At 65.8% G+C, this 223249-nt stretch carries 225 protein-coding genes, 1 tRNA gene and 1 riboswitch (2 of these 227 only partly in view); of the genes, 130 read left to right on the top strand and 96 right to left on the bottom strand.

Annotation, left to right across the window (positions count from 1 at the left end; all coding sequences use genetic code 11):
* Positions 1-149, bottom strand: the 5' portion of a protein-coding gene (smpB, locus tag I6N89_RS05355; protein WP_207017180.1) for an SsrA-binding protein SmpB. Its footprint begins 325 nt before the window's first position; only the first 149 of its 474 coding nucleotides appear in the window; it begins with the start codon at positions 147-149; the stop codon falls past the left edge of the window.
* Between the two features lie 219 nt (positions 150-368).
* On the opposite strand from smpB, the gene I6N89_RS05360 reads away from it, so the two are divergent.
* Positions 369-2492, top strand: coding sequence for a DEAD/DEAH box helicase (locus tag I6N89_RS05360; protein WP_207017181.1), 2124 nt, complete (start codon positions 369-371; stop codon positions 2490-2492).
* 246 nt (positions 2493-2738) lie between these two features.
* Here I6N89_RS05360 and uraH read toward each other — a convergent pair whose 3' ends face one another.
* On the bottom strand, positions 2739-3098 hold the full coding sequence (gene uraH / locus I6N89_RS05365) for a hydroxyisourate hydrolase (protein ID WP_076700107.1): 360 nt from the start codon (positions 3096-3098) through the stop codon (positions 2739-2741).
* Positions 3099-3231: 133 nt separating this feature from the next.
* On the opposite strand from uraH, the gene puuE reads away from it, so the two are divergent.
* The 4 genes from puuE (at position 3232) to I6N89_RS05385 (ending at position 7721) form a co-directional block, all read left to right on the top strand.
* The gene (gene puuE / locus I6N89_RS05370; protein ID WP_207017182.1) at positions 3232-4656 is read left to right on the top strand and encodes an allantoinase PuuE; all 1425 of its coding nucleotides are present in this window, start codon (positions 3232-3234) and stop codon (positions 4654-4656) included.
* Between the two features lie 39 nt (positions 4657-4695).
* Positions 4696-5715: an allantoicase gene (gene alc / locus I6N89_RS05375; RefSeq protein ID WP_207017183.1), complete on the top strand. Its 1020-nt coding sequence runs from the start codon at positions 4696-4698 to the stop codon at positions 5713-5715.
* Positions 5715-6203, top strand: coding sequence for an ureidoglycolate lyase (locus I6N89_RS05380; RefSeq protein ID WP_207017500.1), 489 nt, complete (start codon positions 5715-5717; stop codon positions 6201-6203). Before alc ends, I6N89_RS05380 begins: the two co-directional genes overlap by 1 nt.
* A gap of 66 nt (positions 6204-6269) precedes the next feature.
* Entirely contained in the window at positions 6270-7721 is a 1452-nt protein-coding gene (locus tag I6N89_RS05385; RefSeq protein ID WP_207017184.1) for a uracil-xanthine permease family protein, read from the top strand.
* A 139-nt stretch (positions 7722-7860) separates the two neighbouring features.
* On the opposite strand, the gene I6N89_RS05390 is transcribed toward I6N89_RS05385, so the two are convergent.
* On the bottom strand, positions 7861-8406 hold the full coding sequence (locus I6N89_RS05390) for a hypothetical protein (RefSeq protein ID WP_207017185.1): 546 nt from the start codon (positions 8404-8406) through the stop codon (positions 7861-7863).
* Between the two features lie 182 nt (positions 8407-8588).
* Here I6N89_RS05390 and I6N89_RS05395 point away from each other — a divergent pair, with 182 nt between their 5' ends.
* From I6N89_RS05395 to I6N89_RS05425, 7 genes are all read left to right on the top strand, one after another.
* The gene (locus I6N89_RS05395) at positions 8589-8876 is read left to right on the top strand and encodes a hypothetical protein (protein ID WP_207017186.1); all 288 of its coding nucleotides are present in this window, start codon (positions 8589-8591) and stop codon (positions 8874-8876) included.
* Positions 8848-9552, top strand: coding sequence for a winged helix-turn-helix domain-containing protein (locus I6N89_RS05400; RefSeq protein WP_207017187.1), 705 nt, complete (start codon positions 8848-8850; stop codon positions 9550-9552). Before I6N89_RS05395 ends, I6N89_RS05400 begins: the two co-directional genes overlap by 29 nt.
* A 113-nt stretch (positions 9553-9665) precedes the next feature.
* Positions 9666-10331 (top strand): glutathione S-transferase family protein, encoded by a 666-nt coding sequence (locus tag I6N89_RS05405; protein WP_207017188.1) that lies wholly within the window; start codon positions 9666-9668, stop codon positions 10329-10331.
* 87 nt (positions 10332-10418) lie between these two features.
* Positions 10419-11522: a tRNA epoxyqueuosine(34) reductase QueG gene (gene queG, locus I6N89_RS05410; protein ID WP_207017189.1), complete on the top strand. Its 1104-nt coding sequence runs from the start codon at positions 10419-10421 to the stop codon at positions 11520-11522.
* A gap of 205 nt (positions 11523-11727) precedes the next feature.
* Positions 11728-12177 (top strand): peptide-methionine (R)-S-oxide reductase MsrB, encoded by a 450-nt coding sequence (gene msrB / locus I6N89_RS05415; RefSeq protein WP_207017190.1) that lies wholly within the window; start codon positions 11728-11730, stop codon positions 12175-12177.
* Complete coding sequence (gene msrA, locus I6N89_RS05420; RefSeq protein WP_207017191.1) at positions 12174-12680, top strand: peptide-methionine (S)-S-oxide reductase MsrA; 507 nt, start codon at positions 12174-12176, stop codon at positions 12678-12680. The genes msrB and msrA overlap by 4 nt, the downstream gene beginning before the upstream one ends.
* 17 nt (positions 12681-12697) lie before the next feature.
* Positions 12698-13300 carry a class I SAM-dependent methyltransferase gene (locus I6N89_RS05425; RefSeq protein ID WP_207017192.1) on the top strand — a complete coding sequence of 201 codons (603 nt, stop codon included), beginning with the start codon at positions 12698-12700 and terminating at the stop codon, positions 13298-13300.
* A 10-nt stretch (positions 13301-13310) separates the two neighbouring features.
* Here the strand turns inward: I6N89_RS05425 and I6N89_RS05430 are convergent, their stop codons facing one another.
* Positions 13311-13985, bottom strand: a complete 675-nt coding sequence (locus I6N89_RS05430) for a Crp/Fnr family transcriptional regulator (protein ID WP_207017193.1) — start codon at positions 13983-13985, stop codon at positions 13311-13313.
* Between the two features lie 879 nt (positions 13986-14864).
* Between I6N89_RS05430 and I6N89_RS05435 the strand changes: the two genes are divergently transcribed.
* From I6N89_RS05435 to I6N89_RS05445, 3 genes are all read left to right on the top strand, one after another.
* On the top strand, positions 14865-15770 hold the full coding sequence (locus I6N89_RS05435; RefSeq protein WP_207017194.1) for a LysR family transcriptional regulator: 906 nt from the start codon (positions 14865-14867) through the stop codon (positions 15768-15770).
* 158 nt (positions 15771-15928) lie between these two features.
* Positions 15929-16696: an ion transporter gene (locus tag I6N89_RS05440; RefSeq protein WP_207017195.1), complete on the top strand. Its 768-nt coding sequence runs from the start codon at positions 15929-15931 to the stop codon at positions 16694-16696.
* An 87-nt stretch (positions 16697-16783) separates the two neighbouring features.
* On the top strand, positions 16784-17137 hold the full coding sequence (locus I6N89_RS05445) for a YigZ family protein (protein ID WP_207017196.1): 354 nt from the start codon (positions 16784-16786) through the stop codon (positions 17135-17137).
* A 30-nt stretch (positions 17138-17167) separates the two neighbouring features.
* Here I6N89_RS05445 and I6N89_RS05450 read toward each other — a convergent pair whose 3' ends face one another.
* The gene (locus I6N89_RS05450; protein WP_207017197.1) at positions 17168-17938 is read right to left on the bottom strand and encodes a sulfite exporter TauE/SafE family protein; all 771 of its coding nucleotides are present in this window, start codon (positions 17936-17938) and stop codon (positions 17168-17170) included.
* Positions 17939-18085: 147 nt separating this feature from the next.
* Here I6N89_RS05450 and I6N89_RS05455 point away from each other — a divergent pair, with 147 nt between their 5' ends.
* Together I6N89_RS05455 and I6N89_RS05460 are read left to right on the top strand one after the other, a co-directional pair.
* Positions 18086-19774, top strand: coding sequence for an acyl-CoA dehydrogenase family protein (locus I6N89_RS05455; protein ID WP_207017198.1), 1689 nt, complete (start codon positions 18086-18088; stop codon positions 19772-19774).
* A gap of 241 nt (positions 19775-20015) precedes the next feature.
* Entirely contained in the window at positions 20016-20354 is a 339-nt protein-coding gene (locus I6N89_RS05460; RefSeq protein WP_207017199.1) for a carboxymuconolactone decarboxylase family protein, read from the top strand.
* Positions 20355-20426: 72 nt separating this feature from the next.
* On the opposite strand, the gene I6N89_RS05465 is transcribed toward I6N89_RS05460, so the two are convergent.
* Both I6N89_RS05465 and pheT read right to left on the bottom strand, forming a co-directional pair.
* The gene (locus I6N89_RS05465; protein WP_207017200.1) at positions 20427-20870 is read right to left on the bottom strand and encodes a YkgJ family cysteine cluster protein; all 444 of its coding nucleotides are present in this window, start codon (positions 20868-20870) and stop codon (positions 20427-20429) included.
* Between the two features lie 156 nt (positions 20871-21026).
* Positions 21027-23423 carry a phenylalanine--tRNA ligase subunit beta gene (pheT, locus tag I6N89_RS05470; RefSeq protein ID WP_207017201.1) on the bottom strand — a complete coding sequence of 799 codons (2397 nt, stop codon included), beginning with the start codon at positions 23421-23423 and terminating at the stop codon, positions 21027-21029.
* Between the two features lie 206 nt (positions 23424-23629).
* Here pheT and I6N89_RS05475 point away from each other — a divergent pair, with 206 nt between their 5' ends.
* The 3 genes from I6N89_RS05475 to I6N89_RS05485 are packed head-to-tail and all read left to right on the top strand — an operon-like array spanning position 23630 to position 26259.
* Entirely contained in the window at positions 23630-24478 is an 849-nt protein-coding gene (locus I6N89_RS05475; protein WP_076697488.1) for an amino acid ABC transporter permease, read from the top strand.
* Positions 24479-24503: 25 nt separating this feature from the next.
* Positions 24504-25331 (top strand): transporter substrate-binding domain-containing protein, encoded by an 828-nt coding sequence (locus tag I6N89_RS05480; protein WP_207017202.1) that lies wholly within the window; start codon positions 24504-24506, stop codon positions 25329-25331.
* 19 nt (positions 25332-25350) lie between these two features.
* The gene (locus I6N89_RS05485; RefSeq protein WP_328805845.1) at positions 25351-26259 is read left to right on the top strand and encodes an amino acid ABC transporter permease; all 909 of its coding nucleotides are present in this window, start codon (positions 25351-25353) and stop codon (positions 26257-26259) included.
* 210 nt (positions 26260-26469) lie between these two features.
* Here I6N89_RS05485 and I6N89_RS05490 read toward each other — a convergent pair whose 3' ends face one another.
* The 3 genes from I6N89_RS05490 to I6N89_RS05500 all read right to left on the bottom strand — a co-directional run bounded on the left by I6N89_RS05490 (position 26470) and on the right by I6N89_RS05500 (position 28632).
* Positions 26470-27345: an MBL fold metallo-hydrolase gene (locus I6N89_RS05490; protein ID WP_207017203.1), complete on the bottom strand. Its 876-nt coding sequence runs from the start codon at positions 27343-27345 to the stop codon at positions 26470-26472.
* Between the two features lie 124 nt (positions 27346-27469).
* The gene (locus I6N89_RS05495; protein ID WP_207017204.1) at positions 27470-27907 is read right to left on the bottom strand and encodes a Dps family protein; all 438 of its coding nucleotides are present in this window, start codon (positions 27905-27907) and stop codon (positions 27470-27472) included.
* Positions 27908-27987: 80 nt separating this feature from the next.
* Positions 27988-28632, bottom strand: a complete 645-nt coding sequence (locus I6N89_RS05500) for a peroxiredoxin (protein WP_076697473.1) — start codon at positions 28630-28632, stop codon at positions 27988-27990.
* 120 nt (positions 28633-28752) lie between these two features.
* Between I6N89_RS05500 and I6N89_RS05505 the strand changes: the two genes are divergently transcribed.
* Entirely contained in the window at positions 28753-29697 is a 945-nt protein-coding gene (locus tag I6N89_RS05505) for a hydrogen peroxide-inducible genes activator (RefSeq protein WP_207017205.1), read from the top strand.
* Positions 29698-29756: 59 nt separating this feature from the next.
* Here I6N89_RS05505 and I6N89_RS05510 read toward each other — a convergent pair whose 3' ends face one another.
* Together I6N89_RS05510 and I6N89_RS05515 are read right to left on the bottom strand one after the other, a co-directional pair.
* Positions 29757-29921: a hypothetical protein gene (locus tag I6N89_RS05510; RefSeq protein WP_207017206.1), complete on the bottom strand. Its 165-nt coding sequence runs from the start codon at positions 29919-29921 to the stop codon at positions 29757-29759.
* A gap of 15 nt (positions 29922-29936) precedes the next feature.
* Positions 29937-31289: an ammonium transporter gene (locus tag I6N89_RS05515; RefSeq protein ID WP_207017207.1), complete on the bottom strand. Its 1353-nt coding sequence runs from the start codon at positions 31287-31289 to the stop codon at positions 29937-29939.
* 487 nt (positions 31290-31776) lie between these two features.
* Here I6N89_RS05515 and I6N89_RS05520 point away from each other — a divergent pair, with 487 nt between their 5' ends.
* Positions 31777-31929: a hypothetical protein gene (locus I6N89_RS05520; RefSeq protein ID WP_207017208.1), complete on the top strand. Its 153-nt coding sequence runs from the start codon at positions 31777-31779 to the stop codon at positions 31927-31929.
* 170 nt (positions 31930-32099) lie between these two features.
* On the opposite strand, the gene hisA is transcribed toward I6N89_RS05520, so the two are convergent.
* The 5 genes from hisA to fabA all read right to left on the bottom strand — a co-directional run bounded on the left by hisA (position 32100) and on the right by fabA (position 36310).
* On the bottom strand, positions 32100-32822 hold the full coding sequence (hisA, locus tag I6N89_RS05525; RefSeq protein WP_207017209.1) for a 1-(5-phosphoribosyl)-5-[(5-phosphoribosylamino)methylideneamino]imidazole-4-carboxamide isomerase: 723 nt from the start codon (positions 32820-32822) through the stop codon (positions 32100-32102).
* A gap of 212 nt (positions 32823-33034) precedes the next feature.
* Positions 33035-33670, bottom strand: coding sequence for an imidazole glycerol phosphate synthase subunit HisH (gene hisH / locus I6N89_RS05530; protein ID WP_207017210.1), 636 nt, complete (start codon positions 33668-33670; stop codon positions 33035-33037).
* Positions 33671-33733: 63 nt separating this feature from the next.
* Positions 33734-34525: an enoyl-ACP reductase FabI gene (locus tag I6N89_RS05535; protein WP_207017211.1), complete on the bottom strand. Its 792-nt coding sequence runs from the start codon at positions 34523-34525 to the stop codon at positions 33734-33736.
* Positions 34526-34555: 30 nt separating this feature from the next.
* Positions 34556-35785: a beta-ketoacyl-ACP synthase I gene (gene fabB / locus I6N89_RS05540; protein ID WP_207017212.1), complete on the bottom strand. Its 1230-nt coding sequence runs from the start codon at positions 35783-35785 to the stop codon at positions 34556-34558.
* A 15-nt stretch (positions 35786-35800) separates the two neighbouring features.
* Positions 35801-36310: a bifunctional 3-hydroxydecanoyl-ACP dehydratase/trans-2-decenoyl-ACP isomerase gene (fabA, locus tag I6N89_RS05545; protein WP_207017213.1), complete on the bottom strand. Its 510-nt coding sequence runs from the start codon at positions 36308-36310 to the stop codon at positions 35801-35803.
* 178 nt (positions 36311-36488) lie between these two features.
* Between fabA and irrA the strand changes: the two genes are divergently transcribed.
* Both irrA and I6N89_RS05555 read left to right on the top strand, forming a co-directional pair.
* Positions 36489-36908 carry an iron response transcriptional regulator IrrA gene (irrA, locus tag I6N89_RS05550; protein WP_207017214.1) on the top strand — a complete coding sequence of 140 codons (420 nt, stop codon included), beginning with the start codon at positions 36489-36491 and terminating at the stop codon, positions 36906-36908.
* Positions 36909-37029: 121 nt separating this feature from the next.
* Positions 37030-37716, top strand: a complete 687-nt coding sequence (locus tag I6N89_RS05555) for an FAD-binding oxidoreductase (protein WP_207017215.1) — start codon at positions 37030-37032, stop codon at positions 37714-37716.
* 7 nt (positions 37717-37723) lie between these two features.
* Here I6N89_RS05555 and I6N89_RS05560 read toward each other — a convergent pair whose 3' ends face one another.
* Both I6N89_RS05560 and I6N89_RS05565 read right to left on the bottom strand, forming a co-directional pair.
* On the bottom strand, positions 37724-38224 hold the full coding sequence (locus tag I6N89_RS05560; RefSeq protein ID WP_207017216.1) for a GNAT family N-acetyltransferase: 501 nt from the start codon (positions 38222-38224) through the stop codon (positions 37724-37726).
* On the bottom strand, positions 38215-39084 hold the full coding sequence (locus tag I6N89_RS05565) for a hypothetical protein (RefSeq protein WP_207017217.1): 870 nt from the start codon (positions 39082-39084) through the stop codon (positions 38215-38217). Before I6N89_RS05565 ends, I6N89_RS05560 begins: the two co-directional genes overlap by 10 nt.
* A gap of 203 nt (positions 39085-39287) precedes the next feature.
* Between I6N89_RS05565 and miaB the strand changes: the two genes are divergently transcribed.
* The 8 genes from miaB (at position 39288) to metK (ending at position 47314) form a co-directional block, all read left to right on the top strand.
* Positions 39288-40595 carry a tRNA (N6-isopentenyl adenosine(37)-C2)-methylthiotransferase MiaB gene (gene miaB, locus I6N89_RS05570; protein ID WP_207017218.1) on the top strand — a complete coding sequence of 436 codons (1308 nt, stop codon included), beginning with the start codon at positions 39288-39290 and terminating at the stop codon, positions 40593-40595.
* Positions 40596-40836: 241 nt separating this feature from the next.
* Complete coding sequence (locus I6N89_RS05575) at positions 40837-41448, top strand: OmpA family protein (protein WP_328805846.1); 612 nt, start codon at positions 40837-40839, stop codon at positions 41446-41448.
* A gap of 10 nt (positions 41449-41458) precedes the next feature.
* Positions 41459-41776, top strand: coding sequence for a hypothetical protein (locus tag I6N89_RS05580; RefSeq protein ID WP_207017219.1), 318 nt, complete (start codon positions 41459-41461; stop codon positions 41774-41776).
* Positions 41777-41928: 152 nt separating this feature from the next.
* Positions 41929-42909, top strand: a complete 981-nt coding sequence (locus I6N89_RS05585) for a PhoH family protein (protein WP_207017220.1) — start codon at positions 41929-41931, stop codon at positions 42907-42909.
* A gap of 95 nt (positions 42910-43004) precedes the next feature.
* A complete protein-coding gene (gene ybeY, locus I6N89_RS05590; protein WP_207017221.1) occupies positions 43005-43487 on the top strand; it encodes an rRNA maturation RNase YbeY in 483 nt (160 codons plus the stop codon).
* Between the two features lie 36 nt (positions 43488-43523).
* Positions 43524-44519 (top strand): hemolysin family protein, encoded by a 996-nt coding sequence (locus I6N89_RS05595; RefSeq protein WP_236016455.1) that lies wholly within the window; start codon positions 43524-43526, stop codon positions 44517-44519.
* A gap of 1 nt (position 44520) precedes the next feature.
* Positions 44521-46065 (top strand): apolipoprotein N-acyltransferase, encoded by a 1545-nt coding sequence (gene lnt / locus I6N89_RS05600; RefSeq protein WP_207017503.1) that lies wholly within the window; start codon positions 44521-44523, stop codon positions 46063-46065.
* A 15-nt stretch (positions 46066-46080) separates the two neighbouring features.
* A riboswitch (SAM-SAH riboswitch) is annotated at positions 46081-46129 on the top strand.
* A gap of 3 nt (positions 46130-46132) precedes the next feature.
* A complete protein-coding gene (gene metK, locus I6N89_RS05605) occupies positions 46133-47314 on the top strand; it encodes a methionine adenosyltransferase (RefSeq protein ID WP_207017222.1) in 1182 nt (393 codons plus the stop codon).
* Between the two features lie 177 nt (positions 47315-47491).
* Here the strand turns inward: metK and I6N89_RS05610 are convergent, their stop codons facing one another.
* The 3 genes from I6N89_RS05610 to secG all read right to left on the bottom strand — a co-directional run bounded on the left by I6N89_RS05610 (position 47492) and on the right by secG (position 51214).
* Positions 47492-49135 (bottom strand): CTP synthase, encoded by a 1644-nt coding sequence (locus I6N89_RS05610; RefSeq protein ID WP_207017223.1) that lies wholly within the window; start codon positions 49133-49135, stop codon positions 47492-47494.
* 249 nt (positions 49136-49384) lie between these two features.
* A complete protein-coding gene (locus I6N89_RS05615) occupies positions 49385-50419 on the bottom strand; it encodes an acyltransferase family protein (RefSeq protein WP_207017224.1) in 1035 nt (344 codons plus the stop codon).
* Between the two features lie 405 nt (positions 50420-50824).
* Positions 50825-51214 (bottom strand): preprotein translocase subunit SecG, encoded by a 390-nt coding sequence (secG, locus tag I6N89_RS05620; RefSeq protein ID WP_207017225.1) that lies wholly within the window; start codon positions 51212-51214, stop codon positions 50825-50827.
* A 206-nt stretch (positions 51215-51420) separates the two neighbouring features.
* Here secG and I6N89_RS05625 point away from each other — a divergent pair, with 206 nt between their 5' ends.
* Entirely contained in the window at positions 51421-52362 is a 942-nt protein-coding gene (locus tag I6N89_RS05625; RefSeq protein WP_207017226.1) for a DMT family transporter, read from the top strand.
* Here I6N89_RS05625 and I6N89_RS05630 read toward each other — a convergent pair.
* A complete protein-coding gene (locus tag I6N89_RS05630; protein WP_207017227.1) occupies positions 52283-52972 on the bottom strand; it encodes a thiamine diphosphokinase in 690 nt (229 codons plus the stop codon). The two genes, I6N89_RS05625 and I6N89_RS05630, sit on opposite strands and share 80 nt — an antisense overlap.
* 138 nt (positions 52973-53110) lie before the next feature.
* On the opposite strand from I6N89_RS05630, the gene I6N89_RS05635 reads away from it, so the two are divergent.
* Positions 53111-55420, top strand: a complete 2310-nt coding sequence (locus I6N89_RS05635) for a hypothetical protein (protein ID WP_207017228.1) — start codon at positions 53111-53113, stop codon at positions 55418-55420.
* A gap of 156 nt (positions 55421-55576) precedes the next feature.
* On the opposite strand, the gene I6N89_RS05640 is transcribed toward I6N89_RS05635, so the two are convergent.
* From I6N89_RS05640 to I6N89_RS05650, 3 genes are all read right to left on the bottom strand, one after another.
* Entirely contained in the window at positions 55577-56044 is a 468-nt protein-coding gene (locus I6N89_RS05640; protein WP_207017229.1) for a CoA-binding protein, read from the bottom strand.
* Between the two features lie 208 nt (positions 56045-56252).
* Positions 56253-58544, bottom strand: coding sequence for a xanthine dehydrogenase family protein molybdopterin-binding subunit (locus I6N89_RS05645; protein WP_207017230.1), 2292 nt, complete (start codon positions 58542-58544; stop codon positions 56253-56255).
* Positions 58545-58628: 84 nt separating this feature from the next.
* Positions 58629-59756, bottom strand: coding sequence for a type III PLP-dependent enzyme (locus I6N89_RS05650; RefSeq protein ID WP_207017231.1), 1128 nt, complete (start codon positions 59754-59756; stop codon positions 58629-58631).
* An 87-nt stretch (positions 59757-59843) separates the two neighbouring features.
* Here I6N89_RS05650 and I6N89_RS05655 point away from each other — a divergent pair, with 87 nt between their 5' ends.
* A complete protein-coding gene (locus I6N89_RS05655) occupies positions 59844-60302 on the top strand; it encodes an Lrp/AsnC family transcriptional regulator (protein ID WP_207017232.1) in 459 nt (152 codons plus the stop codon).
* Positions 60303-60383: 81 nt separating this feature from the next.
* Here the strand turns inward: I6N89_RS05655 and I6N89_RS05660 are convergent, their stop codons facing one another.
* Together I6N89_RS05660 and hisF are read right to left on the bottom strand one after the other, a co-directional pair.
* A complete protein-coding gene (locus I6N89_RS05660; protein WP_207017233.1) occupies positions 60384-60695 on the bottom strand; it encodes a phosphoribosyl-ATP diphosphatase in 312 nt (103 codons plus the stop codon).
* Positions 60695-61453 (bottom strand): imidazole glycerol phosphate synthase subunit HisF, encoded by a 759-nt coding sequence (hisF, locus tag I6N89_RS05665; RefSeq protein ID WP_207017234.1) that lies wholly within the window; start codon positions 61451-61453, stop codon positions 60695-60697. The genes I6N89_RS05660 and hisF overlap by 1 nt, the downstream gene beginning before the upstream one ends.
* Positions 61454-61581: 128 nt before the next feature.
* Between hisF and I6N89_RS05670 the strand changes: the two genes are divergently transcribed.
* Both I6N89_RS05670 and I6N89_RS05675 read left to right on the top strand, forming a co-directional pair.
* Positions 61582-62685 (top strand): THUMP domain-containing class I SAM-dependent RNA methyltransferase, encoded by a 1104-nt coding sequence (locus I6N89_RS05670; protein WP_207017235.1) that lies wholly within the window; start codon positions 61582-61584, stop codon positions 62683-62685.
* Between the two features lie 43 nt (positions 62686-62728).
* On the top strand, positions 62729-63121 hold the full coding sequence (locus I6N89_RS05675) for a hypothetical protein (RefSeq protein WP_207017236.1): 393 nt from the start codon (positions 62729-62731) through the stop codon (positions 63119-63121).
* 9 nt (positions 63122-63130) lie between these two features.
* Here the strand turns inward: I6N89_RS05675 and I6N89_RS05680 are convergent, their stop codons facing one another.
* The 5 genes from I6N89_RS05680 to I6N89_RS05700 form a co-directional block, all read right to left on the bottom strand.
* Positions 63131-64687 carry a Ppx/GppA family phosphatase gene (locus I6N89_RS05680; protein ID WP_207017237.1) on the bottom strand — a complete coding sequence of 519 codons (1557 nt, stop codon included), beginning with the start codon at positions 64685-64687 and terminating at the stop codon, positions 63131-63133.
* A 103-nt stretch (positions 64688-64790) separates the two neighbouring features.
* Positions 64791-66089: a flagellin gene (locus I6N89_RS05685; RefSeq protein WP_207017238.1), complete on the bottom strand. Its 1299-nt coding sequence runs from the start codon at positions 66087-66089 to the stop codon at positions 64791-64793.
* Positions 66090-66476: 387 nt separating this feature from the next.
* Positions 66477-68648 carry an RNA degradosome polyphosphate kinase gene (locus tag I6N89_RS05690; protein ID WP_207017239.1) on the bottom strand — a complete coding sequence of 724 codons (2172 nt, stop codon included), beginning with the start codon at positions 68646-68648 and terminating at the stop codon, positions 66477-66479.
* A 51-nt stretch (positions 68649-68699) separates the two neighbouring features.
* Positions 68700-69401, bottom strand: a complete 702-nt coding sequence (locus tag I6N89_RS05695; RefSeq protein WP_207017240.1) for a chromosomal replication initiator DnaA — start codon at positions 69399-69401, stop codon at positions 68700-68702.
* Complete coding sequence (locus I6N89_RS05700) at positions 69398-70471, bottom strand: AI-2E family transporter (RefSeq protein WP_207017241.1); 1074 nt, start codon at positions 70469-70471, stop codon at positions 69398-69400. The genes I6N89_RS05695 and I6N89_RS05700 overlap by 4 nt, the downstream gene beginning before the upstream one ends.
* 197 nt (positions 70472-70668) lie before the next feature.
* Between I6N89_RS05700 and I6N89_RS05705 the strand changes: the two genes are divergently transcribed.
* The 3 genes from I6N89_RS05705 to I6N89_RS05715 all read left to right on the top strand — a co-directional run bounded on the left by I6N89_RS05705 (position 70669) and on the right by I6N89_RS05715 (position 72943).
* Entirely contained in the window at positions 70669-70821 is a 153-nt protein-coding gene (locus I6N89_RS05705; RefSeq protein WP_156876317.1) for a hypothetical protein, read from the top strand.
* Positions 70822-71014: 193 nt separating this feature from the next.
* Positions 71015-72358, top strand: coding sequence for a proline--tRNA ligase (gene proS, locus I6N89_RS05710; protein WP_207017242.1), 1344 nt, complete (start codon positions 71015-71017; stop codon positions 72356-72358).
* A 66-nt stretch (positions 72359-72424) separates the two neighbouring features.
* On the top strand, positions 72425-72943 hold the full coding sequence (locus I6N89_RS05715) for a DUF2937 family protein (RefSeq protein WP_207017243.1): 519 nt from the start codon (positions 72425-72427) through the stop codon (positions 72941-72943).
* 110 nt (positions 72944-73053) lie between these two features.
* On the opposite strand, the gene I6N89_RS05720 is transcribed toward I6N89_RS05715, so the two are convergent.
* Together I6N89_RS05720 and I6N89_RS05725 are read right to left on the bottom strand one after the other, a co-directional pair.
* Entirely contained in the window at positions 73054-76191 is a 3138-nt protein-coding gene (locus I6N89_RS05720) for an efflux RND transporter permease subunit (protein ID WP_207017244.1), read from the bottom strand.
* Between the two features lie 28 nt (positions 76192-76219).
* On the bottom strand, positions 76220-77380 hold the full coding sequence (locus I6N89_RS05725; protein WP_207017245.1) for an efflux RND transporter periplasmic adaptor subunit: 1161 nt from the start codon (positions 77378-77380) through the stop codon (positions 76220-76222).
* A gap of 228 nt (positions 77381-77608) precedes the next feature.
* Here I6N89_RS05725 and I6N89_RS05730 point away from each other — a divergent pair, with 228 nt between their 5' ends.
* The 7 genes from I6N89_RS05730 (at position 77609) to I6N89_RS05760 (ending at position 83405) form a co-directional block, all read left to right on the top strand.
* Positions 77609-78187 carry a TetR/AcrR family transcriptional regulator gene (locus tag I6N89_RS05730; RefSeq protein ID WP_268957242.1) on the top strand — a complete coding sequence of 193 codons (579 nt, stop codon included), beginning with the start codon at positions 77609-77611 and terminating at the stop codon, positions 78185-78187.
* Between the two features lie 82 nt (positions 78188-78269).
* The gene (locus I6N89_RS05735; protein WP_207017247.1) at positions 78270-78950 is read left to right on the top strand and encodes a DUF4386 domain-containing protein; all 681 of its coding nucleotides are present in this window, start codon (positions 78270-78272) and stop codon (positions 78948-78950) included.
* A 108-nt stretch (positions 78951-79058) separates the two neighbouring features.
* Complete coding sequence (locus tag I6N89_RS05740) at positions 79059-79964, top strand: sulfite exporter TauE/SafE family protein (protein WP_207017248.1); 906 nt, start codon at positions 79059-79061, stop codon at positions 79962-79964.
* Positions 79961-80722: a TIGR02186 family protein gene (locus tag I6N89_RS05745; protein ID WP_207017249.1), complete on the top strand. Its 762-nt coding sequence runs from the start codon at positions 79961-79963 to the stop codon at positions 80720-80722. The genes I6N89_RS05740 and I6N89_RS05745 overlap by 4 nt, the downstream gene beginning before the upstream one ends.
* Complete coding sequence (locus I6N89_RS05750) at positions 80719-81150, top strand: acyl-CoA thioesterase (protein ID WP_207017250.1); 432 nt, start codon at positions 80719-80721, stop codon at positions 81148-81150. Before I6N89_RS05745 ends, I6N89_RS05750 begins: the two co-directional genes overlap by 4 nt.
* A gap of 76 nt (positions 81151-81226) precedes the next feature.
* A complete protein-coding gene (locus I6N89_RS05755; protein WP_207017251.1) occupies positions 81227-82423 on the top strand; it encodes a hydantoinase/carbamoylase family amidase in 1197 nt (398 codons plus the stop codon).
* 61 nt (positions 82424-82484) lie between these two features.
* A complete protein-coding gene (locus tag I6N89_RS05760) occupies positions 82485-83405 on the top strand; it encodes an HNH endonuclease (protein WP_207017252.1) in 921 nt (306 codons plus the stop codon).
* A gap of 6 nt (positions 83406-83411) precedes the next feature.
* On the opposite strand, the gene I6N89_RS05765 is transcribed toward I6N89_RS05760, so the two are convergent.
* Both I6N89_RS05765 and I6N89_RS05770 read right to left on the bottom strand, forming a co-directional pair.
* The gene (locus I6N89_RS05765; RefSeq protein ID WP_207017253.1) at positions 83412-84113 is read right to left on the bottom strand and encodes a response regulator transcription factor; all 702 of its coding nucleotides are present in this window, start codon (positions 84111-84113) and stop codon (positions 83412-83414) included.
* Positions 84110-85993: a PAS-domain containing protein gene (locus I6N89_RS05770; RefSeq protein ID WP_207017258.1), complete on the bottom strand. Its 1884-nt coding sequence runs from the start codon at positions 85991-85993 to the stop codon at positions 84110-84112. Before I6N89_RS05770 ends, I6N89_RS05765 begins: the two co-directional genes overlap by 4 nt.
* A 261-nt stretch (positions 85994-86254) precedes the next feature.
* Between I6N89_RS05770 and I6N89_RS05775 the strand changes: the two genes are divergently transcribed.
* The 10 genes from I6N89_RS05775 to I6N89_RS05820 all read left to right on the top strand — a co-directional run bounded on the left by I6N89_RS05775 (position 86255) and on the right by I6N89_RS05820 (position 96450).
* Positions 86255-88231, top strand: coding sequence for an AMP-binding protein (locus I6N89_RS05775; RefSeq protein WP_207017260.1), 1977 nt, complete (start codon positions 86255-86257; stop codon positions 88229-88231).
* Between the two features lie 208 nt (positions 88232-88439).
* Positions 88440-88997: a hypothetical protein gene (locus I6N89_RS05780; RefSeq protein WP_207017262.1), complete on the top strand. Its 558-nt coding sequence runs from the start codon at positions 88440-88442 to the stop codon at positions 88995-88997.
* A 6-nt stretch (positions 88998-89003) separates the two neighbouring features.
* The gene (locus tag I6N89_RS05785) at positions 89004-89816 is read left to right on the top strand and encodes an ABC transporter ATP-binding protein (protein WP_207017264.1); all 813 of its coding nucleotides are present in this window, start codon (positions 89004-89006) and stop codon (positions 89814-89816) included.
* 127 nt (positions 89817-89943) lie between these two features.
* A complete protein-coding gene (locus I6N89_RS05790; RefSeq protein ID WP_207017265.1) occupies positions 89944-90897 on the top strand; it encodes a branched-chain amino acid ABC transporter permease in 954 nt (317 codons plus the stop codon).
* 94 nt (positions 90898-90991) lie between these two features.
* Positions 90992-91243: a hypothetical protein gene (locus tag I6N89_RS05795; protein ID WP_076697424.1), complete on the top strand. Its 252-nt coding sequence runs from the start codon at positions 90992-90994 to the stop codon at positions 91241-91243.
* Positions 91244-91341: 98 nt separating this feature from the next.
* Positions 91342-92418, top strand: a complete 1077-nt coding sequence (locus I6N89_RS05800) for a branched-chain amino acid ABC transporter permease (protein ID WP_207017266.1) — start codon at positions 91342-91344, stop codon at positions 92416-92418.
* A gap of 50 nt (positions 92419-92468) precedes the next feature.
* Positions 92469-93761 carry an ABC transporter substrate-binding protein gene (locus tag I6N89_RS05805; RefSeq protein ID WP_207017267.1) on the top strand — a complete coding sequence of 431 codons (1293 nt, stop codon included), beginning with the start codon at positions 92469-92471 and terminating at the stop codon, positions 93759-93761.
* 66 nt (positions 93762-93827) lie between these two features.
* The gene (locus I6N89_RS05810) at positions 93828-94649 is read left to right on the top strand and encodes an ABC transporter ATP-binding protein (RefSeq protein ID WP_207017268.1); all 822 of its coding nucleotides are present in this window, start codon (positions 93828-93830) and stop codon (positions 94647-94649) included.
* A gap of 9 nt (positions 94650-94658) precedes the next feature.
* The gene (thpR, locus tag I6N89_RS05815; RefSeq protein ID WP_207017269.1) at positions 94659-95204 is read left to right on the top strand and encodes an RNA 2',3'-cyclic phosphodiesterase; all 546 of its coding nucleotides are present in this window, start codon (positions 94659-94661) and stop codon (positions 95202-95204) included.
* Between the two features lie 25 nt (positions 95205-95229).
* Positions 95230-96450 carry a phenylacetate--CoA ligase family protein gene (locus tag I6N89_RS05820; protein ID WP_207017270.1) on the top strand — a complete coding sequence of 407 codons (1221 nt, stop codon included), beginning with the start codon at positions 95230-95232 and terminating at the stop codon, positions 96448-96450.
* A gap of 166 nt (positions 96451-96616) precedes the next feature.
* Here the strand turns inward: I6N89_RS05820 and arsC are convergent, their stop codons facing one another.
* The 4 genes from arsC to I6N89_RS05840 are packed head-to-tail and all read right to left on the bottom strand — an operon-like array spanning position 96617 to position 98621.
* A complete protein-coding gene (arsC, locus tag I6N89_RS05825; protein ID WP_207017271.1) occupies positions 96617-96955 on the bottom strand; it encodes an arsenate reductase (glutaredoxin) in 339 nt (112 codons plus the stop codon).
* Positions 96952-98010 carry a quinone-dependent dihydroorotate dehydrogenase gene (locus I6N89_RS05830; RefSeq protein WP_207017272.1) on the bottom strand — a complete coding sequence of 353 codons (1059 nt, stop codon included), beginning with the start codon at positions 98008-98010 and terminating at the stop codon, positions 96952-96954. Before I6N89_RS05830 ends, arsC begins: the two co-directional genes overlap by 4 nt.
* Positions 98007-98345 carry a DUF952 domain-containing protein gene (locus I6N89_RS05835; RefSeq protein ID WP_207017274.1) on the bottom strand — a complete coding sequence of 113 codons (339 nt, stop codon included), beginning with the start codon at positions 98343-98345 and terminating at the stop codon, positions 98007-98009. Before I6N89_RS05835 ends, I6N89_RS05830 begins: the two co-directional genes overlap by 4 nt.
* A 57-nt stretch (positions 98346-98402) precedes the next feature.
* Positions 98403-98621 (bottom strand): hypothetical protein, encoded by a 219-nt coding sequence (locus I6N89_RS05840; protein WP_207017275.1) that lies wholly within the window; start codon positions 98619-98621, stop codon positions 98403-98405.
* A 100-nt stretch (positions 98622-98721) separates the two neighbouring features.
* Between I6N89_RS05840 and I6N89_RS05845 the strand changes: the two genes are divergently transcribed.
* Together I6N89_RS05845 and I6N89_RS05850 are read left to right on the top strand one after the other, a co-directional pair.
* On the top strand, positions 98722-99309 hold the full coding sequence (locus tag I6N89_RS05845; protein ID WP_207017276.1) for a TetR/AcrR family transcriptional regulator: 588 nt from the start codon (positions 98722-98724) through the stop codon (positions 99307-99309).
* A 233-nt stretch (positions 99310-99542) separates the two neighbouring features.
* Positions 99543-101102 (top strand): bifunctional metallophosphatase/5'-nucleotidase, encoded by a 1560-nt coding sequence (locus I6N89_RS05850; RefSeq protein WP_207017277.1) that lies wholly within the window; start codon positions 99543-99545, stop codon positions 101100-101102.
* Positions 101103-101204: 102 nt separating this feature from the next.
* On the opposite strand, the gene I6N89_RS05855 is transcribed toward I6N89_RS05850, so the two are convergent.
* Positions 101205-101663: a hypothetical protein gene (locus tag I6N89_RS05855; protein WP_207017278.1), complete on the bottom strand. Its 459-nt coding sequence runs from the start codon at positions 101661-101663 to the stop codon at positions 101205-101207.
* Positions 101664-101738: 75 nt separating this feature from the next.
* Here I6N89_RS05855 and I6N89_RS05860 point away from each other — a divergent pair, with 75 nt between their 5' ends.
* From I6N89_RS05860 to I6N89_RS05880, 5 genes are all read left to right on the top strand, one after another.
* A complete protein-coding gene (locus I6N89_RS05860; protein WP_207017279.1) occupies positions 101739-102170 on the top strand; it encodes a MarR family winged helix-turn-helix transcriptional regulator in 432 nt (143 codons plus the stop codon).
* A gap of 64 nt (positions 102171-102234) precedes the next feature.
* Positions 102235-102720: a GFA family protein gene (locus tag I6N89_RS05865; protein WP_207017280.1), complete on the top strand. Its 486-nt coding sequence runs from the start codon at positions 102235-102237 to the stop codon at positions 102718-102720.
* Positions 102721-102730: 10 nt separating this feature from the next.
* Entirely contained in the window at positions 102731-103033 is a 303-nt protein-coding gene (locus I6N89_RS05870; RefSeq protein ID WP_207017281.1) for a DUF1992 domain-containing protein, read from the top strand.
* A 60-nt stretch (positions 103034-103093) separates the two neighbouring features.
* The gene (locus tag I6N89_RS05875; RefSeq protein ID WP_207017282.1) at positions 103094-104311 is read left to right on the top strand and encodes a class I SAM-dependent methyltransferase; all 1218 of its coding nucleotides are present in this window, start codon (positions 103094-103096) and stop codon (positions 104309-104311) included.
* A 112-nt stretch (positions 104312-104423) separates the two neighbouring features.
* Positions 104424-106322, top strand: coding sequence for an acyl-CoA synthetase (locus I6N89_RS05880; protein WP_207017283.1), 1899 nt, complete (start codon positions 104424-104426; stop codon positions 106320-106322).
* 21 nt (positions 106323-106343) lie between these two features.
* Here I6N89_RS05880 and I6N89_RS05885 read toward each other — a convergent pair whose 3' ends face one another.
* The 4 genes from I6N89_RS05885 to I6N89_RS05900 form a co-directional block, all read right to left on the bottom strand.
* A complete protein-coding gene (locus I6N89_RS05885) occupies positions 106344-106634 on the bottom strand; it encodes an ArsR/SmtB family transcription factor (RefSeq protein WP_207017504.1) in 291 nt (96 codons plus the stop codon).
* A 212-nt stretch (positions 106635-106846) separates the two neighbouring features.
* Positions 106847-107560, bottom strand: coding sequence for an alpha/beta fold hydrolase (locus I6N89_RS05890; protein ID WP_207017285.1), 714 nt, complete (start codon positions 107558-107560; stop codon positions 106847-106849).
* The gene (gene pcaD / locus I6N89_RS05895; RefSeq protein WP_207017286.1) at positions 107560-108351 is read right to left on the bottom strand and encodes a 3-oxoadipate enol-lactonase; all 792 of its coding nucleotides are present in this window, start codon (positions 108349-108351) and stop codon (positions 107560-107562) included. Before pcaD ends, I6N89_RS05890 begins: the two co-directional genes overlap by 1 nt.
* A 149-nt stretch (positions 108352-108500) precedes the next feature.
* Positions 108501-108929 carry an FKBP-type peptidyl-prolyl cis-trans isomerase gene (locus I6N89_RS05900; RefSeq protein WP_076697331.1) on the bottom strand — a complete coding sequence of 143 codons (429 nt, stop codon included), beginning with the start codon at positions 108927-108929 and terminating at the stop codon, positions 108501-108503.
* Positions 108930-109106: 177 nt separating this feature from the next.
* On the opposite strand from I6N89_RS05900, the gene I6N89_RS05905 reads away from it, so the two are divergent.
* Together I6N89_RS05905 and I6N89_RS05910 are read left to right on the top strand one after the other, a co-directional pair.
* Positions 109107-109784, top strand: coding sequence for a haloacid dehalogenase type II (locus I6N89_RS05905; protein WP_207017288.1), 678 nt, complete (start codon positions 109107-109109; stop codon positions 109782-109784).
* Positions 109784-110605, top strand: coding sequence for an alpha/beta fold hydrolase (locus I6N89_RS05910; protein WP_207017289.1), 822 nt, complete (start codon positions 109784-109786; stop codon positions 110603-110605). The genes I6N89_RS05905 and I6N89_RS05910 overlap by 1 nt, the downstream gene beginning before the upstream one ends.
* Positions 110606-110668: 63 nt before the next feature.
* On the opposite strand, the gene truB is transcribed toward I6N89_RS05910, so the two are convergent.
* From truB to metG, 3 genes are all read right to left on the bottom strand, one after another.
* Positions 110669-111583, bottom strand: coding sequence for a tRNA pseudouridine(55) synthase TruB (gene truB, locus I6N89_RS05915; RefSeq protein WP_207017290.1), 915 nt, complete (start codon positions 111581-111583; stop codon positions 110669-110671).
* A gap of 53 nt (positions 111584-111636) precedes the next feature.
* Positions 111637-112467, bottom strand: a complete 831-nt coding sequence (locus I6N89_RS05920; protein WP_207017291.1) for a LysR family transcriptional regulator — start codon at positions 112465-112467, stop codon at positions 111637-111639.
* A 244-nt stretch (positions 112468-112711) separates the two neighbouring features.
* On the bottom strand, positions 112712-114424 hold the full coding sequence (gene metG / locus I6N89_RS05925; protein WP_207017293.1) for a methionine--tRNA ligase: 1713 nt from the start codon (positions 114422-114424) through the stop codon (positions 112712-112714).
* 138 nt (positions 114425-114562) lie between these two features.
* On the opposite strand from metG, the gene I6N89_RS05930 reads away from it, so the two are divergent.
* Complete coding sequence (locus I6N89_RS05930; RefSeq protein ID WP_207017295.1) at positions 114563-115606, top strand: aldo/keto reductase; 1044 nt, start codon at positions 114563-114565, stop codon at positions 115604-115606.
* A gap of 56 nt (positions 115607-115662) precedes the next feature.
* Here the strand turns inward: I6N89_RS05930 and I6N89_RS05935 are convergent, their stop codons facing one another.
* Positions 115663-117189 carry a DUF2125 domain-containing protein gene (locus I6N89_RS05935; protein WP_207017302.1) on the bottom strand — a complete coding sequence of 509 codons (1527 nt, stop codon included), beginning with the start codon at positions 117187-117189 and terminating at the stop codon, positions 115663-115665.
* Between the two features lie 141 nt (positions 117190-117330).
* Between I6N89_RS05935 and I6N89_RS05940 the strand changes: the two genes are divergently transcribed.
* The 3 genes from I6N89_RS05940 to I6N89_RS05950 are packed head-to-tail and all read left to right on the top strand — an operon-like array spanning position 117331 to position 119358.
* Entirely contained in the window at positions 117331-118080 is a 750-nt protein-coding gene (locus tag I6N89_RS05940; RefSeq protein ID WP_207017304.1) for an SDR family oxidoreductase, read from the top strand.
* On the top strand, positions 118077-118685 hold the full coding sequence (locus I6N89_RS05945; protein ID WP_207017305.1) for an enoyl-CoA hydratase/isomerase family protein: 609 nt from the start codon (positions 118077-118079) through the stop codon (positions 118683-118685). The genes I6N89_RS05940 and I6N89_RS05945 overlap by 4 nt, the downstream gene beginning before the upstream one ends.
* Positions 118686-118698: 13 nt before the next feature.
* Positions 118699-119358, top strand: coding sequence for an SOS response-associated peptidase (locus I6N89_RS05950; protein WP_207017307.1), 660 nt, complete (start codon positions 118699-118701; stop codon positions 119356-119358).
* 9 nt (positions 119359-119367) lie between these two features.
* On the opposite strand, the gene I6N89_RS05955 is transcribed toward I6N89_RS05950, so the two are convergent.
* The 4 genes from I6N89_RS05955 to I6N89_RS05970 form a co-directional block, all read right to left on the bottom strand.
* Positions 119368-119742 carry a cupredoxin domain-containing protein gene (locus tag I6N89_RS05955; protein WP_207017309.1) on the bottom strand — a complete coding sequence of 125 codons (375 nt, stop codon included), beginning with the start codon at positions 119740-119742 and terminating at the stop codon, positions 119368-119370.
* Between the two features lie 193 nt (positions 119743-119935).
* Positions 119936-120955: an LLM class flavin-dependent oxidoreductase gene (locus I6N89_RS05960; RefSeq protein WP_207017310.1), complete on the bottom strand. Its 1020-nt coding sequence runs from the start codon at positions 120953-120955 to the stop codon at positions 119936-119938.
* A gap of 137 nt (positions 120956-121092) precedes the next feature.
* Positions 121093-121695, bottom strand: coding sequence for an ester cyclase (locus I6N89_RS05965; RefSeq protein ID WP_207017312.1), 603 nt, complete (start codon positions 121693-121695; stop codon positions 121093-121095).
* Positions 121696-121888: 193 nt separating this feature from the next.
* Positions 121889-123142: a UbiH/UbiF/VisC/COQ6 family ubiquinone biosynthesis hydroxylase gene (locus I6N89_RS05970; RefSeq protein ID WP_207017314.1), complete on the bottom strand. Its 1254-nt coding sequence runs from the start codon at positions 123140-123142 to the stop codon at positions 121889-121891.
* Between the two features lie 47 nt (positions 123143-123189).
* Here I6N89_RS05970 and I6N89_RS05975 point away from each other — a divergent pair, with 47 nt between their 5' ends.
* From I6N89_RS05975 to I6N89_RS05985, 3 genes are all read left to right on the top strand, one after another.
* Positions 123190-124518, top strand: coding sequence for an amidase (locus I6N89_RS05975; RefSeq protein ID WP_207017315.1), 1329 nt, complete (start codon positions 123190-123192; stop codon positions 124516-124518).
* A gap of 272 nt (positions 124519-124790) precedes the next feature.
* On the top strand, positions 124791-125972 hold the full coding sequence (locus tag I6N89_RS05980) for an aminotransferase class I/II-fold pyridoxal phosphate-dependent enzyme (protein WP_207017321.1): 1182 nt from the start codon (positions 124791-124793) through the stop codon (positions 125970-125972).
* Positions 125973-125991: 19 nt separating this feature from the next.
* Complete coding sequence (locus I6N89_RS05985; RefSeq protein WP_207017329.1) at positions 125992-129210, top strand: DNA translocase FtsK; 3219 nt, start codon at positions 125992-125994, stop codon at positions 129208-129210.
* A gap of 8 nt (positions 129211-129218) precedes the next feature.
* Here I6N89_RS05985 and I6N89_RS05990 read toward each other — a convergent pair whose 3' ends face one another.
* Positions 129219-129683 (bottom strand): RES family NAD+ phosphorylase, encoded by a 465-nt coding sequence (locus I6N89_RS05990; protein WP_207017331.1) that lies wholly within the window; start codon positions 129681-129683, stop codon positions 129219-129221.
* Positions 129683-130144, bottom strand: coding sequence for an antitoxin Xre/MbcA/ParS toxin-binding domain-containing protein (locus tag I6N89_RS05995; RefSeq protein WP_207017333.1), 462 nt, complete (start codon positions 130142-130144; stop codon positions 129683-129685). The genes I6N89_RS05990 and I6N89_RS05995 overlap by 1 nt, the downstream gene beginning before the upstream one ends.
* Positions 130145-130499: 355 nt before the next feature.
* On the opposite strand from I6N89_RS05995, the gene I6N89_RS06000 reads away from it, so the two are divergent.
* Positions 130500-131084 carry a LolA family protein gene (locus I6N89_RS06000; RefSeq protein WP_207017334.1) on the top strand — a complete coding sequence of 195 codons (585 nt, stop codon included), beginning with the start codon at positions 130500-130502 and terminating at the stop codon, positions 131082-131084.
* Positions 131085-131112: 28 nt separating this feature from the next.
* Here I6N89_RS06000 and I6N89_RS06005 read toward each other — a convergent pair whose 3' ends face one another.
* Positions 131113-131706, bottom strand: coding sequence for a lytic transglycosylase (locus tag I6N89_RS06005; protein WP_207017336.1), 594 nt, complete (start codon positions 131704-131706; stop codon positions 131113-131115).
* 253 nt (positions 131707-131959) lie between these two features.
* Between I6N89_RS06005 and hspQ the strand changes: the two genes are divergently transcribed.
* A complete protein-coding gene (gene hspQ / locus I6N89_RS06010; RefSeq protein WP_207017343.1) occupies positions 131960-132286 on the top strand; it encodes a heat shock protein HspQ in 327 nt (108 codons plus the stop codon).
* A 25-nt stretch (positions 132287-132311) separates the two neighbouring features.
* Positions 132312-132926: a LysE family translocator gene (locus tag I6N89_RS06015; RefSeq protein WP_207017345.1), complete on the top strand. Its 615-nt coding sequence runs from the start codon at positions 132312-132314 to the stop codon at positions 132924-132926.
* Positions 132927-132928: 2 nt separating this feature from the next.
* Here the strand turns inward: I6N89_RS06015 and I6N89_RS06020 are convergent, their stop codons facing one another.
* From I6N89_RS06020 to I6N89_RS06045, 6 genes are all read right to left on the bottom strand, one after another.
* Complete coding sequence (locus tag I6N89_RS06020; protein WP_207017346.1) at positions 132929-133972, bottom strand: threonine aldolase family protein; 1044 nt, start codon at positions 133970-133972, stop codon at positions 132929-132931.
* Positions 133972-134442, bottom strand: coding sequence for a YcgN family cysteine cluster protein (locus I6N89_RS06025; protein ID WP_207017347.1), 471 nt, complete (start codon positions 134440-134442; stop codon positions 133972-133974). Before I6N89_RS06025 ends, I6N89_RS06020 begins: the two co-directional genes overlap by 1 nt.
* A complete protein-coding gene (locus I6N89_RS06030; RefSeq protein ID WP_207017348.1) occupies positions 134439-135371 on the bottom strand; it encodes a bifunctional riboflavin kinase/FAD synthetase in 933 nt (310 codons plus the stop codon). Before I6N89_RS06030 ends, I6N89_RS06025 begins: the two co-directional genes overlap by 4 nt.
* A gap of 137 nt (positions 135372-135508) precedes the next feature.
* Positions 135509-136162, bottom strand: coding sequence for a YggS family pyridoxal phosphate-dependent enzyme (locus tag I6N89_RS06035; RefSeq protein ID WP_207017349.1), 654 nt, complete (start codon positions 136160-136162; stop codon positions 135509-135511).
* Positions 136153-137625, bottom strand: coding sequence for a tetratricopeptide repeat-containing sulfotransferase family protein (locus tag I6N89_RS06040; RefSeq protein WP_207017350.1), 1473 nt, complete (start codon positions 137623-137625; stop codon positions 136153-136155). Before I6N89_RS06040 ends, I6N89_RS06035 begins: the two co-directional genes overlap by 10 nt.
* 81 nt (positions 137626-137706) lie before the next feature.
* Positions 137707-138750 carry a porin gene (locus I6N89_RS06045; protein ID WP_207017351.1) on the bottom strand — a complete coding sequence of 348 codons (1044 nt, stop codon included), beginning with the start codon at positions 138748-138750 and terminating at the stop codon, positions 137707-137709.
* A 273-nt stretch (positions 138751-139023) separates the two neighbouring features.
* On the opposite strand from I6N89_RS06045, the gene I6N89_RS06050 reads away from it, so the two are divergent.
* Positions 139024-139554 carry a DUF3576 domain-containing protein gene (locus I6N89_RS06050; RefSeq protein WP_236016457.1) on the top strand — a complete coding sequence of 177 codons (531 nt, stop codon included), beginning with the start codon at positions 139024-139026 and terminating at the stop codon, positions 139552-139554.
* 77 nt (positions 139555-139631) lie between these two features.
* Here I6N89_RS06050 and I6N89_RS06055 read toward each other — a convergent pair whose 3' ends face one another.
* Both I6N89_RS06055 and I6N89_RS06060 read right to left on the bottom strand, forming a co-directional pair.
* Positions 139632-139946 (bottom strand): DUF1244 domain-containing protein, encoded by a 315-nt coding sequence (locus tag I6N89_RS06055; RefSeq protein ID WP_207017352.1) that lies wholly within the window; start codon positions 139944-139946, stop codon positions 139632-139634.
* 14 nt (positions 139947-139960) lie between these two features.
* Complete coding sequence (locus tag I6N89_RS06060) at positions 139961-140698, bottom strand: N-formylglutamate amidohydrolase (RefSeq protein ID WP_207017354.1); 738 nt, start codon at positions 140696-140698, stop codon at positions 139961-139963.
* A gap of 152 nt (positions 140699-140850) precedes the next feature.
* On the opposite strand from I6N89_RS06060, the gene pyk reads away from it, so the two are divergent.
* From pyk to rplT, 4 genes are all read left to right on the top strand, one after another.
* Complete coding sequence (gene pyk / locus I6N89_RS06065; RefSeq protein ID WP_207017356.1) at positions 140851-142296, top strand: pyruvate kinase; 1446 nt, start codon at positions 140851-140853, stop codon at positions 142294-142296.
* 81 nt (positions 142297-142377) lie between these two features.
* Complete coding sequence (locus I6N89_RS06070; RefSeq protein ID WP_207017358.1) at positions 142378-142602, top strand: hypothetical protein; 225 nt, start codon at positions 142378-142380, stop codon at positions 142600-142602.
* A gap of 172 nt (positions 142603-142774) precedes the next feature.
* Entirely contained in the window at positions 142775-142975 is a 201-nt protein-coding gene (rpmI, locus tag I6N89_RS06075; protein WP_009504408.1) for a 50S ribosomal protein L35, read from the top strand.
* A gap of 17 nt (positions 142976-142992) precedes the next feature.
* Positions 142993-143358: a 50S ribosomal protein L20 gene (gene rplT, locus I6N89_RS06080; RefSeq protein WP_076697202.1), complete on the top strand. Its 366-nt coding sequence runs from the start codon at positions 142993-142995 to the stop codon at positions 143356-143358.
* A gap of 86 nt (positions 143359-143444) precedes the next feature.
* On the opposite strand, the gene I6N89_RS06085 is transcribed toward rplT, so the two are convergent.
* Positions 143445-143521: transfer RNA gene (locus tag I6N89_RS06085), tRNA-Arg, on the bottom strand.
* Between the two features lie 132 nt (positions 143522-143653).
* On the opposite strand from I6N89_RS06085, the gene pheS reads away from it, so the two are divergent.
* The gene (pheS, locus tag I6N89_RS06090) at positions 143654-144724 is read left to right on the top strand and encodes a phenylalanine--tRNA ligase subunit alpha (protein ID WP_207017360.1); all 1071 of its coding nucleotides are present in this window, start codon (positions 143654-143656) and stop codon (positions 144722-144724) included.
* Between the two features lie 114 nt (positions 144725-144838).
* On the top strand, positions 144839-145123 hold the full coding sequence (locus I6N89_RS06095) for a YrhK family protein (RefSeq protein WP_207017361.1): 285 nt from the start codon (positions 144839-144841) through the stop codon (positions 145121-145123).
* A 117-nt stretch (positions 145124-145240) separates the two neighbouring features.
* On the opposite strand, the gene I6N89_RS06100 is transcribed toward I6N89_RS06095, so the two are convergent.
* Positions 145241-146761: an AAA family ATPase gene (locus I6N89_RS06100; protein ID WP_207017362.1), complete on the bottom strand. Its 1521-nt coding sequence runs from the start codon at positions 146759-146761 to the stop codon at positions 145241-145243.
* A gap of 119 nt (positions 146762-146880) precedes the next feature.
* On the opposite strand from I6N89_RS06100, the gene I6N89_RS06105 reads away from it, so the two are divergent.
* The gene (locus tag I6N89_RS06105; RefSeq protein WP_076697183.1) at positions 146881-147222 is read left to right on the top strand and encodes a phasin family protein; all 342 of its coding nucleotides are present in this window, start codon (positions 146881-146883) and stop codon (positions 147220-147222) included.
* Here the strand turns inward: I6N89_RS06105 and I6N89_RS06110 are convergent.
* Complete coding sequence (locus I6N89_RS06110; protein WP_207017363.1) at positions 147207-148949, bottom strand: PHA/PHB synthase family protein; 1743 nt, start codon at positions 148947-148949, stop codon at positions 147207-147209. The two genes, I6N89_RS06105 and I6N89_RS06110, sit on opposite strands and share 16 nt — an antisense overlap.
* Positions 148950-149106: 157 nt before the next feature.
* Here I6N89_RS06110 and I6N89_RS06115 point away from each other — a divergent pair, with 157 nt between their 5' ends.
* From I6N89_RS06115 to I6N89_RS06130, 4 genes are read left to right on the top strand one after another with little or no spacing between them, the layout of a single operon-like run.
* Positions 149107-149802 carry a CerR family C-terminal domain-containing protein gene (locus I6N89_RS06115; RefSeq protein WP_236016458.1) on the top strand — a complete coding sequence of 232 codons (696 nt, stop codon included), beginning with the start codon at positions 149107-149109 and terminating at the stop codon, positions 149800-149802.
* The gene (locus tag I6N89_RS06120; protein WP_207017364.1) at positions 149799-150752 is read left to right on the top strand and encodes an HlyD family secretion protein; all 954 of its coding nucleotides are present in this window, start codon (positions 149799-149801) and stop codon (positions 150750-150752) included. Before I6N89_RS06115 ends, I6N89_RS06120 begins: the two co-directional genes overlap by 4 nt.
* On the top strand, positions 150749-151672 hold the full coding sequence (locus I6N89_RS06125; protein WP_207017365.1) for an ABC transporter ATP-binding protein: 924 nt from the start codon (positions 150749-150751) through the stop codon (positions 151670-151672). The genes I6N89_RS06120 and I6N89_RS06125 overlap by 4 nt, the downstream gene beginning before the upstream one ends.
* The gene (locus I6N89_RS06130) at positions 151669-152793 is read left to right on the top strand and encodes an ABC transporter permease (protein ID WP_207017366.1); all 1125 of its coding nucleotides are present in this window, start codon (positions 151669-151671) and stop codon (positions 152791-152793) included. Before I6N89_RS06125 ends, I6N89_RS06130 begins: the two co-directional genes overlap by 4 nt.
* A gap of 6 nt (positions 152794-152799) precedes the next feature.
* On the opposite strand, the gene I6N89_RS06135 is transcribed toward I6N89_RS06130, so the two are convergent.
* Genes I6N89_RS06135 through I6N89_RS06145 form a run of 3 tightly spaced genes read right to left on the bottom strand, consistent with a single transcriptional unit; the run spans position 152800 to position 154829 of the window.
* Positions 152800-153777 (bottom strand): DUF4105 domain-containing protein, encoded by a 978-nt coding sequence (locus tag I6N89_RS06135; protein ID WP_207017367.1) that lies wholly within the window; start codon positions 153775-153777, stop codon positions 152800-152802.
* A 54-nt stretch (positions 153778-153831) separates the two neighbouring features.
* Complete coding sequence (locus I6N89_RS06140) at positions 153832-154110, bottom strand: YiaA/YiaB family inner membrane protein (RefSeq protein WP_076697151.1); 279 nt, start codon at positions 154108-154110, stop codon at positions 153832-153834.
* 41 nt (positions 154111-154151) lie between these two features.
* Positions 154152-154829 (bottom strand): PspA/IM30 family protein, encoded by a 678-nt coding sequence (locus I6N89_RS06145; protein ID WP_207017368.1) that lies wholly within the window; start codon positions 154827-154829, stop codon positions 154152-154154.
* 104 nt (positions 154830-154933) lie between these two features.
* Here I6N89_RS06145 and I6N89_RS06150 point away from each other — a divergent pair, with 104 nt between their 5' ends.
* Entirely contained in the window at positions 154934-155554 is a 621-nt protein-coding gene (locus I6N89_RS06150) for a TetR/AcrR family transcriptional regulator (protein ID WP_207017369.1), read from the top strand.
* On the opposite strand, the gene I6N89_RS06155 is transcribed toward I6N89_RS06150, so the two are convergent.
* The 8 genes from I6N89_RS06155 to I6N89_RS06190 form a co-directional block, all read right to left on the bottom strand.
* The gene (locus I6N89_RS06155) at positions 155534-156235 is read right to left on the bottom strand and encodes a glycosyltransferase family 2 protein (protein WP_207017370.1); all 702 of its coding nucleotides are present in this window, start codon (positions 156233-156235) and stop codon (positions 155534-155536) included. The two genes, I6N89_RS06150 and I6N89_RS06155, sit on opposite strands and share 21 nt — an antisense overlap.
* Positions 156232-156804, bottom strand: coding sequence for a DedA family protein (locus I6N89_RS06160; protein WP_207017371.1), 573 nt, complete (start codon positions 156802-156804; stop codon positions 156232-156234). Before I6N89_RS06160 ends, I6N89_RS06155 begins: the two co-directional genes overlap by 4 nt.
* A 3-nt stretch (positions 156805-156807) precedes the next feature.
* A complete protein-coding gene (locus I6N89_RS06165) occupies positions 156808-157935 on the bottom strand; it encodes a ceramide glucosyltransferase (protein WP_207017372.1) in 1128 nt (375 codons plus the stop codon).
* On the bottom strand, positions 157932-158765 hold the full coding sequence (locus tag I6N89_RS06170; RefSeq protein WP_207017373.1) for a UDP-2,3-diacylglucosamine diphosphatase: 834 nt from the start codon (positions 158763-158765) through the stop codon (positions 157932-157934). Before I6N89_RS06170 ends, I6N89_RS06165 begins: the two co-directional genes overlap by 4 nt.
* A gap of 154 nt (positions 158766-158919) precedes the next feature.
* A complete protein-coding gene (gene modC / locus I6N89_RS06175) occupies positions 158920-160014 on the bottom strand; it encodes a molybdenum ABC transporter ATP-binding protein (RefSeq protein ID WP_207017374.1) in 1095 nt (364 codons plus the stop codon).
* Positions 160011-160703, bottom strand: a complete 693-nt coding sequence (gene modB, locus I6N89_RS06180; protein ID WP_207017375.1) for a molybdate ABC transporter permease subunit — start codon at positions 160701-160703, stop codon at positions 160011-160013. Before modB ends, modC begins: the two co-directional genes overlap by 4 nt.
* 9 nt (positions 160704-160712) lie before the next feature.
* Positions 160713-161486: a molybdate ABC transporter substrate-binding protein gene (gene modA, locus I6N89_RS06185; RefSeq protein ID WP_207017376.1), complete on the bottom strand. Its 774-nt coding sequence runs from the start codon at positions 161484-161486 to the stop codon at positions 160713-160715.
* A 65-nt stretch (positions 161487-161551) separates the two neighbouring features.
* Positions 161552-161935, bottom strand: coding sequence for a winged helix-turn-helix domain-containing protein (locus I6N89_RS06190; RefSeq protein WP_207017377.1), 384 nt, complete (start codon positions 161933-161935; stop codon positions 161552-161554).
* Positions 161936-162010: 75 nt separating this feature from the next.
* Here I6N89_RS06190 and I6N89_RS06195 point away from each other — a divergent pair, with 75 nt between their 5' ends.
* The gene (locus I6N89_RS06195; protein WP_207017378.1) at positions 162011-162616 is read left to right on the top strand and encodes a CDP-alcohol phosphatidyltransferase family protein; all 606 of its coding nucleotides are present in this window, start codon (positions 162011-162013) and stop codon (positions 162614-162616) included.
* Here the strand turns inward: I6N89_RS06195 and I6N89_RS06200 are convergent.
* Positions 162570-163748, bottom strand: coding sequence for a geranylgeranyl reductase family protein (locus I6N89_RS06200; protein ID WP_207017379.1), 1179 nt, complete (start codon positions 163746-163748; stop codon positions 162570-162572). The genes I6N89_RS06195 and I6N89_RS06200 overlap by 47 nt on opposite strands.
* 166 nt (positions 163749-163914) lie before the next feature.
* Between I6N89_RS06200 and I6N89_RS06205 the strand changes: the two genes are divergently transcribed.
* Positions 163915-164118: a YgaP family membrane protein gene (locus I6N89_RS06205; protein WP_207017380.1), complete on the top strand. Its 204-nt coding sequence runs from the start codon at positions 163915-163917 to the stop codon at positions 164116-164118.
* A gap of 60 nt (positions 164119-164178) precedes the next feature.
* Here I6N89_RS06205 and I6N89_RS06210 read toward each other — a convergent pair whose 3' ends face one another.
* A complete protein-coding gene (locus I6N89_RS06210) occupies positions 164179-164385 on the bottom strand; it encodes a cold-shock protein (protein WP_076697089.1) in 207 nt (68 codons plus the stop codon).
* 247 nt (positions 164386-164632) lie between these two features.
* Here I6N89_RS06210 and I6N89_RS06215 point away from each other — a divergent pair, with 247 nt between their 5' ends.
* Positions 164633-165187: an REP-associated tyrosine transposase gene (locus I6N89_RS06215; protein ID WP_207017381.1), complete on the top strand. Its 555-nt coding sequence runs from the start codon at positions 164633-164635 to the stop codon at positions 165185-165187.
* A 79-nt stretch (positions 165188-165266) separates the two neighbouring features.
* Here the strand turns inward: I6N89_RS06215 and ettA are convergent, their stop codons facing one another.
* Positions 165267-166922 (bottom strand): energy-dependent translational throttle protein EttA, encoded by a 1656-nt coding sequence (gene ettA, locus I6N89_RS06220; RefSeq protein ID WP_207017382.1) that lies wholly within the window; start codon positions 166920-166922, stop codon positions 165267-165269.
* A gap of 182 nt (positions 166923-167104) precedes the next feature.
* Between ettA and I6N89_RS06225 the strand changes: the two genes are divergently transcribed.
* The 3 genes from I6N89_RS06225 to dacB all read left to right on the top strand — a co-directional run bounded on the left by I6N89_RS06225 (position 167105) and on the right by dacB (position 171806).
* Positions 167105-169474 (top strand): methyl-accepting chemotaxis protein, encoded by a 2370-nt coding sequence (locus I6N89_RS06225; protein ID WP_207017383.1) that lies wholly within the window; start codon positions 167105-167107, stop codon positions 169472-169474.
* Between the two features lie 141 nt (positions 169475-169615).
* Positions 169616-170230 carry a nicotinate-nucleotide adenylyltransferase gene (locus I6N89_RS06230; protein WP_207017384.1) on the top strand — a complete coding sequence of 205 codons (615 nt, stop codon included), beginning with the start codon at positions 169616-169618 and terminating at the stop codon, positions 170228-170230.
* Between the two features lie 76 nt (positions 170231-170306).
* Complete coding sequence (gene dacB / locus I6N89_RS06235) at positions 170307-171806, top strand: D-alanyl-D-alanine carboxypeptidase/D-alanyl-D-alanine-endopeptidase (RefSeq protein ID WP_207017385.1); 1500 nt, start codon at positions 170307-170309, stop codon at positions 171804-171806.
* A gap of 7 nt (positions 171807-171813) precedes the next feature.
* Here dacB and I6N89_RS06240 read toward each other — a convergent pair whose 3' ends face one another.
* Positions 171814-172239 carry a tellurite resistance TerB family protein gene (locus I6N89_RS06240; RefSeq protein WP_207017386.1) on the bottom strand — a complete coding sequence of 142 codons (426 nt, stop codon included), beginning with the start codon at positions 172237-172239 and terminating at the stop codon, positions 171814-171816.
* A 121-nt stretch (positions 172240-172360) separates the two neighbouring features.
* On the opposite strand from I6N89_RS06240, the gene I6N89_RS06245 reads away from it, so the two are divergent.
* On the top strand, positions 172361-173938 hold the full coding sequence (locus I6N89_RS06245; RefSeq protein WP_207017387.1) for a lysine--tRNA ligase: 1578 nt from the start codon (positions 172361-172363) through the stop codon (positions 173936-173938).
* A 57-nt stretch (positions 173939-173995) separates the two neighbouring features.
* Entirely contained in the window at positions 173996-174403 is a 408-nt protein-coding gene (locus tag I6N89_RS06250; RefSeq protein ID WP_207017388.1) for a DUF4864 domain-containing protein, read from the top strand.
* Between the two features lie 11 nt (positions 174404-174414).
* On the opposite strand, the gene I6N89_RS06255 is transcribed toward I6N89_RS06250, so the two are convergent.
* Entirely contained in the window at positions 174415-175278 is an 864-nt protein-coding gene (locus I6N89_RS06255; protein ID WP_207017389.1) for a CHAD domain-containing protein, read from the bottom strand.
* Between the two features lie 153 nt (positions 175279-175431).
* On the opposite strand from I6N89_RS06255, the gene I6N89_RS06260 reads away from it, so the two are divergent.
* The gene (locus I6N89_RS06260) at positions 175432-177720 is read left to right on the top strand and encodes a glycosyl hydrolase family 28-related protein (RefSeq protein ID WP_207017390.1); all 2289 of its coding nucleotides are present in this window, start codon (positions 175432-175434) and stop codon (positions 177718-177720) included.
* 22 nt (positions 177721-177742) lie between these two features.
* Here I6N89_RS06260 and I6N89_RS06265 read toward each other — a convergent pair whose 3' ends face one another.
* Together I6N89_RS06265 and I6N89_RS06270 are read right to left on the bottom strand one after the other, a co-directional pair.
* On the bottom strand, positions 177743-178225 hold the full coding sequence (locus tag I6N89_RS06265; protein WP_207017391.1) for a HugZ family protein: 483 nt from the start codon (positions 178223-178225) through the stop codon (positions 177743-177745).
* Positions 178226-178265: 40 nt separating this feature from the next.
* Positions 178266-178961, bottom strand: coding sequence for a hypothetical protein (locus tag I6N89_RS06270; protein ID WP_236016459.1), 696 nt, complete (start codon positions 178959-178961; stop codon positions 178266-178268).
* A 113-nt stretch (positions 178962-179074) separates the two neighbouring features.
* On the opposite strand from I6N89_RS06270, the gene parA reads away from it, so the two are divergent.
* Both parA and I6N89_RS06280 read left to right on the top strand, forming a co-directional pair.
* Positions 179075-179716, top strand: a complete 642-nt coding sequence (gene parA / locus I6N89_RS06275) for a ParA family partition ATPase (protein ID WP_207017392.1) — start codon at positions 179075-179077, stop codon at positions 179714-179716.
* 38 nt (positions 179717-179754) lie between these two features.
* Positions 179755-180597, top strand: a complete 843-nt coding sequence (locus tag I6N89_RS06280; RefSeq protein ID WP_207017393.1) for a DUF6206 family protein — start codon at positions 179755-179757, stop codon at positions 180595-180597.
* Positions 180598-180642: 45 nt separating this feature from the next.
* On the opposite strand, the gene I6N89_RS06285 is transcribed toward I6N89_RS06280, so the two are convergent.
* Together I6N89_RS06285 and fsa are read right to left on the bottom strand one after the other, a co-directional pair.
* The gene (locus tag I6N89_RS06285) at positions 180643-180981 is read right to left on the bottom strand and encodes a hypothetical protein (RefSeq protein WP_207017394.1); all 339 of its coding nucleotides are present in this window, start codon (positions 180979-180981) and stop codon (positions 180643-180645) included.
* Between the two features lie 2 nt (positions 180982-180983).
* On the bottom strand, positions 180984-181637 hold the full coding sequence (fsa, locus tag I6N89_RS06290; RefSeq protein WP_076697036.1) for a fructose-6-phosphate aldolase: 654 nt from the start codon (positions 181635-181637) through the stop codon (positions 180984-180986).
* A 105-nt stretch (positions 181638-181742) separates the two neighbouring features.
* Here fsa and I6N89_RS06295 point away from each other — a divergent pair, with 105 nt between their 5' ends.
* The 20 genes from I6N89_RS06295 to I6N89_RS06390 all read left to right on the top strand — a co-directional run bounded on the left by I6N89_RS06295 (position 181743) and on the right by I6N89_RS06390 (position 200946).
* Positions 181743-183932, top strand: a complete 2190-nt coding sequence (locus I6N89_RS06295; protein WP_207017395.1) for a primosomal protein N' — start codon at positions 181743-181745, stop codon at positions 183930-183932.
* A gap of 127 nt (positions 183933-184059) precedes the next feature.
* On the top strand, positions 184060-184857 hold the full coding sequence (locus I6N89_RS06300) for a S49 family peptidase (protein ID WP_207017396.1): 798 nt from the start codon (positions 184060-184062) through the stop codon (positions 184855-184857).
* 1 nt (position 184858) lies between these two features.
* Positions 184859-185026 (top strand): hypothetical protein, encoded by a 168-nt coding sequence (locus I6N89_RS06305; RefSeq protein ID WP_328805848.1) that lies wholly within the window; start codon positions 184859-184861, stop codon positions 185024-185026.
* A 2-nt stretch (positions 185027-185028) separates the two neighbouring features.
* Entirely contained in the window at positions 185029-185985 is a 957-nt protein-coding gene (locus I6N89_RS06310) for a calcium/sodium antiporter (protein WP_207017398.1), read from the top strand.
* A 10-nt stretch (positions 185986-185995) separates the two neighbouring features.
* Complete coding sequence (locus I6N89_RS06315) at positions 185996-186787, top strand: SDR family oxidoreductase (protein ID WP_207017399.1); 792 nt, start codon at positions 185996-185998, stop codon at positions 186785-186787.
* Positions 186788-187096: 309 nt separating this feature from the next.
* Positions 187097-188974 carry an excinuclease ABC subunit UvrC gene (gene uvrC, locus I6N89_RS06320; protein ID WP_207017400.1) on the top strand — a complete coding sequence of 626 codons (1878 nt, stop codon included), beginning with the start codon at positions 187097-187099 and terminating at the stop codon, positions 188972-188974.
* 137 nt (positions 188975-189111) lie between these two features.
* On the top strand, positions 189112-189975 hold the full coding sequence (locus I6N89_RS06325) for a branched-chain amino acid aminotransferase (protein WP_207017401.1): 864 nt from the start codon (positions 189112-189114) through the stop codon (positions 189973-189975).
* A 67-nt stretch (positions 189976-190042) separates the two neighbouring features.
* On the top strand, positions 190043-190498 hold the full coding sequence (locus I6N89_RS06330; protein ID WP_207017402.1) for a universal stress protein: 456 nt from the start codon (positions 190043-190045) through the stop codon (positions 190496-190498).
* 376 nt (positions 190499-190874) lie between these two features.
* Positions 190875-191432 (top strand): NifU family protein, encoded by a 558-nt coding sequence (locus tag I6N89_RS06335; RefSeq protein ID WP_076697000.1) that lies wholly within the window; start codon positions 190875-190877, stop codon positions 191430-191432.
* 14 nt (positions 191433-191446) lie between these two features.
* Positions 191447-192181 carry a tRNA (adenosine(37)-N6)-threonylcarbamoyltransferase complex dimerization subunit type 1 TsaB gene (gene tsaB / locus I6N89_RS06340; protein WP_207017403.1) on the top strand — a complete coding sequence of 245 codons (735 nt, stop codon included), beginning with the start codon at positions 191447-191449 and terminating at the stop codon, positions 192179-192181.
* Positions 192178-192597: a GNAT family N-acetyltransferase gene (locus I6N89_RS06345; protein ID WP_207017404.1), complete on the top strand. Its 420-nt coding sequence runs from the start codon at positions 192178-192180 to the stop codon at positions 192595-192597. The genes tsaB and I6N89_RS06345 overlap by 4 nt, the downstream gene beginning before the upstream one ends.
* 150 nt (positions 192598-192747) lie before the next feature.
* Positions 192748-193752, top strand: a complete 1005-nt coding sequence (locus I6N89_RS06350) for a BMP family lipoprotein (protein ID WP_207017405.1) — start codon at positions 192748-192750, stop codon at positions 193750-193752.
* Between the two features lie 94 nt (positions 193753-193846).
* Positions 193847-195451: an ABC transporter ATP-binding protein gene (locus I6N89_RS06355; protein WP_207017406.1), complete on the top strand. Its 1605-nt coding sequence runs from the start codon at positions 193847-193849 to the stop codon at positions 195449-195451.
* Between the two features lie 83 nt (positions 195452-195534).
* The gene (locus I6N89_RS06360; RefSeq protein WP_207017407.1) at positions 195535-196635 is read left to right on the top strand and encodes an ABC transporter permease; all 1101 of its coding nucleotides are present in this window, start codon (positions 195535-195537) and stop codon (positions 196633-196635) included.
* Positions 196636-196639: 4 nt separating this feature from the next.
* Entirely contained in the window at positions 196640-197275 is a 636-nt protein-coding gene (locus tag I6N89_RS06365; protein ID WP_207017408.1) for a LysE family translocator, read from the top strand.
* A 3-nt stretch (positions 197276-197278) separates the two neighbouring features.
* Positions 197279-198244: an ABC transporter permease gene (locus I6N89_RS06370; protein WP_076696971.1), complete on the top strand. Its 966-nt coding sequence runs from the start codon at positions 197279-197281 to the stop codon at positions 198242-198244.
* Positions 198245-198307: 63 nt separating this feature from the next.
* Positions 198308-199222 (top strand): methionyl-tRNA formyltransferase, encoded by a 915-nt coding sequence (gene fmt / locus I6N89_RS06375; protein WP_207017409.1) that lies wholly within the window; start codon positions 198308-198310, stop codon positions 199220-199222.
* The gene (locus I6N89_RS06380; RefSeq protein ID WP_207017410.1) at positions 199222-199464 is read left to right on the top strand and encodes a hypothetical protein; all 243 of its coding nucleotides are present in this window, start codon (positions 199222-199224) and stop codon (positions 199462-199464) included. The genes fmt and I6N89_RS06380 overlap by 1 nt, the downstream gene beginning before the upstream one ends.
* 2 nt (positions 199465-199466) lie before the next feature.
* Positions 199467-199703: a GlsB/YeaQ/YmgE family stress response membrane protein gene (locus I6N89_RS06385; RefSeq protein WP_207017411.1), complete on the top strand. Its 237-nt coding sequence runs from the start codon at positions 199467-199469 to the stop codon at positions 199701-199703.
* Positions 199704-199959: 256 nt separating this feature from the next.
* Positions 199960-200946 carry a glutathione S-transferase family protein gene (locus tag I6N89_RS06390; protein ID WP_207017412.1) on the top strand — a complete coding sequence of 329 codons (987 nt, stop codon included), beginning with the start codon at positions 199960-199962 and terminating at the stop codon, positions 200944-200946.
* A gap of 6 nt (positions 200947-200952) precedes the next feature.
* On the opposite strand, the gene I6N89_RS06395 is transcribed toward I6N89_RS06390, so the two are convergent.
* Positions 200953-201324, bottom strand: coding sequence for a response regulator (locus tag I6N89_RS06395; protein WP_207017413.1), 372 nt, complete (start codon positions 201322-201324; stop codon positions 200953-200955).
* Positions 201325-201506: 182 nt separating this feature from the next.
* Here I6N89_RS06395 and I6N89_RS06400 point away from each other — a divergent pair, with 182 nt between their 5' ends.
* Positions 201507-202682 (top strand): lytic murein transglycosylase, encoded by a 1176-nt coding sequence (locus tag I6N89_RS06400; protein ID WP_207017414.1) that lies wholly within the window; start codon positions 201507-201509, stop codon positions 202680-202682.
* A gap of 78 nt (positions 202683-202760) precedes the next feature.
* A complete protein-coding gene (locus I6N89_RS06405) occupies positions 202761-204029 on the top strand; it encodes a hypothetical protein (protein ID WP_207017415.1) in 1269 nt (422 codons plus the stop codon).
* A gap of 115 nt (positions 204030-204144) precedes the next feature.
* Here the strand turns inward: I6N89_RS06405 and ade are convergent, their stop codons facing one another.
* Positions 204145-205842, bottom strand: a complete 1698-nt coding sequence (gene ade, locus I6N89_RS06410) for an adenine deaminase (protein ID WP_207017416.1) — start codon at positions 205840-205842, stop codon at positions 204145-204147.
* Between the two features lie 144 nt (positions 205843-205986).
* Between ade and choX the strand changes: the two genes are divergently transcribed.
* Positions 205987-206907 (top strand): choline ABC transporter substrate-binding protein, encoded by a 921-nt coding sequence (choX, locus tag I6N89_RS06415; protein WP_207017417.1) that lies wholly within the window; start codon positions 205987-205989, stop codon positions 206905-206907.
* 179 nt (positions 206908-207086) lie between these two features.
* Here choX and I6N89_RS06420 read toward each other — a convergent pair whose 3' ends face one another.
* Complete coding sequence (locus tag I6N89_RS06420; protein WP_207017418.1) at positions 207087-207998, bottom strand: LysR family transcriptional regulator; 912 nt, start codon at positions 207996-207998, stop codon at positions 207087-207089.
* Positions 207999-208058: 60 nt separating this feature from the next.
* On the opposite strand from I6N89_RS06420, the gene I6N89_RS06425 reads away from it, so the two are divergent.
* The gene (locus tag I6N89_RS06425) at positions 208059-210890 is read left to right on the top strand and encodes an FAD-binding and (Fe-S)-binding domain-containing protein (protein ID WP_207017419.1); all 2832 of its coding nucleotides are present in this window, start codon (positions 208059-208061) and stop codon (positions 210888-210890) included.
* Between the two features lie 28 nt (positions 210891-210918).
* On the opposite strand, the gene I6N89_RS06430 is transcribed toward I6N89_RS06425, so the two are convergent.
* Complete coding sequence (locus tag I6N89_RS06430; protein ID WP_207017420.1) at positions 210919-211818, bottom strand: LysR family transcriptional regulator; 900 nt, start codon at positions 211816-211818, stop codon at positions 210919-210921.
* A 171-nt stretch (positions 211819-211989) separates the two neighbouring features.
* On the opposite strand from I6N89_RS06430, the gene I6N89_RS06435 reads away from it, so the two are divergent.
* Genes I6N89_RS06435 through I6N89_RS06445 form a run of 3 tightly spaced genes read left to right on the top strand, consistent with a single transcriptional unit; the run spans position 211990 to position 216184 of the window.
* Positions 211990-213375, top strand: coding sequence for a VOC family protein (locus I6N89_RS06435; RefSeq protein ID WP_236016460.1), 1386 nt, complete (start codon positions 211990-211992; stop codon positions 213373-213375).
* A 47-nt stretch (positions 213376-213422) separates the two neighbouring features.
* Entirely contained in the window at positions 213423-214943 is a 1521-nt protein-coding gene (locus I6N89_RS06440; protein WP_207017421.1) for an aldehyde dehydrogenase family protein, read from the top strand.
* A 2-nt stretch (positions 214944-214945) separates the two neighbouring features.
* Entirely contained in the window at positions 214946-216184 is a 1239-nt protein-coding gene (locus I6N89_RS06445; RefSeq protein ID WP_207017422.1) for a pyridoxal phosphate-dependent aminotransferase, read from the top strand.
* Positions 216185-216213: 29 nt separating this feature from the next.
* On the opposite strand, the gene I6N89_RS06450 is transcribed toward I6N89_RS06445, so the two are convergent.
* From I6N89_RS06450 to I6N89_RS06465, 4 genes are all read right to left on the bottom strand, one after another.
* Positions 216214-217380 (bottom strand): NAD(P)/FAD-dependent oxidoreductase, encoded by a 1167-nt coding sequence (locus tag I6N89_RS06450; RefSeq protein WP_207017423.1) that lies wholly within the window; start codon positions 217378-217380, stop codon positions 216214-216216.
* Positions 217377-218756: an NAD(P)/FAD-dependent oxidoreductase gene (locus I6N89_RS06455; protein ID WP_207017424.1), complete on the bottom strand. Its 1380-nt coding sequence runs from the start codon at positions 218754-218756 to the stop codon at positions 217377-217379. Before I6N89_RS06455 ends, I6N89_RS06450 begins: the two co-directional genes overlap by 4 nt.
* Before the next feature lies 1 nt (position 218757).
* Positions 218758-219009, bottom strand: coding sequence for a (2Fe-2S)-binding protein (locus I6N89_RS06460; RefSeq protein WP_328805849.1), 252 nt, complete (start codon positions 219007-219009; stop codon positions 218758-218760).
* Positions 219010-219170: 161 nt separating this feature from the next.
* On the bottom strand, positions 219171-219959 hold the full coding sequence (locus I6N89_RS06465) for an IclR family transcriptional regulator (RefSeq protein WP_207017426.1): 789 nt from the start codon (positions 219957-219959) through the stop codon (positions 219171-219173).
* A 170-nt stretch (positions 219960-220129) separates the two neighbouring features.
* On the opposite strand from I6N89_RS06465, the gene I6N89_RS06470 reads away from it, so the two are divergent.
* The 3 genes from I6N89_RS06470 to I6N89_RS06480 all read left to right on the top strand — a co-directional run.
* Positions 220130-220894 carry an enoyl-CoA hydratase/isomerase family protein gene (locus I6N89_RS06470; protein WP_207017427.1) on the top strand — a complete coding sequence of 255 codons (765 nt, stop codon included), beginning with the start codon at positions 220130-220132 and terminating at the stop codon, positions 220892-220894.
* A 117-nt stretch (positions 220895-221011) separates the two neighbouring features.
* Positions 221012-222073 carry an ABC transporter substrate-binding protein gene (locus tag I6N89_RS06475; protein ID WP_207017428.1) on the top strand — a complete coding sequence of 354 codons (1062 nt, stop codon included), beginning with the start codon at positions 221012-221014 and terminating at the stop codon, positions 222071-222073.
* Between the two features lie 189 nt (positions 222074-222262).
* Positions 222263-223249: the 5' portion of an ABC transporter ATP-binding protein gene (locus tag I6N89_RS06480; RefSeq protein ID WP_207017429.1), read on the top strand. 120 nt of this gene lie beyond the right edge of the window; the window shows 987 of its 1107 coding nt (coding positions 1-987); it begins with the start codon at positions 222263-222265; the stop codon falls past the right edge of the window.

The following is a 223249-nucleotide window of genomic DNA, read 5'->3' on the forward strand; positions in this document are numbered from 1 at the left end:
ATATTGGCGGTGTTCTCGCGCAGCGATTTCACCTCGGACCCGCTGAGCACGATGCCGCATTCGAGATCGTCCTCGATTGCGTAATCGAAACGCGCGCGCCGGTTCTCGGCGATCACCTTGTAATTCGGGTCTGTCTTCGGTTTGGCCATTGCGTGCATGTAATCGCTGACAGGCCGCCTGTCCATAACGGGCGGGTCGCGTCCGGGCGTGATATTTGTGCCCGGCGGGCCGGGAAACCCGGTGGCTCAGACCAATTCGGCCATATACAGCGGCCGCCGTTCGCGTTAGGAGAGCGCTTTCTCACCTGTCCCGAGTCAGCAAAGCGGTGCGACGCGCCGCGGACAGGCCCCACGCAGATCGGTTTCCAGATGATCCAGACCCTCTCCGATGCGCTCGCCGAGCGCGGTTACGACACGTTGACGCCCGTACAGGAGGCGGTGACCAGGCCCGAGCTGCAAGAGGCCGATCTGCTGGTCTCGGCGCAGACCGGCTCCGGCAAGACGGTGGGTTTCGGCCTTGCCATCGCCGCCACGCTGCTGGGCGATGCCGAGACGCTCGGACCGGCGGCGGCGCCGCTGGCGCTGATCGTGGCGCCGACCCGCGAGCTGGCTTTTCAGGTGAGCCGCGAGCTGGGCTGGCTCTACGCCAAGACCGGCGCGCGCGTGGTCTCCTGCGTCGGCGGCATGGACATGCGCGACGAGCGCCGGGCGCTGGAGCGCGGCGCGCATATCGTCGTCGGCACGCCGGGGCGGCTCAGCGATCACATCCGGCGCGGCTCGCTCGACATGACCGGGCTGCGCGCGGTGGTGCTGGACGAGGCGGACGAGATGCTCGATCTCGGCTTCCGCGAGGATCTGGAATTCATGCTGGGCGAGGCGCCGGTAGAGCGCCGCACGCTGCTGTTCTCGGCCACCGTGCCGCCGATGATCGCCACCCTTGCGCAGCAATATCAGCGCGACGCGGTGCGCGTGACGACGCTGACTGACAAGGGCCAGCACGCGGATATCGCCTATCAGGCGCTGCGCGTGGCGCAGCAGGACGTGGAAAACGCCATCATGAACGTGCTGCGCTTTCACGAGGCGCAGAATGCCATCGTCTTCGCCAATACCCGTGCGACGGTGAACCGGCTGACCGCGCGTTTCGCCAATCGCGGCTTTGCGGTGGTCTGCCTCTCGGGCGAGTTGAGCCAGACCGAGCGCAGCCACGCGCTTCAGGCGATGCGCGACGGGCGGGCGCGGGTCTGCGTCGCCACCGATGTTGCCGCGCGCGGCATCGACCTGCCGAATCTGGAGCTGGTGATCCATGCCGAGCTGCCGAGCAATGCCGAGACGCTGCTGCACCGCTCGGGCCGGACGGGCCGCGCCGGGCGCAAGGGGATCTCGGCGCTGGTGGTGCCGCCGAAATCGGTGAAAAAGGCCGAGCGGCTGCTGAAATTCGCCAAGCTTCAGGCCGAGTGGACGACCGCTCCCGGCGCAGACGAGATCCTGCGCCGCGACGAGGAGCGGCTGCTCGCCGATCCTGCCTGGAGCGAGGCGCCGAGCGAGACCGAGGCCGCCTTTGCGGAGCGTCTGCTCGCGGAGCAGTCGCCCGAGGCGGTCGCGGCCGCCTATCTGCGGCTTTTCCGGTCGCGGCATTCGGCGCCCGAGGATCTGTCTTCGCCCGATGCCCGTCCGGAGCGCAAGGAGCGCGCGCCCTTCGGGCCGAGTACCTGGTTCTCGCTTTCGGTGGGTCGCAATGACCGCGCCGAGGCGCGCTGGCTGCTGCCGCTGCTGCTGCGCGCCGGGCAGATCGACAAGGCTGCCATCGGCGCGATCCGCGTACAGGATCGCGAGACCTTCGTGGAGATCGCCGAGGCCAGCGCCGGGCGGTTTGCCGACGCGCTGGGCGAGGGCGGCACGCTGGAGGATGGTGTGACCGCGCAGCGGCTGGAGGGCGTGCCGTCGTTCGGGCGCCCCGCGGCGCCGAGTGCCGGACCCCGCCGCCCCGCCGGGCCGCGGCCGAAGCGCGACAGGGACGAGGCTGCGTCTGCCGCCGAGCGTCCGAAACCGCCGCGCAAGCCTGATGCAGCGCCCGCGCCGCAGCCCGCGGAGACCCGCGCCGAGCCGAAACCGCCGCGCGCGGCGCCGGCAGACCGGTCCGGGAAGGGGCCGGCCAGGGAATACGCTCCGAGGGACAAGGCCGCTCCGTCGCGGGACAAGGCGCGGTCGCAGACCCCGAGGGACAAAGACCGCAAGCCTCATGGCGGAGACCGCAAACCCTATGCGGGGAAACCGTCGGGGAAGAGCGGCGGCAAACCGTTCGGTGGCGGCAAGCCCAAAGCCGGTGGCGGCGCGCCTTCCGGGGGCGGCAAGGGCGGCGGAAAGCCCGCGAGCCGGGCGAAGGCCTCGAACCCGTCGGAACGCTTTACACCTCCGGGCAAGGCCGCAAAGCCGCGCACTGGCGGCAAGCGTGGTGCCGGTGGGATGCAGCCGCCGAAGCGCCGGAAGCCCTAATCTACTTACGAACAGGTCCGAGCGCGGCAGCGGCGCGGGACAAGGCCGAAGGCCGCCGCGCCATCGCCGGCCCGTTCGGGCGGGCTGGCGATTTGGTGACATCAGCGCAGTGTGTCGAGGTCTTTCGGACGTGGCCGGGATAAATCGCGAGGTTCTCCGGTCTGATCGCCAACCCACGGGCCGGCGATGGCGCGGCTACCCGACCGTGGCGCGTAAGGTGGGCAATTTGCCCACCCTTCCGGCACCTTAACTCCCCCGATAGGTCGAATACCCATAGGCCGAGAGCAGCAGCGGCACATGGTAATGCGCCTCCGGATCCGAGATGCCGAAGCGCAGCGGGATCTGATCGAGAAACAGCGGCTCCACCCCTGCCTGGGCACTGGCGCGCAGATAGTCGCCGGCAAAGAACACCAGCTCATAGGTGCCGGGCGCGAATTTCTCCTTCGGCAGGATCGGCGTGTCGGTGCGCCCGTCCTCGTTGGTCTCGGTCTCGGCGATCTTGCGATGAGAATTGCCCGAGAGCCGGTAAAGCGCGATCTTCACGCCCTTGGCGGGCACCCCGCGTGCGGTGTCGAGCACATGGGTCGTCAGGTAGCCCTCGGCCATTTCTCTTGCTCCTTTTTTCGGCGACGCTAATAAAAGCGGCAATTCTGCGCGCGGGCTGCGGCCCTTTGCGGTTCCGTCCCGACTAGAGCGCGATTATCCGAAGATGACAACGACCCAAGGCAGGAGCGGCCCCATGCAGCGTTATCCCCGCAACATGATCGGATACGGGGCGGACCGCCCGGATGCGCAATGGCCCGGCGGCGCCAGGATCGCGGTGCAGTTCGTGCTGAATTACGAAGAGGGCGGCGAGAACAACATCCTGCACGGCGATGCCGCCTCCGAGGCGTTCCTGTCGGATATTCCCGGCGCCGCGCAATGGCCCGGCCAGCGGCACTGGAACATGGAATCGATCTATGAATACGGCGCCCGCGCCGGGTTCTGGCGGCTGCACCGGCTGTTCACCGGGCGCGATGTGCCGCTGACGATCTACGGCGTCGCCACCGCGCTCGCGCGCAATCCCGAGCAGGTCGAGGCGATGCAGGAGGCGGGATGGGAGATCGCCAGCCACGGGCTGAAATGGGTCGAGCACAAGGACATGCCCGAGGACGAGGAGCGCGCCGCCATCGCCGAGGCGATCCGCCTGCACACCGAGGTGGTGGGCGAGGCGCCGCGCGGCTGGTATACCGGGCGCTGCTCGGACAACACCGTGCGGCTGGCCGCCGAGACCGGGCAATTCGCCTATGTCTCCGACACCTATGACGACGATCTGCCCTATTGGCTGGAGCTGGACGGGCGCCAGCAGCTCATCATTCCCTATACGCTGGAGGCCAACGACATGCGCTTCTCGGTCAGCCCCGGCTGGATCGAGGGCGAGCAGTTCTTTACCTATCTGAAGGACAGCTTCGATACGCTCTATGCCGAAGGGGCAGAGGGCAAGGCGGCGATGATGTCCGTGGGGCTGCATAACCGGCTGATCGGGCGGCCCGGCAAGATCGCCGGGCTGACGCGCTTTCTCGACTATATCGCCAGGTTCGAGGGGGTGTGGACGCCGCGCCGCATCGAGATCGCGGACCACTGGGCCCGCGTGCATCCCGCCCCGGCCGCCGTGCCGGGGCCTCGCCCCTCGCAGATGGACCGGGAAAGCTTCGTGCAGGCCTTCGGCGAGATCGTCGAGCATTCCCCATGGGTCGCCGACCGGGCCTGGGGGCTGGAACTCGGCCCCGCGCATGATCGCCCGGCGGGGCTTGCCAATGCGCTGGCGCGGGTGCTGCGCAGCGCCTCGCCTGACGAACGCATGGGTGTGCTCAAGGCCCATCCCGACATCGCGGGCAAGCTTGCGGCGGCAAAGCAGCTCACCGAGGACAGCACCGCCGAGCAGGCCAGCGCCGGGCTCGACGCGCTGACCGATGCCGAACGCGCCCGCTTTACCGAACTCAACACCGCGTATATGGAGAAGCACGGATTCCCCTTCATCATTGCCGTGCGCGATCACGACAAGGCCAGCATCCTGAGCGCGTTCGAGCGCCGCATCGCCAATGATACCGACACGGAATTCGCCGAGGCCTGCCGCCAGGTGGAACGCATTGCGCGCCTGCGGCTGGACCAGATCCTGACATAACCTGGCGTGGACCGGTCGCGCTGCAAAAAGAGGCCAAGAATGCCGTCCATCGAATCCCTGAACCCCGATCTGCCGCTCTTTGCCCGCGCAGGCATCAACCTCGCCTCCGAGGGGCTGGGCGCGCAGGCGCTTTATGCCACCAACGATTTCTTTGCCCCGGTCGCGCGGATGCTCTCGGACAAGGATCCCGTCTTCATCGACGGCAAGTTCGACGATCACGGCAAGTGGATGGATGGCTGGGAAAGCCAGCGGCGGCGCGACGGCGGCCACGATTACGCGGTGATCAAGCTGGCCGCGGCGGGACGCATCTTGGGCTTTGACGTGGACACCGCGCATTTCACCGGCAATTACGCCCCCGCCTGTCAGGTCGAAGCGGCGGTGCTGGCGCCGGGCGAGATGCCCGACGACAAGACCCGCTGGGTGAATATCCTGCCCTACAAGCCGCTGGGCCCCTCGGCGCATCACTGGTTCCGCTGCGAAAGCTATGAGCGCTGGACCCATCTGCGGCTGCATATCTATCCCGATGGCGGCGTGGCGCGGCTGCGGGTCTATGGCGTGCCCGAGCTCGACGAGGTCAATGCCAGCGGAAATATCGACCTCGCCTCGGCGCTGAATGGCGGTCGGGTGCTGGCGCTGTCGGATGCGCATTACGGCGATTATCGCCGCATTCTGGCGCCGGGCCGGGGCCTCGACATGGGCGACGGCTGGGAGACGCGGCGGCGCCGCGAACCGGGCTATGACTGGATGATCATCGCACTTGGCGCGCGCGGCCGGATCGAGCGGTCGGTGATCGACACTGCCCATTTCAAGGGCAATTATCCCGACAGCGTCTCGATGCGCGCCGCAGATATGCAGAATTTCGGCGACGGGCTGACCGACGCGCTTATAACGGACTCCATGTTCTGGAAAGAGCTTATGCCGCGCCAGAAAGTCGGCCCCGATGCCGAGCACGAGTTCAAGGACGAAATTTGCGACATTGGCCCGGTCACCCATGTGCGTCTGAACATCCACCCCGATGGCGGGGTGAGCCGGTTACGGCTGTTCGGCAAGGCGGAATGATGCGGCAGATCGCGGCGGAGCCCCTGACCGCAGAGGGTTTCGCGCCCTTCGGCGATGTGCTGGAGGTCGCGGGCGTTCCGGACAAGATCATCAATCAAGGGCTCTGCGGGCGGCATCACGACCGCGCGGCGCTCGATTTCGGGCCCGGCGGGCGCGCCGGTATCAGCCTTTTCGATGCCGAGCCGCGCAGCCTGCCCTACACGCTCGAGATGGTCGAGCGGCACCCCGACGGCAGCCAGGCGTTTCTGCCGATGCACGAGCATCCCTGGCTGGTGATCGTGGCGGAACCCGGCCCTGTGCCGGGCGCGATCCGCGCCTTTCTCGCGGCGCCCGGGCAGGGCATCAACTTTCATCGCGGCACATGGCACGGGGTGCTGACCCCGCTGCATGCGCCGGGGCGTTTCGCGGTGGTCGACCGGATCGGCGACAGCGCGAATCTCGAAGAGCACTGGTTGGAGGAGCCGGTACTCGTCACCGGCCCGAGCTAGGGCCACCTCCTACCGCGCAAGCCCGCAAAGAGGCCGCGGAGACTCCATGGACAGGGAGACAAGACCATGACCGACAAAGCCGCGCTGGGCACGCCCGCGCAACTGGCCGACCCCAACTATACCCCGCCCATTGCCAAGGCGATCCCGCTGGGCATCCAGCACGTTCTGGCGATGTTCGTCTCGAACGTGACGCCCGCCATCATCGTCGCCGGTGCCGCGGGGTTCGGCTTCGGCTCGAACAGCCCCGACTTTCCCGAGCTGCTCTATCTCATCCAGATGTCGATGCTGTTTGCCGGCATCGCGACGCTGATCCAGACCATCGGCTTCGGCCCCGTGGGCGCGCGGCTGCCCATCGTTCAGGGCACCTCCTTTGCCTTCATCCCGATCATGATCCCGCTGGTGGCGGGGCAGGGCGTGGAGGCGCTGGCGGCGCTCTTTGGCGGCATCGTCATCGGCGGTATCTTCCACGCCTCGCTGGGCACCATCATCGGAAAGATCCGCTTTGCCCTGCCGCCGCTGGTGACCGGGCTCGTGGTCACGATGATCGGTCTGGCGCTGGTCAAGGTCGGCATCGAATACGCCGCCGGCGGCGTGCCCGCCAAGGCGAGCGGCAGCCCGAGCTATGGCGGGCTTGCGAGCTGGTCGACCGCGCTGGTCGTGGTCTTTGTCACGCTGGGGATCAAGTTCTTCACCCGTGGCCTGCTGTCGATCTCGGCGGTGCTGATCGGCATTCTCGTGGGCTATGTCTATTCGCTAATGATCGGGCTGCTGACCGTCGACGCCATCGTCGGAAGCTGGCAGCGCTCGGCGGCCTTCGCCCTGCCGGTGCCGTTCAAATACGGTTTCGACATCTCGGTCGCGGCCATCGTCGGGTTCTGCCTCATGGCCTTTGTCTCGGCGGTGGAGACCGTGGGCGACGTCTCGGGCATCACCAAGGGCGGCGCGGGGCGCGAGGCCACCGACAAGGAAATCTCCGGCGCCACCTATGCGGACGGGATCGGTTCCGCAGTGGCGGGGCTCTTCGGCGGCTTTCCCAACACCTCGTTCAGCCAGAACGTGGGCCTCATCGCCATGACCGGTGTCATGAGCCGCCATGTGGTGACCATCGGCGCGATCTTCCTGATCATCTGCGGGCTGGTGCCCAAGGTCGGCGGCGTGATCCGCACCGTGCCCATCGAGGTGCTGGGCGGCGGCGTCATCGTGATGTTCGGCATGGTCGTGGCCTCGGGCATGTCGATGCTGTCGGATGTGAAATGGGACAAGCGCAACATGGTGATCTTTGCCGTGGCGCTGTCGGTAGGGCTGGGGCTCCAGCTCGAAGTGCTGAACGTGGCGCCGGGCGCGCCCAACGCGCTTCAGCACCTGCCCGATACACTGCGTATCCTCGGCGCTTCGGGCATCCTGCCCGCCGCGTTGATCGCCATCGTGCTCAACCTGGTGTTGCCGGTGCCGCTCTCGGACGACTCGACCGAGGAAATCACCGGCGGGCTGTCCGGTCAGGGCACGCCGGGCGAGTAAGCGCCAGCCGATACGACGCGACAAAGAGCGGCCCCTCGTGGGCCGCTCTTTTTTATCTGGCGCGCGCGGACTGCCTCATGCTCCGCGCGCGCCCTGCCGGGCGGTGGGCGGGACATCCCGCCGCCCTGTCCGAAGCGGGTCAGTTGCGCGGGCGGTGGCTCGGTCCGTGCCATCCGCGCCCAAAGGCGCCCTGCCGGTTGTGGCGATTTTCGATCTGGTAGCCCGAGCGCTGAAGGCACTCTGCGGAAAACGCTTTGTGAATGCCGTTGCGGGTGCGGATGTTCATTTCGCAGCGGTTCGGAAAGCGCTCGGTATTCAACCCGTTCCGCTTCAGGCAGCGATTGTCTATGACATAGCGCGAGCGACCGCCCGAGACCTCAAGCGCGCAGCTGCGCGGCAGCGCGCGGCGCTGATCGCGGTCCTTCCCTCTGCCGAAGGCCGGGCCGATGACGCGTGGCGGCTTGCTGTTGCTCTTGTTGCTGCCGTAGCGCCAGGTCTCATGAACCCGGATCGGCGAGGACTCCTGGGACTGGGCGCGGGAAATCGCTGTGCCGATCACGGCGAGGGTTGCGGCGGTGCCGATCAGGCGCGCGAGGTCTCTCTCATCTGCGCGCGCCGGTGCGGCGGCGAAGGCCGTCACGGCGAGTGAGACCGACAGAACGGCGGCGATGAATCTGCGGGACATGGGGCATCTCCTCTCTGGGGACGTTGTTTTTGACCGGCGCCGCCCGTTCGGCAGGCGCCCTGTCCCGACCCTCGCCCGGGGTGCCGAAATCGGGCAATAACGCCCCGCTGTTATCCGATATCAGGCGGTCCCGGCACGCTATGCTATTGAATTGCAGCCCGGCTGCGCGCAGGTTTGCCGCCATGAAACGCATCCTCGCCCCCCTCCTTCTCGCGCTCGCCCTGCCCGTTACGGCACAGGCCGAGTGCTATGTGGAATACAAGGCCAAGCAGGACAGCCCGCTGCGCCTGCATTACGGCATCGCCCGGCTGTCGGGCGGCGACTGTCCGCCGAAAGGCGCCGCCGCAGAGGCGCTTCGCGGCCGCTTGGCGCAAGGGGGCTGGACCTTGCTCAACGTGGTTGGCATGTCCGGGTCCGAACCCGGAGACAAGAAAAAGGCCAATGCCGGTGAGTTTTACCTCCGCTACTGACGCCCGCCGGGTGGGCACGCGGCTTGTGACCGCCGGAATCGCCGCTATCGTGGCGTTGCTGGCGGGTGCCGGCGCCCTGCTGATGCTGACCCTGCCCGATGCCAATGCCTTCAACGCGCGGGTCGAGCGGCTGTTCATCGAAAACGACGATCTGACCGGGCAGGCCGAGGTGAAGCTGCTGGAGATCCTGGCCCAGTCGGGCACCGCCTTTTCCGACACGCTGGCCAGCTACCGCATGGTGATCTTTGTGCTGCTGGTCTTTGCCACCGCGCTGCTGGTGGCGGCGCTGGTGTTTCTGGTGATGCTGGGCGTGTTCAACCGCCGCATGGCGCAGATCGAGCGTTCGGGCATCCAGGTGAGCTCGCTGATCATCTCGCGCGAGGAAAATACCGTCTATCTCAACACTATGGGCTTCAAGCTGACCGAGGCGATGATCGAGACGCTGGCAGTGCTGGCCGAGGCGCGGATGGATGACGACATGCTCTCGGGCGCGCAGATCGAGGCGATGATCTCGGGCCGCGACGCGTCGGATTGCGAGGAGGCGGCGGGCGCCACGCGGATCAAGCGGCTGCGCGACGGGCTGGGCAATCAGATGGTCAGCGAGCTTCTGGTCAAGAATATAGCCCGGCGCGGCTATATGCTGGCCATCGACAAGGAGGTGATCGAGGTTCTCTGAGCCCGGTATATCGGCGATGTGCCGCGTGCCGGCCCATGCCCAGTTGAAACCTGGGCCGATTGGATGCAAAGAGGCTCTCGGATTTCCCTCACTTTCCGGATAGCATCACGCCCATGGCCAAGCTTTACCACGTGCCGCTCTCTCCCTTTTGCCGCAAGGTGCGGCTCAGCCTCGCCGAGAAGAAGATCGAGTGCGAGCTGGCGGAGGAGCGGTATTGGGAGAAGGATGCCGATTTCCTGCGCCGCAACCCGGCGGCCAAGGTGCCGGTGCTGAAGATGGACGGAAAGACCATGGCCGAGAGCAGCGCCATCTGCGAATGGCTCGAGGAGAAGTATCCCGAGCCCCCGCTGATGCCGCGCTCTGCGGATGCGCGCTACGAGGTGCGGCGGCTGGTGAACTGGTTCGACGACAAGTTCCACCATGAGGTGACGTCGAAGCTGCTTTACGAGCGGGTCAACAAGAAGATCATGAAGCAGGGCTTTCCGGACAGCGGCAACGTGAAATCCGGCGCCAAAGCGATCAAGTATCACCTCGATTACATGGCCTGGCTGCTGGATCACCGGCGCTGGCTGGCGGGCGATGTGATGACGCTGGCGGATTTCGCCGCCGCCGCGCATCTGTCGTCGCTCGATTACATCTCGGATGTGGACTGGAACCGCAGCCAGACGGTCAAGGACTGGTATGCCAAGATCAAGTCGCGCCCGGCCTTCCGCAATATCCTGGCGGACCAGATCCCCGGCTTCCCGCCGCCCGCGCATTATGCCGATCTGGATTTCTGACGCTGGGGCAAGGGTGTCGAGACCTCTGGCGCCGCGCGCTATTGCGTTGCGAATGAGTATTTGCCGGAAAGAGGAAAGGGGGGCGCCTTGACGCTGAAGGCGCGTCTGATCTCGGAAGCGCAGGATGTGGGCTTTGCCGCCTGCCGGATCTGCCGGCCCGGCGACGTGCCGCAGGCGGCGGGCCGGCTCGCGGCGTTTCTGGAGGCGGGCTATCACGGGCAGATGGGCTGGATGGCCGAGCGCACCGGCTGGCGCGGCGATCCGCAAGCGCTCTGGCCCGAGGCGCGCTCGGTCATCATGCTGGCGGAGAATTACGGGCCCGAGGCCGACCCGCTGGCGGTGCTGGAGGCGCGCGACCGGGCGGCGATCTCCGTCTATGCGCAGAACCGCGATTACCACGATGTGGTGAAGAAGAAGCTCAAGCGGCTCGGGCGCTGGCTGCTGGCGGAGGCGGAGCGGGGCGGGGGGAAAGACGTTGGCGGGGGGCCGCTCTCGTCGGCTAAGCCGACTGCCGCGCACGCGGCGGTAAAACCGCCGGAAATAAAGGTGTTCGTCGATACCGCTCCGGTGATGGAAAAGCCGCTGGGGCAGGCGGCGGGGCTGGGCTGGCAGGGCAAGCATACCAATCTGGTGAGTCGCGAAATCGGCTCGTGGTTCTTCCTCGGCGCGATCTTTACCACGCTGGAGCTGGCGCCGGACGGTGCCGAGCGCGATCATTGCGGCTCCTGCCGGGCCTGTCTCGACGCCTGCCCGACCGATGCCTTTCCGGCGCCCTACAAGCTCGACGCGCGGCGCTGCATTTCCTATCTCACCATCGAGCATAAGGGTCCGGTGGACGAGGCGCTGCGGCCGCTGCTCGGCAACCGGATCTACGGCTGCGACGATTGTCTCGCCGTCTGCCCCTGGAACAAGTTTGCCCGCACCGCGCATGAGGTGAAGTATCACGCGCGCCCCGACTTGCAGGCGCCGCAGCTCGCAGAGTTGGCTAGGCTCGACGATGCGGCCTTCCGGGCACTGTTTTCCGGCTCGCCGATCAAGCGCATCGGGCGCGACCGGTTTCTGCGCAATGTCTGCTATGCCATCGGCAATTCCGGCGACCGGGCGCTTTTGCCCGCGGCGCAGGCGCTTTGCGAGGATCCCGACGAGACGCTGCGCGATGCGGCGCGCTGGGCGGTGGCGCGGCTTTCATGAGAAAGGGGCGCTCCGCCGGGTTAAGCGAAGCGCCCCACGAGGGTCTTGGTCGTACCATCGAAGAGGAAAACTCTTCTGCGCAAGACGTGGGGCCCGCCGGACCGATCCGCAAGGCCGCACAAGCAGCCGTGAGGCACATGTCAGAGGGCTTTGCTTTTTTGTTCGTGACCCCATCTAATGGGCAGGACGCGACAGGAGGGGCCTCATGGCGACATATGAACGCAACCCGGATGTGATCGCGGCGCTCGACCCCGAGCAGTACCGCGTCACGCAGGAAAACGGCACCGAGCGCCCCGGCTCGGGCGCCTATCTGGGCAACAAGGAACCGGGGATCTATGTGGATGTGGTCTCGGGCGAGCCGCTATTCGCCTCGTCGGACAAGTACGAGAGCGGCTGCGGCTGGCCGAGCTTTGTGAAGCCGCTGGAGCCCGCCCACGTCCAGGAGCTGCGCGACACGACCTACGGCATGGTCCGCACCGAGGTACGCTCGACCCATGGCGATTCGCATCTGGGACATGTGTTCCCGGACGGGCCAATGGACCGGGGCGGTCTGCGCTATTGCATCAACTCGGCGTCGCTGCGCTTCGTCCATCGCGACGATATGGAGGCGGAGGGCTACGGCGCCTATCTGGATCAAGTGGAGGATGTGGCATGAGCGAACGCGCTGTTCTGGCCGGAGGCTGTTTCTGGGGCATGCAGGATCTGATCCGCAAGCTGCCGGGGGTGACCGAAACGCGGGTCGGCTATACCGGCGGTGACGTGCCGAACGCGACCTATCGCAACCACGGCACCCATGCGGAGGGGATCGAGATCGTCTTCGATTCCGCGAAGATCAGCTTCCGGCAGCTGCTGGAGTTCTTCTTTCAGATCCACGACCCGACCACGCTGAACCGGCAGGGCAACGATCTGGGCATGAGCTATCGCTCGGCGATCTATTATGTGGATGAGGCACAGAAAGAGACCGCGCTCGATACCATCGCCGATGTCGAGGCCAGCGGGCTCTGGCCCGGCAAGGTGGTGACCGAGGTCGAGCCGGTGGGCGATTTCTGGGAGGCCGAGCCCGAGCATCAGGATTATCTGGAGCGCCATCCCAACGGCTATACCTGCCATTTCCCCCGCCCCGACTGGGTTCTGCCCCGACGCGACGCGGCGGAATAGCCACGGAGCGTCCCGCGGTGAGCGCGGCCTTCTGGGACCGGGTGGCGGAGCGCTATGCGGCGCGCCCGGTGAGCGACGAAGCCGCCTATGAGGCGGCGCTCGCGCGGGTGCGTCACTGGCTCGGCCCCGAAATGCGGGCGCTGGAGTTGGGCTGCGGCACCGGCATGACGGCGGAAAAGCTGGCCGGATCGGTACTGTTTCTGGAGGCCAGCGATTTCTCGCCGGAGATGATCCGCATCGCCGAGGCGCGCCGCACCGCCGGCAACCTGCGCTTTTCCTGCGCGCCGGCCGAGACGGCGCTGGCGGGCGGGCCCTATGACGCGGTGCTGGCGTTCAACCTGCTGCATCTGCTGGAGGATCTGCCGGGCTGCCTTGCCCGCGTGCACGATGCGCTGGGGGAGGGCGGGCTGTTTATTTCGAAAACGCCCTGCCTCGGCGCGAAATGGTATCTCTGGCCGGTGATCCGCGTCTTTCAGAGCCTGGGGAAACTGCCGCGCTTCCGCTTCCTGCGGCCCGGAGCGCTTGAGGCAGCGATCCGTGTCGGCGGGTTCGAGATTGTCGAGACCGGAGACTATCCGCCGAGGCTGCCGGGCCGCTTCATCGTCGCGCGCAAGCGATAGTCGGCGCGGCTCAGCGGCATTGCTGATCGGCCCCGGCGTTGATCCGGCCACGGTCACGGATGACGATCTTACCGCGGCTGAGGTCGATCGTGCCCTCGTCGCGCAGCGCCTTGAGCATGCGGTTCACCTTCTGGCGCGAACAGCCCATAAGCGCCGCGAGATGGGCCTGGCTGATCTGGATCTCGGGGTCGTCCGGCGTGCTGAACTGGCGCAGATACTGATACAGCCGCTCGTCGACCGTATAGAACTGTTCGATGGAGCGCTGATGATTGTCGCGTAGCAGGCGCGCATGCAGGATCGCCGCGATATTTCGGATGAGTTCGGGCTTGGCGGCATATTCGAAGAGCAGCGTCGACGGACAGTAGAGCACCGTCGTATCCGGCAGCGAGATGCAGCTTGCCGCACAAGGCGTTTCAGAGAGTACCTCGACCTCGCCCAGCACTTCGCCCGGTCCGGCGATATGCACGATGCTGAGATTGCCGGAGTCGTCGATATAGCTGACTTCGATCCGGCCGCGCGCAATCAGGTAGCAGCCCTGGGTCGGTTCGCTCTGCGTCAGTAGGGTGGTCCGTTCGCCGCAGAACCGTCTGGTGCAACCGTCAAGAAATGCCGCCTTGTCGGCCTCGGGCAGGCCGCTTAGCAGGCCGGCCTCCATAAGATGCGGATAGGCGACGCTGTTTTTCATGCCGGACCCTTGGGATAGGGGCCCATCGCCGGAACGGCATGCAAGATCGCTTCACGACACGCGAAAGCGTAACCGCAACGGGTTTGATCTGAGCGACTGCGGAATGATGTATCGGCCATGTCCATGGGTCTGAATGCTCCCGGCGGGTGACATATTTCGCCACCCGCCGTGCGCACCATACTACCCATACCAAGGAGGGAAAATGCCCCCGATACACAAAAACAAGTGCGCGCAATCGCGCACGGGTAACCTGACAGGAACAAACCGGACAATGCCCGAAGATGTTGCTGTCGCCGCACTCATAAACAAAGCCATAACCCGGAAGACGAACGATTGCCTCTTTTGGGGGACTGTCCCCGAGATCGTGACCTACAGACAGGGTAGCCGTTCGTCCTGGCTGAAAGTGTAACCCGCGCGACTGTTCTCGTGGAAAGTCGCAAGTCAGATACAGACTTCCGCATACGTTGTGTCTGCGCGGCCACAGTCGTAGAGATCATCTGCGGCGGTCTGACGCAGTTTTCTGCCATTCCTCTGGCTGAAGCGGACCGTTTCTGTCGCAAAGAGTTCCCGACTCATCGCATTTTGCGAATCTGTCGCGTGGCGCGACAACAGATTCGCATACCGGCGCTCGACACGGCCACGGGCGGGCGGCTCGCCTGTCTCGGATCGTGCCCCCGCCGGGCCTGCCTGGATGACGCGTTGCGAGGTGGCCGGATGCGTCGCTGCTCTCCCGCTCTGCGGTGCGGCAGTCCTTTTGGCAGGGTTTCCCGCTCAAACACAGTGCGGCGCGAAACCCTGCTATTGTCCCGCCTAGGTCCAAATCGTGCCTCAATCTGCGACGATACCCTTTCTTCGACAAGAACGAACGAGGAAACGGTGATGGATCGTCTGACCGAAATGGAGGCCTTTGCCACGGTCGTGGACCAAGGTGGTTTCACCGATGCGGCAAAGAAGATGGGCATCTCGAAATCGGCCGTGTCCAAGCATGTGTCGTCGCTCGAGGCCCGTCTCGGCGCGCGGCTGCTCAACCGCACCACCCGCCGCGTCTCGCCCACCGAGATCGGTCTGGCCTATTACGACCGTGCGCGCCGCGTTCTGAACGATGCCGGCGAAGCCGACGCTCTGGTCACCTCGATGCAGTCGGCGCCTTCGGGCCTGCTGCGCATCTCGGTCGCCACCGATTTCGGTGTGAATCACCTGTCGCCGGTGCTGGGCGATTTCCTCGCGGAATTCCCCGACATCACCGTCAATATGGTGCTGAACAACCGCTATGTGGAGCTGATCTCCGAAGGGTTCGACATGGCGGTGCGCATCGGCGAGCTGGAAGATAGCACCCTGCGCGCCCGCAAGCTCACCGACACCACCAAGCGGATGATCGCTTCGCCCTCCTATTTCCAGAAATTCGGGCGCCCGACGCGGATCGACGATCTCAACGAGCACAAGCTGCTGCACTATTCCAACCAGTCGAGTGGCAATGTCTGGAAGGTCACCGCGCCCTCGGGTGAAAAGCGCCAGGTGCGCACCGCCGGCTGGCTCTCGGTCAATGACGGGCAGTCGCTGCTCAATGCCTGTATCGCCGGGCTCGGCATCGCCTATCTGCCCTCCTATCTCTACGCGGACGCCATGAAAGAAGGGCTGGTCGAGGATGCGATCCCCGATCTGCCGGTCGAAACGCAGGGCATCTATGCGGTCTATCCGCCGGGCCGCTTCACCCAGCCCAAGGTTCGCGCTTTTATTGATTTCCTGGTCCACGCCTTCGCCGAACGAGGCCCGCAGGACTGGTAACCGAGGTTCTTCCCCAAGTCTCGCGAGGCACGAGGCCGACTGCGCTCCGGAATGTTTCCGGAGCGCTTCTTTTTTCCGCGCTCTGTGCCGGCGCCCGCACTGGATTGTCGCCGGACAGGTGACTAAATGCGCAGAGGTCCCAGCGGAGAAGAGAGCAGATGCGCCAACAGCTTGACGTGTTTCTGGAGCGCCCCGTGACGCGCTATACGATCATGGGGGTGATCCTGTTCAATGCGATCATTCTGGGGCTCGAAACCTCGCAGGGCGCCATGGATGCCGCCGGCTGGCTGATCGTGACGCTGGACGGGATCTGCCTGGCGATCTTCGTGGCCGAGCTGGTGGCCAAGCTCTATGCGCGCGGGCTGGCCTTCTTCCGCTCCGGCTGGAACGTCTTCGATTTCTTTGTGGTCGGCATCGCGCTGGTGCCGGCGGGGCAGGGGCTCGCGGTGCTGCGGGCGTTGCGCATCCTGCGTCTGCTGCGCGTTGTCTCGGTCGCGCCGACCCTGCGCCGGGTGGTCGAGGGCTTCGTCTCGGCGTTGCCCGGCATGGGTTCGGTCTTCCTGCTGATGGGAGTGATCTTCTACATCTCCGCCGTCATCGCGACCAAGCTCTTCGCCGCCGCCTTCCCGCAATGGTTCGGCACGCTCGGTGCGTCGTTCTATTCGCTGTTCCAGATCATGACGCTGGAAAGCTGGTCCATGGGCATCGTGCGCCCGGTGATGGAGGTCTACCCAGAGGCCTGGCTGTTCTTCGTGCCCTTCATCCTGGTCACCACCTTCGCGGTGGTGAACCTGGTGGTCGGCCTCATCGTGAACTCGATGCAGGAGGCGCATGCGGAGGAAAGCAACGCCGCCACCGACCATTATCGCGACGAGGTGCTGCGCCGGCTCTCCGCCATCGAGGCGCGGCTTTCCGAGCGCTCCTGATCCTTCATCTTTCGGACAAATACTCCCGCCGGAGGCGTCCTGCCCGCGCCGCTTGCCCCGCCGCCCGGGCATGGGTAGACCGGCGCCATGCGGATTATCGACGGCATCATCAGCGACCGGGGCTCGAAATACGCTGTCTCGGGCGCCCCCTGCGGCTCGGAGGCGGAGGCGAAGCAACTCCTCAAGGAACTCTGCCGCAAGAAGAAATTCGCCAAGGCCACGCATAACAGCTGGGGGCTGCTGACTGCGGACGGTCCGGTCAAGAACGACGACGGCGAAAGCGGCGCGGGCATGGTGATCCTGCGAATGCTGGAGCGCGAGGATCTGCGCGATCATCTGGTCGTGGTGACGCGCTGGTACGGCGGCAAGCATCTGGGTGGCGACCGGTTTCGCCATGTGCAGGAGGCGGTGCGGATCTATCTCGAGGATCTGCGCGGTTAGGACCGCGAGGTCCGCATCGCGGCGCGCATCCTAGGCAAAGAACGCTCGCCGCAGCAGGTTCAGCGCCGCCACCAGCAGCACCCAGAGCGTGATCTTGCGAAACGCGGCCTGGTCGATGCGGTCATGCACCCGCATGCCCAGCCACATGCCCGCCAGTGCCGGGATCAGCAGCAGGGCGGAAAACCGCACCGTTTCGGCGTTCAGCACGCCAGAGACGGTATGCGCGGCGGTCAGTGCCACCGCGCCAAGCCCATAGGCCACGCCCTGCACGCGGATCTGCTCGCGCTTTTCGGTGTCTATCGCCGTGAGATAGGCCACGAGCGGCGGCCCCCAGACGCCGGACATGCCGCCGATAAAGCCCGCGACACTGCCCACCACCGCCTCCAGCCTGCGGTTCGCGCCCTGTCGCAGATGCGGGCGCCAGCCCGCCAGCTGCATCGCGCAGAACAGCGCCACGGGCCCGCCGATCAGCGCAAGCATCACCGGCACTGGCAGTACCCGGACGAGCTGCGAGGAGATCAACAGGAACACGAGCCCGCAGCCGAGGAACACCCCGAAGCGCCGGACAGAGGCCAGCGCCGGGCCAAAACCCTGCCGCAGTGCCTGTATGGCATTGGTCAGAAGCGTCGGCAGAATCAGCCCCGCAAGCGCCAGTTCCGGAGGCAGGAAACTGCCGAGTCCCGAAATCAGGATCATCGGCATGGCGAAGCCGACCATTCCCTTGATCAGCCCGGCCAATGCCGCAATGCTGAGTGCAAGCAACAGCGCCGCCGGGGAAACGAGCGTAAAGATCACGTCCATGGGCGGGGCATAGCATGGCACAGCAGTCGGCGCAGCAGTATTTCATCGCGTAACAATAGAACCTTCTTCGTATATTTCGCGCATTTTTGTTGCGCTGCACCTGCAAAATAGATATCCCCCACACGACCCAGGAGAAGGAAGTGATTCATGGCACATGACGGACAAGACGTAAGCCTTGGCGAAAGCCTCCTGCTCGACGATCTGCTGGCGCTGACCAAATCGGCCATCGCCCCGGCGGAGGCGGTGTTCGAAGCGGCGCGGCAATCGGTGCGCGCCATGGTCGAGGAGGACGGGCGCGTCTCCGGTACGCTGATCGAGGCGCACCAGTTCGCGGCGCATGGCCTGGCCTGGCTGGCCACCTATGTCGAGTCGCTGCGTCAGATGCAGTACTGGGCCGACAAACTCACCGGAGAGGGCACGTTCGGCGAGGTCGAGCAGCTCATTCACCAGATCGCATTCGGCGAATATCTCAGCCAGATCGCCGGCGGCATCCAGATGAACCAGGGCGAGATGGTGCGTCTGGGCGATCTCGGCCTCGGCGCCGAGGTGCTGGCCGCTTTCCGCACTCCCGAGGTCGAGATTCTGATGGCGCGCGGCAACGGTCAGGCCGCCCGCACCCGTCTGGTCGAGCTGATGCAGGAGCGCGCCGCCGAGATCACCGTCGGCAAGACCGGGCTCGACGACGAGCTCGAGATGATCCGCGAGCAGTTCCGCCGCTATGCCGTCGACAAGGTCGAGCCCTTTGCCCATGAGTGGCACCTCAAGGACGAGCTGATCCCGATGGAGGTGATCGAGGAGCTCTCCGAGATGGGCGTCTTCGGCCTGACCATCCCCGAGGAATATGGCGGGTTCGGCCTGTCGAAAGCCTCCATGTGCGTGGTCTCCGAAGAGCTGTCGCGCGGCTATATCGGCGTGGGTTCGCTGGGCACGCGCTCGGAGATCGCCGCCGAGCTGATCCTCGCGGGCGGCACCGAGGAACAGAAGGAAAAATGGCTGCCGGCGCTTGCCAGCGGGGAAAAGCTGCCCACGGCGGTCTTTACCGAGCCCAATACCGGCTCCGATCTCGGGTCGCTGCGCACCCGCGCGGTGAAGGGCGAGGATGGTGATTACACCGTGACCGGCAACAAGACCTGGATCACCCACGCCGCGCGCACCCATGTGATGACGCTGCTTGCGCGCACCGACCCGGGCACGTCGGATTACAAGGGCCTGTCGATGTTCCTGGCGGAAAAGACCCCGGGCACCGACGAGGATCCGTTCCCGACCGAGGGGATGACCGGCGGCGAGATCGAGGTGCTCGGCTATCGCGGCATGAAGGAATACGAGCTCGGGTTCGACGGGTTCAAGATCAAGGGCGAGAACCTGCTGGGCGGCGAAGAGGGCAAGGGCTTCAAGCAGCTCATGGCGACCTTTGAAAGCGCCCGGATCCAGACCGCGGCGCGGGCGATCGGCGTGGCGCAGGCGGCGCTCGATGTGGGGATGCGTTATGCGGAGGATCGCAAGCAGTTCGGCAAATCGCTGATTGCCTTCCCGCGCGTCTCGGGCAAGCTGGCGATGATGGCGGTGGAGATCATGATCGCCCGCCAGCTCACCTATTTCTCGGCGCGCGAGAAAGACGAGGGTATCCGCTGCGATCTCGAGGCGGGCATGGCCAAGCTGCTGGGCGCCCGGGTGGCCTGGGCCAATGCGGACAATGCCTTGCAGATCCATGGCGGCAACGGCTTTGCGCTGGAATACACGGTGAGCCGCATCCTCTGCGATGCCCGCATCCTCAACATCTTCGAGGGGGCCGCCGAGATTCAGGCACAGGTGATCGCGCGCCGTCTGCTCGGATAACCCGTAGGGTGGGCAATCTGCCCACCGTCCATTCTCGGTGATGCGCAAGCATCTGCTCCGACGAAACAAAAGGGCCCTGCCGAATGCGGTGGGGCCGTTCTTGTGTGAATACATTCACGATTTACGACCTATGAGTGGTGGGCAACCCTACTTTCGTCACGAGGTCTGATCTCGATCAATGCCGCGGCGCGGCGCGGGTGGTTTGACTGAGTCAAATTCCAAAATTCGAATGGAGGGAACCATGAGCTACAAAGAAACGCTGTCCGGGCTGAAGCCGCAGGTCAAAAGCCTCAATGGCGCCATCGGCGATACCGCCCAGGGCTTTGGCATGATCGCCAAGAGCCTGCATGGCGACACAGCGCTGACCCACAAGCAGAAAGAGCTGATCGCGCTGGGTATCGCCGTGGCGATCCGCTGCGAGCCCTGCATCCTGTTCCACACAGAGGCGCTGATCCGCATGGGCACCACGCGCGAGGAAATTGCCGAGACGCTGGCGGTCTGCGTCGAGATGGGCGGCGGTCCGGGCGTGATGTACGGCTCCAAGGCGCTGGCCGCGTTCGACGAGCTGTCGGCGGCCTGAGCGCCGGGCCTTTCGGAGGTTTGAGTGAATGTGACAGCCCCGCCTTGTGCGGGGCTGCTGTATTGAAGGGGCTCAGGCTTCGTACCGGCCGAACCGGCCCTGGGGCGGCAGGGCCCAAGCCTCGGGCAGCGCGGTCTCTGGCGCGGCGGCGATGGGCTCCACCAGCGGTGCCGGCGGATCCAGGCCGTCGCCGGGGATGGCGATTGGCAGGCGCATCGCCTCGGCTAGGTGAAGCCGGTGCTGACGGGCGCGGCTGCATTCGAAGGAACCGGCGCGATAGGCGCGACAGGCTTCGGGACGGTTTTCGTAGATCCCGCAGACCAGCCGGTCGCCGTCGCGGCAGAGCTGTGCGCAATGCCCGCCGGCCATCGCCATGTAGCGGCGGCCGTCAGCCTCGGTCGTGATATCGGCAGGAATGTCGCGGCCCCTGTCCTCTGGCAGGAGAGCGATATATTTCGCGTGCGTGCCGAAACAGCAGGCGCCACAGCGCGTACAGTCCAATGCGTGATCCGTCATGTCGAAGGTCCGAAACGCGCCGGCGGGAGAAACCCGTGTTCGCCCGCGTGCGCCGCGCTGGCGCTTAATCCCGCGCGTGGGAATGCGCAAGAGCCATCGTTTCGGGAATGAGATGGGGAAGGGCGCATATGCGCGCCCCGCCCGGGGTGTCGGATGTCAGCCGCGCAGCGTGCCGCCGGTGGCTTTCTGCACCTTCTCGACGATCTTGCCGGCCACCGCCTCGATGTCCTTTTCGGTGAGCGTCGTATCGCTCGGTTGCAGGCGCACGGTGATGGCCAGCGATTTGCGGCCCTCGCCGAGGCTGCCGCCGACGAATTCGTCGAAGACCCGCACCTCTGAAATCAGCGTCTTGTCGGCGCCGGCCGCGGCGTTGACCAGATCCAGAGCCGCCACATCGGCATCGACCACGAAGGCGAAATCGCGCTCGACCGCCTGAAGATCGTTCAGCACCAGCGCCGGACGGCTGGCGCCCGATTTACGCGGCAGCGGGATCTCTTCCGGCCAGAGGGTAAAGCCCACCGCCGGCCCCTTGACGCCCATCTCTTGCAGCACCTTGGGGTGGATCTCGCCGAAGATGCCCAGCACCTTCTTGGGACCGAGGCAGAGCTTGCCGTGACGGCCCGGATGCCACCATTCGCGGGCGCCGCGCAGGATCTGCATTTTTGCCGGCGCGCCCATCGCCGCAAGCACCGCCTCGGCATCGGCCTTGGCGTCATAGAGATCGACGGGGCGGGCGGCGCCATGCACGTCCTTGGGCCCGGTGCGCCCGACCAGCAGGCCGGTCACCAGCAGGTGCTGTTCGCCCGGTTCGCCGCCGCGGAACGCCGCGCCGACCTCGAACAGCGCGACATCGGCAAAGCCGCGCGCCTGGTTGCGCGCCGCCGCCTGCAACAGACCGGGCAGCAGCGCCGGGCGCATATGGCTCAGCTCCGAGCTGATCGGGTTGGCCAGCATGGTCGCATCGCTGCCGCCGCCAAAGAGCTCTGCCGAGGCCTTGTCGATGAAGCTGTAGGTGACGCATTCGTTATAGCCGAGCTCGGCCACCGTGCGCCGCGCGATCTGTTCGCGCTTTTGCATCGGCGACAGGATCGGCGCCGGCACGCCGCTCTGCGGGCGCGGCATCGGCTTGCCCTGAAGCCTGGTGAGCGAGGCGACGCGGGCGACCTCTTCCACCAGATCGGCCTCGCCCATCACGTCGGGGCGCCAGGAGGGCACCTGCGCCATGTCGCCGTCGAGCGTGAAACCGAGCGCGGTCAGCGTCGCGCGCTGCTCGTCCGCCGGGATCTCCATGCCCACGAGCGAGACCAAGCGATCGGTGTCGAGCCTGTAGGCGCGCGTCGTGTCCGGGGTCTTGCCGGCGATCACCACCTCGGAGGCCTCGCCGCCGGCGATATCGAGGATCATCTGCGTCGCCGCCTCGATGCCGGGCGCCGCGGATTCCGGGTCGATGCCGCGCTCGAAGCGGTAGCGTGCGTCGGAATTGATCTTGAGCGCACGGCCGGTATAGGCGGTGCGGATCGGATCGAACCACGCCGCCTCAAGGAATACGTTCACCGTCTCGTCGCTGACGCCGGTGGGCTCGCCGCCCATCACGCCGCCGAGGCTTTCCGGCCCGGTCTCGTCGGAGATCAGGATCATCCCCGGTTCCATCGTATAGGTGCGCTCGTCGAGCGCCTCCAGCGTCTCGCCGCCCGCCGCCGCATGCACGCGCAGCCCGCCCGACATCTTGTCGGCGTCGAAGACGTGCAGCGGGCGGTTGCGGTCGAAGGTGAAGAAGTTGGTCACGTCGACCAGGAAGGAGATCGGGCGCAGGCCGATGGCCTTCAGCCGGTCCTGAAGCCATTGCGGCGAGGGGCCGTTCTTCACCCCCCTGATGAGCCGCCCGTAGAAGACCGGGCAGCCCTCGCTGGCGCTCTCTTCGATGCTCACCGAGACGGGGCAGGGGAAGGCGCCGGGCACGCTCACCTCGGGGATCGGCTTCAGCGTGCCGAGCCCGCGTGCCGCCAGATCGCGGGCGATGCCATGCACCCCCAGCGCGTCGGGGCGGTTGGGGGTGATGGCGATCTCGATCACCGGATCGACCTTGGCGGGATCGTTCTTCGCCAGCCAGTCGGTGAATTTTTCGCCGACCTCGCCGGTCTCCAGCTCGATGATGCCGTTATGCTCGTCCGAGAGCTCCATCTCGCGCTCCGAGCACATCATGCCAAAGCTCTCGATGCCGCGGATCTTGCCGACCTGGATCGTGGTGTCGATGCCGGGCACATAGGTGCCGGGCTTGGCCACCACCACGGTGATGCCCTCGCGCGCATTGGGGGCGCCGCAGATGATCTGGCTCTCGCCCTCATCGGTCATCACGGTGCAGACCCTGAGCTTGTCCGCGTCCGGGTGCTTTTCGGCTTTCAGCACCTTGCCGATGGTAAAGGCCGCCAGACGGTCGGCGGGGTTCTCGACCCCTTCCACTTCCAGTCCGAGATCGGTCAGCGCCTCGGTGATCTCATCGACCGAGGCGGTGGTGTCGAGGTGGTCTTTCAGCCAGGAAAGCGTGAATTTCATCGCAGGGGCGCCCGGGTTGGTTTCCGTGTCGCGTGGCTCTTACCGGATCGCGGCGGAAGGGGAAAGGGGCGCGCGCCCGGGCGGCGGCACGAAAACCCCGGCCCGCGTCGGATTGGGCGGTTTGCCATCGCGGAAAATAGCCTTACTCTCGCCCCGAGACGGCCCCTCGGGGCAAGCGCGGACCGCAGCCGAGGGTTTCAGACCTGATGACCACCAATCCGGATCTCGACAGCCTGCTTGCGCAAAGCCGGCGCCGCACCCGGCTGGGGCTCTGGCGGCGCAACGCGTCGGACTGGCTGCTGTTCCTCGCCGGCGCCGGGCTGATCCTCTGGGGCATCGTCGCGGGCGCGCAGGCAATGCGCTACAACTGGCAATGGTATCGCGTGCCGCGCTATTTCTGGCGCGAGATCGACGGCGAACTGATCTGGGGCCCGCTGATGCGCGGCCTCTTCGTGACGCTGGAGATTACCCTCTGGGGCGCGCTGCTGGCCTTTGCCATCGGGCTCGCCGTGGCGCTTTTGCGGCTGTCGCGCTCTTACGCCGGCCACGCGCTGGCCACCGCCTATCTCGAGATCATCCGCAACACGCCGCTGCTGGTGCAGATGTATCTCTTCTATTTCGTGCTCTCGCCCATCCTCGGGATCGAGCGCTTCTGGACCGGGGTGCTCTGCCTTGCGGTGTTCGAGGCCTCCTTCATCTCCGAGATCCTGCGCAGCGGCATCCTGTCGGTGCCGCGCAGCCAGTGGGAGGCGGCGGCCTCGCTGGGGATGCGCCCCTATGCCACCTATCGCAAGGTGGTGCTGCCGCAAGCGGTGCCGCTGATGCTGCCGCCGCTGACCTCGTCGCTGGTGAACCTGACGAAAAGCTCGGCCATCGTCTCGACCATCGCGGTATTCGACTTGACGAACGAGGGCCGCACCGTCATCGCCGATACCTTCATGACCTTCGAGATCTGGCTGACCGTCGCGGCGATCTATCTCGTGCTGACGATCGGCCTGTCTTCCGTCGCCGCCTGGCTGGAACGCCGGGCGCGCCGTTTCGCAGACCAGAATTGACTCGTTTCAAAGGGGAGCAACCCAGATGAGATTTTTCCGAACCCTCGCCCTGGCCGCCACCACCGCGCTCGCGCTGGGCTCTGGCGCCGTCGCGCAGGACACCCAGTCGGCGCTGTCGCAGGACAGCGTGATCGAGCAGATCAAGCGCGCCGGCGTGCTCAAGGTCGGCATGTCCACCTTCGTGCCCTGGGCGATGCGCAACACCGATGGCGAGCTGATCGGTTTCGAGATCGACGTGGCCACGAAACTGGCCGAGGATATGGGCGTCGAGGTGGAATTCGTGCCCACCGCCTGGGACGGCATCATTCCTGCGCTGATCGCGGGCAAGTTCGACGTGATCATCGGCGGCATGTCGATCACGCCGCAGCGCAACCTGACGGTCAATTTCACCCAGCCTTACGCGCGCAGCTCGCTGGGGGTGATGGCGCATATCGGCGAGAGCGAGGATATCGCCTGGCCCGAGGGCTACAATTCCACCGACGTGACCTTTGCCTGCCGCCGCGGCGGCTCGCCCTGCGAATACCTGAAAGAGACCTTCCCCAAGGCGACCCTGCGCCAGTTCGACGACCAGAACCAGGTGATCCAGGAGGTGCTGAACGGCAACGCCAACGCCATGGTCTCGTCGCAGCCGCTGCCGAGTTTCATCATCTACGACAACCCGGAGGTGGTCTTTGCGCCCACCGACGAGCTGATCAAGGCCTCTTCGGAGGGTTTTGCCCTGCGCAAGGGCGATCCCGACGCGCTGAACTTCTTCAACAACTGGATCCTTGTGCGCACTCAGGACGGCTGGCTGAAGGAGCGTCACGATTACTGGTTCGGCGGCCGCCCCTGGGCGGATCAGGTGCCGGAATAAGGCGATCGGGGCGGCGCCTGTGCCGCCCCACCTTGGCATGTATCCCGATCCCGACCGAAAACGCCGTTTCGGCCTGACCGATCTGATCCTGATCGCGGGCGTGCTGGGCGCGGTGTCCTATCTCTGGCACCGCGTCTCGGACGTGCTCGCCTATAAATGGAGCTGGACCTACCTGCCGCGCGCGCTGTTCCGGCCGGGCGAGAGCGGCTGGTGGGAGCCCAACCTGCTGCTCGAAGGCTTCCTGACGACGATCCGGCTGTCGCTCTGGGCGATGCTGCTGGCGAGCCTGCTCGGTCTGGCGCTGGGGATCATGGCGAGCCGCAAGCGGCTGCTGCCTCGGCTCACCACCACCGCCTATGTCGGGCTGATCCGCAATGTGCCGCCGCTGGTCTTTGTCTTCGTGTTCTATTTCTTCGTCTCGTCTCAGGTCATTCCGGCGCTGGGCGTGGATGTCTGGGCGCGCAATCTGGGCCCCGGCGCCGAGCGGCTGGTCGCGCTTTTCGCCGGGCCGCCCAACCTGCTGGAGAACTTCCTTGCCGGCGTGCTCAGCCTCGCGATGTTCGAGGCGGCCTATATCGCGGTGATCGTGCGCGCCGGCATCGAGGCGGTGCCCGAGACGCAGGTCGAGGCGGCGCGCAGCCTCGGTCTGTCGTCCTGGCAGGCGTTCCGCCTGGTGGTGTTTCCGCAGGCGCTGCGCAAGGTGACGCCGCCGCTGGCCAATCAGTTCATCATGCTGGTCAAGGACAGCTCCATCGTCTCGCTGATCTCGGTGCAGGAGCTGACCTTTGCGGGCACCGAAATCGCCGTCTCCTCGCAGCGCCGGTTCGAGACCTATATCGTCGTCGCGGCGCTGTATTTCATCCTCTGCTACGGGCTCTCGCGCTGGTTCGCCCGGCTGGAGCGGCGGCAGGCGCTTGGTCAGGGCTGAGCTTCTGCCATGTGCTGCGCCGCTGGTGCGGGCGGCTTTGGCGTATTTGGAAAGAGAAGACGCACAAGGGCGCGCCCCTGCATCTTCTTCTCTTTGAAAAATACGCCCGCCGAAGGCGTCCGGCATGGCCGATTTGGCGGCGTTCCGGATGGTGCTCCGGCGGCGCCGTAAGGGTAGGGTGGGCAATTCTGCCCACCGTCCGGCGCCGGGTCAGCGCGGCTCGAAATAATCGAGCGGGATCTTCAGATAGCTGCGGCCATTGTCCTCGGGCGCCGGTTTGCGGCCGCCGCGAATGTTGATCTGAAGCGCCGCCAGCATCAGCTTGGGCAGCGGCAGGGTGGCGTCGCGGGCATCGCGCACCGAGCGGTACTCTGCCTCGGAAGGCGCGTCTTTGAGGTGGATATTCGCCGCCTTGTGCTCGGCCACCGTGGCCACGCATTGCGCCTCGCGCCCCTCGGGCGCGTAGTCATGGCCGACAAAGAGCCGCGTGTCGTCGGGCAGCGCCAGGATGCGCTGGATCGACTCGTAGAGCTCTTTCGACGAGCCGCCGGGGAAATCCGCGCGCGAGGTGCCGCTGTCGGGCATCATGAAGGTGTCATGCACAAAGGCCGCGTCGCCCGCCACATAGGTGATCGAGGCCAGCGTATGGCCCGGCGAGAACATCACCCTGACCGGGATCTCGCCCACCATGAACTCCTCGCCATCGGCAAAGAGCCTGTCCCACTGGCTGCCGTCCTGCGGAAAGTCGCCGGGCAGGTTGTAGATGCCGGTCCAGAGTTTCTGCACGCCAGTCACCTTCTCGCCGATGGCGGTGGGGGCGCCGAGCTGCTCCTTCAGCCAGGGCGCGGCGGAGAAGTGGTCCGCATGCGGGTGGGTGTCGAGGATCCAGACGATCTCGATTCCCGCCTCACGCACATAGTCGAGGATCTGCTGCGCATTGGCGGTGGTGGTGGCGCCGGCCTGCGGGTCGTAATCCCAGACGGGATCGACAATGGCGCCTTTCATGGTGGCGGGGTCGTGGAAGACGTATTGCCAACTGCCGGTGGCTTCGTCCCAGAAGGATTTGACGGTCGGATGGTGGGTCATGGTCTCCTCATCTCTTGTCGGCTCTTGCTGCACCCGCACGGGTGTCTGTTGCAAGAGTAATGTTCGAAAATACGAATGTGTTCCGCATGGGGGTGGGGGCGGCGCAAATGTCGCGCCGCCCGGGTCATTTGCGGCTGGCTTTCATCATCCAGAGCTGCTGCTCGTGCCAGGCCAGACGGTCGGTGAGCAGCCCGGCGGAAGGCTCGTCGCCGGCCTCCTGCGCGGTGGCGATGGCCTCGCGCAGCTCGGCTGCCAGCGCATCGTGTCCGGTGATCAGCGCGTCCACCATGGCGATGGCGGATTGCGCCGGCGCGGCCTCTTCTCCGCCGAGCGTCAGGAATTCGGCAAGACTGCCGGGCGCATAGGCGCCGAGGCTGCGGATGCGTTCGGCGATTTCGTCGAGGCTGTTCCAGAGCTCCTGATACTGCTCTTCGAAAAAGCCGTGCAGCTGGCGGAACTCGGGGCCTTCGACATTCCAGTGATAGCCATGGGTCTGGATATAGAGCCGGAAGGTCCGGGCGAGGATGCGGGTCAGGCTGTCAGTATGGGCGGTTGCGGTCATCGGATCGGTCCTTTCGGGCAGGGGCGGCAGGCGGTGTTTCGGGAAGCCCCGGCGCGCGGGCGGCGCGCCGGGGGGAGCGGTCAGAGCTGGCGGGTGGAGAAATACCAGTCGACCGTGTCGTAGCCTTCGCCGGCGCGGGCCATGGCGGCCTCGGGCGTGGCAGGGGTGGGCACGATGACCGGATCGCCGGGCTTCCAGTTCTCCGGCATCGCGCATTTGTTCTCGTCAGCGGTTTGCAGCGCCACGAGCAGACGATGGATCTCGTCCACCGAACGGCCCGCGTTCATCGGGTAATAGACCATGGCGCGCAGCACGCCTTCGGGGTCGATGATGAAGGTCGCGCGTACCGCCGCCGTATCCGAGGCGCCGGGCTGGATCATGCCGTAGCTCTGCGCCACCTTCATGTTCAGGTCGGCGATGATCGGGAAGTTGATCTCGACCCCGAACTTCTCCTTGATGTTCAGCATCCAGGCGATGTGGCTGTAATGGCTGTCGATCGAGAGGCCGAGCAGCGCGGTGTTCATCGCGGCGAATTCATCCTGCTTCTTGGCGAAGGCGATGAATTCGGTGGTGCAGACCGGGGTGAAATCCGCCGGGTGCGAGAACAGGATCAGCCACTTGCCCTTGTAATCGGCATTGGTCTTGCGGCCGTCGGTGGTGGGTGCGTCGAAGGCCGGGGCAGGCTCGTTGAGGCGCGGCATCTGCGGTTGGGTGTCTTCGGTCATCGGTCTGGTCCTTTTCTTTCAGGGTCTTTCGTGAGGCATCGTCTTGCGATGACCCTGATTTAGAGGGCGCCGATAAATTAATGAAATTGATTGTATCTACATATATGATAGATTTGTTCTATGATGAATCCGCAGATCACCCTGCGCCAGCTCCGCTTCCTGCTGGCGCTCTCCGAAGAGCTGAATTTCTCGCGCGCCGCCGAGATCTGCCATGTCACCCAGCCGACGCTGAGCGCCGGGCTGCGCGAGCTGGAGGAGCGGCTGGGCATACAGTTGGCCGAGCGCACGAAGCGCTCGGTCATCATGACGCCGCTCGGCGCGGAGATCGCCGAGCGGGCGCGCGCGCTGCTGCTGGCGGCGGAGGATATCGAGGTGCTGGCGGCGACGCAGGGCCGGCCCGATCGGGGCGATCTGCGGCTGGGCGCGATCCCCACCATCGGGCCGTTTCTCATCCCAAGGGCGCTGCCGCAGATCCGCGTGGGCTTTCCCGAGCTGCGGCTGTTCCTGCGCGAAGAGATGACGGAATCGCTGGCCGAGGGGCTGCTGGCCGGGCGGCTCGACCTGATCCTCTTTGCGCAGCCCTTCGATATCGAGGGGATCGAGGTGCTGCATCTCTTCGATGACGGCTATCACCTCGCGATGCCGCCGGGCGTGTCGCGTTTTGGCGGAGGGCCGGTGAGCGGGCAGGCGCTGGAGGGCGCGCGTCTGATGCTGCTGGAGCGCGGGCATTGCCTGCAACGGCATGCGCTCAAGGCCTTTCCGGATCGCGATATCGAGCAGGACGAGAGCTTTTCCGCCACCAGCCTCGCGACACTGATTTCCATGGTGAGCGAGGGGCTGGGGATCACGCTGCTGCCGGATCTGGCGATCCATGCGGGGGTGCTGACCGGGCAGGAGATCGACCTGTCGCCGCTGAGCGACGCCTGTCCGCGCAGTGTGGTGCTGGGCTGGCGGCCCGGTAGCCCCCGGGCCGAGGTGTTTCAGGCGATTGGCCGGATGTTGCAGGCGACACAGAGGGCGATGCGGGAGGATTGGCGCATCGGTGGCGCGCCCGGCGGCGCCTAGACGGAAAGGGGGCGAGCCTTGCGGCCCGCCCCCTTCCTTTCTCACAGACACAAGGGACGTCAGTGATTGTTGTAGGCGTGCTTTTCGTGCACCGCCGCGACGATGATTGTCCCGAAGGTGATCGCCACGGCGATCAGCAGGAAGAGCATCATCACGGCAGGCTTGTCGGCGAAGGTGAAATACGCCTCGGCGCCTTCCCAGCTGTCGATCGGAGAGGTGTTCATGGGATCTTTCCTTTCTTACTCTGCCGGGGTGCCGGCGGCCGCGGGGGTGGCGACATTGACCGGAGCCGGTGTGTAGGTTTCGGGATAGGCCGAGACCGGAACCTTGACGATGTCGAGGCCCTTTTCCTGGATGTGATCCGGCACGCGCAGCAGGCCGAAGACCTTCAGGATGTAGGAGGCGACATAGCCCGGCACGAAGCCCAGCACCGCCATGGTCACGGCGCCGACGATCTGGCCCCAGAGGCTGACCGGCGGCATGCCGTCGACATTCGGGTAGCCGGCGGCGAAGATGCCGCAGGACACCACGCCGATCAGGCCGCCGATGCCGTGCACCGGGAAGGCGCCGACGGCGTCGTCGATGCCCATCTTTTCGAGCCAGACGGCAACCATCGGCACGACGAAACCGCCGAAGGTGCCGAGCGCGAAGGCCACCGGCGGGTAGTAGACATCGAGGCCCGAGGCTGCGGCGAAGATGCCGATCAGCGCGCCGGACATCATCCAGAACGGATCGCGGGTCTTGACCCAGGCGCCGATGATGCCGCCGGCCATACCCATCAGCGTGTTGAAGGCAAAGGCCGAGAGCGTGGTGGGCTGGCCGTAGATGTTGATCCACTGCTCGCCCGGCATGTAGATGATGCAGCCGCCGAGGAAGCCGAAGAAGCCGACGATAATCAGCATCAGACCGGTGATGGTGAAGGGCACGTTATGCGCGAAGATCGCGTTGGCGCTGCCGTCCTCATTGAACTTGCCGACGCGCGGCCCGAGGTTCAGCAGAACCCCCAGCGCAAAGAAGCCTGCCACCATATGCACGACGCCGGCGGCGCCCACATCGTGATAGCCGAACTTGACGGTCAGCCAGCCGGTCGGGTGCCAGCCCCAGGCGCCGCCGAGGATCCACACGACCGAGCCAAGCAGAATCGCCAGGATCAGGAAGCCGGCGGTCTGGATGCGCTCGATCACCGCGCCGGAAAAGATCGAGGCGGTGGTGGCGGCAAAGAGCGTGAAGGCGGCCCAGAAGATGCCGGTGGCGTTGTCCGCGAGGTTCGGACCCATCGACAGCTCCCACGGCAGGCCCGAGGCGTCATCGGCGGGCAGCAGGCCGTTGTAGAACGACAGGTAGATATACCAGCCGAAGAAATAGAAGGTCGGCACCATGAAGGCGAAGGCGAGGATGTTCTTGATCCCCGAGGCCAGCACGTTCTTCACGCGGCTGGCGCCCATTTCATAGGCGAGGAAACCTGCGTGGATAGCGATCATCAGCGCGGTACACCACCAGTAGAAGATTTCCGAATTGATCGTGCCCGACATGGCGGTGCTGCTCTCCAAAGCAGCCAACCGCTCAGTCAGGGCGGCGAGTTCCTGTTCCATCGTTCGTAATTCCCCATTGCGGATGTTATGTATGGGAGGTGCGTCCCTCCTGACACTAGGAGTGAATAAAGTTTCCTCAGGGCAAAACGCGGCGATGGGCTGGCAAAGGGGAATCCCTATGTTTGTTCAATCTGCGGCGTGTTTGGCTTGAGCGTGCTTATTTCCTGAGCGGCACGCGAACGGCGGCCGCTAGCTTGATAGAAAATCTACCTGTGAGAATATTTATTTCCTGATGGTAATATATTTTCCGACAGGGCCGGAGGCGCCCGCTTTTTTTTGGGGCAGAGAGGCTTATGCAGAGATTGTAGGGACATCGACGCATTGGTCGAACGGGAGGGACGCGACGCGCTCGGCAAGCAGGTGCGCGAAAAGCACCACACGTTGGGATGCGGATATCTCCACGTCCAGTTGGTCTCGGTCGCTGGCAAGGGGGTTCCCGCCGATCACTGGCACCGCATTGGCGGGAAGTGTGGCGACGATCACCTAGGTGCCGCGTGAGTTCTTCGAGGATGTCGACCGTGGCGGTATCACCATTCGCAAGGACATCGCGCCACATCTCTATTTCCAGAGCGCCGGAGCCGATCCGGTGATGATGGATCGCGCCGGCCGTGGTGTCAGGAAAAAGCGCGTTCGGTACTAGGGGGTTGGCGGCAGCCCTCATTGCCCGGTGCGGGAATGCCGGCCCGATCTCGCGGCCCATTGCGTTTGCCCCACGCTGAACGGCAGCCACCGGACATGGAAAAGCCCGCGGCATCGCGGGCTTTTTTTTGGTTTCGAAGAAGGGGCAGAACCTGACGGCGCTTGTGCCAGTCAGTCGCGCAAAAGTTTCAGCGCTTCCTTCAGGTCGATGGCGCCATCATAGAGCGCCCGGCCCGAGATTGCGCCGTTCAACGACGCGCCGCAATCGCGTAGGGCGCGCAGATCCTTCAGCGAGGACACCCCGCCCGAGGCGATCACCGGAATGGTCACCGCGCGGGCAAGCGCTGCCGTGGCCTCGATATTCGGGCCCTGCATGGCGCCGTCGCGGTTGATATCGGTATAGATGATCGCCGCGACGCCTGCGTCTTCAAAGCTTTTTGCCAGCTCCACCGCGTCCACATCGGTGACCTCGGCCCAGCCCTTGGTGGCGACGCGCCCGTCCTTGGCGTCGATCCCCACGGCGATCTTGCCGGGGAAGGCGTCAGCCGCCTCGCGCACCAGCGCGGGGTTTTCAACCGCCACGGTGCCGAGGATGACCCGCGCGAGGCCCTTCTCCAGCCAGCGCTCGATTGTGGCCATGTCGCGGATGCCGCCGCCGAGCTGGGCGGGGGTGTTGGTGGTCTTCAGGATCGCTTCGACCGCCGCCGCGTTCACCGGCTCGCCGGCGAAGGCGCCGTTGAGATCCACCAGATGCAGCCATTCGCAGCCGGCGGCGACGAATTCCAGCGCCTGCGCGGCGGGATCGTCGTTGAACACGGTGGCTTTGTCCATGTCGCCGCGAAGCAGGCGCACGGCCTTGCCGTCTTTCAGGTCGATGGCGGGGTACAGGATCATGGCGTTTTGCTCGATACAGTCTTTTGTGGATAATTTCATGACGTGCGGGGCGATGCAATCCGACCTTAGGTCATTGCTGGGTTAAAACGGGTATCTGGATACGGTCTCTGATGCACAAATTCGGCAATCTCACAGCCCTGAATTGCGCCATGTATCCTTGGAACATCTCCCGCGCGAGCGGCTTTGTACCGCTTTCGCGCAGACGCCGCCGGTTACGGGCGCCAGCGCAGGAAATTGGCGATCATGCGCAGGCCGGTGGCGGCGCTTTTCTCCGGGTGGAACTGCAAGCCGAGCACCGTGTCGCGCCCGACGATGGCGGTGACGTTGCCGCCATACTCCACATGTGCCAGCCGCTGCGCGGGATCGGACATGCGCATCTGGTAGGAATGCACGAAATAGGCGTGATCGCCGGTCGCGATGCCGTCGAGCACCGGGTGGGGCGTGTCGATCACCAGATCGTTCCAGCCCATATGCGGCACTTTCAGAGCGGCGTCCGAAGGCACGATCCGCTCGACCTCGCCGTCGATCCAGCCGAGCCCGCCGGTTTCCTCGTATTCATGTCCCTTGCGGGCAAGGAGCTGCATGCCGACGCAGATGCCGAGGAAGGGCACGCCGCGCGTCTCCACCGCCTCGACCATGGCCTGAAAGCAGCCCGAGCGCCAAAGCGCCGCGGCACAGGCGGGAAAGGCGCCGTCGCCGGGCAGCACGATGCGGTCGGCATTGGCCACGGTCTCGGGATCGGTGGTCACCACGACCTCGCCGGCGTCGGTTTCCCGCGCCATGCGCTGAAAGGCTTTTTCGGCGGAGTGCAGATTGCCGCTCTCGTAATCGATGATCGCCGTCAGCATCGCCGCGCTCCTGTCTTCAATGTCGTCCGGAAGAGGCGGGCGGCCCGGAAGGCGGCGCCGGCCTCAGAGATTTTCGTATTGCGGCATGCCGAGCACATGGAAGCCACCGTCCACATGCAGGATCTCGCCCGTGGTGCAGGCGCCGGCATCCGAGACCAGATAGACCGCCGTGCCGCCCACCGCGTCGAGCGTCGCGTTGGCGCGCATCGGGGCGTTCTGGTCGGTATGCTTGTAGGTCTTGCGCGCCCCGCCGATGGCGGCGCCGGCCAGCGTCTTCATCGGGCCGGGAGAGATCGCGTTGACGCGGATGCCCTCGGGGCCGAGATCGTTGGCCAGATAGCGCGTCGCCGATTCCAGCGCCGCCTTGGCCACGCCCATGACGTTGTAATTGGGCACGACCCGCTGGCTGCCCTCATAGGTCAGGGTGATCAGCGTGCCGCCGTTCTCAACCATCAGCGGATGCGCCCGGCGGGCGACCTCGATGAAGCTGTAGCACGAGATGTCGAGCGAGTTCTTGAAGTTTGCCCGGCTGGTGTTGAGGATCCGCCCGGTCAGCTCGGACTTGTCGGAAAACGCGATGGCGTGGACCAGAAAGTCGATCGTGGGCCAGCGCGACCCGAGCTCGGCAAAGGCCGTTTCGAGCGAGGCGTCGTCGGTCACATCGACATCGACCATGAAATCGCTGCCCACCGAGGCGGCCAGCGGCTCCAGGCGCTTGCCGAAGGCTTCGCCCTGATAGGTGAAGGCCAGCTCGGCCCCCGCCTCGTGCAGCGCCTTGGCGATGCCCCATGCGATGGAGCGGTCATTCGCCACCCCCATGACCAGCCCGCGCTTGCCCTTCAGAAGCTCCGACATGTTCCTGTTACCCGTTGTTTTTATTGTTGATCAGTCGCGATACCGGCTCAACAGCATGGAGCCGTTGGTGCCGCCGAAACCGAAGGAATTGGTCATCACCGTATCCAGCCCGGCATGCTCGACCAGCGATGTGGCGATCTCTTCGGGCTTCAACGCCGGATCGAGCGTTTCCACGTTGATCGAGGGGATGATGAAGTCGTGATGCAGCGCCAGCAGGCAATAGATCGCCTCCTGCGCGCCGGTGGCGCCCTGGCTGTGGCCGGTCATCGACTTGGTCGAGCTGACCGGGGGCGTGCTGCCGTCGCCAAAGACCCGGCGCACCGCTTCGATCTCGCCCACGTCGCCGACCGGGGTCGAGGTGCCATGCGCATTGATATAGCCGACCTTGCGGTCCTCGGGCAGGGTGGAGAGCGCCAGCCGCATGGCGCGCTCGCCGCCCTCGCCGGAGGGCGCGACCATGTCGTGCCCGTCGGAGGTTGCGGCATAGCCGGTGACCTCGGCATAGATCTTGGCGCCGCGCGCCTTCGCGTGTTCGAGCTCTTCCAGCACCAGGATGCCGCCGCCCGCCGAGATCACGAAGCCGTCGCGCCCGGCATCGAAGGCGCGCGAGGCGGTCTCGGGCGTGTCGTTATACTTGGAGCTCATCGCGCCCATGGCGTCGAACAGGCAGGAGAGCGTCCAGTCGAGCTCTTCGCCGCCGCCGGCGAACATCACGTCCTGCTTGCCCATCATGATCTGCTCGGCGGCATTGCCGATGCAGTGCAGCGAGGTCGAGCAGGCCGAGGTGATGGAATAGTTGATGCCCTTGATCTTGAAGGCGGTCGAGAGGTTCGCCGAGATCGTCGAGCACATCGCCTTGGGCACCGCGAAGGGGCCGACGCGCTTGGTGCCGCCGGTCTTCAGCACGGTCTGATGCGCGGTGAGCAGGGCCGAGGTGGACGGCCCGCCGGAGCCCGCCACCAGCCCGGTGCGCGGATTGACGACGTCGGACTCCTCGAGCCCGCTATCGGCGATGGCCTGTTGCATGGCGATATGGGCATAGGCGGCGCCCGGGCCCATGAAGCGCAGGGTGCGCTTGTCCACATGTTCGGAGACGTCGATATCGACATCCCCGGCGATCTGGCTGCGGAACCCGTGTTCCTGCATCTGCGCATTGGCGCTGATGCCGGATTTGCCCGCCTTCAGTGAGGCGAGCACCTCGTCGGCAGTGTTGCCGATGGACGAGACGATCCCGAGTCCGGTGACGACGACGCGGCGCATGGACATACTCCTGGTTCAGCTTTCGGACAGGGCGACCTTCATGTCCTTGACCTGATAAATGGTTTCCCCATCCGCCTCCACGCGGCCATCGGCCACGCCCATGGTGAGGCGGCGGGTCTGCACGGCCTTGGTGAAATCCACGTAATAGGTCAGCATCTTGCGGTCGGGCCGCACCATGCCGGTGAGCTTCACCTCGCCCACGCCGAGAGCATAGCCGCGCCCCTGCCAGCCGCGCCAGCCCAGATTGAAGCCGGTGAGCTGCCAGAGCCCGTCGAGCCCGAGGCAGCCCGGCATGATCGGATTGCCGGGGAAATGGCAGGAAAAGAACCAAAGGTCGGGCGTGATGTCGAATTCGGCCACCACATGGCCCTTGCCGTTCGGGCCGCCATCGCCGGAAATCTCGGTGATGCGGTCCATCATCAGCATGGGCGGTTCGGGAAGCTGCGCATTGCCGGGGCCGAACAGTTCGCCGCGGGCGCATTTCAACAGGTCTTCCTTGCCGAAGCTGGTGGGGTAGTCGGCCATGAGCGGGAGGCCCTTCGTTCCTTGGGTTTCAGATTGCGCCCCCTCTATCACCGTGAAAGCGCGCCTTGCAAGCCTGCCGACACGCAGGGGCCTGGCACGCGAAACCCGGATTTTCATTTGAATTAGGGGGGTGGCTTCCCCTATATAAGACAGGATCGAACCGCAGACGGAAGCAGTGATGACGTCAGAAGCCGTACAGAGGGGCACCGATTGGCTGGGCCGGGCAGGCCTGCGGCCAACCCGTCAGCGCGTCGCGCTCGCGGCGCTTCTGGTGGGCGACGGCAAGAACCGTCACGTCACCGCCGAAAGTCTTTTCGCCGCCGCGAAGAAGCATGGTGAGAGCGTGTCTCTGGCCACGGTCTACAACACGCTGCGCGCCTTCCGCGATGCCGGGCTGATGCAGGAAGTGATCGTTGACGGCAACCGCAGCTATTTCGACACCAACACCTACGACCACCCGCATTTCTATTGGGAGGACGAAGGGCGTCTGACAGATGCGCCCGCCGATCAGGTGGTGATCGCGCGGCTGCCGGATGTGCCCGAGGATGCCGAGATCGCCGCGGTCGATGTGGTCATCCGCCTGCGCAAACGCCGCTGATCCGCGCCGCAAATTCCTTGTGAGGAATTTGCAAATCTTTTTCCAAAAGATTTGACGTCCCGCCGAAGACCGGAACCGCGCCGGGTGCCGGCTCGTTTCTTCTCCGAAAGGGAGAGACGACATGACGTATAAACTGACACTTCGCAGCATCGAACCCGTCACCCATGACGTATCGCATCTGGTGTTCGATCGCCCCGAAGGCTTCGACTTCACGCCCGGTCAGGCGGTGGACATGGCGCTCGACCGCGACGGGTGGCGCGAGGCGCGCCACCCCTTCACCATGACCTCGCTGCCGCAGGAGGAGACGCTGGATTTCGTCATCAAATCCTATCCGGAAAGCGCCGAGGGTCACGAGGGCATGACCGCGCGCATCGCGCGCATGCAGCCCGGCGACACGATGCTGGTCGAGGATCCCTGGGGTGCCATCGAGGACAAGGGCGACGGCGTGTTCATCGCCGGCGGCGCCGGTGTCACGCCGTTCATCGCCATCCTGCGCGACAAGCTGGCGCGCAAGGGCACGCTGGAGGGCAACACGCTGGTGTTTTCCAACAAGGCCGAGCGCGACATCATCCTGCGCGACACGTTCGAGAAGATGCCGGGCCTCGCGACCCGCTTCGTGGTGACCGAGGAGGAGGGCAGCCCCTTCCACGCCGCGCAGATCGACGCGGCGCTTCTGCAAGAGCATGTGCGCCCCGGGCAAGATACCTGCTATATTTGCGGCCCCGACGCGATGCTCGACGACATGGCAGCAGCGCTGCGCGAGATCGGCCTGGCGGAGGACGCAATCGTTACCGAGGAATTCGACTGACGCGGGTTCAGCCCCTCAGGTCGCGGGTGTAGAAGAGATCGGTCTCCGGCCCCTCGGCGCCAATCACGATGTTCGGCATGCGGCCCTGCCGCAAGAACTTGTGTCGTTCGTAGAAGCGGATGGCGCGGGGGTTCTTTTCGGCCACGCAAAGCTCGAGCTGCCAGATGCCGAGTGCGCGCACATGAACGACAAGAGCCTGCATCAGCGCGTCCGCCGCGCCGTTGCCCTGACAGGCGGGGCGGATGTAGAAACCGCCGATCTCGGCCCGGTGCGCCGCCCGCGCGGAGGTGGGCCGCGTCATGCCGGTCATGCCGGCCAACGCGCCATCCTCGAAAACCCCCAGCCACATCCCTGCCTCGAGCATCTGCGTGATCTGATCGGCGCTCATCGCCCGCACTTCGTCGGCGGTGGCGAGGAAGGCGTCGGGATAGGTCGCGACCGCTTCCAGCCGCAGCGTCTTCCAGGCCTCGGCGTTTTCGGGTTTCAACGCCCTGACCGTCAAAACCATTGTCCGGGCTCCATCAGGCCGAGATCGAGCAACTGCCGCGAATGCCATTCGAAGGGCGCGGAATTGTGCCAGCGAAAGCTCTGGATATCGAATGTACTGCCCGGATTGCGCTTCAGCGCCTTGGCGGTGCGGAACGACACCAGCGCCGCCGTCAGATTGTGATGCCAGGGGCAGGCATAGGTGTTGTATTCCTCGTCGTCGAACGTGTGATCTTCGCGCAGATGCAGCCCGGGCTTGGCGCGAAAGACGGAGATGCGGTCGATCTTGCGACGCGCCGCAGGCACATGCTCTTCATAACGCCAGCGCAACCCGCCGAAGAAATCGAGCTGCCGCTCCTTTGGGTGGTTGTGATTGGCCGGATCGTTGCGCGCCAGCGCGTAATAGCCCGACCGGTCGAGATAGGCCTCGTCGAGCGATACTGCCTGAGGATGGCGGTCGAGATCGCCGGCATAGAGGTCGACCACATAGGTCAGCATGGAGTCGCGCCGTTCCTCGGCGTGAAAGGCCAGCATTTCGCTGATCGAGCGCGTCTCGCAGAACGGATAGAACAGATATTCCGCGTTGTAGCAGTAGAACATCCAAAGGCCGGGGCCCGCCTCGCTCACGGCGGAGACGGCGCGCGGCACTGCCTGCTCGGCAGTGAGATCGTAGTCGATGCGGTGGACACGCTCGCGCAGCGCGGGCGCCATGCGAAACTGTGGCGGCATGAAGGCCAGAACGGGTTTGAACCCGGACTGCATGTGATGCCGCAGGGTGGTGTCGATCTCGGTCTCGTCCTCGCAGAACACCATCGCCACAGGGCCGGGCGCCAGCGCCGCCTTTGCCTCTTTCAGGAACGCGTCCAGCCCGGAATACTGCATTGCCCGCCTCTTTCGGAAACAGGCTTAGAGTCCGTGAAAACCTCTCTTATTGCAAGCGGATGTGGTTTGCCCGTGCGACGATCAAGCCGACAGGACCAGCCTCTGCCCAACACTTGCGGCGCAGGCGTTTCTGCGACACCCTTTTCATGACGCCGGTTTTGCGCTATCCGCCCGCCCTTGAACCGCGCGACCGGGAGTCCCCCATGACCCAGCCGAAAAAGCTCTTCATCAAGACCTATGGCTGTCAGATGAACGTCTATGACAGCGAGCGCATGGCCGAGGCCATGGGCGGGCAGGGCTATGTCCAGACCGACCGGCCCGAAGACGCGGACATGATCCTGCTCAACACCTGCCATATCCGCGAGAAGGCCGCCGAAAAGGTCTATTCCGAGCTGGGTCGCTACAAGGGGCTGAAGAGCGACCGGCCCGATCTCAAGATCGGCGTCGCGGGCTGCGTCGCGCAGGCCGAGGGCGAGGAGATCATGCGCCGTCAGCCGCTGGTCGATCTGGTGGTCGGCCCGCAGAGCTATCACCGGCTGCCCGATCTGATGGCCCGCACGAGCAATGGCGCCAAGGCGCTCGACACGGATTTCCCCGAGGAAGACAAGTTCGAGCACCTGAAATCCCGCCCCAAAGCGAAGCGCGGCCCGACCGCGTTTTTGACCGTGCAGGAAGGCTGCGACAAGTTCTGCGCCTTCTGCGTGGTGCCCTATACGCGCGGAGCGGAGGTCTCGCGCCCGGCGGATCGCGTGTTGGACGAGGCCCGCGATCTGGTCGAGCGCGGGGTGCGCGAGATCACCCTGCTTGGGCAGAACGTCAACGGCTATCACGGTCACGAAAAGGGGCTCGCCGGGCTGATCCGCGAACTCGCCAAGATCGACGGGCTGGCGCGCATCCGCTTCACCACATCGCACCCGAACGACATGGATGACGACCTGATCGCCGCCCATGGCGATTGCGACAAGCTCATGCCCTATCTGCATCTGCCGGTGCAGGCGGGCTCCGATAAGATCCTCAAGCGGATGAATCGCCAGCACACCGCCGAGCAGTATCTGCGACTGATCGAGCGGCTGCGCGCGGCGCGCCCCGACCTGCACATGTCGGGCGATTTCATCGTCGGCTTCCCGGAGGAAACCGAGGAGGATTTCCAGGGCACTTTGGATCTGATCGCGGCGGTGGAATACGGCTCGGCGTTTTCGTTCAAATATTCCGAACGTCCCGGCACCCCTGCCGCCGAGCGTCCGCAGGTGCCCGAGGCGGAAAAGGACGACCGTCTACAGCGGCTTCAGGCGCTGCTCACCCGTCAGCAGCGGGCTTTGCAGGACGCCATGGTAGGCCGCGAGCTGGGTGTGCTCTTTGAGAAACCAGGGCGGATGCCTGGCCAGATGGTGGGGAAATCCGACTATCTGCACGCGGTGCATGTGGCGGCCGAGGGGCTCGTGCCGGGCGATCTGCGCCGTGTGCGCATCGTCGAGAGCGGGCCCAATTCGCTCAAAGGTGTGCTGGCCTGAGCGCCTGCGCCCGGATGAAGGCGCGAAAAAATTCCCGTAATTCCCGTTGTTTGCGCAAAATGCCCGGACAATCGTGGCAGTTGGGGTGGTTTGTCCCGCGATTAACCACAATATCTGGTGGTTTTCGCTTCACAGACCGGATTTGTCTGTTAATGTCTTGGATTATAGTAACTTTGCACCGAATGTCCGATTCCGGCTCCGGGGCATCTGGGGGAAACACCAAGTAAAAGGGACAGAGGCTGTGGCAAATCGCATTTCCAAAGCCATGCGGGGCGTGTTTGGCGCTGTGGCGCTGGCCAGTCTCGCTGCCACCGGGGCCGTTGGCCCTGTTGCTGCCGGCAGCGACGGCGGGATCGCACCGTTTATTTCGACACAGAACACCCGCACTATCAAGGGCGAGCGCTATATTCCGGGGATCTCGATCTCCCCCGACGGCTGCGAGATCTGGGTGATGGACGATGGCGTCGAAGGTTACGCCGTGTCCCGCATGACACCGGACGGCCGTCCGGTCTGCCGTGACATCAATGTCTGCGGCACGCTCAACACCGACCAGTATTTCGCCACCGACAAATACAATATCTGGCCCAAGAGCCGTGGCCGGCTTGAGGAGTTCTTCCGCAACGCCTCGGCCTTCGGTTTCATCATCGTCGGCCACACCGATGCGCGCGCCAGCGACGAATACAACCGGCGCCTGAGCTACAACCGCGCCAACGCGGTGGCCTCGGTCGCGCAATCGGTCGGCGCCCGGATCATCGACGTGCGCGGCTATGGCGAATCCTACCCGGTCGCCACCAACCGCACCGTCGAGGGTATGGCCAAGAACCGCCGCGTCGAAATCCTGTGTGTGCGCTGAGGAGACGGACATGAAACTCGTGAAACTCGCCTTCGTTCTCGGCGCCGCTTCGATGCTCTCGGCCTGTGCCGGCGACATGCCCATCGGCCCCGACAAGAGCAAGGACGTCAACCTGATCGACCGTGACGATCTCAGCCAGATTCGCTGGGGCGTCTGGGTCGATCCGGATGGCTGCGACAACTGGATCGCCGACGATGGCGTCGAGGGCTACCTCGCCCGCCGCTACGACCGCTACGGCAAGCCGATCTGCTCCGGCGTGGCGCCGCCGACGGTGGCCACCGGCGATTTCAAGCAGGGCTCGACCTCGGTCATCGGCGACCCGCTCTGAGTCTGGTCGTGGCGACCTATCGAATCCCGGCCGCGCGGTTGCCCACCGCGCGGTCGTTTTGCGTTTACAAGGGCGGTTGCCGCACGGCGGGGGCTTGCCCAAAGCCGCGCCGCTTGGCACCATGAACACGACCCCAAGCGCAGGAGACATGCGTGAACACAGGCACCCTCACAGAAGCCATCCTTGAATTCCCCGACAACCGGCTGCTGATCGATCTCTGCGGTGAGTTCGACCGCAACCTGACCGATATCGAGACCCGCACCGGCGTGCAGATCCTGCGCCGCGGCAATCAGTTGGCGATTCACGGTCCGGAAGAGGCGCAGGCAGCGGCGCGCGACGTGCTGTCGGCGCTCTATCAGCGGCTCGAACAGGGGCGCAGCGTGGGACGCGCCGATATCGACCGCGAGTTCCGACTCGCCCCGGAGGAGGAAACCGCCGAGTCGCAGCTCGAGATGTTCGAGGGCGGCAAGGTCGAGATCAAGACCCGCAAGAAGCTCATCGAGCCGCGCACCGACGCGCAAAAGGCCTATGTGCGCTCGCTCTACCAGCACGAGATGTGTTTCGGCATCGGCCCGGCTGGCACTGGCAAGACCTATCTCGCCGTCGCGGTGGGTGTGAACATGCTGATCACCGGCGCGGTGGACAAGATCATCCTCTGCCGCCCCGCCGTCGAGGCGGGCGAGCGGCTGGGCTTCCTGCCCGGCACGCAGGAGGAAAAGGTCGATCCCTATATGCAGCCGCTCTACGACGCGCTGAACGATTTCCTGCCGGGCAAGCAGCTTGCCAAGATGCGCGAGGAAAAGACTGTCGAGATCGCGCCGCTGGCCTTCATGCGGGGGCGCACCCTGTCGAACGCCTTCGTGGTGCTGGACGAGGCGCAGAACGCCACCACCATGCAGATGAAGATGTTCCTCACCCGTCTCGGCGAGGGCTCGCGCATGGTGATCACCGGCGACCGCACCCAGGTCGACCTGCCGCGCGGCGTGCCTTCGGGGCTTCAGGATGCCGAGCGGCTGCTCAAGAACATCGAGAAGATCGGCTTCAATTACTTCACCGGCAAGGACGTGGTGCGCCACCCGCTTGTCGCCGCCATCATCGACGCCTATGAGCAGGACATCGCGACCGGCGCCTGACCCACGCCGTTTCCATTGGCCGAAAAAATATCCCGGGGGTGAGGCACGCATGTGCCGAAGGGGGCAGCGCCCCGGCCCTGCGCTGCGGAGATCCCATGCTCACCGATGTCATTCTCGAAGACGACCGCTGGCAGCAGGCGGCGCTGGAGACGCTGGCCGAGACCGCCGCGCGCGTGACACTCTCCCATCTAAGTCTCGACCCCGACGGTTTCGAAATCGCGGTACTGGCCTGCGACGATACCCGCATCGCCGAGCTCAACGCCGAATTCCGTGAAAAGCCCACGCCCACCAATGTACTCTCCTGGCCCTCGGAGGAGCGCAGCCCCGAGGAGCCGCCGCAGGGCGGCGAGGAGGGGATGCCCGAAGAGCTGGGCGATATCGCCATCGCCTGGGAAACCTGCCAGCGCGAGGCCGCCGAACAGGGTAAGCCCGCCGCCGATCACATCACCCATCTGATCGTTCACGCAACGTTGCACCTCCTGGGCTATGATCATATCCGTGACGCGGATGCCACGGTGATGGAGACTCTGGAGGTCGAGATACTTGGCAAACTGGGGGTGGCGAACCCATATTCATGACAGAAGGGGCGTTAGCCCCGCCAACGGATAGGAAAAATGGGCGACAGTGACGGCTCGTCTACGGCAGCGCAAAGCGCGCGGACGATGGCGGATTCAGCGGACGGCGAAGGGCTTTTTCGTCGTATTTTTAACGGCTTCAGAGTGGCACCGGCGGAACCCGCCCAGGTGAACGGCACGTCCATGACAACGCCCCAGCCCACAACCACGCCAAGCATGATGAACCTGCGCCGGATGCGGGTCGAGGATGTGGCGATTCCCAAGGCGGATATCGTCGCGGTGCCCGACACCATCACCAAGGCCGAGCTGGTGCAGGTCTTTCGCGACAGCGGCATGACCCGGCTGCCGGTCTACTCCGGCACGCTCGACACGCCGGTGGGCATGGCCCACCTCAAGGATTTCGCCCTCAAACACGGGTTCAACGGCTCCGGCCAGCGCTTCGATCTGAAAAAGATGCTGCGCCCGCTGGTCTTCGTGCCGCCCTCCATGCCGATCGGCGTGCTGCTCACCAAGATGCAGACCGAACGCCGGCACATGGCGCTGGTGATCGACGAATATGGCGGGGTCGACGGGCTGGTGACCATCGAGGATCTCATCGAACAGGTGATCGGTGAGATCGAGGACGAGCACGATATCGACGAGGGCCGGAACTTCTCGCGCGAGAAGGCCGGCAGCTGGCTGGCGCTGGCCAAAACCCCGCTCGAGGAGTTCGAGGCTGCGACCGGGTTGGCGCTGACCGAGGAAGACGAGATCGACGAGGAAGAGATCGACACGCTGGGCGGGCTGGTCTTCATGCTCGCGGGCCATGTGCCGGCACGCGGCGAGGTGATCCCGCACCCGGCTGGTATCGATTTCGAAGTGGTCGATGCCGATCCGCGCCGTATCAAGCGGTTGCGGGTGCGACCGCATACGGAGGCCACCGGTGCGCCTGTCGCGAAACCCGCGCCGGCCAGGGTCGACTCGGCCCCGTCGACCGAAACGGTCTCCGCTGATTCCGCCCCCGCCGAGCCGGCATCCGGGACGCAGCGTGCCTGACATGTCTCTGGGCCGGCGTCTGGACCGGCTGCCGCGCTGGGCTCGCCTGCCGGGCGCCATCGGCGCCGGCGCCGTCATGGGGCTGGGGCAGGCGCCCTGGGATCTGACCTGGCTGGCGCTGGCCGGGCTCCTTTCCGCTGTCGCACTCTTTTCCGCCACGCGCCGTCCGCTCGACGCGGTCGGCGTAGGCTGGGGTGTCGGTCTCGGCTATTTCGGGCTGGTGCTGGGCTGGGTGTTGGAGCCGTTCCAGGTCGATGCCGCCGCCACCGGCTGGATGGCGCCCTTTGCCCTGTTCTTCCTTGCCGCCGGGCTGGCCTTGTTCTGGGCGCTGGCCTTCTGGGGCGCGGCCTATGCGCCGCCGCGCCGCCGGCTCTTTGCGCTGGCGGTATGCTGGGCGGCGGCAGAGCTGGCGCGGGCCTATGTCTTCACCGGCTTCGCCTGGGCGATGGTCGGCTCGCTCTGGGCCCCGGTGCCGGCGATCCAGTGGAGCGCGGTGCTCGGGCCGCACGGGCTCACCTTCGTCACCCTCGGCCTCGCGGCGCTGGCCGTAGCGGCGCTGCGCGGCGGGCGCCGGGCCTGGCGTAAGGGGCTCGCGGCGCTGCTGCTCTTTGTCGCGCTCCTCGGCGGTGGCGCCGCTCTGGTGCCGCCGCTTCAGGATCTCGCCGGCCGGCCCGTGGTGCGGCTGGTGCAACCCAACGCGCCGCAGCAGCAGAAATGGGATCGCGCCTATATCCCGGTGTTCTTCGACCGGCAGGTGGATTTCACCGCCGCGCCCTCGCATGACGGGCTGTCGCGCCCGGCGCTGACGGTCTGGCCGGAAACCTCGCTGCCGATGCTGCTCGACCATGCCGACGAGGCGCTGGGCATCGTCACCGATGCGGCCTTTCCCGGCGAGGTCGTGCTGGGTATCCAGCGCGAAGAGGGCGGTGCCTGGTACAATTCGCTGGTGCTGGCGGGGCAGGGGCCGCAGGTGATGCAGGTCTATGACAAGCACCATCTGGTGCCCTTCGGCGAATACATGCCCGCCGCCGGATTCTTCCAGCGCTGGAACATCGCCGGGCTGGCGCAGCGCGCGGCGGGGGGCTACGCCTCCGGGCCGGGGCCGCGCCTGCTGGATCTCGGGCCGGAGCTGGGCCATGCGCTGCCGCTCATCTGCTACGAGGCGGTGTTTCCGCAGGATCTGCGCGCGCCGGGCCGCCCCGATCTGCTGCTTCAGATCACCAACGACGCCTGGTTCGGCACCTTCTCCGGCCCCTATCAGCATCTGGCGCAGGCCCGCATCCGTGCCATCGAGCAAGGGCTGCCGATGCTGCGCGCCGCCAATACCGGGGTCTCGGCAGTGATCGACGGGGCGGGGCGCGTGCTGCAATCGCTGCCGCTGGGCGAGGCGGGCTATCTCGACGCGCGCCTGCCGCCGCCGCTGCGCGTGACGCCCTACAGCCGCATGGGCGATCTGCCGGCGCTGGGGCTGCTCTTTGTGCTTGCGATTACGGCATTCCTGCGGCGCGGGCGGAATTCGATTGACGGCCCTGCCGCAACCACGTAGCCATGTCGCGTTACATCCCCGTCACAACGGCTTCCTGGCGTGACGGTCGGTACTCAATGGAGCGCTCATGTCCCGACAAAACTATACTTTCACTTCGGAATCCGTGTCCGAAGGTCACCCTGACAAGGTCTGCGACCGCATTTCCGATGCGGTTCTCGACGCCCTTCTGGCGGAGGATCCGCTAGCGCGCGTCGCCTGCGAGACCTTTGCCACCACCGACCGCGTGGTCATCGGTGGCGAAATCGGGCTGACCGATCAGGAGAAACTCGCCGAATATATGGAGGCGATCCCGGATATCGTCCGCGCCTGCATCAAGGATATCGGGTATGAGCAGGACAAGTTCCATCATGCCACCTGCGAGATCACCAACCTGCTGCACGAGCAGTCGGCGCATATCGCCCAAGGGGTGACCGGCGGCGGCAACCGTGACGAGGGGGCCGGCGATCAGGGCATCATGTTCGGCTATGCCACCAACGAGACGCCGCAGATGATGCCGGCGCCGATCCTGTTCTCCCACGCGGTGCTGAAGCGTCTGGCCGAGGCGCGCAAATCCGGCGAGCAGCCGGTGCTGGGCCCGGATGCGAAATCGCAGTTCTCGGTGCGTTACGAGGGCGGCAAGCCGGTCGGCGTGACCTCGGTGGTGCTGTCGCACCAGCATCTCGATCCAGCGCTGACCTCGGAAGACGTGCGCGACATCGTCGAGCCCTATATCCGCGAGGTTCTGCCCGAGGGCTGGCTGACCGCCGAGACCGAATGGTGGGTGAATCCCACCGGTGCCTTCGTGATCGGCGGGCCCGACGGCGATGCCGGTCTCACGGGGCGCAAGATCATCGTCGACACCTATGGCGGCGCGGCGCCGCATGGTGGCGGGGCGTTCTCGGGCAAGGACCCGACCAAGGTCGACCGGTCGGCGGCCTATGCGTCGCGTTATCTGGCCAAGAACGTGGTCGCGGCGGGCATGGCCGAGCGCTGCACGGTGCAGCTTTCCTATGCCATCGGCGTGGCCAAGCCGCTGTCGATCTATGTCGATACCCACGGCACGGGCGAGCTCGACGAGGCGCTGATCGAGACGGCGATCCCGAAGGTGATGGATCTCACCCCGCGCGGCATCCGCACGCATCTCGATCTCAACAAGCCGATCTATGAGCGCACCGCGGCCTATGGTCATTTCGGGCGCGAGCCCGATGCGGATGGCGGCTTCTCCTGGGAGCGGACCGATCTTGCCGAGGCGCTGAAGAAAGAAGTCTGAGGCGGGTATGATCGCCGAAAGAAAAAAGGGCGCCCGGGTGGGCGCCCTTTTTTGTTGAGAGGCGGGGGATATTTTGCGGAGCGGTGGGCAGATTGCCCACCCTACCTGTGTGAGCCGCGCCCGGGGAACTACGCAATCGTAGGGTGGGCAATCTGCCCACCGCTCCGCGCCAAGCCCTTAAACCAGTCGCGACACGTCCTTGGCGGCGCGCACGAAATCCTTGAACAGCGGATGCGGATCGAAGGGTTTCGACTTCAGCTCCGGGTGGAACTGCACCCCGATGAACCACGGATGATCGGGCCATTCCACGATCTCCGGCAGGCGCCCGTCCGGCGACATGCCCGAGAAACACAGCCCGCTCGTCTCCAGCGCCTCGCGGTACTTGATATCGACCTCGTAGCGGTGGCGGTGGCGCTCGTCGATGGCATTGCTGCCATAGACTTCGGCCACCTTGGAGCCGTCCTTAAGCACTGCGTCATAGGCGCCGAGCCGCATGGTGCCGCCCTTGTCGTCGGCCACCGAGCGGTTGACCTTCTGGTTGCCCTGCACCCATTCCTTGAGGTGATAGACCACCGGCTCGAACCGCTTTTCGCCCTTCTCGTGGTCGAACTCCTCGGAGCCCGCCTTCTTGACGCCGGCGACGTTGCGCGCCGCCTCGATCACCGCCATCTGCATGCCGAGGCAGATGCCGAGATAGGGCACCTTGTGCTCGCGGGCGAATTGCGCCGCCTTGATCTTGCCCTCGGTGCCGCGCTCGCCGAAACCGCCGGGCACCAGGATCGCGTCGTAATTTTCCAGATAGGGCGCCGGATCCTCTCGCTCGAAGAGCTCGGCATCGACCCAGTTCACATTGACCTTGACCCGGTTGGCCAGCCCGCCATGGGTCAGAGCCTCGGCGATGGATTTATAGGCGTCTTCGAGCTGCGTGTATTTGCCGACGATGGCGACATTCACGTCCCCCTCGGGGTTGTGGATGCGCTCGCTCACATCCTCCCATTTCTCCAGATTGGGGCGCGGCGCCGGGGTGATCTGGAACGCGTCCAGCACCGCCTGGTCGAGCCCCTCGCGGTGATAGGCCAGCGGCGCGTCGTAGATCGACGGCAGATCCTGCGCTGCGATCACCGCGTCGGGGCGCACATTGCAGAACAGCGCCAGCTTTTCGCGCTCCTTCTGCGGAATCGGCCCTTCGGAGCGGCAGACGAGGATATCGGGCGCCAGACCGATGGAGCGCAGCTCCTTGACCGAGTGCTGCGTCGGCTTGGTCTTCAGCTCGCCCGAGGCCTTGATCCAGGGCAGCAGCGTCAGGTGCATGAAAACGCACTGGCCGCGCGGCTTGTCCTGTGAGAATTGCCGGATCGCCTCGAAGAAGGGCAGGCCTTCGATATCGCCCACCGTGCCGCCGATCTCGCACAGCATGAAATCGACTTCGTCCTCGCCGATGTCGATCCAGTCCTTGATCTCGTTGGTGACGTGCGGGATCACCTGAATGGTCTTGCCGAGGTAGTCGCCGCGGCGCTCCTTCTCCAGCACATTGGTATAGATCCGGCCCGAAGAGATGGAATCGGTCTTGCGCGCCGAGACGCCCGTAAAGCGTTCGTAATGGCCGAGATCGAGATCGGTTTCGGCGCCGTCATCGGTGACAAAGACCTCGCCATGCTCGAAGGGCGACATCGTGCCGGGATCGACATTCAGATAAGGATCGAGTTTTCTCAGCCGGACGGAAAAGCCCCGCGCCTGCAAAAGTGCCCCGAGCGCGGCCGATGCCAGCCCCTTGCCGAGCGACGAAACAACGCCGCCAGTAATGAAGATGAAACGTGCCATTGGCCGCGTAACCCCGTGATATTGCCTGTATTTTTATGATGAATCCGCATGCGCAAAACGCGTCATCACGGGATTTGACGTATAGGGGATTCGGGAAGGGATGTCTAGCGCACCTCAAGATGCTGTTGCGCTTGCTTACGCCCGGGCAATCTGTTGTGGGGATGGCCTCTGTGATCTCGGGGTCCGGCAGGCGCCGGCGCCCGTCTTGGTCTCGTCCGGGCAGTCGCGCTCTCGTCCGACGCGCATCGCCTAGGCGGTCACGCGCAGCGAGGGCTTGTTGTTGGGGAGCCGGTAAAGCCAGTCCACACCGATCCTGTCGGCGCACCATTTTAGGGCCAGCGATACAGCGATCCCGACCGTAGAGAGCGCAAGGACAAGGCATAGCGAGGTTGCCAGACCGATATCATCGCCCCGGATCCCGACGCTGGCCGCAAGGACACGCATCACCAGGCTGTGCGCGAGGTAGATGGAAAGTGTGTTTCTGCCTAGATAGGTCCAGAAGCGACGTAGAGGCGAGATCTTGGCGATGATCGCTGATGCGAAGTAGCCGAACCCGATTCCGAAAAACGGAAGCACCGTTTGCAGGATCTTGCCCGTCGCTCCCGAAGGGTCCGACTTCAGATGGGCAGCTGTCAGGCCTGCGAAGATGACGGTGGAGACTGGACCGATCCACCGGTTGTTTCCCATCCATCCGAAGATGGTTTCCCCATAGGCGGCGGCTATGAAGAAGAAGATGAAATATTTCAGAATGTTGTCGTGCACATAGCTGTCGAACGCGATGTAACCGACCGAGACGCTTGTATAAAGCGCAAGCGCGATCATCGCTGCCAGCGGGCGGATCCGCATCGAAAGTTTCGCGAGCGGGAAGTAGATTGCCAGCGCGAGCAGGAACCACAGCGTCGATGTGGGATTGATGACAATGCCCTGGAGCAGAAAATCGAAGATGTTTGCGCTTTTGTCGAAGAACGTGACGTCGAAAAGAAAAGCAATCAAAAGCCAGATCAGCACGAGATAGAGGAAGGTGGCTGTTTTCGCCTTCAAGAGTTTTGGCCACGGGCGCCGGAGCGCGCTCCTCGCGAGGTATCCTGAGACCAGAAAGAAAACGGGCATGCGCATCGGGGATATGGCATTGTTGATTTGCCATAGCTTGGAAGACAGGTCGAAATAGCTTTCGGCGGCGATACTTGCATGGAAGAAGACGACAAAGAAGATCGAACCGCCTTTTACGACGTCGATCCACGTAAGTCTTTGAGGTTTCGAATCGTCCGAAATTTCTTGTGACATCGTAAACTCCTCACTTGTGAAGCGGCTGCACCTCTCTTTCGCGCGCAGGCCGGTCTTCTGGGCCGGCCGGAAGTCTTGTGCTCATGCATCGTCGCATTTGACTTCTGTCTTTTCGTGACGTGCCGGATGTCGTGACGAAAGGCGAGTCAATCGCAGCCGCGCGATCCCGCGAACCGCGCGCTGCTTTAAATTTGTTCAGTGGGTGACCGACGCGTCACTCAACTGTGCGCTCGGACGGGCTTCAGCGGAAAAACCCTGTCATAAGGCGTCGAGCCGATGGGATGCTCCGACCTTCCAGGATGAGGGGGCTTCGGGAGCACGCGCCCGACCGGATGGCAACGGCCGGGCGTAAACGGCCTGCCCACTCCGTTGAGCGAGTGCCTTATCGCAGTCCCTTCATGCCGATCAGTCGGCGCGCGGAACCAGAGGTGCGTCGGGCGCTGTGTCGCTATCTTGCATCGAGGGCGGTGGCAGCAGCGCATCGGTGTCGATCCCGTCTGTGCCGGTGCTGCCCGCATCGCCTTCCGCCGCCGGAGCGTCGCCACTCAGCCGGTCCATGACGGACACGCCAGAAGCATCCTGCGCGGCCAGGACCGTCAGGGTCAGCGAGGTCGCGATAAAGGCAATGGCCAAACCCCAGGTCACCTTGCCGAGCGCCGTCGCGGCCGCGCGCTGGCTCATTGCGCCACCGCCGCCACCCATGCCGAGCCCGCCGCCTTCGGAGCGCTGAAGCAGCACCGCGCCGATCAGCGCGAGCGCGAGAAGAAGATGGACGATGAGAATGACGTTCTGCATGGAGGGTCCCGGATCCTGCGGTCTTGGCGCGCTATGTAGGGGAAGCGGGGCAGACGCGCAACCCGCCACGGAGAGGCGTCGCGGCAGAGCGCCGAGATGCCCCGGGTGAAAGCGTTGTGCGCTCGCGCAGGGGTTGTGACCTGACTTGATCAAAATAACGAAAGTGGTGGCTTGCCGGGTTACGGGCCTGGGGCTAGGCTTTTGTTATGAGTCAGGACAAACCTCTTCTGGGCATCCTTTTGATGCTCGGCTTTTGCGTTGTTGCGCCGATGGCGGATGCGATTGCGAAACTGTTATCGACTGTGGTGCCGCTGGCCGAGCTGGTGCTCATCCGGTTCGGTATTCAGGCGCTGATACTGGCGCCGCTGATGCTCGCGACGGGACGCAGTTTCCGATTGCGGCGCAAGGTGTTCTGGATCGCCTTTTTCCGCACGTTGCTGCACATTCTCGGCATCGGCATGATGGTGACGGCGCTGCGTTTTCTGCCGCTGGCCGACGCGGTGGCGATTGCCTTCATCATGCCCTTCCTGATGTTGATCCTCGGTCATTACGTGCTGGGCGAAGAGGTCGGCTGGCGCCGGCTCGCCGCCTGCGCTGTGGGCTTTATCGGGACGCTGATGGTGGTGCAGCCGGCGTTTCGCGATGTCGGCTGGCCGGCACTGCTGCCGCTCGGGGTTGCGGTGAACTTTTCCGTCTTCATGCTGACCACGCGGCAGATCTCGCGCGAGGTGGATGCGATCTCCTTGCAGGGCGTTTCGGGGATCATGGCGGTTCTGGTCATCGGCGCGCTGATGCTGGTGCTGCCGGAAGACACCGTGCCGGAGCTGGCCTGGGAGAGTGTCGAGGGCGGCGTCTGGGGGCAGCTGCTGGCCATCGGGCTGTTGGGCACGCTGGGCCATCTGCTGATGACCTGGTCGCTGCGCTACGCCCCCGGGGCGACCCTGGCGCCGATGCAGTATCTCGAGATTCCCTTTGCCACGATCATCGGCTTTCTGGTCTTCGGCGAGTTCCCGAACCCGCTGGCCAGCGCCGGGATCTGCGTCACCATCGGTGCCGGGCTTTATATCTTCATTCGGGAGCGGGCCATGCATCGGGCGCAGAAAGCAGCCCCCGCGCCAGCGCCGGCAGTGCCGCCACTGGCAGAATGATCAGCATCAGCGGCGTATCGAAGCGCAGCGTCACCCGTGCGGCGCTCGCCTCGTTCGAGGTACCGGTGCGCAGATGCGGCGCGAAGTCGAGCCCCGCCAGCGGCCAGCGCAGCCCCTCGCTTTCGCCACGCACCGGCCCCATCGGGTAAAGCGACACCCGGTTGCCCGGAGCAAGGTCCAGCTCCAGCTGCGGTGGCACCAGCGCCACCGCGTCGGAGGCATCGGCGAGGATACAGCGGCGGTCGGCGCGGCGTGTGAGCACGCTCAGCGAGGCGAGTTGATGGTCGATGCGCGGCCCGAGAAACCCGGTGCCATAGATCAGCGGTGCCGAGATATTGCGCAGGCATTTGTCGAAATCGGTGCTATCCTGCTCCGATATGTGGTGGATCCGCGCTGCGGGGATCTGCGCCCGGGTGTTTTCGGAGAGCGAGTCGAGATCGCCGATCACCGCATCCGGCATGACGCCGGCGCTCAGCAGCGCAGCCGCCCCGCCATCGGCCGCGATGCGCGTCGTGCATTGCGGCAGCAGAGATTGCAGCAGGTCGGGACTGTGATCGCCGCCTCCGGCCAGCAAGACCGGGCCGGGGCTGTGAAGAGTTGCGTGATTCATGTCAATTTAATGGCGATTTGGGAAACCGACCACAATGCGGTCACGAAATGATACGGTGAATACCTAAGATTCGGTCAGCTTTGGTCTTGGTGATCGTGGTAAACACACTGTTGCAAAACGATTGAAAGTGAGCAGCACATGGTGAGTTCGAGCAAGATTCTGACGGTCTCCTACGGCACCTTTTCCTGCACGGCGGAAGGGTTCGAGGATCCATTGGGTGTGGTCAAGGAGACCACGCATTTCTTCCGTGGTGTGATCCGCGAGGACCGGTTCTTCGGTGCCGAACCGCCGCAGTTCGACCCTGACATGGCTGCGGAGCTTCTGCAATCGCAACTGAAATCCGAGATGGGCGAGGGCTCGCTGACCCTACGCAGCCCGTTCAGCAGCGGTGGCGCGGCCTCTGCCGGCGCGCTGAGCGCGGCACTGGCCGCTGGCCCGTCGGCACTGCGACCCGCTGCGGCCGCCCCTGCCATGGATGAGCCAGAGGTTCCGGTGGCCGAAGCGCCTGTCGCTGCTGCGGCCGATCTCGCCGAAGAGAGTGTTGCAGCCGATACCGGCCCGGCGCTCGAAGACAGCATCAGCGCGGTGCTTGCCGACGCGGAGCAGGTACAAGAGGCGGCGGAGCCCGCCGAGGACGACAGCGTCGAAGAGGTTGCCGAGGCCGAGCCGGCGTATCAGACTTCGCAGCCTGCCGCCGATGAGCTGTCCCAGGCAGAGGGCTTCGAGGCAGAGGGTGAGGACAGTCTCGAGGCCGAGGCTGAATTCTTCGAAGCCGGTCCGGCAGAGCGGGAGCGCGCCGAAGCACCCGCGCCGCTGAACGATCCCGAAAGCGTCGCCGCCAAGCTGCGCCGCATCCGTGCCGTAGTTGCAGGAGGCGCCCCCGAGGCGCAGACCGCCGATGCCGTCACGCTCGACGATGCCGAGGAAGAGGCCGACGCGCCGGCGGTGTCGGCGATGCTGGGTGCGCTGACCGCAGAAGATGCAGAGCCTCGGGCGACCGCCGATGCGGATCGCGACAATCTTTTCACCGACACGCTCGCCGGTCTCGATTTCGATGAGACCTATGACGAAGACGAGGACGCCGACGAGCCGCTTTCCAAGGATGCAGTGCGGGTCGCCGCCGCAGCGGTGGCGCAGAACGAGCCGGAAGAGGCGACGCCGCCGCGCCGCCCTCGCGCCCGCGTCGTCAAGGTCAAGCGTGCGGCGTTCGACTCTGCGCTGGCGGACGGGCTGATCGAAGAGGTCGCGGAGCAATCGCCGCAGGGTGCCGACACGGTGAGCAGCCTCAGCGCCGAGGACGAAGACGATCTCGCCCGCGAGCTGGCTGCGGTGAAAGCCGAGCTGAAGGCGGATATCGACGCCGCCTGGGACGCGCCCGAGGACGATATCGACGCCGATGATCTCAGCGTCGAAACCAACGAAGAAGAGACCGAAGACCATGGTTTCGACGATTGGGGCGACGGGGACGAGAAGGACATTCTATCGGCGGTCTCGGCATCGATTTCGGAGCGCGACGAGGCGTTCGAAGACGAGGGCGATGCCGAGGGGCTGCCGGACGCGGAACCGCTGCGCCTGCGCAAGCAGGATAGCGCCGACGAGGACTGGGCCGAGGAAGACGCCGCTTTCGCGAAGAATATCGAAAGCGAGTTCGACGAGGTGTTCGAGCCGGAGGCGGACGATGCCGAGCCTTCCGAAGCCGCGCCGGATGTGGATGACGAAGTGATTGAGCAGCTCGCTCGCAAAGGCGCCCGCAAGGCTGTCAAGATGTCGAGCCCGGCGCGTGCCATGCTCACCGAGAACAGCGTGGGCGACACCGATGCCTCGCGCATCCTCGACGAAACCAACACCCAGCTCGAGGAGCCGGAAGGCAACCGCCGCCGCAGCGCCATCGCGCATCTGCGCGCCGCTGTTGCGGCCACCCGCGCCGACAAGCTGCTGGGCCGCAAGAAGGACAGCGAGGCTGCGTTCGAGCCCTATCGCGAAGATCTCGCGAATGTGGTGCGTCCGCGTCGCCCGCATGCGCCGGAAAACCACACCCAGCGCCCGGTTGAGCTGACGCGCCCGGCGCCGCTCAAGCTTGTGGCAGAACAGCGGGTCGATGCCGAACAGCCGGCGCCGCGTCCGCGCCGCGTGCATGTGGCCGAGGTGGAGACCGGTGGCGAGAGCGGGTTTGCCGATTACGCCGATAGCGTCGGTGCGGTCGATCTGCCGGATCTGCTCGAAGCGGCGGCGGCCTATCTCTCCTTCGTGGAAGGTCGTGAGCAGTTTTCGCGCCCGCAGCTGATGACCAAGGTGCGCCAGGTGGAGACGCACGAGTCGAGCCGCGAGGACCGGTTGCGGACCTTCGGGCAGCTCCTGCGCGAAGGCAAGATCGAGAAGACGCGCGGGGGGCGGTTCACCGCATCCGAGCGTATCAGCTTCAAACCCGACGCGCGGGCCGCGGGCTGAAGCGTCGGATCAGGGCAATGTGAACGGCGGGTGCGCATGCGCCCGCCGTTTTCCTGTCTGGCGGCGGCCGTTCCCAAGATATTCTCCGGAAAGGCAAAGGTGGGCTGCGGGACGGTGGGCGGGGCGATGTTGCCGCGGCAACGAGCGGCGTCACCGTCAGAGTTTCGAGGAAATCACCCCGGTGTTGAACCCGCCCATGCGCAGCTCGCCATGCAGGCGCTGGTATTCGATCTTGGGGCAGCGGTTCATGACCACATCCACGCCCCGCGCCTCCGCCTTTGCGGCGGCCTCCGCATGCGCGACGCCGATCTGCATCCAGATCGTGCGCAGATTGGGCAGATGTGCCAGCGCCGCGTCGACGATGGGCGGCACCGCCTCTGAGCGGCGGAAGATGTCGACCATATCCACCTCCGCCGGCAGATCCCCGATCCCGCCGCGCACCGTCTCGCCAAAGAGCTGCGCGCCCACATGGCCGGGATTGACCCCGATCACCCGGTAGCCGCGCAGGCTCAGATAGCGCGCCACGTAATAGCTGGGCCGCACCGGGTTCAGCGACACGCCGATCACCGCGATCACCCTGGTACGGGCGAGAATCTCTTTCAGGAAGGCGTCGGAATAGCTCATGGCCTGAGGCTAGCGCGGCGCGGCGCAAAGAAAAAGCGCCCAAGGAAATCCTTGGGCGCCAGTCACGGAACGAGGGACAGTGAAGGCGTCGCGGAGGTTCCGTCTCCGCGATCCTGAGAAAGAGATGGGCAGGAAAGCCACATTTTAAAGTCCTCTCAAGAAAGCGTGACCAAAAGTCTTGACGCGACGCCCTTTCCCTGAATTGTGGCTATTCCGCCGCCATCGGCGAATTGCCCATCAGGCGCCAGAGCCGCATCGGCGTGAACGGCATGTCCACCTGACGCACGCCCAGCGGCCAGAGCGCATCCTGCACCGCGTTCGACACCGCCGCCAGCGCGCCCACCGTGCCGGCCTCGCCGCAGCCCTTCATCCCCATCGGATTGCCGGTCGAGGGCACCGGCTCCACGTCGAAATGAATGAAGGGCACGTCATAGGCGCGCGGCATGGCGTAATCCATGAAGGTCGCGGTCAGCAGCTGGCCGTCCTCGTCGAACACCACCTGCTCGCAAAGCGCCTGGCCCAGCCCCTGCGCCACCCCGCCATGCACCTGCCCCTCGGCCAGCATCGGGTTGATCAGATTGCCGAAATCGTCGACCACCGTGTATTTCACCACTTCGGCGACGCCGGTCTCGCGGTCGATCTCGATCTCGGCGAAATGCGCGCCGTTCGGGTAAGAGCGCGCCTGGATCTTGTCGCGTATATCCCAGCTCATCAGCTCCGTGCGCCCCTTGGCGCGCGCCATCTCGGCCACCTCCAGCATGGTGGGCGTCAGGTTCGAACCCTCGGCGCGGAAGCGCTCATCGTCGAAACCGATCTCGCTGGCGGGCACATCCATCTCTTCGGCAAGGAATTCGGTGAACCCGTCCACCATCGCCTTCACCGCGGTCAGCGTCACATTGGCCTGCATGGTCACCGAGCGCGAGCCGCCGGTGCCGCCGCCCTGCGCGATCAGGTCGCTGTCGCCCTGAACGAACTCGATTTTCTCGAAGGGAATGCCAGTCTGGTCGCTGAGGAACTTGGCAAAGACCGTCTCGTGCCCCTGCCCGTTCGACTGGGTGCCCACATAGAGCCGCGCGCCGCCCTGCTCGGTGAACTCGATCTTCACCCCCTCGGAGGGATCGCCCAGAATCGACTCGATGTAGAAACAGAGCCCCAGCCCGCGCAGCTTGCCCCTTGCCTCGCTCTCGGCCTTGCGCGCGGCAAAGCCCGCCACGTCGGCATCGGCGATAGCATGATCCAGCACGCGGGGGAAATCGCCTACATCATAGGTCTCACCCGTGGGGGTCTTGTAGGGGAACTCCTTGATGAAGTTGATCTTGCGCAGCTCGATCGGATCGAGACCCAGATCGCGCGCGGCGCGGTCCATTACCCGCTCCAGCACATAGATCGCCTCCGGCCGGCCGGCGCCGCGATAGGCGTCGACCTGGGTGGTGTTGGTATAGATCCCCTCCACCCGCATATAGGCCGCCGGAATGTCATAGGTGCCGGTCAGCACCTTGGAAAAGAGCAGCGTCTGGATCGGCTGGCCGTAACCAGAATTGTAGGCGCCGAGGTTGCAGATCGTGTGGATCCGGTAGCCGGTGATCCGGTTGGCCTCGTCAAAGGCCAGCTCGGCCATGGTCACCAGATCGCGGCCCGCATGGTCCGACAGCATCCCCTCGGTGCGCTCCGACATCCAGCGCACCGGCTTGCCCAGCGCCCGTGCCGCCTGGGCCACGCAGAAATATTCCGGGTAGGACGCCGCCTTCATGCCAAAGCCGCCGCCGACATCGGGGTTGGTGATGCGCACATCCGCCTCGTCGAGCCCCATGGCCTCGGCCATCTCGCCCTTGATGTCCCAGACGCCCTGGCCGTTGAAGGCCACATGGATGCGCTTGCCGTCCCATTCCGCGAAACAGCCGCGCCCTTCCATGGCGTTCACGATCACGCGGTTGTCGCCGACCTCCAGCCGCACGGTTTTCGCCGCTTTGTCAAAGGCCTCCGCCGTCGCCGCCTCGTCGCCCATGCCCCAGTCGAAGGCGCGGTTGTCCGGCGCCTCGGGGTGGATCGTCTCACCGCCCGCGCAGACCTCCACATGCGCCGGCAGCTCGTCGAAATCGAGCTCGATCAGCTCGGCGGCATCCTTGGCCTGCTGCATTGTCTCGGCGACCACCAGCGCCACCGGCTCGCCCACATGACGCAGCCGCCCGCGCGCCAGCAGCGGACGCTCCGGCGCAGCACCCTTCGTGCCGTCGCGATTGGTCAGCACCGTGCCCGGCATGTTCACATCCATGCCCGCCGCGAGCAGATCCTCGACGGTCAGCACCAGATGCACCCCCTCGGCCTCGCGCGTCGCACTCACATCCAGAGTGGTGATCTCCGCATGAGCCACCGGCGAGCGCAGCACATAGGCGTGCAGCGCGCCCTCGGGGGCGATATCGTCGATATAACGGCCATGTCCGGTGAGAAAGCGCACATCCTCGCTGCGCTTCATGGACTGGCTCTTGCCGAATTTTTCCATCCCTGGTGCCTCCGCGCGCCGCTTGTCACTGCGCGGGACTGTAAGCCCCGCTTGGGCAGTGTCCAGCACCGGGCGCGGGATTTCTCAGCAGGCGGAGGTCATCGCGACGATCCTGCGCGCTCCGTAACCGTTGAACCCGGTGACCAGCGCGCGGGAATAGGCCCCCATGCCCTCGAAGACGAGGTAATCGCCCTCACGGATCGCCTCGGGCAGCGCCACCGGCTCGGGCAGCCGGTCGAGACTGTCGCAGGTCGGGCCAAAGACAATGCGCTCGCGCGCCGCCCCGCCGCGCGGCAGCCCCTCGGGCGTCACCACCCGCAACCGCGCCATGGGGCCGAGATCGCGCCACTCCGCCATGCCGCCATAGATCCCGTCATTGAGAAACACCGCGTCGTCCCCGACCGCCTTCACCCGCAGCACCAGCAGGAAGGCCTCGGCGCAGAGCCCGCGCCCAGGTTCGCAAACCAATTGCGGTGAGGTGGGAAACGCCGTGCGCGCGGCCTTGGAGATAGTGGCAAAGATCGCCTCCAGATCGGGATGTCCCTCGCCCCGGTCGGAGGGAAAGCCGCCGCCCACATTCAGCCGGTGCAGCGTGACCTCTGCGGCCTTCGCCACATCCGCAGCGGCTTGGATATAGCGCGCCCAGGGTGCGGGCGTGCGGCATTGCGTGCCGGGATGAAAGGTGAGCGACGGGGTAAAGCCCAGCTCCACGACCCGGCGCAGCAGCGCCTCCGCCAGCTCCGGGCCGGCGCCGAATTTCGCGCCAAAATCATAGGCGGCGCCCTTGACCGGCAGTTTCAGCCGCACCGCGATCTCGGTGCCCTTCGGCAGGCAGCGCAGCTTTTCCAGCTCCCCCGGCCGGTCCACCGACCAGGAGGTACAGCGATGCGCCAGCCCGGCGGCGATCTCGGCCTCCGAGCGCACCGGGTTGTGATAATGCAGCACGGCATCGGGGCAATGCGCGCGCACCAGCGCCATCTCGGCGGGCGATGCCACGTCAAAGGCGCGGAGACCGGCGGCAACCAGCCCGTCGATCATCTCGGGCGCAGGGTTGGCCTTGACCGCATAGCTCACAAGCCCCGAAAAGCCGCTCCGGAACCGCTCCGCCACCTGCGCCAGCCGCAGCGGGCAAAAGAAGAACACCGGATCGTCGGGCCGCGCGCGGGCCAGCCAGGCCTCCGGCGACGGCATCAGGGTCTGCTCGATCCCCATGGCAATACCTCCTGTCGTTGCGTTTCCTACAGTATGGGCGCGGTTTCGCTCGATTTCGCGCGTCAGATATGTCAATCTGAGGGGCAAATGGCACAAATCGACAACACGACCACACAGATCGACGAAACCGACCGGGCGCTGGTCGCTCTGCTCTCGGCCAATGCGCGCATGCCGGTCTCGGATCTGGCGCGCCGACTGGGGCTGGCGCGCACCACGGTTCAGGCACGGATCGACCGGCTGGTGATGCGCGGCGCCATCGCGGGCTTCACCCTGCGGCGCGGCCCGGCGCTGAAGGAGGCGATCCGGGCCACGGTGCTGGTCTGCATCGAGCCGCGCGCCCAGGCCGACGTGCTGGCGCGGCTGAAACAGATGCCGGCGATCGAGACGGTGCACACCACCTCGGGCCGGGTCGATCTGATGGTGATCGTCTGCGCGGGCTCCACCGAAGAGCTCGACGCCACGCTCGACCGCATTGCCGAGGCGCGGGGGGTGAAAAGTTCCGAAAGCCTGATCCACCTGACGACCAAGCTCGACCGGCGCGGCTGACCCGCCCTTTCATCTTTCCGGCAAATACTCCCGGCAAGACAGTTTCCGGCAGGAAGGAAGCCTGGGCAGGGGCGCCGCCTCTCAGCCCTTGCGCGCGGCCTTCTCGGCCAGGCCCGACTGCCCCTGACGCCGCGCCAGCTCGGCCATCACGTCAGCGAGCGGCAGATCGCGCGCCTTCAGCATCACCAGAAAGTGGAAGAGCACATCCGCCGCCTCTCCGGTGAGTTTCTCGCGGTCGTTCTTCACCGCCTCGATGATTGCCTCGACCGCTTCCTCGCCGAATTTCTCGGCGCATTTCTCCGGCCCCTTGGCGAGCAGCTTGGCGGTCCAGCTTTCCTCGGGCGAGGCCTCGGCACGGCTGGCGACGATGGTTTCCAGTTCTTCCAGCGTCATCAGAGCCTCACCGGGATGCCTGCGGCGGCCATGTGCTGCTTGGCCTCCTGGATGGAATATTCACCGAAATGGAAGATCGACGCGGCGAGCACGGCGGAGGCATGGCCCTCGGTCACGCCTTCGACCAGATGATCCAGCGTGCCGACGCCGCCGCTGGCGATCACCGGCACATCCACCGCATCGGCGATGGCGCGGGTCAGCGGGATATTGAACCCCGATTTGGTGCCGTCGCGGTCCATGGAGGTGAGCAGGATCTCTCCGGCGCCTTTTGCGGTCACCGTGCGGGCGAAATCCACAGCGTCGATGCCGGTGGGCTTGCGGCCGCCATGGGTGAAGATCTCCCAGCGGCCCGGTTCGACGGTCTTGGCGTCGATCGCAACCACGATGCATTGCGAGCCGAAATGATCGGCGGCCTCGGCCACCACATCGGGGTTGGCCACCGCCGCCGAGTTGAAGCTGACCTTGTCCGCGCCCGCGAGCAGGAGGGCGCGGACATCGGCCACCGTGCGCACGCCCCCGCCCACGGTGAGCGGGATGAAGCATTGCTCGGCGGTGCGGGTGACCACATCGAACATCGTGCCGCGATTCTCATGCGTAGCGTGGATGTCGAGAAAGGTGATCTCGTCGGCGCCGGCGGCATCGTAGGCGCGCGCGGCATCGACAGGGTCGCCCGCATCGCGCAGGTCGACGAAATTCACGCCCTTGACCACACGGCCATCGGCGACATCGAGACAGGGGATGATGCGGGTCTTGAGCATAGAGCCTTATGGCGCGGATTGCGCGCGGGGGGAAGGGGGCGCGCGGGCCGAGAGGGCGGAATGCGTATTTGGAAAAGAGAAGACAACAGGGGCTCGTTCCCGGCGGGCAAAGCCTGTATGCGGGCGGGATGGGTGAGACATTCGAGATCTTCCTGGCCTGCGCGCCGGGGCTGGAGGCGGCGCTGGCGGGCGAGGCCAAGGCGGCGGGGTTCGGGCCTCTGCGGCCCGTGGCCGGCGGCGTGGCCTTCGATGGTGGCTGGCCCGAGGTCATGCGCGCCAACCTGTGCCTGCGTGGTGTCGCGCGGGTGCTGGTGCGGATCGGCGGGTTTCCGGCGGTGCATCTGGCGCAGCTCGACAAGCGGGCACGGAAATTCCCCTGGGGCGAGGTGCTGCGCGCCGATCAGCCGGTGAAGATCGAAGCGCTGAGCCGCAAGTCGAAGATCTATCACGCGGGCGCCGCGAAGGAGCGGGTGGAGCGGGCGATCTCCGAGGAGCTGGGCGCGCCCGTGGGCGATGACGGCGTGCGGCTGCTGCTGCGCATCGAGGAAAACATGGTGAGCTTCTCGGTCGATACCTCGGGCGCGCCGCTGCACCGGCGCGGCCACAAGGAGGCGGTTGGCAAGGCGCCGATGCGCGAGACGCTGGCGGCGCTGTTCCTGCTTCAATGTGGCTATCGCGGCGAGGAGCCGGTGCTCGATCCGATGTGCGGCTCGGGCACGTTCGTGATCGAGGCGGCGGAGATCGCGACGGGGCTGGCGCCGGGGCGCTCGCGAGCGTTCGATTTCGAGAGGCTGGCCGGGTTCGAGGCCGCCGCCTGGGCGGCGATGAAGGCGGAATATGCACCGCGCGAGACGGCGCTGCGGTTTCATGGCTTCGACCGCGATGCCGGCGCGGTGCGCATGGCGGCGGCCAATGCCGGCCGCGCCGGGGTCGAGGGCATTGCCAGCTTTGCCTGTCAGCCCTTCAGCGCGCTGGAGCGGCCCGAGGGGCCGCCGGGGCTGGTGATGGTGAACCCGCCTTACGGCGCGCGGATCGGCAAACCGGGGCCGCTGCATGCGCTGCACAAGAGCCTTGGCGATGTGCTGAAAGAGCGCTTCCGGGGCTGGCGCGTGGGGATCGTGACCTCCGAGCCCGGGCTGGCCAAGGCCACGGGCCTGCCCTTTCTGCCGCCGGGGCCGCCGGTGGCGCATGGGCCGCTGAAGATCCGGCTTTACCGGACCGATCCGCTCTGAGCCGGGGCTTAACGGGCCGCGCCTGCCATCCTATATTGATCTCATGAAACGCATACCCGCCTTGATCCTCGCCGCCTGCCTGATGTCCCCGCCCGCCTATGCGCAGGAGGCCGAAAACGACGAGTCGGACAGCCTGATGAAGCGCGGGGCGGAGATGTTCCTGCGCGGGCTGATGGACGAGCTGGACCCGGCAATGCGCGAGCTGGAGGATTTGGCCGGCGAGATGGAGCCGGCGCTGCGCAGTTTCGGCGAGGAGATGGGCCCGGCGCTGCGCGATCTCATGGGGCAGGTGCAGGACTGGTCACGCTACGAGCCGCCGGAGATGCTGCCCAATGGCGATATCATCCTGCGCCGCAAGCCGGAGGAGCCGGATCTGCCCGCGCCGCTCACCCCGCCGGAGCTCGATCCGCCGGAAGAGGGTGAGATCGACCTCTGAGCGCCGGCTTCAGGCGCCGGCGATCTCCACCCGCACCTCGTCGGCATCGAGCGAACGGGCCAGCGAGTTGAAGCGCGATTCGGCCACCTCGCCAAAGAGCGGCGCCGCCTCCTGAGTCAGATGCAGCACCAGCGCGCGCGCCTCGGCATCCCAGTCGAGATGCGCGCCGCCTTCCTGGCTGGCGTCCGACATCCAGAGCATCGAGCCAAAGCGCATCGCCTTGCCCAGCACCTCGGCCTTTTGCTGCTCGCTCTCGTCGATCAGCGTGTAGAAATCCTCGAACCGGGTGCCGTCGCGCTTGTTCTTGTAGCGGTGCAGCAGCGCCAGCCCGAGAAACACCCGTTCCTGATGATCGAGCCCGCCGAGATTGGCGCGGGTGACATAGTCGAAACAGGTCTCGGCGCGGTAATCGGGATGGGCGCGCCAGCTCACATCGTGCAGCAGGCAGGCGGCCTTGACCATGCGCAGCCGCGCCTCTCCGGCGCTGGCGAAGAGCGGCTGCACGAAGCGGTAGAGCTTCTTGCCGAAGCCCGGCAGGCGCGCGTCCTTGGCCTCGGAAAAGCGGCAGGCCTCGATCAGCGGATCGCGGTCGCGCAGCATCTGCGGCATCTGTTCGTAGAGCAGCCCCTCGCGGATCCCGTAGGAGGAAATGGCGATCTCGGACGGGGCGAACACCTGCATCAGCTCGGCCAGCACCTCGGCGGCATAGGGCACGAGGCTCATCCGCGCCGAGGAGATCGAGCAGGCGCCGCGCAGCGCTTCGAGATCGGCTTTCTCGATGAATTTCAGGGTCTCGTCCACGGCCTCGCGGTCCATGCGGTATTCGTGCAGGACATGTAGCGGGTAGCCGCGGCGCTCCATGTCGATGCGGGCGATGGCGCGCCAGGAGCCGCCGACGAGGAACAGGCGCGAGCCGGTCATCTCCATCCGGTCGGCGAGTTTCGCGATATATTTGCGGATATGCTTCTCGCGCGCCTTCTTGCCGCCGTCGAGATCTTTGAAGCGCAGCGGCCCCAGCGGCGAGGTCATGCGGCGGCCGACCTGACCGCCCGAAAGCTCGGCCAGCTCCATCGAGGAGCCGCCGATATCGCAGATCATGCCATCGGCGCCGGGCCAGCCGAGCAGCACGCCCTGTGCCGAGAGCCGCGCCTCTTCCTCGCCGTCGATCACCCAGATCTTCAGCCCGGTCTTTTGCTCGATTTCCGAGCGGAAGGCGGGGCCGTCCTCGGCCTCGCGCATGGCGGCGGTGGCAACGGCGGTGAGCGGCGGCAGGTCCATGCCGCGCGCCAGCGTCTGGAACCGCGCCAGCGCGGAAAGCGCGCGCTCCTTGCCCTTGGGGTTCAGCCGCCCCGTCTCAGGCATGCCGGCGCCGAGCCCGCACATGATCTTTTCGTTGTAGAAATAGGCCGGAGAGCGCGCCGCGCCATCGAAGACCACAAGCCGGACCGAGTTCGATCCGATATCCACGACACCCACGCGCGACAGGCGCCGCGCCTGCGGGTTGTCGAAGAGCGGGTGCCCGAAAGGCCCCCAATCGCCGTGGGCGGAATCGGTTTGTCCGTCCATGTGCATCCCCGGTTTGACTGCGAGACCCTGTATCACGGCTTTGCCGCGGCGCGAAAGACCTCAGACGGGGAAATGCACGGGGAGGGCAAGCGGTTCCTTTGGGTCAGCGGAAGAGCGACAGCAGCGATTGCGGGGCGTTGTTGGCGATGGAGAGCGCCTCCACCGCGAGCTGCTGCTGCACATTCAGCGCTTGGAGCCGGGCGGTGGCCTCTTCCATATCGGTATCCACCAGCGTGCCGATCCCGGATTTCATCGCGTCGGAGAGCTTGTCGTTGAAGGCCTGCTGGGTTTCGAGCCGGTTCTGATCCGAGCCGAAGCCGGCGGAGGCGGCGACGGTGTAATCCAGCAGTCCCTCGATGCTGGTCAGCGCCGCCTCGGCGCCGGCGGCGGTGGAGACGTCGAGATCGGCGAGAAGCTCCAGCCCGCCGCCGATGGTATTACCGGCCTCTGCGCTGAGCGTGTTGAGATTCACGTCGATGGTGTCGGTGCCGTCGGTGACCGAGGAGGAGACCGTCAGGCTGGTGCCGGAGGCGGCGATCGAGAGGACCGAGTCGTCGATGCCGTTCCTGGCGGCGTAATCGCCCCATTTCCGTGCCAGCGCGGTCACCACGTCGCTGATGCCGTCGCCGTCGCGGGCCACGTAGCGCAGCTCTGACGTGGCCATCTGGGCGCGGGTTTCGGAGGCGCCGGTCGTGGTGCGCAGATCCGCCTCGGTAAAGCTCGAATCGTCTGCATCTGAGCCGAAGACCGAGAGGGTAAAGCCCATGCCGGTCTCGACCGCGATGCCGCTGGCGTCGATCTCGCCGCTCTGCGCGGCGTCGAGCGTGGCGCTGGCGGCGTCGGAAGTGTAGGTGCCGCCGCTGGCCGAGATCGCCGAGGCCCCGGTGGTGAGGTCGCGCCTCGCGATGGCGATATCGGCGCCGGTCACCCCCTGCGCATCGCGGCGCAGGAAGCCCAGCACCGCCTCGCTGCCGGAACCGGCGGTGTTCTCGGTGTTCGTGAGCAGGTTCAGCCCGTTGAACTGCGCCATTTCGACCACCGCACCGATCTGGTCGCGCAGGGCGTCGATATTGCTCTGGATCTTGCTGCGGTCGACATTCTCGCCCTGCGCGGCGACGATCTTGCTCTTCATATCGGTCAGCAGATCGGCCACCGTCTCCGAGGCGTCGCGGGCCACGGCCAGCGTGGCGCTGCCCAGAGAGAGGCTGTCGGAGACGCGTTTGTAGCCCTGAACATCGGCCTGCATTGTCTGTGAGATCGCCCAGACGGCGGCGTTATCCTCGGCGCTGGAGACGCGGCGGCCGGTGGCGATCTCCTGCTGGGTGCTGGCGATATTGAGATTGATCTGATGCAGGGTCTGGAGCGCGATGGACGCGCTCTCATTGGTGAGAATGCTGGACATTGGGCAAAGCCTTTGGCGGGGGTTACGGGCGCTTTGCACCGCTGCGGCCCCGTGTCCGGGGCATCCGTCTAGCCGTTCCGGCAGAAACGGGACATGGGCGCATGGCCATCCCGCGCCGCCCGCCCCCCGAGCGCGGAAAGTAGATTCGGCGGAAAAGATTGAGCGTCGGTTAAGGAGAGGGGAAAAACGTGCCGGTTTCGTCTCGTTCGGGCGACGGAAGGGGCGCGGCGGCGCGTGTCGGGATCTTTCGGGCTTGGCCGGAATAAGCCAAGGGGCTCTTGGCCCGGATCGGCCCCCCATGTGCCGGCGATGACGCGGCGTTCCAGTTCGTGGCGCCGTAGGGTGGGCAATTTGCCCACCCTACATCGCAAACGTTACACGCCGCGCTCAATCGCCGTGCGTGAGCTTCGGCACATCGCCCGCGCCCGCCGAGCCACGGCCCGAAAGCGAGGGGTTTTCCATGAAGAAGCGGTGGCAGTTGAACGGCGTCTCGCCCTCCGGCACCGCGTGGCGGGTGAACTTGCCCGAAGGCTCCATCACCCAGCTTTGCGCCGTATCGGCAAGGTTCGCCGCCATGATCTGGCTGACGATCTGTGCCTTTACCGTGGCATTGTGGATCTCCACCCCGGTCTCGATCCGCCGGTTCAGGTTGCGCCCCATCCAGTCGGCGGAGGACATGAAGACCCGCGCATTCTTGTGCGGCAGCCCGTGGCCGTTGCCGAAACAGGCGATGCGCGAATGTTCGAGGAACCGCCCGACGATGGATTTCACCCGGATTGTCTCCGACAGCCCCTTGATGCCGGGCCGCAGCCCGCAGATGCCGCGGATCACGCAGTCGATCTTCACCCCCGCCTGGCTCGCCGCGTAGAGCGCGTCGATCATGTCGGGCTCGATAAGCGAGTTCATCTTGATCCAGATCTGCGCGGGCTTGCCGGCGCGGGCGTGTTCGGCCTCGGCGGCGATCAGCTCCAGCATGCGCGGCTTCAGCGAATGCGGCGAGATCGAAAGGTTCTCCAGCCCCTCGGGCTGGGCGTAGCCGGAGAGGTAGTTGAAGATCTTGGCCGCATCGCGCCCCAGCGCCGCGTCGCAGGTAAAGAACGACAGGTCGGTATAGATCTTGGCGGTGATCGGGTGGTAGTTGCCGGTGCCCCAATGGGTATAGGTCACCAGCCTGTCGCCCTCGCGGCGCACCACCTGAGAGATCTTGGCGTGGGTCTTCCAGTCGAGAAAGCCATAGACCACATGCGCGCCCGAGCGCTCCAGCCGCCGTGACTGGCGGATATTGGCGGCCTCGTCGAAACGCGCCTTCAGCTCGACCAGCGCGGTGACGGATTTGCCGTCCTCCGCCGCCTCGCATAGCGCCTCGACGATGGGCGAGTTCTTGGAGGTGCGGTAGAGCGTCTGCTTGATCGCCACCACATCCGGATCCAGCGCCGCCTGATTGAGAAAACGCACCACCATGTCGAAGGTCTCGTAGGGGTGGTGCAGCAGCATGTCCTTCTGCGCGATGGCGCGGAACATGTTGCCGTCGTGATCCTGCACCCGTTCCGGCACGCGCGGCGTGAAATTCGGCCAGAGCAGGTCGGGGCGGTTGTCGAGCACCAGCTCCTTGAGATCGGCGATGCCGATCATGCCCTCGAGCTCGATCACCTCGTCGTCCTGCACATGCAGCTCGCGCTGGACGATGTCGCGCAGCGCCTTGGGGGCGCCGGCGGTGACGGTGAGCCGAACCACCTCGCCACGGCGGCGGCGCTTCAGCGCCACCTCGAATTCGCGCACCAGATCCTCGGCCTCTTCCTCGACCTCGAGATCGCTGTCGCGCAGCACGCGGAAGCCGAAATGATCCTTCACCCGGTAGCCCGGGAACAGGCTGTCGATATGCAGCAGCAGCACGTCTTCGAGATAGATGAACCGCTGTTGGCCGTCGCTTGAGGGCAGCGCGAGGAAACGGTCGATCTGATGCGGGATCGGCAGCAGCGCGTTGCGCGAGCGCCGGTCGCGCTTGCGCTCCAGCGTGACCGCGAGGCAATAGCCCATATTGGCGATAAAGGGGAACGGGTGCGCCGGGTCGATGGCCAGCGGCGACAGCACCGGGAAGACCTGGTTGAGAAAGACCTCTTCCACATGCGCCAGATCCGCCGGGTCGAGCTTGTCGCGCGGCACGATGTCGATGCCGGCCGCGGCCATCTCGGTCTCCAGCGCCAGCAGCACCTTTTGCTGATGCGCCATGAGCCGGCGCGCGTCCTCGTCGATCAGTATCAGCTGATCCGCCGGGCTCAGCCCGTCGGCGGCGGGGGTCGTGTTGCCCTCATGTGCCAGCTCGCGCAGGCCGGCGACGCGCACGGTATAGAACTCGTCGAGATTGCCTGCCGAGATCGACAGGAAGCGCAGCCGTTCCAGCAGCGGCACACGCGGGTTTTCGGCCTCTTCCAGAACGCGCCAGTTGAAGCCGAGCCAGCTCAGCTCGCGGTTGAAGAAACGACCGGGGCCTGCGAGGTCGGTGTCGCCGAACTCGACGGGGGCGGACAGCGGGGCTTTGAGGAAATCTGCAATGCTCATGGGGGGCTTATGCGCTCAGGTTTGCAACAGCTTTGTGACGGGGGCCTTGGATTATTCTGACAGCTCCCCCGGGGGCGTTACAAGCCGCGTCAGCACCGCGCGCGCCAGCGCCCGCGTGATCCCTTTTGGGCGGCCCATGGCGCTGGCATCGAGCGCCTCGACCAGCGCCTGCGCCATGGCGAAGCTGCGCGGCATATGGCGCACGAGATAGGGAATCACATCCGGCGCCGGTATGCATTGTCGGTCGGCGAGCTGCTTGACCAGCACCGCCGCCAGCAGCGTGTCGTCCGGATCGGGCAGAGTGGCGGTCTGGGTGCCCTCCATCCGGCTTTTCAGATCGGGCAGGGTGAGCGGCCAAAGCGCCGGCGGGGCGCTGGCGGTGACCATCAGCGGCTGGCGCTGGGCCAGCGCGAGGTTGTGCAGGTGAAAGAGCGCCTCCTCGGCGGCACGGTCGCCGGCGCTGCGATCGGCATCCTCGACGCAGACCGGCGCCGTGGCGAGCGCCGGGATATCGGCGCCGGGCAGGTCGGCGGCGCCGATGATGGCCGCGCCGGTCTCGGCGGCCCAGACATGGGCGAGATGAGTCTTGCCGGCGCCGCCGGGCCCGACCAGTACCAGCTTGCCGCTGGGCCAGTCGCGCCAGTTGTCCATCAGCGCCACCGCCAGCGCGTTCGAGCCGCCGACGAAATAATCCTCGCGCCCCAGTGCCGTGCGGACCGGCAGTGGCAAACGGAGCTGCTCCGGTCCGGTCATGGCTGTTCCTGCTCCTCGTCGGTGAGGCCGCGATAGAGCCGGCTGTCGGTGTATTGCTCGACAAGGAAGCGGGCAAAGACGCCCAGAGCGGCGGCCAGCGGCACCGCCACCAGCATGCCGATGAAGCCGAACAGCGTGCCGAAGACCGACAGCGCCAGGATCAGCCAGACCGGGTGCAGCCCGACCGAGCTGCCCACCAGTTTCGGCGTGAGGAAATTGCCCTCAAGGAATTGGCCGAAAAAGAACACCCCCGCCACGGCGGCGATCCAGAACCAGTCGCCCCAGAACTGGAACAGCGCCAGCCCGATGGCCAGCACGCCGCCGACGATGGCGCCGACATAGGGGATGAAGGTCAGCATGCCCGCGACCACGCCCACGACGAGGCCGAATTGCAGCCCCACCAGCCACAGCGCCACCGCGTAATAGGTGCCGAGGATCAGGCAGACCGAGCCCATGCCGCGAATGAAGCCGGCGAGCGTCGCGTCGACATCGCGCGCCAGCCGGCGGATCACCGGCGCGTGGTCGCGCGGCAGCAGCTCGTCGATACGGGCGACCATATTGTCCCAGTCGAGCAGCATATAGACCGCCACCACCGGCACGATGACGAAGAGCAGCAGGATATTGATCACCGACAGTGCCGAGGTCAGCGCGGTGTTCAAAAGCTCCGCGCCGCGCTCCTTGACCGTGTCGCCGATGGAGACCAGCGCCGAGCGCACCGGGCTGTCCTCGACCATGACCGAGGGGAATTGCTCGGTGAGGAAGCTTTGCAGGTTGCGGAAGAGCTGCGGCGCGAAATCCACAAGCTGCGTGGTCTGGCGCACAAGCGCCGGCACCACCGCCAGTGCCAGGATGACGAAAAGCAGCCCGGTCGCCACGGTGATCGTGCCTGTGGCCATGCCGCGAGTGAGCCCCATGCGCTCCAGCCGGTCGGCCACCGGGTCGAGGAAATAGGCGATGGCGCCGCCCAGCACGAAGGGCAGCAGCACGTCGCCGAGGAACCACAGAATCACTGCGAACACCGCCGCGGCGAGCCCCCAGTATTTCAGCTGTGTGCGTACCGGCAGCGCCATATGCGATCTTTCCCCGAAATCTCTGCCCCTTCATCGCGTGTCGCCGCGCCGGATTCAAGGCCGTGCGCCGGGCCGGGTCGGGAATACCTGTCCCCGGATTGCGCCCCGGGTCGGGTTTTCCCGCCTGTGGCGCGGAGGAGGGCATTGTTAGCCTCGTATGCATTCAAGACCCCCATCGGAACACAAGGCCCGATCCCATGACGAAACAGATTGCCAGCAAGATTTTCACCCTTCTCTCTGCCGCGCCGGCCCGTCCGGGTGCAAAGCCCGGTGCGGGGATCACCCGCGCCGACAGCCCCTGGACCGATCCCGCCTCAAGCCAGTACCGCGATATCGCGTCCTGCCTTTGAGCGGGGGCACATCGCCGGTCATCCAGCTCCAGCGTGTTGACTGCATAGCGTTCAGGATCGCGTCGGTTCCGAGCGGAGCCGCTGACGCGGCTTGTGACCAAGGGCCGGCAGAGGCTGCGCCAGCGCGAGCCCCTTGCTCTTGCGCCGCCCTTCGCTTACCCCATCCCGGACCTTATTACTTCGGGAGCTCTCGATGCGCCTCAGCCGCTATTTCCTGCCCGTCCTCAAGGAGACGCCCGCCGAGGCGCAGATCGTCTCGCACCGCTACATGCTACGCGCGGGCATGATCAAGCAGGCCAGCGCCGGGATTTATTCCTGGCTGCCGCTGGGCTTCAAGGTGCTGCGCAAGATCGAGCAGATCGTGCATGAGGAGCAGCAGCGCGCCGGCCATATCCCGCTGCTGATGCCGACGCTGCAATCCGCGGATCTGTGGCGCGAGTCGGGTCGCTACGACGCCTATGGCGCCGAGATGCTGCGCATCACCGACCGGCACGGCCGCGACATGCTCTACGGTCCGACCAATGAAGAGCTGATCACCGATATCTTCCGTTCCAATGTGTCGAGCTATCGCGATCTGCCGCTGACGCTCTACCACATCCAGTGGAAATTCCGCGACGAGATCCGCCCGCGTTTCGGCGTGATGCGGGGCCGCGAATTTTACATGAAGGACGGCTACAATTTCGACCTCACCAAAGAGGACGCGCTGCACGCCTATAACCGCCATCTGGTGAGCTATCTGCGCACCTATGAGCGGATGGGGCTTCAGGCGATTCCGATGCGCGCCGATGGCGGCCCGATCGGCGGGGACTACACTCATGAATTCCTTGTGCTGGCCGAGACCGGCGAATCCGAAGTCTTCTATGACAGCGAAATCACCGATCTGAAATTCGGTGACCGCCAGATCGACTACGACTCGGTCGAACAGTGCCAGGCGGTGCTTGAGGAGTTCACCTCACGCTATGCCCGCACGGACGAGACCCATGACGAGGCGCTGTTCGACCAGGTTCCCGAAGAGCGCCGCCGCGTGGCGCGGGGCATCGAGGTCGGGCAGATTTTCTATTTCGGCACGAAATATTCCGATGCCATGGGCGCTACCGTTTCCGACGGAGACGGCAACCAGGTGCCGGTGCATATGGGCTCGCACGGGATCGGCGTATCGCGCCTGCTGGGCGCGATCATCGAGGCCAGCCACGATGACAAGGGCATCATCTGGCCCGAGGGCGTGACGCCGTTCCATGCGGGCATCGTCAATCTCAAGCAGGGCGATGCCGAGGCGGATGCCGCCTGCGAGGCGCTCTATGCCTCGTTGACAGCGCTGGGGCTGGAGCCGCTTTACGACGACACCACCGAACGGGCGGGGGCGAAATTCGCCACCATGGACCTGATCGGTCTGCCGTGGCGGATCACCGTGGGCCCGCGCGGGCTCAAGAACGGCGTGGTGGAGCTTACTTCGCGCCGCACCGGCGAGAGCGAAGAACTGCCGCCGGAGGCCGCGGTGGCAAAGATCGCCGCCATCTACGGTGTCGCCAAGGCCTGACAGCGATACCGGATTGCGCTAGACTTGTGCCTGTCCGCCCCATGAAGAGGGCGGCAGGAGGCAAGCATGGTAATCCGGGCTCTGGCCCTTGCCGCCGGTCTGACCGGTGCGGCGGGGCTGTCGCAATTCCCTGAATTCTCACAGCAATACACCCAGCGGCTGGGCGGCGCGGTGGATGAGCTGACGCGCGTCGTGGGGCAGTTCGATCGCGATGCCGCGACGCTCGGGCTGAGCCGCGACACGGCGCTGGAGCAGCTTGCGACGGGCGGCGATTTCGGCGCCGCCCGGGCGCGGAGCATGCGCGAGATCGTGGCGCGGCACGAACAGCTGTCGCAGGATCTGAAAGCGCTTGAGGGCGCGGGCCCCTTCATGCGGGCGCGGCTGGCGGCGCATCTGAGCGATCCCGAGATTGCCACCCGCGCCTGGGAGGCATACCGCCCGGCGCTGCCGCTCACGTTCGAGGGCGCGGTGTTTGCCGGGCTCGGCTTTGGCGGGGGCTGGCTGGCGCTGTCGGCACTCTGGGCGCTGCTCTCGCGGATCTTTCGCAGGCCGCGCCGCCGGACGGCTGTCGAAGAGCGGGCTTAGGCTCAAGACAGCGCCGGCTCGCGAGGCCGCGACCGCATCCTTCAGGAAAAGCAAAGCGCCGCCCGGGATGTCCCCGGGCGGCGCTTTGTTTCGCGTGTGTCGATGACCGGTCAGGCGGTCTTGGCATCGCCCTTGGCGTCCGCCTGCTTCGCTTGCTTGCGCCCGAAGATGCGCTGCACGATGACGAAGAACAGCGGCACGAAGATCACGCCCAGCACGGTACCGGTGATCGTCCCGCCGAGCACCGCAGAACCGACCGCCGTGCGCCCCCCGGCGCCCGCGCCGGAAGAGAGTACCAGCGGCACAACGCCCAGCGAGAAGGCCAGCGAGGTCATGACGATCGGGCGGAAACGCTGGCGCGCGGCCTCCTTCACGGCAGTGTAGAGATCCTCGCCCCCGTCATAGCGGTCGCGCGCGAACTCCACGATAAGGATGGCGTTCTTGCCGGTCAGACCGATGACGGTCAGCAGGCCCACCTGGAAGAACACGCCGTTCTCGAAGCCGAACCAGTAGGCAGCGCCCATGGTCCCGAGTACGCCGATAGGCATGGCGAGCATCACGGAGAAAGGCACCGTCCAGCTTTCGTAGAGCGCCGCGAGGCAGAGGAAGATCGCCGCGAGCGACAGCGCATAGAGCAGCGGGGCCTGGCCGCCGGATTCACGCTCTTCCAGCGAAAGGCCGGTCCAGGCCACCGCGTAGCCCGGCGGCAGCTGCTCGACCATACGCTCGATCTCGGCCATGGCCTCGCCAGTGGTCACGCCGGGAACCGGCTCACCCTGGATCTGCATTGCCGGCACGCCGTTGTAGCGGGCGAGGCCCTGAGGACCGTAGGTCCAGCGCTCCGTGGTGAAGTTGGCGAAGGGCACGAGCTCGCCGGTGGCGTTGCGCACCCGCCATTTCTGGAGATCGGACGGCGTGGCGCGGCTTTCGGGCGAGCCCTGCACATAGACGCGCTTGATCCGTCCATTGTCGTTAAAGTCGTTCACGTAGGACCCGGCCCAGGCGATCGACAGCACGTTGCCGACATCGGTGGGGGTGACACCCACGGCCCCGGCGGCGCGCCAGTCGATATCCAGCGCGAACTGCGCCGCGTCTTCCAGCCCCGAAGGACGGGCGGACGCGATCAGCGGGCTTTGCGCCGCCATGCCGAGCAGCTGGTTGCGCGCTTCCAGAAGCTGTTCATGCGTCTGACCGCCCTGTGCCTGAAGATAGAAGTCGAAGCCCGAGACGTTGCCCAGTTCGATCACCGATGGCGGCACGATGGGAAAGACCATGGCGTCCTGGATGCCCATGAAGGCGGGGAAGGCACGTCCGGCGACGGCCTGCACGCTTTGTCCGGGGCTCTGGCGTTCCTCCCAGTCCTTCATCCTGACAAAGACGATCCCCATGTTCTGGCCCTGACCGGAGAACGAGAAGCCAACCACCCCGAATGTCGAGACGATGTTGTCGCCTTCGTTCTGGGTGAAGTGGTCTTCGACCTGCTGGACCACATCGCTGGTGCGCTCTGCCGTGGCGCCGGTGGGGGCCTGGATCAGCGTGATCAGGATGCCCTGGTCCTCCGCCGGCAGGAAGCCGGTGGGCGTGTTGTTGAACAGGAACACCATGCCGTAGCCAAGCGCCGCATAAACCGCGATGATGCGCAGCGGTCGGCGGATTAGCCAGCCCACTGTCCCGCCGTAGCCGCCGGTCAGCTTGTCGAAGCCGGTGTTGAACCAGCCGACCGGGCCGCGATGCGTATGATGCGCATCCTTGCCACGCAGGATCGTGGCGCAGAGCGCCGGCGTCAGGGTCAGAGCGACCAGCACCGACAGCGCCATGGCCGACACGATGGTGATAGAGAATTGCCGGTAGATCACCCCTGTCGAGCCCGGGAAGAAGGCCATGGGCACGAACACGGCCGACAGCACCAGCGCGATACCGACGAGGGCGCCGGTGATCTGTCCCATGGATTTCCGGGTGGCCTCGCGCGGCGAGAGCCCCTCTTCCTCCATGATCCGTTCGACGTTCTCCACCACCACGATCGCGTCGTCCACCAGCAGGCCGATGGCCAGCACCATGGCGAGCATGGTCAGCGTGTTGATGGTGAAGCCGGCGGCGGCGAGAATGCCGAAGGTGCCGAGGATAACGACCGGCACGGCCAGTGTCGGGATCAGCGTCGCCCGCAGGTTTTGCAGGAAGAGCAGCATCACGAAGAACACCAGGATGATGGCTTCGATCAGCGTCTTCTGCACCTCGTGGATCGAGATCTCGATGAACGGGGTGGTGTCGTAGGGGATCACATAGCTCACGCCTTCGGGGAAATACTGCGCGTATTCCTCAAGGCGTTCCTTGACCAGCTCGGAGGTATCCAGCGCGTTGGCTCCGGACGCGAGCTGAAGCGCCATACCCGCGGCAGGCTGGCCGTTGTAGCGACCGATGGTCGAGTAGTTCTCGGCCCCGATCTCGACCTCTGCCACGTCCTGAAGCAGTACCAGGCCGCCATCGGTTTCCGAGCGTAGCACGATGTTGCGGAAATCTTCGGGCGTCGAAAGCAGCGACTGCGCGGTGATCGTGGCATTGAGCTGCTGGCCCTCGGGCGCCGGAAGCGCACCGAAGGAGCCCGCCGAGATCTGCGCGTTCTGCGCCGACACGGCGTTGACCACGTCGTCCGGGGTCATCTCGAAAGCCGCAAGCTTGGAGGGGTCGAGCCAGATGCGCATGGCGTATTGCGCGCCAAACACCTGAGTGCCGCCAACCCCGTCGATCCGGCTGAACTCGTCCACAAGGTTCGAGCTCATGTAGTCCGAGAGGTCCGCCTGGTCGAGCGACCCGTCCTCCGAGATCAGCGCGATCACCATCATGAAGGAGGAGGACGATTTCTCGACCGTGACCCCCTGGCGCTGCACCGTTTCGGGCAGCAGCGCTGTGGCCTGGCTGAGCTTGTTCTGCACCTGCACCTGCGCCACGTCCGGGTCGGTGCCCGATTCGAAGGTCACGGTGATCGAGGCCGTCCCCGCCGAGGTCGAGGAGGACGACATGTAGCGCATCCCGTCGAGCCCGGTCATCTGCTGTTCGATGAGCTGGGTCACGGTATTCGCCACCGTCTGCGCCGAGGCACCGGGATATTGTGCGCTGATGCGCACCGAAGGCGGCGCGATCTGCGGATACTGTGCGATCGGCAGGGTCAGGATCGACAGCACGCCGATCCCCATGATGAGGATTGAGATCACCCAGGCAAAGACCGGGCGGTCGATAAAGAAACGGGCCATGACGGACTCCTGGCGCCTGTGGCGCGGGTTATTCGGTGGCGGGCTGCGCGGTTTCGGCGGGACGTTCCTGCGGGGAAACGGTCATGCCGGCAGAGACTTTTTGAAGCCCGGCGACGACGATGCGGTCACCGGGGGCGAGACCTTCGGTCACGACCCAGTTGGCGCCCTGATCGCGCTGCACCTCCAGTGAGCGGTTCTCCACGACGTTTTCGCTGTTTACCACCATGGCCATCGGGCGGCCGCGACGGTCACGGGTCACGCCTTCCTGTGGGACCAGGACGGCGTCGTTAACGACGCCCTGCGGCATCTCGACCTGCACATACATGCCGGGCAGGAGGAACTGATCGGGATTGGGGAATTCCAGCCGCAGCACCACCACGCCGGTCTGTTCGTTCACATGCGGTTCCGCGGCGGCGAGACGACCGGTATGATCGTAGGTCGAGCCATCCGCGAGGCGCAGAGTGACGACCTGATCGCTCTCTTCGGCCAGCGCCTGACCGGAGCGGCGCCAGCGGAGGATTTCCGCCGCCGACTGGGTCACGTCGACATTGACCGGGTCAAGCATGCGGATCGTGGTCAGGGCACTTGCCTGACCCGCGGTCACCAGCGCGCCCTGCGTAGTGTCGCTGAGCCCCGCGACGCCCGACAGCGGCGCCCGGATCGTGGTGCGTTCGAGGTCGATCTCGGCGGCCAGCAGGTTGGCTTCGGCCACCTTCACCGCTGCCGCGGCAACATCGCGCGCGGCGATGGCGTCGTCGAGGTTCTGCTGGCTGGAGACATTGCGCTGCCGCAGTTCGGCCTGCCGGGCCTCTTCGCGCTCGGCCGAGGCCAGCTGCGCGCGGGCCTGGGCCAGCGAGGCCTCGGCAGCGGCTTTCGACGCCTCGTAGGTGGCGGCGTCGATTCGATAGAGCGCGTCGCCTTCTTCGACCGGGCGGCCCTCTTCGAACAGGCGTTCGGTGACGATGCCGCTGACCTGCGGCCGGACTTCGGCGACGCCGGATGCGGCGACACGGCCCGGCAGGGTCGAGGTCAGGGTCACGTCCGAAGAGCTGAGGGTTACGACGGTGACGGGTTGCGGCGGCTGCGCGCCGCCGCCCTCCTGCGCGGTTGCAGGAAATACGGCCGAGGCCGCGGCCAGGCCGGCGGCCGCAAGGGTACGGCGCAGGATTCGGGGGAAACCTATGAGCATATCTTCACTCCGAGAAAGGCGTTTGGCCGCTGATTTTGCGGAACTTGCTTGCATTGCGATAAGGAAACCGGCAGGTTTTGTAAAGCGCACAACGCCAGCGGGAGAGATTTTCTTCCGCAGTGCAACATGCGGGGAAGCCAATTGCAAAAGCCTTCATCAACCGCCTCGGACGTTTTGCCGCGCCGGCGGGGCCGTCCGGTCCAGATCGACCAGGAAACGCGCGAGTGCATGGTGCTCGACGCGGCTGCGGCGCTGCTCGCGTCTTGTCGGCTGGAGGAGGTGAGCATGTCTGCCATCGCGCGCGAGGCCGGCATGTCAAAGCGCACGCTTTACACGATTTTTTCCAGCCGCGAGGCGCTTCTCGGTGCCAGCTTCGCGCGTATCGGTCGCACGCTGTTTCGGCCTCTGACCGACGATGAGCGCCGTGGGCCGCTGTCTGAACGTCTGCAAACGCTGCTGACGCTCGATCACGCGCCCTGTTTCGAAAAGATGCCGCTCGAATTGCTGCGCGCGGTCGTAACAGAGGCGCCGGTCTATCCCGGCATCGCCCGCCAGCTCGATTCGGGCGGTCGTGGGGCGTTGATCCGCTATGTCAGCGAAGAGCTGGCGCTGGCGGTCACGCGTGACGAGATCGTGCTGGACGAAATTGACGCCGACCTCGCGGCGGAGCTGCTGGTGGACATGGTGCTGGGCGACACGCTGCACCGCCTGCTGATTCCCGAAGACGCCTGCACCTCGCTCGAAGCCCGAAACCTGCGGCGTGACCGCGCCATTTCGCTGTTTCTCGACGGGCTGCGGCCGCGCTGAGCCCGGTCGGTTTGCACAGAGACCGAACCGCGTTAGAACCGGGCGGTTCCGGCTTTTCAATCCCGACACGCGGATGCGCACCATGACCGAGCCCGCCAGTCTGTCCCGTCCCCTCGCAGCGGCCCGTTTTGCAGGCCTGCTCTACCTGCTCATCATCCTTCTGGGGCTGGGCAGCGAGCTTGCTCTGCGCGGCCCGTTGCTGGTGCCCGGCGACGCGCTTGCGACGGCGGAGCGGATCCTTGCCGCGCCCGGCCTGCTCCGGCTGAGCGTTGCCGCCGATACGCTGATGGCGCTGGCCGATGTGGCGCTGGCGGTGCTTCTCTACCTGTTGTTGCGCCCGGTGAACGGAGCTGTGGCGCTGCTGGCGATGGTGTTCCGGTTGGTGCAGGCTGCGCTGATCGCCATGTCGCTGCTGTTGCTCTTCGGCGCGCTGCTGGCACTGGATCGCATGGGCGGTGCGGCGGCGGAGACCGCGCTGCTGGCGACAGAGCTGCATGCGCATGGCTACGATCTCGGGCTGGTGTTTTTCGGAATCAACAGTCTGCTGACCGGTTGGCTGCTGCTGCGCTCGGGCTATGTGCCGCGCGCATTGGGGGTGCTCCTCGGGTTGGCGGGCGCCGTGTATGTCTGTGGCAGTGCGTTGCGATTCTTCGTGCCGGCGCTGACGGAGGCCTTCGCGCCGGCCTATCTGCTGCCGGTGATCGCCGAGACGGCGTTCTGCCTCTGGCTGCTGATCCGCGGGCTCGGCCCGCGTGTGGCATAAGCCGCCGCTGGTCCAAGATTTGGCAAGAGGATCACACCGGGCGGTGTGAGCGGCGTTTGACCGGTTCCACCGCTTGCCAAACCGGTGCTGCGCTCGCAAAGTCGCCGCATGCAAATCTACCTCCCCATCGCCGAGGTTTCGGTCAATGTCTTCCTGCTCTTCGGGTTGGGTGGGCTGGTGGGGATCCTGTCGGGCATGTTCGGCGTAGGCGGTGGGTTCCTGATCACGCCGCTGCTGTTTTTCCTCGGCATTCCTCCTGCGGTTGCTGTCGCCACCGGCGCCAACCAGATCGTCGCCAGTTCTGTTTCGGGGGTGCTGGCGCATCTCAGGCGCCGGACCGTCGATCTGCGCATGGGCACGGTGTTGTTGGTGGGCGGTCTGTTCGGCGCGGCGCTGGGTGTCTGGGTGTTCAACATGCTCAAGGAACTGGGCCAGGTCGATCTGCTGGTGCGGCTTTGCTACGTGGTCTTTCTCGGTATCATCGGCGCGCTGATGTTCGTCGAGAGCCTCAACGCGCTGCGCCGCTCTAAACGCGGCGGCCCGCCGAAGCGGCGGCATCACGGCTGGGTGCACGGGCTGCCCTTCAAGATGCGGTTCCGCACCTCGGGGCTCTATATCTCAGCGATCCCGCCGATGCTGGTCGGGCTCTCGGTCGGCGTGTTGGCAGCGATCATGGGGGTGGGCGGCGGTTTCATCATGGTGCCCGCGATGATCTATCTGCTGGGCATGCCGACCAAGGTGGTGGTGGGCACCTCGCTCTTTCAGATCATCTTCGTGACCGCCTTCACCACGATGCTGCACGCGGTCACCAACCAGACCGTCGATATCCTGCTGGCGCTCGTGCTGCTGATCGGCGGCGTGATCGGCGCGCAGCTCGGCACCGCCATCGGCACGCGGCTCAAGGCCGAGCAGCTGCGCATCGCGCTGGCCTCGCTGGTGCTGCTGGTCTGCGGCAAGCTGGCGCTGGATCTCTTCCTGACGCCACATGATCTGTTCGAACTGGGGGCGCAATGATCCGTCTGGCGCTCCTTCTCCTTGCGCTGCTCACGCTGCCCGCGCGCGCCGAAGAGGTGGTGATGGGCATGAGCAAGGACAGCGTCTCGATCACCACCGATTTCGACGGATCCGAGATCCTGATCTTCGGCGCCGTCAAGAGGGAGGCGCCGATCCGCACCGATCCGCCTTTGCAGGTCATCGTGACGGTCGCGGGCCCGGTCGAGCCGGTGACCGTCTGGCGCAAGGCGCGGCGGCTGGGGATCTGGGTGAATACCGACGCGGTCGAGATCGACGCGGCGCCCTCTTTCTATGCGGTCGCCACCTCGGCGCCCTGGGACGAGGTAATCACCGATGTGGAGGATCTGCGCCACAAGGTCTCGGTGCCGCGCGCCATCCGTTCGGTTGGCGCGCCGATGAACATACTCGATTCGCAGAGCTTTACCGACGCGCTGATCCGCCTCCGCGAGGGCGAGGGGCTTTACCAACTGCGCGCGAACAGCGTCGAGCTGCGCGATTCGACACTGTTCGATACCGCCATTTCCATGCCGGCCAATATCGTCGAGGGGCTCTACAGCACCCGCGTCTTCCTCACCCGGGACGGGCGGGTGGTTTCTCAGCACGCTTCGGTGATAGAGGTGCGGAAGGTGGGGCTGGAACGCTGGCTCTTCAACCTGTCACGCAACCAGGCGCCGCTTTACGGCCTCCTGTCGCTGGTGATCGCCATCGCCGCGGGCTGGGGCGCTTCGGCCGCCTTCAGAGCAATGAAATCAGGATGACCCGACAACCACCCGCGTCCCGCTCCGACTATCGCAGCTTCTACCCGGTGCAGACCCGCTGGCAGGACAACGATCAGTACGGCCATATCAACAACGTCACCTATCTCGAATACATGGATACCGTCGTCTGCCAGTGGCAGATCGAGCAGGGCATGGACATGAGCGGCGAAAGCGCCGTGCGCTATATGACCGTGGAAAGCGGCTGCCGCTACCACGCCGAGGCGCGCTTTCCCGATGCGCTGACGGCGGGGCTGCGGCTCGGCAAGCTCGGCAACAGCTCGCTGCGTTTCGAGATCGGCCTGTTCCGCGAGGGCGAAGACACCGCCTGCGTCGAGGGGCATTTCGTGCTGGTGGCTGTCGATCCCGACTCGGTGCCCACACCGGTGCCAGACCGCGAGCGCGCGCTGCTGGAGACGATCCTCGCCTGAGTGGCGGCGCAGTTTATCATGATAAATTGACTTTCCATCGCGCGGGGCGCAGGCTCCGCGCCAAAGGAGTGTCCGCATGCTGCCCGTCGATCCCGCCCGTTTCCTCGAAGATCTGCACGCGCTGCGCCGGTTCGGCGCGGCGGGTGTCGGCAAGGGCGTATCGCGCCCCGGCTTCTCCGAGGCCGATATCGCCGCGCGCGACTGGCTGGCGACGCGCATCTCCGAGGCGGGGCTCACGCCGCATTTCGATCCGGTCGGCTCGCTGTTCGGCCTCGCCGAGGGCCGCTCGCTGCTCATGGGTTCGCATTCCGACAGTCAGCCCGAGGGCGGCTGGCTCGACGGCGCGCTGGGGGTGATCGCGGCGCTGGAAGTGGCGCGGGCGGCGCAGGAGGCGGGCGGCCCGCCGGTCTCGGTCGTCTCCTTCGAAGACGAGGAGGGGCGGTTCGGTGTGACCACCGGCAGCTCGGTCTGGGCGGGCAACCAGACGCTGGAGGGCGCCGACGCGCTGCACGATCCGCAGGGCCTGAGCTTTGCCGAGGCGCGGGCGCGGTTCGGCGCGCGGCGTCAGGGCTTTGTCGATCCGGCGCGGTTCTCGGGCTATGTCGAGATGCATATCGAGCAGGGGCCGGTTCTGGACACCACCGGCGAAAAGCTGGGTGTGGTCGAGGCCATCGTCGGCATTCGCGACATGCATGTCACCCTGACCGGCCAGCAGAACCACGCCGGCACCACGCCGATGCATCTGCGCCGCGATGCGTTCCAGGCGCTTTCGGCGTTCAACACGGCGCTGGCCGAGCGCTTCGCCAATGTGGTGACGCCGCAGACGGTCTGGACCATCGGCCATGTGGCGCTGCATCCCAACGCGCCCTCCATCGTGCCGGGCCGCGCGCGGTTCTCGGTGCAGTGGCGCGACGGCGATGCCGACCGGCTCGACCGGATGGAGGCGATCATCCGCGACACGCTCGCCGAGATCGCCACGGCGCATGGCATGGAGCTGGGCTTCGGCCCGATGCTGGGGCTCGACCCGGTGGCGATGGATGCAGGCCTGCGCGGCGCGCTGGAGGCGGCGGCGGAGGCCGAGGCGCCGGGGCGCTGGCGGGTGATGCCCTCGGGTGCGCTGCACGACGCGACCAATGTCGCGCGGCTGATGCCGGTGTCGATGCTCTTCGTGCCCTCCATTGGCGGCATCAGCCACGATTTCGCAGAGGATACGGATGAGGCCGATCTGGTGACCGGGCTCAACACGCTGGCGCGGACGGTGGCCAGAATGTAGCGGTGTTCCAGCAGTGCGAGCTGGGTTGCACATTTGCGAAAACCGCGTTTGAGTAATCGCCATGGGCAAAGCTGTTCTATTACACCGTGCGGACTCGATTTACGACGATGAGCCAGATGTAAAATACGACTTCCCAAAGACTTACCTGAATGCAATTCAGCAGGCAGTTGGGGATTGGATCCTGTACTATGAGCCGGTTAAGGCCGGACCTCGTGGCTATTTTGCTGTTGCAAAGATTCAAGACATCATTCCAAAGCCAGGGCCGGTCGGTCGTTTCCTCGCTCTTATTGAACCTGGTACTTTTTTGCCTTTCGACCGTGAGGTGCCACGCCTACTGAATGGTCAACCTCTGGAAACACTTCTGCAAAACACCGATGGGCGTCCAAAGAAAGGTGGCTTGCAGCAACTTGCGGTGCGTCGGTTGCCTGATGCGGATTTCGCGCGGATCGTTGAGCTGGGGCTGCCCGATGATCTCGAGAAACGCGAAGCTCGGCGATATGACACCCAACCTATGCAGATCAGTGACGAGGCTGCGTCATTTAAACGTCCCGTAATTGAACGGCTTCAGCGGCGGGCCTATCGGGACGTCGCCTTTCGCCGGAAAGTACGCGAGGCTTACGGACATCGTTGCGCTATTTCAGGTTTACAGCTCCGCAACGGAGGTGGACGGCCAGAGGTGCAGGCAGCACATATCCGTCCGGTCGAAGCGCAAGGAAGCGATAGTGTCCGGAATGGGCTGGCGTTGTCTGGTACGTTGCACTGGATGTTTGATCGTGGATTGATTTCCATCGACCCTGGGACTTACGAAATTCTCGTATCGCATAACAAAGTGCCTGCTGATGTTGTCGAACGTTTGATTGTGCCTGATCGAAAACTAAGGTTGCCCGATGCAAAGCGAGACTGGCCACATCCCGAAAACCTGCGTTGGCATCGGGAAAACCGGTTTGGCCAAGGGGACGCTGATGCGTTCGGTCTCATGTAAATTAATCTAGACCCACTCCACATCCCCCAGAAAGATATACCCCGCCCCATAGATCGTCTTGATCAGCCGCGGGTTCTTGGGGTCCTCCCGCAGCTTGGTGCGCAGCCGCGAGATCCGTACATCCATCGCCCGGTCAAAGCTTTCCCCCGCCGCGCCGCCAAGCGATTCCTGCATCTGCGCCCGGGTGATCAGCCGCTTCGGGCTCTCCAGAAACAGCCGCAAGACCTCTCCTTCGGCATGGGAAAACGGCGTTTCGGCGCCCTCCGCGTCCTCCAGCGCATAGCGGTCGAAATGCGCGGTCCAGCCGGCGAAGCGTGCGGTTTCGCCCCGTTGTGGCGCGCCGCGCGGGCCGCGCAGCCGGGCGCGGATGCGGGCGACCACCTCGGCCGGGTCGAAGGGTTTGATGATGTAATCGTCTGCGCCCAGCTCCAGCCCGGTCACCCGGTCCTGCACCTGCGCGCGGCCCGAGATGATGATCACCGCAGCGCCCTGTTCCAGCGCCAGCCGGTGTACCAGCGTCAGCCCGTCGCGGTCGGGCAGGCCCAGGTCCACCAGGCAGACATCCGGCGTCGCGCGTTTCAGCGCCGCCTCGAATTCCGTGGCGCGGGAAAAGCTCATGGTGCGGAACCCGGCCTCGGTCAGCGCGTCGGACAGGATCGCGCGGATTTCCGGCTCGTCGTCGAGGATGGAGACCAGCGGCGCGCTCATGCGGCGCGCCTGCGGTGGCCAAGAAAGGCCGCGAGCTCGGCATCGGTGAAGGGCTTGGCCAGCACCGGCGCGCGCCGCCGCGCCTCTTCGTGCAGCGGATGGTCGGGGGGCAGCGAGGTCATCAGATGCACCGGCAGATGCGGCAGCAGCAACGGCAGCTCGGAGCCCGGCGCCTCGCCCTCCAGCGAGATATCCGACAGCACCAGATCCACCTCCAGCCCCTCGGCCAGCGCGCAGGCCTCCGCCACCGAGGCCGCCTCGGCAACGCTGTGTCCGAGCCCGGTGAGCGTTTCGCGCAACTGTGCGCGCAGCTCGGGATTGTCCTCGACCAGCAGCACCAGCCCGCCCCGCGCCAGCGACTCTGCCGGGCGCAGCGGCAGGCGCAGGGTCACGCAGGCGCCGCCCTGCGCGCCGTTGGCCAGCTTCACCTCGCCGCCCGCGAGCTTTGTCATGTCATAGACCATCGCCAGCCCCAGCCCGGTGCCCTCGCCTCCCTTGGTGGTGAAGAACGGATCGAGCCCGTGTTTCAGCGCCTGCTCGCTGAAGCCCGGCCCGGAATCGCGCACCTCCAGCTCCAGCCAGGTGTCCTTGAGCCGGCGCAGGGCGATGTGGATCGTACCCGGCCCAGCGCAGGCATCGGCGGCGTTCAGCACGAGGTTCAGCGCCGCGTCCTGCAAAAGGCCCGGATCGAGCAGATAGGCGCCCTCTGCGCTGGTTTCTATCTCGAGCGTCAACCCTGCCGGCAGGGAGGGCGTGGCCAGCGTCTCCAGATCGCGCAGGAAACCGGCCAGTTCTACCGGCTCGGGCCGCCAGGCGCGGTGGCTGGTGATATCGGCGATGCGGTTCAGCAGATCGCCGCCGCGCCGCGCCGCCTGCAAGGTCGCGGTGACAAGCGCCTCGGCCTGCGGGTCGGAGACCAGCCGCGCCAGCTTCGACTGCATGCCGAGGATGATGGTCAGCAGGTTGGAGAAATCATGCGCCATGCCCGAGGTGAGCTGCACCGCCAGCTCGCGGCGCCGGGTCTGTTGCAGCGCTGCGCGCGCCTGGGTCTCCTCGGTGACGTCATGGCTGAGGATATAGACCCCCGGCTCCACCGGATCGGGGGTGAACATCGCGCGGATTCGGCGCGACGAGCCCTCGTCGGTAAATTCGAAAATGCTCTCCTCGCCGCGCAGCGCACGCTCGAGATAGGGCTGCACCTTGCGATAGGCCGCCCCCAGCGCCTCGGAAATATGCAGCCCGACAATCTCGGAGGGCCGCCCGGGCATCACCGACGAAAGCCGCCGGTTGGAAAAGCTGTAATGCCCGCTGGCATCGACCCGGGCGATATGCGCCGGCATCATCTCGGTGGTAAGCCGCGTGCGCGCCTCGCTCTCGCGCAGCTCGCGCTGGGCCTCTTCCAGCGCGGCATTGGTGGCGGCGAGCTTGCGGTTGGCGGCGGCCAGCTCTTCGGAACGTTTCAGCACCTCCTCCGACAGCAGCTCCGACCGGGTGCGCAGCAGCGCCTCCTGCCGCTTGACCGCGGTGATATCGGTATAGACCGTCACCCAGCCGCCCTGTGGCAGCGGCGCGCCCTCGACGCTGATGGTGCGGCCATTGGCGCGGGTGCGCTCCATGTAATGCGGTTCGAAGGCGCGGGCCTGGTCGACGCGTGCGCGGATGAAGGTTTCCTGATCGTCCACCGGGCCGTATTCGCCGCAGGCCACGAGGTGGCGAATGGTCTCCTCGAACCCGGCGCCCTCGGTCATCAGCCGCTCGGGCAGGTCGAACATCTCGCCGAAGCGCCGGTTGAAGACCGCCAGCCGTAGATCGCTGTCATAGATCGACAGCGCCTGCTGGATCAGGTTCAGCCCGGCCTGGGTCATCGCGGTCTTGGTCATCGCTCCTCCTGCCTCATGGCTAGCACCGCCCCGGGGCTCTGGGAAGCGTCTGCGGCTTTCATCTTTCTGCAAATACTCCCGCGCCGGGGCCGCCTGCGCGGCGCCTGTTACAATTCGTAAGGATTGGGAAAACTTCACGAAAACATTGACCGCCAGCATGGATCCGACGCTTAATAGAGTCAGAGTCGCGCAGCAGACGCGGCGGCCCTCTTGAGGAGGGGGGCAACGCCCGGGCAGCCGGGTGGCAAGGGAGGAAGATCATTGGCTGACACGTCCGAGGGCGCGGCTTCGCCGCGGTCGATTCCGGGGCTGTTGCAGCGGAACGCCAGCCGTTTCGCCGGCCGTCCGGCCTATCGCGAGAAAGAATACGGCATCTGGCAGAGCTGGAGCTGGGCGGAGACCGAGAAGGAGATCGAGGCCTTCGCGCTGGGCCTGCTCAATCTCGGCGTGGCGCCTGGCGATCATGTGGCGGTGATCGGGCGCAACCGTCCGACGCTCTACTGGTCGATGGTGGCGGCACAGATGTGCGGCGCGGTGCCGGTGCCGCTTTATCAGGACGCAGTCGCCGAAGAGATGGAATATGTGCTCCAGCATTGTGGCGCACGCTTCGTCATCGCCGCCGATCAGGAGCAGGTCGACAAGGTCATCGAGATCCAGGACGATCTGCACCAGTTCGAGCACATGATCTATGTCGATCCGCGCGGCATGCGGAAGTACGATCATCGCCAGCTGCACGATTACGCCCATGTCCAGGACCAGGGCCGCGCCGCCTATGACGAGCTGATCGGCGAGTTGACCGCGCGGCGGGAGGCGCTGGATTATGACGACACCTGTGTGATGCTCTACACCTCGGGCACCACCGGCAAGCCCAAGGGTGTGGTGCTGTCGAACCGCAATATCATCGAGACGGCGAAGAATTCCTCAGAGTTCGACAGGCTGACCCCCGGCGAGGAAGTACTCGCCTGGCTGCCGATGGCTTGGGTTGGGGATTTCATCTTCTCCATCGGGCAGGCGTTCTGGACAGGGTTCTGCGTGAACTGCCCGGAAAGCGCCGAGACCATGCTGACCGACCTGCGCGAGATCGCGCCCAGCTATTATTTCGCGCCGCCGCGTGTGTTCGAGACGCAGCTCACCCAGATCATGATCCGGATGGAGGATGCCGGCGCGCTGAAGCGGCGGATGTTCCGGTATTTTATGGATCATGCGCGCCGCGTCGGACCGAAGATCCTCGATGGCAAGCCGGTGGGTGCCTTCGACCGGCTGAAATACGCGCTTGGATCCATATTGGTCTACGGTCCGCTGAAGAACGCGCTGGGCTTTTCCCGGGTGCGGGTGGGCTATACCGCCGGCGAGGCGATCGGGCCGGAGATCTTCGATTTCTACCGCGCGCTGGGCATCAACCTGAAGCAGCTCTACGGCCAGACCGAGGCCAGCGTCTTTATCACCCAGCAGCCCGATAACGAGGTGCGGCCCGACACGGTGGGGGTGCCGAGCCCCGGGGTGGAGATCAGGATCACCGAGAGCGGTGAGGTGTTCTACCGCTCGCCCGGGGTCTTCGTGGAATATTACCAGAACCCCGAGAGCACGGCGGATACCAAGGATCCGGAGGGCTGGGTGGCCACCGGCGATGCCGGTTTCTTCGAGGAGGCCACCGGGCATCTGCGGATCATCGACCGTGCCAAGGATGTGGGCAAGATGGCCGACGGCGCGCTGTTTGCGCCGAAATACGTGGAGAACAAGCTCAAGTTCTATCCGAATATTCTCGAGGCGGTGGTGTTCGGCGCCGGTCGCGACCGCTGTACCGCCTTCATCAATATCGACCTGACGGCGGTGGGCAACTGGGCCGAGCGCAACAATATCGCCTATGCCTCCTATCAGGAGCTGGCCGGGCATCCGCAGGTGCTGGAGACGATCCGCGAGCATGTGGAGGAGGTGAATGCCAGCGTGGCGCAGGACGAGATGCTGTCGGGCTGCCAGATCTACCGCTTTCTGGTGCTGCACAAGGAGCTCGACGCCGACGATGGCGAGCTGACGCGGACCCGCAAGGTGCGGCGCAAGATCATCGCCGAGAAGTTCCACGATCTGGTGACCGCGCTCTACGATGGGTCCGAGAGCATTTATACCGAGACCGAGGTCACCTATGAGGACGGTCGCAAGGGCAGGATCAAGGCGACGCTGACGATCATGGATGCGCGGGTGGTGCCGGTGACACCGCCCGCCGCGATTGCGGCGGAGTGAGCTGTTGGACTGGCGTGTTTCCTTTCGAAGGGTTCGATCCCGCGTTCCGGTTCGTGGCAGGGCCGCGGCACGTCGATCCAAGGCGGCGCTGGCCGTCGCGGTCGGATGTGTCGGGATGATGGCTGACGCTCCTGCTGCGCAGGTCGCCCCACCCACCATCCCGAGGCGCGCCCAGCCATGGCGAAAGCCTGTGTCACGGGGGATTCTTGTGACCGGGCTCGTCACCGTGTGCGGAGCGGCATCGGCGGGGCTTCCGGACGATTGGAGCGACCTCTTCGAACGGTGCCGGGTTTCGGTGGAGCAGGGTGTGCCCTTTGAGGCGCGGGGGCTGGAGCGGGCGCCGGAAGAGGAGCGGCTGGGAATGGCCAGCGCGGCACGCACCGTCAAGGCAGGTAACCGGATCCACAAGCTGCCGGCAATCAAGGCGCCGGACGCATTGTGGCATGTGCCGGGCGGGCGGTTTTCCGTCGCGATCACGGAGAGCAATTGCACGGTGCGGCAGCGCGCGGGACAGCGGCTTTCAGTGGACGAGAAGCAGGATCTGATCGCGCGGTTCAAGGAAGATCGCGATGCGCTCGTCGCGGCGGGCAGTCACGAGATGCGCATCGTTCAGCCGGGCAGACCGGTGCAGCAATTCGCCTTTCGCCCGCTGCGCCGCATGGCGGACGGAAAATGCGTGATCTCGACAATCTCGTGGACGCTGAAATGGCTCGCCGGGGGCACCGGTGTGCAGCCGGACCGGCTCTGCGATCTTCCGGAAAGGTAGGACGGCATGAAGGACACGCAAGGCTACGTGACAGCCGACGGGCGGCAGATCGGCGGGGTTCTGATGGAGCTGCGCAATATCACCCTGCGGTTCGGCGGCGTGGTGGCGATCAAGGACATCTCCTTCGACATCCGCGAGGGCGAGATCCGCGCCATCATCGGGCCGAACGGGGCGGGCAAGAGCTCGATGCTGAACATCATCAGCGGGTTCTACACGCCGTCGGAGGGCGAGCTCTGGTACAAGGGCGCGAAACGCCCGCCGATGAAACCCTATGAGGTGGCGCGCATGGGGGTGGCGCGGACCTTTCAGAACATTGCGCTCTTCGAGGGCATGTCGGTGCTCGACAATGTCATGACCGGGCGGCTCACCCATATGAAGGCCGGCATCGCCAGCCAGGCGCTTTGGTGGGGCAAGGCGCGAGACGAGGAGATCGCCAACCGCGAGGTGGTGGAGAAGGTGATCGACTTTCTCGAGATCCAGGCCATTCGCAAGACCCCGGTGGGGCGGCTGCCCTACGGGCTCAAGAAGCGGGTGGAGCTGGCGCGCGCGCTGGCGGCGGACCCTTCGGTGCTGCTGCTCGACGAGCCGATGGCGGGGATGAACGTGGAGGAGAAGGAGGACATGAGCCGCTTCATCCTCGACGTGAACGACGAGTTCGGCACCACCATCGTGCTGATCGAGCACGATATGGGGGTGGTGATGGATCTCAGCGACCGGGTGGTGGTGATGGATTACGGCAAGAAGATCGGCGACGGGCCACCCGAGGAGGTGCGCAGCAATCAGGACGTGATCGACGCCTATCTGGGGGTGGCGCATTGACGGGCCGGGTGGAACGGAGAGCTCCGTCCCGGGCGTGTCCCGGGACCTCGGGCGGTGAGGTCCCGGATCAAGTCCGGGGCGGGCTTTCGGACCGGGTCCGGGGTGGCAGTGAGAAGGGGCAGAGGACATGCTGAACGAGATTTTCATCAAACCCTTCGTGGATATGGTGGAGGCGCCGGATTTCCTGATGCAGGTGCTCTGGGAGGGCTTGGTTTCGGGGATCCTCTATGCGCTGATCGCGCTGGGCTTCGTGCTGATCTACCGCTCGAGCCGGATCTTCAACTTTGCTCAGGGCATCATGGTGGTGTTTGCGGCGCTGACGCTGGTGGGGCTGCATGCGATGGGCGTGCCCGCCTGGATCTGCGTGGTGCTGACGCTGGGCGTGATGTTCGTGCTGGCGGTGACCATCGAGCGGGTGGTGCTGCGACCGCTGGTCGGCCAGCCCGACATCATCCTCTTCATGGCGACCATCGGCATCACGCTGTTCCTGATCGGCTTCGGCGAGATCATCTTTGGCGGCGAGAACAAGGTGATGATCACCGAGCAGCTGGGCATCCCCACGGACTCGGTGCTGCTGGAGCCCTGGGGCGGGCTGCTGATCCTAGAGCAGAAGGATATCACGGCGGTCGCGGTCGCGGCGCTGCTGGTGGTGGCGCTGCTGGTCTTTCTCAACAAGACCCGCATGGGCCGGGCGATCCGGGCGCTGGGCGACGACCATCAGGCGGCGCTGTCGGTGGGGATCTCGCTCCAGACGATCTGGGTGCTGGTCTGGTTCATCGCGGGCATCATCGCGCTGGTCACCGGCATCGCCTGGGGGGCACGCGCAGGGGTGAGCTTTGCGCTGGAGGTGATCGCCTACAAGGCGCTGCCGGTGCTGATGCTGGGTGGACTCGAATCGATCACCGGCGCCATCGTGGGCGGGCTGATGATCGGCATGCTGGAGAAACTCTTCGAGATCTACTGGGGGCAGCCGCTGCTGGGGGGGAATACCGAGACCTGGTTCGCCTTTGTCCTCGCCCTGATCGTGCTGCTGTTCCGCCCGCAGGGGCTCTTTGGAGAGCGCATCATCGAGCGTGTGTAGACCGGGAGCCTCCGGCGGGAGTATTTTCCGGAAAGATAAAGGCGCGGGCGGAAAGAGGAGCCGGCCGGGCTTTGAGAGAAGGGAGAAGAGCAATATGGCAAAGCTGATTGCGATCCTGAACGTGGTGGCCTGGGCCGGCTTCTGGGCCTTCGGCTATCTCGCGCTGACCGCCAATAGTGCGGCGGGCGGGCAGGTGGTGACGGCGCTCATCCTGGCGGCGCTGGGCGGTGCGCTGGGGCTCTGGGCCTGGTTCTGGCTGGTGAGCCACAGCGAGCGCACGGGCTATGCGGATGCGCCCAAGCGCGCCTTCCCGGACGAGTTCCGGGAGCGCGAAGGCCATATCTGACACCGCTTTCGCGGCGGCTCTGAACGACGGATTTCGCGGCGGGGTATCCCGACCGCACTGGCGCCCTGCGCGCCGATGAACAAGGGAGAGGAGGCGGCATGCTCTATCGCACGGCCGGACAATTCAAGACCAGCTACCAGGCGGATCAGGCGCTGTTTCCCGTCCGGCAGGACGCGGTGCTGCTGGGGGTGGTGCTGCTTTTCGCCTGGGTGATCTTTCCGCTGACGGCGAGCGAGTTCGCCTTTCAGACGCTGCTTATCCCGATCCTGATCTATTCGCTGGCCGCCCTCGGGCTGAACCTGCTGACGGGATATGCGGGGCAGCTCAGCCTCGGCACCGCCGCCTTCATGGGGGTGGGCGCCTATGCCTGCTACAAGCTGGTGACGCTGATGCCCTGGCTGAACCCGGTGGTGGCGATCCTGTTCTCGGGCGCGTTCAGCGCCGGGGTCGGCGTGGCCTTCGGCATCCCGTCGCTCAGGATCAAGGGGTTTTACCTCGCCATCGCGACGCTGGCGGCGCAGTTCTTTCTCGTCTGGCTCTTCGAGAAATGGGGCTGGCTTTACAATTACAACGCCTCGGGTGCGATCCAGGTGCCCAATCTCGAAATGTTCGGGGTCTATGTGGCCGGGCCGCAGGCCTCTTCCGTCGTGCAGTATTTCGTGGTGTTGGCGGTGGTGACGCTGATGACCCTTGTCTGCATCAACCTGACGCGCGGCAATCTGGGGCGGAGCTGGAAAGCGACGCGGGACATGGATATCGCGGCGGAACTCATCGGCATCAACCTGATGCGCTCGAAGCTCACCGCCTTTGCGGTGTCGTCTTACGTGGTGGGTGTGGCGGGCGCGCTCTTCGTCTTCATGTGGCGCGGGGCGGCGGAACCCAACCTCTTCGACATTCCGCTGTCGTTCCGCATCCTCTTTATCGCGATTATTGGCGGGCTGGGCTCGATCCTCGGCAACTATCTGGGCGCGATCCTGATCGTCGGCCTGCCGGTGCTGCTCAATACGCTGCCCGAGGCGCTGGGGCTGCCGATCAGCTCGGCCACGGTCGAGCATCTCAATATCATGATCGTGGGCAGCCTCATCGTCTTTTTCCTGATCATCGAGCCGCACGGGCTCGCCCGTCTCTGGGCACTGATCCGGGAGAAACTCATCATCTGGCCCTTCCCGCACTGACCGGGACGGGACCAAGGAAACGTCATCGTAAAAGGGAGGAGACTTTACCGATGAAACATGTCGCCAAACTGGCCGCGGCCGCCGCTCTGGGCGCGCTGATGGGCAGCACCGCGCTGGCCGAGGGGTTGTATACCCCGAACCTCGCTTACCGCACCGGGCCCTTTGCGGCCACTGGCATCCCGCTGATGAACGGGCAGGCCGATTACATGGCCATGCTGAACGCCCGCGATGGCGGCATCGGCGGCGTCATGGTCGATTTCGAGGAATGCGAGACCGGCTATTCCACCGAGAAGGGCGTGGAATGCTACGAAAAGACCAAGGGCAAGGCGATCGTCACACAGCCCTGGTCCACCGGCATCACGCTTCAGGTGCTGCCCAAGACCAATGTCGACGAGATCCCGATCCTGGCGCCGGGCTATGGCTTTTCGCCCATGGCCGACGGCAAGGTGTTCCAATGGGCGTTCAACGCGCCGCTCAGCTATTGGGACGGCGCGTCGATCATCCTGAAATTCCTTCAGGATCAGGGCGATCTGAGCGGCAAGAAGGTGGCCTTCCTGCATCTCGACCATCCGTTCGGCAAGGAGCCGCTGCCCTATCTCGAAACCAAGGCTGAGGCGCTAGGCTTTGAGCTGCTGCCGATCCCGGTGGGGCTGAAGGAGATGCAGAACCAGTCGGCGCAATGGTTGCAGATCCGCCGCGAACGGCCGGATTACGTGATCATGTGGGGCTGGGGCGCGATGAACGCCGGCGCCATCACCGAAGCGGTGAAGACCAAGTTCCCGATGGAGAACATGCTGGGCGTCTGGTGGTCGGGTCATGACGCCGATCTCGACATCGTCGGCGAGGAAGGCAAGGGCTACAAATCCGTGAGCTGGTCCTTCCCCAACCCGGATGCGCCGGTGATGGCGGATGTGAAGCAGCATGTGATCGACGCCGGCAAGAGCCAGGCCAGCGCCGACGAGCTCGACGGGGTGTTCTATTCCCGAGGTCTGGTGATCTCGGCGATCCTCGCCGAGGGCATCCATGTGGCGCAGGAGCATTTCGACAAGGCGGAGATTTCCCCGTCCGATCTGCGCTGGGGTCTGGAGAATCTCGACATGAGCGAGGCGCGGCTGGACGAGCTGGGTCTGACCGGCATGGTGCCGCCCTTCTCGACCTCCTGTTCCAACCATGCCGGCCATTCCGGTGGCTGGATCCTGGAATGGGATGGGGCGAAATTCGTCAAGGCGTCGGATCTGATCATGCCGGACAGCGAGGCGATTTCCGAGCTCGAGCTGTCGCGGGCGAAGGAATACGCCGAGGCCAACGCGCCCTGGCCGGTGAACGAAGATTGCAAGATGTGATCTGACCCCTCCGGCGGCGGCGCGGGCCGTCGCCGCCGGATTTTGCGTATTTGGAAAGAGAAGAAGATGCTGGATTCGGGACGCACCGAGACCCTTCTCGAGGTCAACAATATCGAGGTGATCTACAACCACGTCATCCTCGTGCTGAAGGGCGTGTCGCTGTCGGTGCCCAAGGGCGGGATCACCGCGCTGCTGGGCGGTAACGGCGCGGGCAAGACCACGACGCTGAAGGCGATCTCGAACCTGCTGCATTCCGAGCGCGGCGAGGTGACCAAGGGCTCCATCGTCTATCGCGGCGAGCGGGTGCAGGATCTGGATCCGGCGGCGCTGGTGAAGAAGGGCGTGATCCAGGTGATGGAGGGGCGGCATTGCTTCGAGCATCTGACCATCGAGGAAAACCTGATGACCGGCGCCTTCACCCGGCGCGACGGCAAGGGCGCGGTCGCCGCCGATCTGGAGATGGTCTATGAGTATTTCCCGCGGCTGAAGGAGCGGCGGAAGTCGCAGGCCGGCTATACCTCGGGGGGAGAGCAGCAGATGTGCGCCATCGGGCGGGCGCTGATGAGCCGCCCCGAGACGATCCTGCTGGACGAGCCCAGCATGGGGCTGGCGCCGCAGCTCGTGGAGCAGATCTTTCAGATCGTGAAGGCGGTGAACGAGGGCGAGGGCGTGTCCTTCCTGCTGGCCGAGCAGAACACCAATGTGGCGCTGCGCTATGCGCATTACGGCTATATTCTGGAGAACGGTCGCGTCGTGATGGACGGGCCGGCGGCGGATCTGCGCGAGAACCCGGATGTGAAGGAATTCTATCTCGGCATGTCGGACGAGGGCCGCAAGAGCTTCCGCGACGTGCGGTCCTATCGCCGCCGCAAGCGCTGGCTGGCATGACGCGCATGGATGCGATGTTTTCTGGCCCTTCCCGTTCCCGAGGCATTGCTGCCGGCCCTGCTGGATGCGCAGGAGGCAGTGGCGGTGGGCCGCGCGGTGCCCGAGGAGAACCTGCACCTGACGCTGGCTTTTCTGGGCGAGCAGCCGGATTTCGCGCTGGCCGAGCTGGATGCGGCGCTGATGGCCGCGCCGCTGCCGGGCTGCACGCTGGCGCTGGAGGGGCTGGAGAGTTTCGGCGGGCGGCGGGTCAAGCTGCTGGCGGCGGGGGTGGCGCGGGTGCCCGAGCTGGTGGCGCTGCGCGAGCGGGTACAGGGCGCCCTGCGCGCCGCCGGGATCGCGCTGCCGCGCGAGCGCTTTCGCCCGCATGTGACGCTGAGGCGCTTTGGCAACGGGCTGCGCGAGGCCGACCGGGCGCGCTTCGAGCAGGGCGTGGCACGGTTCGCGGCGCTGCGCTCGGCGCCGGAGCCTGTGGCGGAGCTGCGGCTGATGGGCTCGCAGCTCACGCCGGAGGGCGCGGTTTACGAGGTGCTGGCGGCCTATCCGCTGGCGGGGTGATCCGGGACAGGAAAGGGAGGCTCGGATGAGCAGCTATTACGACGATCTGGAGACGCGCAGCGCCGATGCGCGCGCTGCCGCGCTGGCCGAGGCGCTGCCCGGGCAGATCGCCCGGGCGCAGGGGCTGCCGGGCTATGCGCAATCGCTGGCCGGCATTGATGCGGCGCGGGTGACCGACCGCGCGGCGCTGGCCAAGCTGCCGGTGCTGCGCAAGGCGGCGCTGGTCTCGGCGCAGGGGGCGGCGGCGCCCTTTGGCGGCTATGCGGCGAAACCGGCGCATGGCTTTGCGCATGTGTTCCAGTCGCCCGGCCCGATCTACGAGCCGGGCGGGGTGGCGCATGACTGGTGGCGGCTGGGCCGGTTCCTCTATGCCTGCGGCATCGGACCGGGCGACATCGTGCAGAACTGTTTCGGCTATCACCTGACGCCTGCGGGGATGATCTTTGAGAATGGCGCGCGGGCGGTGGGCGCGGCGGTGCTGCCGGCGGGCACCGGGCAGACCGAATTGCAGGCGCGGGCGGCGCATGACGTGGGCGTCACCGCCTATGCGGGCACGCCGGATTATCTCAAGGTGATCCTCGAAAAGGCCGACGAGATGGGTCTGGGCCTCGGCATCGCGCGGGCGGCGGTCTCGGGCGGGGCGCTGTTCCCGTCGCTGCGCCAGTATTACGCCGATCGCGGCATCGCCTGCCGGCAATGCTATGCCACTGCCGATCTCGGCATGGTGGCCTATGAGAGCGAGGCGATGGAGGGGATGATCGCGGACGAGCAGGTGATCGTCGAGATCGTCACGCCGGGCACCGGCGATCCGGTGGCACCGGGCGAGGTGGGGGAGGTGGTGGTGACCACGCTCAACCCCGATTACCCGCTGATCCGCTTTGCCACCGGCGATCTCAGCGCAGTGATGCCGGGCGAAAGCCCCTGCGGGCGGACCAATCTGCGCATCAAGGGCTGGATGGGCCGCGCCGACCAGACCGCCAAGATCAAGGGCATGTTCGTGCGCCCCGAACAGGTGGCGGCGCTGGTCGCGAAACATGCCGAGATCGACCGCGCCCGGGTGGTGGCCAGCCGCGAAGGCGAGATGGACGTGATGACGGTGCGGATCGAGACCGAGGCGGAGGATCCCGGCGCCTATGCCGGCAGTGTCGCCGAGGTGCTGAAGCTCAAGGGCATTGTCGAGCTGGTCAAACCCGGCGGTCTGCCGCGCGACGGTGTGGTGATCGAGGATGTCCGGGAATACGACTGAGCGCGGAGCCGCTTGACCCGGCCCTGTGGGCGCGCATTCCGCGCCTGCACAGAAAGGAGAATTCCGATGTCCGACGCTCCGGCTCTGAGGATGGTGGGTTGAAAACCCACCCTACGGGGGCAATGCGCAATGTGCAGGGTGGGTTTTCAACCCACCACCCCAAAGCTCAGAGCAGCTCCAGCACCTTTTCCGGCGGCCGGCCGATCACCGCGCGGTCGCTGGCGAAGAGCACCGGACGTTCGATCAGCTTCGGCTCCCGGGCCATGGCGCGCAGCAGCGTTTCGTCATCGGCATTTTTCGACAGGCCCATCTCGCGGAAAGCGGCCTCCTTGGTGCGCATCATGTCGAGCGCGGGCAGGCCAAGCGCCGTCTGCGCCGATTTCAGCTCGTCATAGCTTGGTGCGTCTTCGAGATATTTGCGGATCTCGGGCTCGACGCCCTTCTCCTGCAACAGCGCCAGAGCCTGGCGCGATTTCGAACAACGCGGATTGTGCCAGAGTATCATAGCCACTCCTCTCGTCCCGTGCCGACCGCCTCGGCGATATTGTCAAACCCGTCGCGCGCCAGCAGCGCGTCGAGCCCGGTCAGGATCTCGCTCACCAGGCTCATGCCGCCATAGATCAGTGCGGTGTAGAGCTGCACCGCCGAGGCGCCGGCGCGGATCTTGGCATAGGCCTGCTCCGCCGAGCCGACGCCGCCGACGCCGATAAGCGGCAGGCTGCCCTCCGTGAGCTGCGACAGCCGTGCCAGCACGCGGGTGGATTTCTCGAAAAGCGGCTGGCCGGAGAGCCCGCCCGTCTCGCCCTTCTGGGCCGAGCGCAGCCCGTCGCGCGACAGGGTGGTGTTGGTGGTGATCACCCCCGCCACGCCCGAGCTCAGCGCGACCTCGGCCACGTCCGCCAGCCCCTGCGCATCGAGATCCGGCGCGATCTTGAGGAAGACCGGGATCGGGCGGTCGAGCCCGGCGCGGGCCTCCATCACGCCGGCCAGCAGCGCCGAGAGCGCCGCCTTGCCTTGCAGGTCGCGCAGCTTTTCGGTGTTGGGCGAGCTGACATTGACCGTGGCGAAATCGAGATAGGCGCCGCAGCGCGCCAGCACTTTTGCGAAATCCGCCGCGCGGTCCTCGCTGTCCTTGTTTGCGCCGAGATTGAGCCCCAGCACCATATCGACGGGGCGGTGCATCAGCCGACCGGCGATGGCGTCCATGCCGTCATTGTTGAAGCCGAAACGGTTGATCGCGGCGCGGTCCTCGCTCAGCCGGAACAGGCGCGGCCTGGGGTTGCCGGGCTGCGGGCGCGGCGTCGCGGCGCCGACCTCGACAAAGCCGAACCCGCTTTGGGCCAGCGCGGACAGCGCCTCGGCATTCTTGTCGAACCCGGCGGCGAGGCCCAGCGGATTGGCCAGATCGAGCCCGGCGACCGAACAGCGCAGCCGGTCGGAGGTGAGGGCGCCGGGCGCGGGCGCCAGCCCCGATTGCAGCGCTTTCAGCGCCAGCCCGTGCCCGGATTCGGGATCCATCCGGTGCAGCAGCGCGAGGCCAGCGCGTTCCAGCAGGCTCATGTCATGTCATCCGGAAAGACATGCCCGCCAAGCCCCAGCGGCAACGGGCGCGACCAGCGCACATCGGCCAGCCGCAGCGGGCCGTAGAGATGCGGGAACAGCGCGCCGCCGCGCGATGGCTCCCATTTCAGCGCGTCGCCGAGGTCGTCGGCCTCGAAGGCGAGGATATAGAGCCCCTCTTCCTCGCTGAAATGCTTGGCTACGGTTTCGCGCACCTGCTCCAGGGTCGAAAAATGCACAAAGCCGTCAGCCTCGTCCACCGGCGCTCCGGCGGTCTCGGTCTCGGCTTGCAGCGCGGCCCATTCCCCGGACCTCAGGATTTTATAGATCAGCATGGCATTGAGATGCCGGGGAACGCTCCGCCGGTCAATCCCCGGCGAAGCGATAGGGCGTCACAGCCAATGTCCGAAATGCCGGTGGATTCGGGGAATCACGCCCCAGATCATCGAAGCGACGATGATCGGCACCATCAGCAGGTTGCGCTGCCAGATGGCCCAGCCTTCGGTGACGGGGGTCAGCGCGTAAAGCGCAAGGGTGACAATGGGGTAGACCCCGAGAAAGACGAAGACCGCCAGGCGCGGGCGCGATGGCGGACGGGAGGGGGAGGTCATGCGCGTCTCCTTGTATGAGAACGAAACGTATCGTTCTATTACTTCTGGTGTTCCCGCGTGTAAAGGCGTAACAAGGAGGAAATTCCGAAAGAGCCAGCGAATGACCGAAAAACGCGCATCCATCGGCGCCCGCCGCAATCCCGAGACGGAGGCCGCCGTGCTCGACGCCGCAACGGAGATCCTTGCGGAGAAGGGTATCTCGGGCGTCACCATGGAGGCGGTGGCAAAGCGTGCACGGGCGGGCAAGGCCACGCTCTATCGCTGGTGGCCAACGCGCGGCGCCTTACTGATGGCGGTTTACCGGCGCCGCAAGCAGGAGATCTGCAATCCCGATACCGGCACGCTGGAGGGCGACGTGAAAGCGGTGCTCGAGTCGCTCTTCGTTCACTGGAGCCGCCCCGAAGGCCGCGTGTTCCGGCACATCATCGCTGCCTCGCAAAGCGATGACGACCTGCGCGAGGCGCTGGAGGCGTACCGGATGGAGCGTCTGGCGCATCTCGGCGAGATCTTTGAGCGCGCCGCGCAGCGCGGCGTGCTGTCCGATGATGTGCCCGCGCAGGAGATGGCCCGCGCGGTGATGGGGATGGCCTGGCTGCATCTGCTGGTGGGACGACTGGATGCCGACGCCGCGGGCATTGCGCGCACGCTTGTGCGGGGCTGGGCGAAGATGCCGGATCAGGGGGATTAGCCGGGCGTCCGGCATCCGTAGGGTGGGCAATCCTGCCCACCGCTGCGCCATCGCGACCGGCCGCGATATCCTTTGGACCAGCGTGGTCCGCGCGGGGCGCATCCGGCCTGCAATCCGGGCGTTGCCATGGCGGTGTCACGCCCGGGCGCTACGTCAAGCGAAGCAGTGCTTTGACACTCAACCCGAAGCGTTGCAACATTTCTCTCATAGACGCCCACAGAGAGGTTTCCCCAATGTCTTTCCGCCTGATGACGAGTGTCGCGGCCCTGGCGCTGAGCGCGGGTGCGGCCAGCGCCGATTATTCGCTGACCATCCTGCACACCAACGATTTCCATTCGCGCTTCGAGCCGATCAGCAAATACGACTCGACCTGCGCCGCCGAGGATAACGAGGCCGGCGAATGCTTTGGCGGCTCGGCGCGTCTGATGACCGCCATCGGCGAGGCCAAGGCGCGCAGCAACAACTACATCCTGGTGGATGGCGGCGACCAGTTTCAGGGCACGCTGTTTTACACATATTACAAGGGCAAGCTCGCCGCTGAGATGATGAACCAGATGGGCTATGACGCGATGACCGTGGGCAACCACGAATTCGACGACGGCCCCGAGGTGCTGCGCGGCTTTGTCGATTCGGTGGAATTCCCGGTGCTGATGTCGAACGCCGATATCTCGGGCGAGGCGCTGCTGGCCGATTCGATCCTGAAATCCACGGTGATCGAGCGCGGCGGCGAAAAGCTGGGTCTGATCGGCCTGACCCCGCATGACACCGACGAGCTCGCCTCGCCGGGGCCGAACGTGATCTTTACCGATCCGGTCGACGCGGTACAGGGCGAGGTCGACAAGCTGACCGAAGAGGGCGTCAACAAGATCATCGTGCTGAGCCACTCGGGCTACAAGGTCGATATCGACGTCGCCAACAACACCACCGGCGTCGACGTGATCGTCGGCGGCCACACCAACACCCTGCTGGGTGAGATGGACGGCGCCGAAGGACCGTACCCGACGATGGTGAACGATACCGCCATCGTTTCGGCCTATGCCTATGGCAAGTTCCTGGGCGAGCTGAACGTCACCTTCGACGATGACGGCAATATCGTCGAGGCGTCGGGCGCGCCGATCGTCATGGATGCCGCCGTGACCGAGGACGAGGGCACCAAGGCGCGCATCGCCGAGGCTGCCGCACCGCTCGAAGAGATCCGCAACGAGGTGGTGGCCGAGACCTCCGAAGAGATCGTGGGCTCGCGCGATGTTTGCCGCGCCATGGAATGCCCGATGGGCAACCTCGTGGCCGATGCCATGCTCGACCGGGTGAAGGATCAGGGCATCGAGATCGCCATTGCCAATGGCGGCGGGCTGCGCGCTTCCATCGACGCGGGCGAGGTGACTATGGGCGAGGTGCTGACGGTGCTGCCGTTCCAGAACACGCTCTCCACCTTCCAGGTGACCGGCGCGACCGTGGTCGAGGCGCTGGAGAACGGCGTGAGTCAGATGGAAGACGGTGGCGGTCGCTTCCCGCAGGTGGCCGGCATGTCCTTCACCGTCGATCCTGCCGCCGAGCCGGGCAGCCGGATTTCCGATGTCATGGTGGGCGGCGCGCCCATCGACCCGGAGAAGCTCTACGGTCTGGTGTCGAACAACTATGTGCGCAATGGCGGCGATGGCTACAAGATGTTCGTCGATGCCCAGAACGCCTATGATTTCGGCCCCGATCTGGCGGATGTGACGGCGGAATACATCGCCGCCAACGCGCCTTACACGCCCTATACCGATGGCCGCATCACCGTGAAGGAATAAGCGGTCCTCCATCGCCGTGAATGAGAACGCGCGGGGGAGACCCCGCGCGTTTACGTTTCCAGCCGACCGTTTCGTAGGGTGGGCAATCTGCCCACCGTCGCCTCATGCCGTGCGGGCCGCTTTGCGGGCCTTCATCGCCATCCCGGCCCGCATGTTCAGCCCCAGAAGCACGATGTTCAGCGCCCCGGCGCAGAGCTCCAGAAGCTGCACATAACCGAAGGCGTCGGAAAGGTCGCCGGCCTGCGCCCGCAACCCGAGAAACACCGCCGCCGGGATCAGCACCAGCACCCCGTTCAGCGCCGCCACCCGCATTCGCGCCATCTTGGCCACGATCTGCGGCGCCTTCGAGCGCCCGGCCAACCGCGCGCCGCTGCCGCCCGCCGAAGCCAGCGCCAGTACCAGAAGCGGCAGCGCATAAAGGATGATCTGGCGCAGCAGGATCACTGTATCGGTCGCGGCGAAGAACTCGCTGACAAAGGCCAGCGACCAGAAGCTCGCGACCACCAGCAGCGCGGCGGCGCCCGAAGCGCCATGGATCAGGACGAGAGAGGCGCGGGACATGAGGAAACTCCTTTTAATAGCAAGCTATGTATATATGGGATTGAATAGCGAACTATACAAGGCTAGGCAAGCGCCATGAGCGATTTCGAAAAGACCCGCTCGCCGGGCTATCTGGCGAACCACATGGCGCGGCTCTTTGCGCATGGTCTGGCCGAGCGTATCCGCCCGCTGGGCCTGGCGCCGGCGCAGTTCATGACGCTGCTCGAGCTGTGGCGCGAGGACGGCATCACCCAGCGCGACCTCGTGGCGCGGCTGGATGTGGAACAGGCGACCATGGCCAACACGCTCAAACGGATGGAGCGTGACGGGCTGATCACCCGCCGCGCCCATGAAGGCGATGCTCGCGCCCGCACCATCCATCTGACCGACCGCGCCCGCGATCTTCAGCCCGCCGCCGAAGAGGCCGCGGCCTCGGTCAATGCACAGGCGGTGCAGGATTTGAGCGAGGAGGAGCGCGTCGCCTTCGTGGCCGCGATGCACAAGGTGATTGCCGCGCTGAAGGGCTGAGGCGCGGCGGCTGGCCAAACCGGACAATCGGCGCCATTCTGCGGACAGCCAACCGGAGAGTGCCATGAAGGGCCGCTGCACCTGCGGAGAGATCCGCTTTCACCTGACCGACACGCCGCTCATCACCCATTGTTGCCATTGCACTTGGTGCCAGCGTGAAAGCGGCTCGGCCTTTGCGCTGAACGCGATGATCGAAACCCGCTGCATCGCGCTGGACGGTGGCAGTCCCGAGGAGCTCGCGCTGCCCTCGGCCAGCGGCAAGGGGCAGATCGTGACGCGCTGCCCGCGCTGCCAGGTGGCGCTCTGGTCGCATTATGCGGGGGCGGGGCGGGCCTTCGCCTTTATCCGGGTGGGTACGCTGGACGCCGCCGCCAGTGTCGTGCCGGATGTGCATATCTTCACCGAAAGCGCCCATCCCTGGATCACCTTTCCCGAGGGCGCCAAGGTCTTTCCCGCCTTCTACCGCCGCTCGGAAACCTGGCGCCCGGAGGCGCTGGCGCGGGGCGAGGCCGAGCGCGCGCGTCAGGCGCAGCAGCAACAGCAGCAATAGGGGACGCGCGATGGATCATCCGCTGATCGACCTCATCAACGCCCGCATCCGCAAGGCCGAGGAGGAGGGCGCGTTCGACAACCTGCCCGGCAGCGGCAAGCCTCTGCCGGAGTGTGACGATCCGGAAAACGCCGTGCTCAACCGGATCATGAAGGACAACGGCGCAGTGCCGGAAGTCGTCTCGCTCTCGCGCGAGCTGGCGAAACTGCGCGAAGAGCTGCGAGAGACCGGCGACCGCATCGCGCGGAAGCGGATCATTCAGGATATGTCGCTGCTCGAAGCCCGGATCGAGATCGCCCGCAAGAGCCGCTGAGGCTTGGACATCCCGCGCCGCGCGTGCCAGTGTCGCGCGCGGAACAGGAGGCGCGCAGGCATGGTCACGGTCAAGGAACAATACGAAGCCTTCCCCTATCCCGAGCGCGACCCCGAAGACGAAAAGACAAGGCTGATCACCGGCTCCCCGTCGCACCCGCTTGAGATGGACCATTTCCTTTGGAACGGCGCCCGCGACTGGTCGCAGCCGCTGCGCGTGCTGGTTGCGGGCGGCGGCACCGGGGACGGGCTAATCCAGCTCGCCACGCTGATGCAGAAGGCCGGCGCGCCCGCCGAGATCACCTATCTCGACCTCTCCGAAGCCTCGCGCGCGGTGGCCGAGGCGCGCGCTGCCACGCGCGGGCTGGACAACATCGCTTTTCAAACCGCCAGCCTGCTGGATGCGCCGGAGTTCGGTACGTTCGATTACATCGACTGCTGCGGCGTGCTGCATCACCTGCCCGACCCGGCGGAGGGCTTTCGCGCCCTGCGCGCGGCGCTGGCGCCCGGCGGCGGCATGGGGTTCATGGTCTATGCGCCCTATGGCCGCTCCGGCGTCTATCCGCTGCAAGAGGCCTTTGCCGCGCTTTTCGACGGCGTGCCGCCGCAGGAGCGGCTGGAGCGCGCGAAGCGGATCGTGGCGACGCTGCCCGAGGGGCATCCTTTCGCCTGCAACCCCAATCTCGGCGATCATCACAAGAGCGCCGCCGGATTCTACGACCTGCTGCTGCACGGGCAGGACCGGGCGTTCTCCGTCCCCGATCTGCTCGACGTGCTGGGCGAGACCGGCTGGGATCTCGCCGGGTTCACCACCCCCGCGATGTACGATCTGGCGCGCATCGCCGAAGTGCCCGAGGGCATGGACAAGGCGGCGCAGATGGCGGTGGCGGAGAAGCTGCGCGGCACGATCCGCATGCACACCGCCTATGCGGTGGCCGCCGGCGCCGAGCCGCCGGTGGCAACAGGGCGCAACCGTAAGCTGGTGCCGCATCTGCGCGGCGTGCAGCGTCAGGCGCTGGCCAAGGCGGTGGCGAAGGGCAAGGCGCTGCCGCTGCGGCTCGGCCAGCTGACGGCGGAGGTGAGCCTGCCGAAAGAGGCCGCCGCGCTGATCGCCGGGATCGACGGGCGCCGCAGCCTCGACGAGATCGCCCGCGCCGCGCATCTCGATCCGCTGGGGTTCGGCACGCTCTGGGGCCGCGTCGATGCGGCGCTCGCGCCCTGGGGGCTGCTGCTCTATTCCGGCCTGCTGCGCCAGACCGGCGGCGCGCCGCGCGTCTGAGGCACAGAGCCACATTTCCGCCCCTTGCACTGCGACGCATTCCTTTCCACACTGACGCCCAAGGAAAAACAAGGTCCGGAGCCTGCCGGATCATAGGGGAGGAGCGCCGACCATGACCTTTGCGTCCGTGGCCGACCGGAATGCGATCGAGGCGGAGATGCCGTGGGAGGCGCGCGATCTGCCGAAAACGCTCTATGCCCAGCTGAGCAAGATCGCCGCCGCCTTTCCAGACCGCCCCGCCATCAGCTTTCAGCTGCTTGCCGGGCCGACCGACCGGGCGGAAACGCTGACCTGGGAAGAGCTCCGCCAGCGCACCGCCCAGGCCGCCAACCTCTTCCGCAGCCTCGGGGTGGGGGAGACCGATGTGGTCGCCTGCGTGTTGCCGAACTGCTCGGAGACGGTCTTTGCCTTGCTCGGTGGCGCGGTGGCAGGGATCGTGATGCCGATCAACCCTCTGCTCGAACCTGAACAGATCGCTGCCATCCTGCGCGAGACCAGCGCCAAGGTGGTGGTCACGCTCAAGCCCTTCCCGAAATCCGACATCGCGCAGAAGGTGGCGCAGGCCTGCCAGCACGCGCCGCGCGTGAACACCGTGCTCGAGGTCGATCTCAACCGCTATCTCAGCCCGCCGAAATCCTGGCTGGTGCCGTTCCTGCGCCCAAAGGTCACCGCCAACCGGCATACGGATGTGCTCTGCTTCAGCGCCGAGCTGCGGCGTCAGCCCACCGAGCTGAGCTTCCCCGATGCTCCCGGCGACCGGGTGGCGGCGAATTTCCACACCGGCGGCACCACCGGCATGCCCAAGGTGGCGCAGCATCTCTATTCCGGCATGCTCTATAATGGCTGGTTGGGGTCGCGGCTGCTCTTCACCGAGACCGACAATATCATCTGCCCGCTGCCGCTCTTCCATGTCTTCGCGGCGGATGTGATTCTGATGTCGGCGCTGTGCTCGGGGGCGCATGTGGTGTTCCCGACGCCTGCGGGCTATCGCGGCGATGGCGTTTTCGACAATTTCTGGAAGCTCTGCGAGCGCTGGAAGATCACCTTTGTCATCACCGTGCCCACCGCCGTCTCGGCGCTGATGCAGCGCAAGGTCGATGCGGATATCTCTTCGGTGAAGGTGGCGTTTTCCGGATCGGCGCCGATGCCGCTGGAGCTGTTCAAGCGCTTCGAATCCTCTTGCGGCGTGATGATCTGCGAGGGCTACGGGCTGACCGAGGCGACCTGTCTGGTCTCGGTGAACCCGCCTGACGGGGTCAAGAAGGTGGGCTCCATCGGCATTCCCTTCCCCTATACCCGTGTAAAGATCGTGCAGCAGACCCCTGACGGCCCGCGCGAATGCCCGGTGGACGAGGTTGGCGAGATCTGTGTGGCCAATCCCGGCGTCTATGTGGGCTCGACCTATACGGAAGAAGACAAGAACCGCGACCTGTTCCACGAGGGGCTCTATCTGCGCACCGGCGATCTCGGGCGGATGGACCCTGACGGCTATCTCTGGATCACCGGCCGCGCCAAGGATCTGATCATTCGCGGCGGTCACAATATCGACCCCGCCGATATCGAAGAGGCGCTGCTGGCGCATCCGGCGGTGGCCTTTGCCGGCGCCATCGGCCAGCCCGACGCCCATGCGGGCGAGCTGCCCTGCGCCTTTGTCGAACTGGTGGGGGGGGCGGAGGTCACCGAGGACGAGCTCATGCGCCACGCGCGGGTGCATATCCACGAACGCGCCGCCTATCCCAAGCATATGACCATCCTACCGGCGCTGCCGAAGACCGCCGTCGGCAAGATCTTCAAGCCCGAGCTGCGCATGCATGCGATCCGCCGGGTCTATAACGACGCGCTCGCCGCGGCGGATCTGCCGGCGCGGGTGGTGGCAGTGGTCGATGATCGCAAGTGCGGGCTGGTGGCGCGGCTGGAGCGCAACGGCGCCGACGAGGCGGCGGTGACGCGCTGTCTCGGTGCCTTCACGCGCCCTTGGGAATGGGTTGAGAACGCGCCGGAAAGAGCCTGAACCGCGCCCTGTCCGGGCAGGTCAGCAGGGATTCTTGGCGCAGAAGATCTCGTAGAGCAGGCCGATGACGCGGCCCGTATCCTCGGTGGCGAGGCTGTAATAGATCGTCTTGCCATCGCGCCGGGTGCTCACCAGCCCCTCTTCGCGCAGCCGCGCCAGCATCTGGCTGACCGCCGCCTGACGGATGCCGAGCAGGTCCTCCAGCTCGCCGACCGATTTCTCGCCCGACCCGAGATGACACAGGATCATCAGCCGGCCCTCATGGGCCAGGGTTTTCAGGAAGGAAGCGGCGCTGCGCGCATTGCTCGCCATCTCGTCGGGCGGGGCGGGTATCGTCTGATCGTTCACGTCTCAGGACCTCTTATTCTCTGGCGCTCATATAGCATGTTCGCGCCGAAATGCGAGCCAGAGGCCGGCGGCGGCGCGTTCCGCCCCGTGTCAAACAGGTCAAATTGTCCGTAATGACGGCGTTTCGCCCCTGAATCGGCCCGGTGGCCGCTCTTTAAGATGCTCAGGCCCCGCGCTCAAGCCTGCGCGATGCGGTCGAGCAGCGCCGCCAGCCCCTCCGGGTCCGACAGGAAGGGCGAATGCGACCAGGGCCGCTCGTGCACGTCTTCGGGCGGCAGCGCTGCCGCCATCTCGCGCTGATAGTCGGGCGGGATCGCGTGGTCCTCGCCGCAGACGATATAGCTCTGCGGCACGGTTTCCGCCCGGCCCGCGAGGCGCACCCCCTCGGCCTGCGGCGGGATCGCCTGCGAGCAGAGATTTGCCATGGCAAATTCGACAGCGGCGTCGGAACAGTCGTGATAGAAGAGGTCGCGCGCCATGTCGGGCGCGAAGTGAAAGCTCGCGCGGCCCGGATCGCGGCGGATCGCCGGCAGCAGCGGCTGTTCGCTCTGCCGCCGCCGCAGCGTGGCGACGCTGTCGCCGGTGCCACCGGGGCGGTAGGCGCAGAGATAGACCAGCCGGCGCACGCGCTCGGGCGCCTGCTCGGCGGTCTGGGTGATCGGCACCCCGGCCATGGAATGCCCGACGAGAATGGCAGGCTCCGGCAGCGCCTCCAGAATCGCCTGCACATAGGAATCGAGCGTGATCTCCTCGGGCGGGGTGTCGTCGGCGCCATGCCCGGGCAGGTCGATGGCCCTCGCCTCATGGCCGCGCGCCGCCAGCGCCGGCAGCACATCGCGCCAGCACCAGGCGCCGTGCGAGGAGCCATGTACCAGAAGAAACCGCGCCATCAGAGCCCATGCCCCTGCGCTGCGAGAAAGGCGCTCAGCGCCGCCGCATACTCGTCGGGCTTCTCGACACAGGGAATGTGCCCGGCATTGCGGATCAGCCCGAAATCCGAGCCCGGGATCAGCTCCAGCGTCTCGCGCACCATGTCCGGCGGCGTCGAGCCGTCCTCGGAACCCGCGATCCCCAGCGCCGGCAGCCGCAAGCCTGAGGTGGGCGTCATGAAATCCGTCCCGGCAATGGCCTCGCAGCAGCCGATATAGCCGGCCTTCGGCGTGCGTTCGAGCATATGCCGCCACCCCGCGGCCTCCGCCGTGCCGCGAAAGCCCGGCGCGAACCAGCGCTGCATCGTGCCCTCGGCCAGCGCCGCCACGCCGCCCTCTCTCACCTGCGCCACCCGGTCGGCCCAGATCTCGCGCGTGCCGATCTTGCAGGCGGTGTTCGACAGCACCAGCGCGCGCACCAGATCGAGCCGCTTCGCCGCCAGACCCTGCGCGATCATGCCGCCGATGGAGAGCCCGACGAACATTGCCCCGCGAAAGCCCGTCAGCTCCATCAGCCGCTCGGCATCGCGCACCAGCGTGCCCATGGAATAGGGCCCCTCCGGCGCATCCGAGAGCCCGTGACCGCGCTTGTCGTAGCGCAGGATGCGCAGCCCTGCGGGCAGCCGCGCCACCACCTTGTCCCAGACCCGCAGATCCGTGCCCAGCGAATTGGCAAAGACCAGCGGCGCGCCGTCCTCCGGGCCATCGATTCGGTAATGCAGGCGGATATCGCCCAGATCGGCCATCTGCATGCGCCGCGCTCCCTCTTGTCCGGCACCAGCCTAGCGCCGCCCGCCGCCGGACGAAAGAGACCCCGGACCGGCCTGCGCCGCCCGGGGTCTTCATCTTTCTTCAAATACTCCCGCCGGAGGCGTCCCGCCCCCGGTGCCGGGCGCCGTGCTCAGGCGATCTCGACCAGCTCGATGGCGAAGGTCAGATCCTTGCCCGCCAGCGGGTGATTGGCATCGAGCGTGACCTCGGTCTCGGTGACCTCTGCGACGACCACCTGCATGGTCTGGCCGTCGGGGGTCTGCACTTGCAGCTGCGTGCCCAGATCCAGCGGAATATGATCGGGAATTTCCTGCCGAGGCACCGCCTGGCGGGCTTCGGCATGGGCCGGACCATAGGCCTCTTCCGAGGGGATCTCGACGGTTTTCTTGTCGCCGATGGTCATGCCCGGGATGGCCTTGTCGAGACCGGGAATGATCTGGCCCGAGCCCACGGTGAATTCCAGCGGGTCGCGACCGGCGCTGGAATCGAAGGTGGTGCCGTCGGCAAGCGTGCCGGTGTAATGAATGCGTACGGTGTCGCCGGTCTTGACCTGCGTCATGAAGAACTCCGTTCGTTGGGGAAAGTCTGCGTGAATGGACGAGGCCGCCTGTCACGGGTGCTCGTTTCGCTCCCCTTCAGTTTAAGCATCCATGCTCTGGATTGCAAATAGCGCCGGGTTTTGGCCTTTGCTCTGCCGCCGCTGCCGTGCAAGGCTCGCGCGCGGGAGGAACGCGGCATGGCCATCACAACCTGCGTCTTCGACGCTTACGGAACATTGTTCGACGTGGCCGCCGCCGCGCGCGGGGCTGCCGAGACCCCGGGCCGCGAGGCGCTGGCCGCGGTCTGGCAGGCGCTGGCCGAGGACTGGCGGCGCAAGCAGCTGGAATATTCCTGGCTGCGTGCCATCACCGGCGAGCATGTCTCGTTCTGGCAGGTCACGCAGGACGGGCTCGACTGGGCGATGGAGCGCCACGGGCTGGACGACCCGGCGCTTCGCGAGGCGCTGCTGGCGCTCTACTGGGAACTTGCCGCCTATCCGGAAGTGCCGGCGCTGCTGGCGCGGCTGACCGAAGCGGGCAAGCGCTGCGCCATCCTGTCGAACGGATCGCCCGACATGCTCTCGGGCGCAGTGGAGAGCGCCGGCATCGGAGGCTTTCTCGACGCGGTGCTGTCAGTCGAGGAGGTGGGTGTCTTCAAGCCGGCGCGCGCGGTCTACGATATGGTCGGCGAGCGCTTTGGCACGGTGCCGGGCGAGGTGCTCTTCGTCTCGTCGAACGGCTGGGACGCGGCGGGGGCGGCCGCCTATGGATTCCGCACCGCCTGGGTGAACCGCGCCGGCCTGCCGCTGGACCGCTTGCCGGCGCGCCCGCAGCATGTTCTGAGTGAGCTCTCACCGATACCGGAGCTTCTCTGATGCCGCATTTCACCACCTCCGACGGGCTGTCGCTCTACTATACCGACGAGGGCGCGGGGCTGCCGCTGCTCTGCCTCGCAGGGCTCACCCGCGACGGGCGCGATTTCGATTATGTCGCGCCCCATCTCGACGGCGTGCGGCTGATCCGGCTCGATTATCGCGGGCGCGGCCAGTCGGACCGGGGCGATCCCGTCACCTATGCGATCCCGGTCGAGGGGCGCGACGCGCTGGAGCTGCTCGACCATCTGGGGCTGGAAAAGGCCGCGATTTTGGGCACTTCGCGTGGCGGGTTGATTGCCATGGTGCTGGCGGCGACGGCAAAGGACCGGCTGAGCGGCGTGGCGCTGAACGATATCGGGCCGGAGATCGGCACGGCGGGGCTCGACGTGATCAAGGGCTATCTCGGCCGCAATCCGCCCTGGAAGAGCTATGACGAGGCGGTGGCAAAGCTTGCTGCCGCAATGCCCGCTTTCGAGAACGTGCCCGAGAGTCGCTGGCGCGAGGAGGTCGAACGGCATTACCGCGAAACGCCCGACGGGCTGGTGATCACCTACGACCCCAGGCTGCGTGACGCGGTGCTGAGCGATGGGGCGCAGCCGGCCCCGGATCTCTGGCCGCTTTTCGATGCGCTGAAGGGCCTGCCGCTCTGCTGCATCCGGGGGGCGAATTCGGATCTGCTGACCCAAACGACCTTTGCCGAGATGCAAAAGCGCCGCCTAGACATGATCGCGGCGCTGGTGCCCGGGCGCGGCCATATCCCGTTTCTCGATGAACCGGAATCGCTCGATGCGCTGCGCCGCTGGCTGAAAATGCTGGGATGAGCGCGGCATCTCCGCGACCCGCCCAAGATTTTTCGTACGAAAAATCTTGGGCCCGCGCCGGTCCTAGTCGCGCTCGCCCCGCACGAAGACCCGCGTCGGGTGCAGCTCTCCGCCCTTGAACACACCCACCGCGACGGCCCGACCGTCGAAGGATGCCCAGGCCTCGTCGCCATAGTCGACATCGCCGGGGATCACCATGCCGGGATTGCCGTTGCGCAGCCGTGCCGCGCCCTCGGCGGTGCATTTCAGCTCGGGCAATTCCGCCAGCCCGACCTCCAGCGGCAGCAGCTTTTCGTCCAGCTCCGGTGTCCTGGCCAGCGCGTCGATCGCCTCGATGCCGATCCCGTCCCCGGCCTCGAACGGACCCGACCAGATCCGCCGCAGCCGCAGCACATGGCCGTGACAGCCCAGCTTTTCGCCCAGATCGCGGGCGATGGCGCGGACGTAACCGCCCTTGCCGCAGGTCATTTCCAGCTCGACGTGATCGGCATCGGGGCGCCCGGTCATCACCAGCTCCTCGACCCAGAGAGGCCGCGCCTCGATCTCCATGGTCTCGCCATCGCGGGCGCGCTTGTAGGCGCGTTCGCCGTCGATCTTCACCGCCGAGAACTGTGGCGGCACCTGCATGATCTCGCCCACGAACCCGTGCAGCGCTTCCTTGATCTCGTCATCCGAGGGGCGTGAAGCGCTTTCGGCGGTGATCTCGCCCTCGGCATCGTCGGTATTGGTGCGCTGCCCCAGCCGCACGGTGAAGCGATAGGCCTTCAGCGCATCGGTGATGTAGGGCACTGTCTTGGTCGCCTCTCCCAGCGCCACGGCCAGCACGCCGGTCGCTTCCGGATCCAGAGTGCCCGCATGGCCGGCCTTCTTCGCCGCCAGCGCCCAGCGAACCTTGTTGACCACCGAGGTCGAGGTCATCCCCGCCGGTTTGTCGACGATGAGCCAGCCGGAAATATCGCGACCCTTCTTGCGTGCCATGTCTGCCCTCTGTCTGGTAAGGCGCGCCTGATAGCGAGGCGGGGCATGGCTTGTCAATCGCCGGGCGCGGCAAGGGCGGCGGCGATGGCGTCGAGCGCGGCACGGATCGGCGGATCGTGACGCGCTTCGTGGTGGCTGACCAGCCATTCGTCATGGGCGAGCGCCGCGATCGGCTCAGACAGCCGGGCAAGGCGCGGCTCTGCGTCGCCGATGAAACAGGGCAGCACCACCCGCCCGAAGCCCGCGAGCGCCAGATCGAGACAGAGCCGCGGATCGCTGGCGGTGGTGGCGATCTCGTCGCCATGCGTTTCGTGCAGCCAGCGTTGCGAGGCGGCCAGCCCCGGACCCTTCGGTAGCGTGACATAGCCCGTGACCTGCGGGCCAATTCCGTAGATCGCGTGGTCGACCCGCCGCAGCCGGCGGCGCGCGAGGCGGGGCGAGTCCGGCGGGCGGTTGCGGATGCCGATATCCGCCTCGCGCCGCGCCAGATCGAGCACCGCATTCGACGGCACGAAGGCGGGCAGCCAAAGCGGATTGCGCACCGGGTCGAGCGACATGGCCAGAAAGCGCGAGGTCCAGAATCCGGCGGTGATGCGCACCGGCGCCGGGCCGCGCCCGGCATCCACCCAGCGCGACAGCCGCGCGCGAATCTCGTGAAGCTCGGATGCCTCGGACGCCAGCGCGCGGCCCTCGGCGGTGAGCGCATAGCCCGCCTTGCCGCGCAGGAACAGCGTGCGCCCGGTGCTGCGCTCGAACCGCGCCATGCGCCGCGACAGGGTGGGTAGCGGCACGCCGCAGCGCTCGGCCGCGCCCGTCAGAGAGCCGGTCGCGGCGATTTCGAGAAAGAGCGACAGGTCGTCGAGGTTGATACGACTTTCATTCATGCAAGTCAGTTTGCGAAAGGCGTCAGTATTTTCAATGAAAATAACGTGGGAGAGTTTTGCTCATCCCATTCATACTTTCACAGGTGAAATATGTGCGACCTGGATCCGCGCGGCCGGGCGCCGCGACCCACGCTTTACATATGCGAACAGGAAATCTTTCGCCGTCGGCTGGAAAGCCAACGCAAATGGCGCCGTCGCCGGTTTTGGCTACGGGTACGCGCCCGGCTTTTCGGGCGCGCAAAAATCAGTCGCGCTTGCCCGCGAACCGTGCCTGCCATTCCTCGCGCTCGGCATCGGTGATCTTGCGAAAGGTCACCTCCGGCACGGCAAAGCTATGCCCCGCCGGCAGGCTCGCCAGCGCCGCCGGCACATCGTCGGGCCAGCTGTCGTTCTGCGTATTGAGCGCTGTCAGAAGCTGCGCCGAGGCGTCGGGGATGAAGGGGGCGGAAATCACCGCGTAGAGCCGGATCACATTCAGCGCGAGGCGGATCTGCGCCGCCGCCGCCTCCGGGTCGGTCTTGAAGGTCGACCAGGGCGCGGCCTCTTGCAGGTATTCGTTGCCCAGCACCCAGGCGGCGCGCAGCGCGGTGGCGGATTTGCGCACCTCCGCATGGGCCATGAAGCCTTCGTATTCGCGGATCTTTGCGGTCAGATCGGCGATGAGCTGCTCTTCGCGCGGGCCATAGGCGCCGCCCTCCGGCACCACCTCGCCGAATTTCGAGCGGCAGAACTTGGTGACGCGGCTGGCGAAATTGCCCAGCACGTCCGCCAGATCCTTGTTCACCGAGCTCTGGAAATTCTCCCAGGTGAATTCGGCGTCCGAGCTTTCCGGCGCGTGGCTCAGCAGCCACCAGCGCCAGTAATCCGCCGGCAGGATCTCCAGCGCCTGGTCCATGAACACGCCGCGCCCGCGCGAGGTGCTAAACTGCCCGCCATCGTAGTTCAGGTAGTTGAACGACTTGATGTAATCGACGAGCTTCCACGGCTCACCCGAGCCCAGAATGGTCGCGGGGAAGCTGAGCGTGTGGAAGGGCACGTTATCCTTGCCCATGAACTGGGTGTAGGTCACGTCGTCGGCGCCCTTGTCAGTGCGCCACCAGCGCTGCCAGTCGCTGCCTTTGCCGGCATCGACCCATTCCTGTGCGCAGGCGATGTATTCGATGGGCGCGTCGAACCAGACATAGAAGACCTTGCCCTCCATGCCGGGCCAGTCCGCGTTGCCTTTTTTCACCGGAATGCCCCAGTCGAGATCGCGGGTGATGCCGCGATCCTGCAAGCCGTCGCCGTCGTTCAGCCATTTCTTGGCGATGGAGGTTGTCAGCACCGGCCAGTCGGTCTTGCTGTCGATCCACTTCTCCAACTCGTCCTTCATGGTCGACTGGCGCAGGAAGAGGTGCTTGGTCTCGCGCATTTCCAGATCGGTGGCGCCGGAGATCACCGAGCGGGGGTTGATCAGCTCGACCGGGTCGAGCTGCTTGGTGCAGTTGTCGCACTGATCGCCGCGCGCATCCTCGAAGCCGCAATTGGGGCAGGTGCCCTCGATATAGCGGTCGGGCAGGAAGCGCCCGTCGGTGGGCGAATACATCTGGGTTTCAGAGACTTCGCGGATCAGCCCGCGATCCGCCAGCACCCCTGCGAAATGCTGGGTGAGCTTGTGGTTCTGCGGGCTCGACGAGCGGCCGAAATGGTCGAAGCTGAGGCGGAAGCCCTCGGCGATCTGCGCCTGAACCTCGTGCATCTCGGCGCAATATTCCGCCACCGGCTTGCCGGCCTTGGCGGCGGCGAGCTCGGCGGGGGTGCCGTGTTCGTCGGTAGCGCAGAGAAACAGCACCTCGTTGCCCCGGGCGCGCTGATAGCGGGCAAACAGATCGGCGGGCAGCTGGCTGCCCACGAGATTGCCCAGATGCTTGATCCCGTTGATATAGGGGATTGCCGAGGTGATGAGATGACGCGCCATCTGATGCCTGCCTTGTGCTCCGGTTCGCTGCCGCTTTAGCGGATGTGGCCGGGCGTGGAAAGGTCCGGCATTTGCGGGCTTGGCTTTGCCGCGTCGCGGCGTAGTTTGTCCCCGAACGCGACGCAGGAGAATGACGCCATGCAAATGAAACCGCTGGGCCGCACGGGCATGATGGTTTCCGAACTCTGCCTGGGCACGATGACCTTTGGCAACCAGACCGGGGTCGAGGAGGCCCATGCCCAGATAGACCGCGCGCTCGCGGCGGGGATCAACTTCATCGACACCGCCGAGATGTATCCGGTCAACCCGGTGCGGGCCGAGACCATCGGCCGGACCGAGGAGATCATCGGTGAGTGGTTTGAAAAGACCGGGCGTCGCGACGAGCTGATCCTTGCGACCAAGCATTCGGGCGATTCCCGCTATGTGCGCGACGGTGCGCCGATTTCCTCTGCGACCATCCCGGGCACGATCGAAAGCTCGCTGAAGCGGCTCAAGACCGACGTGATCGACCTCTATCAGTTCCACTGGCCGAACCGGGGCAGCTATCACTTCCGGCAGTGCTGGTCCTTCGCGCCCTGGGAAAAACAGAACCGCGCCGAGACGGTGCAGCACATGCAGGACGCCCTCGGCGCGCTCAGCCGCGAGGTCGAGCGCGGCACGATCCGCGCTTTCGGCCTGTCGAACGAGAGCACCTGGGGCACCGCCATGTGGCTGCGCATCGCCGAGGAGCAGGGCGGGCCGCGCGTCGCCTCGATCCAGAACGAATATTCACTGATGTGCCGGCTTGCGGATACCGACCTGGCCGAGCTCATGGTGAACGAGGAGGTGGGCATGCTGCCCTTCTCGTCGCTGGCCGCCGGGCTGCTGACCGGAAAGTATCAGGGCGGGGCGGTGCCCGAGGGCTCGCGCATGGCGCTGAACGGCGATCTCGGCGGGCGCAAGGTTCCACGCGCCTTCGCGGCGGTGGATGCCTATCTCAAAGTGGCGCGGGAGTTCGGGATCGACCCGGTGCACATGTCGCTGGCCTGGGCAGCGCGGCGGCCCTTCGTGGCCTCGGCGATTTTCGGGGCGACGACCATGGAGCAGCTCGAACGCGCGCTCGGCGCGGCGGATGTTGCGCTCTCCGATGAGCTGTTGGCGGCGCTGGAGGCTGTGCATCGCCAGCATCCGATGCCTTACTGATACCGGGCTTATGCGCATGGCCGCGCCGGGTATGACCGGCGCGGCCAGAGCGGCGCTTACTTGATCCGTTGCCCGTTGGCGAGGATCTGGCCCTGTTCGTTGATCTCGATCTTGGAGGTCAGCGTGTCGGGATCGGAGCCGGGCACGCCGAACATGCTCATCATCATCCGGGCGCCCATTGCGTCCTGATCGGAGACCAGCCCCATCGCGATGAGGTTGTCGATAAGCCCGTTCGCTCCGGCGAGCCGCAGATCGACCGCGCCGGTCGGTTTCGGCATGCCGTCAAAGCTTTCCAGATCGGTATTGTCGAAGGTGAAATCGCCGTTGCCGGTCAGCTGCGCGCCAGCGGCTTCGACGGTGAGGTTGTTCAGCGTCAGCGCATTCAGCTCGCCGGGCTTGCGCTCGCCATCCTCCAGCGCCTCCATCTGCGCGGGGTCGAGCAGATCGACAAAGGGCGTGACCTTGCCGGTGATGTCGAAAGCAACCGTCGCCGGATCGCGCGGCAGCACGTTGCCGCTGTCGAAGATGTTCCAGATCATGTCCGACAGGGTGAGCCCGCCCAGTGTCATCGCGAGCGCCATGTCCTGCGGTTCTTCGGAGGCGCTGATCGGGGCCTCGATGGTCAGGGCCAGCTCGTCCATCTCGGCGCTGAGAGGGAAGGGGATCTCCCCGCCGGAGATCTCATAGGCGATGCCCTCGGCGGCGACACCATAGCGGACCGCCTCCTCGGACATGGCGAGATCGAAGCTGCCGGAGCTGCTAGCGGAGCTGCCGCTTGTGGTGCTGCCGTCTTCGGTAAAGGAGAATTGCGACTGGCCGGCGCCATAGGTGACGCGGGCGGTCATGGCCATGCCGGCCGCGAGCAGCGCCGGCATGTCGGCCGCCTGCATGTCGAGCGGAAGCTGGGCCTGGTTTTCGGACACCAGCGACGACAGCGATCCGATAAACGAGCCCGCGCCGTCGCCATCCGGATCCTGCCCAGCGATATCATAAGAGAGGCTGCCGATGGAGACGGTCTGGTCGATCCGGCGCATGCCGTCGGCGCGCACGACCTGCGTTTCGCCGGTGAGATCCGTACCGGTCATTTCAGCGCGCAGCTCGTCGCGCGGCATCGTCTCGCCCTCGACCACGAGCTTCGACAGCGCGGCGGTCATGGATGCGGCGCTGTAGGCGTAGAGCATCGCGTCGGGATCGCCTGAAACCACCATGTCGAGCGCATCGGTGCGGTAGTCGATCACCATCTCGATTTCGTCTTCGCCCTCGGCGGCGGCATCGACAGAGATCTGCGTGTCGGCGGGCAGGATCACGCGCACCGTGCCGTCGCCCTGATCCTCCAGAGTCATCTCGCCGAAATCCACCACGACACGGCCGTCATCGTCGGGCAGGGTCATGGTGAAGGCCACGTCCGTCAGCGCCAGCGCGTCGTCCGAGCGCGTTTCGGTCGCGCTGACCGCGTAGCCGAAGCTTTGCAGATAGCCGCTGAAGCTTTCCCAGACCTGTTCGGGCGTCACGTCGGCCAGCGCCGGCGAGGCCGTCAGGAGCGCGGTGGCTCCCGCGGCTATGGCATAGTTCGAAACCCGCATGATCACCCCTTTTCTTTTTCTTCGGTGTGCGAAAATTTGATGCCCGGGAATGTCTGCCCCATGGCTTGCCGGGTCAAGAGGCTGGACCGGTGGTATTCCAGCCTTTACCAAAGAGAAGAATCGCACAAAACGAGGCATCCCATGGATCTGACAGGGAAAACCGCGCTGATCACCGGAGCCAGCCGCGGCATCGGCGCCGCCGCTGCGCGGGCTTTCGCCGACGCTGGCGCAAAGGTCGCGCTGCTCGCCCGCAGCGATGACGCCATCGCCGAGCTGGCCGGCGAGATCGGACCTGCCGCCGTCGCCATCCCCTGCGAGATTTCGCGGTACTGGGAGGTCGAGCAGGCGGTGCAGAACTGCCTGACCGCCTTCGGTTCGCTCGATATTCTGGTGAACAATGCGGGCGTGATCGACCCGATCGCGCCGCTGGGCGCCGGCGATCCCGACGCCTGGGGCGCGCTGATCGACATCAATATCAAGGGGGTCTATCACGGCATGCGCGCGGCGCTGCCGGTGATGACCCGGGCCGGTGGCGGCACGATCCTGACCATCGGCTCGGGCGCGGCGCAGCGTCCGCTCGAAGGCTGGTCGGCCTATTGCACCTCCAAGGCCGGGGCGCTGATGCTGACCCGCGCGGCGGATGAGGAATATCGCGACAAGGGCATCCGCGCGATCTCGCTCTCGCCCGGCACGGTGGCGACGCAGATGCAGCGCACCATCAAGGCCAGCGGCGTGAACCCGGTGAGCCAGCTCGACTGGGAGGAACACATCCCGCCAGAATGGGTGGCGCAGGCGCTGCTCTGGATGTGTGGCGCCGAGGCCGACGGGTTCCTCGGCGGCGAGGTGTCGCTGCGCAACGAGGACATCCGCAGAAAGGTGGGCGTGGCATGATTTCGCTGGAGAAGGACGGCAGCTACTGGCTGGCGGTGATCGACCGACCGGACAAGGCCAATTCGCTGACCCCGGAGATGCTGGAAAAGCTCTGCGAGATCGCCGAGGCGGCGCATCACGCGCAGGTGCTGGTGCTGACCGGGGTGGGCAAGGTGTTCTCGGCCGGGGCCGATCTTGAGGCCGCGCGCGCCGGGCTCGCCCATTCGCCGCTCTGGGAACGGCTCTCGGGCGCCATCGCACGGCTGCCGGGGCTGACGGTCTGCGCGATGAACGGCACGGTGGCGGGCGGCGCCATGGGCATGGCGCTGGCCTGTGATCTTCGTATCTCGGTGCCCGATGCCAAGCTCTTCTATCCGGTGATGAAGCTGGGCTTTCTGCCGCAGCCTTCGGACCCGGAGCGGCTCACTGCGCTGGTCGGGCCGTCGCGGGCCAAGATGATCCTGATGGCGGGACAGAAGATCCCGGTCGAGGAGGCGCTGGCCTGGGGTCTGGTGGACCGCATCGTCGAGCCCGCCCAGCTGCTACCAGCCGTGCGGGCGCTGGCGGAGCACACGCTGGCCGCCGATCCCGCGCATGCCCGGGCGATCAAGACACTGATCCGCTGAGATCCGCGCGCCGATGTGCGGACGCTACGCGGTCTCGATTCCGCAGGACACCATGGCGGCGCTGTTCGAGGCGCTGCCCGACAACGATCTGCCCGAGACGCCGAACTACAACATCTGTCCGACCGTGCCGGTGCATACGGTGCGCAGCGAGGGCGGGGTGCGGCGGTTGTCGGCGATGCGCTGGGGATTCGTGCCGCACTGGTACAAAACCCCGGTCGACGGCCCGCTGCTGTTCAACGCACGGGCCGAGAGCCTGGCGGAAAAGCCGGCCTTTCGCGATGCCTGCCGCAAGCGGCGCTGCCTGATCCCGATGAGCGGGTTTTATGAATGGACGAAGGACGCCGAGGGTACACGGCTGCCCTGGTATATCCGGCCCGCCGGAGCTGACGCGCTGGCCTTCGCCGGGGTCTGGCAGGACTGGCAGCGCGAGGGCGAGACGATCCGCAGCTGCGCCATCGTCACCACCGCCGCCGAAGGGGCCATGCGCGAGATTCATCACCGGGTTCCGGTGCTTTTGGGGGCGGAGGACTGGCCGCTCTGGCTGGGCGAACGCGGCCATGGCGCGGCCGTGCTGATGCGGGCCGCGCCGGAGAGAGCACTGCGATGTCACCGGGTGGGGCCGGAGATCAATGCCAGCCGGGCAAGCGGCGCGGACCTCGTCGCGCCGCTTTGACAAGTCGGGTCAGTTGCCGTCGAGGTGGTTGGGCTCGTAGTTGCGCTCCAGCTCGAGCGGGGCCGCGTTCACATAGTCGATCACGCCGGCCGCGAGATTGTTGGCATTCACGCTGTCGCCGAAGGTCTGTACCATGCCCGCGACCACGTCGAGGATAACCACTTCACCTGGCGCCATCGGGCCGGTATCCCAGCTTTCGTCGCTGGCAGTGGCGGACATGGTCACATCGGACTGGTTCACGAAACGGATCGTGTCGCCGATGACCGGGTAGACATAGTCGGGGAAATAGCCGTCGCCCATCAGCAGCACATAATGCTCGCTGGCGTGCAACGGGGCGGCGAGAACGCCCAGGGTGAGGGCAAGCAGACCGGTCTTGCGCAGCATGGTTCGCTCCTTAGAACAGCACAAACGGCCCCCACCTTTTGGCTGTGGGCATTATTAAGGGATGACTAAGGCGAAAATTTGACCAATTCGGCAGTCCGTTGGGGTCTTTTCGCAATACGGCGGTGCAAACGGTGCCTCCCCCGGGGTGGCCGGGGGAGGGAAGGAGGGGGTCCAGCAAGAGGGCAGGGGCGTCTCAGCGCCAGCCGAGGGCCGGGGCGACCTCTGTCAGGATCGTCTCCAGCACATGGGCGTTGTAGTCGACGCCCAGCATGTTCGGCACGGTCAGCAGCAGCGTATCGGCCTCGGCAATGGCCTCGTCGCGTCGCAGCTGTTCGATCAGCCGGTCGGGCTCGTCGGCATAGCCACGCCCGAAGATCGCGCGCTGCTGGTCGATGAAGCCGACCTGATCGGTCTCCTTGCCGCCGCGGCCGAAATACCGCCGGTCCATGTCGTTGGTCAGAGCAAAGATCGAGCGGCTGACGGAGACTCGCGGCTCATGCGTGTGGCCTGCCTCTTTCCAGGCCGCGCGATAGGCGCGGATCTGGTCGGCCTGCTGGATGTGGAACGGCTCGCCGGTCTCGTCGTCCTTGAGCGTCGAGCTTTGCAGATGCATGCTATGCTGCGCCGCCCAGACAGCGGTGGCGTTCGATCCGGCGCCCCACCAGATGCGGTTGCGCAGCCCCTCGGAATGCGGCTCCAGCCGCAGCTTGCCCGGCGGGTTGGGGAACATCGGGCGTGGGTTCGGCTCGGCAAAGCCCTCGCCCTCCAGCAGGTCGAGAAACACCAGCGAGTGACGCCGCGCCATGTCGGCGGCGCTTTCGCCCTCGTCGGGCCGGTAGCCGAAATGCTTCCAGCCGTCGATCACCTGCTCGGGCGAACCGCGCGAGATGCCCAGCTGCAACCGCCCACCGGCGATGAGATCCGCCGCGCCCGCGTCCTCGGCCATGTAGAACGGGTTTTCATAGCGCATGTCGATCACGCCGGTGCCGATCTCGATCTTCGAGGTGCGCGCGCCGACTGCCGCCAGAAGCGGGAAGGGCGAGGCGAGCTGGCGGGCGAAGTGATGCACGCGGAAATAGGCGCCGTCGACGCCCAGCTCCTCAGCGGCGACCGCCAGCTCGATGGATTGGGTCAGCACGTCGGCGGCGGTTTTCACCTGCGAGCCGTGGGTCGGCGACCAGTGCCCGAAAGACAGAAAGCCGATATTTTTCATGATGACGGTTCCTTGATCCGTTTGCGCGGCCTTTGCCGCCTTGTCCCGGAGATAGGAACCCGGGTGTGCCCCAGGCAAGCCGTCGTGCGGTTCGCCTGGGCGCAGGGTCTGTGCAGATCTGCCCAGCTGGCGCCCGATCAGTCGATCAGGCCGATCTGGCGGTAGAAGGCGTTGTTGTCCCAGAACAGGTATTCTTCATCCATCACGCCCTCTTCGGTCCAGTGGCCGATGGTGGCCATGGTCAGCGCATAGCGCTTGCCCGTGGGTTCGATGACCTGACCGTCTCCGACCGGCATCGGTTCGGTGAAGGTGCCCGAGATCTCGCCGACGACGCCGGTCCATTCGCCCTGGCCGATGCGGATGGGGTGCTTGTCGATGACGGTATCGGGGGCGAAGACGAAGAAGGCTTTCAGATCGTCGATATGCGCGTCGATGCCCCGAACGGTGCGGCCGTCGGGCCAGTGCACGAGGATATCATCGGCATGGCTTTCATGCAGGCGGTCCCATTGCTGGCCCGAGAAGACCTCGAAATCGAGCGTGTCGAAGGTTTCGAGGTTTTTCGCGATACGGTCCTCCTCGGCCTGGCGTTGCGCCAGTTCGGTCAGCGCGGCGGTGACGAGCGGCGGTTGCTTGACGACGGCGGCGCTGGCGGCCTCTGCGCTGACGGATTGTGCGGCGACGGCGGTGGCGGAAAGGCCGGCGGACAGCAGCACGGCGGTGAGGGTGTGAAGCGGTTTCATGGCGGGTTCCTTTGGGGTCTCTGGCTCATCCCCTTGATGCGATGAGGCGACCCTAAGGTCAGATTATTTTCAACGATATGGAGTTTTTGTTGAATGAATTTCTTTAAAATGTTCTCAATATGCGCGTGCGCAGCACGTCATCACCCCTCCTGTGAGAGGGTATGCGGGAGCGTGCTACGATGGCTGGGCGGGCTCAGGCGCGCATGAGTTCGGGCAGGTCGCCGGTGATTCCGGCGGCTTCGCGGACAAAGCCGCGGCGCAGGCCCGGTGCGGCGTTGATCGCCGCCATGCCCAGATCGCGGCCAAGCCGCAGGATCGGGTTGTCGTTGGAGAACAGCCGGTTGAAGAGATCCGTCGCCGCCGCCAGCGAGGCGGTGTCGAAGCGCCGCCATTGCTGATAGCGCGCCAGCACCATGGGCGAGGCCATGTCTTCGCCGCGTCGCTGGGCATGGGTCATGACATGCGCCAGCGCCGCCACGTCGCGCAGGCCCGCATTCAGCCCCTGCCCGGCAATCGGGTGCATGCCATGCGCGGCATCGCCCACCAGCGCCAGCCGGTCGGCGATGAAGCTGTTCGCCAGCGTCAGGTTGAGCGGATAGAGAAAGCGCTTTCCGGCCAGTGAGATCTCGCCCAGAAAATCGCCGAAGCGCGGGCGCAGCACGTCGAGATACTCGGCGTCCGAGAGCGCGTTGATGGCGCGGGCACGCTCGTCGCGCTCGGCCCAGACGATGGAGCTGCGGTTGCCCGGCAGCGGCAGGATCGCCAGCGGCCCGGGCGGCATGAAGAACTGATGCGCGATGCCGTGATGCGGCAGCTCGTGGGCGATGGCGCAGACCAGCGCGGTCTGGCCATAACCCCAGCCAGTGCGCTTGATGCCGGCGCGCGCCGCGGTGCCGCTGCGCCGCCCGTCGGCCCCCACCAGCAGCCGTGCATGCAGCGTTTCGACGCTGGCCAGCGTCACCGTCACGCCCTCGGGCGCGGTCTCCTGCGCCACCACCGTCTCGCCGGCGCGCTGGTCGACCAGCGGCTCGGACTCCATCGCCTCGATCAGGGCACGGCGCAGATAGCGGTCTTCGATCATCTGGCCCATCGGGCCTTCCTCGATCTCCGCCGAATCGAAATGCAGCCCGAGGAACACCTGCGCCTCGCCGGCGCGCCCGTCGGTGACCTTGATTTCGCGCATCGGTTGGGCATTCGGCGCCAGCGTCTGCCAAAGACCGAGATTTGCCAGCAGCCGCACCGAGGACAGCGCCAGCGCATAGCCACGCCCGTCGAAATCCGCCTCCGCCCGCGCCGCCTGCGGCAAAGCGTCGATGACGGTGCTTTTCAGGCCGGCCCGGGCCGCCGCCAGCGCCAGCGCGGGCCCGTTCAGCCCGCCGCCCACAATCAGGATGTCGCAATCATGTTCCATGGCCGCAAATATGCGCCGCTTCGCGGGATTGTCCATGCGCCGCGCTGCCGCTACCGTCGCGCGCGACTAGGAAAGGGATGCAGATGAGCGATTGGACGGAAATGAGCGCGGTCGAGCTGGGGCAGGGGATCGGCAAGGGCGAGATCGACCCGGTCGCGCTGGCGCAGGCGTTCCTCGACAAGATCGCCGTGCATCCGCTGGGATCGCGAATCTATTCCCGGGTAACGCCGGAGCGTGCGTTGGCCGAGGCCGAGGCCGCGCGCGGCCGCGCCGCCGCGGGTCAGCGCCGCTCGCCGCTCGACGGGGTGCCGGTAAGCTGGAAGGATCTGTTCGACACGGCGGGCGTAGCGACCGAGGCCGGCAGCAAGCTGCTGGAGGGTCGGGTGCCGGACGCGGACGCGCCGGTCTTGCAGACCGCCACCGCCATGGGGCTCGTCTGTCTGGGCAAGACCCATATGTCCGAGCTCGCCTTTTCCGGGCTGGGGCTGAACCCGGTCACCGCGACGCCGCCGTCTGTCAACGATCCCGAAGCTGTGGCGGGCGGCTCCTCCTCGGGGGCTGCGACCTCGGTGGCCTTCGGGCTGGCAGCGGCGGCCATCGGTTCGGACACCGGCGGCTCGGTGCGTATCCCGTCCTGCTGGAACGATCTCGTCGGGCTCAAGACCACGTCGGGGCGGATTTCGCTCGACGGTGTGGTGCCGCTGGCCAAGGGGTTCGACACGGTGGGTCCGCTCTGTCGCACGGTCGAGGACGCAGCGCAGACCTTTGCGGCGCTTGAGGGCCGCGAGGCGCCGGATCTGCGCGGCGCCTCGCTCGTGGGCAAGCGCTTTGCGCGGCTGACCACCATCGTGCTCGACGATCTGCGCCCGGAACCTGCCCGCGCCCATGCCGAAGCGCTCGACAAGCTCGCCGCCGCCGGGGCCGAGATCGTCGATCTCGATGTGCCGGAGATCGGCATCCCGATGGCGGATGCGGGCGTGCTCTACACGGCCGAGGCCTGGGCGGAATGGGGCGAGACCATCGAGGCCAACCCGGATGTCATGTTTCCGCCGATCCGTGAGCGCTTCGAAGCAGGGCGGCAGTTCACCGGCGCCGATTATCTGCGGGCCTGGGAGCGGATGATGGCGGCGCGCGATGTCTATTACGCCGCCAGCGCCGGATTCGATGCGGTGCTTTGCCCGACGGCGCCGAACCTGCCGCCGAAAATCGACAAGCTGATGGAGCAGGGCGAGTATTACGTCACCGAAAACCTGCTAACCCTGCGCAACACCCGCGTCGGCAATGTCATGGGCACCTGTACTCTGACCCTGCCCACCGGCGTGCCCTCCTGCGGGCTCTCGATCATGTGCCCGCCGATGCAGGAGGACCGGCTGCTGCGCCTGGGCGCTGCGGCGGAGCAGGCGCTCGCCTAGGCGTTTCCACTGGCCGGAAATATCCCGGGGGAGGCGCCCGCAGGGTGGCGGGGGCAGCGCCCCCGGCCTTTTCCGGGAGTCTCAAGAAATACAACGGCCAAGGGGGCTTGGCCGCAATCGGGGCGGGTTGCGGCTTTCGCGCCACATCCCCCGGCGGACTCACCACAGTGCTGGACGAAACGCCGGCTCTTCCCTTATCCTGCCGGCAAAACGGGGCGTGAACGATCCCGAGAACAAAGCAGTATTGCAGGCAGTCAAAAGGCACCAAAGCCATGTTTCCCGAGCGGTTTTCGAACCTGCCGCCCTATGCGTTCCCGCGTTTGCGGGCGCTGCTCGACGCGCACGCGCCGGGCGGGCCGGTCACGCATATGTCGATCGGCGAGCCGAAACATGCCTTTCCCGCCTGGGTCGGCGAGGTGCTGGCCGCCAATGTTTCGGAATTCGCGAAATACCCGCCCAATGACGGCACGCCGGAGCTGCGCAGCGCCATCTCCGGTTGGATCGCGCGCCGCTATGGCGTGACGGTGGACCCTGACACGCAGGTGATGCCGCTCAACGGCACGCGCGAGGGGCTCTATAACGCCGCCATGGCGCTCTGCCCCGAGACCAAGTCCGGCAGGCAGCCCACGGTGCTGATCCCCAATCCGTTCTATCAGGTCTATGCGGTGGCCACGGTCTCGGTGAATGCCGAGCCGGTTTTCGTGAACGCGACGAAAGAGACCGGCCATCTGCCCGACTATGAGTCGCTGCCCGCCGAGGTGCTCGACCGTGCGGCGCTGGCCTATGTCTGTTCGCCGGCCAACCCGCAGGGCGCGGTGGCGGACCGCGATTATTGGGAACGGCTCATCGCGCTGGCCGAAAAGCATGATTTCCAGATCCTCGCGGATGAGTGCTATTCCGAGATCTACCGCGACACCCCGCCCCTCGGCGCGCTTCAGGTCGCGCGCGAGATGGGCGCCGACCCCGAGCGTGTGGTGATCTTTCACTCGCTCTCCAAGCGGTCGAACCTGCCCGGGCTGCGCTCGGGCTTTGTCGCCGGCGGGCCGGAGAGCCTGGCGCGGATCAAGCTGCTGCGCAGCTATGCCGGCGCGCCGCTGCCGCTGCCGATCCAGCGGGTCAGCGGAAAGGTCTGGGCGGACGAGGCGCATGTGGTCGAGAACCGCGCGCTTTACGCCGAGAAATTCGCCATGGCTGACCGCATCTTCGGCAATGTGCCGGGCTATGAGCCGCCACAGGCGGGGTTCTTTCTCTGGCTGCCGGTCGAGGATGGCGAGGCGGCGGCGCTGAAGCTCTGGCAGGAGACCGGGGTGCGGGTGCTGCCGGGGGCCTATCTTTCGCGGGAGACGGCCGAGGGAAATCCGGGCAAGGGATATATCAGGGTGGCCCTCGTGGCCCCCAAGGACGAAACCGAACAGGGGCTGACGCGGATCCGTGACTGTCTCTTCGGGCAATAAGAAAAAGACGAGGCGAGCGATGGCATATCAGGCGCGGGGGCGTGACCCCCTATTCGACAGCAACATGCAGGCCGCGATCGAGAAGCGCGGCAAGGAGCTGGCCGGGCTGGCGCTGGTGGCGCTGGGGCTGATGGCTGCCGCGATGATTGGATCTTACACGCCCGACGATCCGTCTTGGCTCTCCGCCACCGATGCGCCGGTGCAGAACTGGATGGGCCGGATCGGTGCCTCCATCGCCGCGCCGCTCTTCATGATCGTCGGCTGGGGAAGCTGGGGTCTCGCGCTCGTGCTGCTGGTCTGGGGGGCTCGCCTCGCTCTCCACCGCGGCGAAGAGCGCGCGCTCTCGCGGGTCGTCTTCGCGCCGATCTGGATCGCGCTCTCGGCGATCTATGCCGCAGGTCAGCCGGTGGGCGCCGAATGGACCCACAGCTTCGGTCTCGGCGGTCTCTTCGGCGATATGATGATGGGCTCGGTTCTGGGCATCCTGCCGCTGGGCGCCGGGCTCGGGCTCAAGCTGGTGATGATGGTGCTGGGAGTCGGCATCGTCGCCATGGGCGCCTTTGTGCTGGGCTTCACCCGGGTCGAACTGAACGCCATCGCGCGCTTCCTCGTGGTCGGTGTCGTCATGGTCTATGCCACGCTGCTGAATCTGCTGGGTCGCGGCGCGAGCGCCTCGGTGGTGGCCGCGCAGCGCATGCAGGCCGCGCAGGCCGAACGCCGCGAGCGCCGCCGTCAGGAGCAGGCCGAGGCCACCGCCTGGGCCGCCGCTCAGGAAGCCGTGCCGGCACCGAGCCTGGTGCGCCGCACCCCGGCCCCCGCTGCGCCCGAGCATCATCGTCCCGCGCCGGTGCCGGTGCACCGCCCCGCGCCCGAGCAGGCCTATGACCATGCGCCCGCCACTTTCGAGGACAGCGTCGATTGGGTCGAACCCACTGTCGCCCCCGCCCCGGTGCCTGCGCCCGCCCCGGCGCCGGAGCCACGCAAGACCGGCCTGCTCGCGCGCGTTCCGGCGCTGATCAAGCGCGCCGATCCGCTTCCCGAGCCGGAGCTGGTCGAGACCGATGTGCTGGATTACGACATCGACGAGCCGGGCGAAGACCGGATCCGTGCCAAGATCGCCGATGTCATCCGCGCCCGCCGCAACGAACCGGCGCCGGAACCCGAATTCGTGCCCGACCCCAGCAAGCCGCTGACCAAGGGTCGTGGCCGCGGCCCCGCGCCGCTGATCTATCAGGCCGCTCCGGAGACCCGCCGCGAGCCGCCGGTGAGCGCGGCGCATGCGCCGCAGACCCACGCGCTGCCGCCCGAGCCGCCGCTCTCGGCGCCGCCGCGCGTGGCCGCGCCTGCACCCGAGATCACGTCCGAGGAGTGGGCTCCCGAGGTCGCACCCGAGGCTGTCGCAGCACCCGAGGCCGCCGCGCCGCAGCCAGCGCCTGCCCGCGTGATGGCGCCGCAGCCCGCCGTGCCGCCGGCTCCGCCCGCAGCTCCTGAGGAGGCGCTGACCGACGATCAGGACGATTTCGCCGATTACCGCGATTTCGACGATTATGGCGACGAGGACGATTATATCCCCGCCATGCCGCCGGAGGCCGAGCGCGCGCCGATCCCGATCGCGCAGCCGAAAAAGGTGGTGCAGCAGCCGCAGCGCAAGCCTATGCAGCCCTCGCGCCGCGCGCAGGCAGAGGCGCAGCCGCAGCTGGGCTTTGACGACAGTCACAGCGAATACGAGCTGCCGCCGCTGAGCCTGCTGGCCAGCCCCGACATGATCGAGCGTCACCACCTCTCGGACGAGGCGCTGGAAGAGAACGCGCGGATGCTGGAAACCGTGCTCGACGACTATGGCGTCAAGGGCGAGATCGTCTCGGTCCGCCCCGGCCCGGTCGTGACCATGTACGAGCTCGAGCCGGCGCCGGGCCTCAAGGCCAGCCGCGTGATCGGGCTCGCCGACGATATCGCCCGCTCGATGTCGGCGCTCTCGGCGCGGGTTTCGACCGTGCCGGGCCGCTCTGTGATCGGCATCGAACTGCCCAACGAGAACCGCGAGATGGTATCCTTCCGCGAGATCCTCTCTTCGCGCGATTACGGCGACGGCAATCAGAAGCTGCCGCTGGCGCTGGGCAAGGATATCGGCGGCGACGCGATGGTCGCCAACCTCGCCAAAATGCCCCACCTTCTGATCGCAGGGACCACCGGTTCCGGCAAGTCGGTGGCGATCAACACCATGATCCTGTCGCTGCTCTACAAGCTGACGCCGGACGATCTGCGGCTGGTGATGATCGACCCCAAGATGCTGGAACTCTCGGTCTATGACGGCATCCCGCATCTGCTCTCGCCGGTGGTGACCGACCCGAAAAAGGCCGTTGTGGCGCTGAAATGGGTCGTGGGCGAGATGGAGGACCGTTACCGCAAGATGTCCAAGATGGGCGTGCGGAACATCGACGGCTACAATGGCCGCGTCGCCGAGGCGCTGGGCAAGGGCGAGATGTTCTCGCGCACCGTGCAGACCGGCTTTGACGACGAGACCGGCGAGCCGGTGTTCGAGACCGAAGAGTTCGAGCCCAAGAAGATGCCCTATATCGTCGTCATCGTCGACGAGATGGCCGACCTGATGATGGTCGCCGGCAAGGAGATCGAGGCCTGTATCCAGCGTCTGGCGCAGATGGCCCGGGCCTCGGGCATCCACCTGATCATGGCCACCCAGCGCCCCTCGGTCGACGTGATCACCGGCACGATCAAGGCGAACTTCCCCACGCGGATCTCGTTCCAGGTGACCTCGAAGATCGACTCGCGGACCATCCTCGGGGAGATGGGCGCCGAGCAGCTTCTGGGCATGGGCGACATGCTCTACATGGCCGGCGGTGCCAAGATCACCCGCTGCCATGGGCCGTTTGTGAGCGACGAGGAAGTCGAGGAGGTGGTGAACCATCTCAAGGCCTTCGGTCCGCCGGAATACGTCTCGGGCGTGGTGCAGGGGCCGGACGAGGAGAAGGCCGACAATATCGACGCGGTGCTGGGCCTCAACACCGGCGGCAATACCGGTGGCGAGGATGCGCTCTACGATCAGGCGGTGGCCATCGTCATCAAGGACCGCAAATGCTCGACCTCCTATATCCAGCGCAAGCTGGGCATCGGCTATAACAAGGCCGCGCGTCTGGTGGAGCAGATGGAGGACGAGGGTGTGGTCTCGGCGGCCAACCATGTCGGCAAGCGCGAGATCCTGGTGCCGGAACAGGCCTGAGCCGGGCGCTAACGCCCGCTGGCCATCCGGCCGTCGAAGCGGAAAGGTTGCTGTGAGAGGATTTCGATCCGGTCCATATCCGGATGCTCGGGGTTCAGGATGTAGTTCCTTTCCGCCTCGATGATCAGAGAAGGCACGGAGAGGATGGCGGTCTTCCGCTCGGCGAGCCACAGATCTCCGATCGCGCGGAAATCGGCAATTTCGGGATTTTTGGGAATATCCGCCCAGGCCGCCTCGGAGCGCGGCAGCTCGTCGGGCAGGTCGAGTTCGACCGCGGTCAGCGCGGGCAGCTTTTCGGTCGTTCTCATCGAGGGTGGCAGGTGAACAAACACCTCAAGGCAGCTCAGGGCGAGCGAGCCGCCGCAATAGACCGCGGGACGGCCGGGGCTGTTCCAGCGGCCGCCCTCCTTGCGGGCGCCCAGACCGTCTAGACCGGGCGCATAGTCGGGGCGTGTCAGGCGCCAGACACGCATCAGTCGAAAATTCCGTGCTCCAGCCGCGTTAATACGCCTTCGACTTCACGGGCGCCGACATCGGTCGCCGCCATGGTCATCGGGACTTCGTCGTTCAGCGCGGGATTGGGGCTGCGCAGCCATTCCTCGGCAAGTTCCTCATCCTCGAACACCCGGAAAGCGTGGGCGACGACGCGCAGCAGCCGCGCAATCGCGTCCGCCTCGTCCGGACGCAGCGCTTCGTCTTTCTGCATACGCCGTTCCAGCGTCCTGTTCGGGATGATCCTGTTGATGTCTCCCTTGTCCAGGATCGAGGATTTTTGGATCTCGCGTACGACCGATGCGGAGACGCCGGACATGATCGAGCTGTAGGAGAGATCGTAAAACGCGATACGGTCGGCACGGTGCACCTCATAGCCCTTGCCCGGCAACACGCGGATGTGCGCCGCTGACGCTTTGGGATCGCTTTGTCTCGTTGCCACGTCGTTCCTCGTCTACTGTGCCGCAGATCTCGTTAGAGACTCCAAACGCCCTCGCCTGAGCGAGGGCGCTGAGTTTCCGCCATTTGCGGTGAAGCTCGCTGCAATGTGGCGGTTCTTTACGTCGTCGTCAAGCCGTCGCTCCGCGCGTTGAGCGATGTGTGAGTCAAATTTACCGCATTTTCGGTGCCGGGACAGAGGTGCGCGACGGTATGCTGTGGCGGAAAAGTGCGCGTCGGCCGGGCGACGCTGGACGCGCGTTGTAGGGCGCCTATCTGCTCATGACGGCGGGCGGCTATCGCATAACCGTGCCCGCATTGCCATATAGAGGCGACGACACGAGCAGGAAGGACCACACATGCTCCGACTCATCTCCGCCACGCTGGCGGCCGTGATGCTGACAGCGCTTCCGGCGGCGGCGCAAAAGCTCTCGCTTGGCGAGATCTCGAGCTATCTCAACACGATCCAGTCAGCCAAGAGCCCGTTCACGCAGATCAATGCGGATGGCTCGATCTCGACGGGCACGATTTTCCTCAAGCGGCCCGGCAAGGCGCGGTTCGAATACAACCCGCCCGAGCAGGCGCTGGTTCTGGCCTGGTCGGGCGCGGTCTATATCTTCGACAAGAAGGTGAGCGGCCAGCCCGAGACCTATCCGCTCAGCCAGACGCCGCTGTCGATCATCCTGGCGCGCAACGTCGATCTGGGGCAGGCGGGCATGGTCACCGGGCACAGCTATGACGGCACCGCCACCACGGTGACCGCGCAGGATCCGAAGCGGCCCGAGTACGGCTCGATCCAGCTCAAGTTCACCGGCAACCCGGTGGAGCTGCGGCAATGGGTGATCGACGACGGCAGCGGCAGCAAGACCACGGTGGTACTGGGCGGGCTGGAGAATACCAGCCTGTCGAACAGCGTCTTCGACGTGAAGCGGGTGGGGAACTGACCCCACCCTCGACCACTTTGCGCGGCGCTCAGCGTGCCGCGCGGCAATTGGCCAGCTGCACCTCGTAGATGATGGCGCGATTGCCCACCTCGTCGGCCACGCGCATAAGCCAGGCCTTGGAATTGTAGCTGCCGCGCGAAAAGCCAGTGCGGCCCTCGTGATAGGCGAGATACTGGTTGCGCGCGTCGCGCAGACTGATGCCCAGTCGGTCGCGGCTGCCCGCCATGTACCAGCCCATGAAATCGGTGGCATCGCGGATATCGTCGCGCTGCGCCCGGCGCTTGCCGGTGGCAACCAGATATTCGTCCCAGGTGCCGTCCAGCGCCTGGCTGTAGCCGAAGGCAGAGCTTTGCCGCCCATAGGGAATCACGCCGAGCGCGTAGCGGAACGGCGTGCGGGCATCGGATTTGAATTTGCTTTCCTGATAGATCGTCGCCATCTGCACATGCACCGGCACGCCCCATCTGCGTTCCGCCGCCCGGAAGGCGCGGAAGTACTGTGGGCGCTGGTTCAGGATCGAACAGGCGTCATCGAGATTGCTGGGCGACCGCCCGCTTCCGCCGCCGCCCCCGCAGGACGCAGCCAGTAACACAATCACCAACGCGCGAAGCCATCTGCTCATCTGCCTCTCGCTTTTCATTGTTTTTGTAAGTTTCTTGCCTAGTTTCCAGAATACCCGAATGTAGAAGCAGAGGGAATCACATTTCCGCTGGAACCTGCCGTCAGCGTCTTTATGCTAACGGGCCAAAGATGCGGTGGATGCCAGTTGGTGGCGCAACTGTTGGACGAGAGTTCACAGTCTGTTTCCTCTAAAATATGTCCCAAAGTTGGACTTTCTGCCGCGAAAATGCCATGACTTGTCCCTAGAGGTCGATATGCACACACAGCGCGCGAAATATCATCTGGGCCAGGTTGTCCGTCACAAGAAGCACCCGTTTCGCGGTGTGGTGTTCGATGTCGATCCGGAATTCAGCAATACCGAGGAATGGTATGAGGCGATTCCCGAGGAATCGCGCCCGATCAAGGACCAGCCCTTCTATCATCTGCTCGCCGAGAACGAGCAGAGCTTTTACGTGGCCTATGTGTCGGAACAGAACCTCATTGCCGATTATTCCGGCGAGCCGGTGGATCACCCGGACATTCCCGATCTCTTCGGGGCCTTTAACGATGGCAGCTACGAGCTGCATTTCCAGCTGAACTGACGGAGCCGCAGGGGAGGGCGCGCCGGTGGAGATCGTGGCGGCCCTGTCCCTCGTGACGTCAACCGCGCTGCTGGTGGCGATCCCCGGGCCGAACGTGGCGCTGATCGTCGCCAACACGCTGGCGTATGGGCTGCGTCTTGGCGTGGCAACTGTCGCGGGGACCACGCTTGGCGTGGCGGCCCAGGTCATGTTTGTGGTCGCGGGGTTCGCGGCGCTGCTTGAGCTGGCCGCCTGGGGCTTTCAGCTGTTGCGCTGGGCCGGAGTGGCCTATCTGCTTTGGCTTGGGGTCAGCACATGGCGACGCGGGGCTGCGGCGCTGGAGGTGCAGGCGCCGCGACGTCGGAGCGTTGTTGCGCTGCTGGTGCAGGGGGCGCTGGTCGCGGCGGTCAATCCCAAGACGCTGATCTTCAACGCGGCCTTCCTGCCGCAATTCGTGGCGCCGGGCGGCGGTGCCGGGGCGCTGGCCGGTGTGGCCGCGCTTTACCTAATGGTTCTTTTCACAGGCGATCTGCTCTGGGCGCTGGCCGCGCGACGGGCTCGTGGCTGGCTGCGCCATGCGGGACGGCTGCGGCACCGGATGACGGGCGGGCTCTATCTGCTGGCGGGCGCCGGGCTGGCGCTGGCACGGCTGCCGCGCTGATGTCAGAGCGACCGGGCGAGCAGGTCGGTGAATTCCGAGACCGCCTCGGGCGGCAGCGACCAGTCGCAGACCAGCCTTGCGGTGGCGATGCTGTCGTCGGGGCCGTCGAGACTGTCCCACATGCTGTAGACGGCGCCGGCGGCGTGCAGCTTGCGGTGTACGCGGCGGGGCAGGTCGAAGAAGAGTACGTTGGCGTGGCGGTCGGTTTGCAGCGTCACGTCCAAACCCTTCAGCCCCTGCACGAGCTGGTCGCAACGCGCATTGGCGCGGCCCGCCAGATCGCGCCAGAGATCGCCTTCGAGATAGGCGGCCATCTGTGCCGCGAGATAGCGATGCTTGGAGAACAGCAGCGCCCCGCGCTTGCGGCGCAGCTCGAATTCCGCAGCTTTCTCCGAGTTGAAAATCAGCACCGCCTCGACACCCATTAGCCCGTTCTTGGTACCGCCGAAGACGCAGATATCGACACCGGCCTTCCAGCTCATCTCGGCGGGGGTGACGCCGAGCTTGACGGCGGCATTTGCAAAACGCGCGCCGTCGAGATGCACCGGCAGGCCGAATTCCTGCGCCACGCCGGTCAGCGCGCGCAGCTCCTCCATGGAGTAGACATTGCCGCGCTCGGTGAGCTGGGTGATCGAGACCGGCCCGCGCAGCGGCCCGTGCACGCCGCGTGTCTCTTCGCCGGCGATGGCGGCGCGCAGGGCCTCGGGGGTCATGCGGTCGCTGTCGCCCACCAGGGTCAGCTTGGCGCCGCCGGTGTAGAATTCCGGCGCGTTGCACTCATCCTCATGGATATGCGCGGCGGGCGAGCAGAACACCGTGGCATAGGGCGGGCAGAGACAGGCGAGCGACAGCGCATTGGCCGCCGTGCCGGTGGGCACCAGATAGACCGCCGCCTCCGGCGCCTCGAACAGAGCGCGGAGATCCTCGGCCACCTGTTGCGACAGCGGATCGTTGCCATAGCCCATGGCGTGGCCCTCATTGGCGTGGGCCAGCGCGTCGAGAACCTGCGGCGCCACGGGACCGGAATTGTCGGAGGCAAAGAACATCAGATCGGCTCCTCAATGATGTGGTCTTCCCAATCGTCCTCGCCGATCTCGAATTCCGGAACGGTGCGATCCCGCATGGACACCCCGGCCTCATGCACCGTTTCCGGGTCGCCCGAGATCAGCGGGTGCCAGTCGAAGAGCGGCTTGCCCTCCCAGAGCAGCCGGTACGCGCAGGTCTGCGGCATCCAGTAGGCGTGCTCGTCGATATTCGTGGGTTTCAGCACGATGCATTCTGGCACGAACTGATGGCGGATCGGGTATTGCGCGCAGCGGCAGGTGCTGTCGTCGAAGAGGCGGCAGGCGACGCGGGTCAGCGCGACCTCGCCGGTCTCCTCGTCCTCGAGCTTGTTGAGGCAGCATTTGCCGCAGCCGTCGCACAGCGCCTCCCATTCGGCTTTGGAGAGCTTGGCGAGCGGCTTTTTCTCCCAGAACCGGGGCGCCAGCCCGTTGCGGTCGATCGGATCGCTCATAGCGCCGAGAGGATCTCGCGCGCCTTGGCGCAATCGGCATCCATCTGCTGGATGAGCGCGGCGAGCCCGTCGAATTTCACCTCAGGGCGAAGATACTCGACCAGCCCGACCGACAGGGTCGTCCCGTAAAGATCGCCGTGGAAGTCGAAGATGAAGGTTTCGAGATTGGGCTTGTTCTCGCCGAACATCGGGCGCACGCCGATGGAGGCGGCGCCGTGATAGCTGCCCTTGTGCTCGCCATCCAGGATTTGCACCAGCACGGCATAGACGCCGAGCTTGGGCGGGTGCAGCCCCTCGATGGACATGTTGGCGGTGGGATAGCCCAGCTCGCGACCGCGCTGCTCGCCACCGATCACCGGGCCCTCGATGCGGTGCCAGTGGCCGAGCTGTGCCGCCGCCTCGCGCGGGTTGCCGTCGCTGAGCGCCTGCCGGATCGCGGTGGAGCTGACCTGCCCGCCGTCATACTCCAGAATCTTGGCGACAGTGACGCCGAAGCCCAGCTCTTCGCCGAAGCGCTGGAGATCGCTGACGGTGCCCTTGCGGTTCTTGCCGAAACAAAAATCGGCCCCCACCACCACATGTTTGAGCCCGAGCCCGTCGGCGATCACCCTGCGGCAGAACTCCTCCGGTGTGAGCTCGGCCAGCGCGCTGTTGAAATTGAGCTCATAGAGCCGCTCCACCCCGAGCTTTTCCAGCCGCGAGGCACGCGCCTTGGAGGACATCAGCCGGAAGGGCGGGGTGTCGGGTGCGAAATACTCGCGCGGATGCGGCTCGAAGGTGAGCACGCCGAAGGGCGCGCCGCCGCCTGCCGCGCGGGCGAGGTCTATCACGGCTTGATGGCCGAGATGCACGCCGTCGAAATTTCCGATGGCGACACTGGCGCCCCGGTCTTCGGGCTCGACATATTGGTAATCTCGGATGATCCGCATGAACGCAGGCCTAGCCCCAGCGGCCAGCATGCGCAAGGCGGCTCGGGGCGGGGAATGGCAATGCCGCCACAGAGGGGGCTGGTCTTGTGCCAGCGTGCGGACACGGTGGGCAAGTATTGCCCACCCTACGGCATCCGTTATCCGTAATCGCGCTCGCCAAAGATCGCCGAGCCCACGCGTACATGGGTGGCGCCGAGCGCGATGGCCTCTTCGAAATCGGAGCTCATGCCCATGGAGAGCCCCTCCAGCCCGTTGCGTTCGGCGATCTTGCCGAGCAGTGCGAAATGCAGCGAGGGCGTCTCCTCGACCGGCGGGATGCACATCAGCCCCTTGATCGGCAGGTCGAGCCCGCGGCATTCGGCGATGAAGGCATCCGCATCGGCGGGCAGGATGCCGGCCTTCTGCTCTTCCTCGCCGGTGTTCACCTGAATGAAGAGATCGGGGCAGGCGCCCATCTCCTGTGCCAGCCGCGCCAGCGTGTTGGCGAGTTTCGGCCGGTCGAGCGAGTGAATGGCGGAGAAGAGCTCCATCGCCTGCCGCGCCTTGTTGGTCTGCAACGGCCCGATGAGATGTACGGAGACGCCCTCGTAGCGCTCCATGAAATCGGGCCATTTTCCGCGCGCCTCCTGCACCTTGTTCTCGCCAAAGAGCCGGTGCCCCTGCTCCAGCACCGCCTCGACCCGCTCCAGCGGCTGCACTTTGCTGACTGCGATCAGCTGGACCGAACCGGGGTCGCGTCCGGCCTCGGCTTCGGCTTTGGCGACGCGGTCGCGGATATCGGTCAGTCCCATGGCTCGTCTCCCCAGGCTTCTATGAACGGTTGCAGCTCGCGCTCGTATTTCTTCCAGGCCTGCGCCGACCCGGTATAGATCGGCTGGCGCACCTGACTGACGCTGAGCGTCTTCACGGCGTCGCTGTTCTTGTGGAAATCGAGGCAGGCGTCCTGCCAGTCAAGCCCCACCGCCGCGATCAGTGCGCGCGAGTGCGGTTCGGGGTCCGCCACCAGCGCCTCATAGCGGATCTCGTGGATGACGCCGGGCAGCGCGGCCTTCCAGTGCGCGACATGCCGGCGGAAGCGTTTGATCGCATGGGCGATATCCGCGAGGTCGTTGGCGTAGCGATGCGTGCCGGTGGCGAAGTAGTTCTTGTGGATCGACAGGGCGATGTCGCGCGGGTCGCGCTGCACGACGATAAAGCGCGCGCCGGGCAGCGTGTGATGCAGCAGCCCGACGATCAGATAGGAGAGAATCGACTTGTCGGTGATCACCGGGCTGTCGCCGGGCACGTCGCGGCGCGCGAGCGTGGTGTAGCGTTCGGCGAAGGCGCGCAGCTTTTCCGGAGCGGTGTCGGCGAGGGGGCGCATGGCTTCGCCGGCGCCGAACATGCCATAGGCGAGCTTCAGCGCGAGGCTCAACTCGTTGCCAGCCGACACCTCGCTATGGGCGGCGAGGATGCGCTCGACCAGCGTCGTACCGGAGCGCGGCATGCCGGTGACAAAGACCGGGCGGGGGGAGAGAGGTTCCGTGAGGGCGGATTCGGGCGAAAGCCCTGCCTGCGCGTCGCGCACGGCGGTGAACTCGCGATCCTGCGCGGCGTTGTCGAAAGGCGCCGCCTTGCGCTGCAAGGCATTGGCGCGGGCAAAGCAGGCAAAGGCGCGCTGCGGTTGACCGGTCTCCTCCAGCGCCTTGCCGAGCGCGTAGCCGAGATGGATTCGCGGCTCGTCCTTCATCTCCTTGCGCGTCCAGAGCCGCTCCATCGCCTGAAGCAAAGGGTCGCCGGCGGAGAGCTTTTTCGTGGCAAGGAAGATGCGGTAGAGCTGCGCTTCGTTCGGGTGCTGGCGGATCAGCTTGCGAAAGATCTTCTCGGCCTCGTCGAACCGGCCGAGCAGTTGCAGGTAATGCGCCTTGTCGGCGCGCGGCTTCACCGCCTTGCCATCGGCGGCAATGAGCCGGTCATAGGCGGCGAGCGCTTCCTCGGCGCAGCCGAAATAGCGGAACCGCTCGGCGGCGTGCTGGGTGAGCTTGGCATTGCCGGGCGCCAATGCGACGGCTTTTCGCAGGTGGCGGAGGCAGGCTTCGCGGTCGCCCTCTTCGAAGGCGATTCTCGACAGGTGGAAGGGGATTTCCGGGCGCTGCGGATCCGCCTGCGCCAGCTGCGTCAGCGCGGTCCGGGCCTGTGCGAACTGGCCCTTGGCCATGAGGCCGGTTGCCTGCTGGAAGAGCCGGGTTTTCATCGCGGCGGAGAGCGGCAGCATTGGGCGGGCACCTCGGCGGTTGGACAAAAAGAAAAGAGCGGGCAAATGCCCGCTCTTCCCTTAGCGTAATCTCCGGGGAGATTAGAAGCTCATGTTCAGACCCAGCGACCAGGTGCTGTCGTCGCCCGAGCCCCAAACGCCTTCCATGTCGGAGTAGCCGTAGCCGAGACGGGCTTCCAAGCCGCCGCCGAGGTCGTAGGATGCCGCGAGGCCCCAGCCCGACTGGTTGTCGCCGTCGTACTCGAACTGACCCCAGTTCAGGCCAACTGCGATGGCGTTCATTTCGTAGCCGAAGCCGACACCCACGTGGGTAATGTCGTCCGAGCTGCCATCAATGTCGGAGACCGAGTAGGTCAGGCCGGCGGAGATGCCATTGGCGAAGCCACCGGTGACGGCGATGCCGGTCACGTCAGCAACATCTTCCAGGGTCTGGTAGCCGAGGCCGACGGTGAGGTCGACCATGCTGACCTGACCGCTCCAGGACACACCGACGCCCCAGATGGTGTCGCCGATGCTGTCATAAGCGAGGCCTTCGTCTTGCGCTGCGCTTTTGCTCATCACGCCGTCGGCAGTGATCACAGCATCCGAACCGTCTGCGGTCTGCTCGGCCGACAGCGAGAAGGTGAAGCCGTTGTAGGCGTAGTCGAAACGAGCGATCTGACCGTCGGAGCCGGCACCGTCAAGGCCGGTCATGCCGAGCGAGTCACCGTCGCCGTGGTTGAAGCCAGCGTGAACGGTTTCGTCGTCGCTCAGCGAGGCGGCTGCCAGAGCCATTTCCGGGATGCGAGCGTCGTATGCACCGTCGGTGTCACCCATGGTCAGGGTTGCGCCACCGTAGGAGATGAAGACAGCTTCACCGCCCTGCTTGCCCGGCAGTTCGAAACGGCCCGGGTTTTTGTTGTCGGCAGCTTCGTCCAGATCGATGGTCGCACCGAAGGTCAGACCGTTGTCGGCTTCGCCCGACAGGGTGAAGCGGATGTCGAAATCGGTGAAGAACTGGGTGTCAGCATCTTCCGTGGACGGGCTGTAGATACCCATTTCGGCGGTACCGGTCAGGGCGACTTCAGCCGAGGCGACGCCTGCGGTTGCAACCAGCGCAGTGGTAGCAAACAGAATCTTTTTCATTGTTTCCCTCATGTGTTCGTAAGGCACGTACCAATCCGGGTAGCCCGGCCTTGATGGGCTTTCTATGCGCCTTCCCCCCCCGCGTTTGCAACCGGTCGCTGAAAGGCGCGCGGAACGAGCCAATCAGTGATGCGCAATTGCCACAAAATTGCCCGCTGCCCCGAACGCCACACGGGAAAGCGCCTTGGTTCAAGGAGATTGACGGCTTGTCGCGCGCGGGTGTGCCGAGTATGCAGGGGGCGAAAGAGACGGGACGGGCAGGAGCTTTTGCCGATGAAAATGATGCGGAACGCTGTGAGAGTCGCTCTGTTCGGCGGGATGATGGCTCTGGCCGGCTGCGGATCCGTCCGCGGCTGGTTCGACGGGCGCGGCTCCGACACACAAACCGTGCCGCCCGGCAACGCGGAGACCTCCGAGCAGATCATCGAGAAGGAAATCTACGGTCGCGAGGGGCGCCCTGAGTCGACGATCTGGGACATTTTCCGTGCCCGCGAGGATGCTGGCAAGGTCGGCGCGGTGAATCGCTATATCTGGAACGCCTCGCTCGACGTGCTCGATTTCCTGCCCGTCGAGTCGGTCGATCCGTTCACCGGCGTGATCACCACCGGCTACGGCACTCCGCCGGGCAGCGGCCGCGCCTATCGTGCGACGATCTATGTTTCCGATCCGGCGCTCGATGCGCGTTCGCTCAATGTCGCGCTGATGACCCGCTCCGGTCCTGTGGACGGCGCCACCGTGCGCGCGGTCGAGGATGCGATCCTGACCCGCGCCCGGCAGCTGCGCGCCCGCGACGGCAACCTCTGATAAAGGGCTGACCGCCGGGGTCGCGCAACTCTTTTCGAAAAGAGTTGCAACTTCCTTCGAAGGAAGTTGCCCCGGGCTCAGCCGTCCTTGCTGACATTCTCGCGGAACGCGGTGTCGAAGGCGGCCTTCTTGGCGTCGTCCGCCTCGGTCTGATGCTGCGCCTTCCAGTCGTTATAGGGCATGCCGTAATAGATCTCGCGCGCCTCGTCCTTGCCGATCTCGATCCCGCGCTCGGCGGCTGCCTCCTGATACCAGCGCGACAGGCAGTTGCGGCAGAACCCGGCCAGATTCATCAGGTCGATATTCTGCACGTCCTTGCGATCTTCCATCAGATGTTTGCGCAGCCGGCGAAAGGCGGCGGCCTCGATCTCGATGCGGGTCTGGTCGTCCATGTCTTTCTCCTCCGTCAGTCCGGCACGTCGTCGAGCGCCGCCTCCAGCAGCGGCGCCAGTCGCGTGCCCCAGTGCTCTTGGGTCGCTTCCGTGGCAATGAGGTCGTTGCGCAGTTCGATCAGCGTGTTCACCCGCCCGTGGCGCAGCGCGTGCCGGTCGATGGCATCGCCGGGCAGGTGGCCGGGATAAGGCTGGTTGCGGCCCACGGTCAGATCCGGCTCGGCTTCGAGCCGGGCGATCAGCGGGGCCGACAGCCGCGCGTCCCAGGCGTGCAGGATGCCCACATGCCAGGGGCGTGTCGGGCGTCCGCGCAATTGCCGCGTGAAGGAATGCATCGAGACGATGGCGACATCCTCGCGCGCCGCCGCCAGCGATTCCAGCGCCGTGTGATAGGGGCGGTGATAGGCGTTGAGCCGGCGCTCGCGCTCTGCCGCATCCGCGTGGCGGTTGCCGGGGATGACCGAGCCGTCATAGAGCCGCATCAGCAGCGTCGGGTCGTCCTCGCCGCGGTTGGGGTCGATCACCAGCCGCGAGAAATCCGCCCAGATCAGCGGCGAGTCGAGCGCTGCCGCCAGGGCGCGGGCCACGCCCAGAGCGCCTACATCATAGGCAATATGCCGCGCCATGTCCGCTTCGGGCAGTCCAAGGGTTCCCCCGAGATCGGGTGGCACGGTATTGCTCGCATGATCGCAGGTGACCAGAAACCGTCCGTTCCGGCCTTCTCCCTCTGTGTGATATGGCGTGTAGGTCATGGCTCTTGTCTGAAATCCTGCCCGCTCCACTTAGAGCAGTTGTGCCGCGAAGGGAATTGCGCAATACCTTCATGAAGGTGTTAGCGATAACTGGTTTAAGGGTAAACAATTCGGGGCCGGGGCATGGGACGCGCCGGAGCAGGGAGACGGAAATGAGACGTTTGCGCAAAGTGAAGATCGTGGCCACGCTGGGCCCGTCCAGCAATACATATGAAATGATCCGGACGCTGCACGAGGCCGGGGCCGACGTGTTCCGCCTCAATATGAGCCACGGCAGCCACGAGGACATCACCAAACTGCACCGGCTGATCCGTCAGGTGGAAAAGGATCTCGACAGCCCGATCGCGATTCTCGCGGACCTTCAGGGCCCGAAACTGCGGGTCGGGACATTCGAGAACGGCGAGGAAGAGCTCGACTGGGGCGATACGTTCCGGCTCGATCTCGACGAGGCGCCGGGCACCAAGAAACGCGTCTGCCTGCCGCATCCGGAGATCTTCCAGGCGCTCGGCGTCGGCGCGCATCTGTTGGTCAATGACGGCAAGATCCGCCTACGGGTCGAGGAATGCGGCGAGGATTTCGCCAATTGCGTGGTCGAGGCGGGCGGCACGATCTCCAACCGCAAGGGCGTCAACGTGCCCGATGTGGTGCTGCCGCTGGCGGCGCTGTCTGAGAAGGACCGCAGCGATCTGGAATTCGCCGCTGCACTCGGCGTCGACTGGCTGGCGCTGAGCTTTGTGCAGCGGCCCGAGGATGTGGAAGAGGCGCGCAAGCTCTGCGAAGGCCGCGCGGCGATTCTGTCGAAGATCGAGAAACCCTCGGCGGTGAAGGCCTTCGACAAGATCCTCGAAGTGTCCGACGGCATCATGGTGGCGCGCGGCGATCTCGGGGTGGAGCTGCCGGTGCAGGCGGTGCCGCCGATCCAGAAGCGCCTGATCCGCGCCTGCCGCAAGGCCGGTAAGCCGGTGATCGTGGCCACCCAGATGCTGGAATCGATGATCGAGAGCCCGATGCCCACCCGCGCCGAGGTCTCGGATGTGGCGACCGCGATCTATGAGGGCTCCGATGCGATCATGCTCTCGGCGGAATCGGCCGCCGGTCAGTATCCGGTCGAGGCGGTGACCACGATGAACAACGTCGCTGCGGGCGTCGAGAAGGACCCGACCTATACCGAGATCATCGAGGCCTCGCGCAATATCGACCGCACCAGCGTCGCCGACGGCATCGTCGCCGCCGCGCGCGAGATCGCCGAGACCGCGAATATCAAGGTGATCTGCTGCTTCACCTCCTCGGGCACCACCGTGGCCAAGGTGGCGCGCGAGCGCCCGCGCGTGCCGATCATCGCCATGACCTCGCTGCGCGGCACCGCCCGGCGGCTGTCGCTGACCTGGGGGGTGAACTGCGTGATGACCGGCGAGCTTGAACGCTTTAAGCAGGCGGTGGTGAATGCCGCGCGGGCGGCGCGGGCGCAGGGCTATGCCGGCACCGAGGACCAGATCGTGGTGACCGCCGGCGTGCCCTTCAACATCCCGGGCACGACGAACATCCTGCGCGTGGCACCCTGCGATGAGCGGCTGATCTATTCCACCGATCCGGAATAGGGCGCTTCGCGTTTCGCGAATGGCGGGGGCTCTGCTAGGCTCGTTTCCGTGGCGGTTTCTCTCCGCCGCGGAAAGGCACATATGAGCCCCGACCACCTTCTTGTCCTCGGCCTGTTTCTCGCTGTGATCGCTGTTCCGGCGATGCTCTCGGCCTATTCGGACGGGCGCCGGCCCTTTGTCGGTGCCGTGGTCGCGGTGGTCGCCGTAGCGGTGCTGTTGCATGGGAATACCAAGCAGCCGGACGGCTACCGGCTGGCGGATGTTCCCGACGCCGTTTACGGCGTGATCGGCGACATGCTCCGGTAGTGCGGCGCGCAGGGGCGGTGGGCAGATTGCCCACCCTACGCGGTAGCCTGCGACGAGGATTCCCGCTTGCATCATAAGGCGCCCGGTCCTATAGGAGGCGCCTCTACCCGCGCGGCCGGCCCGGAGTGGCATGCCGAGTCGCGCGTCAACGCCAAACGTCAAGGAGACGGAAATGCCCAAGATGAAGACAAAATCGAGCGCCAAGAAGCGCTTCAAGGTGACCGCGACCGGCAAGGTCGTCGCAGGTCAGGCCGGCAAGCGCCACGGCATGATCAAACGCACCACCAAGTTCATCCGCGATGCACGCGGCACCACCACGCTGTCGGCTCCCGACGCAAAAATCGTCAAGGGCTATATGCCCTACGACCGCTGATAGAGGAGATCTGACACATGGCACGAGTCAAAGGTGGTACCGTCACCCACGCCCGTCACAAGAAGGTCATCTCGCAGGCAAAAGGCTATTACGGCCGCCGCAAGAACACCTTCAAGGTTGCAGCCCAGGCCGTCGACAAGGCCAACCAGTACGCGACCCGCGACCGCAAGAACCGCAAGCGCAACTTCCGCGCGCTTTGGATCCAGCGGATCAACGCGGCTGTGCGTTCGCATGACGAGGCGCTGACCTATTCGAAATTCATCAACGGTCTGACCAAGGCCGGGATCGAGGTGGACCGCAAGGTGCTCGCCGATCTCGCCGTGCACGAGCCCGAAGCCTTCGGTGCCATCGTCGAGCAGGCCAAGGGTGCGCTGGCCGCCTGAGCCACTGCGTTACCGCCGAAAAAAAGAACCGCGCCCGGCATCCCGGGCGCGGTTCTCTTTTGTGCGTGCCTTGCAACAAGAGGCGCTGGCGACCCGTGAAGGACTCGAACCCTCAACCTGCTGATTAGAAGTCAGCTGCTCTATCCAGTTGAGCTAACGGGCCTTTGCGCCCGCCCGTTCTAGCCCCTTGCCACGACCTGTGCAATTGCCCGCGAGGGCGCTTTTGCCCCTGCCGGCTTGCGTCTTTGCACTGCCCCCGGTAGGTGAAGCGCACAGACAATCCGAGGGTACCGGGATGGATGACCTGCGCGACAAATATATCGACCTGATCGCCGCCGCCGCCGACGAGGCGACGCTCGAAGAGCTGCGCGTGCAGGCGGTGGGCAAGAAGGGCGAAATCAGCCTCCAGATGCGGAGCCTCGGCAAGATGAGCCCCGAGGAGCGGCAGGTCATGGGGCCGAAGCTCAACGCGCTCAAGGACGAGATCAATTCCGCGCTCGCCGCCAAGAAGGTTGCGCTGGCCGATGCCGCGCTCGACGAACGGCTGGCCGCCGAATGGCTCGACGTGACCCTGCCGGGCCGCGCCCGCCGCACCGGCAGCATCCACCCGGTCAGCCAGGTCTGGGAGGAAGCCACCGCGATCTTTGCCGATATGGGCTTTGCCGTGGCCGAGGGCCCGCAGATCGAGGAAGACTGGTACAATTTCGACGCGCTGAACATTCCCGGCCACCACCCGGCGCGCGCCGAGATGGACACGTTCTACATGCACCGCGCCGAGGGCGACGAGCGCCCGCCGCATGTGCTGCGCACCCATACCTCGCCGGTGCAGATCCGCTCCATGCAGAAGAACGGCGCGCCGATCCGCATCGTGGCGCCGGGTCGCGTCTATCGCGCCGATTACGACCAGACCCACACGCCGATGTTCCATCAGATCGAGGGGCTGGCGATCGACCGCGATATCTCCATGGCCAATCTGAAATGGGTTCTGGAGGAGTTCTTCTCGGCCTTTTTCGGCACCACGGTGAAGACCCGCTTCCGCGCCTCGCATTTCCCCTTCACCGAGCCCTCGGCAGAGGTCGACATCCAGTGCCAGTGGAAAGACGGCTCGGTCGTGGTGGGCGAGGGCGACGACTGGCTTGAGGTGCTGGGCTCCGGCATGGTGCACCCGAAGGTTCTGGAGGCTGGCGGGATCGACCCGAAAGAGTGGCAGGGCTTTGCCTTCGGCATGGGGATCGACCGGATCGCGATGCTGAAATACGGCATCCCCGACCTGCGCGCCTTCTTCGACAGCGATCTGCGCTGGCTGCGGCACTACGGCTTCGCGGCGCTGGACGTGCCGACGATCCGGGGTGGCCTGTCGCGGTAAGATCCCGGGTTTGGCGGGGCGGGGATTCGAGAACTGTCCTACGATCCCCACCCGCGCGAATCCCAGCGTAACGCGTGTAACGCAAGGCTCCAATCTGTCGCGAGGCCAACCGGCATGAAGCTTTTCCACCACGCCAACCGCGAACGCAACGCCGATACACGCCGGGTCTATGCGCTGTTCGAGATCGTCTATACCGCCGTCGATTTCGCCGCCGCGCTGTGTTTTACCGTGGGCTCGGTGCTGTTCTTCTTTCCGGTCTATGAGATCCCGGCGGTCTGGCTCTTCACCGCGGGATCGGTGTTCTTCATGGCCAAGCCGACCATTCGCCTGATCCGCGAGATCAAGCTTTACCGCATGGGCAAGCTCGACCGGCTCGTGCATCGCGCCGAAGGCGAGTAACCCGGAGCCATCGCGCCGAGGGCGATTAGCCTGGAGCCATCGCGCCGAAGGCGGGTAGCCTAAAACCATCGCGCCGAAGGCGAGTAGCCTATAACCCCAGTGCCGAAGGCGGGTAGTCTAGAGCCCCAGTGCCGCGCGGGCGCGCCGCAAGGTCTCCTCCGCCGGTCCCGACGCGTCGATATGGTGCCAGTGGCCGGGCGTTTTTGCATCCCGGGCCTGCCGGGCCACCACCGTCGCATCCGCGTCGGAGGCATCGCCATGCCGGGCGCTGACGCGGGCCTGGAGCGCGGCGGTCCCGGCCTCCAGCCAGAGCGCCGAGAAGGCCACGCCGGTGCGCCGGGCCAGCGCCGCGAGGTCTTCGCGCTCGCCCGGGGCGAGCCATGTGGCGTCGATCACCACGCTGCGGCCCGCTTGCAGCAGGGTCTCGGCCCGCGACAGCAGTCGGCAATAGACCACCCCCGACGCCTCGGCGCCATAGGCATCCGCCGGCAGCCGGTCGAGCGGATCCGCGCCGGCGAGCTGCTTGCGTTCCAGATCGCTGCGCAGATGCACGGCGCCGGGCGGCGGGCCGATGAGCGGCAACAGATCGCGGGCGAGGGTGGTCTTGCCGGTGCCGGACATGCCGCCCACCGCCAGCAGCGTGGGCGGGCCGGCGGCGAAGCTCTCCAGCGCATCGTCGAGAAAGCCGAGCGCGCGCTCCGTGTGGTCGGAGATCTCGCCGGTGGCGCGGCCGGTCTGAACCTCGACCATGGCGCGGATCGCGCCGCGGATGCCGAGGAAATAGGGCAGGGCGGCGAGGCCGGCATCCTCCTCTCCGGCGGCGGCGAACAGCCAGGCGTCGAGCGCGAGGCAGGCGGCGCGGCCGAGATCGCGGTGGCGCAGGTCCATGATCAGGAAGGCGAGATCGTAGAGCACGTCGCAGGTGCCGAGCACCTCGTCGAATTCCAGCGCGTCGAAGAGCACGGGCCGCTTATCGAGCAGCACGATATTGTTCAGATGCAGATCGCCGTGACAGCGCCGTATATGCCCGCGCACCCCGCGCGCCTGCATGAGCGGCGCCAGCGCCGCCTGCCTTTCGCGCGCCAGGCTGCGGAACCTGGCGGCGCGGTCGGCGCCGAGCTCGTCCGTCATGCCGGCAAAGGCGGTCTCCAGCTCGGTGACGATATCGGCCATGAGCTTGGCGCCATCCGCGTCGCGCCGGGGCGATTGCGCGTGATAGTCATAGGCCGTTTGCCCCAGATCCTGTGCCAGAGCATCGTCCAGTTCCCCGCGCTCGGCGATGGCGGAGAGCTCGTTTTCCTGCGGAAAGCGGGCCATGCGCAGCACCCATTCCACCGGTTCGCCCTTGCCGTCCAGCTCCAGCCCGCCTCCGGGGCGGCGGGTCAGCGGGCAGACGTCGCGGTAGATCTGCGGTGCCGCCGGACGATTCAGATCAAATTCGCGGCGCAGCATCGCCTCGCGCAGCGGCAGTGTGGAGAAATCCATGTAATCGTAGGCGACTGCGCGTTTGATCTTGTAGGCGGTGTCGCGCGCAAGAAAAACATGCGCGCCATGGGTTTGCACATGCGTCACCTCCGCGCCGCCGTGGCCGGCCGGGTCCGAAAGATAGGCGATCGCTTCTGATTGGTCGTCGGGCATATATGCCTCCCGCGCGATAGTTTGTAACAGGCCCCGAAGGGTTGGCTATGACCGGAATCAATGGCGTTACGCCCAACCTGTGATAAAATACGACCGTCATCAAAGGGCGGAGGTTTGTCATGAACATGATCGCTACCAAAGACCGTCTCGAAACCGACGGTACGACTGACCGCGACTTCCACATTCGCTGGACGCTTGAGCCGTTCGCCGCGACGGCCATGCTGGATGCATGGCTCGACTACGGCGACGAGATGCAGTCCTTCTATGCGGACCGGATCCGCGAGGATGTGGCAACCCAGCATCAGCTGCTGCATTGCAAGAGCCCGGTGGAGATGCTCCAGATCCAGGCCGGCTTCTTCCGCAAGGCGGTGGCCGACTACCGGATGCATGCGGGGCGCGTGTCCGAGTTGACACAGCGCCTGTTCTTCCCGCAGCCGGCGGCGGATCAGCCGAAGACGTAAGTTCCAGGTGCTGCCCCGAGCGAGGGCAGCGCCGGTTTCTCAGCCGCCGCGCGTGTGCCGGTGGAGTGCGCCGCCAGCCACTCGGCCCAGGCGGGCCACCAGGATCCTTCGATCGGGGCGTGAGCGCCCTTCCATGTCTCTGCGGCCAGCGCATGGCCCGGCACCTCGCCGATGCGATAGTGCCGGCGCGGGTGGCCGGGCTCAGAGACGATGCCCGCATTGTGCCCGCCGCTGGTCAGCAGGAAGGTGTTGCTGCCATCGGCGAAGCGGGTGATCTTCCACACCGATTTCCACGGCGCCACATGGTCTTTCTCGGTGCCCACCGCAAAGAGCGGCGTCTCGATATCCTCGACCGACACGAGCCGCCCACCGACCTTGTACTGGCCTAGCGCCAGCCGGTTTTCGAGAAACAGCTTGCGCAGATATTCCGAATGCATCGTGGCGGGCATGCGGGTGGCGTCGGCGTTCCAGGCCATCAGGTCGTTCATACCGCCGCGCTCGCCCAGCAGGTAATCGCGGATGGTACGCGACCAGATCAGGTCGTTGGAGCGCAGCATCTGGAAGGCACCGGCCATCTGGTCGGATTTCAGATAGCCCTGCTCGGCCATGATATCCTCGAGAAAGGCGACCTGGCTGTCGTCGATGAAGAGCGTGATTTCTCCGGCTTCGGTGAAATCGACCTGCGCGGCAAGCAGTGTGAGCGAGGACAGCCGGTGATCGCCCTCGCGCGCCATGGCGGCGGCTGCGATCGACAGCAGCGTGCCGCCGAGGCAGTAGCCGGCGGCGTGGATCTTCTGGTCGGGCACCGCCTTGCCGATGGTGTCGAGCGCCTCGAAGATGCCGAGGCTGACGTAATCCTCCATCGACAGCTCCGCATCCTCCTCGCCCGGGTTCAGCCAGGAGATCATGTAGACCTCGATCCCCTGATCGACGAGGAAGCGCACCATCGAGTTATGTGCCGAGAGGTCGAGGATGTAGTATTTCATGATCCAGGCGGGTACGATCAGCAGCGGCTCGGCCTTCACCTCCTTGGTGGTGGGGCGGTAGCGGATCAGCTCGATCAGCCGGTTGCGATAGACCACCTCGCCGGGCGTGATCGCGATGTTTTCCCCGACGGTGAAGTCGCCGGTCTCGGGTGCGGCGTCGCTGGCATAATCCGCGAAATCCTCCAGAAAGTTCCGGAAGCCGCGTAGCAGGTTGGCGCCATGTTCCTCCTGTGTGCGGGCGGCGACCACGGGGTTGGTGAGCGCAAAATTCGACGGCGCCATCATGTCGAGCATCTGCCGCGTGGCGAAATTGGTCATATGGGCGTGCCTCGGCGCGACCCCCTGAACGTCTTTCGTGGCGGCGTCCCACCAGTTTTCGGACAGCAGAAAGCACTGTGCGAAAAGGTTGTATGGATAGCGCTGCCATGCCTCTTCGTGAAAGCGCTTGTCCGCCGTCATTTCGGCGCAACCGCCGCCGTCGGGCGACAGCGGGCAACTGACCGCCGCCTGCATCGCGCGCGCGGCATTGGCGACGGCTTTTTCCTGAAGCTGGGCCTGCTTGGCCGGCGAACCGACGAGATGAACCGCCCAGTCGAACCAAGCCGTTGCCAGCCCCATGGGCGAGAGCCCCCCGGTCAGGCTGCCGATGGTTGCGTGAAAGGCGCGGTCTATGGCGTTGTGCGCTTCGGCGTCTCCGACCGGCACGGTGTGTTCGGGAGGGATGCTCGGACTGTGTTTCATGGCCTCTCTCCGTACCATTGTTTGCATCGCTTTGTGGCATTGATTCCCGCTCAGTGTCTTGATCAAGCGCAAGAAACCGCCGCGACGTTGCGTTCTGTCTGGGCTGATAGCGTAACCTTTTCGTGTCACGGTTTGATCCCGGGATGCGAGAATTTGATTGGATTTAATCAAACGATTGATTATTGCATTCTGCATGATCGAGAGTTCCGAGTCTCAGCTACCGGCCGCGTCGGCAGAGAGTACCCGTCGAAACCTTATCGACGCCGGGTTCGACCTGTTTGGCAGTCGGGGCTACGACGCGACCAGCACACGCCGGCTGGCGGAGCGGGCGGGCGCGAATATCGCCTCTATCGCCTACCATTTCGGTGGCAAGGCCGGGCTGCGTCGGGCCTGCGCAGAGGCGGCGGCGCAGCGGATCGCGGGGGCGGTTGGCGCGCCGCGTCCCCGTGGCGACATCGCGCCCGAAGATGCGGCGGCTGAACTCGAAAGGGCGCTGCGCGGGCTGGTCCAACTGCTTCTCGATGGGGAGGGCGCCCGCGGGCTCGTCGGTTTCATGGTGCGCGAGCTCAATGGATCGCCGGAGACGGTCACGCTGATCTTCGAGCGCTTCCTCGGTCCCAAGCATCGCGAACTTTGTACCCTCTGGGCCGCCGCGACCGGGCAACCGGCGGAGAGCGATGCCGTGAGGCTTTCGGTGTTCGCGACCATCGGCCAGGCGGTCTATTTCCGGATCGCCGAACCTGTAGTGCTGCTTGGCATGGGCTGGCAGAATCTTGGGCCAGACGAGGCCGAGTGCATCGCCGATCAACTTGTGGCGCAGCTTCACGCCGCGCTGGAAAGGAGCCGGGTATGACCGGATTGCTCTGTGCGCTGCCCTTTGCCGCCGCGCTGTTTTCCGCCTGCGCGGCGCCCGGCCCGCTGGCGACGGGCTATGTGGAGGGGGATTTCACTCTGATCGCACCGGTTGCCACGGCGCAGATCCGCGGGCTGGAGGTGGCCAGCGGCGACCGGGTAGAGGCCGGACAGACGCTGGTGGCGATGGAGCATCGCGACGCCGAGATCGCGCTGGCCCGCGCCGAGGCGGCCCTGGCGCAGGCGCAAAGCCAGTTGCAGGATCTTCAGGAGGGCAAGCGCCCGGCAGAGATCCGCGCCATCGAAGCCTCGCTCGCCTCGGCGCAGGCACAGGCCGAGGATGCGGCACGCACCGAGGAGCGCATGGTGAGCCTCGCCGCGCGCGGGGCCGTCACCGAGAGTCAGCGCGACGATGCGGTGACCGCCGCAAAGGTGGCCAATGCGCAGGTGGCGCAGATCGAGGCGGAGCTTGCGGTGGCGCGGTTGCCCGCCCGCGCGCAGGAGATCGCCGCCGCCGAGGCGGCGGTGAAGGGGGCTGCGGCGGCACGCGATCAGGCGCGCTGGGATCTCGACCAGCGCAGCCTTACCGCGCCCGCCACCGGCACCGTGTTCGACGTGATCCGCCACGAGGGCGAGATTGCTGGCCCGTCCTCGCCGGCGCTGTCGATGCTGGCCGATGGCGCGGTGAAGCTGCGGCTCTACGTACCGGAGACGGAGTTTTCCCGGGTCGCCGTGGGCACGCCGCTGGCGATCAACTGCGACGGCTGCGAGGCGGGGCTGCGCGCGCGGGTGACCTATATCTCCGACGAATCGGAATTCACCCCGCCGGTGATCTACTCGCTCGAGAACCGGCAAAAGCTGGTCTATCTCATCGAGGCGCGGCCCGTCGGCGAGAGCATGCTGAAACCCGGCCAGATCGTCGACGTGTCGCTGGCGGAGGATGCGCGGTGAGCGAGCCCGCCATAACGGTCACCGATCTCACCAAGCGGTTCGGCGGCAAGACGGTGGTCGACCGGGTGTCGCTCAGCGTCGAGAAGGGCGAGATCGCCGGGTTTCTCGGGCCCAACGGCTCGGGCAAGACCACCACGATCCGGCTGATGTGCGGGCTGTTGCAGCCCGATGGCGGCAGCGGGCGGGTGCTGGGCCACGACATCCAGACAGAGCGCGGCGCGATCAAGCGCGAGGTGGGCTATATGACCCAGCGCTTTTCCTTCTACGAAGACCTGACCATCGAGGAGAACCTGAATTTCGTCGCGGGGCTCTACCGCATGCCCGGGCGCCGCCGCGTGGTGCGCGAGACGCTTCAGGATCTGGGGCTATACTCGCGCCGGGATCAGCTTGCCGGGTCGCTCTCGGGCGGCTGGAAACAGCGGCTGGCGCTCGCGGCTTGTGTCATGCACCGCCCGAAGCTCCTGATGCTCGACGAGCCCACCGCCGGGGTCGATCCCAAGGCGCGGCGCGATTTCTGGGACGAGATCCACCGGCTGGCCGCCGACGGTCTGACCGTTCTGGTCTCGACCCATTACATGGATGAGGCAGAGCGCTGCCACCGCATCAACTACATCTCTTACGGCACGCTGGTGGCGCGCGGCACGGTGGCCGAGGTGGTGCGCGATGCGGGGCTCACCACGATGGTGATCTCGGGCAGCCGCGCGGGCGAGGCGGCGCGGCGCCTGGAGGGCGAGGCGGGGGTCGATCAGATCGCGCCCTTCGGCACCACGCTGCATGTGGTGGGCCGCGACGGCGCGGCCCTGCGCGAGACGGTGGCGCGGGTGGCGGAGGAGACCGGCACCGAAGCGGCGCCCGCCGAGACCAGCCTTGAGGATGTGTTCATCCAGCTCATGGGCGACGCGCAGGACAATATGTCATGACCCGGTTTCTCTCGCTCGCGCGGCTCTGGGCGCTGCTGGTCAAGGAAACCATCCAGATGCGCCGCGACCGGCTGACCTTTGCGATGATGATCGGCATTCCGCTGGTGCAGCTGATGCTCTTTGGTTTCGCCATCAACAACGACCCCAAGGAGCTGCCCGCCGCGCTGGTGGCGCCGACGCAGGACAGGTTCACCCGGGCCATGGTCAGCGCGCTGGAACTCACCGGTTATTACCGCTTTATCGCGCCCGCCGCGACGGCGGCGAAGGCGGAGGAGATGATCACCCGTGGCGATGTGGTCTTTGTCGTCACGGTGCCCTCGGATTTCGGCCGGCGGGTTGAGCGTGGCGACGATCCGTCGATCCTGATCGAGGCCGACGCCACCGACCCGGCGGCGGCGTCGGGCGCGATTTCGACCCTTGGCACGGTGGCGACCGAGGCGCTGGAGCGCGAGGCGGGGCTGCCGCAGGGCAGCGGGCCGGCGCTCTCGGTGGTGGTGCACAAGCGCTACAACCCGGAAGGAATCACGCAGTACAATATCGTGCCCGGGCTGCTGGGGGTGATCCTGCAACTGACCATGGTGATGATGACCGCCATGGCGCTCACGCGCGAGACCGAGCGCGGCACGATGGAGAACCTGCTGTCGATGCCCGCCACGCCACTGGAGATCATGCTGGGCAAGGTGGTGCCCTATCTCGGCGTGGGCGCGGTGCAGGTCGTGGTGGTGCTGGTGGCGTCGAAGGCGATCTTCGGCATTCCGATGGTCGGGCATCTCTCGGTGATCCTGATCGGGATCTTCGTCTTCGTGCTGTCGCTGGTGATCCTCGGCTATCTGATCTCGACCGTGGCGCGGACGCAGATGCAGGCGATGCAGCTGACCTTTTTCTTCTTCCTGCCCTCGCTGATGCTTTCGGGCTTCATGTTCCCCTATCGCGGCATGCCGGGATGGGCGCAGGCGCTGGGCGAGATCTTTCCGCTCACCCATTTCCTGCGGCTCATCCGCTCGGTCATGCTGAAGGGTGCGGACGTTCAGACCGTGGCGCAGTCGATGGCGGCGCTGCTGCTCTTTGTGCTGCTGCTGTCGCTGGCCGCCCTCATGCGCTTCCGCCGGACGCTCGACTGAGCGGGCTCAGTCGGCGCGGATCGCTTCGGAGTAATCCGCGTCGTCGCCGGCGGCCTGCGCCTTGTCGGTGATCAGGGCGGCGGCGCGGCGCTCCTCAAGGCTGCCATTTCCCCCGAGCACGCCCAGCGAGTCGAGATATTCCGGCAGCCGCGCCGAGAGGATCAGCCGGCGGTCGATCGGAAGGTCCGCCTTGAGCGCCTGCGCCAGCCCGTAGACCACCGTCGTGCAATTGGCGAGCAGCGTGTTGTAGAAGCGCGGCTGCGCCTCCAGTTGCTGCGCCAGCCCGACATAGGCCATGAACAGCGCCCGCCGGTGCTCGGCCGAAAGCGCCACCGGGAAGAGCCTGACCTGCTCCTTGCGGTAATTGGTGCGCAGCTTGACGATATCCTCCTCGGTCGCGCCGATCAGCACCAGCTCGAACTGGCGGAAGAACCCACCGATCTCGTTGAAGGCCTCGTCTGCCTCGCGGCGGATCTCGACCGAGAACACCACATGCTCACCATCCGCAAAGCCGAAGCTCACCAGCAGATGGGCGATGTCGGGGTTGTCCCAGACGGAGGTGATCATGTCGACGGTTTCGAGCTGCGAGAGATCGACGGTGCGCTCGGTCCAGCGGTGGGTGGCGTCGTCGGGGCTGCGCCAGTCGAAATCGCGCAGATCGGTGAGCGTGACGAGATCGCCGGCGACCCGCGCCTTGACCCCGCGCGAGACATCGACGGCCCAGTCGCGGTCCTGGCTCGGGGTGATGGTCATGTACCAGCCCGCCACCGCCAGCGCCGAGGCGGCCAGCACCGCCCAGCCGAGGCGCCTCTGGCGCAGCCGGGCGGCAAAGGCGAGGCAGAGTGCCACCGCCAGAGCCGCGAGCGCCGCGATGCGGGCAGGCCCTTCAAGGTGCAGCCAGAGCGCCATGCCGCTCCAGGCGGCGCCGGCAAGCGCTGTCAGGGCAAAGAGCAGATGGGCGATAAGACGGAACGGGCGGGTCATGGTCTTTTCCTTATCGGGCAGCCTGCGGGCGACGCGGGGCCGCCCGGGACAGTGTCATTCGTTTTCGCCGCTGACTTCGGCCAGCAGGCGCTCGGTGCGCGCATCTTCGAGCTTGTTATAGATCCGGTCCGATTCTTCCTTGTCGCGCAAGGCTTTGGTGATGGCGGCGGTGGAATAGACCAGCATCAGCGCGGCCATGGCATAATAGCCCTTGGCCGAAAAGCTGGCTTCGAGCGAATAGATGCCGCCGGCCATCATCAGCGCCGCGATGGAGAAGTTTGCATAGGTGAAGATGTTCCAGGCTTTGGAGACTTTCGGAGTGTACTGGGTCATCGGTCTGGTTCCTGTGTTTTCGGGAAAGGGAAAAGGGGCGTTCAGGTGCGGGTCTGTTTGAGCCGGTCGAGCACGGCGGCGGCGTCGGGACGCAGCGGTGCGCCGCATCCGGCGGCGGCCAGCCTTGCGCTGGTGGCCTCGGCGCTGCCGGTGGCGGAGAGATCGGCCATGGCAACGGCAGTTGCTTCGGACAGGCCCTGCCGGTCTTGCAGGCGTTCGAGCGTCGCCTCGGCCTCGCGCAGGCTGTTGATCACGCCATCGGGCATGGTGCCGCGCACGCGCTGTGATTTCGCCGTGGCATCGGCCAGCTGCTTGCCGCGCTGAAGCACGCGCAGGCGTTGTTCGGCGAGGCTGACCTCTTCGCGCAGCCGGCGGGTTGCGGCATCGTAGGTGGCGATCGCCTTTTCGGTATTGCCGCGCTCGGCCTCCAGCTCTGCGATGGCGGCGGCGGCTTCGGTGGCCAGATCCTCGCGGCCCTTGTCGAGCGCATCCAGCGCCCGCGCCTCCAGATCGTCGATCTGCTGGGTGAGCCGGTGCAGCGCCTTTTTCTCGCGCTCGCCATAGGCGATCACCATCGCCACCGAGCGTTTGGCGCTTTCCACGCCATGTGCGGCATCGCGCAGCTGCTGGCGCAGGATGGTGAGTGCATTGGCATCGGTGATTGCCTGGGCGGTATCGGCGCTCTGGCCGCGGACCAGGGTGATCAATGTCTTGAACATCAGGGCCTCCAACTCTATGAACCGTGTTCATGGACTTGATGCCAGAAGAGTGAACGTCGTTCAAGTATTATTTTGAACGTTGTTCAAAATAATTTGGAGGCCGTATGGCGACGACCCGGGAAGAGAAACGCGCCGATCTGAAGCGCCGGCTGATCGAGGCCGCCGAGGCACAGATTCTGGAGAAGGGGCTGGCCGGGCTGAAGGCGCGCGAGGTGACCGCGCAGGCGGGCTGCGCGCTGGGCGCGCTTTATAATGCCTTTGAGGATCTCGACATGCTGGTGCTGCATGTGAACTCGCGCACGCTGGCGCGGCTGGGCGCGGCGCTGCAGGCGGCGCGCCGCGACGGCGCCGATGCCGCGACCGAATTGCAGGCGCTGGCGCGGGCCTATGTGGATTTTGCCTGCGACAATCAGCGGCTCTGGTCGGCGCTGTTCGAACATCGGCTGCCCGATGGTGTGACGATGCCCAACTGGCACCGCGACGACCACGCGGTGCTGATCGCCGAGATCATCGCACCGCTGGGCGCCCTGCGTCCCGATCTCGATCCCGAGGCGCTTCGGCTGCGCGCGCAGACCACCTTTGCCGCCGTGCACGGGGTGGTGCAGCTTTCGCTTCAGGGGCGATTCGTCGGCGTTCCGCAGGAATGCCTGGTGGACGAGGTGGCGGCGCTGGTGGCGACGATGACCCGGGGCAGCCGGCCCGGTTCAGATCCGGCGGGCGCGTAGCGCGAGGATCTGGCGCAGGGTTTCGGAGGGCGGCACCGTGCGGAAGATGTCGCGCAGCATGGCGGCATCGGCGCGCAGCCCGTCGACCCAGCCGCCGCGCTTGGTGTGCTTGAGCGGACTGTCGACGCCGGGCCAGCGCACGATGGCCAGCCGCAGCCCGTCGCTCAGCCAGAGCCGGTTTATGAACACCTCCAGCCCGAAGCGGGGCAAGCCGCGCAGCGTGGCGGTATGGGCGGCGAGCAGCGCGCGCGGCATCACCCGTTCGCCCGAGATGTAGTCGATCCCCAGTGCACGCCAGAGCAGCGGCGCATTGCGGCGCAGGCTGATCGCTGCATCGGCGCGGCGCTCCAGCACCGGCGCGATGAGGTCGCTCAGATGATCCGCGTCGAGCCCCAGAAGATCGCTGTCGAGCAGCAGCAGATGCTCGCCCCGCGCCGCCTCGATCCCGGTGGCCACGGCGCGGCTCTTGCCGCCGTTCTGCGGCTGCCGGATCACCCGCAGCGTGGGCGCGTCTGTCGCCAGCGCCTCGGCACGGTCTGCGGTGCCGTCGGAAGAGCCGTCATCGACCACGATCACCTCGCAGATCAGCGGGTGATCCAGCACGGCGGCCAGAACGGCGCCGATGCGGGGGGCCTCGTTATAGGCGGGGATGATGCAGGAGAGCCGGGGCGTGTCGGTCATTTGCGCGTCGTCCTTTTCAGCAGCCAGACGATCCCGGCCATGATCAGAACGCCGAGCAGCAGCAAAGAGATCCGTGCGATCCAGTCGTCGATCTTGCTGTAGGCCGCGCCGAAGGCATAGCCGAGCGCCACGAAGAACAGGCTTTTCGGGATGGTGGCCAGCAGGTTGACCCAGAAGAAGCGGAACATCGGCATCTTCGCGAGCCCCGCCGCCACCAGCACGGCGGCACCTGCGGAATGGGTGAGCTTGCCGATCACCAGCGTGCGGCTGCCATTTTTCTGGAAATGGCCGGCGACCTGGGCGAGCCGCGCGCGGCTCAGCCCCATGCGGTAGCGCCAGCGCAGGGGCAGCCTGTGCAGCCCCCAGCGCCCGAGCGCGTAGAACCCCATGTCGCCCACCATGTCGGCGAGGATCACCACGATGCTGACGCTCCAGACATCAAGCAGTCCGCGGCTGGCGAGCCATGCGGCGATGACCGTCACGATGGGGCCTTCCAGCACTGCGATGGGCGCCAGGATGGCCAGCCCGTTCTTGGCGATCAGGGCTGCAACTGTCTCCAATCCCAACAAGTGCTACTCCGCCGGGCCCGCCGGGGTCTCGGGCGCCATATCCGTTCCACGCCATGTAAAGCCGCGCCCTGTCCATGTGGCAAGCCAGAGCGCCGGAAGCAAGAGATCGCGCAGCAGCATCGCCGCGAGATCGCGCAAGGAGGCGGGCCAGCCGGCACTGCGGGCCAGTGCCAGCTCGGCGCCGTACCAGACCAGTGGCAGCGCGATCAGCGTGGATGCGGGCAGCGCGCCCATGGCCACCAGCGCGGCGAGGGCTGCCAGCGGGATCAGCGGGCCCTGAGCGATTTCGGCGCTGAAGATCATCGGAAAGCCGTCGCGGCGCACGCGGCTCCAGCGCAGCTGCCGGTCCCAGACGGCGCGGGCGCTGCGCTTGCCGATGGGCTGCGGAAAGAGGCGGGGTGTCAGGCGCACATGCCGGCCCTGATCGCGCACCAGCTTGGTCGAGGCGACATCCTCGGCGAGGTTGCGCCCCAGCGCCGGCAGGCCGCCGCCGGCCTCGAGCACGTTGCGGTTCCAGAACAGTGTCTTGCCCTGGGCAAAGCCGAAGCCCAGCGAATCCGCCGCAAGCTGCCAGCGCCCTTGCGAGCTGTTCAGAAAGGCGCATTCCAGCGCGCCCCAGAAATTGCCGGGCCGGATGCCGGCGGGCGGCGAGGACACCAGACCGGTATTCTCGCGCCAGCTTGCCACCAGGGTGCGCAAATAGTCGCGCGGTAAAAGCAGGTTGCTGTCGGTCATCGCCACCCATTCGCTGCGCGCCGCGACATAGCCCTTGTGCAGATTGTTGAGCTTGGGATTGCCGCTGATGGGCGTCTCGCCAAAGAGCAGCGTCGCCTCGATCTGCGGATTGTCGGCGATGAGCCGCTGCACCAGCGGCACGGCGGGGTCGTTTTGCGAGGGCGCGCAAAAGATCACCTCGTAACGCGGATAATCCTGCATGAAGGAGGAGGCCAGCGTTTCGGCGTCGAATGTGTCGAGCCCGCAGACCGGGCGCACCAGCGAGATATAGGGCAGGGCACTGTCGTCGGCCCTGGGTGGTGCCGGCCGGTGATGACGGCGCGCGGTGAGGCCGGCGCTGAGCAGATGCGCGGCGAGCGGTATGGCGAGGGCGCAGAACAGCAGAATCTCGGTCATGCGATGCCTCCGGCGAGCGCGCCGCCATCGTTCGGAGCCTGCTGCGGCGGCAGCGGGCGTGCCGGGGTGCGGGCGCGCTCGGGGCTGTATTCGATCAGCCGCATCTGGCCTTGCCGGTCTTCGCCGAGGGCGGTCAGGCTGTCGATCCAGTCGCCGCAATTGGCGTACATGATGCCGTCGCGGTGGCGCAGCGCGGGCTTGTGTGAATGGCCGCAGATCACGCCCGCCGTGCCGGCGGCGCGGGCCAGCGTGGTCAGCCGGTTCTCGAACCGGTCGCCCATGGCCATCACCCGGTTGGCGCGGTCGATCACCCGCTGTGCCGGGCTGCGGCTGTGGCGGTCGAGCGTGGCGTTGCGGCGGTGCCAGTCGTCGATCTGGCGCAGCATCGCGTCGAGCCGGCTGCCGAGCCGGGTCATGAAATGCCAGCGGAGGAAGCGCGGGTCGCACTGGTCGCCATGCATCACCAGATAGCGGCGCCCGTCGGCGGCCTTGTGGACCACGGCTTCGCGCAGTTCCCAGCCTTCGACCGTCGCGTCGGGCGCGCGCATGGCGGAGTCGTGGTTGCCGGGCAGGTAGACGATCCGCGTTCCGCTCGCGACGCGAGCGCGCAGATCGGCGAGCACCGCTTCGTGGCTCTCGCTCCAGTGGATGCGGCCGCCATGCCAGATGTCGAAGATGTCGCCGACGAGATAGATCGTCTCGGCTTCGATGTCGCGGAGGAACTCGAGAACCTGCGCCGGGCGGCTGGCGCGGGCTCCGAGATGCAGATCGGAGAGGAACAGGCTTCGCAGGGTCTGGCGGGCGTCGGTGCCGGCAGGAGAGGACGGCATTCGGGCAACTTCCTTCTTCGCTCGCCCGCCTTATGGCGGCAGGATGTATCGGGAATGTGACGTCATTTAACGCAATGAAAGCTCTTCGGGTTCCCGGTTTAGGACGGAATGCCGCAGTGCGGCGTTTTGTTGCCAGTGGGTGCTTTGCGGGGGCTTAGCCCGGGTCGGTTCCAGCGATGCCGTCCTTGGCAACCGAGACCGCTTTCAGCACCGCGTAAAGCTGCTGCCCCTCGCGCAGATCCAGCGCTGCGACGGAGCGGCGTGTGACCCGCGATAGGATCACATTGCCGCCCGCGTCGAGCTGCACCAGCGCGCCCGGACCTTCGCCGAGCCGCAGGGCGGTGACGGTGGCCGGCAGCACGTTGAGCGCCGAGATGCCCTCGGGCCGCCGCGTGGCGAGCATCACGTCCTGCGCCTCCACATGCACCCGCAGCGGCGTGCCCGGCGCGCGGGCCACATGCGGGACCAGCAGGCGCAGATCTCCCGCCGTAAGCTCGCTAAGACCGTCGGGGTGATGCGCCGTCACCCGCGCCTCCAGCACCGCGCCCGCCGCGCCAGCGCCCAAGGGCGTGACTGACGGGTCGCCCAGCACTTCGGTGGCCGAGCCCTGCCGCGCGACGCCACCGTTCTGAAGCGCCACGACCGAGGTCGCGAGCCGCGCCACCTCGGCGGGGGCGTGGCTGACATAGAGGATCGGCACCGAGGTTTCGTCGCGCAGCCGCTCGAAATAGGGCAGGATCTCTGCCTTGCGCGCCTCGTCGAGCGCTGCGAGCGGTTCGTCGGCGAGGATCAGGCGGGGATTGGCAAGCAGCGCGCGACCGATGGCGACGCGCTGCCGCTCACCGCCCGACAGGCCGCCGGGACGGCGCGTCAGCAGCGGCCCGATGCCCAGCATCTCGACGACGTTGTCGAGCGGCTCCTGCGGGCCGGATTTCGGGGCGAACCAGCGCCCGTAGAGGAGGTTTTGCCGCACCGTCAGATGCGGAAAGAGGCGGGCATCCTGAAAGATATAGCCGAGCCTGCGCTTATGCGGCGGCAGCCAGATCCGCTGCGCGCTGTCGAAAAGCGCCCGCTCGCCGATGGCGATGCGTCCGGCATCCGGGCGGAAGAGCCCGGCCACCGCGTTGATGATGGTGGTCTTGCCGGAGCCCGAGCGCCCGAAGAGCACGGTCAGCCCGGGCGGCGCCTTAAAGGCGATATCGAGCGAGAAGGTGCCGAAGCTGTGCCGGATGGCGACGTCGAGGCTCATGTGCCGGCCACCCGTTTGGCGATCTTGCGCGACAGGATCTCGGACAGCATGAGCGCCGTCATGGCGATGGCCACCGAGACGACGACCAGCCGCAGCGCCGAGGCCTCGCCGCCGGGCACCTGGAGGAAGGCGTAGATCGCCGAGGGCAGGGTCTGGGTCTGGCCGGGGATGTTGGAGACGAAGGTGATGGTGGCGCCGAACTCGCCCATCGCCTTGGCAAAGGCGAGGATGGCGCCGGCGAGGATGCCGGGCAGGATCAGCGGCAGCGTCACCGTGGCAAAGACCCAGAGCCGCGAGGCGCCGAGCGTGGCGCCGGCCTGCTCCAGTTTGGGGTCCACCGCCTCGATTGAGAGGCGGATTGCGCGGACCATGAGCGGAAAGGCCATGATCCCCGCCGCCAGCGCCGCGCCGGACCAGCGAAAGGCGAAGACGATGCCGATCTCCTTCAGCGGTGCGCCGATCGGGCCGCGCGTGCCAAAGGTCAGCAGCAGCACGTAGCCGGTGACCACCGGCGGCAGGATCAGCGGCAGATGCACCAGCCCGTTGAGGATCTGCTTGCCCGGAAACTCCCACCGCGCCAGTGCGAAAGCGATGAAGATGCCGGGCGGCAGCGCCGCCAGCGTCGCCCAGAGCGCCACGCGCAGCGACAGCGCGACGGCCTGCCATTCCTCCGGGCTAAGCTGAAACATTGCGGGCGGTTACTCCGTCAGGACGGTGAAACCCTGCCGCTCAAACGCGGCGCGCGCAACCGGCCCCTGTAGGTAATCGAGAAACTCCGCCGCGATGGGGGTGTCGCTCTCGGCAAGCACGGCTGCCGGGTAGACGATGGGTGGGTGGCTGTCTTTGGGAAAGGCGCCCAGCACGGTGACATCGGGTTCTGCCGCCGCGTCGGTGGCATAGACGATGCCCATGGGCGCCTCGCCGGTGGCCACCAGCGCCAGCGCGGCGCGCACATTGTCGGCCTGCGCCACCTTCGGTGCGACACCGTCCCAGAGCCCCAGCGACTCGAGCGCCGCCTTGCCGTAGATCCCGGCGGGCACCGCGTCGACCAGCGCCATGGCCAGCCTGTCCTCGCCCAGCATGTCGGCAAGCGGCAGGTCGGGGGCGATCTCGACCGGCGTGGCGCCGGCATCATGGGCGATCAGCACGATGGCATTGCCCAGCAGGTCGGTGCGGCTTTCAGCGTCGATCAGGCCCTCTTCTTCCAGGGTGTCCATCCAGCCGACATTGGCGGAGATGAACACATCCGCCGGCGCGCCCGCCTGGATCTGTCGCGCCAGCGACGAGGAGCCGGCCAGCGAGATCACGGCTTTGTTGCCGGTTTCTTCGCCGTAGCGTTCCGCGACCTCGTCCATGGCGTTCTTCATGCTCGCCGCGGCGAAGACGGTGACGTCATCGGCCTGGGCGGCACCGGCGATCAGAGTGGTGAGGGCGATGGCGCACAGCCCGGGGGCGGGGAAAACAGCGGACATGAAGGATCCTCAGGCTTGATATGTTTTGTGAAACATATCGCGTGCCGGAGGCGAGATGGCAAGCGTTATTTCCCATCGGGAACATCGGAGAGCAGCGATTGCAGCGCCGCGATCTCCTCGGCGCCCGCCGTGGCGGCGGCGGTCTCGAAGCGGCGGTAATGGTCGAGCACCTGTAACCCGGTCTCGGAAAGTTGCGCCCCGCCGCCCTTGCTGCCGCCGCGCGTCCGTTCCACCAGGGGCGCACGGAAGGCACGGTTCATTTCCTCGACGAGGCTCCAGGCGCGTTTGTAGCTCATCGACATGGCCCGCCCCGCAGCGGCAATGGAGCCGGTCTGCTGGATAAGCTCCAGCAGATCCGCCTTGCCGGGGCCGAGCATGGCGCTGTCGCCGAACAGGATGCGCAGGCGCAGGCGGATTTCGGGGTCAGGGGGCTGGGATGTGGCGCTCATGGCGCGGAGTGTCGGGGATCGCGCTTGCGCTTGCAAGCGCGGGAGGGTTGAGTTGCCGGAACGGGAGGGCCGGAGATGTTCGACGCGAGACTGCTGCCGCTTCAGCGGCGTCTGCTGCACGGGCCGGCGCGGGCGCTGCACGGGCGCGGTGTGGGGGCCGATGCGATTACGCTTGCGGGCTTTGCCTGCGGGCTGCTGGCGGTGCTGGCGGCGGCCTGCGGTCTCTTCGGGCTGGCGCTGGCCGGGCTGGCGGCGAACCGGCTGGCCGACGGGCTCGACGGCGAGGTGGCGCGGCTGGCGGGGCCGACCGACCGGGGCGCCTTTCTCGATATCGCGCTGGATTTCGTCTTTTACGCGCTGTTCCCGGTGGGTTTCGGACTGGCGGATCCGGCGGCCAACGCGGTGCCGGCGCTGGTCCTCGTGGCGAGCTTTGTCGGCACCGGCTCATCCTTTCTCGCCTTTTCGGTGATCGCCGAGCGGCGCGGCATCCGGGCCGACGCCTATCCCAGCAAGGGCATCTATTATCTCGGCGGGCTGACCGAGGGCGGCGAGACCATCGCGCTCTTTGTGGCCATGTGCCTGTTTCCCGGCGCCTTTCCTGCGCTGGCGCTGGTCTTTGCGGCGGCCTGTTTCGTCACGACCCTGACCCGCTGGCTGGCGGGCTGGCGGCTCTTCGGCTGAGCATCCCGCCGCGCAACAGGCGCAGGGGCAGACGGCGCAGGGTGAGCAGCAGGAGCTCCGGATACTCGATCTCGCCGGCCAGAAGCGCCATGTAGCGCTGTCGTGCGGTGGTCGAGTCGTGAAAAAGCCGGGCGAAATACGGGCTCGTTTGGTCGGAAAAGATCAGAGGCCGCAAGAGGTTGGCATGTCGCAGCCCCCGGTGCAGCGGGCCAAGCGCGCGGCGGTAGCGGCTGAGCGCACTCTCGGGCGCGCCGTCGGCGAGGGCCTCCGCGACCGCTTTGGCGGCGTAGTGGCCGCTGAGGATCGCGTGGCCGATGCCCTCGCCGGTGATCGGATCCACCAGCCCCGCCGCATCGCCGGCCAGCAGGATGGCGCCGCGCCCGGGCGTCCGGCGGAAATCGCCGAAGGGCAGGAAATGGCCCTTGATCCGCAGCGCCTTTGGGGCATCGAGTTCGGAAAGATAGCGCATCATCCCCGCGCGCATTCGCGGATTGCATGCGTGCAGCCCGCCGATGCCGATTGTGGTGCTTTCCGGTTTCGGAAAGCGCCAGCCATAGCCCCAGTTTGCGGCACCGAAATCGATGCGGATCGGCTCCTGCGGTGCCGGCGGGGCCTCGGTCTCAAGCGCGAAGCCGATCTTCGCCTTGTCGAAAGACGCGCCGAAGAGATGGCGGGCGACGACGCTTTGCACCCCGTCCGCGCCGATCAGCGCGGAGAACGTCAGCAGCGTGCCGTTTTCCAGCGTGACCTGTCCCGCGCCGATCTCGCGCAGCCGCGTGCCGGTGAGATCCACCGCCCCGGCCTCCAACGCCAGCGCCAGCAGGTGATGGTCGAGCGAGAGCCGCGTGGTCAGGTGCAGCGGCGGGCTGTCGGTCATCTCGCCCAGCGGCGCGCCGTCCCGGTAGAAGACCAGCCGCTCGTGACGGGTGAGCATGTCGGGCGGGGGCAGGGCGGAGAGTGCCGCCTGATGGCTCAGACAGCGCCCTGTGATCAGCCCGCCGCAGAGCTTGTCGCGGGGAAAGACCGCCTTGTCGATCAGCGCGACGCGCAGCCCGGCCCGCGCGGCCACCAGCGCGGCGGTTGCACCGGCGGGACCGGCGCCGAGAACGATCAGGTCGAAACGGGTCAGCATCCGGGCTCCGCGTCATGGTCTGGCAGGATGACAATGTGGCGAAGCGCAGTTTGCGGCAATGCGGAATAGATATTCCAAATATTGCATTTGAATGAGCCGAGGCGTATCTTTCCGGACCGAACGCGGCGGAACGGGTCTGTCCGCGGAACTCGACAGGAGAAGAGAAATGACGCTCGATCGTGCGGTGATGGCGTTTGCGGGGGTGATGATCCTGCTGAGCGTGGTGCTGACCGTCTGGATCTCGCCCTACTGGATCTGGTTCACGGTGTTCATCGGCCTGAACATGCTTCAGGCGGCCTTCACCGGGATCTGCCCGGCGGCAATGATCTTTCGCAGGCTCGGGGTGAAGGCAGGCTGTGCCTTCAGCTGAGGCGCAAGAAAAAAGGCGCGCTCTTGCGGGCGCGCCTTTCGCTGGTCTGACCGCTGCGGATCAGAGCAGTTCGATATTCACGGCGCTTTCGCGGCCGTCACGGCCGGCCTGAAGCTCGTAGGACACCTTTTGGTTGTCCTGGAGGCCGGTGAGGCCCGAACGCTCGACGGCGGAGATGTGCACGAACACGTCCTTGGAGCCGCCCTCGGGAGCGATGAAGCCGTAACCTTTGGTGGTGTTGAACCACTTCACGGTGCCAGTTGCCATGGGTAATAACCCTTCTCTGTCTGTCTTGCCGCACGCGTGAGTGCTGCGGCCCGGCATGTCGTCAGTGCAGTATCGGTTGCGCTGCTGCCGGTGAAGGAGACAGGTAGGTCGATAGTGGTAACGTCTGCGGCCAAATGTATGGCAGAGGGGGCTGATTCCGGCAAGGGGTTTTGGGGACGTTGGCATTCCCTTGCTTTCTTTCGGGTCATCCAGCCTTCATTGACCAATTCGTTCCGATACTCTTGCCATGTCCTTGTACCGACGTCCGAATATCACCGGCGCGACCGTCTTTTTCACCGTCTGCCTGGCGCAGCGCGGGGGCGCGTTGCTGATCGACGAGATCGAGGTCTTGCGCGACGCGGTGAAGGTGACGCGGGCACGGCGCCCGTTTGGGATCGACGCCTGGGTGGTGCTGCCGGACCATATGCACGCGGTCTGGACACTGCCGGGGGACGACTCGAAATATTACGATCGCTGGGGCGCGATCAAGGCGCGGTTTTCGAAATTCGTGCGGTTGAAAGCGGCGCGGACTGACGAGAGCACGGCGCGCCCGACACACAACGCCTTGGCTGACGAGCTGGAGCGGCTGCGTGTGGCGCGCAGCCCGAGCAAGATCGGCAAGCAGGATGCCGGGATCTGGCAGCGCCGGTTCTGGGAGCATCACATACGCAGTGAGGCGGATTACGCGGCGCATGTGCGTTACTGCCTGACCAACCCGGTGAAGCACGGGTTGGTGGAGACGCCGGAGGCCTGGCCCTATTCCTCGGTGCATCGCGAAATCCGGGAAGGGCGGTGGCCGTAGGGTGGGTTTGAAACCCACCTTTCGCACAATCGAACGCATCGCAAAGGTGGGTTTGAAACCCACCCTACGAAGACGGCACTTAGCGGGTGAATTTCTTGAACTTCACCCGTTTCGGCTCCAGCGCGTCGGCGCCGAGGCGGCGTTTCTTGTCTTCCTCGTAATCCTCGAAGTTCCCCTCGAACCATTCCACATGCGCATCGCCCTCGAAGGCGAGGATATGCGTGCAGATCCGGTCGAGGAAGAAGCGGTCGTGCGAGATCACCACCGCACAGCCGGCGAAATCCACGAGCGCATCTTCGAGCGCGCGCAGCGTTTCCACGTCGAGATCGTTGGTCGGTTCGTCGAGCAGGATGACGTTGCCGCCTTCCTTGAGCAGCCGTGCCATATGCACCCGGTTGCGCTCGCCGCCCGAGAGCAGCCCCACCTTCTTCTGCTGGTCGCCGCCCTTGAAGTTGAACGCGCCGCAATAGGCACGGCTGTTCATCTGCGCGTCGCCCAGCTGGATGATCTCGGCACCGCCCGAGATCGCTTCCCAGACATTCGCGTCCGCGTCGAGATCGTCGCGCGACTGGTCGACATAGGCGAGCTGCACCGTGTCGCCGAGCGAAATCTCGCCGGCATCGGGTTTCTCCTGCCCGGTCAGCATCTTGAACAGCGTCGATTTGCCCGCACCGTTGGGGCCGATGACGCCGACGATGCCGCCCGGCGGCAGCGAGAAGCTCAGATCCTCGATGAGCTGCTTGTCGCCCATATGTTTCGACAGGTGCTCGACCTCGATCACCTTGCTGCCCAGCCGCTGACCGTTGGGGATGATGATCTGCGCCTTGCCGATCTTCTCGCGCTCGGACTGGTCGGCGAGTTTCTCATAGGCCTGAATCCGCGCCTTGGATTTCGCCTGCCGCGCCTTGGCGCCCTGCCGCATCCATTCCAGTTCGCGCTCCAGCGTCTTCTGCTTGGCCTTGTCCTCGCGGGCCTCCTGCTCCAGCCGCTTGGCCTTCTGCTCCAGCCAGGAGGAGTAGTTGCCCTCGTAGGGAATGCCGCGGCCGCGGTCGAGCTCCAGAATCCAGCCGGTGATTGCGTCGAGGAAATAGCGGTCGTGGGTGACGATCAGGATCGTGCCCTTGTACTCGATCAGGTGGTTCTGAAGCCAGGCGATGGTCTCGGCGTCGAGGTGGTTGGTCGGTTCGTCGAGCAGCAGCATGTCGGGCGCTTCGAGCAGCAGCTTGCAGAGCGCCACGCGGCGGCGTTCCCCGCCCGAAAGCGTGGTCACGTCGGCCTCGTCCGGCGGGCAGCGCAGCGCCTCCATGGCGACGTCGATCTGGCTGTCGAGATCCCAGAGATCCTGGCTGTCGATCTCGTCCTGAAGCTGCGCCATCTCCTCGGCGGTCTCGTCGCTGTAATTCATCGCCAGCTCGTTGAACCGGTCGAGCTTGCCCTTCTTCTCGGCAACGCCCAGCATGACGTTTTCGCGCACCGTGAGGTCCGGGTCGAGATGCGGCTCCTGCGGCAGATAGCCGACCTTGGCGCCCTCGGCGGCCCAGGCCTCGCCGGTGAAATCCTTGTCGATTCCGGCCATGATTCGCATCAGCGTCGACTTACCGGCGCCGTTGACGCCGACGACACCGATCTTCACCCCGGGCAGAAAGCTCAGACGAATGTTTTCAAAGCACTTCTTGCCGCCGGGATAGGTCTTGGACACCCCATCCATGTGATAGACGTATTGATAGCTGGCCATGCGGTCCTCCGGCGAAATCTTCGGGGGCCTGTATCGCACCACGGCGGGGGAATGCAAAGGTCTGCCAGGCCGGACAGTGCGGGAAGTGCCAGACGTCTTAAGCGGATCGTAAAGCTTTGCGGGTCATGTGCTGACAGCAAAGGTTTCACGGCCCGCCCGGGCCCGCATTCAGGAGTGCCGCCTTGTCCGAGCCCAAACGCAAGTTCCGCCGCAGCCGCTGGAAGCGGATGCAGTTGAAGTGGAAGATGCCGATCCTGATCGGCGTGCCGACGATCCTTCTGATGATTGCGGTGGTCGGCGTCAGCTATATTGAGGCGCGGATCGAGCTGGGCGCGCAGCGGGAAAAAGCGTTTCACAATATGCTGAAGGACCGTGAAGCCGCGCTCGCGGAGTGGCTGCACCGGGCCGAAACCGACCTGCTCGATCTCGCGGGCAGCCGGGCGGTGCGCACCGCGCTGCCGCTCTTCGAGCGCAACTGGCTGCTGCTCGGCGCGGATCCGGGCGGCCATCTAAAAGCCGCCTATATCGACGAAAACCCGCATCCTGTGGGGGAGAAGGACGAGCTGGTGCAGGCGGGTGACGGATCCGCCTGGTCGCAGGTCCATGGCGCCTATCATCGCGGCTTCCGCAACTTCCAGCGGCAGCGTGCATATTACGATCTGTTCCTTTTCGACCTCCAGGGCAATCTTGTTTACTCCGTCTTCAAGGAAGCGGATTTTGCCACCAACCTGCTCGACGGTCCCTATGCAGAAAGCGGGCTCGGCTCGGTGTTCAGCATCGCCGCTGGCGCGCCTGAGGGAGAGGTCACCTTCACAGAGTTCGGCAGCTACGCGCCGAGCGCCGGTGCGGCCGCGAAATTCGCCGCAACGCCGGTCTTTGACGATAGCGGCAGGCGTATCGGGGTGGTCGCGCTGCAAATCCCCATCGGCCATATTGCGCAGACGCTGGCAGGATCGGAACTGCTCGGCGAAACGGGGAGGGTCTATGCGGTGAATAGTGCAGGTCTCGCGCTGAGTTCGATCAGCGGGGAGACATCCTATGACGTGCTGGACCAACTGCCGGCGCTGCCGCAGGTACAAGCGGCGAGCTCTTCGGCCGAAGCCGTGTTCGACGATGCCACGGGCATCGGAGGAACGCGGGTTGTCGCCCTGACGAGCGCGGGGCGTTTTGCCGGGTCCAACTGGGGGTTCGTCGTCGAGCAGGACCGGACCGAAGCGCTTGTGCCGGAGCGCAATCTGCTGATCCTGACCCTGCTGCAACTGGCCGCCGTCGCAGTGGCGGTGTCGGGTCTCTCTTTCTTCGTTGCGCGGCTGCTGACCAGGCGTATCTCGCTGCTCTCGAAAAGCGTCGAGGGCATGTCGGAGGGCGATTTCGAAACCCTCGTCAACCAGATCAAGACGGGTGACGAACTGGGCGACATCGCGCGCGCGCTCGAACGTTTCAAGACAGAACTGGCCAAGGGTCGGGCTGCGACGGTTCGACAGGAACAGGTACAAAAGACCCAGCGTGAGGTGGTGGAGCTGTTGAGCAATGCGCTGTCTCGCCTTGCCTCTGGCAGCCTGCGCTGCCGCATCGACGCACCGCTGGATCCGGAATACGAGCAGCTGCGCAGCGATTTCAACGCAACGGTCGATGCGCTGACCAGCATCGTACAGGAGCTTCATGGCAGCGCCGAGCAAATCGGCGACGACGTGACAGGGCTCAGCGAGAATATCGACCAGCTGTCGCAGCGCACGGAGAACCAGGCCGCAACGCTGGAGCAGACCGCCGCCGCGGTGGAAGAGATCACCAGCAACGTGAAATCGACCTCGGAAAGCGCCAATGCGATCGTCCATGCGGTACATTCCGCGCGTACGGAGGCAGAGCGCGGCGAAGTGGTGCGCGGAGACGCTGTGGCAGCGATGTCCAGCCTGGAGGAATCCTCCAAGCAGATCGGCCAGATTATTCGCGTGATGGAGGATATCGCCTTTCAGACGAACCTGCTGGCGCTGAATGCCGGGGTCGAGGCGGCGCGTGCGGGCGAGGTTGGGCGCGGCTTTGCCGTGGTCGCCTCGGAGGTGCGGGCGCTGGCGCAGCGCTCCTCCGACAGCGCGGCCGAAATCCGCGACCTGATCAAGCGGTCGAACGACAACGTAAGCAACGGGGTCAAGCTCGTTTCCGAGCTCGGCCGCTCGATCGAGACCATACTGGGGGAAATCACCGGCATTTCGAGCCAGGTTCAGGACATCGCCGGCGGCGCCTCGGAACAGGCGACGGGTCTGACGGAGATCAGCTCGGGCATGTCCATCCTGGATGATGTTACGCAGAAAAATGCGGCGATGGTCGGGGAAAGTGCCGATGCGGGCCGAACGCTTCTGCAAAAGGCGGCCGAGCTGCGCCGGGTGGTTGCCCGGTTCGAGGCTGGCGACATCGCCGGTCAAACCGAATGGGTGGCCGAGCCGGCGGCGGAAGACCCCGTCGATTGGGCCTTGCCGGAAACCGTCGAATCCGCGCCGCCGCCGCCGGCCCGCGTTGCTACCGGTAGCGGTGGCGCCGTGTGGGAGGATTTTTGACGCCGCGGTGCATTGTCAGATACAGACGACTTCGCAGCGGGCATTCGATCATGATAACCGGCTGGCGGCGCTGACCTTTCCAGTTGAATTTGGGAGCTGTTCCGGTGTCTGGTGGCTTTCGTTCGAACGGGAAGGCGTGCGATGCACTGGAATGCGCATGAGACGGGGTTCCGGCTGGCGGCCGGGCAGACAGTCGGGCTGTTGGGGGGATCCTTCGATCCGCCTCATGCAGGTCATGTGCACATTACGCTGGAGGCGTTGCGGCGTTTTCGGCTCGACCGGGTGATCTGGCTGGTTAGCCCGGGCAACCCGCTGAAGCCGCGCGGACCTGCGCCGCTTGCCGAGCGGATGGCGGCGGCACGTCGCATCATGCGACACCCTAAGGTGGTCGTCAGCGATTTCGAGCGCCTCGCGGGCACCCGCCACACTGCCCGCACGCTGAAATCGCTGCGGCGGGGCTTTCCCGGTGTGCGCTTCGTCTGGCTGATGGGCGCCGACAATCTGGCGCAGCTGCACCGCTGGGACGACTGGCAGCAGATCATGGGGCAGATGCCCGTGGGTGTCCTGGCACGCCCGGGCAGCCGGATGGCGGCGCGGGGTTCGGTCGCGGCGGATGTCTACCGGCACGCGCGCCTGCCGGCCCGCGCCGCGCCGCTGCTGGCGCGTTCGGCGCCGCCGGCCTGGTGCTTTGTCAATGTTCCGATGGTCGATCTCAGCTCCACCGAGCTGCGTCGCGACCGCGCGCGAAGCAGATGAGAAGCAGATGAAATGTGATCGTCCGTCGGCATCCTACCGCTTGTCGAACGCAGGGCGCTTCGGTTAGATCGGCGCCATGACGCAACGGATTTCAAGGCGTGGATTTCTGACTTCGGTCGCGGCGGCGGGCCTCACGGCGGCATCGCCCGCCCTGGCCAATGCGCCCACGCAGTCGCTGAGACCGGTGGCGCGTGGCGAAGATCTGAGGCTGCGCAATCTCAAGACAGCAGAGGAGCTGATCGCCGCCGCCCGGCTCGACGGGCAGGTGAGCTTTTCGGCGATCGATCTCAAGACCGGCGCACTGCTGGAGTCGCATGCGGCAGATACCGGGCTGCCGCCGGCCAGCGTCGCCAAGGCGCTGACCGCCTCCTATGCGCTGGACACGCTTGGCCCGGCATACACATTCAAGACCGAGATCCTCGCCACCGGCGGGGTGTCGGAGGGGATGATTCAGGGCGATCTCATCCTGCTCGGCGGCGGCGACCCGACACTCGACACCGACGGTCTTGGCGAGCTGGTCGCGATGCTGGCGGAAAAGGGCATCAAGGGCCTGCGCGGCAAGTTCCTGGTCTGCGGCAGCGTCTTGCCCTATACGCGCTCCATCGACCCGGCTCAGCCCGAACATGTCGGCTACAGCCCGGCGGTGTCGGGACTGAACCTGAATTTCAACCGTGTGCATTTCGAATGGCATCGCGGCGGCGACAGCTATCAGGTCAGCATGGACGCGCGATCCGCCTCCCTGCGCCCGACGGTGCGCATGGCCAGCATGGGCGTGGTGGCGCGCGATATGCCCGTCTATACCTATCACGATGCCGGCGCGCGCGACGAATGGACGGTTGCGCGTGGCGCGCTGGGCAATGGCGGCGCACGCTGGCTGCCGGTGCGCAAGCCAGAGCTTTACGCCGGCGAGGTGTTGCAGGCGCTGAGCGCGTCCAAAGGGATCAAGCTGCCAGCGCCGCAGGTGGTGGAGAACTGCCCGGAGGGCGCGGTGCTCGCCAGTCGCGAGAGTGCACCGTTGCGGGTGGTGCTGCACGATATGCTGAAATGGTCGACCAACCTGACCGCCGAGGCGGTGGGCCAGACGGCGACGCGGGTTCGGCTGGGGCAGGTGGGCTCGTTGCGCGAATCGGCCGAGGCGATGAACCTCTGGGCGCGCGAAACGCTGGGGCTCAGCCATGTGGCGCTTGTCGACCACTCCGGCCTCGGCGACCAGAGCCGCATCGCCTCGGCCGATATGGCAAAGGCGCTTCTGGAGATCCGGCAGCGCATGGGGCTGAAACCGCTGCTCAAGAGCTTTCCGATGCGCGACGACAAGCGCCGGATCGTCGAGGACCATCCGGTCAAGGTTCATGCCAAGACCGGCACGCTGAATTTCGTCAGCGGCCTTGCGGGCTTTGCCGATCTGCCGGACGGCTCGGAACTGGTCTTTGCGATCTTTTGCGGCGATCTGGACCGCCGCGCCTCGCTCACCCGGGCGCAACGCGAACGTCCCGAGGGCGCGCGGTCGTGGAACGTGCGCGCCAAGACGCTTCAGCAGGGGTTGATCGAACGCTGGGCGGTGCTGTCGGCGGTGTGAGGGCCGCTCAGGCGGAGAGATGCCGGGCGCGGGCGCCGCGCTCGATCGCTGCGGCGTGCAGCCGGTCGATATCCAGCTCGTAGCGGATTTCCTCGAGCAGCCGCAGCTCCTCTTCGCGCAGCGTGCCATCGGCGGCGGCCACGTCGCAGGCCAGCGCGTAAGCCGTTTCGAACAGCCGCTCCGGAAGGTTGTCGCGAACCAGCCCGAACAGCGCGTCGAGACCGTCTTCCTGCTCGAACAGCTCGAACACCATCTGCGACATGGTGCGGATCCGGTCGATATCGTAATCGGCAAAGATCGGCAGCATGTTGACCGAGGATTCGATCTTGACCAGTTCGGCGGTGCGCAGGTTCTGGTCGGAAGCGGATACGGCGATCATGAGCGCCACGAGGCAATCTTGCGACGTCAGCGGATGCGGGGTGGCTTGGGTCACGGTGGCTCTTTCTAAATCCTCGGGTTGCCGGCAATTTATTGACCCCGCACCCCGTCTGCAATAGGACGCGGGCGCATCTGCCCCGGCTGTGAAGGGGCGTTATCCCATGGAGTGTTTCGGAATGTCCGATCTGCGCGAAGCTGCGATGAGCTCGAAGGCCTGGCCCTTTGAAGAGGCGCGCCGCGTCCTGAAACGCTACGAAAAGACGCCGCCAGAGAAGGGCTATGTGCTGTTCGAGACCGGCTACGGCCCCTCGGGCCTGCCGCATATCGGCACCTTTGGCGAGGTCGCGCGCACGACGATGATCCGCCGCGCCTTTGAGCTGATCTCGGATATTCCGACGCGGCTCATCTGTTTCTCCGACGACATGGACGGCATGCGCAAGGTGCCGGAAAACGTGCCGAACCAGAACCTGTTGCAGGCCAATCTGCAACGGCCGCTGACCAGCGTGCCGGACCCGTTCGAAGAGTTCGAGAGCTTTGGCCATCACAACAACGCCATGCTGCGGCGGTTCCTCGACACTTTCGGGTTCGAGTACGAATTCTATTCGGCGACGGAGTTCTACAAGACCGGGCAGTTCGACGAGATCCTGCTGCGCTGCGTCGAGAAATACGACGACCTGATGAAGATCATGCTGAAATCGCTGCGAGAAGAGCGTCAGCAGACCTATTCGATCTTCCTGCCGATCCATCCCGAAACGGGCCGGGTGCTCTATGTGCCGGTGAAGCATGTGGATGCGGCGAACGGCACGATCACCTTCGACGACGATGACGGTGTCGAGTACACGCTGCCGGTCACGGGCGGCAATGTGAAGCTGCAATGGAAGCCCGATTTCGGCGCGCGCTGGGCGGCGCTGGGCGTCGATTTCGAGATGTACGGCAAGGATCACTCGACCAATACGCCGATCTATGACGGCATCTGCCGGACGCTGGGTGTGCGCCCGCCGGAGCATTTCACCTATGAGCTCTTCCTCGACGATCAGGGGCAGAAGATCTCGAAATCGAAGGGCAACGGGCTGTCGATCGACGAGTGGCTGACCTATGCCAGCACCGAGTCGCTGTCCTATTTCATGTATCAGAAGCCCAAGACCGCCAAGCGCCTGTGGTGGGACGTCATCCCCAAGGCGATGGACGAATATCACCAGCAGTTGCGCGCCTTCCCCGGGCAGGACGCCAAGGGGCAACTGAACAACCCGGTCTGGCATATCCACGGCGGCGAGGTGCCGGAATCGAAGATGGTGGTGTCCTTCTCGATGCTGCTGAATCTGGCCTCGGCGGCGGGGGCCGAGCACAAGGATGCGATGTGGGGCTTTATCCGCCGCTACGCGCCCGACGCGACCCCGGCGAGCCACCCAGACATGGATGCCGCCGCCGGTTATGCGGTGCGCTATTACAACGACTTCGTGAAGCCGACCAAATCCTACCGGGCGGCTGAGGCGCAGGAGCGCGCGGCGATGGAGGATCTGGCGCAGCGGCTGCGTGACTACGACGGCGCGGTCGCGGATGAGGAGCTTCAGACGCTGGTGTTCTCGGTGGGCAAGGATCACGGGTTCGAAAACCTGCGCGACTGGTTCAAGGCGCTTTACGAGGTGCTGCTGGGTCAGAGCCAAGGGCCGCGTTTCGGCGGGTTCATCGCGCTTTACGGCGTTGCCGAGACCGTGACGCTGATCGAAAAGGGCCTGGCGGGCGAGCTGGGCTGAGCACCGGTTTGACCGGGTAAACGCGGGCGCTATCTCCGGACATCAGGAGGTGGCGCCATGCGGAACGCTGTCATTGGCATTGTGATGGGACTGGTCTTTGCCCTGCCTGCGGCAGCGCGCGACGGGGCCGGGATCGAGATTGTGATCCGGCGGCAGATGGATGCCTTCCTGTCCGGCGACGTGACTACGGCCTACACGTTCGCCAGCCCTGGCATTCAGCAGCTGTTTCAGACGCCGGAGAATTTCGGGCGGATGGTCGAAGAGGGCTATCCGATGGTCTGGCATCCGGAGGATGTGCGCTTTGGGGCGCTGTCGGAGGATGAGACCGGCGAGATCTGGCAGCGCGTCTATGTGCGGGACGCAGCGGGCGCCACGCACGCGCTGGATTACCGCATGGAGCAGATCGAGGGCATCTGGCGCATTTCGGGCGTGAAGATGGCGCCGGCGCCGGACCCGGCGGTCTAGTGTTTCTTTGCTCAGCGTTTCCAGTGTTTTGACCACTCTCTCGGGAGGGTTTCTGCACCGCCTTCGAAGAGTGGAGCCGCGAGGCTACGGCTTTCATAGGCCAGCGTATCGCGGCGGGCGAGGGCGCGGCGGCGCAGGTCTTCGGCGGTGTCGGGCAGGTCTTCGCGGTCGAGCCGGTCGAGAAATACCGAGAGATCCTGGTATTTGCCCAAAAGCTCGGAAAGAGCTTTGATCTGATCTCTGTGGGCGCGGATCGGGCGGGGCCAGAAGCCTTGCAGCAACCGGCTGTGATACCAGTGATATTTCACGCGCTTGCGCCAGTCGTGAAACGCCTCGGCATCCGCGCCGACACGCGCCGTCTCCATGTCTTCGGCGGCGCGGCGCCAGGTCTTTGACAGACCGGTCATGAGGATATCGCCGGTATCGCCTTTCAGGGACCAGTGGCTGCTGCGTTTGCGGATGGCTTTCAATGCCTTGCGCTGTTGTTTGAGCGCCATCTCGATCTCCTCCGGCGCCAGCGCTTCCCGTGTCTGCCCGCCAAGCGCCGCGCGCAGCGGGGCGTAAGGCCCGGGATCGGTATCGGCGAGCAGCGCGTCGAAGGTCTTCAGCAACACGCCCGCATCGCGCAGCGAGGAGGACATGCGCGCGGCATCGCGCGCGGCGGCGTTTTCCGCGGCATAATCCGGAAAGCCCGAGCGCATCAGCCGGTAGAGCCCGCGCAGTTTCTTGCAATGCTTGCGGATGTTGTGGATCGCCTCGTCGGCCTCGGCCACCGGGCGTTTGGTCTCGGCGATGGCGGCGCTCAGCTGTTCGCCCGCGATCCGGCGCAGGGCGGCGGTGAGGGACGGGTCGGAAGTCAGAATCCGGTAGGCCATGGCACGCTCCGGCTGTTGCGTTGGTGCAGTGGGGACCGTCACGGTGGTCCCAGTTCCTCTTAACACTTCGTTGATACTTGCTGTTTGCGCGGGGTCAAACACCGGCAATCTGCCGCGGCTCCGGAATCGATGCAGCAACAAAGGATCGAACGGATGAACAAGGCGGTGACTGATGGTGTGGTGTTCATGCCCACACCCTTTTCGGAGGGGTTGGACGTATGGTCGCGCGGGAACGGAACGCCCGGCTCGGACACCTATAACGGCTTTGCGACGGCTGCTTATGTTCCGGCGGATGCGGATTTCGCCGGCTGTCTCGAGATTCTGAAAACCGAGGGCACACAGAAGCTGCGCTATATGGGCGAGACGCCGATACTGCCGGGCTGCTATCTGCGGGTGACGGCACGGGTCAAGGCGATCTCTGGGGTAATGCCCGCGGTGCGCATCGCCGGCTGGGCCGGGCGTGACAACGGCAGCCAGGTGACCGGGCTCGACACCACCGGCGACACGGTGCAGCTCAGTGCTTATGGCGAGGTGGTCGAGGTCTCTGCGATCATCGGCGGCGGCTCGCGCAACGGTGTCGATATGATCTGGGGCACCGAGCCGAGCTATGGGCATTTCGGGCTCGACCTGACCGGATCGAATGGCGGCGTGGTGCGGATCGACGATATCGTCATCGAGGATATCACCAGCGTCTTCCTGCGCGACATGATGAACTGGGTCGATGTGCGCGATTACGGTGCGCTCGGCGACGGCACCACCGATGACAGCGCGGCGTTCGAGGCGGCGGATGCGGCGGCGAACGGGCGCAAGATCGTGGTGCCGGCGGGCAGCTACAGCCTGGCGAACTCGGTTACGCTCGAACATCATGTGGAGTTCGAGGGCAGCCTTGTGATGCCCGACAGCGCCATCCTGTCGCTGACCAAGGATTTCGCCTTTCCGACCTATGTGGACGCGTTCGGCGGTGACGAGGAACAGGCGCTGAAGAAGGGTCTTCAGTCGCTGATGAACAATGCCGATCACGAGAGCTTCGATCTTGCCGGGCGCCGGGTGTCGCTGAACGAACCGCTCGATGTGCAGGCGGCGGTCAATAACCGCGACACCTATGCGCAGCGCCGGGTGCTGCGCAACGGCCAGCTGCGCGCCGAGAGTGGCGGTAGCTGGGCCAGCGAAAGCGTAACCAGCACGGCGACCTATTCCGCCAGCAATCACTGGCAGCTGACCAATGTCGCCAATATCGCGAATATCAAGGTCGGCAGCCTTGTCGAAGCCTCCGGTGTCGGGCGTGAGATCTATGTGAAATCGATCAATGTCGGCGCTCAGACGCTGACCCTGTCGCAGCCGCTGTCCGACGCGGTGGGCACGCAGAGCTACACCTTTACGCGGTTCAAGTATCTGCTCGATTTCAGCGGCTTTACCCAGCTTCAGAAATTCGAGATCGAGGATGTGGAGTTTCAGTGCTCCGAGCTTGCAAGCGGTCTGATGCTGGCGCCGTCGGGGCCTGTGAACGTGATCCGCAACTGTGTTTTCAACCGGCCCGCCGATCGCTGCATCACCTCGATCGGCGAAGGCTGCCAAGGCCTGTTGGTGGATCACAACCAGTTCATCAGCGCCGAAGGCGGTCTTGCCACGCAGAACCGCAGCTCGGTGGCGCTCAACACCAATGCCAACGACGTCAAGATCCGCAACAACCGTGCTTCGCAGTTCCGGCATTTCGCCGTTGTGTCAGGCGCCAACGGGGTGATTGCCAACAACCACTTCTTTCAGGGCGACAGCAATGGCAACGGCACGCGCAGCGCCGGAGTCGTTCTGTGTCTGAAGGCCACCAATACGGTGGTTTCCGGCAATTACATCGACAATTGTTTTATCGAATGGACCAACGAGCGCGAGCCCGAGCCGGATTTCGTCTCGGGCTTCGGTTTCTCGGGGCTGTCGATGACCGACAATGTCTGTCTCTGTTCGAATGTTGCCGACTGGTTCGCGTTCCTGGTGGTCAAACCTTACGGCCAGAACCATCGCATCAACGGGCTGAACATCACGGGTAATCTTTTCCGCTCGGTGGGCGGTACGATCAACCGTGCCGAGCGGGTCGATACCTCTTTTGCGCCGCTCGACCTGTCGTCGATGCGCAGCATTACCATGACGGGGAACACGTATCTCAATGTGTCCTCGGGGGCGGAGAACCCGCTCCTGGTCAAACATGCGCAGAACAGCCACGCCCAGACATGGGTTGTCGATACGGAGGGGCGTCTGCCCTTTGGCGGCTACGCCATCGAAGTGGCCAGCCTGGTGCTGCGGTCGCGTCCGCGCGATGTGAACAATCTGAGCCAGTATGTGACGCCCTATACATCCACACAGGAAGGCAGTGGGCAGGACATGGTGCATGCGATCTGGCCCGATGCGATCCGAGGCGATCTGACCATGCTGGTGCGGATGGACTACTGAGCGGGGGCGGTCCTGGTGCCGATCAGGCGCCGAGATCGCCGGCTGTCAGCACAAAGGCTTTGCCGAACCCGCCATTGAGATGCGCCCCGGAAACCTCCAGGCGGAGCAGCGAGAAATCGGCAAAGCCGATATAGAGTTTCGCCTTGGGTTGCCGTTGCAGATAATGCGCCGACAAGGCGGCGTGATCGGGATCGCCGTGGCGCACGAAATGCGCCACGGCTTGCAGGCTGAGGCGCGGATGGGTCAGCGGGTCGCCCTTCGGGCCGGGTTCACCGACCAGCAGGGCGCAGGCGGGCTTGGCCGTCAGCGCCTGGCTGTGCAGGGCGAGATCGGACACAAGACTCAGGGGCATGCCATCCGGTCCGGGAACGACGGCGATACGGCTGACCATGGGCGCGCCGGTCGCGGGATCGCTTGTTGCCAGCGCGGCAAAGCGGGCGCTTTCGATCAGTCGTCGGGCCAGGGCGCGGGCATCGTTATCGGTGGGGCGGATCGGATTGGTCATGTCGTCCAGATTATCCGCCCGCGCCGTGCTCCGAAAGAGCTCAGAACGCACTCCAGACGCCCATGATAACTCCGAAGGTTTCGCTCCCGGTCAGATCCCATGTGCCGCCGAGCTCTGCGCTGACAAGAGGCGTGACCGGCAGCACGATGGATGAGGCGAGCCGCGCGAAGGGCTTTTTGCCGTGGGGCAGGCCGGTTTGCATCTGGAGCAGGAATTTGCGGTTTTGCGGCAGGTTCCAGCCCCATGTGAGGTCGAGTTTGTGATCCGCCGCGCCGGTGTGGCGCGAGATTTCCGAGAGACCCTCGGCCGAGAGCCAGCCGTTTTTCAGCCCCAACCCCAGTGACAGGCCGGGGCGCAGCACCGGCTCCTTGTCGATGACACCCAGCCCCAGCTCTGCCGCGATCCTGAGGCCGGTATCGCGCGCGCGCAGCGGCAGGCGGGCAAAGACTACGGTCTTTCCGTCGCCCGACACCGACCGCCCCAGGTCGAGCCCGAGAGTGAGACGCTCGGTCAGGCCGTATTCCGCATAAAACGTGTAATATTGAGAGCTTGGTTTGCGCGAGGTCCAGTCGTCGATATCCTGTGGCCAGAATAGCCTGACCGCGGAACTTATGAAGACCCGGCCCTCCGCCCGCGGCCAGGCACCAGCCGTGACGTTGCTGGCGGCGACAAGCAGAGAGATCGTAACCAAAAAGACCGGCGCAATCCGCATCGGGGGCTCCTCGCTTGCGGTCATCCTGTCGCCGCCTTGGTTAATGCGACGTTAAGTGCATCGAAGCCGATGTCGGGAATGCCTATGCTGCAACTGCAAAAAGTGTATGGTGAAACTCTGGGAATCGGGGGAATGACATGGCCGGATCGGTCATCACGGTGGCACAGCAGAAAGGCGGGTCGGGTAAGACGACGCTGTCGGCGAATCTCGCCGTCGGCTTCCGCGCCATGGGGCGTTCGGTGGCGTTGATCGACACCGATCCGCAGGGCAGCCTGGGCCGCTGGTTCATGACGCGGTTGGATCAGAATCCCGACGCGGCCGAGGGGATCGAATTCGCCACCTCTTCGGCCTGGGGCATCACCTATGAGTGCCGCAAGCTGGCGGAGCGCTTCGATGTGGTGATCGTGGATACACCGCCCAAGGCCGACAGCGATCTGCGCCCGGCGCTGCGCGCGGCGGATCTGGTGATCGTGCCGGTGTCGATGAGCCATCTCGATCTCTGGGCCACGGAAAGCGTGCTGGATCTGGCGCGCCGCGAAAACCGCGAGGTGCTGATGGTGATGAACCGCACGCGCCCGGGCACGCGTCTCTCGGGTGAGATCACGGCGGCGGCGCAGAAGATGGAGGCGCGGATCGCCGAGGCGCAGTTCGCCAACCGCGTGGGCTATGCCGAGGCCTTCGGCCACGGGCTGAGCGCCGCCGAGGGCCGCAAGACCCCGGCGCGCGCCGAGGTCGAGGCGCTGTCGGCAGAGGTGGCGCTGGTGCTGGCGAACGGGTAAAGGGGGCTCGACCCGCCCGACGCGGGAGAGGAGTGCCCATGACCGATCTTGCCGCCCTCGCAGAGACGATCCGCCGCCACGAGGCCGCGCAGGGCCAGCCGATCTCGCGGCTGGGATATTTCTGTGCGCCGTTCCGCCCCGGCGAGGGGCCGTTTTCGGATCGGGTGATCAAGGTCTATCGCGGGCTGCGCGACGACGCGGCGCTCGACCGGCTGGCGGCGGCGCATGACGATTATGTCGCGGCGCTGCGCGAGACCGGCGTGCCGCTGCCCGAGACCGCGTTTCATCTGCTGGAGGGCGACGGTCCGCGCGTGCCGGTGATCGTGCAGGAGGCGTTGCCCGAAACCGCGCTGATGCGTCCGCGCATGCAGGCGGAGGGGCTGGAATCCACGCTGGAGATGATGGAAGCCGCCGGTCAGGTCATCGCGCAGTTCTGGAACGCCGCCGACCGTTTCGAGACGCGCATCGGCTTTCACCCCTCGATCCGCAATTTCGCGGTGCTCGACGGGCAGGCGGTGTTCTACGACACCTTCCCGCCGCTCATCCATTATTCCCGCGAGGAGATGGGCCGCATGCTGTTGCTGTTCTCCGACAAGCGGCTGATGCGGCTGATCGGCCCGCTGATGCGGGCGCGGGTGACGGGCATTCAGGACGAATGGTATTCGGCGCCCGAAACGCTGGTCGGGCTGGTGGGCTCGGCCTGCCGGCTGCGCCCGGAACATGCGCAGGCCTATCTCGACTGGGGCCGCGACTTCGCCGAACGCGCGATGCCGCGCTGGGCCGAAGAGGCGGTGGCGGGGATGCAGGCGGCGCCGCGCCTGCCGGGATACTGGACCGGGTTCCGCAAGCTGCTGGGGCTTCAGGGCGAACCCAATCTCTGACGCCAGGCAGAGATTTTTCGTACGAAAAATCTTGGGCGCGGCACCTCAGTCCTGCGCAAAGATCTCCATCACCGTGGCGAAGACATCGCCGGGCAGGGCGGCGGCAAAGCTGTCGCGCAGGATCGGCCATTCCTCGCCGTTGTCCTGCGCCACCTCGCGCAGCGCCGAAAGCACGTCGCGCGTGCCCTGCGCCAGCACATTCAGCCGGTCGCCGTTTTTCAGCGACGCGTCGAGATACTCGTCGAACGTGTCGCCGAAAAGCTCCGCCGGCACGCCATGCATTTCGAGCTGATAGGCCTGATAGGCGAGGATCACCGCCCGCTTGTCGAGCAGGCTCAGCGCGGCCTCGACCTGCCGGACCGAGAGCGGTGTCCTCCGTCCCATGATCAGACGATCTTGATTCCGGCCTTTTCCGCATCGGCGAGAAAGGCGGCGAGGCCCTTGTCGGTCAGCACATGGTTGGCCATGGCCTTGATGACGGCGGGCGGGGCGGTGGCCACGTCGGCGCCGATCTTGGCGCAATCCGACATGTGGTTGGCGCCGCGGATCGAGGCGGCGAGGATCTGCGTCTCGTAGCCGTAATTGTCATAGATCTGGCGGATATCGGCGATCAGCTCGAGCCCGTCGAGATTGATGTCGTCGAGCCGCCCGATAAAGGGCGAGATGAAGGTCGCGCCGGCCTTGGCCGCCAGCAGCGCCTGGTTGGCCGAGAAGCAGAGTGTGACGTTGACCATCTTACCCTCGCCGGTCAGCGTCTTGCAGGCGCGCAGCCCGTCGAGCGTCAGCGGCACCTTGACGGCGATGTTCGGCGCGATCTCGGCCAGCTTGCGGCCCTCGGCGATCATGTCCTCATACTCGGTGGCCACGACCTCTGCCGAGACCGGGCCTTCGACCATGTCGCAGATTTCCTTGGTCACTTCGAGAATGTCGCGGCCGGATTTGGCGATGAGCGAGGGGTTGGTGGTCACCCCGTCGACAAAGCCCAGGTCGTTCAGCTCGCGGATCGCGTCCACATCGGCGGTGTCTACGAAGAATTTCATTTGCGTCAGCCCTCCCGGCTTTGCTTGGCATTCGTCCGCGCGTGTCTTACCCCATGGCTGGATGGGCCGAAAGCCCTTCATGCCACGCGCTAACGGAAACTCAACATGGATTCGTTCTACGACCAAGGCACGCTGGTCGCGGTTCTGACCACGCAGCCGCTCGACCGGCTGCTGGATTACCGCGCGCCCGAGGGCGGCTGTTTCCAGGGCGCCTTTGTCGAGGTGCCGCTGGGGCCGCGCAAGGTGCTGGGCGTGGTCTGGGGGCCGGGCAAGGGCGATTTCGACTATGCCAAGGTGCGCTCGGTGATCCGGGTGCTGGATGCGGTGCCGATGCGCGACGAGCTGCGGAGCTTTCTGGAGCGCGCGGGCGATTACACCCTGACGCCGATGCCCGCCATGCTGCGGCTCGCCACCCGTGCGCCGGGGTTGGGCGAGGCGCCCTCGATGCGGCGCATCTACCGACTCGGCGAGGGCGAGCCCTCGCGTCTGACCGATGCCCGCCGCCGGGTGCTCGACGTGCTGCGCGACATGGGCGGGCTGGCGCTCACCCAGGGCGAGCTGGCCGAGGCGGCGGGGGTCACGCCCTCGGTGATCAAGGGGCTGGCCAAGCTGGGCGCCGTGCGCGAGGAGGACGCGCCGCGCGACACCCCCTTTCCCCGGCTCGATGCGGACTACGGCGGCAAGGATCTGGCGGAGGATCAGGCGAAGGCGGCGGAGGCGCTGCGCGCCGGCGCCGCGTCGGGGCGCTACGGCACGGTGCTGCTCAAGGGGGTGACCGGCTCGGGCAAGACCGAGGTCTATCTCGAAGCGGTGGCCGAGGCGCTGCGGCAGGGCCGGCAGGCGCTGGTGCTCTTGCCCGAGATCGCGCTCACCGCCGAGTTCCTCACCCGGGTCGAGGCGCGGTTCGGCGCAAAACCGGCCGAGTGGCATTCCGGCGTCACCGTGACCGAGCGGCGGCGCGTCTGGAAACAGGTGGCGCAGGGCGGCGCGCAGCTCGTGGTGGGCGCGCGCTCGTCGCTGTTCCTGCCGTTCAGCGATCTCGGGCTGATCGTCGTCGATGAAGAGCACGACACCTCCTACAAGCAGGACGAGGGCGTGCTCTACAACGCCCGCGACATGGCGGTCCTGCGCGCCTCGATCTGTTCGGCGCAGGTGGTGCTGGCCTCCGCCACGCCCTCGCTGGAAAGCTGGGCCAACGCGGATGCGGGCAAATACACAAGGCTCGATCTGACCTCGCGCTTCGGCGCGGCGGTGCTGCCCGAGATGCGCAGCCTCGACATGCGGGGCGAGGATCTGCCCTCGAACCGCTGGGTCTCGCCCACATTGCAGGCGGCGGTGCGGGCGCGGATCGCGAAGGGCGAGCAGGCCATGCTGTTCCTCAACCGGCGCGGCTATGCTCCGGTGACGATCTGCCGGGCCTGCGGCCATCAGATCGGCTGCCCGCATTGCGATGCGCGCATGGTCGAGCACCGGTTCCTTCAGCGGCTGGTCTGCCATCAATGCGGCGAGACGATCCCCAAGCCCGAGACCTGCCCGAGCTGCGGCGCCGAGGACAAGCTCGCAGCGGTCGGGCCCGGGGTGGAGCGGCTTGCCGAAGAGGCGGCGGCGCTCTTTCCCGAGGCGCGGCTGGCGGTGCTGTCCTCGGATCTCTTCGGCTCCGCCCGGGCGCTCAAGGAAGAGATCGTGCGCATCGCCGAGGGTGGCGCCGATATCGTCATCGGCACTCAGCTCGTGGCCAAGGGGCACAATTTCCCGCTGCTGACGCTGGTGGGGGTGATCGACGCGGATCTGGGGCTTCAGGGCTCCGACCTGCGCGCCGCCGAGCGCACCTTTCAGCTTATGCGGCAGGTGGCGGGGCGCGCCGGGCGGGCGGAAAAGCCCGGCGTGGCGCTGTTGCAGACCTATCAGCCCGAACACCCGGTGATCCGGGCGATCCTCTCGGGCGACGAGGAGGGGTTCTGGAAGGCCGAGGCCGAGGAGCGCCGCGCCGCCGGCATGCCGCCTTACGGGCGGCTCGCGGGGGTAATCCTCTCCTCGACCGATGTGCAGGAGGTATTCGATCTCGGCAACGCCATGGCGCGGCAGGATGCGGCGCTGCGCCGGGTGGGGGCGCAGGTCTATGGCCCGGCCCCGGCGCCGATTGCGCGGGTGCGCGGGCGGCACCGGGTGCGGCTGCTGGTCAAGGCGCCCAAGGGCGTGGCGCTGCAACCGGCGCTGGCGGAGTGGGCCGGGCAGTTCCGCCTCAAGGGCGAGCTGCGCATGGCCATCGACATCGACCCGCAGAACTTCTTCTGATCGCCGGGCATTGCCAGCCCCCCGATGCCGCCGGAAAATGCATGTCTTCGGGCATTGTCCGTAACCTGCCGCGCTTCTTTGCCCGCTTGCCTTGTTTGTCCCCATGGGCGCGTCTACATCACATCGCATGAAACGCTGGATCCCCTTTCTCAAGTCGCGCCCGAGCGTCGCCATCGTGCGGCTACAGGGCACCATCGGTGCCTCGGGCCGCAGCGCGCTCAACGATGCCGGGCTGCGGCCATTGCTCGAAAAGGCCTTTCGACGGGGCAAGCCCGATGCGGTGGCGCTGGAGATCAACTCGCCCGGCGGCTCGCCGGTGCAAAGCTCGCTGATCGGCGCGCGCATCCGTCGCCTGTCCGAGGAAACCGGCGTGCCGGTCTATGCCTTTGCCGAGGATGTGGCGGCCTCCGGCGGTTACTGGATCGCCAGTGCCGCGGACGAGATCTATGCCGACGAAAGCTCGATACTCGGCTCCATCGGGGTGATCTCGGCGGGGTTCGGCGCGCATGTCTTCCTGCAACGGCAGGGCATCGAGCGCCGGGTGCATACGGCGGGCAAGTCGAAAAGCCTGCTCGACCCGTTCCGCCCGGAAAAGGAAGAGGATGTGGCGCGGCTCGAAAAGGCGCTGGGCCAGCTGCACGACACCTTTATCGCGCAGGTCAAGACGCGGCGCGGCGACAAGCTCGCCGCCGATCCCGAGCTCTTCACCGGAGAGATCTGGATCGGCAAGGCGGCCTGCAAGGTCGGGCTCGCCGACGGGGTCGGCCATCTGGTGCCGGTGATGAAGCAGAAATTCGGCGACAAGGTGCGGTTCCGCCGCTACGACATGCGCCGCCGGCTGCTGCCGCGCCTCGGCGTGGCCATGGCCGAGGACGCGCTGGAAGTCATCGAGGAACGCGCCGCCTATGCGCGGTTCGGGCTCTGACGTGCTGGCCAAGATCGTTGCGATATTCCTGATTGTGATGGCCGTGCTCGGTATCTTCGGAAAGCTCCGGATGCCCGGCGCCCGGCATCTGGCCGAAAAGAAATGCCCGCGCTGCGGCCGTTACCGGATCGGTAAGGGGCCCTGCGGCTGCGGGGAAAAGAAGGGCTGATCATGGTCTTTGTCTACGCGGCGCTCGGGCTGGTCATCCTGCTTCTGGCGGGGGACGCGCTGGTCAAGGGCGCGGTGAACCTGTCGCTCAGGGTGGGCATCCCGGCGCTGATCGTAAGTCTTACCATCGTCGCCTTCGGCACCTCTGCCCCCGAATTGCTGATCTCGATCCAGGCGGCGCTCGAAGGCGTGCCGGGGATCGCGTTGGGCAATGTCGTGGGCTCGAACACTGCCAATGTGCTTCTTGTGCTGGGCATCCCGGGGCTGATCGCGGTGATGCAGACTTCCACTCATGACACGCGCAAAAGCTATCTGATCATGCTGGCTTCGTCGGTGCTCTTTGTCGCGATGGCCTTTCGCGGCGTGTTCGACCGGCTGGCGGGGTTTGTGCTGCTGGCGGTGCTGGCCGTTGTGCTGACCGATTCCGTGCGCGATGCACTGCGCCACCGGCGCGAGGGCAAGCCCGACCCGGAGCTGGAGGATCTCGAAGAGCCCGAGGGCGCCGACCCGGACATGCCGGGCTGGAAGATTGCGCTCTTCTTGGGGCTGGGCCTGATCGGCCTGCCGCTGGGTGCCGACCTGCTGGTCGAGAGCGCCACCGAGATCGCGCAGATGTTCGGCGTGCCCGACACGGTGATCGGGCTCACGCTGGTGGCGCTCGGCACCTCGCTGCCCGAGCTCGCGACCACGGTGATGGCGGCGATCCGGCGTCAGGCGGATGTGGCGCTGGGCAATGTGATCGGCTCGAACCTGTTCAACCTGCTGGCCATCATCGGTGTGGCGGCGCTGATCAAGCCGATGCCGGTGGATCCGGAATTCCTGCGCTTCGATCTCTGGGTGATGCTGGGCGCCTCGCTGCTGCTTATGCCCTTCGTGTTCTGGGGGCGCGATCTGGGCCGGATCTGGGGCGTGATCTTGTCCGCGCTCTACGTGGCCTACATTGTCGTCGTGCTGATCTGAGGGGGACGCGATGGCGATTGTAGAGAAACGCGCATTGGTGACCGGTGCGGGCCGGCGGCTTGGGCGCGCGATGGCGCTTCATCTGGCGGGGCGCGGTTTCGACGTGGGGGTGCATTACGCGGGCTCCGAGGGGCCGGCGGAGGAGCTGGTGGGCGAGATCCGGGCGATGGGGCGGAGCGCCGTCGCCTTGCAGGCCGATCTGCTGCACGAGGCGCCCGCCGAGGCGCTGCTGCCGCGCGCGGCGGAGGCGCTGGGCGGGCCGGTCACGGTGCTGGTCAACAACGCCTCGATTTTCGAATACGACAATCTCGCCAGCACCACCCGCGAGAGCTGGGACCGGCATTTCGACTCGAACCTGCGCGCGCCCTTCGTGCTGATTCAGGCGCTTGCGGCTCAGGTGCCGGAACCGCGCGGGGACGAGATGGGCGAGCCGCTGGCGCAGGGGCTGGTGGTCAATATGATCGACCAGCGGGTGCGCAAGCTGACGCCGGAATTCATGAGCTACACCCTGGCGAAATCGGCGCTCTGGACGCTGACGCAGACCGCCGCCATGGCGCTGGCGCCCCGGGTGCGGGTCAATGCGATCGGCCCGGGGCCGACCCTGCGCGGCGGCCGGCAGAGCGAGCAGCATTTCGCCCGCCAGCGCGCGGCGACGATCCTGGAGCGCGGTGCCAATCCCGGAGATATCACCGCAGCGCTGGGCTATCTGCTCGACGCGCCGGCGGTCACGGGCCAGCTAATCTGCGTCGATGGCGGGCAGCATCTGGGTTGGCGCACGCCGGACGTGCTGGGCGTCGAATGATCTGCCCTTGGGTCAAGTTTTGCACCGGTCTTGGAATCGTTAGAAGAACGTTACAAAATCGTCGTGAGGTCAATGGGTTGGCACATGTTTGGAAAAAATATCAAGCGTAATCAGTGTTTTATATTTTTGCCTAAAAAGAGGGCGATATAACGAACCGGCAAGAAAACAAGGAAAATTTCGAGCTGACGGGATTTTGCCCGCAGCTTTATCCACAGCTTTGGTGGATGGAAAATTCCTTGATCTTGTCCGTCCGGCATTGCAGCCCGAGCAGGAGAATCACGGCTTCGTGACGATTTGAGTGCCAACGATATGAGCGATACACCCCAGACGGAAAATGCCGACGTGCCGCACGGCTTTGAGGTGATTCAATCCTACCTCAAGACGCTGGATTCGAGCCCGGGCGTTTACCGGATGCTGGATGAGCAGAGCCGCGTGCTCTATGTGGGCAAGGCGCGCAATCTGCGGGCGCGGGTGTCGAACTATGCGCGTCCCTCGGGGCATTCGCGGCGCATCTTCCGGATGATCTCGGAAACCGCGTCGATGATGTTTCTCACGACCCGGACCGAGACCGAGGCGCTGCTGCTCGAACAGAACCTGATCAAGCAGCTCAAGCCCAAGTTCAACGTGCTGCTGCGCGACGACAAGTCGTTCCCGAATATCCAGGTCACGACCGAGCATGCCTTTCCGCAGATCCGCAAGCATCGCGGCGCCAAGACCGAGAAGGCGGCCTATTACGGCCCCTTCGCCAGCGCCGGTGCGGTGAACCGCACGCTGAACCAGCTGCAAAAAGTGTTCCTGCTGCGCAACTGCTCGGATTCCATGTTCGAGAGCCGTACGCGGCCCTGCCTGCTCTACCAGATCAAGCGCTGCTCGGCGCCCTGTGTCGGCTATATCTCCGAGGCGGATTACGCGCGGTCGGTAAAAGATGCGCAGCGCTTTCTCTCGGGCAAGTCGACCGGTGTGCAGGAGGCGCTGGCGGCGCAGATGATGGAGGCGTCCGAGGCGATGGAATTCGAGCGCGCCGCCGCCCTGCGCGACCGCATCCGCGCGCTGACCCAGGTTCAGACGGTGCAGGGGATCAACCCGCGCGGCGTGGCCGAGGCGGATGTGATCGCGCTGCATATGGAGGGCGGGCAGGCCTGCGTTCAGGTGTTCTTCATCCGGGCGCATCAGAACTGGGGCAACAAGGATTACTACCCCCGCGTCGGCGAGGATGTGGAGGCCGCCGAGGTGCTGGAGGCGTTTCTCGGCCAGTTCTACGACAGCAAGGAGCCGCCGCGCCTGCTGCTGCTCAGCCACGGGATCGAGAATGCGGACCTGATGGCCGATGCGCTTTCGGGCAAGCTTGGCCGCAAGGTCGAGATCGCGGTGCCGCAGCGGGGCGAAAAGGCCGAGCTGGTGGAGGGGGCGGCGCGCAATGCCCGCGAGAGCCTCGCCCGGCGCATGGCCGAGACCGCGACCCAGGCGAAGCTGCTGCGCGGGGTGGCGGAGGCCTTCGGGCTGGAGGCGCCGCCGCAGCGCATCGAGGTCTATGACAACTCGCATATCATGGGCACCAACGCGGTGGGTGCGATGATCGTCGCCGGGCCGGAGGGGTTCCTGAAGAACCAGTACCGCAAGTTCAACATTCGCGGCGACGACCTGACGCCAGGCGACGATTTCGGCATGATGAAGGAGGTGCTGACGCGGCGCTTCACCCGGTTGCTGAAAGACGATCCCGAGCGCGACAAGGGGCTCTGGCCGGATCTGCTGCTGATCGACGGCGGTGCCGGGCAGGTCAGCGCCGTGGCCGAGATCATGCGCGAATACGGGGTCGAGGATATTCCGATGGTGGGGGTGGCCAAGGGCATCGACCGCGATGCCGGCAAGGAGGAATTCCATCGTATCGGCCAGCGCCCCTTTGCGCTGCGCCACAACGATCCGGTGCTCTATTTCATCCAGCGCCTGCGCGACGAGGCGCACCGCTTTGCCATCGGCACGCACCGGGCGAAGCGCGCCAAGAGCCAGATGGCCAATCCGCTCGACGAGGTGCCCGGCGTGGGGGCCTCGCGCAAGCGGGCGCTGCTGGCGCATTTCGGTTCGGCCAAGGCGGTGTCGCGCGCCAATCTCGCCGATCTCAAGGCGGTGGACGGGGTCAGCGCGGCGCTGGCGGAACGGATCTACGCGTTTTTCCACGAAAACGGCTGAGCCGGGGGCAAATCTTTTATCAAAAGATTTGCAAATTCCTTCGAAGGAATTTGACGTCGCGCCTGTGACGGTCCGTGCACTGGACCTTCCTCGCGGTGCCGCCTACCGTGGCCGCAAATCTTCGGAGGACGCAATTCATGGCAGTCGGAAAGAACATCCGCACCTATTTTCAGGGCATCTGGCACGATGGCGATATCCCGGTGATGAAGGCCGCCGATCACGGCGCCTGGCTGGGCAGCACCGTCTTCGACGGCGCGCGCTATGTGAACGGGCTGGCGCCGGATCTCTATGCCCATTGCGCGCGGGTGAACCGCTCTGCCGAGGCGCTGATGCTGGTGCCCACGGTCTCGACCGAGCAGATGGTGCAGATCGTCTGGGAGGGGCTTTCGGCCTATCCCAAGGACGCCGCCGTCTATATCCGTCCGATGTACTGGGGCATCCATGGCGATCCCACGGCGATCGTGCCCGCCCCCGACGAGACCGGTTTCGCCATCGGCCTCGAAGAGATCCCCGTCGCGCCGCCCAGTGCCACCACCACGCTCGGGCGCACGCGCTTTCGCCGCCCCGTCATGGAGGACGCCGTGGTCAACGCCAAGGCGGGCTGTCTCTATCCCAACAATGCGCGCATGCTGGCCGAGGTGCGGGGCCGCGGTTTCGGCAATGCTCTGGTGGCAGACGCCATGGGCAATGTCGCCGAAAGCGCCACCGCCAATGTCTTCATGGTGAAGGACGGCGTCGCCTTCACCCCCATCGCCAACGGCACCTTCCTGTCGGGCATCACCCGGGCGCGCCACATCGAGAACATGCGCGCCGACGGCATCGAGGTGCATGAGACGGTGCTTGGGTTTCAGGATTTCGAAGATGCCGACGAGGTGTTCCTCTCGGGCAATCTGCACAAGGTCACCCCGGTGGTGGGCTTCGAGCAGAGCAGCTATCAGATCGGCCCCGTCACCCAGCGCGTGCGCGAGCTTTACTGGGACTGGGCGGCGAGCGAGGGCTGAGCGCGCTCAGATGCCCCGTTGCCAGTGCCGCGCCCCTGCGCCATGATCCCGCCGAGGGAGTGATGCCATGCGCAAGTTTCTTGTCGTGCTCGACGACAGCCGCGAATGCCTGAACGCCATGCGCTTTGCCGCCATGCGGGCGGCGCGCACCAAGGGCGGCGTGACCATCCTTTCGGTGATTCCGCCGGATGAGTTCAACCACTGGATCGGCGTCGGTGACCTGATGCGCGAGGAGGCCCGCGAGCGCATCCATGCGCATTTCGAGGTCTTCGCGAAATGGATGCGCGACCGGCAGGGGGTGGATCCGCTGCTGGTGATTCGCGAGGGCGATGTGGTCAGCGAGATCCTGGCGCAGGTGCGCGAGGACGAGGATATCGGCGTGCTGGTGCTGGGTGCCGCCTCGGGCAAGAAGGGGCCGGGGCCGCTGGTCAGCCAGCTCAGCAAGGGCTCGGGCAGCCTGCCGATCCCGGTGACCATCGTGCCGGGGGATCTGTCGAAGGAACGGCTCGAATCGATCACCTGACGCCGCGCGGGCGGTGGGCGCAGCTGGCGTATTTGCAAAGAGAAGAGAACAAGGGGGGCTCTGCCGATGCCCCGGGCGGATCGTCGCACCTGCCTTGCCGGGGCGAAGGCCCGGCGCGCCGATCACGACGTCAGTGCAGACACTGCGGTGGGAGGGCGCTTCATCTGCCGCACCGGTTGCTGCGCCCGGATGTGCTGGCAAGGGTGCTGGCGCGGATTAGGATCTGAGGCCGACGTGTTCTGACGGTTCACCGGCTGTTCCGAGGCGGATTTGGCCCCGGGACGCCGCTGGAGATCGAGATTAGAATGGTTCTAAACCTTGACGCCTGCCGACTGGAGGCGCATATACAGGGGGCCCGGAGAAAGGTACCGCTCAGATGTTTATTCAGACCGAATCCACCCCGAACCCCGCGACGCTGAAGTTCCTGCCCGGTCAGTCCGTTCTGGGCAGCGGCACAGCGGATTTCCCCAGTGCCGAGGGGGCCGAGGCCTCGCCGCTCGCCAAGCGCCTCTTCGGTGTGAAGGGCGTTGCCGGTGTGTTCTTCGGCAGCGATTTCGTCACCGTGACCAAGGACGACACCGCGGATTGGGATCACGTCAAACCGGCGGTGCTCGGCGCGATCATGGAGCATTTCCAGTCCGGCGACCCGGTGATGGCGGGCGAGGGCGGTGCTTCGGGTCATGCCACCTTTGAAGGGGAAGACGAGGAGATCGTCGGCCAGATCAAGGAACTGCTCGACAGCCGGGTGCGCCCGGCGGTGGCGCAGGATGGCGGCGACATCACCTTCCACGGGTTCGAGCGCGGTGTGGTCTATCTGCACATGCAGGGCGCCTGCGCCGGTTGCCCCTCCTCGACCCTGACGCTGAAGATGGGCATCGAGAACCTGCTGCGCCACTATATCCCCGAAGTCACCGAGGTGCGTCCGGTCGCCTGACCGGGCCGGCGGATATGACTTCAGAGCCCACGGTTCTCGCCTTCGACACATCGGCCGCGCATTGCGCGGCCGCTCTGCTATTGGGCGGGCAGATCGTCGCCGAGCGCCGCGAAGAGATGGGGCGCGGTCAGGCGGAGCGGCTGATGCCGATGCTGGGCGCGCTGCTGGACGAGGCCGGCGCGGTCTGGGAAGAGCTCGACGCGGTGGCGGTCGGCATCGGGCCGGGCAATTTCACCGGCATCCGGATTTCCGTCGCGGCGGCGCGCGGGCTGGCTCTGTCGCTGGGCATCCCGGCCATCGGCGTGTCGGAATTCGAGGCTCTGCGCGGCCCCGGCGGTCTGCATGACAGCCGCCTCGAGCTGGTCAGCCTGCGCTCCTCCCGGCGCGGCGCCGATGTGGTGGTGCAGATGTTCGACGGCGCGGCACCCGCGGGCAAGCCGGTGGAGCTGGCGATCTATGACGATGCGGAAGCGCTGCGCGCGCGGCTGGCGCATGTGCCGGCGGGCGTGCCGGTGGTGGGCGCCGAGGCCGGCGCGCTCAACACCGTTCTGAATGAGGGGCGCGATGCGGCGGATGTGCCCTTTGCGGCCTATTGCATGGATTGCATGGGCGGGCCTGCGGCGGCCATCGCCCGCGTGGCGGCGGAAAAACTGCGCCTGGGCCAGCCCGGCCCGCGCCCGGCACCGCTCTATATCCGCCCCGCCGATGCGGCGCCCTCGAAAGAGCCGGCGCCGGTGATTCTGCGATGACACCCGCCGCGCTGGCGGGCATCGCCACCCGCGCTTATTGCCATATGACCCCGTGGCGTGAGGCCGATTTCGCCGCCACGCTGGCACAGCCTACCACGCTGCTGAGCGCGGGGGAGGGGGCCTTTGTGCTGGGCCGCGTGGTGGCGGGCGAGGCCGAGATTCTGGCGCTGGCGACGGATCCCGAGCGCCAGCGGCGCGGCGCCGCCCGCGCGGTGCTGGCGCGCTTTGAAGCTGAGGCCATGGCGCGGGGGGCGGAAGAGGTTTTTCTAGAGGTGGCCGCCGCCAACGCGCCCGCTCGGGCCTTCTATGAGGCCTGCGGATACACGCGCGCGGGCCTGCGCAAAGCCTACTATCCCTGCCCCGACGGAAGCCGGGATGATGCGCTGCTCATGCGCAAGGCGCTGCCCGAAAATTAGGCTTTGACCCTGCGCAACCCTACGGCCTCTCACGCAAAAAGCAGTTGACCCTCCTTCGCGTCAACGCCTTAATCGGGGATGATCTGCATGGATCGGGGTACCGAGCGCGGGGGCAACGGCCCGCAGCCATCCAACACCTGGGAGCAAGACATGAGCTTGATGAAACATTTCCTCGGCGCTGCCGCGACGCTGGCACTGGGCGCGGGCGCCGCGCTGGCCGATCCGGCGCTGATCTACGATCTGGGCGGGAAATTCGACAAGAGTTTCAACGAGGCGGCCTATAACGGCGCCGAAGCCTATGCGGCGGAAACCGGCGGTTCCTACCGCGATATCGAGCTGCAATCCGAAGCGCAGCGCGAGCAGGCGCTGCGCCGGTTTGCCGAGGCCGGGTTCAACCCCGTGGTGACCACCGGCTTCTCGATGTCCTCGCCCATCGCCTCGGTCGCGGCGGACTATCCGGAGACGAAATTCGTCACCATCGACGGCTTCGTGAACCCCCAAGAGCATCCCAATGTGCTGTCGATCCTGTTCTCCGAACATGAGGGCTCCTATCTCGTCGGCATGATGGCGGCGATGGCGTCGGAAACCGGAATCGTCGGCTTCATCGGCGGCATGGACATTCCGCTGATCCGCAAATTCGCCTGTGGTTACGCGCAGGGCGCGCTGGCGGTGAACCCCGACGCGAATGTAATCGCCAACATGACGGGCACCACACCGGCGGCCTGGAACGACCCGGTGAAAGGCTCGGAGCTGACAAAGGCGCAGATCTCGCAGGGCGCGGATGTGATCTATGCCGCCGCCGGCGGCACCGGTCTGGGCGTGCTGCAAACCGCCGCCGACGAGGATATCCTGTCGATCGGCGTCGACAGCAACCAGAACTACCTGCATCCGGGCCAGGTGCTCACCTCGATGCTCAAGCGCGTGGACGTGGCCGTGAAAGAGGCGATGGAAGCGGGCGAGAACCTGGAAACCGGCGTCATGGTGCTGGGGCTGGCCGAGAACGGCGTGGGCTATGCGCTGGACGACGACAACGCCCCGCTTGTCAGCGACGAAATGAAAACCGCCGTCGACGCGGCGCGCGAGCAGATCATCGCGGGCGAGATCGAGGTCCACGATTATTCGTCGGATGACAGCTGCCCCGCGCTGAGCTTCTGATTTTCCGACCTGCGGGGCGGCGCGATCCGCCCCGTGATCCAAGGGGCCGCGTGGCGCGCGGCCTCTGCCCTGTCCGGCAGGAGCCAACGACGCCATGACCGACACCGCCCCCGCCATCGAGCTGAAAGGCATCTCCAAGGCCTTCGGACCGGTTCAGGCCAACAAGGATATCTCGATCCGCGTCATGCCGGGTACGATCCACGGCATCATCGGCGAGAACGGCGCCGGGAAATCGACGCTGATGTCGATTCTCTACGGCTTCTACAAGGCCGACGCGGGCGAGATCTGGATCCAGGGCAAAAAGACCGAGATCCCCGACAGCCAGGCGGCCATCTCCGCCGGCATCGGCATGGTGTTCCAGCATTTCAAGCTGGTGCAGAATTTCACCGTGCTGGAAAACGTCATCCTCGGCGCCGAGGACGGGCCGATGCTGCGCCCCTCGCTGGCGCGCGCCCGTGGCGTGCTGAAACAGCTTTCCGAGGAATACGAGCTTTCGGTCGATCCCGATCAGCTCATCGAGAACCTCTCCGTCGGTCACCAGCAGCGGGTCGAGATCCTTAAGGCGCTCTACCGCCAGGCCGATATCCTGATCCTCGACGAGCCCACCGGTGTGCTGACACCCGCCGAGGCCGACCACCTCTTCCGTATCCTCGACAACCTGCGGGCGGAGGGCAAGACCATCGTCCTCATCACGCACAAGCTGCGCGAGATCATGGAGATCACAGACACCGTCTCGGTGATGCGGCGGGGCGAGATGACGGCGACCGTCAAAACCGCCGAGACCTCGCCGGAGCAGCTCGCCGAGCTGATGGTGGGCCGCAAGGTGCTGCTGCGGGTCGACAAAGAGCCGGCAAAGCCCGGCGCGCCGATCCTTCAGGTCGACACCCTGCGCCATGTGGACCGGCACGGGGTCGAGCGGCTCAAGGGCGTATCGCTGGAGGTGAAGGCGGGCGAGATCCTCGGTATCGCAGGCGTGGCCGGCAACGGCCAGTCCGAACTGCTGGAGGTGCTGGGCGGCTATGCCGATGCCAGTGGCACGGTGCGGGTGAACGGCACCGAGATCGACCTCACCGGGCGGCGTTCCGACGGCCAGTCGCGCCGCGCGCGCGGCATCGCCCATGTGCCCGAGGACCGCCAGACCGAAGGGCTGATCATGCCCTACACCGCCTGGGAAAACACCGTCTTCGGCTATCACCGCGACCCGCGCTATCAGTCGGGCCTCTTGATGAACAATGCGCTCATTAAGGACGAGGCGCAGGACAAGATGACCCGCTACGACGTGCGCCCGCCCAACCCCAACCTCGCGGCGCGCAACTTCTCCGGCGGCAACCAGCAGAAGATCGTGCTCGCCCGCGAGATCGAGCGCGACCCCGATATCCTGCTCATCGGCCAGCCGACGCGCGGCGTCGATATCGGCGCCATCGAATTCATCCACCAGGAAATCGTACGCCTGCGCGATCAGGGCAAGGCGATCCTGCTGGTCTCGGTCGAGCTCGACGAGATCCTGTCGCTCTCCGACCGTATCGCGGTGATGTTCGACGGCCGGATCATGGGCGAGCGCCTGCCGTCCGAGACCGACCAGACCGAGCTTGGCCTGCTTATGGCGGGCGTGACCGAGCGTCCCGACAAACCGCTGATCGAGGCGGTGGACGCCCAGCTCGAGGCGAAAGAGGCGCGGGAGGCCGAACAGCATGACTGAGCCCGCCCTTTCATCTTTCTCGAAATACTCCCGCCTGAGGCACCCGCGCCCGCAGGGCGCGCAACCCAGCAATGAGGCCCGGAATGGATAAGATGCCCGCCTGGGCCGATGCGGTGCTCGTGCCCCTGATCTCGATCCTGCTGGCGGCGATCCTGTCGGCCATCGTGATCCTGGCCATCGGCGAGAACCCGGTGGATGCGTTCAAGCTCATGGTCGACGGCGCGCTGATGCGCAGCTCGGGCTGGGGCTATACGCTCTACTACACCACCAATTTCATCTTCACCGGGCTCTGCGTCGCCGTCGCCTTCCACGCCAAGATGTTCAATATCGGCGGCGAGGGGCAGGCGATGATCGGGGGCCTGGGCGTGGCGCTGGCCTGTCTCTTCATCCCCTTCCCGCACTGGTCGGTGGCGCTCTTCGTCGCCATGCTGGCGGGCGGGGCCTTTGGCGCCGCCTGGGCGCTGATCCCGTCCTACCTTCAGGCCAAGCGCGGCAGCCATATCGTGATCACCACGATCATGTTCAACTTCATCGCCGCCGCCGTGCTGAACTACGTTCTGGTCAACCTGCTGCGCCCCACCGGCGCCATGGACCCGGCCACCGCGACCTTTCCGGCCGCGACGCATCTGCCGACCTTCCAGGACATGTTCGCCCCCGAGGGCAGCCGGCTGTTCCGCGGCTCGCCCGCCAATGTCACCTTCTTCCTCGCCGTTCTGGCCTGTATCGGCTTCTGGTTCCTGATCTGGCGTACCAAGCTCGGCTATGAGATCCGCGCTTTTGGCCATTCGGAAAGCGCCGCGAAATACGCGGGCATCTCGCCGGTGCGCATCACCATCGTGTCGATGCTGATTTCCGGCGGGCTGGCGGGGCTGATGGCGCTCAACACCACCATGGGCGAGGCCGAACGGCTGGTGCTGAACGCCACCGAGGGTGCGGGCTTCATCGGCATCGCCGTGGCGCTGATGGGCCGCTCTCACCCGGTGGGGGTGTTCCTCGCGGCGCTGCTCTTCGGGTTCCTCTATCAGGGCGGGGCGGAGCTGGCGCTCTGGACCAATATCCCGCGCGAACTGATCACGGTGATCCAGGCGCTGGTGATCCTCTTCACCGGGGCGCTCGACAATATGGTGCGGATGCCGCTGGAAAAGCTCTTCCTCGGCATGCGCCGCAACGGGCAGAAAGGCTGAGACCATGGACACCCTTCTGCCCTTCCTGCCGAAATTCGCCGCCGCCTACGCGATCCTGCTGGTCGCGGCGAGCTCGCCCGGCCCCGCCGTCGCCATGCTGCTGGGCGTGGCCAGCACGCGCGGGCGCCGCGCCGCGCTGACCGTGACCACAGGGATTGCCGCCGGCAGCGTCACCATCAACTTGCTGACGCTGGTCGGGCTCGGGCTGCTCCTGAGTCAGATCGCCTGGGCGATGACGATCATGCGGATGATCGGCGCCGCCTATCTCGCCTGGCTTGCCATCGCGGCCTTCCGCAAGGCGCTGAACCCGCCGCCGCTCACCGCCATGCGCGATGTGCCGGCCTCGCCGGGGCGGCTCCTGGCCATGGGCTATCTGCTTCAGGTGACCAACCCCAAGGCCATCGTGTTCTGGCTTGCCATCGCCTCGGTCGGTGCCACCCATGGCGGCGGCGCGGGCATCGTGGCGCTCTTCGCGCTCGGCGCCTTCCTGATCTCCTTCGGCTGCCACGGCGCCTGGGCGCTGCTGCTGTCCTCGGCGCCGGTGCGGGCGGGCTATACCCGGGCGCGGCGCTGGGTCGAAGGGGCGCTCGGCGCGTTCTTCGCCTTTGCCGCCTTCAAGATCGCAACCTCGAAAGGCTGAGTGATGGATCTCGTGACGGTTCTTCAGGTGCTCGATTCCACCGTGCGGCTGGCCACGCCGCTGCTGCTCGCCTGCCTTGCCGGGCTGTTCTCCGAGCGCTCCGGCATTTTCGACATCGGGCTCGAGGGCAAGATGCTCGCCGCCGCCTTCGCCTCCGCCGCCATCGCGGCGGTGACCGGATCGGTCTGGCTGGGGCTGCTCGCGGGCATTGTGGCGTCGCTGCTGATGAGCGGCATTCACGGGCTGGCCTCGATCACCTTCCGGGGCAACCAGCTCATTTCCGGTGTGGCGATCAACTTCCTCGCCTCCGGTCTCACGGTGCTGATCGCGCAGGACTGGTTCGGGCAGGGCGGACGCACCCCTTCGCTCATGGGCGGCGGACGGTTCGAGCCGATCACGCTGCCCTTTGCCGAGGCGCTGAGCGGCGTGCCGGTGCTGGGCCCGGTCTATGCCGAGCTGATCTCGGGCCACTCGATCCTCGTCTATGTCGCCTTCCTGATGGTGCCGCTGAGCTGGTTCGTCCTGTTCCGCACCCGCTTCGGCCTGCGCCTGCGCGCGGTGGGCGAGGCGCCCGAGGCGGTGGACACCGCCGGCGTCTCGGTGATCGGTCTGCGCTATGCGGCGGTGATGATCTGCGGGCTGCTCTGCGGGCTGGCGGGGGCCTATCTGGCGACGGGGCTTCAGGCCGGGTTCGTGCGCGAGATGACCGCGGGGCGCGGCTATATCGCGCTGGCGGCGCTGATCTTTGCCAAATGGCGGCCCTGGTACGCGCTCTCGGCCTGCCTGCTCTTCGGGCTGCTCCAGGCGGTGGCGCTGCGCTATCAGAATATCGACCTCGGCGGCATCACCATCCCGGTGCAGGTGATGGACGCGCTGCCCTATATCCTGACCGTGGTGATCCTCGCGGGCTTTGTCGGCAAGGCGATCCCGCCGCGCGCCGGCGGTGAGCCCTATGTCAAGGAGCGCTGACGCTCTGGCATCTTGCGCCGTCAGCCTCTATCTCAGGGGCAGATGAGCGGAAGGAGCAGGGCCATGCGCGTGATCTTCATGGGAACGCCGGACTTCTCGGTGCCGGTGCTGGACGCGCTGGTCAAGGCCGGGCACGAGATCGCCGCCGTCTACTGCCAGCCGCCCCGCCCCGCCGGGCGCGGCAAGAAGGACCGGCCCACCCCGGTCCATGCCCGTGCCGAGGCGCTCGGGCTGGAGGTGCGCCACCCGGTCAGCCTGAAATCCGACGAGGAGCAGGCGCGCTTTGCCGCGCTTCAGGCAGATGTGGCGGTGGTCGTGGCCTATGGGCTGATCCTGCCGCAGGCCATTTTGGACGCGCCGACCCAGGGTTGTCTGAACATCCACGCCTCGCTGCTGCCGCGCTGGCGCGGCGCGGCGCCGATCCATCGCGCCATCATGTCCGGCGATGCCGAGACTGGCATCTGCATCATGCAGATGGAGGCCGGGCTCGACACCGGCCCGGTGCTGCTGCGCGAGGCCACGGCGATTGGTGCCGAAGAGACCACCGGCGCGCTGCATGACCGGCTGAGCGGGATGGGCGCGCGGCTGATCGTCGACGCGCTGTCGCGGCTGGAGGAACTGACCCCCGAGCCGCAGCCCGAGACCGGCGTGACCTATGCCGCCAAGATCGACAAGGCCGAGGCGGCGGTGGACTGGGCGCAGCCCGCCGCGGCGATCTCGCGCCAGATCCGCGGGCTGGCGCCGTTCCCCGGCGCCTGGACGAGTCTGGGCGGCGACCGCATCAAGTTGCTCGGCGCGCGGGTGGTGCCGGGCTCCGGCGCGCCGGGCGTGGCGCTGGATGACGGTTTCACCATCGCCTGCGGCGAGGCGGCGGTAGAGGTGACGCGGGCGCAGCGTGCCGGCAAGGGCGCGCAGGAGGCCGAGAGCTTCCTGCGCGGGATGGCCATCCCGCGCGGCACAAAGCTGGGAGAGGGCTGATGTTCCCGGTTCTGATCGGCACGGTGGTGATCGCGGGCATCGTGGGTTATGCCTCGGAACGCACGGGCTTTACCCGCAACGGCATCCTGCAAAGCATCATCATCTGCATCGGCGGCGCCTTCCTGGCCTATTTCGTCCGGCTGATGTTCGGCATCGGCTTCGGCTCGCCCGGGCTGAACGCGCTGGCCTCCTCCATCGGCGCGCTGATCATCGTGCCGACCCACTGGCGCAGAAGGAGATAGCGATGCCCGTGGTCTGGCTCATCGTCATCGGCGCGGCGGCGGGGTTCCTCGCCACACGCTTCATGCAGATCCGGCTCGGTGTGGTCGAGACCGTGGCCATCGGCATCGCCGGCGCGGTGATCGGCGGCCTGGTGCTGCGCTTTCTCATTGCCATGACCGGCGCGCTCGCCGGTCTCGTCGGCGCGGTGCTGGGCGCGATGCTGCTGATCTGGCTGTGGCAGATCTATATGCGCCGCTAGGCTCAGGAAAAAGCCTTCCCACCCCTCGCACCGCCTCCGCCCTCAGACCTGCCTCGGTGTTTCCATTGGCTCCAAATATCCCGGGGAGTCGGCCGCAGGCCGGCGGGGCAGCGCCCCGAACCACGCGCCGCAGGCGCGCAGACAAGGCCCTCAGCGCGCGCCAGTGTGCGCCCCTGCGGGAGACCCTGCGCGCCCCCGCCGAATTGCCCGCAGCGCCTTGCCTCCTACGTTCTCACTCAGGAAAAGGAGGCACCTCATGGGTTTTCTCGTCGACGGAGCCTGGCGCGACAGCTGGGACCACAACGATGACAGCGGCCATTTCGTCCGTGGCGAAACCGGTTTTCGCAACTGGATCACGCCGGACGGTTCGGCCGGTCCGAGCGGCAAGGGCGGGTTCGCCGCCGAGTCCGGGCGCTATCACCTCTATGTCAGCTACGCCTGCCCCTGGGCGCATCGCACACTGATCTTCCGCGCGCTGAAGGGGCTCGCGCCGCATATCGACGTCAGCGTGGTGCATCCCGACATGCTCTCCGACGGCTGGACGCTCTCCGACGACTTCCCGGGCGCCACCGGAGACAGGCTCCACGGCCTGCCCTTCCTGCGCGACATCTACCTGCGCGCCGATCCAAAGATCTCGGGCCGTGTCACCGTGCCCGTGCTCTGGGACACACAGCGCGAGACCATCGTGTCGAACGAAAGCGCCGAGGTCATCCGCATGCTCAATTCCGCCTTCGACGGGATCACCGGCAACAGCGACGATTACTGGCCGGAGGCGCTGCGCGACGATATCGAGCCGGTCAATGCGCGGATCTACGACACAGTGAACAACGGCGTCTACAAGGCCGGTTTCGCCACCTCGCAAGAGGCCTATGACGAGGCGGTCGGGCCGCTCTTCGACACGCTCGACTGGATCGAGGAGCGTCTGGGGTCCAATCGCTACCTCATGGGCGAACGGCTCACCGAGGCCGACTGGCGGCTCTTCACCACGTTGATCCGCTTCGATCAGGTCTATGCCTGCCACTTCAAATGCAACCGGCGCCGCATTGCGGATTACCCCAATCTCTGGGCCTATACGCGCGAGCTCTATCAATGGCCGGGCGTGGCGGAGACGGTGCATTTCGACCATATTCGGCGGCACTATTACTACAGCCACGACATGATCAACCCGAACCGGATCGTGCCGGTGGGCCCGGATCTCGACCTCATGGCGCCGCATGGGCGGGAGGCGCTGAAAGCCGTCTGAGCGGGCTCAGCCGGGGCAGAGCGCCCCGCCGTAATGCTCGACCATCGCGACCAGATCCTCCGGCGGGGTGCTGCTCGGCAGGAAGGCGCGGGCATTGGCGCAAAGCTGAAAGATGGACCCGTCCGAGAAGAACGACGTGTCGGTGACGAAGATCACCGGCGCCTCGGGCTGGCGGTAGCTGGCGAAATCCGCCACCGAGAGCGCGCTGCCCTCTTCGAGCACCAGATCGAGCAGGATCACCTGAAAATCGACCTCGCGCAAAAGCGCCGCCGCCGCGTCTTCGTCGCGCGCGACGCAGACGCGCACGCCCATATTGGCGAGCGGCCGTTGCCAGAGCACAGACAGCTCCCTGCTGCTTTCGACGATGAGCACGTTCATGGAAACCTCCGGTGGCCCACGGAACTTCCGTTAGGTTAACGCCCTTGTCGGATCGACTTCTAAACAAATCTTTAACGAACATGTAAACAAAGTGAACAAATGGCAAACATGAGCGCGATCCCGCTGCTTGCGCCGTTCTTGCGGGCTGCTACTGTGCCGCAAAACGTGAAGGCGAGGTTTCGATGCGCGGTCTTTCCCTGTTGATGGCTCTGTGCCTGCCGGCGGCGGCAGTGGCGCAGGACGTGCCCTGCGGCGGCAGCTTTTCCGGTTTCGTGGCGGATCTGCGCGACGCGGCCGTGGCGCAGGGCCACGATCCGGCGCAGGTCGAGCGGTTCTTTGCCCCGGTGCGGCAGGATCCCAAGGTGCTGGAGCGCGACCGCGCGCAGGGCATCTTCCAGACGCCCTTCGTGGAGTTCTCGCGCAAGCTCATCAGCCAGTACCGGCTCGACAAGGGGCGCGAGCTGGCGGAGCGCTGGGACGGCGTCTTCGACCGGATCGAGCACGATTACGGCATCGCGCGCGGTGTGCTGCTGGCCTTCTGGGCCTTCGAGACCGATTACGGTGCCTTCCAGGGCGATTTCAACACGCTGAACGCGCTGGTGACGCTGGCGCATGACTGCCGCCGCCCGGAGATCTTCCGCCCGCAGATCTTTGCCGCGCTGGAGCTTTACGGCCATGGCGATTTCGACCCCGCCGGCACCACCGGCGCCTGGGCGGGCGAGATCGGCCAGGTGCAGATGCTGCCGCGCGATATCCTCGAAAACGGCATGGATGGCGATGGCGACGGCCATGTGCTGCTCAAGAGCTCGGCGCCCGATGCGCTGCTCTCGGGCGCCAAGATGCTCGCCGCGCTGGGCTGGCGCCCGGGCGAGCCGTGGTTGCAGGAGGTGGTGCTGCCCGAGGGCATGGACTGGTCGCTGACCGGGCTCGAGACCGAGCTGAGCGTGGCGGAGTGGGAGCGTCTGGGCGTGCAGGCGCGCGAGGGCCGGCTCGACGACGCCCGGCTGCCGGCCTCGATCCTGCTGCCCCAGGGGCGCGGCGGCCCGGCCTTCATCGCCTATCCGAATTTCCGGGTCTATTTCGAGTGGAACCAGAGCTTTGTCTATGTGATGACGGCGGCCTATTTCGCCACCCGTCTGGAGGGCGCGCCGGTCTACGAGGCAGGTACGCCCGATCCGGGGCTTTCGAGCGCGCAGATGAAGGCGCTGCAACAGGCGCTGGCGGCGAAGGGCTATGATGTGGGCGGCATCGACGGCATCCTGGGCGCGGGCACGCGGGCGGCGGTGCGCGACATGCAGGCCAAGCTGGGCCTGCCGGCGGATGGCTGGCCGACGGTGGGGTTGTTGGAGCGGTTGTGAGGGGCAGCATCCCGTTGGTTTTCCAGGGTAATATCTGTCCCAATTTTGCCGTCGCGAGGTGTTGTAGCGGAGAATGAGATGAAGATCAGTGTGGAAGACTTCGCTGAAAAAAGCCTAAGTGACCTTGATGGTGCGGAAATCTCAGTCGGAAAAGTGATCACTCATTCAGGCGAGTATAGTGCACGTAAATCCATATTTAGATACAGACGCGATTTTAAGCCTAGAATAACTTGCGTGCTGCCCAGCGTCTCGTTCTTTCAGGATGGCTATAATGGAAGCGTCAAGTTGGCTGATAGCCTATTGCCAGGCAATTTTATTTGTCTGCGGCGCGCATTTGGAGAAAATGGATGTGAGGTTGAGTTTTCTCCAAAGCTTGAGCCGTTTATTTTTGGTGAGCAGAAAGAAGTATCCGGCGCAAAGTGTGTAATTGTAAATGGGCCAAACGCCTTTTTCCAAGGTCGGCCTCTGTATTGGGAAACTGAGAGCGCTGCTTTTAAGTATGAGATGTTTGAGGGTGCGCGAGAGTACCTGGAGCATCCGGAAAACTCCATGGAATCAGCGAAGGCTACTGGAATTCTTTTCATTGAGTTGAAGGGGGAGGCGCTCTTGGGAGAGGTTGAGCTCTGGAAAATGGTGTACAACGCTTCGCGAATATTGACTTTTTCCATGGGAATCGGCGTAGCAGCTGGGCATGTTGAGGCTATGAGGCATGGAGTTGTTCAGTTTCATCTCCTGGGGTTTTCAAGGTTTGACAGGTTTCCGAGGCAGAGTAATTGGTATGATATAGAAGTTTTGAAGGATTTTAGCGAATTCGCTTCAGCATTTTGCGCGTATCTCGAAAACGAACCAGTTAACGCCCCTTTGACGCTCGCATTGGATTTTTATCGTGCATCTAACTCTTCAAGGGTTTCGAGTTTAGAGTTGGCGTTAATTGCGTCATACAGCGCTCTCGAAGTCCTGATACATCATGTTCTCCGCGAAGATGCGGATTGGTCAAGTGATCTTCTCGCTCGAGGAAAGTTTTCCGACAAATCGCGTGCTGCATCTGCGTTTATTGGATTGTCTGCTGATCCATTAGAACATGCCAAGCATTTGGGAAATAAGGTGAAAAGCTTAAACTCCCTGGATGCTTTTTCTACCTTGTCTGAGGCCAGAAACTCGATTGTGCATGCCGAGAAGAAATTCAAACTCGGAGGGGTGGAGCTGGTGGAGCTTTGGCAGATGTCGCAGTGGCTTGTTGAAATATTTATTTTCTATTTGATTGGCTATAAAGGGCTTATGGCGGACCGTCGGCGTATGAGTGGATGGCGTGGCGAAGGTACGCGGGAAGTTCCTTTACGCCGTTGAATGGCTTTCTCTATTTCCTCGATTTATACTGAAATTTTAATGAAGGAAGCCTAAGTTTTTTACACGGTTTCTGGTGCTATTTGGTAGCGCCAAGTGCGTGGATTCCAATTCCTCCTCACCCCGGAATAATCTCAAACTTCACCACATCCACCATGCCCCGGTCGGTGATCTTCAGCGCCGGAATGACCGGCAGCGCGAGGAAGGCCAGTTGCAGGAAGGGCTCTTCCAGCGTCACGCCCAGCCCGCGCGCCGCCGCGCGCAGGTCGGTCAGGCGGTCGCGCACCTCCTCGAAGGGCGCAAGGCTCATCAGCCCCGCCACCGGTAGCGCCAGCTCGGCCAGCACCTTGCCGTCCCGCACCACGACAAAGCCGCCCTCGATCTCCGAGAGCCGGTTCGCCGCCAGCGCCATATCGGCGTAGTCGACACCCACGCAGGCGATATTGTGGTGGTCGTGGCAGACCGTCGAGGCGATGGCGCCGGCTTGCAGCCCGAAGCCCTTCACAAAGCCCGTCGCGACATTGCCGTTCTTGCCGTGCCGCTCGCACACCGCGATGCGCACCAGATCGCGGGAGACATCGGGGTGCTTGTCGCCGTCCGCAATCGCGATGGTCTCGTGCAGGTGGTCGGTGAGGATCTGCCCCTCGCGGATGCCGATCACGTCGGTCTCTTCGCGGTTGCCGGTGGCGCGGAACTGCGCAGGGCTGAGCTGCGGCGCCTTGACCGAGTGCCGGCCCACCGGCGCCACCGTGCCGCGCGCAGCAAAGGCCGCGTCGTCGGCCCGCACCCCGCCCGCCAGCACAAGCTGGGCGTGGCAGCCCTCCAGCGAGTCCACCGCCACGATATCGGCGCGCTTGCCCGGCGCGATCATGCCGCGATCCTTCAGCCCGAAGGCCTCCGCCGCCGAGAGCGTCGCCGCGCGATAGGCGGCGAGCGGGGGCGTGCCCAGAGCGATCAGCGTGCGGATCATGTAGTCGAGATGCCCGTGCTCGGCGATATCCAGCGGGTTCCGGTCGTCGGTGCACAGGCACATATAAGGCGCCGTGCGCTCGCTCAGCAGCGGTTGCAGCGCGTGCAGATCTTTGGACACAGAGCCCTCGCGGATCAGCACCCGCATGCCCTTGCGCAGCTTCTCCAGCGCCTCTTCGGCATTGGTCGCCTCGTGCTCGGTGCGGATGCCGGCGGCGATATAGGCGTTGAGATCGCGCCCCGAGAGCAGCGGGCAATGGCCGTCGATATGGCCGCCCTCGAAGAGCCGCAGCTTCTTCATCGCCTCCTTGTCGCGAAAGATCACGCCGGGATAGTTCATGAACTCCGCCAGCCCGATGCCCGAGGGGTGACCCATGAGCGGCGCCAGATCTTCGGCCAGCAGCTCGGCCCCCGCCGTCTCCATATGGGTCGAGGGCACGCAGGAGGAGAGCTGCACGCGGATGTCCATGAGCGTATGGGCGGAGGCTTCCTGGAAATAGCGGATGCCCTCGGCGCCGATCACATTGGCGATCTCATGCGGGTCGCAGATCGCCGTGGTGACGCCGCGCGGGGTGACGCAGCGGTCGAACTCGAAGGGCGTGACCAGCGAGCTTTCGATATGCAGATGCGTGTCGATGAAGCCGGGCACGAGGATCGTGCCGCTGACGTCGATCACCTCGCGCCCCTCGTAGCTGTCACAGGTGCCGACGATGGTGTCGCCGCAGATCGCCACATCGCCCTCCAGCAGCGCGCCGGTCATCAGGTCGAGCACCCGGCCGCCCCTCAGCACCAGATCCGCCGGGGTGTCGCCGCGCCCCTGCGCGATACGGGTTTCCAGATCTGCCATGGGCCGCCTCCTGTTCGCTGCTTGCCCGCAACTTTGGCACAGCACGCGGCGGCAGGCGAGGGGCGGTAGCGCCGCATCCGGTTGCAATGCGGGGCGAATGCGCGCTTATTGGGGCATATGCCAAAAACCTCAGGGAGAGAGACCATGACCACCCTCCGCCTTGCCGCGGTGGCGGCGCTGCTTTCGGCCGGTGCCGCGCATGCCGATTGCGACACCGTGACCTTTTCCGATGTGGGCTGGACCGATATCACCGCCACCACCGCCGCGACCTCCGTGGTGCTGGAGGCGCTGGGATATGACACCGATATCAAGGTGTTGTCGGTGCCGGTGACCTACACCTCGCTCGCCAAAAAGGACATCGACGTGTTCCTCGGCAACTGGATGCCGACGATGGAGGCGGATATCGCACCCTATCGCGAGGCGGGCACCGTCGACACCGTGCGCGCCAATCTCGAAGGTGCGAAATACACGCTGGCCACCAACAAGGCCGGCGCCGATCTGGGCATTGCCGATTTCGCGGATATCGCCGGGCAGGCCGATGCGCTGGACGAGACGATCTATGGCATCGAGCCGGGCAATGACGGCAACCGGCTGATCATCGACATGATCGAGGCCGACGCCTTCGGGCTCAAGGAATTCGAGGTCAAGGAAAGCTCGGAACAGGGGATGCTGGCGCAGGTGGGCCGTGCTTCGAACCGGGGCGAGCCCATCGTCTTCCTGGCCTGGGAACCGCACCCGATGAACGCCAATTACGACCTCACCTATCTGACCGGCGGCGACGACTATTTCGGCCCGGATCTCGGCGGGGCGACGGTTTATACCAATACCTCGGCGGGCTATGTCGAGGCCTGCCCGAATGTCGGCAAGCTTCTGGAGAACCTGGAGTTTTCGCTCGCCATGGAAAACGAGATCATGGGCGCGATCCTGGATGGCGGCGAGGATCCCGAGGATGCCGCAACCGCCTGGCTCGCAGCGCATCCCGAGGTGGCGGAGGCCTGGCTCGACGGCGTGACGACCAAGGATGGTGACGATGCCAAGGCGGCGGTGATGGCGGCGCTGGAATAACGCCGCCTGCTCTCGAACTGGTCCGGATCTGGAGCGATCCCGCGCCCGGCTCGGAAGGCCGATCGGCTCTCGCGTTGGCGAAGATGTGTCTTGGCGGAGTCGGCCGGCGGGTGCTGCCAATCGCGCATGTCAGGCGAAGCGCGCCCCGTGTGTCCGGGCGCGTGACACGGGACGGCCTGTCAGCCGTAGCGCGCCGCAAAGATCTCCTGAAAGCGTGTCGCGCTGACGGATGAGGCGCGGCGCGCGGGCGTCAGAAGGTAAAGGCTGCGTTGAAGCGAAAGATCCGCGAGCGGCAGAAACGCGATTTTCGGGTCGTTGAACAAGGTGACGGCGTTTTGGGGGAGCAGCGCGACCCCGATCCTCGCCCGCACGAGGCATAGCTGCGCAACCGTCGAATGGCAGGTCAGCGGGCCGGATTTCAGATGCTGGGGGATCGAGGCGGCATTTGCCAGCAAGCGCGCGCTTCCGGTTTCGGCGCTGACATGTACCACGTCCCGGGCGTCGATATCGGCCAGCCCGACCGGTCGGCCCAGGCGCGTCAGCGGGTGATCGGCGGCACAGGCGATGCCGAAGGCATCGCAGGCGATCTCGGTCTGTATCAGGTCGGGTGAGCTGCGCGCGCGTCCGGCAATCGCGAGATCGAGCCGGCCTTCGCCCACCATCTGCGCCAGCGTTTCGGCCACATCGTCGTGCAGCACCACCGACACATGCGGGTGGAGTTGCCGGAAGGCCGCAATCGCCGGCGCGACGAGCGGCGTGATCGCGGACGGAGTCGCCCCGAGGCGCAGTTCGCCGCGATCTCCACGCGCGGTGGCGCGCAGGGCCGACAAGGAATCGTCCAGCCCATCGAGCAGCGGGGCGGTCTGCTTGAGAAAGCTCAGCCCGAGCGGCGTCGGCACCGGTGGGCGGCTGCGCCGGTCGAAGAGCGGCGCTCCGGCGATTTCCTCGATTTGCCGGACAGTTTCGGTCAGCGCCGAGGGCACCACGCCGAGCCGCTCCGCCGCGCGCACAAAGCTGCCCTCGTCCCATATGGCATGAACCGCCCGCAGATGGCGCAGGTTGAAGTTCGTATTTTCTGAATCTGTCTTCATGTATTTCAATTTTCATGAAGCATGGTTTGCGGTCAATATGACCCGACACAGGAGATCCGCATGACCGCCGCCGACCGCAGCCTGACCGACGCCATCGACCAACTTCCCCGCGCCCTGCAAGAGGCGGGATTTCGCGGTGACGTCGAGCGTGACAGCGCGTTGCGGGCGGCCATGTCCACCGACAATTCGGTCTATCGCATTCTCCCCGATCTCATCCTCGCGCCGCGCGATGCCGAGGATGTGGTCACCTGCATGGCGGTTCTGGAACGCACGGAGTTCGCCCATCTCCCGGTCACCGCGCGCGGTGGCGGCACCGGCACCAATGGGCAAAGCCTCAATCGCGGGGTCATCCTCGATATGCGGCGGCACATGCACCGGCTTTTGCAGGTCGATCCCGAGGGCGGCTGGGCCGATGTCGAGCCGGGGATCGTCCTGGACGATCTGAATGCACAGCTTCGCCCAAGAGGGGTGTTCTTCGCGCCGGAAACCTCGACCTCCACGCGCTGCGCCATTGGCGGGATGGTGTCGACCGATGCGTCGGGCAAGGGCTCGCGCATTTATGGCAAGACCTCCGACAATCTGCTCGGTGTCGAGATCGCGCGGGGGCGCGGGCTGCTGTCGAGCCTGGCGCCGCCGCCGGACTGGGCCGTGCCCATGCTGCGGGCCGCCGAAGGCGCTGCGCGTACGGGTCGGGCGGCCTTTGTCGTCCATACCCCGCGGCTCAACCGCCGCTTCACCGGCTACGATCTGGAGCGGGCCTGCCCCGATGATGGCGGCTTCGACTGGTGGCGGCTGTTTCCGGGCTCCGAAGGCACGCTTGGCCCGATCACCCGAATTCGGGTGAAGCTGCGCCCCCTGCCCACGGAAAAGCGCCTCGTGGTCGCGGGCTTCGCCAGCTTCCGCGACTCGCTCGCGGCGGCGCTGCCGCTGCTGGCGGATGACCCCACCGCCATCGAGGTGATGGACGAGCGGGTGCAGGCGCTCGCCGGGGAGGCCGGTCTGCTCGGACGGCTGCCCGAATCGCTGCGACCGGCGCGCGGCGAGGCGGTGGCCTATACCTTTGTGGAATTCAACGGCGATGACGCCGGGGCGCTCGATGCCCGCGCCGCCGCATGCCGGGCGCGCCTGCACGGGCTGCCGGGCATCCGCGCCGTGCATGTGGCGACCGACGCCGAGGAGATCCGCGAGCTCTGGGCGATCCGGTCCGCCGGGGTCGGTCTGCTGGGCAAGGTCGACGGCCGCGCCCGCCCGGTCGCCTTTGTCGAGGATTGCGTGGTCCCGCCCGAGAGGCTGCCCGAGTTTCTCGACGGATTCCTCGCGATCCTCAATCGGCACGGGCTGAGCTTTGGCATCTACGGGCATGTGGATGTGGGCTGCCTGCATATCCGCCCCGCGCTCGATATCGACGCGGAGCAGGATCGCGCCCGCCTGGTCGAGGTTTCGGACGCGATTTTCGATTTGGTGAACAGGCATGGCGGCATCTTTTGGGGGGAGCACGGCAAGGGCGTGCGCGGAGCCTATCTCGAAGGCTGGATCGGGCCCGAAGCCTATGCGGCGCTGCAAGGGGTCAAGGCTGCCTTCGACCCGGACGGGCGCTTCAACCCGGGCAAGCTGGTGGATGCGGGAGTGCCGGTCATGGGCATCGCGACCACGCCGTTCCGGCCGTTCAACGCGCCTGAGGGCGACGCGCTGGAAAAGGCCTTTCGCTGCAACGGCAACGCGCAATGCCTCAGCTATGCCGCAAGCGTTCCCATGTGTCCCTCCTTCAAGGCGACCGGGGATCTGCGCCATTCCCCCAAGGGGCGGGCCGATGCGCTTCGGGCCTGGCACGAGGGTCGGCAGACCGGCGTTGCCACAGTGTCGGAGCAAGATCTCCTCGGCGCGCTCGATACCTGCCTCGGATGCAAGGCCTGTGCATCGAGCTGCCCCGTGCAGGTCGACATTCCCGCGATGCGGGCGGCGTTTTATGCTGAATTCTATGCCCGCAACGCCCGCCCGCTCGCCGATCGCGCCATGCTTCTGGCCGAACGGCTGAGCCCGCTCCTGCTCGGGGCGGCCCCGGTGATCCGTCCGTTCTGGCCGCTCGCCCGGCAGGTTGCGGAGGCGGTGCTCGGGATGACGGATCTGCCCGGGCAGATCGCGCGCCCTTTGCCACGCCGCGCGCGGATCACGCTGCGGGCGCTTGGCCGCGAAGATCTGCCGGATCGCACGGTTCTGGTCTGGATGGACTGGTTCTCTGCACTCTACGATGGTGCGGCGCAGCAGGATGTCTATCGCGGTCTCACCGCACTTGGCTATTCGGTGCGCTTTGTCGAGATGCGCCCCGCCGGCAAGGTTGCCGGCGACCTCGGCGACCGGGCGGGCTTCCGCAGGATGGCTGAGCGGCTTGTGGAGGCGCTGCGGCTGGGCGCGCGCCATGGCGTGCCGATGGTCGGGCTCGATCCGGCTTTTGTCATGGCGCTGCGGCAGGATTACAGGAAAGCGGGGCTGGAGGCGCCCGAGCTGCTGTTGCCGCAGGAGTTCCTGGCGGCCGAGCTGCGCGCAGGCCGGGCTCTGCCGCAGGTGCCCGGCGGGCCGGTGAGCCTCTTTGCCCATTGCACGGAAAGCACCGGCGACCCCGCCGCGCGCGCGGAGTGGCAGGAGGTCTTTGCCGCGCTCGGATTGCAGATCCGGACGCCTGCCACAGGCTGCTGCGGCATGGCCGGGACATTTGGACACAAGGCGCGGCATCAGGACATGTCGCGCAGGCTGTTCGATCTTTCCTGGCGGAGTCCGCTGGAGCAGGCGGACGATGCCGTTGCCAGCGGATTTTCCTGCCGCTGCCAGTCCGAACGGCTGACGGGCAGGGCGGTGCGCCATCCGCTGGGGCTGATTGCCGACCGGTTGGGCTAGTTCGGCGCCGCCACCAGGGCGGCGGGCGTCAGGCCAGCGGGCGGAAGGACACCGCGCCGATCATCCAGTCGCGAAAATCGCGCGCCGCATCGGCCCGGCCTTCGGGCGCGGCGATGTAGTAGGCGTTGTCCGTCGACAGCGGTATGTCTAGCGGGATTTTCAGCTCGCCCGCCGCCAGCTCGTTTTCGATCAGATAGCGCGGCAGCAGCCCGAACCCCATGCCGGATTTCACCGCCTCGATGGTGAGGGTGAACTGCTCGAACCAATGGCCGGCGTTCGGCGCTGGCAGGTCGAGATCGCATCGTTTGAACCAGTCGCCCCAGAGATGGGGGCGCTCGGTCTGGTGGATCTTGGGGGCCTCCGCCAGATCCTGCGCATCGCGCACCGTCATGTTGAGAAGCGCCCCGCCCGCCACCGGTACGACGATCTCGCTGCACAGATAGGTGCATATGGCACCGGGCCAGATCGGCTGGCCGAAATGGATCGCGAGATCGCATTGGCTGGTGCTGAAATCGAACACATCCCGCCGTGTCGAGATGTCGAACCGCGTGTCCGGATGCTGCTTCAGGAAGCCCGGTAGCCGCGGCACGAGCCATCGCGACGCGAATGTGGGCGGTGCGTTGACCGCTAGGATGCGCTCGCCCTGCGCACCGGCGGTGACATGCCGCATCGTGACATTGGCCAGTTCGAGCAAGGTCTCGACCTCGGCGAGAAACGCGCGCCCCGCTTCGGTCATGATCACCCGGCCGCGCACGCGTTCGAAAAGCGGCTTGCCGATCTGCGCTTCGAGATCGCGGATCTGGCGGCTCACCGCGCTTTGGGTCAGGGCCAGCTCTTCGCCGGCGCGGGTGAAGTTGCCGTGACGCGCCGCGCTTTCGAAGGTGAGCAGCATGCGCAGATCGGGCAGGTATCGGCGCTGCAATATCATTCCGCGTTCTCCGATGATGCATGTTTCCGGGAAACTTGCCGTATCTATAGCGGCTGTGGCTGCGGACTCCATGCGATTTCGGAATGGGGTCATCGCGAGCCTTCGCTGGGTCTTCCGCCGGCACCGCCCTTAGCATGGTCCGCGATCGAAGAGTCCAGACGGAGCCAGACAATGGGTGTCGACCAGGTAGATCCCGATGAAATCCGCGCCATGTTCTCGCGCGCCATGTCCGCCATGTATCGCGACGAGGTGCCGGCCTATGGCACGCTCATGGAGCTGGTCGGAGATGTGAACGCGGCCTTTCTCGCCGCCGCCCCGGAGGAAAAGGCGCGGCTGGATCAGCTGGGCGAGCTGGAGCGGATCGACGAGGAGCGCCATGGCGCGATCCGTCTCGGCACCGCGCGGGAACTGTACCACATGCGTCGGCTCTTTGGCGTGATGGGCATGTATCCGGTGGGCTATTACGATCTGTCGGTGGCCGGCGTGCCGGTGCATTCCACCGCATTTCGCCCGCTCGAAGAGACGGCACTCCGGCGCAATCCGTTCCGTGTCTTTACTTCGCTCCTGCGTCTCGATCTGGTGGCCGACGCAGCGCTGCGCGACGCGGCCGCGACGGTCCTTGCGGCGCGCGAGATCTTTACGCCGCGCTGCCTGGCGCTGATCGACAAGGCCGAGGCGGATGGCGGACTGAGCCAGGCGGATGCCACGGCCTTTGTCGCGGAGGCGCTGGAGACCTTCCGCTGGCATGCCGAAGCGAACGTGTCGCACGAGATGTATAGCCGCCTGCACGATGCGCACCGACTTGTGGCCGATGTGGTGGCGTTCAAAGGCCCCCATATCAACCATCTGACCCCGCGCACGCTTGATATCGACGCCGTGCAGGCGCAGATGCCCGAACGCGGGATCGTGCCCAAAGCCGTGGTCGAAGGGCCGCCGACCCGGAGCGTGCCGATTCTTCTGCGCCAGACCTCCTTCAAGGCGTTGCAGGAACCGGTGATCTTTCCGGACAGCCAGCGGGCCGAACAGGGTAGCCATACTGCCCGTTTCGGCGAGATCGAACAACGCGGGCTGGCGCTCACGCCGCGCGGGCAGGCGCTCTATGACCGGCTTTTGGGCGACACCCGCAGCCGCATCGCACCGGCCGCCGATGGCTCGAACGCCGGGGCCTATCGCGCCGCGCTTGCCGAAAGCTTTGGCGCCTTCCCCGACGATCTCGAGACGATCCGCGCACAGGGGTTGGGCTATTTCCGCTATTCGGCGACCGGAAAACCTTGCGCCGATCCCTCGCGCAGCGCCGATGCGCTTGTGGCAGAAGGCGTGCTGCGTGCCGATCCCATCGTCTACGAGGATTTCCTGCCGGTTTCGGCGGCGGGCATCTTCCAGTCCAATCTCGGCGACGGTGCCGCCCAGGCCTTTGCGGCCAACCCCAATCGCGCCCGGTTCGAAGAGGATCTCGGCGCCAAGGTTCACGATCTTTTTCAGCAATATGCGGAGATCGAGGCGCGGTCGCTCGCCCAGGCCCGCATCGCCCTTTCGAAACCCGGACTGCCGGCCTGAGGCTGGCGTTCGGTTCGCATCTTCATCCCCGAACACGAGGAAAAACCATGACACGCTCTCTGCAAGATACCACTGCCCAGACCATGGCGAATTGCGGCGTCACCGCATCGCTCTCCGTCGCCGGCGGGATGTCTGTCGTTTCCCCGATCACCGGAGCGCCGGTCGCCATGCTCGCCGAGCATTCCGTGGCCGATGCCGAACAGGCGATCGCGCTGGCCAATGAAGCCTTCCGCGCCTGGCGCATGGTGCCCGCCCCGCGACGGGGCGAGCTGGTGCGGCTCTTCGCCGAGGAACTGCGCCTGTCCAAGGAAGATCTGGGCCGCATGGTCTCGATCGAGGCAGGCAAGTCGCCTTCGGAAGGGCAGGGCGAAGTGCAGGAGATGATCGACATCTGCGATTTCGCAGTGGGTCTCTCACGGCAGCTCTATGGCCTCACCATCGCCACCGAGCGTCCCGGCCACCGGATGATGGAAACCTGGCATCCGCTGGGGGTGGTGGGCATCATCACTGCCTTCAACTTTCCCTGCGCACCGTGGTGCTGGAACGCGGCGCTGGCGCTGGTCTGCGGCGATCCGGTGATCTGGAAGCCGTCGGAAAAGACGCCGCTTACGGCACTGGCGGTGCAGGGCGTGCTCGACCGTGCGCTGGCCCGGTTCGGGACCGATGCGCCCAAAGGGCTGAGCCAGGTGCTGGTCGGCGGGCCGGATGTGGGTGGCTCGCTGGTGGAGAGCGAGAAGGTCGCTCTGATCTCGGCCACCGGGTCCACCCGGATGGGACGGATCGTGGGGCCGAAAGTGGCGTCTCGGTTCGGCAAGTGCATTCTCGAGCTGGGCGGCAACAACGCCGGTATCGTCTGTCCCTCCGCGGACCTCGACATGGCGCTGCGCGCGGTGGCCTTCGGCGCCATGGGCACCGCGGGGCAGCGCTGCACCACGATGCGGCGGCTCTTTGTGCATGAGAGCATCTACGACCAGTTCGTCCCGGCACTGAAAAAGGCCTACGCCTCGGTCACCGTTGGCAACCCGCTCGAAACCTCCGCCCTGGTCGGCCCCCTGATCGACAAGGCGGCGTTCGAGAGCATGGGCGCTGCGCTGGAAGAGGCCAAGGCCATCGGCGGCGCGGTGGCCGGCGGCGAGCGGCAGGCCGTCGAGGGGGACAGTGCCTATTACGTGAAGCCCGCGATTGTCGAAATGCCGGTGCATGACGGCCCGGTTTTGCGCGAGACCTTTGCGCCGATCCTCTATGTGATGAAATACAGCGATTTCGATGCGGTGCTTGATCAGCACAACGCTGTGGGCGGCGGTCTGTCCTCGTCGATTTTCACCACCGATCTGCGGGAGATGGAAACCTTCCTCTCTGCCCGTGGCTCCGATTGCGGCATCGCCAATGTGAATATCGGCACCTCTGGCGCCGAGATCGGCGGCGCCTTTGGTGGCGAGAAGGAAACCGGCGGCGGGCGCGAAAGCGGATCGGACGCCTGGCGCGCCTATATGCGGCGGGCGACGAACACGATCAACTACTCCAAGGCGTTGCCGCTTGCCCAGGGCGTGGTCTTCGACATCGACTGATCATGCCGACGCAGACGCAAGAGACTGCCTGTTTCCGGCCCGCCGAGCGCATCGCCACGCTCGGCGTGTCGGAAATCCTGGCCATCGGGGCGCGTGCGGCAGAGCTGCGCGCCATGGGCCGCGACATCATCACACTGGGTGCGGGCGAGCCGGATTTCGACACGCCCGACCCTATCAAGAAGGCTGCATGGGAGGCGATGCAGCGCGGCGAAACCAAATACACGCCGCTGACCGGCACGCCTGCGCTGAAGGAGGCGATCATCCGCAAGTTCCAGCGCGAGAACGGTTTGGACTATCGGCCATCGGAAATCATCGCCTGCGCCGGTGCCAAGCAGGTGATCTACAATGCGATGATGGCCACGCTGAATCCGGGCGACGAGGTGATCATACCGACGCCCTACTGGGTCACCTATTCCGATATCGTGGAACTGTGTGGCGCTGTGCCGGTGTTGGTGCCGTGTTCCGCCGATCAGGGATTCCGACTGACCGCCGCGCAGCTGAAGGCGGCGATCACGCCCAAGACCCGCTGGTTGATGCTGAACTCTCCCTCGAACCCTTCTGGTGCGGCCTATGCCGAGGCGCATCTGCGCCCGCTTCTGGAGGTGTTGCTGGCGGCGCCGCACGTCTGGCTGATGGTCGACGATATGTACGAACACATCGTCTATGACGGATTCCGCCATGTGACGGCGGCTGCGGTCGAACCCCGGATCAAGGAGCGGACCCTGACGATCAACGGGGTGTCCAAAGCCTATGCCATGACCGGCTGGCGTCTTGGCTATGCCGGCGGGCCGGAAGCGCTGATCCAGGGTATGAGCGTGATCCAGAGCCAGTCCACTTCCGGCGCCAGTTCGATCAGCCAGGCGGCAGCCATTGCCGCGCTCGATGGTCCGCAGGGCTTTCTGGCGGACCGCGCGGAGGCGTTCCGGCAGCGACGGGATACGGTCGTCGCGGCGCTGAATGCGGTTCCCGGCCTCTCCTGCCGTAGCCCGGAAGGTGCCTTTTACGCCTTTCCCGAGTGCAAGGGGCTCATTGGGCGGCGCAGGCCCGAGGGGCAGGCGTTGCGCAGCGACCGGGATGTCTGCGCCTGGCTGATGGAGGCCGCCGGTGTCGCCGTGGTTCCGGGCTCCGCCTTTGGTCTTCCGGGACACTTCCGGGTTTCCTATGCCACCTCGACAGCGACGCTGAACGCGGCGCTGACACGGATCCACGAGGCCTGCGAGACGCTGGAGGCGGTAGGGTAGACCCTGCGCAAACGCGCGGATCGGCCGGCTCAGGCCGGCTGATCGAACTCCATCCTGATCTTGTCCGACACCTCGGCGCTCTTGCCGAAGCGGTCGATGCCGTAGCCCTTTAGATCGACCGGAGACGCCTCGCCCCGCACCAGCGCGGCGAGGCTCTCGCCCAGGGCCGGCGCGATCTGAAAACCGCCTCCGCTGCCGCCGAAGGCGTGAAACAGTCCCGGGAGTGTGGCGCTCGGGCCGATCACCGGCAGCATGTCAGGCAGATAGCCCTCGACCCCCGACCAGACCCGGATGATCTCGGCCCGCGTCAGCATCGGCACGCTTTCGGCCAGTGCACGCATGCCCCGGAGGGTTTTCTCCGGCGGCACGTAGGTGAACTCTCCCGAGACCAGAGAGCGGGTGCGCGGATAGCCCGAAAAGATGACATTGCCGCGCGGGATCTGCCGTACGATGACGTCTCCCTCGACCATGTGCAGCGATGGATGCAGGCGATATGGCAGCGGTTCGGTGACGAATTGCGGAGGCCCGGCGCTGAACATCGGCACCGTTTCGCCGGCCTGCGCGGCCAGCGCCCCGGCCCAGGCACCGGCGGCGTTGACGAGTTTCGCCGCCGCGAAGTGACGGCCATCCGCGGTGGTCACGGCAAAGCCCCGGCTGCCATGCTCGAACCGCGCGACCTCGCACCCCTCGACCACCGTTCCGCCGTAACGGAGCAGCGCCCTTGCGACAGGCGGCGTGCTGAGCCGCGGGTTGGCGACGGCGCTGCGCGGGCTGAAGGCGGCAAGCCGGATGCCGGGCGCGAGAAACGGGAACCTGTCATACAGCCTGGCACCCTCCATAAGCTGGGAGTCGATGCCGAAACGGCCGGCGGTCTCCACCTCCTTGCGCAGCTGGGCTTCGCCCCGATCGGTCCGGGCAAAATAGAGATGACCGGTACGGTCGATATCGCAGGTTTCGCCCGTGAGCCGCACATAGCTCTCCCACAGTTCCTGCGCCCGGATCGACAGCGGGTATTGGCGGGCCGAACGGCCGTGCAGCCTAAGATTGCCGAAATTGGTTGCCGAGGCCTGCGCACCGACCTGTCCGCGCTCCAGCAGGGTCACCTTGAGGCCCGCGCGCGCCAGAAAAAGCCCGGTAAAGGCGCCGAAGAGCCCGCCGCCGATCACGATCACATCGCTTGTCGTCGTTTCGCTCACGCCCTCTGCTCCGCGCCCTCTGTGTCGGCAACCAGCGGGATCGGCCGGACCGGCGCCTGTGCCCGCAGTCGGCCCGGCGTCTCTCCGGCGGCCGATGCGACGATTTCCGCAAGGGCAGGACCGCAGAACCGGCCCTGGCAGCGACCCATGCCGCAACGGGTGATGGATTTTACCCGGTTGATCTCGACAGGCCCCACCGGTGCGGCCAGTGTCGCGCGGATCTCGCCGGCGGTGACCCGCTCGCAACGGCAGATCGGTGTCGCGTCGGGAAGTTCGGCGACGGTTTCCGCAGGCCAACGGAAGGCGCCTGTCATGGCCCGCTGAAAATCCAGCTGCGCTTTGAGCCGTCGCCGGCCCCGCCGCAGCAGACGTGCCGGAATTTGGCGCCCGAGGCTCGCCAGAAGGCTTTGCGCGGCGAGGCTTCCGGCGGCGTCCGCCGCCTGCGCGCCGCCGATGCGGGCGCTGTCTCCGGCGAGCCAGAGCGTCTCTCCGGCCCGCCCCATCGCGTCGGTGCGGGCGAACCACTGACGAAAGTCGGGATCGAACCGGAACTCTGCCCCTGCGAGCTCGGCCAGCTGCGTTTCCGCACGCAGCCCGTGCCCCATCGCGACCGCATCCGCCGCGACGACCGTCTCCCGCCCCTTGCGGGTGACATAGCGCAGCCGTTCCACGCGACCGTCTCCCTCGATTGCGCGGATCGTGCCGCCCGAGAGCATGGCGACCCCGCCGCGTCGCAGCTCCGCCATCAGCGCCAGCCCCTCCATGGCCGTGCGCGGGGCGTGGCGCAGCATTGCCGGAAAGGCCCGCAGCTTGGCGGCCATGGGAGTCGTGTCCAGAACGGTGAGGTCGCGATGCCCGAGCCGGAGATACTGTGCGGCGGCGAGATAGAGCAGTGGCGAAGAGCCGGCGAACACCACCTTGCGCCCGATGAAGCTCGCATGGCGCTTCACGGCCACCTGAGATCCGCCGAGCGTGAACACGCCCGGCAGCGTCCAGCCCGGCACCGGCATGATCCTGTCGGTGGCGCCCACCGCTATCACCAGATGTGTGTAAGGCTGGCCGACGAAGCCGTCCGGACCCAACAGTTCCAGCTGGTTGTCATGGCAGGCCCAAACCAGCGTGCCGGGCCGGTAGTCGCATTTTGCCAGTATGGCGTTCTCGGTGTCTTCCCGCCGTGCCATGGCGTCCGCCCCTTGGCCGTAGAGCGCCGCGCGATACGGCTCGCTCAGCGGCGACAGACGCCGTGTGCCTTGCCCGCCCGGCAGGGTGGCCTCTTCCAGAACGATGGGCCGCAGGCCCGCCTGAACCAGCACGCGGGTGGCTGCCAGACCGGCGGGGCCGGCGCCGACGATGGCGACGATCGGTTCGCCGCCCATCTCAGGTCTCGTCGTCATAGGGCCGCGAGCGCAGGCGCTGGCCGTCGGTCACTTCGGTCATGCAGCCGCGCAACCGGCGGCCCCGCTCGTCCCACATCGTACAGTCCTGACAGCTTCCCATCAGGCAGAACCCTGCCCGTGCGGCGCCGTCGAACTCGGATGTGCCGCAGGGAAGGCCCGCCGCCAGTATCGCGGCGAGTATCGTGTCGCCCGTCCGCGCCGAGACTCCGACCCCGTCGAATGCGAAGCGCACCGGGCGTGGGGTTCCGGGCGATATGGGGTGGAAAAGCGGGGTAGGGTCTATTTTGGGCATAGTTAATATCACAATGCGATAGAAGCTATGTCAATATGGGGCGTCGTGCTTGTTCCTCTGCGAGGGCGCCGTTTTGGCCGGCCGCTTAGGCAAGAGGCCTGTCAGGAGAAGGAGATCGACCGTGCCGCTGCGAGGATCATCGGCGCGAAGACCATGGCGAGCTGTTCGGGGCTGTAGCGCAGGGTCGAGACCGCCAGTGACACCGCCCCGATGACCTGCCCCAAAGAGCCCAGCACCGGCGCCGCGATAGAGGCGTCGGCGTGATAGAGCTCTTCCAGCGCGGTTGCATAGCCCTTGAGCCGGGCCTCCTCAATGATCGCGGTGAGCTTGCCGATATCGGTCTCGGTGTTCTGCGTATGCGCGCGGATGTCCGACGCTTCCAGTATGGCCGCGACCTCCTCTGCCGGCAGACGGGACAGAATCGCGCGCCCTGGCGCCGTGCAGTAGGCGGGCAGGCGTGTACCGATGGTCACGTCGGTGTGCAGCACATGGCGGCTGAGGAAGCGCGAAATGAAAACGATCTCGGTCCCGTCGAGCAGCGTCAGGTTCACCGTCTCTTCGGTTTCCTTGCTCAGGTGCTGCAACACCGGCATCGCACGGTCCACCAGCCGTGAAGTACGGGTGAAGTGATGCGCGAGGTTGAGCGTCTTGACCGACAGCCGGAACTGTCGCGTACGCCCGTCCTTTTCGAGATAACCCAGCGTTTCCAGCGTATGGGCAAAGCGCTGCGCGCCGCTCAGATCCATGCCGGTCTGTTCGGCGATGTCCGACAGGGTCATCTCCGGATGACGCGAATCGAACGCCTCCAGCACGCGGAACGCCTTGGCGACGGACTGCACCATGAGCGGGTCCGACCGCTTCGGAGATTTCTTCTTTTCGTCTGTCGTCACCTGACCTCTCCATTCATCAACACTGTACGCGCCGCCTTTACCTGTGCCCGGCAGTTCGCCCTGTTTTCAGCAAAACCGGCAAGAATTCCAGCAGACACCCGCAAGACGATTGACAAAAGAAACAACGACCACCTACATTCAATAATAACTATTACAATGCAATGGTAGCCATGGAAAACTTCATCCTTACCGAAAAAGCCGGCAACGTTCTGACCATCACGCTGAACCGCCCCGAAAAGATGAACGCGTGGAACGCAGCGATGCGGGATATGCTCATCGAGGCGCTCGACATGGCGGAGGCGGATGACGAGGTGCGTGCCATCATCCTGACCGGGGCCGGTGACCGGGCGTTCGGGGCCGGTCAGGATCTGAGCGAAAGCAAGACCTTCGATGCAGATCGTGCCGAAGTATGGATGGGCGAGTGGAAGAAGCTCTACGCCTGTTTTCGCGATGGCTCGAAGCCCATCGTGGCGGCACTGAACGGGGTGGCGGCGGGCTCTGCCTTCCAGGTGGCGCTGCTGTGCGACCTGCGTGTCGCGCATCCCGGCGTGCGCATGGGGCAGCCCGAGATCCTGTCGGGCATCCCCACCGTCACCGGCAACTGGATCATGCGCGGCATGATCGGCATCGCCCGCACAATCGACCTGACCCTCACCGGCCGCATGCTCGACGCCAAGGAGGCGCATGAGTGGGGTCTTATCAGCCGGTTGGTGGACGAGGGCCGGGTGATGTCCGCCGCGATGGAGCTGGCGCAGGAGCTGGCATCCAAGCCGCCGGAGGCCATGCGGCTCAACCGCCAGCGGATCAAGGAAGTCACACAGGAAGGCTATGACGATGCCATGGCCGCCGGTATCCGCATCCAGCTCGAAGCCTATGGTATCGGCGAACCGCAGCGGATGATGGAAGAATTCTTCGCCAAGCGCGCCAAGGCCTGACCGGTTCGGCGCCGGATCGAAGAAGACCGCGGTTTCCGCCCCTTCGGGCGGGTGCCGCACCCAAACAAAAATCCAAACGCAAAAAGCGTCAAACGTCCAACAGAGGTAATTCCACCGATGAAAAAGATCTTCTCCCCGCAGATGAGCCGTCGCGGCCTTCTCGCCACCGGCGCCGCGGCACTGGCGACACCCATGCTGGGCCGCCGTGCAAACGCGCAGACCACATCGCTGACCGTGGCCGATCCGGGCGGCCCCTTTGCAGACGGGTATCGCAAGGCCTTCTACGAGCCTTTTAGCGCCGAGACCGGCATCGAGATCGTCCCCGTGGCCCGTGACGCGGAGCCCACCGCGCAGTTCAAGTCCATCGTCGAAACCGGCAGCTATATCTGGGATGTCTGCACCCTGACCCTGTCGGCGCGGCTGATCCTCGAACAAGAGGACCTGCTGGATGATATCGATGTCGATCCCGCGCTCACCGCCAGCATGATGCCGGGCTCGGTGCATTCGAACTTCCTCGGCACCGATGTCTACGCCACGATCTCGGCCTTCAACACCGAAAGCATGGAGACAGGGCCGTCGAACTGGGCGGATTTCTGGGATGTCGATACCTTCCCGGGCCGCCGCGCGCTGCGCCGCAATCCCATCGACACGCTGGAGCAGGCGCTGATGGCCGACGGTGTCGCGCCCGAGGATCTCTATCCGCTCGATGTCGACCGCGCCTTTGCCAAGCTCGACGAGATCAAGGACGACATCGATGTGTGGTGGACCGGCGGCGCCCAGACGTCGCAGCTGCTTCAGAGCGGCGAGGTCGATATGCTGTCGGGCTGGAACGCCCGCCTTCAGTCGGCCATCGACACCGGTGCCCCGGCAAAGCTGGTCTGGAACCAGGGGCTTTATTCGATCGAGGGCTGGGGTCTGCCGAAGGGTGGCCCGAATGCCGATGCCGCGCGCCAGTTCGTCGCCTTCTGCGCCCGTCCCGAGCAGCAGGCGCTGTTCACCGACGACCTGTCCTACGGTCCCACCAACCTCGACGCCTACGATCATATCTCCGAAGAGCGTGCTCCGGTGCTGACCACCGCGCCCGCGAACCTAGAGGGCATGGCGCTGGCCGATGAGGTGTGGTGGCAGCAGAACCGCGCCGAGGTGACCGAGCGCTTCAATCTCTGGCTGCTGGTGTAACCGCGTCCCCGCCGGCGGGTCGGTTCCGATGCCCGCCGGTGGGATCCTCCGTGCGATCCCTTGCAAGATCCGCCGCGCCGCACAAGGCTGCGCCGGTCTGTTGCGCAGGCGCCCGACGGCGCCGCCGTGCGACGATCTCGGACAAGACCCACCCGCGCCAGCGCGCGACCCGACAGGGACATGATCACCATGAATACCCCCGCCACTTCCGCCGCCGCGGCGTCTCCGGCAGTCAAGATCCGGATCGACGGCCTGTCAAAGACCTATGGCACCTTCACTGCGCTCGAACCGACGACCCTCGATGTGCAGCGCGGCGAGTTTCTTACCCTGCTCGGGCCGTCGGGCTCGGGCAAGACCACGCTGCTCCAGATGGTGTCTGGGCTCACCCCGGCGACCTCGGGGCGGTTGGCGGTCGATGGCGAGGACTGGACGCACCGGCCCGTGCATGACCGTAATATGGGGCTGGTGTTTCAGCACTATGCGCTGTTCCCGCACATGACCGTTGAGGAAAACGTCGCCTTCCCGCTGCGCATGCGCAAGCAGCCGGCCGAGCAGATTAAGCGGGCTGTCGCGGAAACCCTTGAAAAGGTCCAACTCGACCGTTTTGCCCATCGCTTTCCGCGCGAATTGTCGGGGGGCCAGCAGCAGCGTGTGGCGCTCGCCCGCTGCTTTGTCTTCAGGCCCGAGATCATCTTGATGGACGAACCGCTGGGGGCGCTCGACAAGGCGCTGCGCGAGACCATGCAGCTCGAGATTCGGCGCCTGCACCGCGAATTCGGCACCACCCTGATCTATGTGACCCACGATCAGGAAGAGGCGCTGGTGATGTCCGACCGCATCTGTGTGATGAATCACGCCAAGGTCGAACAACTCGGCACGCCGACCCAGATCTATTCGGATCCAGAGACCATTTTTGCGGCCACCTTCATCGGCCATTCCAATCTGCTGGAGGGTACTCTTGCGGGCACCGATGCGGCGGGAAACACACTGATAAAGACGCCCGCGGGCACCTTTGCCGGGCGGATGGGGGCTCGTGACGCAGGCGCGGAGAAACATGCACTGATCGTGCGGCCCGAGCGCGTATCGCTGGGGGCGGCCACGGGACCGGGCATGAACGAACTGCGCGCCACATTGCGCGACGTGGTCTATATCGGGTCGGACAACCGGTTGATGCTG

This window comes from Salipiger abyssi (assembly GCF_017311415.1).
Taxonomy (GTDB): domain Bacteria; phylum Pseudomonadota; class Alphaproteobacteria; order Rhodobacterales; family Rhodobacteraceae; genus Salipiger; species Salipiger abyssi_A.

Coding starts and splice junctions, on each gene's coding strand:
- I6N89_RS05360 (WP_207017181.1), top strand. CDS start 369: ATGATCCAGACCCTCTCCGATGCGCTCGCCGAGCGCGGTTACGACACG.
- uraH (WP_076700107.1), bottom strand. CDS start 3,098: ATGGCCGAGGGCTACCTGACGACCCATGTGCTCGACACCGCACGCGGG.
- puuE (WP_207017182.1), top strand. CDS start 3,232: ATGCAGCGTTATCCCCGCAACATGATCGGATACGGGGCGGACCGCCCG.
- alc (WP_207017183.1), top strand. CDS start 4,696: ATGCCGTCCATCGAATCCCTGAACCCCGATCTGCCGCTCTTTGCCCGC.
- I6N89_RS05380 (WP_207017500.1), top strand. CDS start 5,715: ATGCGGCAGATCGCGGCGGAGCCCCTGACCGCAGAGGGTTTCGCGCCC.
- I6N89_RS05385 (WP_207017184.1), top strand. CDS start 6,270: ATGACCGACAAAGCCGCGCTGGGCACGCCCGCGCAACTGGCCGACCCC.
- I6N89_RS05390 (WP_207017185.1), bottom strand. CDS start 8,406: ATGTCCCGCAGATTCATCGCCGCCGTTCTGTCGGTCTCACTCGCCGTG.
- I6N89_RS05395 (WP_207017186.1), top strand. CDS start 8,589: ATGAAACGCATCCTCGCCCCCCTCCTTCTCGCGCTCGCCCTGCCCGTT.
- I6N89_RS05400 (WP_207017187.1), top strand. CDS start 8,848: ATGCCGGTGAGTTTTACCTCCGCTACTGACGCCCGCCGGGTGGGCACG.
- I6N89_RS05405 (WP_207017188.1), top strand. CDS start 9,666: ATGGCCAAGCTTTACCACGTGCCGCTCTCTCCCTTTTGCCGCAAGGTG.
- msrB (WP_207017190.1), top strand. CDS start 11,728: ATGGCGACATATGAACGCAACCCGGATGTGATCGCGGCGCTCGACCCC.
- msrA (WP_207017191.1), top strand. CDS start 12,174: ATGAGCGAACGCGCTGTTCTGGCCGGAGGCTGTTTCTGGGGCATGCAG.
- I6N89_RS05430 (WP_207017193.1), bottom strand. CDS start 13,985: ATGAAAAACAGCGTCGCCTATCCGCATCTTATGGAGGCCGGCCTGCTA.
- I6N89_RS05435 (WP_207017194.1), top strand. CDS start 14,865: ATGGATCGTCTGACCGAAATGGAGGCCTTTGCCACGGTCGTGGACCAA.
- I6N89_RS05440 (WP_207017195.1), top strand. CDS start 15,929: ATGCGCCAACAGCTTGACGTGTTTCTGGAGCGCCCCGTGACGCGCTAT.
- I6N89_RS05445 (WP_207017196.1), top strand. CDS start 16,784: ATGCGGATTATCGACGGCATCATCAGCGACCGGGGCTCGAAATACGCT.
- I6N89_RS05450 (WP_207017197.1), bottom strand. CDS start 17,938: ATGGACGTGATCTTTACGCTCGTTTCCCCGGCGGCGCTGTTGCTTGCA.
- I6N89_RS05455 (WP_207017198.1), top strand. CDS start 18,086: ATGGCACATGACGGACAAGACGTAAGCCTTGGCGAAAGCCTCCTGCTC.
- I6N89_RS05460 (WP_207017199.1), top strand. CDS start 20,016: ATGAGCTACAAAGAAACGCTGTCCGGGCTGAAGCCGCAGGTCAAAAGC.
- I6N89_RS05465 (WP_207017200.1), bottom strand. CDS start 20,870: ATGACGGATCACGCATTGGACTGTACGCGCTGTGGCGCCTGCTGTTTC.
- pheT (WP_207017201.1), bottom strand. CDS start 23,423: ATGAAATTCACGCTTTCCTGGCTGAAAGACCACCTCGACACCACCGCC.
- I6N89_RS05475 (WP_076697488.1), top strand. CDS start 23,630: ATGACCACCAATCCGGATCTCGACAGCCTGCTTGCGCAAAGCCGGCGC.
- I6N89_RS05480 (WP_207017202.1), top strand. CDS start 24,504: ATGAGATTTTTCCGAACCCTCGCCCTGGCCGCCACCACCGCGCTCGCG.
- I6N89_RS05490 (WP_207017203.1), bottom strand. CDS start 27,345: ATGACCCACCATCCGACCGTCAAATCCTTCTGGGACGAAGCCACCGGC.
- I6N89_RS05495 (WP_207017204.1), bottom strand. CDS start 27,907: ATGACCGCAACCGCCCATACTGACAGCCTGACCCGCATCCTCGCCCGG.
- I6N89_RS05500 (WP_076697473.1), bottom strand. CDS start 28,632: ATGACCGAAGACACCCAACCGCAGATGCCGCGCCTCAACGAGCCTGCC.
- I6N89_RS05505 (WP_207017205.1), top strand. CDS start 28,753: ATGATGAATCCGCAGATCACCCTGCGCCAGCTCCGCTTCCTGCTGGCG.
- I6N89_RS05510 (WP_207017206.1), bottom strand. CDS start 29,921: ATGAACACCTCTCCGATCGACAGCTGGGAAGGCGCCGAGGCGTATTTC.
- I6N89_RS05515 (WP_207017207.1), bottom strand. CDS start 31,289: ATGGAACAGGAACTCGCCGCCCTGACTGAGCGGTTGGCTGCTTTGGAG.
- hisA (WP_207017209.1), bottom strand. CDS start 32,822: ATGATCCTGTACCCCGCCATCGACCTGAAAGACGGCAAGGCCGTGCGC.
- hisH (WP_207017210.1), bottom strand. CDS start 33,670: ATGCTGACGGCGATCATCGATTACGAGAGCGGCAATCTGCACTCCGCC.
- I6N89_RS05535 (WP_207017211.1), bottom strand. CDS start 34,525: ATGTCGGAGCTTCTGAAGGGCAAGCGCGGGCTGGTCATGGGGGTGGCG.
- fabB (WP_207017212.1), bottom strand. CDS start 35,785: ATGCGCCGCGTCGTCGTCACCGGACTCGGGATCGTCTCGTCCATCGGC.
- fabA (WP_207017213.1), bottom strand. CDS start 36,310: ATGGCCGACTACCCCACCAGCTTCGGCAAGGAAGACCTGTTGAAATGC.
- irrA (WP_207017214.1), top strand. CDS start 36,489: ATGACGTCAGAAGCCGTACAGAGGGGCACCGATTGGCTGGGCCGGGCA.
- I6N89_RS05555 (WP_207017215.1), top strand. CDS start 37,030: ATGACGTATAAACTGACACTTCGCAGCATCGAACCCGTCACCCATGAC.
- I6N89_RS05560 (WP_207017216.1), bottom strand. CDS start 38,224: ATGGTTTTGACGGTCAGGGCGTTGAAACCCGAAAACGCCGAGGCCTGG.
- I6N89_RS05565 (WP_207017217.1), bottom strand. CDS start 39,084: ATGCAGTATTCCGGGCTGGACGCGTTCCTGAAAGAGGCAAAGGCGGCG.
- miaB (WP_207017218.1), top strand. CDS start 39,288: ATGACCCAGCCGAAAAAGCTCTTCATCAAGACCTATGGCTGTCAGATG.
- I6N89_RS05580 (WP_207017219.1), top strand. CDS start 41,459: ATGAAACTCGTGAAACTCGCCTTCGTTCTCGGCGCCGCTTCGATGCTC.
- ybeY (WP_207017221.1), top strand. CDS start 43,005: ATGCTCACCGATGTCATTCTCGAAGACGACCGCTGGCAGCAGGCGGCG.
- I6N89_RS05595 (WP_236016455.1), top strand. CDS start 43,524: ATGGGCGACAGTGACGGCTCGTCTACGGCAGCGCAAAGCGCGCGGACG.
- lnt (WP_207017503.1), top strand. CDS start 44,521: ATGTCTCTGGGCCGGCGTCTGGACCGGCTGCCGCGCTGGGCTCGCCTG.
- metK (WP_207017222.1), top strand. CDS start 46,133: ATGTCCCGACAAAACTATACTTTCACTTCGGAATCCGTGTCCGAAGGT.
- I6N89_RS05610 (WP_207017223.1), bottom strand. CDS start 49,135: ATGGCACGTTTCATCTTCATTACTGGCGGCGTTGTTTCGTCGCTCGGC.
- I6N89_RS05615 (WP_207017224.1), bottom strand. CDS start 50,419: ATGTCACAAGAAATTTCGGACGATTCGAAACCTCAAAGACTTACGTGG.
- secG (WP_207017225.1), bottom strand. CDS start 51,214: ATGCAGAACGTCATTCTCATCGTCCATCTTCTTCTCGCGCTCGCGCTG.
- I6N89_RS05625 (WP_207017226.1), top strand. CDS start 51,421: ATGAGTCAGGACAAACCTCTTCTGGGCATCCTTTTGATGCTCGGCTTT.
- I6N89_RS05630 (WP_207017227.1), bottom strand. CDS start 52,972: ATGAATCACGCAACTCTTCACAGCCCCGGCCCGGTCTTGCTGGCCGGA.
- I6N89_RS05635 (WP_207017228.1), top strand. CDS start 53,111: ATGGTGAGTTCGAGCAAGATTCTGACGGTCTCCTACGGCACCTTTTCC.
- I6N89_RS05640 (WP_207017229.1), bottom strand. CDS start 56,044: ATGAGCTATTCCGACGCCTTCCTGAAAGAGATTCTCGCCCGTACCAGG.
- I6N89_RS05645 (WP_207017230.1), bottom strand. CDS start 58,544: ATGGAAAAATTCGGCAAGAGCCAGTCCATGAAGCGCAGCGAGGATGTG.
- I6N89_RS05650 (WP_207017231.1), bottom strand. CDS start 59,756: ATGGGGATCGAGCAGACCCTGATGCCGTCGCCGGAGGCCTGGCTGGCC.
- I6N89_RS05655 (WP_207017232.1), top strand. CDS start 59,844: ATGGCACAAATCGACAACACGACCACACAGATCGACGAAACCGACCGG.
- I6N89_RS05660 (WP_207017233.1), bottom strand. CDS start 60,695: ATGACGCTGGAAGAACTGGAAACCATCGTCGCCAGCCGTGCCGAGGCC.
- hisF (WP_207017234.1), bottom strand. CDS start 61,453: ATGCTCAAGACCCGCATCATCCCCTGTCTCGATGTCGCCGATGGCCGT.
- I6N89_RS05670 (WP_207017235.1), top strand. CDS start 61,582: ATGGGTGAGACATTCGAGATCTTCCTGGCCTGCGCGCCGGGGCTGGAG.
- I6N89_RS05675 (WP_207017236.1), top strand. CDS start 62,729: ATGAAACGCATACCCGCCTTGATCCTCGCCGCCTGCCTGATGTCCCCG.
- I6N89_RS05680 (WP_207017237.1), bottom strand. CDS start 64,687: ATGGACGGACAAACCGATTCCGCCCACGGCGATTGGGGGCCTTTCGGG.
- I6N89_RS05685 (WP_207017238.1), bottom strand. CDS start 66,089: ATGTCCAGCATTCTCACCAATGAGAGCGCGTCCATCGCGCTCCAGACC.
- I6N89_RS05690 (WP_207017239.1), bottom strand. CDS start 68,648: ATGAGCATTGCAGATTTCCTCAAAGCCCCGCTGTCCGCCCCCGTCGAG.
- I6N89_RS05695 (WP_207017240.1), bottom strand. CDS start 69,401: ATGACCGGACCGGAGCAGCTCCGTTTGCCACTGCCGGTCCGCACGGCA.
- I6N89_RS05700 (WP_207017241.1), bottom strand. CDS start 70,471: ATGGCGCTGCCGGTACGCACACAGCTGAAATACTGGGGGCTCGCCGCG.
- I6N89_RS05705 (WP_156876317.1), top strand. CDS start 70,669: ATGACGAAACAGATTGCCAGCAAGATTTTCACCCTTCTCTCTGCCGCG.
- proS (WP_207017242.1), top strand. CDS start 71,015: ATGCGCCTCAGCCGCTATTTCCTGCCCGTCCTCAAGGAGACGCCCGCC.
- I6N89_RS05715 (WP_207017243.1), top strand. CDS start 72,425: ATGGTAATCCGGGCTCTGGCCCTTGCCGCCGGTCTGACCGGTGCGGCG.
- I6N89_RS05720 (WP_207017244.1), bottom strand. CDS start 76,191: ATGGCCCGTTTCTTTATCGACCGCCCGGTCTTTGCCTGGGTGATCTCA.
- I6N89_RS05725 (WP_207017245.1), bottom strand. CDS start 77,380: ATGCTCATAGGTTTCCCCCGAATCCTGCGCCGTACCCTTGCGGCCGCC.
- I6N89_RS05730 (WP_268957242.1), top strand. CDS start 77,609: ATGGTGCTCGACGCGGCTGCGGCGCTGCTCGCGTCTTGTCGGCTGGAG.
- I6N89_RS05735 (WP_207017247.1), top strand. CDS start 78,270: ATGACCGAGCCCGCCAGTCTGTCCCGTCCCCTCGCAGCGGCCCGTTTT.
- I6N89_RS05740 (WP_207017248.1), top strand. CDS start 79,059: ATGCAAATCTACCTCCCCATCGCCGAGGTTTCGGTCAATGTCTTCCTG.
- I6N89_RS05745 (WP_207017249.1), top strand. CDS start 79,961: ATGATCCGTCTGGCGCTCCTTCTCCTTGCGCTGCTCACGCTGCCCGCG.
- I6N89_RS05750 (WP_207017250.1), top strand. CDS start 80,719: ATGACCCGACAACCACCCGCGTCCCGCTCCGACTATCGCAGCTTCTAC.
- I6N89_RS05755 (WP_207017251.1), top strand. CDS start 81,227: ATGCTGCCCGTCGATCCCGCCCGTTTCCTCGAAGATCTGCACGCGCTG.
- I6N89_RS05760 (WP_207017252.1), top strand. CDS start 82,485: ATGGGCAAAGCTGTTCTATTACACCGTGCGGACTCGATTTACGACGAT.
- I6N89_RS05765 (WP_207017253.1), bottom strand. CDS start 84,113: ATGAGCGCGCCGCTGGTCTCCATCCTCGACGACGAGCCGGAAATCCGC.
- I6N89_RS05770 (WP_207017258.1), bottom strand. CDS start 85,993: ATGACCAAGACCGCGATGACCCAGGCCGGGCTGAACCTGATCCAGCAG.
- I6N89_RS05785 (WP_207017264.1), top strand. CDS start 89,004: ATGAAGGACACGCAAGGCTACGTGACAGCCGACGGGCGGCAGATCGGC.
- I6N89_RS05790 (WP_207017265.1), top strand. CDS start 89,944: ATGCTGAACGAGATTTTCATCAAACCCTTCGTGGATATGGTGGAGGCG.
- I6N89_RS05795 (WP_076697424.1), top strand. CDS start 90,992: ATGGCAAAGCTGATTGCGATCCTGAACGTGGTGGCCTGGGCCGGCTTC.
- I6N89_RS05800 (WP_207017266.1), top strand. CDS start 91,342: ATGCTCTATCGCACGGCCGGACAATTCAAGACCAGCTACCAGGCGGAT.
- I6N89_RS05805 (WP_207017267.1), top strand. CDS start 92,469: ATGAAACATGTCGCCAAACTGGCCGCGGCCGCCGCTCTGGGCGCGCTG.
- I6N89_RS05810 (WP_207017268.1), top strand. CDS start 93,828: ATGCTGGATTCGGGACGCACCGAGACCCTTCTCGAGGTCAACAATATC.
- thpR (WP_207017269.1), top strand. CDS start 94,659: ATGCGATGTTTTCTGGCCCTTCCCGTTCCCGAGGCATTGCTGCCGGCC.
- I6N89_RS05820 (WP_207017270.1), top strand. CDS start 95,230: ATGAGCAGCTATTACGACGATCTGGAGACGCGCAGCGCCGATGCGCGC.
- arsC (WP_207017271.1), bottom strand. CDS start 96,955: ATGATACTCTGGCACAATCCGCGTTGTTCGAAATCGCGCCAGGCTCTG.
- I6N89_RS05830 (WP_207017272.1), bottom strand. CDS start 98,010: ATGAGCCTGCTGGAACGCGCTGGCCTCGCGCTGCTGCACCGGATGGAT.
- I6N89_RS05835 (WP_207017274.1), bottom strand. CDS start 98,345: ATGCTGATCTATAAAATCCTGAGGTCCGGGGAATGGGCCGCGCTGCAA.
- I6N89_RS05840 (WP_207017275.1), bottom strand. CDS start 98,621: ATGACCTCCCCCTCCCGTCCGCCATCGCGCCCGCGCCTGGCGGTCTTC.
- I6N89_RS05845 (WP_207017276.1), top strand. CDS start 98,722: ATGACCGAAAAACGCGCATCCATCGGCGCCCGCCGCAATCCCGAGACG.
- I6N89_RS05850 (WP_207017277.1), top strand. CDS start 99,543: ATGTCTTTCCGCCTGATGACGAGTGTCGCGGCCCTGGCGCTGAGCGCG.
- I6N89_RS05855 (WP_207017278.1), bottom strand. CDS start 101,663: ATGTCCCGCGCCTCTCTCGTCCTGATCCATGGCGCTTCGGGCGCCGCC.
- I6N89_RS05860 (WP_207017279.1), top strand. CDS start 101,739: ATGAGCGATTTCGAAAAGACCCGCTCGCCGGGCTATCTGGCGAACCAC.
- I6N89_RS05865 (WP_207017280.1), top strand. CDS start 102,235: ATGAAGGGCCGCTGCACCTGCGGAGAGATCCGCTTTCACCTGACCGAC.
- I6N89_RS05870 (WP_207017281.1), top strand. CDS start 102,731: ATGGATCATCCGCTGATCGACCTCATCAACGCCCGCATCCGCAAGGCC.
- I6N89_RS05875 (WP_207017282.1), top strand. CDS start 103,094: ATGGTCACGGTCAAGGAACAATACGAAGCCTTCCCCTATCCCGAGCGC.
- I6N89_RS05880 (WP_207017283.1), top strand. CDS start 104,424: ATGACCTTTGCGTCCGTGGCCGACCGGAATGCGATCGAGGCGGAGATG.
- I6N89_RS05885 (WP_207017504.1), bottom strand. CDS start 106,634: ATGGCGAGCAATGCGCGCAGCGCCGCTTCCTTCCTGAAAACCCTGGCC.
- I6N89_RS05890 (WP_207017285.1), bottom strand. CDS start 107,560: ATGGCGCGGTTTCTTCTGGTACATGGCTCCTCGCACGGCGCCTGGTGC.
- pcaD (WP_207017286.1), bottom strand. CDS start 108,351: ATGCAGATGGCCGATCTGGGCGATATCCGCCTGCATTACCGAATCGAT.
- I6N89_RS05900 (WP_076697331.1), bottom strand. CDS start 108,929: ATGACGCAGGTCAAGACCGGCGACACCGTACGCATTCATTACACCGGC.
- I6N89_RS05905 (WP_207017288.1), top strand. CDS start 109,107: ATGGCCATCACAACCTGCGTCTTCGACGCTTACGGAACATTGTTCGAC.
- I6N89_RS05910 (WP_207017289.1), top strand. CDS start 109,784: ATGCCGCATTTCACCACCTCCGACGGGCTGTCGCTCTACTATACCGAC.
- truB (WP_207017290.1), bottom strand. CDS start 111,583: ATGGCACGCAAGAAGGGTCGCGATATTTCCGGCTGGCTCATCGTCGAC.
- I6N89_RS05920 (WP_207017291.1), bottom strand. CDS start 112,467: ATGAATGAAAGTCGTATCAACCTCGACGACCTGTCGCTCTTTCTCGAA.
- metG (WP_207017293.1), bottom strand. CDS start 114,424: ATGGCGCGTCATCTCATCACCTCGGCAATCCCCTATATCAACGGGATC.
- I6N89_RS05930 (WP_207017295.1), top strand. CDS start 114,563: ATGCAAATGAAACCGCTGGGCCGCACGGGCATGATGGTTTCCGAACTC.
- I6N89_RS05935 (WP_207017302.1), bottom strand. CDS start 117,189: ATGCGGGTTTCGAACTATGCCATAGCCGCGGGAGCCACCGCGCTCCTG.
- I6N89_RS05940 (WP_207017304.1), top strand. CDS start 117,331: ATGGATCTGACAGGGAAAACCGCGCTGATCACCGGAGCCAGCCGCGGC.
- I6N89_RS05945 (WP_207017305.1), top strand. CDS start 118,077: ATGATTTCGCTGGAGAAGGACGGCAGCTACTGGCTGGCGGTGATCGAC.
- I6N89_RS05950 (WP_207017307.1), top strand. CDS start 118,699: ATGTGCGGACGCTACGCGGTCTCGATTCCGCAGGACACCATGGCGGCG.
- I6N89_RS05955 (WP_207017309.1), bottom strand. CDS start 119,742: ATGCTGCGCAAGACCGGTCTGCTTGCCCTCACCCTGGGCGTTCTCGCC.
- I6N89_RS05960 (WP_207017310.1), bottom strand. CDS start 120,955: ATGAAAAATATCGGCTTTCTGTCTTTCGGGCACTGGTCGCCGACCCAC.
- I6N89_RS05965 (WP_207017312.1), bottom strand. CDS start 121,695: ATGAAACCGCTTCACACCCTCACCGCCGTGCTGCTGTCCGCCGGCCTT.
- I6N89_RS05970 (WP_207017314.1), bottom strand. CDS start 123,142: ATGGACAATCCCGCGAAGCGGCGCATATTTGCGGCCATGGAACATGAT.
- I6N89_RS05975 (WP_207017315.1), top strand. CDS start 123,190: ATGAGCGATTGGACGGAAATGAGCGCGGTCGAGCTGGGGCAGGGGATC.
- I6N89_RS05980 (WP_207017321.1), top strand. CDS start 124,791: ATGTTTCCCGAGCGGTTTTCGAACCTGCCGCCCTATGCGTTCCCGCGT.
- I6N89_RS05985 (WP_207017329.1), top strand. CDS start 125,992: ATGGCATATCAGGCGCGGGGGCGTGACCCCCTATTCGACAGCAACATG.
- I6N89_RS05990 (WP_207017331.1), bottom strand. CDS start 129,683: ATGCGTGTCTGGCGCCTGACACGCCCCGACTATGCGCCCGGTCTAGAC.
- I6N89_RS06000 (WP_207017334.1), top strand. CDS start 130,500: ATGCTCCGACTCATCTCCGCCACGCTGGCGGCCGTGATGCTGACAGCG.
- I6N89_RS06005 (WP_207017336.1), bottom strand. CDS start 131,706: ATGAGCAGATGGCTTCGCGCGTTGGTGATTGTGTTACTGGCTGCGTCC.
- hspQ (WP_207017343.1), top strand. CDS start 131,960: ATGCACACACAGCGCGCGAAATATCATCTGGGCCAGGTTGTCCGTCAC.
- I6N89_RS06020 (WP_207017346.1), bottom strand. CDS start 133,972: ATGTTCTTTGCCTCCGACAATTCCGGTCCCGTGGCGCCGCAGGTTCTC.
- I6N89_RS06025 (WP_207017347.1), bottom strand. CDS start 134,442: ATGAGCGATCCGATCGACCGCAACGGGCTGGCGCCCCGGTTCTGGGAG.
- I6N89_RS06030 (WP_207017348.1), bottom strand. CDS start 135,371: ATGCGGATCATCCGAGATTACCAATATGTCGAGCCCGAAGACCGGGGC.
- I6N89_RS06035 (WP_207017349.1), bottom strand. CDS start 136,162: ATGGGACTGACCGATATCCGCGACCGCGTCGCCAAAGCCGAAGCCGAG.
- I6N89_RS06040 (WP_207017350.1), bottom strand. CDS start 137,625: ATGCTGCCGCTCTCCGCCGCGATGAAAACCCGGCTCTTCCAGCAGGCA.
- I6N89_RS06045 (WP_207017351.1), bottom strand. CDS start 138,750: ATGAAAAAGATTCTGTTTGCTACCACTGCGCTGGTTGCAACCGCAGGC.
- I6N89_RS06050 (WP_236016457.1), top strand. CDS start 139,024: ATGAAAATGATGCGGAACGCTGTGAGAGTCGCTCTGTTCGGCGGGATG.
- I6N89_RS06055 (WP_207017352.1), bottom strand. CDS start 139,946: ATGGACGACCAGACCCGCATCGAGATCGAGGCCGCCGCCTTTCGCCGG.
- I6N89_RS06060 (WP_207017354.1), bottom strand. CDS start 140,698: ATGACCTACACGCCATATCACACAGAGGGAGAAGGCCGGAACGGACGG.
- pyk (WP_207017356.1), top strand. CDS start 140,851: ATGAGACGTTTGCGCAAAGTGAAGATCGTGGCCACGCTGGGCCCGTCC.
- I6N89_RS06070 (WP_207017358.1), top strand. CDS start 142,378: ATGAGCCCCGACCACCTTCTTGTCCTCGGCCTGTTTCTCGCTGTGATC.
- rpmI (WP_009504408.1), top strand. CDS start 142,775: ATGCCCAAGATGAAGACAAAATCGAGCGCCAAGAAGCGCTTCAAGGTG.
- rplT (WP_076697202.1), top strand. CDS start 142,993: ATGGCACGAGTCAAAGGTGGTACCGTCACCCACGCCCGTCACAAGAAG.
- pheS (WP_207017360.1), top strand. CDS start 143,654: ATGGATGACCTGCGCGACAAATATATCGACCTGATCGCCGCCGCCGCC.
- I6N89_RS06095 (WP_207017361.1), top strand. CDS start 144,839: ATGAAGCTTTTCCACCACGCCAACCGCGAACGCAACGCCGATACACGC.
- I6N89_RS06100 (WP_207017362.1), bottom strand. CDS start 146,761: ATGCCCGACGACCAATCAGAAGCGATCGCCTATCTTTCGGACCCGGCC.
- I6N89_RS06105 (WP_076697183.1), top strand. CDS start 146,881: ATGAACATGATCGCTACCAAAGACCGTCTCGAAACCGACGGTACGACT.
- I6N89_RS06110 (WP_207017363.1), bottom strand. CDS start 148,949: ATGAAACACAGTCCGAGCATCCCTCCCGAACACACCGTGCCGGTCGGA.
- I6N89_RS06120 (WP_207017364.1), top strand. CDS start 149,799: ATGACCGGATTGCTCTGTGCGCTGCCCTTTGCCGCCGCGCTGTTTTCC.
- I6N89_RS06130 (WP_207017366.1), top strand. CDS start 151,669: ATGACCCGGTTTCTCTCGCTCGCGCGGCTCTGGGCGCTGCTGGTCAAG.
- I6N89_RS06135 (WP_207017367.1), bottom strand. CDS start 153,777: ATGACCCGCCCGTTCCGTCTTATCGCCCATCTGCTCTTTGCCCTGACA.
- I6N89_RS06140 (WP_076697151.1), bottom strand. CDS start 154,110: ATGACCCAGTACACTCCGAAAGTCTCCAAAGCCTGGAACATCTTCACC.
- I6N89_RS06145 (WP_207017368.1), bottom strand. CDS start 154,829: ATGTTCAAGACATTGATCACCCTGGTCCGCGGCCAGAGCGCCGATACC.
- I6N89_RS06150 (WP_207017369.1), top strand. CDS start 154,934: ATGGCGACGACCCGGGAAGAGAAACGCGCCGATCTGAAGCGCCGGCTG.
- I6N89_RS06155 (WP_207017370.1), bottom strand. CDS start 156,235: ATGACCGACACGCCCCGGCTCTCCTGCATCATCCCCGCCTATAACGAG.
- I6N89_RS06165 (WP_207017372.1), bottom strand. CDS start 157,935: ATGACCGAGATTCTGCTGTTCTGCGCCCTCGCCATACCGCTCGCCGCG.
- I6N89_RS06170 (WP_207017373.1), bottom strand. CDS start 158,765: ATGCCGTCCTCTCCTGCCGGCACCGACGCCCGCCAGACCCTGCGAAGC.
- modC (WP_207017374.1), bottom strand. CDS start 160,014: ATGAGCCTCGACGTCGCCATCCGGCACAGCTTCGGCACCTTCTCGCTC.
- modB (WP_207017375.1), bottom strand. CDS start 160,703: ATGTTTCAGCTTAGCCCGGAGGAATGGCAGGCCGTCGCGCTGTCGCTG.
- modA (WP_207017376.1), bottom strand. CDS start 161,486: ATGTCCGCTGTTTTCCCCGCCCCCGGGCTGTGCGCCATCGCCCTCACC.
- I6N89_RS06190 (WP_207017377.1), bottom strand. CDS start 161,935: ATGAGCGCCACATCCCAGCCCCCTGACCCCGAAATCCGCCTGCGCCTG.
- I6N89_RS06195 (WP_207017378.1), top strand. CDS start 162,011: ATGTTCGACGCGAGACTGCTGCCGCTTCAGCGGCGTCTGCTGCACGGG.
- I6N89_RS06200 (WP_207017379.1), bottom strand. CDS start 163,748: ATGCTGACCCGTTTCGACCTGATCGTTCTCGGCGCCGGTCCCGCCGGT.
- I6N89_RS06205 (WP_207017380.1), top strand. CDS start 163,915: ATGACGCTCGATCGTGCGGTGATGGCGTTTGCGGGGGTGATGATCCTG.
- I6N89_RS06210 (WP_076697089.1), bottom strand. CDS start 164,385: ATGGCAACTGGCACCGTGAAGTGGTTCAACACCACCAAAGGTTACGGC.
- I6N89_RS06215 (WP_207017381.1), top strand. CDS start 164,633: ATGTCCTTGTACCGACGTCCGAATATCACCGGCGCGACCGTCTTTTTC.
- ettA (WP_207017382.1), bottom strand. CDS start 166,922: ATGGCCAGCTATCAATACGTCTATCACATGGATGGGGTGTCCAAGACC.
- I6N89_RS06230 (WP_207017384.1), top strand. CDS start 169,616: ATGCACTGGAATGCGCATGAGACGGGGTTCCGGCTGGCGGCCGGGCAG.
- dacB (WP_207017385.1), top strand. CDS start 170,307: ATGACGCAACGGATTTCAAGGCGTGGATTTCTGACTTCGGTCGCGGCG.
- I6N89_RS06245 (WP_207017387.1), top strand. CDS start 172,361: ATGTCCGATCTGCGCGAAGCTGCGATGAGCTCGAAGGCCTGGCCCTTT.
- I6N89_RS06250 (WP_207017388.1), top strand. CDS start 173,996: ATGCGGAACGCTGTCATTGGCATTGTGATGGGACTGGTCTTTGCCCTG.
- I6N89_RS06255 (WP_207017389.1), bottom strand. CDS start 175,278: ATGGCCTACCGGATTCTGACTTCCGACCCGTCCCTCACCGCCGCCCTG.
- I6N89_RS06260 (WP_207017390.1), top strand. CDS start 175,432: ATGAACAAGGCGGTGACTGATGGTGTGGTGTTCATGCCCACACCCTTT.
- I6N89_RS06265 (WP_207017391.1), bottom strand. CDS start 178,225: ATGACCAATCCGATCCGCCCCACCGATAACGATGCCCGCGCCCTGGCC.
- I6N89_RS06270 (WP_236016459.1), bottom strand. CDS start 178,961: ATGACCGCAAGCGAGGAGCCCCCGATGCGGATTGCGCCGGTCTTTTTG.
- parA (WP_207017392.1), top strand. CDS start 179,075: ATGGCCGGATCGGTCATCACGGTGGCACAGCAGAAAGGCGGGTCGGGT.
- I6N89_RS06280 (WP_207017393.1), top strand. CDS start 179,755: ATGACCGATCTTGCCGCCCTCGCAGAGACGATCCGCCGCCACGAGGCC.
- I6N89_RS06285 (WP_207017394.1), bottom strand. CDS start 180,981: ATGGGACGGAGGACACCGCTCTCGGTCCGGCAGGTCGAGGCCGCGCTG.
- fsa (WP_076697036.1), bottom strand. CDS start 181,637: ATGAAATTCTTCGTAGACACCGCCGATGTGGACGCGATCCGCGAGCTG.
- I6N89_RS06295 (WP_207017395.1), top strand. CDS start 181,743: ATGGATTCGTTCTACGACCAAGGCACGCTGGTCGCGGTTCTGACCACG.
- I6N89_RS06300 (WP_207017396.1), top strand. CDS start 184,060: ATGAAACGCTGGATCCCCTTTCTCAAGTCGCGCCCGAGCGTCGCCATC.
- I6N89_RS06310 (WP_207017398.1), top strand. CDS start 185,029: ATGGTCTTTGTCTACGCGGCGCTCGGGCTGGTCATCCTGCTTCTGGCG.
- I6N89_RS06315 (WP_207017399.1), top strand. CDS start 185,996: ATGGCGATTGTAGAGAAACGCGCATTGGTGACCGGTGCGGGCCGGCGG.
- uvrC (WP_207017400.1), top strand. CDS start 187,097: ATGAGCGATACACCCCAGACGGAAAATGCCGACGTGCCGCACGGCTTT.
- I6N89_RS06325 (WP_207017401.1), top strand. CDS start 189,112: ATGGCAGTCGGAAAGAACATCCGCACCTATTTTCAGGGCATCTGGCAC.
- I6N89_RS06330 (WP_207017402.1), top strand. CDS start 190,043: ATGCGCAAGTTTCTTGTCGTGCTCGACGACAGCCGCGAATGCCTGAAC.
- I6N89_RS06335 (WP_076697000.1), top strand. CDS start 190,875: ATGTTTATTCAGACCGAATCCACCCCGAACCCCGCGACGCTGAAGTTC.
- tsaB (WP_207017403.1), top strand. CDS start 191,447: ATGACTTCAGAGCCCACGGTTCTCGCCTTCGACACATCGGCCGCGCAT.
- I6N89_RS06345 (WP_207017404.1), top strand. CDS start 192,178: ATGACACCCGCCGCGCTGGCGGGCATCGCCACCCGCGCTTATTGCCAT.
- I6N89_RS06350 (WP_207017405.1), top strand. CDS start 192,748: ATGAGCTTGATGAAACATTTCCTCGGCGCTGCCGCGACGCTGGCACTG.
- I6N89_RS06355 (WP_207017406.1), top strand. CDS start 193,847: ATGACCGACACCGCCCCCGCCATCGAGCTGAAAGGCATCTCCAAGGCC.
- I6N89_RS06360 (WP_207017407.1), top strand. CDS start 195,535: ATGGATAAGATGCCCGCCTGGGCCGATGCGGTGCTCGTGCCCCTGATC.
- I6N89_RS06365 (WP_207017408.1), top strand. CDS start 196,640: ATGGACACCCTTCTGCCCTTCCTGCCGAAATTCGCCGCCGCCTACGCG.
- I6N89_RS06370 (WP_076696971.1), top strand. CDS start 197,279: ATGGATCTCGTGACGGTTCTTCAGGTGCTCGATTCCACCGTGCGGCTG.
- fmt (WP_207017409.1), top strand. CDS start 198,308: ATGCGCGTGATCTTCATGGGAACGCCGGACTTCTCGGTGCCGGTGCTG.
- I6N89_RS06380 (WP_207017410.1), top strand. CDS start 199,222: ATGTTCCCGGTTCTGATCGGCACGGTGGTGATCGCGGGCATCGTGGGT.
- I6N89_RS06385 (WP_207017411.1), top strand. CDS start 199,467: ATGCCCGTGGTCTGGCTCATCGTCATCGGCGCGGCGGCGGGGTTCCTC.
- I6N89_RS06390 (WP_207017412.1), top strand. CDS start 199,960: ATGGGTTTTCTCGTCGACGGAGCCTGGCGCGACAGCTGGGACCACAAC.
- I6N89_RS06395 (WP_207017413.1), bottom strand. CDS start 201,324: ATGAACGTGCTCATCGTCGAAAGCAGCAGGGAGCTGTCTGTGCTCTGG.
- I6N89_RS06400 (WP_207017414.1), top strand. CDS start 201,507: ATGCGCGGTCTTTCCCTGTTGATGGCTCTGTGCCTGCCGGCGGCGGCA.
- I6N89_RS06405 (WP_207017415.1), top strand. CDS start 202,761: ATGAAGATCAGTGTGGAAGACTTCGCTGAAAAAAGCCTAAGTGACCTT.
- ade (WP_207017416.1), bottom strand. CDS start 205,842: ATGGCAGATCTGGAAACCCGTATCGCGCAGGGGCGCGGCGACACCCCG.
- choX (WP_207017417.1), top strand. CDS start 205,987: ATGACCACCCTCCGCCTTGCCGCGGTGGCGGCGCTGCTTTCGGCCGGT.
- I6N89_RS06420 (WP_207017418.1), bottom strand. CDS start 207,998: ATGAAGACAGATTCAGAAAATACGAACTTCAACCTGCGCCATCTGCGG.
- I6N89_RS06425 (WP_207017419.1), top strand. CDS start 208,059: ATGACCGCCGCCGACCGCAGCCTGACCGACGCCATCGACCAACTTCCC.
- I6N89_RS06430 (WP_207017420.1), bottom strand. CDS start 211,818: ATGATATTGCAGCGCCGATACCTGCCCGATCTGCGCATGCTGCTCACC.
- I6N89_RS06435 (WP_236016460.1), top strand. CDS start 211,990: ATGGGTGTCGACCAGGTAGATCCCGATGAAATCCGCGCCATGTTCTCG.
- I6N89_RS06440 (WP_207017421.1), top strand. CDS start 213,423: ATGACACGCTCTCTGCAAGATACCACTGCCCAGACCATGGCGAATTGC.
- I6N89_RS06445 (WP_207017422.1), top strand. CDS start 214,946: ATGCCGACGCAGACGCAAGAGACTGCCTGTTTCCGGCCCGCCGAGCGC.
- I6N89_RS06455 (WP_207017424.1), bottom strand. CDS start 218,756: ATGGGCGGCGAACCGATCGTCGCCATCGTCGGCGCCGGCCCCGCCGGT.
- I6N89_RS06470 (WP_207017427.1), top strand. CDS start 220,130: ATGGAAAACTTCATCCTTACCGAAAAAGCCGGCAACGTTCTGACCATC.
- I6N89_RS06475 (WP_207017428.1), top strand. CDS start 221,012: ATGAAAAAGATCTTCTCCCCGCAGATGAGCCGTCGCGGCCTTCTCGCC.